This window comes from Dietzia sp. 179-F 9C3 NHS, assembly GCF_045369825.1.
Classification (GTDB): domain Bacteria; phylum Actinomycetota; class Actinomycetes; order Mycobacteriales; family Mycobacteriaceae; genus Dietzia.
On the sequence record NZ_JBIQES010000001.1, the window covers coordinates 1 to 225,066 of the forward strand.

Below are 225,066 nucleotides of genomic sequence, written 5' to 3' on the forward strand. Positions count from 1 at the left end.
ATCCCACCGGTGACGCCCGGGCCCGCCGCTCACACGACCGCCAACCCCAATAGCGCCTTGTTCAGCAGTCTCCTAGGGGCGGTCGTAGAGGATGTTCTCCCGCGGGGTCCCGGCCGCGACCATGCCCTTGACGGTGGCGCGCAGCATCTCCGGCGAGCCGCTGAGCAGCACCTGCCGGTCGGCCCACGAACCCCAGCCGGTCACCACGTCGACGAGCGTCCCGGTCTGACGGCGGTGCAGCGTGCGGGGCAGCTCGCGGCGGGCGCCCGCCCACCACGGGTCCTCGTCGGCCTCGGAGACGGGCTGGATGGTGAGCCACGGCGCGGTGCTGGCCAGGTCCACGAGGGTGGGCAGGTCGTAGAGGTCGCCGGGGTGGCGGGCGCCGTAGAACAGGTGCACCCGGGGGTTGTCGCCGAAGCGCATCATGTCCACGAGCAGGCAGCGCAGCGGGGCGATGCCGGTGCCGCCGGCCACCATGAGCACGTCGCGGAACGGCTCGGATCGGTCCACGTCGAGGTGGCCGAGCGGGCGCGCCAGCACCCAGCGGTCGCCCACGCTCACGCTGCGCACCAGCGGGCCGCTGAGCGTGCCCTCGGGGACCTCGCGGATGTGGAACTCGATCTGCCCCGCGGGGTTGGACGGCACGGCCGGGCTGAGGCGACGCCACACCGCCGGGGTGTACGGGGTGAGCACGCTGAGGTATTGACCGGGGTGGTAGTCGATCGTCACGTCGGTGATCAGTCGCACCACCGCCACGTCGCGGGTGGGCCGGTCCACCTCGACGACGGTCGCGCCCACGCGTGCCGGGCCCGTGGCCGCGGCCTCGCCCTCGCGCAGGGCCGCGGACAACACGGCGTAGGCGGTGCGCAGGGTCGTCTCGAGGCGGTCGTCCCAGCCAGGGCCGGCGAGGTGGCGCAGGGTGCCGACGAGCGCCTCGCCGAAGGCGTCGTGGTGCCGCCTCGTCAGTTCGAGCTTGCGGTGGTCGGCGCCGAGGTGGCGGGCGAAGTCCACCACCTCCTCGACCTTGGCGGTGTCGCCGGCGGCCTGCTCGGTGGCCTCGAGCGCGTAGGCCAGGGCGCGGGCGAACTGGCGCAGCACCGGGGTGGCGTCGCGGGGGAACAGCTCGCGGAAGTCCGGGCCGGCGGCGCGGAGCGCGCGGGCGAACAGCTCCGGGAAGCGGGGGTCGGTGGTGAGGTCGCGGAGGGTGAGCAGCGGGGGAGTGCCGGCGTCGGTCGGGACGGGGTCGGCGAGCGCGGCGCCCGCGAGCGCGTCCGTGCGACCGAGGTAGGGGCCCAGGTCGATGTCCTCGACGAGCCGTTCCACGTCGGGAGCGCCGAACGGGTCGTCCGTCGGGCCGGGTGTGCGGTCTGTGGTCACCGCGCTTCCTCCCTCCGGGCCGTGGTCCTCACGCGAACCCCAAGGATAGACCCCGGTGAGGGGCCCCGTTCATCTGCCGAGGGTGATGTCCACCCCGTCGCGCAGCTCCCGCTCGGTGTAGACGAGCTGGCCCCGGCCCTGGATCTCCACCACGTAGAACGACTCGCCCGCGGGCACCCCCTCGAAGCCGAACGTGTAGGTACACGAGGACGACGTGCCGCCGTCGTAGCTCAGCATCGACTCGGTGATCGGGGCGCGCGTCGCGTCGAGGAGAGTGATGAGGGTGCCCTCACCGATGTCGGAGAGGGTGACGGGCAGCGAACAGGTCTCGGCGTCGCCGCTGACGGGCTCGCCGGGGCTGGAGGTGACGACGAAGGTGCCGCCTGCCGGGAACTCCGACGCCCCGGGGGCGGGGTCCCCCGAGGGCACCGAGGACGGGAACGCCGGCCAGGTGATGGGGTCGGTGGTCTCGCGGTCGGTGCCGCCGAACAGGGCCAACCCCAGGGCGACGACGGCGACGACCGCGAACACCGACCCGGCGGCGATCGCCGCGTGGAGTCCGGGGCTGCGCTCGGGGCGGGCGTCGTCGCCGGTCGGGGTGCCGTCCGCCGGAGGACCGAGCGGTGGCGGACCGGCAGGGTGCAGCTGCCCGTGCTGGTGGTGGCCCGGCGCGGGCGCGGAAACGGGGTCCGGCCCGGGGACAGGGGAGGGCCGGGGCTGCGGCGGGTCGCCGACACGGTAGGTCCCGTCGGACAGGGGCGGGTAGTGCATCGGCACGTGCGTCACCTCCCCCGTCCCCGTGTGCGTCTGACCCCCGCGATGGTAGTCAGCCGCGCTCGCGTCCGCCTCCTCGTCGTCGGTTCATCAGGCCGTCACCTGGCGTCATCCGGGCCGTGACGGGCCCGTCCCCCGCGGTCCCTACCGTGGCCGCGGTGCGGGGGCGGGCACCGCGGTGGGGGCCGGAAGCCCTCTCCCGGAACGTCTCTCGCACCGACCGTGTGCCCGGCTCCTCTGACCGAACGGACCCCATGAACACCACCCCACCCCGCAGCCCCCGCCGCCGCGCGCTCGTCGCGGCGGCCGCGGCGATTCTGTTCACCACCTCCGCCCCGATGCTCGCCCCGGCCGCCACCGCGCAGCCCGCGTCGCCGCTGCTCATCACCGAGTACGTCGAGGGCAGCTCGCACAACAAGGCGATCGAGATCACCAACCTCGGCACCGAGCCGGTGGACCTCGCGGCGTACACCGTGGCCGTGTTCTCCAACGGGAGCACGTCCTCGTCGTCCCGGGACGCCCTCGCCGGGGAGCTCGCCCCGGGCGCGTCGTTCGTCTACGGCTCGAGCCGGGCCGCCTTCCCGGTGGACCAGGGCACGGGCGCGGGCCTGTGGAACGGCGACGACGCGATCGTGCTGTTCCGGGGCGACGAGGTCGTCGACTCCTTCGGTCAGGTGGGAGTCGACCCGGGCACCGCGTGGACCTCCGGCGACGTCACCAGCGTTGACCGCACCCTGCGCCGCATCACCGGCTCCGCGCCGGACACCGACCCCTCCGACGCGTTCGACCCGGCGGCGCAGTGGGTCGCGTTCCCGATCGACACCGTCGACGACCTGGGCCGGTACGAGACCGGGGACCCGACCGAGCCCACCGACCCGACCGAGCCCACCGACCCGACCGAGCCCACCGATCCGACCGACCCGACGGATCCCGGGCCCCCGCCGGCCGGGGCGTGCGGCGAGCCCGCCACCGCCATCGGGGCCGTGCAGGGGTCGGGCGACGCCTCGCCGATGGTGGGGCGGACGGCCACCGTCGAGGGCGTCGTGGTGGCCGACACCCAGGACGGGGGGTTCCGCGGCTACTCGCTCCAGGACGGCGGTGACGGCGACGATGCCACCTCCGACGGGATCTTCGTCTACTCCCAGGACCCGGAGGTGTCGGTGGGCGACCGCGTCCGCGTGACCGGTCAGGTCACCGAGTACTACGGGCTCACGCAGATCACCCCGGCCGAGACGGTCGCGTGCGCAACCGGCCAGCAGCTGCCCGCACCGGCCGAGATCACGCTCCCGATCCCGGAACGCGCCGCGCTCGAGTCCTACGAGAGCATGCGCGTCACCCTGCCCCAGCAGGTATCGATCGTCGAGGCGTTCGACTACGACCGCTACGGGCAGATCGTCGTCTCCTCCGAGCGGCAGTACCAGCCCACGCACCTACACGAGCCCGGCTCGGCGGAGGCGCGGGAGGTCGCCGAGGCCAACGCGGCCAACCGGATCACGATCGACGACGCTCGCGGCGTGCAGAACCCCGACCCGGCGATCCACCCCGACGGCGAGGAGTTCACCATCGACCACCGGTTCCGCATGGGCGACACGCTCGACGGCGTGACCGGCGTGCTCGACTACCGGTTCGACGAGTGGGCGATCCAGCCCACCCAGGGCTCCACCCACACCGCCGCCAACCCGCGGCCGGGGGCGCCGGTCATCGACGCCCCGCTCACCGTGGCCTCGGCCAACGTCCTCAACTACTTCACCACCCTGCGCTCCGAAGACCGCAACGCCCGCGGCGCGGCGACCGCCGAGGAGCTGCAGCGGCAGCAGGACAAGATCGTCGCGATGCTCGCCGGCCTCGACGCCGACGTGGTGGGCCTCATGGAGATCGAGAACCGCCCGGAGGCGCTCGCCACCCTGGTGGACGCTCTCAACGAACGGGTCGGCGCCGGCACCTACGCCGCGGTCGAGACCGGGCCGGTGGGCACCGACGCCATCACCACCGCGCTGATCTACAAGCCGGACGCGGTCACCCCGAAGGGTGAGCACGCGGTGCTCGACGAGTCGGTGGACACGCGGTTCGTCACCTCCAAGAACCGCCCCGCGCTGGCCCAGGTGTTCACCGACGCCGCCTCCGGGCAGGACGTCACCGTGGTGGTCAACCACTTCAAGTCCAAGGGTTCCGCGTGCACCGACCTCGGCGACCCGGAGGACCCGGACGGCCAGGGCAACTGCAACGGCGTGCGCACCAACGCCGCCCGCGCCCTCGTCGACTGGCTGGACGGCCACCCGGAGCTCTCCGCCCCCGGCCGTTCGCTGGTGATCGGCGACCTCAACGCGTACGCGAAGGAGGACCCGATTGAGGCCCTGCGGGAGGGCGGCTACGTGGACCTGCTGGAGCGATTCGGCGGGGCCGACGCCTACTCGTACGTGTTCGACGGCCAGCTCGGCTACCTCGACCACGCGCTGGCCAGCGAGGGCCTGGCCGGGCACGTCGTGGGCGCCACCGAGTGGCACGCCAACGCCGACGAGCCCGACCTGCTCGACTACACGACGGAGTTCAAGAAGGACGCCCAGGACGCGATCTACGCCCCCGACGCCTACCGGGCCTCGGACCACGATCCCGTGCTCGTGGGGATCGACCTCACGCGCTCCGGCGGCGAGCCCGGCGACCCGGAGGACCCAGGCGATCCCGAGGACCCGACGCCCGGTGACGGCGGGGGTTCCCTCGCGGGGCTCCGGCAGTTCCTCGGGGCCCTGTTCGGCGGCTCGTCCGGTTCCTGAGACTCTGCTCCCTCTGCGGTCACGCCCGGGTGTGGCACTTAGCGCCACGCCCGGGTGTGAGGGAAAGTAGAGGCCATGTCCGCCGAGCACGTCAGCCCGCAGTCCGCGCATCACGACCCCGTCGACGACGCCGATCTCGACCCCCGGTCGCCCGTCCCCGAGCGGCCGGGGCCCCTCGGCATGGTGGGCAACGCGGTCCGCGGTGCGCTCATCGGTATGGCCGAGCTCGTGCCCGGCGTGTCCGGCGGCACGGTGGCGCTGGTGACCGGCGTGTACCCGCGCCTGCTCGACTCCGGCGCGCACATCGTGGACGGCATCCGGTCCGCCGCGCTCGGGCCGGACCGCAAGAAGCGGACCGCCGCGGCGTTCCGGCACGTGGACTGGTGGCTGCTCCTGCCGATGGCGGTGGGCATGTTCGCCATGGTGTTCACCGTGGCCGGTGTGATGAAGGGCTTCGTCGAGGGCCAGCCGGAGATCTCGCGCGCCCTGTTCCTCGGCATGGTGGCCGCGAGTATCGCGGTGCCGCTGGGCATGGCCCGGGCCACTCCGGGCGGCCGGACCTGGCTGCTCGCGTTGTTCTTCCTCGGCGGCGTCGCGTTCGCCTTCGGCCTGTCCGGCCTGCCGAGCGGCACCATCGACGACCCGTCTTACCTGCTGGTCTTTGTGGCCGCCGCCGTCGCGATCTGCGCGCTGGTGCTGCCGGGCGTCTCCGGCTCGTACCTGCTGCTGGCCATGGGCCTGTACGCGCCCACGATGGGGGCCGTGGATGAGCGGAACCTGGCGTACCTGGGCGTGTTCGCGTTCGGCGCGCTCGTGGGCATCTCGCTGTTCGTCAAGGTCCTCGATCGTCTACTCGAGGACTTCCGCAAGCCCACGCTGCTCGTCATGGCCGGTCTCATGCTGGGCTCGCTGCGCGCGCTGTGGCCGTGGCAGACCGAGGAGGCCGACATCCTCGCGCCCGGGTCGGACTGGCCGGTCGTGCTCGCCGCCGTTGTGGGCGGCGTCGTCATCGTCGTCGTGGTCCTGGCGCTGGAGCGGGCGTTCCAGAGCAAGGCCGCCACCACCGACGCCTCGGACCCGGCCACCACCTGAGCCCGGCTACCCTTCGAGCGTCATCCGCCGGTAGTCCGCCTCGCTGATACCCCACGCCGCGGCCTGCGCCGCGTCGGCGGAGCGGCGCTCGCCCACCTCCGGCGGCACGAACTCGCCGTACTCGCGGCCCGTCGACGGGTCGGTCATGACCATGTACCAGGTCGGACCGTCGAGATCGGGGTGGTCATGGATCAGGTAGAGGAGCGTCCCCTTGGACCCCACGTCGACCAGATCCGCCCGGAGACCGTCGAGCCGGGCTGCCGGGGGCATGCCCGAGTACGCGGCGATGCGGTGAGCACGCTGCTGCATCCGTCGGACGTAGCGCATAGTGAGCGCGCCGTCCACGACGGCCGAGTAGAACCACTCGGACAGGCCCACGCCGCTCAGGAAGAACGTTCCCGTCCCGTCCGCGAACTCGATCGCCGGACCCGAGTCGTGGTGGTACAGCGGGGCCGACCCGAATTCGTCCGGCTGGTCCAGGAAGCGGATCGCGGGCCGGCGGCAGACCAGGATGTCGCGGCCGGCCGGAGCGAGGTAGCCCAACCCGGCACAGAATGCGTCCGTGAGCAGCTCACCGAGGCGGAGTTCGACCCCGAACTCCTCACCGATCCGAGGCGAGGGCGCCCAGGCCGCCGAGTCGATAGGCGCGCCGAAGTCGCACATCATCCCCACGTAGCCGATCACGAGGGTGCACACGGAGAAGCGGTCCGTCTCCCTCTCGGGTGACTCCGCACCCAGCAGGGCGTCCGCGTCGGAGCGGACCAGCAGCCCCCGTCCGAACCGATGGCGCGGGGACTCGAGGATGCCGAGGGGCGCCGCACGCTCGAGGGCGTCCGCCCACCGATCGACGCTCCGGGCCCGGGTGAGGCGACCGAGGTGGGGGTGCCACGCGGAGATCTCCGGGTCCGGGCCCGCGGAGGAGCGGAGCCTCCCCGGGGAGTCCGCGGCCTCGCCCATGGCGGTGGGGGTGGGCACGACACGGACCTCGGCGCAGGGGATGCGCGCGAGCGCCGCGATCTCGCGGACGAGGGCGATCACCACCGACTCGTCCCAGCGCACATCCGAGAAGTCGAGCGCATCGGTTCGCTCGATCACTCCGAGCGGGGTGTCCGCCCAGCCCAGGAGCATGTGGTCGAGGTAGGGGACGGTGTCGGGGATGGACTCCTCCGCCGGGGCCAGCAGGCCCGAGGCGAGAAGCGTGTCCAACGCCTCGGCCAGGGTGGCCGGCTCGGTGCCGGCCACGTCAGTCGATCACCGCGCGGCGCTGATCGGCGAACGGGTCGTACGTGGTCTTGGTGAGCACCTTGTACAGGCCGGCGGGCACCGGCAGGTCGCGGTGGCGCTCGGTCTCCTTGCGCTGGACCAGTGTGCCCGGCTCCGGCAGCCGCACGTAGGTCCCGTCCGCGTGGATCACCTCGATCACGGCCGGGCACTCGAGGACGTGGTGGTGGCCGGTCTCGGAGTGGCCCACGACGGCCTCCGCCAGCCGCTCGACGGACTCGGTCGATGCGGGATCCGGTGCATTGCACGGCATCAGGAGGATCTCGCCGTGGCGGATGGGGGCGGGGGCGTGGTCGGACACTGTTCCTCCTGATGAGACGGGGCGCCGGGGGCCGGCGGCCGGGCGGAGCCCACACCGTACATCCGCGCTACGACACGCACCAGAGTCCGAACGGGGGACGGGGTCACCACCCCGTCGGCAGCGCCAGCCCCGCCGCGACGGCCGCGCCGAACAGCGCCGTGTCCCGCGACGGCGAGTAGACGACGCGCGGGCTCGCCACGGACACCGGCAGGCCCCGCAGCTGCTCGGCGACGGGACCGTGCAGCGCCTCGCCCAGCCCCACGACGATCCCGCCGGTGAGCAGGACGGTGCGAGGGCGGAAGAGCTGGACGGCGTCCACGAGGAAGGTGCCCAGGCGGTAGGCGTAGATCTCGGCGGCGCCGTCGCCGTGTTCACGCTCGAGGTCGTAGAGCCCGTGCCCGCCGAGGCCCCACCACACCTCGGTGGTGCCGTTGTCCGTGACGAGCCGCCAGTGCCCCAGATCCCAGCCGGCCCGCCCGCACGGGTGGATGAGCGCGCCGTGCCGGTCGAGCGCACCGAAGGCGACGGTGGTGCCGAGCGAGATGGCGATGCCGCCGAACTCCACGCCGGGCAGGCGGGTCAGGGCGAGGGCGTGGGCGTCGCCGTCACCGATGACGGAGACCGGGGCGTCGACCAGCGCCGAGAGGTCGTCGCGCAGCCGGCCCTCCGCCCACGCCGCGGCGCGGGAGGTCTCGACGACGCCGCGGTCGGCGTCCACCCAGCCGGTGATGGAGACCCCGACGCCCCCGGGGGACGGGTCGACGGCGAGGACCGCCGCCGCGAGATCCTCGGCGGTCGCCACGGGGGCTCCGTGGACTCCCACCACGCGGCCGTCGACCACGGCCCCGATCCGGGTGCCGCTGCCGCCCATGTCCACGACGACGCCGTTCCTCATCGCCACCGACCCCTGCACATGGGTCCATTCTGGCCGATGGGCCGGAAAGGTGGCCCCCGGATTCCCCCACGGGGCGGACGCGGCGCGGCCCCGCGCTATCCCAGGTCGGCGTTGCGGATAGGGTCGCTCGCCTGTCCGACGGTGCTGCAGTACAGCTTGGCGGCCTCGAGGCGCGGGGGATGGTCTGCCGATCGTAGGCACGGAGGGTAGGGCGGCGCCGACCAACGGCCGAACTCCGTGACGGCGAGGGCCGGCGTCCTCGCCTAGGCGGGTGCCTGCTCGTTGACCAGCCGGATCGCGCCCTCGGGCGGCACGGCCGTCGTCACCACGGTGCCCGGTGCCGGGGCAGGGGCGGTCGCGGGCGCGCAGTAGAGGTGCACGGGGCAGTCGGGGCGGGCGGCGTAGAGGTCGTCGAGGGTGACGAGCGTGTAGCCGCCCCGCTCGAGCCCCTCGAGGATCGCCGGGACGGCCTCGACCGAGGTCTGGTGGATGTCGTGGAGCAGGATCACGTCGCCGGCGCCCACCTGCCCGAGGACGTTCGCCGCGACGGTCGCGGAGTTCCGGTAGAGCCAGTCCTGGGGGTCGGTCTCCCAGAGCACCGGCCGCATCCCGCCGGTGGGCGTCGATCCGGGCGTCCACGCGCCGTACGGCGGCCGCATGTAGGTGGGGGAGCGGCCGATCACCCGTCGGATCTCGGCGTCGGTCCGGGCGAGCTGGGAGAGCACCCCGTTGCGGGACAGGCCGCTGAGGTCGGGGTGGTCCCAGGTGTGGTTTTCGATCCCCATGCCGAGGCGGTCCATGCGGCGGAGGATGTCCTCGTTGCCCCGGATGGCGTAGCCCAGCACGAAGAAGGTCGCGGTGGCGCCGTGCTCCTCGAGGATGTCGAGCAGGCGCGGCGTCGAGACGCCGTCTGGGCCGTCGTCGAAGGTCAGGACGACGCACTTGAGTTCGGTGCAGTCCGGGCGCGGCGGCTTCTCGACCACGGTGGGCGTCGTGGTGGCCGCGACCGCGCCGAGGGCGTCCGGGGAGTCGGTGCCGGTGGGGCGGGGCGCGATCACGAGCGCGGCGCCGAGGATCAGGGCGACGAGGCACGCGGCGGCCACCATGCGCGGCCGACGCCGGGAGGTCCCGGCAGCGTCGGAGGCCGCGGCGGGGATGGCCACCGGGGTGGCGGCGACGAGCGAGAGGTGCGGGGTGGGTGCGGTGAGCGCGCGGCGCGGGGTGGCGGCGGCGAGGCCGACAGTCGAAATGATATGACGACGACGATGGCCGCGTACCACTCGGATCCCGGCCGCCATGGCGACCAGGGCGAGAAGTGCGATGAGCGCTGCGAGCAGATGACGGACGCGGGGGCGGGCGCGGTCGGGTCGCCGCTGAGGGGCAGTCTGCTCCGCCACGCTTGATCAGGCCTCGATTCGTCCACTCGACGGGGCGGGGGTGCCCCACCAGCGAAAGTGTACGAACTTTTATCAAATTGGCCTAGTCGGCGTGTCGGGGCTTCACAGGGCCGGCGTCACGTCGGTGTGCGAGAAGTCGTCGCCCTTGTAGAGCAGCGGAAGGTCGAGCTCCTTGGCCAAGGCATACGAGAAGCAGTCGCCCAGGTTGAGTTTCGCGGGATGCCCGCTGCCGCGACCGTAGGTGCGGTAGGCCTGCCGGGCGATCCGGGACTGCTGAACGGTGAATGGTTCGGCGACGATGCCGAGCCCATCGAGTAGCAGGTCCGCCGCTGCAGACAGGTCCGGTCGACGGTTCTCGATCACCGCGGTGAGTTCGACGAGGCTACCTGCTGACACGCTTGCCGAGGGCGACGAGGCGAGTCGTTCCAGGAAGTCGTCCCGCTCGGGTTCGCGCCGGAGGATCGCCACGAACACCGAGGTGTCGACGATCATCGGTAGAGCCCGTTCTCGTCGTAGAGGACGTCGGTGCTGAGGAAGTCGGGGTCGGCTCGCTCTTCGTCGGTGATCAGTGCGTCCGCCTTCGCCACCGCCTCGTTGATCACCCGCAGCCGCCGTTCGGTCGCGTCCTCGTACTCGGCCAGTAGTCGCTCCAGCGCCAGCTCTATGGCCCCGGTCTGCGTCCGTCCGGTGCACTTCGCAGCACGCCGCGCGAGTTCGTGGACGCGCTCGTTCTTGATGTTCAGGCTCATGGCCCCCAGTCCCTCTCACGTGTCGCTGTCCGGAATTCTACCTCCGCAGTACGGCACGTCTACCCCGCCGGAGCGGCGAGATGCCGATCTCAAACCTGAGCGGAATAGACTCAACCTCTTGGTGGTTGTACGTACTGTCCGGCGCTTCTGCGCGCCGGGATTGATCCCAGTACGCTCAACCACACGTCAGAGAAAGGACCGGTCGCACATGAGCCAGTTCAACCCCACGACCAAGACCCAGGCGGCGCTCTCGGCCGCCGTGCAGGCGGCCTCCGCGGCCGGTAACCCCGACGTCCGGCCCGGCCACCTGCTGGTCGCCCTCCTCGAGCAACAGGACGGCATCGCCCGGCCGCTGTTCCAGGCGTGCGGGGTGGACCCGCAGCTCGTCCTGGCCCAGGCCAAGGACCTCGTCGCGGGGTACCCCAAGGCGTCCGGCTCGGGGATGGCCACGCCCAACTTCAACCGGGACGCCCTCGCCGTCATCAACCACTCCCAGACCCTCGCGGCGGAGATGGGCGACGCCTACGTCTCCACCGAGCATGTCCTGGCGGGCATCGCCGCCGGTCACACCGGGGGCGACGCCGCCAAGCTCCTCACCGAGCTCGGCGCCACCGAGGACGCGCTCAAGGAGGCGTTCACGGCCGTGCGCGGCAACACCCGCGTCACCACCGAGAACCCCGAGGACCAGTACCAGGCCCTGGAGAAGTACGCCACGGACCTCACCGCCCGTGCGCGCGACGGCAAGATCGACCCGGTGATCGGCCGCGACTCGGAGATCCGCCGCGTCGTCCAGGTCCTGAGCCGCCGCACCAAGAACAACCCGGTGCTCATCGGCGAGCCCGGCGTGGGCAAGACCGCGATCGTCGAGGGGCTGGCCCGCCGCATCGTCGCCGGTGACGTGCCGGAGTCGCTCAAGGGCAAGACCCTGCTCTCGCTGGACCTGGGCTCGATGGTCGCGGGCGCCAAGTACCGCGGCGAGTTCGAGGAGCGGCTCAAGGCCGTGCTCGACGAGATCACCGCGGCCGAGGGGCAGATCATCACCTTTATCGACGAGATCCACACCATCGTCGGCGCCGGCGCGACCGGCGAGGGCTCGATGGACGCGGGCAACATGATCAAGCCCATGCTCGCCCGCGGCGAGCTGCGACTGGTCGGCGCCACCACGCTCGACGAGTACCGCAAGTACATCGAGAAGGACGCGGCCCTCGAGCGTCGCTTCCAGCAGGTGTACGTGGGCGAGCCGAGCGTCGAGGACACGGTCGGCATCCTGCGCGGGCTCAAGGAGCGCTACGAGGTGCACCACGGCGTGCGCATCACCGACTCCGCGCTCGTCTCGGCCGCCGCGCTGTCCGACCGCTACATCACGTCGCGGTTCCTGCCGGACAAGGCGATCGACCTCGTGGACGAGGCGGCCAGCCGCCTCAAGATGGAGATCGACTCCCGTCCGGAGGAGATCGACGCCGCCGAGCGGATCGTCCGCCGCCTCGAGATCGAGGAGGTGGCGCTGCAGAAGGAGACCGACGCCGCCTCGCGCGACAGGCTCGTAGCCCTACAGGCCGAGCTCGCCGATTCCAAGGAGAAGCTCGCCGAGCTCACCGCCCGCTGGCAGAACGAGAAGACCGCCATCGAGGGCGTACAGAAGGTCAAGGAGGAGCTCGACGCGCTGCGCACCGAGTCCGAGAAGGCCGAGCGCGAGGGCGACTACGCGCGCGTGGCCGAGATCCGCTACGGGCGACTGCCCGAGTTGGAGAAGGAACTCGCGGACGCCGAGGCCGCCGAGGCCGCCTCGAACGCCATGCTCAAGGAAGAGGTCGGCCCCGAGGACGTCGCCGAGGTGGTGTCCGCCTGGACCGGCATCCCCGTGGGCAAGATGCTCGAGGGCGAGACCAAGAAGCTCCTGCGCATGGAGGACGAGCTCGGCACGCGTGTCGTCGGCCAGACCGAGGCCGTCCAGGCCGTGTCCGACGCCGTCCGCCGGGCCCGCGCCGGGGTCGCCGATCCGAACCGGCCCACCGGCTCGTTCCTCTTCCTGGGCCCCACGGGCGTCGGCAAGACGGAGCTGGCCAAGACACTGGCCCAGTTCCTCTTCGACGACGAGCGGGCCATGGTCCGCATCGACATGAGCGAGTATTCGGAGAAGCACTCGGTCGCCCGCCTCGTCGGTGCGCCCCCCGGCTACGTCGGCTACGAGGCCGGCGGCCAGCTCACCGAGGCGGTGCGGCGTCGGCCGTACACGATCGTCCTGCTCGACGAGGTGGAGAAGGCGCACCCCGACGTCTTCGACATCCTCCTGCAGGTGCTCGACGACGGCCGCCTCACCGACGGCCAGGGCCGCACGGTCGACTTCCGCAACACGATCCTCGTGCTCACCTCCAACCTGGGCGCCGGCGGATCGCGGGAGCAGATGATGGACGCGGTCAAGCGCGCCTTCAAGCCGGAGTTCGTCAACCGGCTCGACGACGTGGTGATCTTCGATCCCCTGTCGGAGGAGCAGCTCGAGCACATCGTCGACATCCAGATCGCCGAGCTCGGCCGGCGCCTCGAGGCGCGCAGGCTCACGCTCGAGGTGGACGAGGCGGCCAAGGGCTGGCTCGCCCGCCGCGGGTACGACCCCGCCTACGGCGCCCGCCCGCTCCGCAGGCTGGTGCAGCAGGCGATCGGCGACCAGCTCGCCCGCAAGCTGCTCGGCGGCGAGATCCGCGACGGCGACACCGTCCACGTCTCGCTCGCGGAGGACGGCGAGGCGCTCGTGCTCGCCTGAGCGCGCGCGGCACGGCGCTGACGACCAGACGGGCCCGGCCACCCTCGCGGTGGCCGGGCCCGTTCGTCGATTTCGGAGTAGCGAAAGGGCGATGATGCACCTCTTGGGATGTGATCTTCATCACACCTAGCCTCGTATCGGGTGCCGCCAGACGTCTCCTCGGATCCGCGCCGGGTTCGCGTCGAGTGGTTCGCACGGGGCTCTCGGCGGGCCTCGGCGGGTGGGCGCCGGGGCGTCCGGGCTTGTCGTCGTGGCGCGGATCCGACCCCGTCCATGGGCGTGGGGCGGCCGGGTCGGGAGGTCGCCGTCGAGGCGGGGAGCCGTGTGTCGCACACCGTGGCGCGACCGCCGCGTGTGCCCCTGAGAGCTCGGCGGTGGGGCCCGGCGAAGGTGGCCGACGGTCATGCCGTGCAGATCGCTGCAGGTCACGAGGCCGCGGCCGGCCGGCAAAAAAATCATCGGGAAATGTGGCCCATTTCCGGAGAAAATCCGTATCGATTTGCCGAGGGCTTTACGTTGTGGAGCCGGAAACCCCGTGACAATTCCGGGAATCCTACGCTGAACTCTGAGTTATCGGCGTCAAGAAAAGGCGGGTTAAAGGGGTTATTCCGGATCTATTGCACGGCGTATTGTTTGAATCGGCTGCTTCGGGGCGAATTGCCCTTTCAATTGGCGGATAAATGGCGCCAAGATTGGTTAAAGACTCCGCTTGACAGGCGGCTCACCGGGGTTCATAGTCGTTCTCGAGCTGCTCCGGGGCTCACGGTTCGAGCAGGTAGCGAGCTCGGATGCGACACATCCGGAGTTGAGAACTGAACAGAGTGAATGCGTCCAATAATGCAATCCGCCTACTCGGTAAGCAATGCAGGAGAAGATCAGTTCGGCGCTCTTGCCGGTGCCGTACCAACAAAGGAGAATGCCATGAACAATCATCGGAATCGGAACGTCATCCCCCTCACTCGCCCCCGGTCCGAAGCGACCGGCTCGGACGCCGGCACCGCCGAGTCCCTGTCGGTGGTCCTCGACGGCTGGAACGTCCTCCTGGGCGCCGCCGACGGATTCGGCTACTCGTGCCGGCAGCTGTCGACGTTCGAGATCGACCTGCCGCGACTGGTGGACCGGGTCGCTGCGAGGCGGAAGCGGGCGAGCCGCGTCGAGCGCATCGGGATCGTGTTCGGCACGCATCCCCCCGGGGTGAACCCCGTGGCGGCGGCGATGCAGGCCGCGGCGATTCGCAGGTGGAGGCGGGACGGACGGGTCATCGTGCTCGATCCCGGGATGGTGGCCGAAGGGGCCGGTCCGGAGGGCGGCCCGATCCGATACCGCGAGGCGTCGGGCGACGCCACGATCCAGCGCCTACTCGTGGACTGGACGGACGACGGAGTGACCGACGCCGCGGTGCTCGTCAGTGCAGACGCGGATCACCTGGCGACCGTGATGGACATCCGCCGACGGAGGCGCACCCATCTCGAGGTGGCTCGCTGGGAGTGGCAGCGCTCCAGTCTCTGGTACCCGGGGCTGTGGGTGCACTACCTCGGGGTGGATGTGCTCGACGCGACCACCCGCGACCTCGACCCCCGGAAGGCGGCCTGACATGAGCGCTCGGAACGATGGAGCATCCGCCGAGGGCGGCGGACACGGCGGGCAGACGGCGGGCGGGCCGACGGACGGTGCGCCGGAGGGCGCGATCCCGATCGTCATCACCGCGGCCGAGCAACGCGAGATGGAGCGCCGGAGCCTGCGCTACGCGGGCGACGAGGCGGAGGCCGAGGCGGGCGAACTGTGGGAGTGGCTCACCGAAGTGGAAGGGCCGGGCAGGGGTCGCGGGTTCGAGGCGTCGGAGGAGTCGATGCTGTTCGCGCGGATGGTTGACCAGATCACGACGCTGTGTCAGTTGCTGGCGACGGCGGCGGACCGGTATCTGGACAACGACAGCGCTACCGCGTGGATCCTTCTGGAGCAGGCACGGCAGCAGCTCGGCCACGCGGCGGTGACCGTCGGGGAGATGGACGGGACGCTGCCGCGGGACGACGAGTACGAGAGGGCGGCGAACCTGCTGTGGCTCCTCCACCGGGATCGGCTGCCGGAGCCGGGGCATGCGAAGCAGCGGGTCGACTACGGTGACGGCTCTGCCGAACCCGTCGATCCTCGACCGGACACGGTGTTCGTTCTGGCTCCGCTGCAGCTCATTGCCCACGCGGCGATGCGGTTCGGCACCGTCGCCCCAGGGCCGATGCCGGACGGCCGGATCGAGCGGATGGCGTTCGGCGAGTACTTCGCGACGGTGCTCGAGGAGGCCATGCTCCTGCTCAGGGCCCGTGCGCGGCAGCGCGGGGCGACGGGGCTGCTGCGCGGCGCAGATCGGAGGCTCGACGCGGCGGGGGTCGTGTGGCAGTCCATCCCGGAGGCGTGGGAGGTGTTCCCGCCGGTGGACGGCGAACACGGGGCGGCGTGACCTCACCCCTCATACCCGTGCGTCCACCACGAACGGCAGGCCGACCGAGAGGATCGCGCGGTACGCGGTGAGGAACCGGGTCCCGGTGGGGGAGGGCGATCGATCCGAGGGCGGCGGCGTGGGCGGGGTCGATCGCCAGCATGGTCATGCCGGAGCGGGGGATCTGCTGCGATCTCCTGGATGCCGGCGACGGAACACAGGCGGGGGCGGCGCCGGCCAGGCCATGTCGGTCCTGCGCTGCGGCACCAGCTCGGCGACCGGCCGGCCTCGTGGATGTTGACGGTGACCATGCACGGACGATCCCCACCGAGTCGAACCAAGTCCATGACTGTGGGCCTCGTCGTCGTCGCCATCTCACCTATCCTGGCCCCGTGACCCGCGACCTCGATCCCTCCACCGGTTCCCCGGACCCCTCCGTCCTCGTCACGGCCCGCGACCTCATCGCCGAGATCGCGCAGTACCCGATCCCCGTCATCCTCGACGTGCGCTGGCAGCTCGGCGACCCGGACGGGCGGCGCCACTACTTCGGCGGCCACATCCCCGGCGCCCAGTTCGTGGACCTGTCCACGGCGCTCGCGGCGGCGCCCGGCACCAACCTGGGGCGGCACCCGCTGCCCGCGCCCGAGGACTTCGAGGACGCCATGCGCCGCGTGGGCGTCAACGACGCGGACAGCGTCGTGATCTACGACGACGTGGGCGGCACCTCCGCCGCGCGCGCCTGGTGGCTCCTGCGCTGGGCGGGCAAGGAGGACGTGCGGCTGCTCGACGGCGGCCTCAAGGCGTGGATCGCCGCCGGCGGCGACCTGGTCGTGGGCCCCGGCAATCCGGTCGAACGCGGCGACTTCAGCTTTGACCTCGACCACATGCGCACCGTCACCCTCGATGAGGCCGCGGACTGGCCGGACCGGGGCGTGCTGCTCGACGTGCGCGCGGCCGAGCGCTACGCGGGGCGCTCGGAGCCGGTGGACAAGCGGGCCGGCCACATCCCTGGTGCCCGCAACCTGCCCACCACCGACTTCCTCGACGACCGCGGCCGGTTCCTGCCCGCCGACGAGATCCGCGCCCTGTTCGCCGAGGTCGGGGTGACGGACGGCGCCGACACGGTCGTGTACTGCGGCTCGGGCATCCACGCCACGCACGCGCTCGCGGCCATGGAGATCGCCGGACTGCAGGCGGGGCGGCTGTTCCCGGGCTCGTGGTCGCAGTGGTCCTCGGACCGCACCCGGCCGATCGCCGTGGGGGAGGAGCCCGGACGGTAGGGGTCCGCGCCGACCGGATGCCCGACCGCCCGCGCCGCCTCGCGGGCGGGGACCGTTCCGCTGACTACCCTCGGTGACCATGGTCGTGCTCTGGTTTGTCCTAGCCCTGGTACTGCTCGCCGCCGCGCTCGTCCTGCTGAGCTTGGACGCGAAACAGCGCAACCGGCGCTCCGGCGGCGGCGAGGGCGCGGAACCCGCGTCCGCCCCCGCTGTGGGCTCCGCGGAGGGCCCGGGTGGGGAGGGTGACGACGAGGTCGATGCTGCCGACCCCGAGCCCGACACGGGCGCCCCCGTCGCCCCGGGTCTCGCCACCCCGCCCTCCGGCGCCGCGGAGGACGGCCGGCGTGCCGAGCCGGAGCAGCCGCTCGTCGAGCCCGGGCAGCCGCGCCCGGCGCCGTTCCAGCGCGGCGCGGCGGGCCGGCCGCAGTCGGACGCCGGGCAGTCGGATGCGGGCGAGTCTCGGCCGGGCGGGGACGAGCCGGTGTCGGACGGGGACGAGCCGCGGTCGGACGGGGACGAGCCGATCTCGGACGGGGAAGAGCCACCGCGCCTCGATCCGACGGTCGCCGCGATGGCCGGGGCCGCCGGTGCCGCGGGCGCCGGCGCGGCGGCGGCCTCGTCGCCGCGCCTGCTGGACCGCGTGCGCGGCATCCTGCCCCGCCGTCGCGGGAACGCCGCGCCCGCGGAGCCCACGGGCGCGCCGACCGAGCATGCCGAGCAGGACCCGCTGGCCGACTCGCCGGTGGTGCGATGGCTCGAGGAGCGCGAGTTCGAGCCCACCCCCACCCCGGCGCCGGACTTCCGCCACGGCGACTTCGCGGGCGGCCTTCCGAAGTTGGGCACCGTCTCGCACGGGATGTTCCGGGGCCGGCGCGCGATCATGGGTGTGAGCGGCGGCCGGGCGGTCCTCGCGCTGCGCCGTGACACCGCCTCCGACGTCGTGCTGGACCTGAGCCGCCCGGACGTGGACGCCGAGCCGGGCTTCCACGACGCCGGCGAGGTGGCCGCGCTCGAGGCGCGCACCTCCGACGTGGGTCGGCTCGACCTCGTTGACCGCGAGCGCCTGGCCGACGCCCTGCGCGGGTTGCCCGCCGACGTCCGCCGCGTGTGGGCCGAGGGCGAGTGGGTGGCCGCCACGGTCGACGACGCCGAGAATCCCGCGACCTGGGACGACGCCGTGGTCGCCCTCCACGGCGCCGCCGACGTGCTGGCGCCACTGCCGCCGATCGGGGGCCGGGCGCGCCCGCTTCCGGCGGACATCGACCCGGGCGCCCCGGGCGCCGCTGATGGGCCGGACGCCGACCCGGCCGTGGGCATGGACGGCACCGCGGGCACCGGCGTGGCGGCCGGGGGCGGCCCCGGGCGGGACGGCGACACCCCGGCCACGGCCGTCACTGCGACAATGGTCGCGGTCGGCACGGCCGACGCGGCCGACGACGAGGCGGGCGCGGTCGAGACGGCGCCCGTCAGCGCGGACACCGGCTCCCGCCGCGCGGGCCATCTGCGCCTCGTGCCCGGCCGTCGCGAGGGGGTCCGCGACCTCACCGACGCACCCGTGGTGGCCGACCGCGGCGAAGCGGATGCCGACCCCGACGCCGCGGAGCCCGCCGCCGGGGCCGCCGAGGCGCCCGGGTCGTCGGGGGAGCCGGGTCAGCAGCCCGAGGCCGAGCCCGAGGTCGCGGAGCCGGACGCCGAGCCCGAGGTCGAGGAGCCGGACCCGTTCGCCGAGATCATGGAGCCCGGCGGTGCCGTCGAGGACCGCGGCGACGTGGCCTCGGACCACCTGGCGCCGCGCCCGCCGCTCTCGCGCCCGAGTCGTGGCGCCGGCCAGGCCTTCCCCGAGGACGCCTCGGTGCCGCCGCTGGCCGCCGGCGCGGCGTCGGGCGCCGCCGGGATCAAGCCCCTCGGCTCGGAGGACGACGAGGACGAGATCCGCACCGAGGTCGAGCGCTTCGACGCCGCCCGTACCGACGGCGGCACGGACCTCGACGGGGACTCCTCGGGCCGCCACGGCTCGGACGGGATCACCCGCGACGCGCCCGGCGAGGAGACGGCCGCGCTCTCGGTCGCGGAGCTGGCGGCCAAACTGGGCGTGAACCCCGACCAGGGCGGTCGTCGCCGTCGTCGTCGTCGCGCCGAGGACGGACCCGACACCGACGAGCCGGGCGCCACGGAGCCCACCATCGAGCGCGCGGGCGGCGATCCCGACCTCGAGGAGACCCGCTCCCTGCGCCTGCCGCCGCACCTGCGGGAGGACTGAGCTTCCACAACCAGAGAAGGGGCCCTCCCGCACGCCATGTGCAGGCTGGCCCCTTCTCGTGTCGGTCGGTTCAGCTAGCGGAGCTGAGCATCGACGTTAACTCGGGCATGACGCCGGACAGTGGGGCAACGTCGTAGCCGACGGAGTCTGTGAGGCTGCCCTCGGCCGACCCGGAGAGGGATCCGACGTCGAGGGAACCGGTCCCGGGAGCCGGTGCATCCTCGCCACCGGTCCCGGTCACGATCACCGCGGCAGGGTTCGGGGTGGAGCCGGTCCACTGGTCGTACTCGACGCGGATCGTTTCGAGTTCGACCGTGTATCGGTGGGTCGCGGTCCGCTCGGCGCGCGGCACGTCGTCCTCCCAGGTGAGCGTGGTATCCGACTCGGGTACGGGGACGGGATCACCCACGGCGACGCCGTTGCGGTACAGCTGCACCAGGGTTCCCTCGGGGTATTCCAGCCCCGGACGCTGGAACGTCGCGGTCACGGTGACAGGGAGCGAGTCCTCGTCCAGTTGGCCGATCGTTGCGCGCAGGTTGAAGTCGGTGTTCCACTGCACCACCGGCTTCGGAGTGAGGGTGAGGACGATGGAGTCCTCGCTCGGCTCGATGTTGCCCTCGACGCCGGAGTACTCCGCGACGATGTTTACCTGGACCTCCGGTGCGTCATCGGCCACGCGCGGGAATTCGTGCGCGATCTCTGCGTAACCTCCGGCGTCCGGGTTCGCGACGCCGAGGACCTCGTCGGTGTCGGCGTTACGGAAGGTGACGGTGCCCTGGGAGATCTCGCCTGCGCTGGCATACTGCGCGGACACCTGGGCGCGAAGCGGGACGGGGATCGATGAGTCGGCCGCCTGGTCGCCGCCCACAATTCGGGTGGTCGAGTCGAGCTGGACCACGGCGTCCTCGGACACTGTCACCGACGCGAGCTGCGCTGCGTTGGCGCTCGCCGCGCACTCGTTCTGAAAGTTTGAACCGAAGAACCCGCCGGTGTTTCCGGAATACATGAGCTGTGCGCCCGCGGCGGAGCTGTTCGGCCCGGTTCCCGCCAGTCCCACGACGATTTCGTCGCCCGCGGTGGCGTCGAGCGGAGCGCGGAAGGTCATCTCGACGGTGGGGAATCGGAAGTTCTGGTTCGAGCTCACGGTGAGACCGCCGGAGTTTCCAGTGCCTGAGCTCGTGCCCCAGCGCGCAGATGCACCACCCCAAATTCTCAGGGCGTCACCGTCGGCCTGGTTGACCTTGGTCTGGGAGTTGACACGGACCAGCGACGGGGTACCGCCCATGTTGGTCGCGCGGCCGACGAGACGGGAATCGACGAGTGTCGCGTTGTCGGGCAGCGCGATGTCGTACGTGAACCGCGCGTGGTTCCGGGAGTTGTTGCGCATTTCGCCCGGATCGAGGACGACGGTGAAGACTTCGCCCGGAGCGACGGACGCTGGAGCAGTGGTGGTCACGGTGATCGGCGAACCGGGTGCGTTCCCGGGGTTGTTGCCGCGACAAACGTAGGTCACCTCCGTCGGATCGTTGACGGGATCGGTCTGCGCGTGAGCTGCGGGCGCCACGGCGACGGCGGTGGAGAGGGCCATGGAGGCTCCCGCCACTAGCGAGGCGAGTCGTTTCCAGGTCATCCGGTACTCCTTTGAGGGAAGAGGGGAGGGTCCGAAAATGTAGGGGGTGTCCAGTGGCCTGATCAGGACATTTTCCGAACTGAGTGATTAGTATCACGAAATAGGGCAGGATGTTTGCTCAGTTGCACTTTCTTCCCCCTCCATCCCCTCATCAGGAGAACCGAGTCCATGATCGGAAATACTTCTCGTTCGGCTGTGCTCGCCGTCTCTGGGGCCGTCGCGATGGCGGCCGCGCCGGTTGTCGGCGCCCAGATTCCCGGCGACAACCCACGCACCTGGGTTTTCCCGGTGGATGACACCCGGATCCAGCTCGCGGTGGACGCCCCTGACCTCGAGACGGGGCAGGTGAACGTGACGATGCAGAACAACACCGGCCAAAACCTCACCTGCCAGGGGCTCGACGGCACTGCCGCCGCCACCGTGACGACAGCCGAGGTCGTCGCGAGGTCCGTGGACTTCTACACGCACTACCCGCATTCGGAGTTCGCCGACCTCAATGTCAGGGCGAGCGTCTTGTTCACGACCATCGACGAGGACATCCCGCTGGGCAGTGTGGTCGACATGGTTCCGGGTAGCGCCGCCGGCATGATCAACCCGGAATGGGGCGCACTCGGCGAAATCAACCGCGAGTTCGCTGACGCCCGCCTCGCCGGTCGGTACGGACCGATGGCCAACTCGATCACGATCCCGGCCCAGACCGCGCAGCAGGCCAGCGTGCAGTTGCATCGGCCAAGCGCCGGCACGTGGCAGGACTTCCAGACGGGGGTCTTCGCGACCTGCGTGATCGACGGCCAGCGGTACGTCTTCCACGCCTATCAGGATGACCAGCGTCCCGACCTCGCCGCCACAGACGAGACGACCGGCAGTCTCGGCAGCGCCGCGATCGGCAGCGGTAGCTGATCAGTTCCGATCCCCGCCGCTTCCCGCCCTCAGGGAATCGGACAGACAGGAGAACCACCCTCATGACCCTCACCAACCACACAGTGCTCCGCGGCGCCGTCGTCTCGGCCGCCGCCGTCTCGCTCGTCGCGGGCGCCGCTATGGCGGGCGCCCAGGTTCCCGGTGGCGACACCGACGGAGTCGTCGTCGTTGTGGACAGCCGCGATCTTGTCGTCACCGTCGACGACAAGGGCGAGAACCCCACCCAGGTGACCGGCTCAATCCAGAACACCACCAGGGACAACTTCCGATGCGCCACCCCTGGCCCCAACATGGAAGGGGAGTTCCCCGGACAGGTCACAACCGCAGGCGTTGTCCGAGAGGCGGTCGACTACTACCGCACCAATGTCTTCACCGGGGCCACCGGAATAGCGCTGGGGCCACTGAGGCCACTGGGTATGGGAAGCCTTTACGACATCCTGCCCGCGGGTAGCTCCGTCGGCTCTGCGGAGGTCGACTCGCGCACCGCACAGATGGAGGCCCGTGTCGCCGGCCGGACCGGCGATCCTACGGTCGGCAATTCCGCAGTCTTCAACGTCAACGCAGGTCAGGCCGTCAACTGGACCGCGCTCCTCGGCCTGCCTGCCACAGGTGACAGGGGTGACTGGCAGGCCGCGGCGATGTTCTATTGCATCAACCAGTCCTCCGGACAGCACTTCGTGTTCCACGGCTACGAGGACGTGCCCGATCCCGAGGTGGCCGAACCGGAGTCGTCGGGGAGCGCTTCCGGCAGTCTGAACGCTGGCTCCCTCGGCTCGTGACCCCGCCCGAACCCATGTCATCAAGGAGTCTCATGACCACCTCCACCACTCTCAAGGGGTTCGCGGCGGTCGCTGCCGCGGCGGCACTCGCAGTCGCGGGCGCCGGAGCCTCGACCGCTCAGAACGTCATCCCCGGTGACGACAACAAGGGACGTACCGTTGTCGTGGGTGCCGAGGGAATGGAGATCGAGTTCGTCAGCGTCGCCCGGGGCACCGGGCAGGTCGTCGTCTCGCTCACCAACAACACCGGCCAGAGCCTGCGGTGCGAGGCGCCGAACGAGGACACATCGGCCCGACCAGGCGGCACGGTCTCGACCGCTGAGGTCGTCGGTCTGTCCGAGCAGTTCTACTCCTCGTACCAGAACACGCAATACGAGAACGTCGTCCACGGATCGGTCGGTCAGCTCATGCAGCTGTGGCCCCTCGGCCAGCTCATCCCGACCGGCAGCGCTGCCCAGTTCCTCAGTGATCGTGTCCAGCTCGAGGCGGACATCGCGAATGCACACCAACAGGCCAAGCAGCACGGTTACGTGGGAACCACGCCGGCCTTCACGATCAACGACGGGGCGACGGTGGAGCGAACCATCCAGCTCGGCCAGCCTGCGGTGAGCCCGCGCGGTGACGCCAGGCTCGGCTACTTCACCATCTGCGGTCCCGGCGGGACGCAGGGGACCCAGCAGCTCTATGCATGGTCCGCGTACGAGGAACCAACCGAGTCCGAGCCGGGTGAGGATCCCGCACCCAACGGCAGCCTCGACCTCGGCTCGCTCGGAAGCTAGATCGGGTCCAGCAGCCGGGTGAGGGGCCCCGCCGAGGGTGCTCTATCGGAACCCTGATCCGTCTTCACGCTCCGTCACGGAACGGGCCGGTCGCCACCCGCGACCGGCCCGTTCGACGTTACAGTCGGATACGCCCCGCCGCCCACGCACCGAGGAGCCCCATGTCCGCCTCCCCCGACATCGACGCCCCGTCCCGGGCGCGCTTGGCCGAGCTCGTCGCCGAACTCGCCGTGGTCCACGGCCGCGTCATTCTCTCGTCCGGCCGCGAGGCCAACTACTACGTGGACCTGCGCCGTGCCACCCTGCACCACGAGGCCGCGCCGCTCATCGGGCGGCTGCTGCGTGAACTCACCGCGGACTGGGAGTTCGACGCCGTCGGCGGCCTCACCCTGGGCGCCGACCCGGTGGCCACGGCGATCATGCACGCGCCCGGCCGGCCGATCGACGCGTTCGTGGTTCGCAAGGAGGCCAAGAAGCACGGGATGCAGCGGCGCATCGAGGGGCCGGACATCGTGGGGCGGCGCGTACTCGTCGTGGAGGACACCACGACCACCGGGAACTCACCGCTCACCGCCGTCACCGCGCTGCGGGAGGCCGGGGCCGAGGTGGTGGGGGTGGCCACGGTCGTGGACCGTGCGACCGGGGCCGACGACGTGATCCGCGCCGAGGGCGTCGAGTACCGGGCCCTGCTGGGCCTGTCCGATCTGGGACTGGAGTGAGAATGACGACGAGGACCTTCACCAACCGCCTGACCCGCGCGCTCCGCGAGCGCGCGCTCTCGCTCGTGGACACCGGCCGGCCCGAGGGGCTGGTGTTTCTCGGCGCGGCGGCCGGAACCGAGATCGCCAAGGCCACCGGCTTCGGCCCCCTGGAGAAGGTGTGTAAGCCGGTCATCGCGCCGTCGGCGCTGGTGGTGGCGCTACGTGACGGCGAGCTGGGTGCCGTCGACACCGCGCTGCTCTCGGCGACCGGGGCCGCCTACACCGTGGGCGACGTGATCCTCATGCTCGGCGGCGGCCACGCCAGCCGGTCCGTCGCACGCCTGGCCTCGGGGGCCGCGGCGTTCGGCGTGGGGCACGTGGCGCTCGGGGCGCTCATGCTCCGCTCGGGCATCCGCCCCAAGGCTCTACAAATGTCGTTCCACGGGGCAGTGGCCGGCACCGTCGGCGGCATGCTGCTGCGCGAAGACCGCGGCAACTGGCCGCTGGCCACATACGGCGGGATGCTCGCCGCACTCTCGGCGCTGGCCACCTCGGTGGACCATGGTCGCGCCCCGTCCGCGTCCGTCCTCGCCGTGGGCGGCCCGGTGTTCCTCCTCTCCGATGGGCTCATCCTGGCCCGCCGCAAGGTCGCGGGCGGCTCCCTGGCGGCGCGGGCGCTCGACGTGGGCGTGATCGACACCTACGCCACCGCCACGTTGCTACTGCTCACGGGCACCGCGGCGGCCGCGCGCTCGGCGCGTGGGCGATGACCGCGGCCACCGGCGGGCGGCCCGTCGTCCTGGTCACCGGCGCCGGCCGCGGCATCGGCGAGGCCACCGCCCGCCGCTTCGCCGACGCCGGCTACCTCGTGGGCGCCTATGACCTCGAGCCGTGCGCCTGGGCGGCCGGCGACGACCGCGTGGTGACCGGCACGCTCGACGTCACCAGCCCGGCCGCGTGGGAGCGGGCGCTGTCCGAGCTCATCGCTCTGTCCGGGGGCGTGCTCGACGTGCTGGTCAACAACGCCGGCATCCTCTACGGCGCCCCGTTCGTTGACGCGAGCTACGAACAGGACGCGGCGCTGGTCGACGTCAACGTCAAGGGGGTCCTCTACGGTTGTCGCGCGGCGCACCCGTACCTCGCGAAGTCCGACGCCCCCACCGTGGTCAACCTCTGCTCGGCCTCCGCGATCTACGGCCAGGCCGAGATGGCCGTCTACTCGGCTACCAAGTTCGCCGTCCGCGGCATCACCGAGGCGCTCGACCTCGAGTGGGCCGACGAGGGCATCCGCGTGTGCTCGGTGTGGCCGCTGTACGTGCCCACCGGGATGCTCGAGGGCGTTGACACCGCCGGCATGCGCAATCTGGGTGTGCGCCTGGAAGTAGACCAGGTGGCAACCGAGATCCTCGGCCTGGCCGAGGCGACCCGCCGCCCCGCCCCGCGTGGGCCGCTGGGGCTGCTCGCGGCGCCGTTCGGTCTGCTGCGCGGCGCGTTCGGCCTGCCGGTACACAAGCCTGTCGGTCGCCAGGCCACCAGCCTGTACCTCGCCTCCCAGGTGGCGCCGGGACGCATCATCCGCCTGTCCAACAAGCGCCTCACCTCGTGACCGCCGCCGGGTCCGGAGCGGATGCCGGGGCCGGCGCCGACTCCGGCCCCGGGCCCACCGAGTGGCAGGCCGGAGGCGTACCCGGCCCACCCGTCGGCGTGGGTCCGTGGGCCGACGAGTACCCCGGCGAGCCCCGCCCGACCGGCGACCGGTGGGACCCGGAACTGCTCGACGCGGGCGACCGTCGCAACGTGGTGGACCGTTACCGCTACTGGACCCGCGAGGCGATTGTCGCCGACCTCGACGCCCGCCGGCACCCGTTCCACGTGGCGATCGAGAACTTCGGGCACGACGCCAACATCGGCACCGTCGTGCGCACCGCCAACGCCTTCCTCGCCGCCGAGGTGCACATCGTGGGCCGCCGCCGCTGGAACCGCCGGGGCGCCATGGTCACCGACCGCTACCAGCACATCCGCCACCACGGTGACGTCGGCGCACTCATGGACTGGGCCGCCGGCCGGGATCTGCCGGTGATCGCGGTCGACAACCTCCCCGGCGCCGAGCCGCTGGAGACCGCGCGGCTCCCGCGCGCCTGCGTACTGCTTTTCGGCCAGGAGGGCCCCGGCGTGAGCGACGACGCCCGCCGGGCCGCCGGTCGCACGGTGTCGATCGCGCAGTTCGGCTCCACGCGCTCGATCAACGCCGGCGTCGCGGCCGGCATCGCCATGCACGCCTGGATCCGTGACCACGCCGCGTCCGGGCTCGACGGAGGCTGACGCCGCACCTCTTAATGGAAATGCTTACCATTAAGCACATGATCGATTCACACACCGGCTCTCCTGCCGCTGACACCCGCATCCCCGTCACCGTCCTGTCCGGCTTCCTGGGGGCCGGCAAGACCACGATGCTCAACCACCTGCTCGCCAACCGCGAGGGACGGCGGATCGCGGTGATCGTCAATGACATGTCGGAGATCAACGTCGACGCCGCACTCGTCGCGGGGGAGGGACACCTCGAGCGCGGCGAGGAGAAGCTCGTCGAGCTCACCAACGGCTGCATCTGCTGCACGCTGCGCGAGGACCTGGTCGAATCCGTGGCGCGGCTCGCGCGGACGGGGGAGTTCGATGCGATCGTCATCGAGTCCACCGGGATCTCCGAGCCGATGCCCGTCGCGGCGACCTTCGAGTGGGAGTTCGAGGACGGCTTCCGCCTGGACTCGCTCGCGCGGCTCGACACCATGGTCACCGTGGTGGATGCGGCCACCTTCCTCGGCGCCGTGGCGCGCGGCGACCGGCTCGAGGAGCTGGACATGGCCGCGGGAGAGGGCGACGAGCGGACCGTCGCCGACCTGCTCGTGGACCAGGTCGAGTTCGCCGACCTCGTCCTGGTGTCCAAGGCGGACCTCGTCTCCGACCGGCTCGCCGGGGCGACCGAGCAGATGATCCGCGCCCTCAACCCGCGGGCCCGGGTCCGCCGCCTGGACCATGGCCGGATCGGGCTCGACGAGGTGGTGGACACCGGGCTGTTCGATCCCGAGGCGGCCGCCGCGAGCGCTGGCTACGCCGACGAGTTGGAAAACCCGCACACCCCCGAGACCGAGGAGTACGGGATCTCCTCGAGCGTGTTCCGCGCAGGCCGGCCGTTCGACCCCGCCCGACTCGAGGCGGCCGTCCGCTCGACCCGCGGGCTGCTGCGTTCCAAGGGCTACTGCTGGCTCGCCTCGCATCCTCACCGGGCGATGGTGTGGTCCCAGGCCGGCCCGAACTATGATCTCCACCCGGCGCAGCCGTGGGCGCACATCCCGCAGGTCCGGCCGGGCCAGGAGCTGGTGCTCATCGGCGTGGGGCTGGACCACGCGGGGGTGCGGTCCGCGCTCCGCGGGGCGCTGCTCACCGACGACGAGATGGCCACCTTGCCGTCATCGGTTCCGGGTCTCGGCCTCGCCCGCTGACCCCTCGCCCCTGGGTGATGCCGGGGCGTGCCGGGGGTGGTCAGTCGCGGGGCGCGGGCGCGTCGGAGGAGGGCGGGGCGCCCGGGCCGCGGCGGACGCGGGCGACGAGCTTGGGGCCGGCGGAGACGATCATCGGCATCACGGACAGCAGGACGATCCCGATGAGGATCAGGTCGATGTGGTCCTTGATGATCTGGAACTGCCCGAGCCACGCGCCGAGCGCCGTCACGCCCGCCGCCCACAGCACGGCGCCGATCACGTTGAAGGTGACGAACACGCGGTAGCGCATCCCCGCCATCCCGGCGACCAGCGGCGCGTACGTCCGCACGATCGGCACGAAGCGGCACAGGATGATGGTCGCCGGCCCCCACTTGTCGAAGAACTCGTGGGCCTCGTGGATGTAGGCCTGCTTGAAGAACCGGCCGTCGGGGCGCGCCCGCAGGTGGTGGCCCCAGCGGTTGCCGATGAGGTAGCCCACCTGGTCGCCGAGGAATGCCGCGATCGGGGCGGTGACGAGCACGAGCCACAGCGGCGCGAACGGGTTCGGTTGCTGGGTGAGCAGGCCGGCCGTGAAGAGCAGGGAGTCGCCGGGCAGGAACGGGAACAGCAGGCCGGATTCGATGAAGACCACGGTGAGCAAGGCCGGCAGGATGGCCTTACCGAAAGGGCCGTTCCCGGAGAGCCAGAACTCGGGGTCCATGAAGCCGGGCCCGATCGCGAGGACGTGCTGCGCCTGATCGGCGAGGAGGTGCGTGTTCACGAGAAGGAAGAATAACCCTCCTGCGCTGGGATTCCGCTGTGAAGCGGGGGTGGCGCGGGGTCCCGGGGTCACCCCGTCGCCGTGCCCGCCCACGGCCCTGCCGGACCTCGTAGGATGGACTCGACGTTCAGCGCCGACCTCTGGAGGATCAGCAATGCCCATCGCCACCCCTGAGCAGTACCGCGAGATGCTCGACCGGGCCAAGAAGGAGGGCTACGCCTACCCGGCCATCAACTGCACCTCCTCGGAGACCATCAACGCGGCCATCAAGGGCTTCGCCGACGCCGGTTCCGACGGCATCATCCAGTTCTCGACCGGCGGCTCCGAGTTCGGCTCGGGTCTCGGCGTCAAGGACATGGTCACCGGTGCCGTCGCGCTCGCCGAGTTCGCGCACATCGTCGCCGAGAAGTACGACATCCTGGTCGCGCTGCACACCGACCACTGCCCGGAGGACAAGCTCGACGGCTTCGTCCGCCCGCTGCTGGAGATCTCCAAGGAGCGCGTCGCCCGCGGCGAGAACCCGCTGTTCCAGTCCCACATGTGGGACGGCTCGGCCGTGCCGATCGAGCGCAACCTCGAGCTCGCGCAGGAGCTGCTGGACAAGGCCGACGAGGCCAACATCATCCTCGAGATCGAGATCGGCGTGGTCGGCGGCGAGGAGGACGGCGTCGAGAACGAGATCAACGAGAAGCTGTACACCACCGAGGAGGACTTCCAGAAGACCCTGGACGCCCTCGGCGCCGGCAACACCGGGCAGCGCTACCTGCTCGCCGCGACCTTCGGCAACGTCCACGGCGTGTACAAGCCGGGCAACGTCAAGCTCAAGCCCGAGGTCCTCAAGATGGGCCAGGAGGCGGCGGTCAAGCACCTCGGACTCAACGAGGGCGACAAGCCGTTCGACTTCGTCTTCCACGGCGGCTCGGGCTCGGCCAAGAGCGAGATCGAGGAGGCGCTGTCCTACGGCGTCATCAAGATGAACGTCGACACCGATACCCAGTACGCGTTCACCCGCCCGGTGGCCGCGCACATGTTCTTGAACTACGACGGGGTCCTCAAGGTCGACGGCGACGTGGGCAACAAGAAGACCTACGACCCCCGCTCCTACCTCAAGAAGGCCGAGGCTGCGATGTCGGAGCGTGTCGTCGAGTCGTGCCACGACCTCAAGTCGGCGGGCCGGTCGCTGCTCAAGGGCTGATCGAACGCGGACGCGCCGGACTGGCGCCCTGCGAGGAACCCCGGGATGCTGCGGAAGCGGCGCCCCGGGGTTCCGGCGTCCGTAGGCTCCGGGGCATGACGTCGATCGACTACCGGGTGGTCGTGGACGGCCTGGCGTTCGCCGAGGGCTGCCGGTTCGTCCGCGGCGCGCTGTGGTTCTCCGACATGCACCACCGCGTGGTGCACCGCGTGGACCCGGCGACCGGGGAGTCCCTGGGGCGGTGGCAGACCCCGGACAAGCCCTCCGGGTTGGTGATCGGGGACGGCGACGAGGCGACCGTCACCCAGATGGAGTCCCGCACGGTGGCGCGCCTCGACGCCGAGGGCGGGCTGAATACGATCGCGGACCTGTCCGCCGTCGCGGACTGGCACGTCAACGACATGACCGATGCGCCCGGCGGTGGCCTGTACGTCGGCAACTTCGGTGACGACTCGGTGCCCCCGGCGCCGCCGCGGCCCGGGCGGCTCGCGCATGTCTCCGCCGCCGGCGAGGTCGCCGGTGTGGCCGACGACCTGGGGTTCGCCAACGGGTTGGTGCGCGTGGCCGGAGGTGCGGTCCTGCTGGTGGCGGAGACCCGCTCGGACCCGCCGCGGATCACCGCGTTCGACGTGGCGGAGGACGGCGGGCTGTCCGGCCGGCGCGTGTTCGCGGAGTTCTCCGGTGCGCACATGCCGGACGGGCTCGCGGCCACGTCCTCCGGCGAGGTCCTGGTGGCGATGCCGTTCGCCAGGGAGCTCGTGCTGCTGGATGCCGGTGGAGCCGTGGTTCGCACGTTCCCGGTCGACCGGATGCCGTACTCGTGCGCGATCGACGAGGCCACCCGGACGGCGTACGCGTGCCTGTCCTCCTCGTGGGAGGAACTGGAGTGCCTGCGTGAGCGCGACGCGGCCGTCGTCGCCTTCCCGCTCGACGCCGACGCGTAGGCGCGCGCCCGGGCTGGGGCTGGCGGACCCCGCGAATCAGCCGGGCTGCTGGCCTGTCGGCAGCGCACCCATGCCGACGCCGGTCTCGCACACGGTCCACGCGCCGTTCTCGTGCCGCAGGCGCAGCTCCTCGGGCCCGGAACCCTCGCTGCCCTCGCCCGCGGACTCGACGGTGGCCACGGCGTCGTCTCCGTCGACCTCGACACCGGTCACGGACAACTCCTCGGGGAAGGACCCGATGATCCGCTCCCGGAACATGGCGTCCAGGTCGACACCGGTGCTGGTGCCGGACCCGGCGATCGCGTCGAGCATCTCCTGTGGCATCCGCTGCTCCTCACAGAGCCGGGAGTTGAAGTCAGCGAGCGACTCCGACGAGCCCAGGTCGCGCAGGACCTGCTCGATCTCGCGCTCGGTCCGCGCGGAGGACGACAGCGGCCCCGCGAGGAAGGCCCACGCGACGGCGGCCACCACGAGCACCGCCACCACGGCCACCATGGCCACCACGAGCAGGCGGCTCCGGTCCTCTCGGCGACCGGCCGGGCCGCCCGCTTCGGGATGGCCCCCGGTGTCCGGCTGATGGCTCGTCGTCATTCATTACCCCCTGGCTCCGGTCCGACCCGCCACGGTAGCGGACCGGCGGGCCCCCGGGTGCGTCAGGGGAGCGGACCCGCGGGCTCCACGCGGTTGCTGCCGTGCGCGGTCCGCCAGCTGCTCATGAGGTAGGCGCCGGTCGCGGGGTCCTCGCGCGCCACGATCGCCCAGTAGTCGCAGTGCGCGAAGTCCCGGGTGAACTCGACCACCGCGTAGCCGTGGCGGTCGAGATCCACCCAGCGGACGTGGTGGTTGGCCCCGCGCAGCGCCTCCTGTGCGGTCACGGACAGGCCGTTGCCCTCTGGCAGCGGCAGGCCGGGCTGCGAGAGCATGTCGTCGATGTTGTTGCTGGTGATCGACGTACCCACGAACTCGACGGCGGCCGTGCCCGCGCCCGGGTAGTTGGCCGGCTCCACGGGGATGTCGCACGCCCACGAGGTGTGGATGTCGCCGGTGAGAAAGACGAAGTTCCGCTTACCCGTGCCCTCCATGGTCTCGATGAGCCGGCGGCGCTCGGCCGCGTAGCCGTCCCACTGGTCCGGGTTGTACGGCATGCCCTCGCGGGGCAGGCCCAGCAGCTCGGTCATCGCGGCGGTGGTGCGCGGCTCGAGCGGCGGGATGAGGACCGGGGTGAACATGACCGAGTTGCCGATGACGTTCCAGCGGGCCGTCGAGGTCTCCCAGCCGCGGACCAGCCAGTCGAACTGGGCGGCGCCGGTCATGGTGCGGCCCGGGTCGTCGATCGCGCGGCCGTCGGTCATGCCCGACTGCTCCGAGCGGTACGAGCGCAGGTCCAGCATGCTCAGTTCGGCCAGCGAGCCCCAGCGCAGACGCCGGTACAGGTGGCCACCGTCCCGCAGCGCCTCGGGCCGGACCGGCATCCACTCGAAATAGGCCTGCGAGCTCGCCGCCTTGCGGTCGGCCCACGGGCCCTCGTGCGGCTGGTGGTTCTCGGCGCCGCCGGCCCAGGAGTCGTTGGCGGACTCGTGGTCGTCCCACGTGCAGATCCACGGCACGTGAGCGTGGAGGTTCTGCAGGTCCGGGTCCGTGCGGTACTGGGCCAGGCGGATCCGGTAGTCGGCCAGGGTGACGATCTCGTGCGGTGGCTCGTGCGGGCGGACCACGCCGTACTTCCCCGCGTACTCGCCGACCGGGTACTCGTAGATGTAGTCGCCCACCTCGATCACCGCGTCGAGGTCGCCGCGCGCCTGCATGTGGCGGTAGCCGGAGAAGAAGCCCGCCTCCCAGTTGGAGCACGAGACCAGGCCCACTCGCCACCGGCCGCTGCCGGGCATCGCGCCGTCCGCTGGGGCGGTGCGGGTGCGGCCCACCGGCGAGACCTGGCCCTGCGCCCGGAACCGGTAGTGGTACCAGCGGTCGGGGGCGAGGCCGGTGCAGTCGAACTTGACCGTGTGGTCGCGGCCCGCGTCCGTGACCACCGAGCCGGTGCGGACGACCTGGCTGAAGTCCGGGTCCGCGGCGATCTCCCAGCTGACGGCGACGGGGGCACCGCGGCCGGAGCCGGGAAGGGCGTCGGGGGCGGGCGTGACCCGCGTCCACAGGATCACGCGGTCGGGCATGGGGTCGCCGGACGCGACGCCGTGCCGGAACACGCGCTCGTCGGCGGCGGCGGTCGCGGCGGTGCCGGCGACGAGTCCGCCGGAGAGGGCGGACGTGCCGGCTGCGGCGCCGGCGAGTGCGCCAGCCTTGAGCACGGTGCGGCGGCGGACGGCGGAGGGGGCGTTCGAGGGGAGGGGCGCAGACGTCATTGGACCAGTTCACCGCACCGGCGTGCGCTCGGGAACAGATTTGGTCGAAACGTCGCCGAGTGTTCACCGGGCCGAGGTGCCCGGCGGGCCACGGCTCCCGCGCACCCCCTGGCTCCCGCGCGCGCTTCGGGCAGCCGCGCCCCTGGCTCCCGCACCCCCTGGCTCCCGCGCGCGCTTCGGGCAGCCGCGCGCGGAGGGACGCGCGCCAACGCGCGGACTGCGCGCGGGAGCCGTCGCAGCCGGGCCGCAGCCGGGCCGCAGCCGGGCCGCTGCCCGACGGCCGCCCACCAGCCTGGCCGCGCGCGATTTCGTGGACAATGGTGTACATGACCCAGTTCGGAGATCTCCTCGGCCCCCCGCCGACCCGTCTCACCGGCGACCCGGAGGCGGAGGACGCCCTGGCCGCGGGCGAGGACGCCCGCACGGTGGCGGCGGCGCACCCGTCGGCGTCGGTGGCGTGGGCGGAACTCGCGGAGAAGGCGCTGGACGCCGGCGACGCCGTCACCGCCTACGCCTTCGCGCGCACCGGCTACCACCGCGGCCTCGACCAGCTGCGCCGCCACGGCTGGAAGGGCTTCGGCCCCGTGCCGTACGACCACGAGCCGAACCGCGGCTTCCTCCGCAGCGTCGCCGCGCTGGCCCGCGCCGCGCAGGCGATCGGCGAGGAGGACGAGTACACCCGCTGCCTGGACCTGGTCAATGAGTCAGACCCGCACGCCGCCGCGCCTCTCGGCCTGGCGTGATCGACTCGACGCCCGCGCGTTAGGCGTCTACGCGGCGCTGCCCACGCCGCTGCGCACGCGGACGCGGCGGCTGGGCTACGCGTTCCTGCCGATCCTGCAGTGCGGCCTCGCGGCCGGGCTCGCGTGGGTGATCGCCTTTGACGTCGTCGGCCACGAGCGCCCGTTCTTCGCGCCCATCGCCGCGGCCCTCGCGCTGGGCACGGGAATGGGGCGGCGCGTGCGCCGGGGGGTCGAGCTCATCCTCGGGGTGATCGTGGGCGTGGGCCTGGGCGACCTGCTCATCGCGCAGATCGGCTCGGGTGGCTGGCAGATCGCGGCGGTGGTGGTGCTGGCGATGTCGGCGGCCGTGTTCCTCGACCGCGGGGCGCTGGTGGGAACGCAGGCGGCGTCGTCGGCGATCCTCGTGGCCACGCTCCTGCCACCGGGCAGCGCGGGCGGTTACGAACGGATGATCGACACGGCCGTGGGCGGCGCGGTGGCGATCGCGGCGATGGCGCTCATGCCGGTGCACCCGCTGCGCCGCGTGCGACGCGAGGCGGCGTCGCTGCTGGGTGTGGCGTCGTCGGTGCTGCGCGAGGTGTCGGAGGGGTTGGACGACGACGACTCCGACCGCATCCGGACGGCCCTGCAGGACGCCCGGGACACCCAACCGGCGATCGACATGGTGGAGGAGCAGCTCGCGGGGGCGCGGGAGCTGGTGCGGATCTCCCCGTTCTACAGCCGCCGGCGACCGGAGGAGGTGGAGCTGGCGCGGATCCTCAATCCGCTGGACAACGGCATCCGCAACATCCGTGTGCTGGCGCGGCGGGCGATCGTGGCGGTGGACGACCAGGTGGATGCCCCGCCCGCGCTCGCCGGGCTCACGTGGCACCTGGGCGACGCGATCGAACTGCTGGCCCGCCGGGTGGCGGACGACGCCGACGCGCCGACCGACGCGGAGGTGCACCGCGCGCTGCGGGCGGTGTCGGCACAGGCGCGGCGCGAGCTCGTCACGGACGGAGGCCTCACGGAGACGGTGATGCTCGCGCAGATCCGCTCGATCCTCGTGGACATGATGCAGGTGGCGGGACTGAGCAAGATCTCGGCGTTGGCCGCGCTGCCGCCGACGGTGCGGACGCCGGCGGTGGAGCCGGAGGTGCTGGAGGAGTGGCCCGACTCGGCGGACCGGCCGCTGCGCGGGGTGCCGCCGCTCAGGGCGACACGAGCCTCCATGGATCGGCGTGGCGGTAGAAGCTCGCTCTCTTGACGGGGCGCCGGCCGGGGACGCCGTCGCGGGTCACCACCCCGGCGTCGGTGCCCAGCTGGACGGCGCGTGCGTCGAACCACTCGAGGCGCCGCAGCAGGCCGCGCCGCCGGCCCGCGGTGGCGCGCACTCCGGGTAGCTCGGGTGAGGGGTGCACGACGAGGGCCTCGATCTCGCCGGTGAACACGCGGTCGTCGTCCGCGTAGGCCTCACCGGTGAGCGGCCCGCCGTCGGGACCGGTGACGGTGACCTCGCCGACGACGGCGGTACCGGTCTCGTCGCGGACGAGCGGCACCTCCCGGGCGGTACCGCTCATCCCGAGGCGGGCGGCGGCGGAGCCGGTGGGCAGGCCGTAGGCGCGGGTGACGGCGCCGGCCTCTGCGGTGACGTAGGCGATCTCCACGTCCAGCCGTTCGAGGCGCATGAAGCGCGTGAGTAGGGCGGCGAGCGCGGCGTCGGTACCGCACACGAGCAGCCGCCGGTCGGGGTCGAGTTCGCGGAGCACTCGGTCGGCCTCGTCCCGGGTGGGGATCTCGGCGCACTCGACGCGCGCGTGTTCCACGAGCACCGGGGGCACCGGCGCCTCGCCGCAGCGGATGACGATCATGGGTCCATCATGGCCGCCGCCGGGCCGCCCGGTCGACCCCGGGGACGGGCCGACCGGCCGCGGCTGGGGCAGGATGGGGGGATGCGCCGCATCGACCTCAACTGCGACCTCGGCGAGGCCCGCCGGGGGACGCCGCGCTGGTCGGCGTCGCTCGCGGCGGGGGCCGGGCCGCACCCGGAGGACGCGGCCCTGCTCGATGTGGTGACGTCGGCGAATGTCGCCTGCGGTTTCCACGCGGGGAACCGGCCCACGATGGCGGCGACGGCGTCGGCGGCGGCCGAGCGGGGCGTGGCCCTGGGTGCGCACCCCTCGTACCGGGACTCGGCGAACTTCGGCCGCCGCGAACTGGAGCTCTCGCGGGACGCGGTGGCCGACCTCGTGCACTTCCAGCTGGTCGAGCTGGACATGGCGGCCCGGCGCCACGGCACGCGCGTGCGGTACGTCAAGCCGCACGGCGCCCTCTACAACCGCATCGTCCGCGACGAGGGCCAGGCCGCCGGGGTGGTGGACGCCGTGCTGAGGTACGCCGACGACGCCGGCGAGGACCCGCTTCCCGTCCTGGGCCTGCCCGGCTCGGCGGTGCTCGACCTGGCGGCGGCCGCAGGGGTCCGCGCGGTGGGGGAGGCGTTCGCCGATCGCGGCTACCGGGCCGACGGCACGCTCGTGCCGCGTGGTGAGCCGGGCGCGGTGCTCACCGACCCGGACGAGGTGGCCTCACGGGTGGTGGCGATGGCGACCGGCGCCGCGATCCCCACGGCCGAGGGCACGACGGTGGTCGTGGCCGCGGCGTCGGTGTGCGTGCACGGGGACACCCCGGGTGCGCTCGCCCTGGCGCGGAGCGTCCGCTCCGCCCTGGACGCCGCGGGGGTTGAGGTGGCCCCCTTCGTCGACACCGGGGGTGAGGGGCGGTGACGACGACGAGGATCCGTCGCTGCGGCGAGGCCGCCCTCCTGGTGGACTGCCCGGACCTCGCGCACGCGGTGGCGCTCGCCCGCGAGCTGGAGCGGCTGCGGCCGGAGGCCGTCGACGTGGTGCCGGCCGCGCAGACGGTGCTCGTCTCGGCGCGCGACGCGGCCGCGCTGCCGGCGCTGCGGCGGCGCGTGGAGGAGGTGCTCGACTCGGTGCCCGGGCAGGGGATCGGGGCCGACGGCGAGGTGGTGGTGACGCGCACGGTGACGATCGACGTCCGCTACGACGGCCCGGACCTGGCCGACGTGGCCGACCTCGCCGGCGTCTCGGTGGAGGCGCTCGTGCGGCGCCACACGTCGGTGTCGTGGCGGGCCGCGTTCGGCGGGTTCGCGCCGGGCTTCTGCTATCTCGTCGACAGCGTCGAGCTCACGCGCCGTCCCGCCGCGCCCGCCCGCGACCCCGAGGTGCAGGCGCTGCCGTCGGTCCCGCGGCTGAAAACCCCGCGCACGCGCGTGCCGACCGGCTCGGTGGGGATGGCGGACCGCTTCTGCGCGGTGTACCCGGTCGCCTCGCCCGGCGGCTGGCGGCTGCTCGGCACGACCGACGCGGTGCTGTGGGACGCCGACCGGCCGGACCCGGCGCTGCTCGCTCCCGGCGACGCGGTGGTGTTCCGGGACGCGGGACGGTGAGCCTGCTCGTCCTGCGGGCCGGCCCGTCGGCGCTGGTCCAGGACCTCGGCCGGCCCGGTCACGCGGCGGTGGGGGTGACGGGCTCGGGGGCCGCCGACCGGGCCGCGGCTGCCCTCGCCCTGCGCTGCGTGGGCACCGACCCGGGGGCCGCCGTGCTCGAGATCCTGCTCGGCGGGTTCGCGGTGATGACGGACGCCCCCGCGGTGGTCGCGGTGACGGGGGCGCCGGCCCGCCTCGTCGTCACCACCTCCTCCGGTTCCCTGCGCTCGGCGGCGACGGGGGAGGTACTGGCCCTGCCCGCGGGCGCCACGCTCGAGATCGGCCGGCCCACCGCGGGGGTGCGCACCTACCTTGCGGTGCGGGGCGGGATCGACGCGCCGGCCGTGCTCGGTAGTCGGTCGCGGGACACCCTCGCGGGGCTCGGTTCGCCGCCCGTCGCGGTCGGCGACGTGCTGGGGGTCGGCGACCTCGTCGTCGGACCCTGGGCCGAGGGATGGCACGCCGCCGGGCACGAACCCACCCCCACCGGTGGGGTGGCGCCCGTCGTGCTCGACGTGGTCCCGGGGCCGCGCGACGACCTCTTCCCCGCCGAGGCGTGGCGGATCCTCGCGGGGATCGCGCACGTCAGCGGCCATGCGGACCGGGTGGGGGTTCGGCTCGAACCGCAGCAGCCCGTGCCCCGGCTGGCGAGCGGCGAGATCCCCAGCGAGGGCATGGTCCGCGGCGCCGTGCAGGTGCCCGCCGACGGCGCCCCGGTGGTGTTCGGGCCCGACCACCCGGTGACCGGCGGCTATCCCGTGATCGGGGTGGTGACGGCCCGGTCGGCGGACGTGGTGTCCCAGCTCCTGCCCGGCACGCCGGTCACCTTCCGCCGACTGGACGTGTGATCAACTTCGGTCGGGGGGCCGGAACGGACTAGGATGGGGCGTTGGTGTGTGCGGATCCCGCCGAGCACGCCGCCGTCGACATGCCGAGGTGAGTAGACAACCATGCCAGCGATCGTGCTGATCGGCGCCCAGTGGGGCGACGAGGGCAAGGGCAAGGCCACCGACATCCTGGGCGGCCGCGTCGACTACGTGGTCAAGCCCAACGGCGGCAACAACGCCGGCCACACCGTGGTGGTGGGCGGCGAGAAGTACGAGCTCAAACTCCTCCCCGCCGGCATCCTCTCGCCGACGGCCGTGCCGGTGATCGGAAACGGCGTGGTGGTGAACCTCGAGGCGCTGTTCACCGAGATCGACGGCCTCGAGGCCCGCGGCGCCGACACCTCGCGCCTACGGATCTCGGCCGACGCGCACCTCGTGGCGCCGTACCATCAGCAGCTCGACAAGGTCACCGAGCGGTTCCTGGGCAAGAAGGCCATCGGCACCACCGGCCGCGGCATCGGGCCGACGTACGCCGACAAGGTCTCCCGCGTGGGCATCCGCGTCCAGGACGTGTTCGACGAGTCGATCCTGCGGCAGAAGATCGAGGGCGCGCTGCACCTCAAGAACCAGATCCTCGTGAAGATCTACAACCGCCGTGCCGTCGAGGTCGAGGAGATGGTCGAGTACTTCCTCTCCTATGCCGACCGGCTGCGGCCGATGGTCGCCGACACCACGCTCATGCTCAACCGGGCGCTCGAGCGCGGCGAGTCCGTGCTCATGGAGGGCGGCCAGGCCACCATGCTCGACGTGGACCACGGCACCTACCCCTTCGTCACCTCGTCCAACCCCACCGCCGGCGGCGCCTGCGTGGGCTCGGGCATCGGGCCGACGCGGATCACGCACTCGCTCGGGATCGTCAAGGCGTACACGACCCGCGTGGGCGCCGGGCCGTTCCCCACCGAGTTGTTCGACAAGTGGGGCGAGTATCTGCAGGTGACCGGCGGCGAGGTGGGCGTCAACACCGGCCGCGTGCGCCGCTGCGGCTGGTACGACGCCGTGATCGCGCGCTACGCCGCGCGCGTCAACGGCTTCACCGACTACTTCCTCACCAAGCTCGACGTGCTCACCGGCATCGGCGAGATCCCCATCTGCGTGGCCTACGACGTCGACGGCGTGCGGCATGACGAAATGCCCATGTCGCAGTCCGACTTCCACCACGCGCAGCCGATCTACGAGACGATGCCCGGCTGGGAGGACGACATCCGCGGCGCCCGCGCGTTCGGCGACCTGCCGCCCGAGGCCCGCGACTACGTCCTGCGCCTCGAGGACCTGGCCGGCTGCCACATGTCGTACATCGGCGTGGGCCCGGGCCGCGACGAGAACGTGGTGCGGCGGGATATCCTGGGCGACTGACTCCGCCGGCCGGTGAGGCCGCTGTGGCGTGTGCGGCCGCTGGGGCCGAAAGTCGTGTGTTCATACGACACATGTCGTATGAACAGGGGATACCACGGGGGCGCCGGGTGCGGTGAGGTGAAGAACGCGGCCGCGGAAGAGCCGCATCCCACCGTCGATCGGAGACCCCATGAGCACACTCACCCGACTCGCCGTCGGCGCCGCCGCGACCGCCCTCGCCGGAGCCACTGCCCTCGCCGGAGCCGGAATCGCCGGCGCCCAGGACAATGTGAAGCTCGTCTTCGACAGTCCGAGCTCGGTGTCCGTCACCGGCACGGGAACGAACACCAAGATCACCTACACCAACGCCTCGGGCTACCACCTGACTTGTATCGCCGTCGCCGGCGAGCAGGGCCTGATCAACGAGTTCTACACCACCTACCGGGCCAATCCCAAGGAGTCGACGCCTCCCGCCCTGCAGGCCAAGCTGGAAGCGGCCGCCAAGGCGGGCAAGCTCGGCGCCTACGGGGGATACGTCGCGGACGGGAAGTCCGCCGGGCTCACCGAGGACTTCGCAGGGACCGGTGGCGTCGTCGGCCAGGGCGGCCTCAAGGACGGCTCCTTCGCTCCGGCGGCGATGGCCATCTGCTCCGGCTTCGACGAGGAAAAGATGGTGCCGTACGTCGAGGTTGAGGTCACCGCCGGCGTGGGCGTGCCCCCTGTTCTCGGCTCGCTGGACGCGGCCCTGGCCGGCATCGGCAGCTCGGGCTCGGTGGCCAACGCCACCGCGTCACTGGGGAGCTGAGCCCGGCTCTTCGCAACCGCGCCCCGACCCCGTGGCCCCCACCGCGGGGTCGAGGCGTATCCGTGACCCGGCCGGACCGTCGAGAGGGGAAGCCGTGCCGCCCACGCTCGAAGCCCTGCGTCGCGCCATCGTCCTGGATCCCGGCGGCCCGGCCCAGCGGGGCATGGCGCGGCTCGTCGCCGCGTTCGTGGGCAGCGGGCTGCTTTTCTACCTCGCCGTCCTCTGGGGGGCGGCGAAGGACCAGGCCCGGTGGTCGGCGTGGTGGTTCACGCCACTGGCGGTGGGTGTCTCGGTCGTGGGCGCGGCGGTGCTGCTCGCGGGGGCGGTCACGGCGCGGACCGGGATGATCCGGGGCGGCGCGTGGATCGTCGTGGTGGGGATCCCCGCCTACCACCTGCTGTGGACCCCGGCCTGGTCCGGACACGAGTTCCCGGATCTCTCGCAGTACCCCTGGGCGCTGGACTTCGTGGGCCTGGCCCCCATGGCGGGCGTGCTGCTCCTCCGCGGGCGCGTGCTGGTGGTGTACCACCTCGTGCTCTGCGTCGGTGTCCAGCTCGTCCCCGCGCCGTTCCGGCCGACCCTGGGGGCCGAGGATGTGGCGCTGTGGACGGTCAACTCGGTTGTCTTCTCCGGCGTGTTCGTCCTGGGCACCTACAGTCTGTACCGCAGCGGGGCCCGCGCGGACCTCGAGGCCGCGCACGCGGAGGAACTCGCCGCCGAGACCGCGGGGACCGCCGCGATGGCGGTGGAGCGGGAGCGGCTCGACGCGCTGATCCACGACGACGTGTTGGGCACCCTCCTCGCCGTGACCCGCACCGGCACCACCGCCACCGTCGCCGAGTCCGCGCGCCGGGCGACCGCGCGGTTGGAGGCGGCCGGGCGCGGTCGGAACGACGAGGAACTGTCCGTCACCGCGTTCGTCGGTCTGCTGCGCGGGGCGATCGGCACCGTGGACCCGTCCATCGGGCTGGCCGTGGAGGGCGACGTCGACGGCGATTCCGAGGGCGTCACCGCCGTGTCGTCCGTGGCCGGCGACCTGGCCGCCGCCACGATGGAGGCGGTGCGCAACTCCGTACTCCACTCCGGCGACCCCGACGGGCCGCGTGTCCTGCTCACGCTCGTCGAGGGCCGCACGCGCGTCGCGGACCGGCGCCGTGGCGCGGACCGGCGCGTGGGCCTGCACATCCGGGTCGTCGACCACGGCCGCGGGTTCGATCCCTCGGCCATCCCCCAGCTGCGACTGGGGATCCGCGGGTCGATCCTCCGGCGCGTCAACGCCCTCGACGGCGGGAGCGCCACGGTGTCGAGCCGACCCGGCCGCGGCACGACCGTGCGGATCGAGTGGACGCCGTGAGCGCGCCCGAACGACACCACGGGGCCGCCACCCCGACCCGTGGGCCCGGCACGGACGAGGTGGACTCCAGTGAGATGCTGGGGCTGCGCACGCGCGCGGCGACCGCGATCGTCGGTGGCCTCGCGACGGTGATGCTGCTCGGGATCCTTCTCACCCGGCCCGCCCCGGGTCGGCTCGCGGTCGAGGCCGCCGTGGCACTGGTGCTCACCGCCGTGACGTTCCTCGTGTTCCGGAGCCGTGGTGCGCGGCTGCCTTCCCGGGCCGCCGCGGTCGCCACCGGCTTCTTGGGGGCCACGGCCCTGGTCTCGGTGGGGGCCAACGGTGCAGATCCCGACCTGGTGACGGTCGCCTGGCTGAATACCGGCTGGATCGTGCCGCAGACCTACATGGCGGCGCGGGGGCGCCCGTGGTGGGCAGTGGGCTCGTTCGCGGGCAACGCCGCGGTGCTGGCGGGTGGGGTGGCCGTGCTCGGCGGGGACGCCGCTCCGGTGCTGGGCTATGTCATCGGGTCGGTGCCGCTGTTGCTCATGTCGATCGTCTTCGGTCTGGCGATCGAGCGGCGCGCCCGCGACATCACCGCCCTGCGGTCCCGGAGTCGGGAGAAGACGGACGAGCAGGCCGCCGCGGCCGCCGCCCTCGTGGCGCGCGATGAGCGACTCGGATGGGTGCGGGCCACCGCCGGTCCGATGCTGGAGCGGATCGCCGCCGGCGAGCGCTTCACCGAGGCCGAGCTGAGGGACGTGGCGATCCTCGAGGCGCACATCCGCGACACGATCCGGGCGCCCGGGCTCACCGGGGAGCCGCTCGACGCCGCCGTCCGCGCCGCCCGGCGACGGGGTGTCACGGTGATCCTGCTCGACGACGGGGGCGCCCGCGAGGAGGGCCCGGCGATCGTGGCGCGGTGCCGTGAGGTCGCCCGCGCGCGGGTCACGGCGGCGAGCGAGCCGGGCCGGATCGTCGTCCGGCTTCTCCCTCCGGGGCGACCCGACGTGCTCTCCGTTGCCGGCGACGCCTCGCCGGGCCCGCGGTCCTACACGGTGGCGGACCTGGATGCCGCCGGGTCCGCCGGAGCTGGGATCAGAACGGCAGAGTAGGCATCGGCGGTAGCTCGATGCCCCCGCCTGCCACGCCCGCGGCGACCGCGAGCAGCGCGGAGACGCCGAGGCCGGCCACGATGATCAGCCCGGCCTGGACCAGCTCGTTCTCGAGCGAGCCGGTCGCCGATGCCGTGGCCTGCGAGACGTGGTGGACCGTGCCGCCCTCCGCGGGCGCGGCGTGGGCGACCGGGGCGGCGACGGTGGTGGCGGTCGCGAGGGCGATCGCGGCGGTGGCGGTGGCGAGCTTTCCGGGGCGGTGCGTGGTCATGTCCAGATCATCGTCGATCCGGCGGCGGGCATTACGAGCGGGTCTCGACACCTAACGATAGTTTTACGGAGGCGGTTCCGCGGTTACGGTCAGCGTCTCCGGTCGGCGTGCGGCCGACGGTTCTCCCGAGGAGGTTCGCCGACGCTGCCCCCGCGTCTCGCGTGCGTGGGGGTGCGCCCGCGTCAGGCGAGGCGCGCAAAGGCCTCCCGCACGGCGGCGCAGGCCTCGTCTGCCGATGCCCCCGCCGAGGCGGCCAGTTCCGCGAACTCGTCGGCGGCCCGGGCGAGCGCCGCGCCGCGCACGTCGGCGTCGGCGACGAACGTCCCCGCGCGCCCCCGGCCCTCGAGGACCCCGGCGGCCTCGAGTTCGCGGTAGACCTTGGCCGCGGTGCCGGCGGCCACGCCCACCTGTTCGGCGAGCCCGCGCACCGTGGGCATGCGGGTGCCGGGGACCAGCGCCCCGCGTCGGCGGGCCTCGAGGATCTGCTCGCGGAGCTGCCGGAACGGGGCCTCAGGGGAGGAGGGGTCGACGACGAGGACCGCGCCCCCGACCCGCGCGCCGCCGGTGGGGGTCACGTCAGGACCACACGTCGCCGATGGCAGTCACCTCGCGGGGCGGCGCCGTCGGCGTGGCGGACGGGGTCCGGGAGAAGCGCGGCGCGGGCGCCGGGCCCATGTCGCCGGCGACGTCGATGAACGTCTCCCTCGCCGTCATATGGGGGTCCGAGAGCGCCTCGGTGTAGGACAGGACCGGGGTGGTGCAGGCGTCGGTGCCGGCGAAGTCGGCGGCCCATTCGTCGCGGGTACGCGCGGCGAACTTCGCGGCGATCGCGGAGCGCAGCTCCTCCCAGCGATCCATGTCGAACTGGCCGGGGTACTCGTCGCCGTCCACGCCGAGGATCCGCGCGAACTCGGCGTAGAACTGGGGCTCGAGGCAGCCCACGGCCATGAACTTGCCGTCCGAGCACTCGTAGACGTCGTAGAACGGGTAGCCCGTGTCGAGCATGTTGGTGCCCGCGACGTCCGACCACTGGTTGCGCGCGCGCATGGCCCACTGGAACTGGCCGAGCAGGGAGGCGCCGTCGGTCATGGCGGCGTCGATGACCTGGCCCTTACCGGACGTGACGCGCTCGATGATCGCGGCGAGGATGCCTTGCACGAGGAACATCGATCCGCCGCCGAAATCCCCCACGAGGTTGAGCGGCGGCACCGGGCGCTCGCCCTTGCGGGCGGTCGCGTTGAGGTGGCCGGTGAGCGAGATGTAGTTGAGGTCGTGGCCTGCCATCGAGGCGTTGGGGCCGTGCTGGCCCCAGCCCGTCATGCGTGCGTACACGAGGCGCGGGTTGCGCTCGAGGCACTCGTCGGGGCCGAGGCCCATGCGCTCGGTGACGCCGGGGCGGAAGCCCTCGACCAGGACGTCGGCCTTGGCGATGAGACCGCGGACCTGCTCCAGGCCCTCCTCGCTCTTGAGGTCGGCCTCGACCACGGTCCGGCCGCGGCGGGTGACGTGCGCCCAACCGTCGACCGACTTGGCCAGCTCGCCGGGGCGCATCACGGTGACGACGTCGGCGCCCATGTCCGCGAGCATGAGGCAGGCGTGGGGGCCGGGGCCGATGCCATTGAGTTCGACGACGCGGATGCCAGCCAGCGGGCCGGAGGAGGTGGTGGTCACTGTGTGCCCTTTCGTGTGGTCTCACCCACACGGTATCGCCTGGGCGTAATAAGTGAATACTTATCATTGGGTTCACGATCACCTACACCAGTTTCGGCAGCGCCCCGCGGGGGACAGCGAGGAGAACGGCGGGGTCGGCCCCGCGACCCCGTCCACTAGCGTGGAGGGCATGAGCGACCGGACCGATCCCACCGTTCAGCCCGACCCCCTCGCCGCGCCCACCCTCGACCGGCTGGGCAGTCCCGCCTCCGACGGTGCGACGCGCGTGATGCTGCTCGGCTCGGGCGAGCTGGGCAAGGAGGTCGCGATCGCGTTCCAGCGCCTCGGCGTCGAGGTGATCGCCGTGGATCGGTACGACGGCGCGCCCGCGCACCAGGTGGCGCACCGCTCCCACACGATCGACATGACCGACCCCGCGGAGGTCCGCCGGGTCATCGAGCAGGAGCGCCCCCTCGTCGTGGTGCCGGAGATCGAGGCCATCGCCACGGCCGCCCTCGCGGACATCGAGGCCGAGGGTCTGGCCCGCGTCATCCCCACCGCCCGCGCCACGCAGCTCACCATGGACCGCGAGGGGATCCGTCGCCTGGCCGCCGAGGAACTGGGCCTGCCGACGAGCCGCTACGCGTTCGCCTCCTCCGTCGAGGAACTGCGCGAGGCGTGCGAGGTCATCGGATTCCCGTGCCTGGTCAAGCCCACGATGTCGTCGTCGGGCAAGGGGCAGTCCTCGCTCGACGGGCCCGGCGACGTGGACGCCGCGTGGGAGTACGCGCAGGAGGGCGCACGGGTTGCGGGGACGCGGGTCATCGTGGAGTCGTTCGTGGACTTCGAGTACGAGATCACCCTCCTCACCGTCCGCAGCGTGGACCCGGACACCGGCGCGATCCGTACCGATTTCTGCGAGCCCATCGGCCACCGCCAGGAGCGCGGCGACTACGTCGAGTCGTGGCAGCCGCAGGTCATGACGCAGGACGCCTACGACTCCGCACGCTCGGTGGCGGCGCGCATCACGGGCGCCCTCGGCGGGGTCGGGGTGTTCGGGGTCGAGCTGTTCGTCCGCGGAGTGGACGTGTACTTCTCCGAGGTGAGCCCCCGCCCCCACGACACCGGACTCGTCACGCTGCGCAGCCAGGTCCTCAGCGAGTTCGAGATGCACGCCCGCGCCGTCCTCGGCTTGCCCGTGGTCACGACCATGGCCAGCCCGGGCGCGTCGGCGGTGATCTATGGCGGCGACGGCGTGGGCGACGGAGCGGAGGGCGTCGGCTTTGCCGGCGTCGCCCGTGCCCTCGCGGTGGCCGAGTCCGACCTGCGGCTGTTCGGCAAGCCGTCGGCCACCGCGTACCGCCGGATGGGCGTGGCCGTGGCCACCGCCGAGGACGTGGAGACAGCCCGCGAGCGGGCCCGCGAGGCGGCCTCCCGCGTCACCGTGGTCCGGTAGGAGGGCGGGGCCGCGCCGTCCACTCCGCCGAGCAGCCCGACCTCGGCTGACCGCCGCCGTCCGCCGGGGCGGTGCCACGTCATCACGACCCTCAGGCGATTCGCTCACTCGCTCACCCCACCCGCCGACCTCCCCGACCACAGAAGCCCCACGGGACCGGCGCGGCCACTACCGTCCCGGGCTCGTCCTCTGTGCGCGGCGGGACTCACCGCGATGTGAGCGAATCGCGTGCTCGGCCCTGCGCGAGTCGCGGCGCGCCGCCCGACTCGCACAGGGCTGGAGCCCCGTTTCGCGCACTCGGACCGTTTCGCGGCCCGGAAAATGGCCGGAGAGCGGTCGGAGCGAGTGAGCGGAGGGCCGCGCTTCACGGTGCACAGGGGGCGGGGAAGGTTCCCGGGGACGGTGGTGCGCAGGCGCGAGTGAGCGAGTGAGCGACTTCCCCGAGGCTCGCGAACGCGAGTGCCGGGGCCTGTGGATGGTCGTCCACCCTGTCCACGGCACCCTCTCGCAAGGCGCCCCGGCCCAAACACCCGCCTAGCGTGAGCCCCGAGACGGCGCCGGGGTGCGCCGAGGGAGGACGCCGGGGGAGATGGCACAACGCGAACAGACGGTGGAGGCCGCGGTGGAGGCGCCGGCGGACAGGTGGTCGCAGGACGCCGGGGCACTGCCGGGGGCGCCGCTGGTGGTCGGTCCCGACGACGCCCGGGCGCAGGCCCGGCGGATCGCGGACGCGGGGGAGCGGGCGCGGCAGCGGGCGGACGTGCTCGCGGCGGCGCTCGAGGCGGCCGCCACGGCGGCCAGCGGGCTGGCGTGTGGCCCGGCCCTCGCCGAATGCGCAGTGCTGCTCGCGCGCCGGGCCCGCGACCTGGCCGGGGACACCGCGGCGATCGCCGAGGGGATCGACCGGGCACTGGCCACCCTCGGCCGGGCCGACGAGGAGGTGGCCCGCCGTGTGGCCGGCGCCGCGGGCTGAGGCGCTGGTCATCGCCCTCGACCGGGCGGAGGCCGAGGCCGCCGCGACGGGCCGCGCGGTGGCGGACGAGGCGAACGAACTCGACGCGATCGTCCGCGACCTCGCCGCCGGGTGGACGGGCCACTCCGGCCTCGCTGCGCGCCTGCACACCGAGGGTGTGTGCGCGGCCGCGCAGGTCCTCTCCGGGCACTGCCTGTACCTCGCCGACGTCCTCCGCGCGGAGGGCTCCCGCCTCGCCCGCGCCCTGGTCGCCGGTGGTACCGCAACGGAAGTAGAGGACGCGGACGCTGCGCTCGCCGCTCGGCTCGTCGAGGCCGCCGACGCGCTCGCCGGGGAGGTCGACCCCGACACCGTCGCCTGCCTGGACCTGACCGGGACCACCGGCGACGACCCCCGCGCGATCGCCACGCTGTGGCACTCGCTCACGCCGCCGGAGCGTAACCGCCTGGCCCGGGACCACCCGGAGCTGGGCAGCGTGGCGGGCCTGCCGGCGGCGCAGCGCGACGCCCTCAACCGCACCCGCCTGTCGCGGCTGCTCGACGAGGGAGCGGCGGGGCAGCTCGACGCGTCGACGCACGCGGCCCTGCAGGCCCTGGCGGGCCACCTCGCCGTCGACCCCGACCGGCACCTCCTCGCGCTGCACGCGGACGGGCGGGCGGTGGTGGCGAGCGCCGACCCGGACGGCGCCGACCGGGTCGTCACCCTCGTCCCGGGGACCGGGTCCTCACTGACCTCGATCGACACCACCGCGACGCGGGCGCAGGCGCTCTGCGACACGGAAGACTGCGTCTCCGTGGCCTGGCAGGGCTACCACGCCCCAGCGGACCTGAGGTCCGCGGCGTTCGGCACCGACCTGGCCACCGCGCACGCCGCCGACCTGCGCGACTACGCCTCCGGGCTCGACGCGGTGGATGTGCAGGACGGTCACGACGCACCCCACGCGGTGGTCGGCTACAGCTACGGCTCCACCGTCCTGGGCGCAGCCGCCTCCGACCCCCGCGGCCTGGCCGCCGACCGCATGGTCCACGTCGGCAGCCCGGGCGCGTACGCGGACTCGCTCGCCGACCAGCGGGTCGACGACGGCGGCCGCACGCGCCCGGCGACGAGCGACGACGTGGCCTCGGCCGCCTCTCGCTGGGACCCGATCCCCTGGTGGTCGGTCACCGGCCTGCTCGGCGCCCTGCCGGGTGCGGACGGTTTCGGCGCCCCCACGACCGACGTCACCGAACCCGGCGACGGGCCCGGGGCGCTGCGCACCGCGCACTCCGGCTACTTCGACCCCGGCACGGTCTCGCTCACCGAGATCGGCCGGCTCGTGCAGGGCCGCGAATGAGCCCCGCCGTGCTGGTCGGCGGGCCGCACCACTCAGCCCGCGTCGCCACGGGCGGCGGCCAGCATCTCCGCCCTCCCGGCCAGCTTGGTGCGCTCGCGCCCGGCGGCCTCGCCGAGGGCCCGCTCGGCGGCGTCGATGGCGGCCCAGCCGTCTCCGTCCACCACCTCGATCCCGCGCTCGGCGAGCAGATCCCGCACTGCCCGCGGGTCGGGCTCGGCGGGCTCGGGCAGCGACCCGTCGTCGAGGTCGTCGGTGAGCCCGTGGACGGTCTCCACCGCGCACGAGCGGTTGGTGCCGATGACGCCCGTCGGCCCCCGCTTGATCCAGCCGGCGGTGTACAGGCCCGGCACCACCGCGCCGGACTCGGCCGCGTCGAGGACCCGGCCGGCCTCGTTGGGGATGGTGGCGGTGTCGTCGTCGAACGGCACGCCCCCCAGAGGGGTCGAGCGGTAGCCCACGGCCCGGTAGACGGCGTCCACGGCGAGGTCCTCGGTCTCGCCCGTCCTCCGCACCTGCGCGCCGTCCGGCTCGGTGCGCTCCAGGCGCAGGCCGGTGACGGCGCCGGCGTCGCCGAGGATCTCGGCGGGCGCGCGGTGGAAGCGGAAACGGACCACCTTGAGCCCGTCGGCGAGCGCGGCGGCCTCCGCGTCGTCGGCCGAGCCGTGACCGGCCTCCGTGACGGCGGCGGCCCACTTCTCGAGCTGCGTGCAGACCTGCTTCACACGGCGGTCCGACTCGCGGAGGGTGCGCGCCTCGCCGTCATACTCCAGGTCGGCCGGGTCCACGATCACGGTGACGCCCTCCACCTTGTCCATCTCCCGCAGCTCCAGGGGGGTGAACTTGGCGTACGCCGGGCCGCGGCGGCCGATCACCGACACCACGCGGGTGGCGCAGGCGGCGAAGCCCTCGCGGACGTGCTCGGGGATGTCTGTGGCCTCGAGCTGCTCGGCGGTGCGCAACAGCATGCGCGCCACGTCCAGGGCCACATTGCCCACGCCCACCACGGCGGCGCGTTCGGCGTCCAGCGGCCACTCGCGGGCGGCGTCGGGGTGGCCGTCGTACCAGGTGACGAACTGGGCGGCGCCGTACGAGCCCTCCAGGTCCTCGCCGGGAATACCGAGGTCGCGGTCGGTGAGCGCGCCGGTCGAGAAGAGCACCGCGTGGTACAGGCGCCGCGCGTCGTCCAGGCTCAGGTCGCGGCCGAACTCCACGTTGCCGAGGAAGCGGATCCGCGGGTCGGCACCGATCTCCTGCAGGGTCCGGGCGATCCCCTTGATGCGCGGATGATCCGGGGCCACGCCGTGGCGCAGCAGGCCGAACGGCACGGGGAGCGAGTCCAGCAGGTCCACGACGATCTCCCGCCCCACCGAATCGGCCCAGTCGAGGAGGGCCTCGCAGGCGTATACGCCGGCCGGGCCCGAACCCACGACGGCGATGCGGACGAGGGAATCCGAGGATTTCGTCATGAACCGATCATGGCATGCCGCCACCCCTCGGGGACCTCGACCCGACGAGTGCGGGCGAGGGGGAGCATAATCGGGTCCCATGAGCGACTACGCCGGAGATCTCGACCCCCAGCAGGCCTGGGACATGCTCGCCGCGGACCCGTCCGCCGTGCTCGTCGACGTACGCACCAGCGCCGAATGGCAGTGGGTCGGCGGCGCCGACCTGTCGTCACTGGGCAAGCGCACCGTGGGCATCGAGTGGATGCGCTCGAGCGGTGAGCCCAACGGCGCCTTCGTCGATCAGCTCGGCGAGGCGGGCGTCGGCCCCGACACCCCTGTGCTCTTCCTCTGCCGCTCCGGGGGCCGCTCGGCCGCCGCCGCCCGCGCCGCCACCGCCGCCGGGCTCGGCCCGGCCTACAACATCGCCGGCGGCTTCGAGGGCGACCCGGACGCCGAGGGCCACCGCGGCACCGTCAACGGCTGGAAGGTTGACGGGCTGGCCTGGCGCCAGTCCTGACCCGCGCCGTCCACCTGCCCGAGCCGGCACCCGATCACACGAGAAAGCAGCGCATGCAGAACAACGAACTCCCCGACGGTCTCCACCCCGACACACTGGGAGTCCGTGCGGGCCAGATGCGCACCGGCTTCGAGGAGACCGCCGAGCCCGTCTTCCTCAACTCCGGCTACGTGTTCTCCAGCGCAGAGGCCGCCGAGTCGTCGTTCAACGGCGACATCCAGCGGTTCGTCTACTCCCGCTACGGCAACCCCACCGTCGCCATGTTCCAGGAGCGGCTGCGGCAGATCGAGGGCGCCGAGGCGTGCTTCGCCACCAGCTCCGGCATGTCGGCGGTGTTCGTGGCGCTGGCGGCGCTGTGCCCCAGCGGATCGCGACTGGTGGCGTCGCGCGCGCTGTTCGGCTCGTGCTTCGTGATCTGCGCCGAGATCCTGCCGCGCTGGGGAGTGGAGACGGTGTTCGTGGACGCCACGGACCTGGACCAGTGGCGCGAGGCGCTGAGCGAGCCGACCACCGCCGTGTTCTTCGAATCCCCCTCCAATCCCATGCAGGACCTCGTGGACGTCGCGGCGGTGTCCGAGCTCGCCCACGCGGCGGGTGCGAAGGTCGTCGTGGACAACGTGTTCGCCACCCCCCTGGGCCAGAAGCCGCTGGAACTGGGCGCGGACGCGGTCGTGTACTCCACCACCAAGCACATCGACGGCCAGGGTCGCGCGCTCGGCGGCGCCGTCCTCGGCTCGGAGGAGTACATTTCCGGGCCCGTGCAGAAGCTCATGCGGCACGCCGGCCCGGGCATCAGCCCGTTCAACGCGTGGATCGCCCTCAAGGGCCTGGAGACCATGAGCCTGCGGGTCGAGCGCATGTGCGCCACCGCCCTCGAGGTTGCGCGCTTCCTCGAGTCGCACGACGCCGTGGAGTGGGTGCGGTACCCGATGCTCGAGTCGCACCCCCAGCACGAGCTGGCGAAGCGGCAGATGTCCGGCGGCGGGTCCGTGGTGACGTTCGGATTGAAGGTCGATGACGACGAGACCGACGGTGGCAAGAGTAGGTGCTTCGCCCTGTTGAACGCTCTGCGCGTCATCGACATCTCCAACAACCTGGGCGACGCCAAGTCGCTGACCTGCCACCCGGTCACCACGACCCACGCGTCGATGGACGTGGCCGACCGCGAGGCGATGGGCCTGCTGCCCAACGTCGTGCGGCTCTCGGTGGGGCTGGAGCACGTCGACGACCTCATCGCCGACCTGCAGCGCGGCCTGGGCTAGCAGGTCGGGCCGGTCCGCCGGGGCGAGTCCGACTCCTGCCTTCTGCTTTCTGCCGCCTGCCTCGCTGCCTCCCGCCTCCGTTCGTACGCATAACCGCACGGGATTCAGTCGGTTCGGGGTTTTTGCTGCGCTTATGAGGACGAAGCGACGCGGGGCGGGCGGACGAAGCGACGCGGGGCGGGCGGGCGACGCGGGGCGGGCGGGCGACGCGGGGCGGGCGGGGCTTCAGGCGTCGGCGTCGTCGCGGGCGATGTCGAGCGGCCAGGCCAGCGTGAGCACGGAGTCCGCGACCGGCGCGTTCGGGGCGATGCTCACCTCGAGGCAGAGCGTCTCGGGCGCGCCGGGGGTTGTGCGGGTCGCGCCGGGGAGCACCACCGGCTCGTCGGCGGTGGGGGCGTTGACCGGCAGTGGCCGGGTGGCATCGCCGGCGAGGAGGCCGGCCGCGCCGCGGGCGAAGGTGGGGGCGGCGCACGTGCCCTGCTCGGACGAGACAGCGCGGACGCGGACCTCGGCTGCGGTGGCGGGGTCGCCGTCGACCAGGACGCCGGGCCGCAGCATGACGAGCGTCTCGTTGCGCGAGTCCACGCTGGTGCGCAGCGTGAACGGTTGGTAGGCGGGCTGGTTGCGCAGGGCGGCGGTGTCGACCCGGACGGGGAAGTGGCCGCCGTAGGAGGAGATGGGCGCGGCCCACGTGGTGCCGAAATCGGTGGACGCCTCGACGGACCAGCTGGAGCTGCGGAGGGCGGATTCGCGGGCGTCCGCCTCGACGCCGTCCCGGTGGATCAGGGTGGCCCCGATTGCGCAGGCGGAGACGGCACCCAGGGCCACCAGAGCGGTGGCCGCGTGCCGGATCCGCATGGGCACCTCCGAGTTCCCGCACGACGGTGACCGGTCCCGGGGGTGAGGCCCCTGGTGCGGATGTTGTCCGCAGTGGTCTCCGATACATCGATATTATGGGCCTCGGAGGGGATTGTGTTACGCCTTGCCGGTGTGGGGGTGATATAGGTCACCGCTCCGGACGGTGGTCGGGGTGCACTGTCCGGGGCACGCGTGCCGGGGCGGCGGGGCATGGTCGAGAGCCGTGCGGGGTCGCACCCCCGGCCCGCTGGCATACTCGCCGACAGGGCTCCGGCGCGGACGCCGCCGGACGTGCCCGAGATTTCCGCCCAGGAGGAGACCCATGCCCGCCACCCCGCCCCTGAAACTGGGCTACAAGGCCTCGGCCGAGCAGTTCGGTCCGCGCGACCTCGTGGAGTACGCGGTGCTCGCCGAACAGGCGGGCATGGATTCGGCCACGGTCTCGGACCACTTCCAGCCGTGGCGGCACGACGGCGGGCACGCCCCCTTCTCGCTGTCCTGGATGACGGCGGTCGGGGAGCGCACCGAGCGGCTGCAGCTCGGCACGTCCGTCCTCACGCCCACGTTCCGCTACAACCCGGCCGTCCTCGCCCAGGCCTTCGCCACCATGGCGTGCCTCTACCCCGGGCGGGTGTTCCTCGGTGTGGGTACCGGCGAGGCGCTCAACGAGATCGCCACCGGGCACCCCGGGCCGTGGCCGGAGTTCAAGGAGCGCTTCGCCCGGCTGCGCGAGTCGGTCCGGCTCATGCGCGCGCTGTGGACCGGCGAGACCACGACCTTCGAGGGCGACTACTACGCCACCCGTGACGCCTTCCTCTACGACGTCCCCGACGAGGGCGTGCCCGTCTACGTGGCCGCGGGCGGCCCGGTGGTGGCCAAGTACGCGGGCCGCGTGGGTGACGGGTTCATCTGCACCTCCGGCAAGGGTATGGAGCTCTACACCGACACGTTGCTCCCGGCCGTCGAGGAGGGTGCCGGGATCAACAACCGCGACGCCACGACCATCGACCGGATGATCGAGATCAAGATCAGCTACGACCCGAACCCCGAGGCGGCGCTCGAGAACACCCGCTTCTGGGCGCCGCTCTCCCTCACCCCCGAGCAGAAGCACTCGGTGGACTCCCCGCGCGAGATGGAGCGCCTGGCCGACGAGCTGCCGATCGAGCAGGTGGCCAAGCGGTGGATCGTAGCCTCCGACCCGGACCAGGCGGTGGAGCAGGTCAAGCAGTACGTCGACGCCGGCCTCAACCACCTCGTCTTCCACGCCCCCGGGCACGATCAGAAGCGCTTTCTGGACCTGTTCGCCACGGACCTCGCGCCGCGTCTGCGGGAGCTCGCGTGAGCGCCGGCGGCAACGGCACCGGGCCGGTCGGCCCGGCCCCCGACGACCGCGCCGACCTCACGGGCCTGGAGGGGCTCCTCGCGGCCACAAAGTCCGTACGCGTCCTGCGCTACCCCCACGAGACCGAGCCGGACGAGGAGGGACAGACCACGGAGTGGCATTGCGACGTCGTCGTCGTCGACGGGGTCCCCGCCGCGGGGTTCACCACCTACGCCACGGTGGGTGCCCGCGTGCTCCCCACCAACGTCTCCACCCCCGAGGGGCGGGAGATCCGCACCGAGTTCGTCACCGTGGGCCGCACCGGGCACCGGGCGATGGCCGACGTGCTCGACGCGTGCGCCCTGGCCGTGGCCACCGGCTCCATCCACGTGCAGCCGGGCGCGCCGATCCCCAACGCCGTCGGCCTCATCGAGCCGGGCCGCCGATGCGAGCATCTCGTGCTCGCTCCGCCGTTCCTCTGGCCCGACCTGCAGGTGGTGGACGAGACGGGCGGCCCCGACGGCACCGGCCCGCTGCTCACGCGCCTGCAGGCCGTGCCCATCACGACGGCGGAGATGAAGCTGCTGGCCACCGATGGGTCCGACGCGCTCTTCGGGGCGCTCGACGCCGGCGGCGCCGACGTCACCGACCCGGACCGCCCGAGCGTGGCGTAGGCGCCGCGTGCTCACCCGGATCGTGGACACCGCCGCGGGCCCGGTGCTCGTGGAGGCCACGGCGGAGGGGGTCGCGCGGCTGGAGTCCGTGGCGCCCGGCACCGTCGTGTCGGGGACGGGCCGGGGTGGTGACGACGACGAGGGCCGCGACCCCGACCCGCCCGCGGCCGCCGGGCGCGCCGAACCGGCCGCCCGTCACATCGACCGGCTCGCCGCGCAGTTGGACGCCTATTGTGCCGGCCGGCTGCGGGAGTTCGACGTCCCCGTGGACTGGGCCGGCGCCGGGGTCCACGACGCCTTCGCCCGCGAGGTCTACCGCGAGATCCGGGCCGTCCCCTACGGTGAGACCGCCACGTACGGGCAGATCAGCGTGGATGCCGGCCGGCCCCGCAACGCGCGTCGGGTGGGCCGGCTGTGCTCGCTCGTGCCCGTGTCGTTCGTCATCCCCGTGCACCGTGTGATCCGCGCCGACGGCGGCCTCGGGAGGTGTCCGGAGTTCCGTCGGCGGCTGCTCGACCACGAGCGAAGGAACACCTCGTCGTCGTCACCCGTCGCCCTTCCCCCCGCCTGACGCCGTGCCGCCTCCCGTCTGGCGCCGCGTCGTCCGGTGTGGCGAGCGCCGCACCGTGGCTAGGGTGGGCCCACGGCCTCCCGGCCCGCCCACCGCAGTCGATCGTTCCCGAGGGGGACCCATGACCGTCGGAAGCATCCTCACCGGCGTGAGCGCCACCCGCGCCATCGAGCACTACACGCGGGTCCGGGGACTCACGGACCTGCTCACCTCCAGGCTCACCCCGGAGGACCAGGTCCCGCAGTCCATGACCGCGGCCAGCCCGGTGGCGTGGCACCGCGCACACACCACGTGGTTCTTCGAGGAGTTCGTCCTGGGCGCGCTGCCCGGCTACACGCCTGTGGACCCCGCGTACCGCTTCCAGTTCAACTCGTATTACGAGGCGATCGGGCCGCGGCAGGCGCGCGACGAGCGGGGCCTCATCACGCGGCCCTCGGTGGCACAGATCGCCGACTTCCGCGCCCGCGTCGACGAGCGGGTGGTGGACGCGCTCGAGGCCGGGCGGATCGACGATCGTGGCCTCGAACTGCTCGAGCTGGGCTGCCACCACGAGCAGCAGCACCAGGAACTGCTGCTCATGGACGTCAAGCATCTCTTCTCGCGCAACCCCACCGATCCCGTCTACCTCGAGCGCGCGGCCGACCCCACCGGTCCGGGGCCCGGGGACCTCGCATGGGACGACGTGCCCGAGGGCGTCGTCGAGGTGGGGGCCACCGACGACGCCGACGGCGAGGGCTTCTCCTACGACAACGAGCGGCCCCGCCACCGCACCTACCTCCCGGGCTCGCAGGTCGCCACGCGGCAGGTGACGGTGGCCGACTGGAAGTGCTTCATGGACGACGACGCCTACGCGCGCCCCGAGCTGTGGCTCTCCGACGGCTGGGCCACCGTGCAGACCGAGGGCTGGGAGGCACCCGGGTACTGGCGGCGGGGTGACGACGGCGAGTGGACCACGTTCACCCTCTCCGGCCGGCGGCCGGTCGTGGACGCCGAACCCGTCTGCCACGTCTCCTTCTACGAGGCCGACGCCTTCGCCCGCTGGGCCGGGGTGCGCCTGCCCACCGAGTTCGAGTGGGAGGCCGCCGCGGCCGAGTGGTCGGTGGGCGACGAGCTCGACCCCGCGCGCTGCCACCCTCGCCCGGCCGGGGAGCGGTCGGTCGGCGGCGTGTGGGAGTGGACCGCGAGCGCCTACCTGCCCTATCCGGGCTTCGCGCCCGTCGAGGGCGCGGCCGGCGAGTACAACGGCAAGTTCATGTCCGACCAGCACGTGCTTCGCGGCGGCAGCGCCCTGACCCCCGCCGGGCATACGCGCCGCACCTACCGGAACTTCTTCCCCGCCGCCTCGCGGTGGGTGGCCGCCGGGCTGAGGCTCGCGCGGTGAGCTCCGCGGAGCAGGTCGGGGGCGCCGTCGCCGCGCTCGAGGCGGACCTTCGCGGGTTGTGGGCCGACCCGCCGAACCTGCCGCCGCGGTGGTTCTACGACGAGAGGGGAAGCCTGCTCTTCGACGAGATCACCCGGCTGCCCGAGTACTACCCCACGCGGTGCGAGGCCGAGATCTTGTGCACCGAGGCCACCGGGATCGTCGGCGACGCCTCTACGCTCGTCGAGCTGGGGTCGGGGACGTCCGAGAAGACGCGGGTGCTTCTCGATGTGCTCGCGCGGCGGTCGGGCGGGGCTTCGACGAGCCCGGGCGGGGCGCTGTACGTGCCCGTCGACATCAGCGAGGAGATGCTCCTGGCCTCCGCGCGGGCGGTGGACGCGGAGTATCCGGGTGTGCGGGTGGAGCCCGTCGTCGGCGACTTCACCGCCCTCGCCGGGTCCCTGCCCGGCACGCCGGGGGAGCGGCTCGTGCTGTTCCTCGGCGGCACCCTGGGGAACTTCACCGAAGCCGAGCGCGAGGGGTTCTGGCGCATGCTGCGCGGGGTCATGGACGCAGGCGACCGGATGGCGGTGGGCTTCGACCTGGTCAAGGACCCCGCCCGGCTCGAAGCGGCCTACGACGACGCCGCCGGCGTGACCGCCGAGTTCGACCTCAACGTCCTCGACGTGATCGGCCGCACCGTCGCCGTCCGCGGCCTCGACCGCGCGGACTTCCGGCACGAATCGGTGTGGAACGCCGACGAGAGCCGCATCGAGATGTGGCTGCGCGCCGTGCGGGACGTGCGACTGGAGTTCCCCACGCTGGGACGGGAGCTCACACTGGCCGCCGGCGAGGGGATCCGGACGGAGATCGCCCGGAAGTTCACCCCCGACGAGCTGACGGCCGAACTCTCCGGTCACGGGTTCGCCGGCCGCGCGGTGTGGACCGACGCGGCCGGCGACTTCGGACTGCTGCTCGCCGAGGCGGGGTAGCCGGGGCTGCTCCGGCCGGGGCGGAGTCGCGAGGCCGACGGTCAGGCTCTCTGAGTTATCGAATTGTTGCAGACAGAGGGCGGTGAGGATCGAATGAGTGTTCTATTGTAGGGCTCATGGAAAGCGAACGTCAGAACGAGCGCGAGAGGGCGGCCGAGCGCATTGCTCCGCCGGAGCTCGCTGCCGTTCTCGCGCTCGCCGAGGCCGCGGGCGAGGCGCTCGGCTCCGTTGACTGGACCGCCGAGTCCGTGGACGCGGTCGCCGAGGCGCTGGGCCGTGTCGAGACGATCGCGCGGAAGGTCGAGGCCGCTGCCGCGTGCGGCGCCGCCGACCTAGCCGCACGGCACGCCAAGAAGGGGCGGTCGCCCGGCGGGGTTGCGGCGATGCTCGCCGAGCGCCTGGGGCTGGCGCGTGGGGCGATCCACGGCCGGATCGAGGCGGGCGGCCGGCGTGGCACCCCTGCCGGTCGGGCGGCCGCCGCGGGGGAGATCAGCGCCGAGCACGAGCGGATCATCGCCCGCGCGGTCAAGGGGCTCCCGGGCACGCTCGGCGGCGAGGCGACGCTGCGCTTCGCGGCCGACCTCACCGAGTACGCCCGGACCGTCGCGCCCGCCGCACTGCGGGCCGAGGCCGCCCGCCGCGTCGCCGCGCTCTGCCCGGCAAAGGGCGCGGAGCGGGAGGCGCACCAGGAGCGGCAGCGGTCCGCGCGCCTGGGTGCGGTACGGCCCGACGGCACCAGCACGCTCACGATGGTTCTCACCGCCCGCTCCCGCGCCCTCGTCGAACGGGCGCTGTGTGATCACGGCGGTCCCGGCGGTACCGTCGCCTGCGAGCCCGGGTCGGACGATCGCTCGCCGGAGCAGCGGGCCCATGATGCGCTCACCCACGTGTGGGCACTCGCCTCGGGCGTCGACCCGGCGGCGGCCCGAGGTGTCGCGGCCATCGTCGTTCGGGTGACGCCCGAGCAACTCGACGACCCGGCTGCCCTCGTGCGCACCGATGCCGGCACCCAGCTCAGCGTGCGGCAGGCCGTCTCCATGGCCGGCGCGAACCCGTGGTTCGTCTCCCTCCTGCGCGAGGGCCGCGAGGAACTTCACCGCATCGACGTGGACGCCCGGCCCGACCGCCGCATCGCCACCGCACTCCAGCGCCTCGTCCTCTACGCAGCCCACGGCGGCTGCACCTTCCCGGGCTGCGACGTACCCGCCAGACGGAGCCAGTACCACCACGTGGTGCCGTGGAGTCGCGGCGGCCCCACCACCGTCGGTAACGGGGCACTCGGCTGCCCACCACACCACGGCATGGTCGGGGACGGACCCGCGGGATGGACGACCGTGCCGGACCCCGGGGCCCCGGGGCAATGCCGCTGGATCCCGCCCGGCACCAACCGGCTGACCGACGCATGACCCCCGCCGCCAGGGATGGCACCGTCGACGGGGGTGATCGCGGCGTGCCCGCGACGCACAACTGGGAGACTGTCCCCGTGCCTGCCGACGACACGCCCCTCATCTCCGCGCCTGCCGACCCCGCCTCCTCGGGCGCTCCGTCCGCCGACCTCGGCGCGGTGCCCGACAGCCTCCGCGCACCCCGCACCGACGCCGCCGGTGCCGGCGCCGCGAACGGCTCCCCGCCGCACCCCTCCGCCGTCTTCGTGGCCGCGACCGAGGGCGACACCGGTAAGTCCACCGTCGCGCTGGGCCTGCTCCGCATCCTCGCCGGGACGGTCCAGCGGGTGGGCGTGTTCCGCCCGGTCACCATCGCCCGCCGGAACGGCGACGTGGTGGACACGCACGACCGCATCCTCGAGATGCTCCTGCAGCACTCCACCGCCGACCTGGAGTACGACGAGTGTGTCGGCGTCACCAATGCCCGCGTCCACGAGGACCGCGACGCGGCGCTCGCGGAGATCGTCGACCGCTACCACGCGGTCGCGCGCCGGTGCGACGCCGTGGTGATCCTCGGGACCGACTACACCGGGGTGCCCAGCCCCACCGAGTTCGACTTCAACGCCACACTCGCCGTCAACCTCGGCGCGCCGGTCCTCCTCGTGATCCGGGGGACCGGGCGCGAGCCCGAGGAGATCGCCACCAACGCCCGCCTCTCGCTCGAGGAGCTCCGCAACGACCACGCGCACCCGGCGGGCATCGTCGTCAATCGTTGCGTGCCCGACGAACTCGGCGACATCCGCGAGGCGCTCGCCCCGCTCGGCTTGCCGATCTGGACGCTTCCGCAGAACGACCTGCTCACCGCGCCCACGATGGGCGAGCTGCTCGAGGCGGTGGACGGCAGCCTCTACTCCGGCGATCCGGCGCTGCTCGACCGCGAGGTCATGGCCGTCATGGTCGGCGGTATGTCCGGCGAGCGTATCCTCGACCGGCTCTCCGACGGCACCGTGGTGATCGTCCCGGCAGACCGCACCGACGCGGTCCTCGCCGTCCTCACCGCGCACGGCGCCGAGGGGTTCCCCGCCATGGCGGGCATGATCTGGAACGGTGGGCTCATGCCGGGTAGCGCAATGCACAAACTGGTGCACGGCATGCGGTCCACGTTGCCGATCGTGTGCACCGGGCTCGGCACCTACGAGACCGCCCGCGCCGCCGCGCTCACCCGAGGCCGCGTCTACTCCGGCTCCGGTCGCAAGGTCGAGACGGCGCTGAGTCTCATGGAGAAGCACGTCGACACCGAGGAACTCCTCGCCCGGCTGCGGGTCGAGCCGCCCGACGTGGTGACCCCGCAGATGTTCGAGTACCAACTCCTCGAACGGGCCCGGTCCGACCGGCGCCACATCGTGCTCCCGGAGGGTGACGACGACAGGATCCTCCATGCCGCCGGCAGGCTGCTGCGCCGCGACGTCGCGGACCTCACGATCCTCGGCGAGGTCGAGTCGGTGCGGCGCCGCGCCGACGAGCTGGGCATCGACCTGTCCGCCGCCCAGGTCCTCGACCCGCGCCGGAGCGAGCTCACCGAGCGGTTCGCGCAGGAGTACACGGAGCTCCGCAAACACAGGGGTGTGACGCTCGACGTGGCGCGGGACCGCATGCACGACATCTCGTACTTCGCCACGATGATGGTCCACGACGGGCTCGCGGACGGCATGGTCTCCGGCGCCGTTCACACCACCGCGCACACCATCCGGCCGGCGCTCGAGATCATCCGGACCGCCCCCGGCGTGGACACCGTCTCGAGCATCTTCCTCATGTGCCTGTCCGACCACGTGCTGGCGTTCGGCGACTGCGCCGTGGTGCCCACCCCGTCCGCCGAGCAGCTCGCCGACATCGCGCTCTCCTCGGCCGAGACGGCCGCCCGCTTCGGAATCGACCCGCGGATCGCCATGCTGTCCTACTCGACCGGCGACTCCGGCACGGGCGCCGATGTGGAGAAGGTCCGCGAGGCCACCGAGATCGTGCACCGACGGATCGCAGAGGCGGACCCGGGCGACCCGGTCGCCGGGCTGCCCGTTGACGGCCCTATCCAGTTCGACGCCGCCGTCGATCCCACCGTGGCCGGCAAGAAACTCCCCGACTCGGCGGTCGCCGGGCGGGCCACCGTGCTGGTCTTCCCGGACCTCAACACGGGCAACAACACCTACAAGGCCGTGCAGCGCACCGCCGGGGCCGTCGCGATCGGGCCGGTCCTCCAGGGCCTGCGCAAACCGATCAACGACCTGTCCCGCGGCGCGCTCGTCGAGGACATCGTCAACACGGTCGCGATCACCGCCGTTCAGGCCCAGGGCACCGGCGGCGCGAGCCGGGAGGCCACGTCATGACCCGCGTCCTGGTTCTCAACTCGGGCTCGTCCTCGCTCAAGCTGCAGGTCCTCGACACGGCGCTGCCGGAGTCGCGGTCCGAGCTCACCTGGGTACTGGTCGAGCGGATCGGGGAGGAGTCCGGCAACCTGCGCATCCGCCGGACCGACGCCACGGGGCTGCCGGCCGCCGAGCGCACCGCCGAGGCGCCGTTCCCTGACCACACGGTGGCACTCGCGCGTGTCCTGAAGCTGGCCGCCGAGCTGGAGGTACACCCCGACGACCTCGGTGTCGAGGCGGTTGGCCACAGGGTCGTCCACGGCGGCCCCGACTTCCACCAGCCCGTGCTGGTAACGCCCGAGGTGGAGGCCGACGTCGAGGCGCTCGAAATCCTCGCGCCGCTGCACAACCCGGCCAACCTGCGCGGCATCCGGGTGGCCCGCGAGCTGCTGCCGGGCCTGCCCCACGTGGCGGTGTTCGACACCGGCTTCTTCCACGACCTGCCCGCCCACGCCCACACCTACGCGATCGATCGCGACGTCGCGCGGGAGTACGACCTGCGGCGGTACGGTTTCCACGGCACGAGCCACGACTACGTCTCGCACCGTACGGCGGAGATCCTCGGACGGCCCTACGACGAACTCAGCCAGATCGTGCTGCACCTGGGCAACGGCGCCTCGGCCTCGGCGATCACCGGCGGGCGCGCCGTGGACACCTCGATGGGACTCACCCCGCTCGAGGGCCTGGTCATGGGGACGCGTCCCGGCGACCTCGACCCGGGCATGCTCATCCACCTCATCCGCGACCGTGGCATGTCGCCGGCGGACGTGTCCACGCTGCTCAACAAGCGGTCCGGCCTGCTCGGCCTGTCCGGGGTGTCCGACTTCCGGGAGCTGCTCCGCCGGGTCGACGACGGCGACGAGCGTGCCACCCTCGCCTACGACGTGGTGATCCACCGCCTGCGCCGGTACATCGGCGGGTACTGGGCGGTCCTCGGCGACGTCGGCGCCCTCACCTTTACCGCCGGGGTGGGCGAGAACGTGCCCCGCCTCCGCGCCGACGCCCTCGCCACGCTCACCGGCTGGGGCGTGGAGATCGACCCCGACGCCAACGTGCGCGGTTCCGGCGAGCGCCTCATCTCCACGCCGAACAGCCGGGTCGCGGTCCTCGTGGTGCCGACCGACGAGGAACTCGCGATCGCCCGCGCCTGCGACGCGGTCCTGGGCCGGGGCTGAGCCGCCACCAGCTCAGACCCACCGGCCCAGAGCCCCGTGTGCTCAGAGCAGCGTGCGCGGCCGGATCCGGTTGGCCTGGTCCACCAGCCGGAAGCGTTGCTGCCTCGTCTCGGTGGAGCGGGCGAGGGACCGCAGCACCGCCTCGGCGCCGGTGCGCAGGCCGAACTCAGTGAACGGCACCCCGCGCAGTAGTGGCGAGGGGGCGGGGTCGGCGCCGGGTCGGCGGATCCACTGCAGGGCGGTGGTGAGCACGGTGAGGCGGATCTGCAGCGCCCGGTGCTCGCCGGCCGGCAGGGCCGCCACGCGGCGCGCGGCCTCCCGCAGGTGCTTCTCCTCGGTCTCCTCGAGCGGCCGTCCCTGGCAGAGCAGCAGGATCGCGGTGAGTCGGGAGAGGGTCGAGTACCGCGAGTTGATCGGGAGCCGGTCCAGCTCCTCGATGGCGGCGTCCACTTCGCCGCGGCGCTGGAGCTGCCGCGCCAGCCCGAAGGCCGAGCTCACCACCGATCGGTCCACCGACCACACCGTGCGGTAGAAGTGTTCGCTCGAGCGCGCCCACCGTGCCCGGTCGCCCTCGGGGCACACGTCGAGGATGAGTTCGGCGGTCGCGGCCAGGGCGAGCTTGGGGCCGTTCTCGCCGGGCATCGCGGAGAGCACCTGCTGGAACCGGGGGTAGGCGTGCACCGGGTCACCCTTGAGCAGGGCGATCACGCCGTCGTACCAGACCAGCCGCCACTCGGTGCGGCGGCGGTGGGCGTGCTCGTCGAGCAGCGCCTCAGCCGAGGCCAGGTCCCCGCTCTCGAGGTGGGCGCGGGTCAGCGCCATGATGAGGCCCACGCTGTCGTATGCCTCGGAGTCCGTGTCGGCGTACAGCTCGCGCAGGGTGTCGATCCGCTGCTCTACCGATGTATAGGAGGTGGCGCCGAGAATCCGGGAGGCGGGATCGGACGGCTCCATGAGGGGGACGGGGAGGGCGTCGACGAGCTCGGCCCCGGTCAGGGTGGTGTCGCGCGGGTGGCCGTCGACGATGAAGTCGGTCGGTTCCACCGTGTAGAGCGTGCCGAAGGTGGACCGCTGGGGCGAGAAGACCGACGAGAACGCCGGCTGCGGCACGCCGGTCCGCAGGGCGATCACCTCGCGGAGCACGCCCATGAGCTGGCCGGCCATTCCGTCGGCGGTGTGGAACCGCATCGCGGGGTCGGGGTCCGTGGAGCGGAGCAGGAAGCGGTAGAGGGAGTCGTACCGGCTGAACACCGGTTCCTCGACGGGCGTGGGGATGCCGTCGGCGTAGCGCCCTTCGACGACGGGCAGCCGGACGATGAGCGCGGCCAGCGTCCGGCCCACCGTGTACAGGTCGGAGGCGACGGTCGGGCCGGTCTCGGGGATCTCCGGGGCCTGGAAGCCGGGCGTTCCGTAGATGTGGCCGTAGTCGCCCACGCCGGAGACGGCGCCCATGTCGATGAGCTTGACGTGGTCCTCCGTGAGCATGATGTTCTCGGGCTTGAGGTCGTTGTAGACCAGCCCCACGGAGTGCAGGTACGAGAGGGCTGTGAGGGTCTCGAGGATGTAGGCGATCGCCTTCTCGACGGGCAGGACCCGCCCGGGCGCCGAGCGGCGGACGTCGCGCAGGCTCGGCCCGCCCACATACTCCATGACGATGTAGCCGCCGTGCGTCGGCGAGGTGGCCCAGTCGTCGTAGATGAAGTTGTAGATCCTCACGATCGCGGGGTGGGAGAGCTCGGCGAGGATCTCGCGCTCGGCCACCGCGACCTCCTGGGCGGCCGCCTGGTCGGCGTGGAGCAGTCCCTTGAGCACCACCCAGCGGTCGGACACGTTGTGGTCCACCGCCAGGTAGACCCAGCCCATGCCGCCGTGGGCGAGCGCGCCGCGGACCTCGTACTGGTCGGCCACGATGTCGCCGGGCTGCAGTTCGGGGCGGGGCAGCTTCCCGCGGGAGGCCTCACACTCGGCCTCGATGTCCTCCGGCGCCAGCATGGCGGAGGTGGGGTCCACGGGGATGATGTAGGGCAGGTCGACCAGCCCGGCCGAGGCCAGGCTGGGCCGGGCCTTGGGCGCGGTGGGCTGGCGCAGTCGGAAGCGGGAGGAACTGCCGCGGTCCCCGGTGTGGGCGCCGCCGGTCACCCCGGGGGCGTGTTCGACGGGCACGGCGTGGGTGCGCGAGTCGGTGTCGGCGTCCGGGTCGCCGTCGGGCCCGGTGTCGGCACCGGCGGTGTCCGCGCCGTCCGTTCCGGTCAGGTAGCCGGTCATCGACACCGCCCCGGTGACCTCGACCGCGCCCGTGGGCTCCACGGCCTCGGTCCGCATCGTCGCCTGCGTGCCGACGTCAGGCTCGTCGTCGGGCCTGTCGCCCCATCCGTGCACGCTCATCGCGGTTCCTCCGGCCGGTAGACGGGCGCGGGCATGCCGGGGCTCGGTCCCAGGCCGGAGAGCCAGGTCGAGTACATCCGGTTCCACGTGCCGTCGGCGCGGATCCGCTCGAGGGTCGAGTTGACCTGCCGCACCAGCCCGTCGGTGTTGTTGTCCGGCGTCGAGAGGGCGATGCCCACGCCGTACGGCTCCGAGGTGAGCCGGGGGCCGACGAGTTCGAGGTACGGGTCCTGGGCGGTGATGCCGGCGAGGATCGCGTCGTCCGTGGTGATCGCGTCCACCTGGTTCTGCTGGATCGCCACCAGGCAGTCGGCCCACGTGTTGACCGAGAGCACGGTGATCCGGTCGAGCTCGGCCCACATGCGGGATGCCGACGTGGCGCCCGCCGCGACGCAGACTCGCTTGCCCTCGAGGTCGGAGATCTCCTCGATGCCGGACCCGCGGACGGCGGCGACGCGCTGGAAGGCCTGGTAGTAGGGTGAGGAGAACGTCACCAACTCGCGCCGTTCGCACGTGATGGACATCGACCGGATCACCACGTCGACCTGGTGGGTCTGCAGCGCCTCGATCCGGTTGGCGGAGGTGAGGGAGCGGAACTCCACCTGGGCGTCGTTGCCGAAGATGTCGCGGGTGATCTCGCGCGCCAGGTCCACGTCGAAGCCGGTGAGTTGGCCGGTGCGCGGGTCGCGGAAGCTGAACAGGTTGGATCCCTGGTCCAGGCCCACGATGAGCCGGCCCCGGGCCTTGATGCGGGGGATGCGCTCCTCCGGCTCGGCGTCGTCGGGCCGCAGGCTCTCGAGCAGTTCGCACTGCTCGTTGGAGTCGGGCGCGGGCGCAGCCCGTGGGGCCTCGGTGGTGACGGTCGCCCCGGCGGGCAGCGGCATCACCGCGGACACGTCGGGGATCCCGGCGCTACCCACGCCCAGCTCGTCCGACGGGACGACGGCCGCGGGTTCCTGCTCGGGAAAGGCGTCCCCTGCGTCGTCGGTGGCACATGCGGCGGTCGCGACGAGGGCGGCGATCGTCGCCGTCGCCGTCACTGCCCGGGCCCCCGCCCGCCACCCCCGGGCCGTCACAGGTACTCCCGGATCCGGGGCGCGATGCCGGCGAGCACGGCGAACGCAGCCAGCGTGGAGAGGGCAACGATGAGGTCCGGCCCGCTCGAGGACGTGCGGCGGGCGTTGTCGATGCGGGTGCGCAGCGTCTCGCGGGCCTCCTCGATGGCCTCCTGCATCGCCTCGTCGAAGGCGTCGAACGCGGCACCCGAGTCGCCGGGCCGGCGGCCGGAGGAGATGGCGATGGCGCCCTGGTAGTCGCCCTGCTGGTAGAGCGAGTCGGCGCGGTTCTGGGCCGCCATCCAGTCGTCGAGCGCGGCGATCGCGTCGGTGACGGCGCCGTCGTCGTCCAGGCTGATCCGCCCGGTTCCGGGCTCCTCCGAGTCGAGGTAGACGGTCAGCGAGGCGCGGACGCCGCCCAGGGTCTCGGCTCTTTCGGCGGTGGAGCCCTCGGGGTCGGTGCGGCGGACCAGGTTGAGCGTCTCCTGTGCGCGCACCTTCTGGGCGTTGATGCGCTGCCGGGTGAGCTCGTTCATGGGCGCGGCACCCTCGGACAGGCCCTTGGCGTTGTCGTTGGCGGCGAGGAACCCGGCGATCATGGTGAGAAGGAAGGTGCCGATGACGAAGATGGTGGCCAGCGCGAGCGCCGGGTTGATCCGGCGCCCGGTGAGCGTCCACAGCCAGTGCTGCAGCAGGACCAGTACCACCACGGCCGTGCCGAGCAGCGCGAACGAGCCCCACGGCGGGGAGGACCACTCGCGGTCCGGGTCGCCCACCGACGAGGACTGGCGGTCGTAGAGGTCGGCCGCGGCGGGCAGGATCGTGTCCTGCATGAGCGAGGACGCCGACGCCAGGTACGCCGAGCCCACCGGGTTGGCGACGCGGTTGTTGGTCCGTGCCGTCTCGACGAGCCCGGTGTAGGTGGTGAGCTGGGCGTTGATGTGGGCGATCTGGTCGATGGACTCCTCGTCGGTGCGGTCGATGCCCTGCGAGGCGGCGATGAGGGCCGACGACGAGGTGGCGATCGCCTGCAGGTAGCGGTCGCGGAGTTCGGCCGGCTCGATCCCGCCGGTGATGAAGGCGGTGTTGGCGGCGGAGTCCGCGATAGTCAGCGAGCTGTACAGGGTCTGGGAGGCGTTGGCGACGGGCTCGGCCTCGGCCAGCAGGGTCTCGTGGTGCTGCTGGCGGTTGGTGATGGTGGTGGACGCGACGATCCCGGCGAAGAGGACGACGAGGATCGCGGCCAGCGCGAACGCGGTCATGCGCCCCGGGGTGGTGAGAACGTCGTGCCAGAGCCGGCCCGCCCGGCGGCGTACGGGGTGGCGGGGCGGGCCGCCCTCCTCGGGGGACGCGGGTACGGGGGCGGTCGGGGTCGCGGGCGGGCCTGCTGCCGGGCGCGCAGGGGCGTCGGTGTCCATCGCGGCGCTCACCTCCCGGGATCCCCGCCGCCGGCGGACACTCGGCGGGCGTGGCTACCAGGCTAGTGAGTCCGCGACGCGGCGTCGGGCAGACTGGTCGGGGAGTCCGGCGATCCCGCCCGCGCGGCGGGGTCGGGCCGGAGAGGTGAAAGGGGGTCGCATGACCGCGAGCGACATCCACGGCGACGGCAACGGCTGGGTCGTCTCGGCCGACGGCGCCCGCCGGTGGGGCCGCTTCGGCGCCGCCGGCCTGCTCCTGCGCACCGCGGATCCGGCCGACCCTGCCGTCCCGATGGTGCTGCTGCAGCACCGCGCGGTGTGGACCGCCTCCGGAGACACGTGGGCGCTGCCCGGCGGCGCGCGGGACTCCCACGAGGACGCCGCCACTGCCGCACTGCGGGAGACGGAGGAGGAGGCCGAGGTCCGGCCGGCGGACGTCACGGTCCGGGCGGAGCGGGTGACCTCCCGGATGACCGGCACCGTCTGGCACCGGCCCGGCGTGGACGCCCGCCACCTGGCGGAGGTGCTGCGCACGATGCGGGCCGACCAGCGGCTCCCGGACAGCCGCGACGGCCGGCCGGTGGACGTCCCGCCGCTCGAGCAGGTGTCGACCGACGAGGTGGAGTGGACCTACACCACGGTGTTCGCCGACGCGCGGCGGCCGCTGGCGACCGTTCCCAACAACGAGAGCCTGGAGCTGCGGTGGGTGCGCGAGGACGAGGTGGCCACCATGCCTCTCATGCCCGCGTTCGCCCGGGCGTGGGAGGACGGCCTGCGCACCGAGCCGGTCGAGCTCGTGGTGGACGTGGCCAACGTGCTGGGCTCGCGCCCGGACGGCTGGTGGCGCGACCGCGCCGGGGCCACGGCCCGGCTGCTCGACGAGCTCGGCGCCGGGCTCCCCCGCACCCTCGAGTTGCCCGACGCGCGCTTCGGCTGGGTGGCGCGGGCGCACGCGGTGCTCGAGGGCGCGGCCCGCGCGGCCGAGCACGGTGGCCCGTTCGCCGTCCACCACGCCCCGGGCTCGGGGGACGACGTGATCGTCGACCTCGCAGCGGCGTTGGCGGCCGGCGCGGTCGGGGCGCCGGCGGCGGACGACGCGCCGGCGGCGGGGGCCCGCCGTGTCGTCGTGGTGACGGCCGACCGTGGCCTGCGCTCCCGGCTCGCGGACGAGGTCCTCGTCGTCGGGCCCCGGGCACTTCTGAGGTGAGGCTCCGCGCCCTCCCCGGCCGGCGCCACCAGCCCGCAGCGGCTGACGGATCCCGCCGACGGGGGCACACTGGACCGCATGAGACAGCCGCCGGAGATCCTCGTCGGACCGGTGCTGCGGTACGTCGACGAGACCGATGCGACCGTGTGGGTCGAGACGTCCGCGCCGTGCCGGGTCACGATCCGCGCCGGCGGGGCCGAGGTGATCGAGCCGACGTGGGGCGTGCACGGCCACCACTTCGCGCTCCTGCATCTGTCCGACCTCGAGCGAGGCACCGAGACGCCGTACGAGGTGGCTCTGGACGGGGTGACGGTGTGGCCCCAGGATCCGGAGCGGCCGAGCGTCATCCGCACGCCCCGTGACGACGACGTGGTGCGCCTGTCCTTCGGCTCCTGCCGCCGCGGCGAGAGCCAGTCCCCGCAGACCCTGCGGAAGATCGGCGCCGACGCCCTGGTGGCGCTGGCCCACCAGATGGCCGACACCCCGCACGAGGAGTGGCCGGACGCGATGCTGCTGCTCGGCGACCAGGTGTACGCCGACATCCCGAGCGAGGCGATCACCGAGCGGCTCGCCGAGCGCCGGGAGGCCGGCCTCGGCCCGCAGTCGGTGCGCGACTCGGCGGGCGAGGGCGGCGACCGCGACGTCTCGCAGGAGATCTGCGACTTCGAGGAGTACTCATGGCTCTACCACGAGTCGTGGCGCGACCCGGACGTGCGCTGGCTGCTCTCGACCGTGCCGAGCTGCATGATCCTCGACGACCACGACCTGCGCGACGACTGGAACTCCTCCCACGCGTGGCGGCGCGAGATGACCGCCCAGCCGTGGTGGGACGACCGCGTATTCGGCGCCTTCTCCAGTTACTTCGTCTACCAGCACCTCGGCAACCTCTCGCCGCGCGAGCTCGAGGGCAACGAGGTGTACCAGCGGTTGCGCACGGCGGCCGACGACGCCGAGCGCGAGGGGATCCTCGCCGACTTCTCCGTGCGCGCCGACTCCCGGCGGGGCACTGCGCAGTGGAGCTTCCACCGCGACTTCGGCCGCGTGCGGGTGGTGATGCTCGACGTGCGCGCGTCCCGGCACCTCGACCCCGAGGACCGGCGGGTGATGGACCACGACGAGTGGGAGTGGACGCGGCAGGTGTGCCTCGACGCCGACGTGGACCACCTCGTGATCGGCTCGTCGCTGCCGGCGTTCATGATCCCGGCGCTGCACCACATCGAGGGCTGGAACGAGGCCGTGAGCCGCGACCGGCCGGACAAGCCGTGGACCGCGCGGGTCGGGGAGTGGATACGCCTGGCCGTGGACCTCGAGCACTGGGCGGCTTTCCGCAACAGCTTCGACGACCTGGTGGGCCTGCTCACCGACGTGGCCGCCGGTCGCGGCGCCGCGGGGCGGGCCCCGGCGTCGATCCTCGTGCTGGCCGGCGACGTGCACTGTTCCTACATCGAGTCCGTGGAGCTCACCGCGCCCGAGGTGGCCGACTCGCCCACGCGGGTCCACCAACTCACCATGTCGCCCTACCGCAATCCTCTACAGAAGTCGATTCGGGCGGTCAACCGGCTCGCGCTGACCGAGCCCGTGCTGCGCGTCGCGCGCCGGCTGTCCGCCGCCGTCGGTGTACGCGACCCGCAGGTCCGGTGGGACGTGACCGATGGGATCTGGTTCGACAACGGGGTCATGACCCTCGTCCTGCGCGACCGCGAGGCCACCGTCGAGGTCGACCACGCGCGCGTCGAATGGCCGCCGCCGGGCTCGGCCGCGTGCTCACCTATGTACCGGGGCTCGCGCCCGGGACGTGGGGGCACAAGAAGGGCAAGGGCGACGACGGCGAGCGCAAGCCGCGCCAGGTCCTACGGCGGACGCTGACCAAGTCGCTCACGGGCTGAGCCCCGGAGAGGCCGCCCCCACGCCCCACGCCGCCCACGCCGCCCGCCGCCTCTCCGCTTCGTACACATATGTGCCGTTGGTTCAGGGGATCTGGCTCATTTGGTGTGCTTGTGCGTACGAAGCGGCAGGTCGGGTCTCCGCTGGGGGCGTGCATGCCGGTCTCGGACGCGGTTCAGGGCGAGGGGAGCGCCACCCGCAGCGCGGAAGCCGCGTCGACCGGGTCGGCGGCATCGGTGATCGCGCGGACCACCACCACCCGGCTCGCGCCCGCGTCGAGGACGTCGGGCAGGTTCTCGTGGCTGATCCCGCCGATCGCGAACCACGGCTTCGCCGCCCCGTCGGCCCTGTCGGCCCCGCCCTGCCCGGCCGCGTGTCGCACCAGGCTCAGCCCCGGCGCCGGCCGCCCGGGCTTGGTGGGCGTGGGCCACACCGGGCCCGTGCAGTAGTAGTCGATCCGCGGGTCCGCCGCGGCCGCGTCCACCTCGTCCGCCGCGTGGCACGAGCGGCCGATCACCACGTCGTCACCGACGATCCTGCGCGCCCAGTCCAGCGGCAGGTCGTCCTGCCCCAGGTGCAGCACATCGGCGCCGGCGGCCGCCGCGATGTCCGCCCTGTCGTTGACGGCGAGCAGCGCGCCGTACTCCTCGCAGATGTCCCGTATCTCGGCGAGCGCGGCGAGCTCGAACGCCGCCTCGAGCGGGCCGTGCTCGCGCTCGCCGGGCGAGTTCTTGTCGCGCAGCTGCACGATGTCCACCCCGCCGGCCAGGGCTGCCGACACGTCCCGGCGCAGCGCGGGGAACTCGCCTGACCAACCCTGTTCGCGGGCTGCGGCCTCGAGGTGCCGGCGTGCGTCGATGCACAGGTAGAGGCGGGCGTCGGTGAGACGGGCGCGGAGGCGGGCGGCGCGGTCCGAGTGGGCGGCGCGTGCGGAGGCGCGAGCGGTCATGGCAGCAACGGTAGGCGATTCCCGGTTGTGCCCGACATTCGCTCGGCATCGTGCGAGTGGCCCCCGAGCTGGTGTTGTGCATTGTCCGGCGCCTCACGACCCAGGCGCCTCACCATTCGGTCGACTCACGATTCGGCCGACTCGCTAGGCTCGCTCCCATGACCGCCGGACCCGCCGGGCCCGCCCCCGCGCAGCCGCCTCGCCACGGCCGCGTCGCCGTGGTCGGCGGCTCGGTGATCGGCCTGGCGTGCGCGTGGGCGGCGGCGCGGGCGCTGGCGGTCGAGGGCGCGACGGCCGAGATCACCGTCCACGAGCCCGACGACGCCGGTCCCGACGGCGTGCCCACCGGCGGCGCCGCGTGGGTGGCCGGCGGCATGCTCGCGCCGTTCAGCGAAGCGTGGCCGGGGGAGGACGCCGTGTTCGCGCTGGGCGTGGATTCGCTGCGTCGATGGCCGGGCTTCCTCGCCGACCTCGAGCCCCACCGCGCGCCGGGCCCGCCGATCCGCAGTGCCGCGCACACCCATCTGCTCGCCGTGGACGAGGCCGACGCCCGCGACCTCGAGCTGGCCATGACCTGGGCCGCGGGCCGCGCCGTGCCGGGCGGTGTGACCGGGGCCGACGTCCGCCGCGTGACCCGCCGCGACCTCCGTGCGGCCGAGCCGTCGTTGGCCCGCGTCGCGCGCGCCGCCTACCGCATGGACACCGAGGGCGCCGTGGACAACCGCCTGCTGCTGCGCGCGCTGGCCCGCGCATGTCGGGCTGCCGGCGTCCGGTGGGTGCGGGGAGAGGTGTCGGGGCTCGACGACGTCGACGCCGATCGCGTGATCCTGGCCGCCGGCGCCGGGTCCGCTGCTCTCGCGGGGCTGCCGGTGCGGCCGGTCAAGGGCGAGGTGATCCGCCTGCGGGCCCGGCCCGGCTGCGAGGAGCCGCCGCGCGGGGTGGTGCGCGCCTTCGTGCGCGGCCGGCCGCTGTACCTCGTGCCGCGCGAAGGCGGCATCGTCGTGGGCGCCACCCAATACGAGCACGGCGACGACCGCCAGGTCACCGTGGCCGGCGTCCGCGATCTCCTGGCCGACGCCGAGACGGTCTTCCCCGGGCTCGGCGAGTACGAGTTCGCCGAGGTCATCGCGGGCCTGCGCCCCATGTCGCCGGACAACCTGCCGCTGCTCGGTCCCGACCCCGCCGACCCGCGGATCGTGCACGCCACGGGCCACGGACGCAACGGGATCGCGCTCACGCCGGTGACGGCCGACGCGGCCGTCGCCGTGCTGCTCGGCCGGCCCGTCCCGGAGGCCGCGCGCTCCGCCCGGCCGGACCGCTTCGCCGGCTCGGACCGCTTCGTTCGCGGGTGAGCCCCACGCCGCGGCCGACTACGGTGGGTGCCACGACGCGAGAGACGGAGGGGATCCCATGATCGTCACGGTGAACGGCGAGGAACGGACGCTGGCTGACGGCGCGACCGTCCGGGCGCTGATCGAGGACCTGGGCCTGCCCGACGAGGGCGTGGCCGTAGCCGTCGACGGCGCCGTGGTGCCGTCGTCCACGTGGAACACCGCGTCGCTCGGCGCGGGCGCGGAGGTCGACGTCCTCGCGGCGGTGCAGGGTGGCTGAGCCTGCCCCCGGGCCCGGCCCCGAGCCCACCCCCGGCGCCGCCACCGACCCGGTAGCCGTACTCGACTCTCCGCTGGTCATCGCGGGCGAGGAGGTCGGCTCGCGGCTCATCATGGGCACCGGCGGCGCCGGGAACCAGGAGGTCCTCCGCGAGGCGCTCGTCGCCTCCGGCACGGCGCTCACCACGGTGTCGATCCGCAAGGTGGACCTGCGTCTCGGCTCGGACGGCGTCGGCCTGCTCGGGCTGCTCGGAGAACTCGGCATCCGCCCGTTGCCCAACACCGCCGGGTGCCGCGGCGCCGCGGAGGCCGTCAAGACCGCGCGGCTGGCGCGGGAGGCGCTGGGCACCAACTGGGTCAAGCTCGAGGTGATCGCCGATGAGCGGACACTCCTGCCCGACGCCGTGGAACTCGTCGAGGCCGCCGAGGACCTGGTGGACGACGGCTTCGTCGTGCTGCCCTACACCACCGACGACCCGGTGCTCGCCCGCCGCCTCGAGGACGTGGGATGCGCGGCCGTCATGCCGCTGGGCGCCCCCATCGGGACCGGCCTCGGGATCTGTAACCCACACAACATCGAGATGATCGTCGAACGCGCCGGCGTGCCGGTGATCTGCGACGCCGGCCTGGGCACCGCCTCCGACGCCGCGCTCGCCATGGAGCTGGGCTGCGACGGCGTCCTGCTCGCCACCGCCGTCACCCGCGCCGAGCACCCGCCGCTCATGGCGGCGGCGATGCGCGAGGCGGTCCGCGCCGGGTACGCCGCGCGCCGCGCCGGCCGGATCCCCAAGCGGTTCTGGGCGCAGGCCTCGAGCCCGCCGATCGACTGACCGCCGCTACCGCGGCACCCGCCGCACGCCGACGCCGCCCATCAGCGCCAGTCCGGTGACGCGGACCGTCGGCGCCCCGGGCGGGGCCTGGCGGACGGGCCGCGGGTCGGTCTTCCACGGGCCCCGGTCCTCACCGAACCCGCCCATGAGGCCGACGCCGTCCACCTCGATCTGCACGTCGTCCGGCACGAGGACCTCCACGCCGCCCATGATCGCAATGACGACGATGGTGGTGTGGTCCGCCTGCAGCGACGCCTGGCGCAGGTCGAGCTCGACCCCGCCCATGAGCGCGAAGACCGTGTGGGTCGACGGGACGGTCCACGTGCCGACCCGCTCGCTGCCGCCCATGACGGCGAGGGAGACCGACGGCCCCGACCCGCCGGTCACGCGCCGGCCCGGGGCGGCCCCGTGCGCGCGCCGGTGCGCGGGCGCGACCGGCGGTTCGTGGCCCGCCGGGACGAGGTCGCGCGTGAGCCCGGCGAGGTCGGAGCGGAAGCGGGCCTCGTATGCCCGCGACGTGCGCTCGTCGAATTCGTCGAGGCTGAGCCGCCCCTCCGAGTAGGCCTGCCGCAGGATCTCGGCGGTGGCGTGCCGCTCGGTGTCCGAGGCGCGCAGGGCGGGCAGATCGCGGTCGGGATCGGGCGTGGCGTCATCCATGGCCCCGAGGGTAGGTGGACCGGGCCGGCGTCGTCAGATGGCGGCCATTCGGGGTGGGCGCCCCGGCCTGGGCGGTCCGCCAGGCACACTGGAGCGCATGATCGAGGTGCGCAACCTGACCAAACGCTACGGCGCCGCCACCGCCGTGGACGATCTCACCTTCTCGGTGCGGCCCGGTGTCGTCACCGGCTTCCTCGGCCCCAACGGCGCCGGCAAGTCCACCACGATGCGGATGATCGTGGGCCTGGACCGCCCCACGTCGGGTGAGGCGCTGGTCAACGGCGTGCCCTACGACCGGCTCGACGACCCCATGCGCACGGTCGGCTGTCTGCTCGACGCCTCGTGGACGCACGCGAACCGCTCGGCGCACGCGCACCTCAGGATGCTCGCGGCGGCCGGCGGGATCCCCGCGACCCGCGTAGACGAGATGCTGGGTCTCGTGGGCCTGTCCGACGTCGCGGGCCGGAAGGTCGGCGGCTACTCCCTCGGCATGCGCCAGCGCCTCGGCCTGGCCGCCGCGATGCTCGGCGACCCTGAGGTCCTGCTCTTCGACGAGCCCGTCAACGGCCTGGACCCGGAGGGGATCTTGTGGATCCGCCAGTTCATGCACGCCCGGGCTGCCGAGGGGCGCACGGTGCTCGTCTCGAGCCACCTGCTCTCGGAGATGTCGCAGACGGCGCAGGACCTCGTGGTGATCGGCCGCGGCCGACTCCGCGCCCAGGCCTCCGTGGACGAGTTCCTCTCTCGGGGCGCCGCCACGGTGATCTTCCGCACCCCCCACCAGCGGGAGTTCGCCGTCGCAGCGCAGGAGGAGGGGATCGAGGCAACCTACGACACCGCCGTCGGCGTGTTCCACCTGCCCGGCACCACGGCGACCTGGGTGGGCGACTTCGCCGCGAGTCTCGGCGTGACCGTCCACGAGCTCCACGAGAAGCGCGCGTCGCTCGAGGAGGCGTTCATGTCGCTCGCCGGAGACGACGTCGAGTACCACGGTCAGGAGGCCACCCGATGACGCTGCTTCGGTCCGAGTGGATCAAGCTCACCTCCACCAAGAGTGCCTACTGGCTCTACGGCCTGGCGATCGTGCTCGGCGTGGGCCTCGCCGCGCTCATCGGCCAGTTCGAGCAGGCGGCCACGGGCGCCACCGCCACGAACGGCGAGGTGGCGGCAGACGCCCCCGGCGGCGGGAGCGACCCGATGTTCGCCCTCCTCGGCGTGGGCGCCTTCACCCTCTTCCTCTCATGGATCGCGGCGATCGTCGCCGTGACCGGCGAGTACCGGTACCACACCCTCAAGGCCACGTTTCTCGCCGTGCCCAGGCGGTGGCCGGTGGTCGCGGTCAAGACGGCGCTGCTGGCGGTGCTCTCCGCTGCCGTCACCGCCGTGTCGGTGATCCTCGCGCTCCTCGTGGCCGGGGCGCTGTCCGGCAACGAGTCCTGGACGCCGTTCTCCGGCGACGGGCTGACGTTCCTGTGGCGCCTCTCCGTCCAGGCCGCGCTCGGCACGGTCGCGGTGGTCGGTCTGGCGTACATCATGCGCAACGCCGCCGGCACCATCTCGCTGTTCCTCGTGTGGACCCTCGCCCTCGAGGGGCTCGTGGGCCTCATCCCGCGGATCGGCGACACGCTCGCCGGGTGGATGCCGTTCGCCAACGCCGACTACTGGGTCCAGGGCGACTTCGCCAAGGGCTCCATTACGTGGGGGACGGGAACCGCCCTGATGTGGTTCGCCGTGGTCTGCGTGGCCCTGTGGGCGATCGGCCTGGTGCTCACGCTCCGCCGCGACGCCTGACAGGGGCCGGTCAGGACCTGTGCATCGGGGCTCGAAGAAGGCCCGGCGCATCCACCCCGCGGTGTGATCCCGGCCCCCGGGAGGGTGCTGCGGTTGCCCCGTGGCGCAGCGGGATTTCCAGAGCGGACGGCCGGGCCGATAGTCTGCGTGGGATCATGTCGACGTTCTCCACCCCTGCGTCCAGGGCGCGTGACGAGGCGGCGCGTCGGGCCCGGGTCTCGTCGCGCGCCCGGTCACGTCGTCGACTCGTGGCGGCCGGTTTCGGCGCCGGGCTCGTCGTGGGGCTCGTGGCGGGTGCCGCGATCGCCGCAGGTGTCGTCGTCGGGGCGAAGGAGGGCTGGGCGGACGGCGACAACGTCGACGCGCCGGCGGAGGGTACGCCGGGCGGACACGCCCGCCCGGCCGAGCGGATCACGCTGGCCTTCGCCGGCGACATCCACTTCGAGAACCACCTCGCCCCGCTCGCCCGCGACCCGCATTCCCTCGCCGAGTTGCGCGACGGCCTGGGCAGCGCCGACCTGGCGATGGCCAACCTCGAGACCGCGCTCACCGAGCGGGGTAGCCCGTACCCGGGCAAGCCGTTCACCTGGCGGGCCCCGGCGAGCGCGCTGCGGGCCGTGGCGGGCGCGGGCGTGGACGTGGTGTCCATGGCCAACAACCACGCCGTCGACTTCGGCTCCGTCGGGCTGGAGGACACGCTCGCGGCACGAGCGGCCTCGCCGATCCCGGTGATCGGCATCGGGCGGGATGCCGACGAGGCGTTCGCCCCGTGGATCACCGAGGTCCGCGGCGTGAAGGTCGCCTTCCTCACCGCCTCGCAGATCGTCGAGGAGACGCTCACCTATAACGCGGCGGGGCCCTTGAAGCCGGGCATCGCCTCCGCGATCCCGCGCGACCGGCTCCTGCGCGAGGTCCGGACGGCCCGCGAGGAGGCCGACGTCGTGGTGGTGTACATGCACATGGGCGCCGAGGGGTACACCTGCCCCGGCGACGCCGCGATCGAGACCGCCGCCGCGCTCGAGGCCGCGGGCGCCGACGTGATCCTGGGCGACCACGCGCACCGCGTCAACGGCGCCGGCTGGGTGGGCGACGCCTACGTCCATTACGGGCTCGGCAACTTCGTCTACTACATGTCCAGCGAGCCCGCCGGGCACACCGGCGTGCTCACGGTGACCGTCGACGTCCCGGCCACGGACGGCTCGGAGGGAGCCGACGCGCCACGCCCCCGCCCCGACCGGCCGCTGGTCACCGACGCGGACTGGGACGCGATGCTCATCGAGGGTGACGGCATCCCTCGCCGCCAGGACGCCTACACCACGCAGCGGCTCCAACAGACCTTCGAGGCCGCACGCGAGTGCACGCCGGCGAGGGCTACTCCGTAGCAGGTGCGCACTGCGAGGGGTGATCACACCTCACAGTGCGCACCTGCCGCGCTAGCGGCCCTCGATCGGCAGGTACACCCGCCCGCCGGCCTCGGTGAACTCGGCGGACTTCTCGGCCATGCCCGCCTCGATCGCCTCGACGGTCTCCAGGCCGTGCTCGGCGGCGTAGTCGCGGATGTCCTGCGAGATCCGCATCGAGCAGAACTTCGGCCCGCACATGGAGCAGAAGTGGGCGGTCTTGGCGGGCTCGGCCGGCAGCGTCTCGTCGTGGTATTCGATCGCCGTGTCCGGGTCTAGCGCGAGCGCGAACTGGTCACGCCAGCGGAATTCGAACCGGGCGGTGCTCAGCGCGTCGTCGCGGCGCTGCGCGCCCGGGTGCCCCTTGGCCAGGTCCGCCGAGTGCGCGGCGATCTTGTACGTGATGACGCCGGTCTTGACGTCGTCCCGGTTCGGCAGCCCCAGGTGCTCCTTGGGGGTGACGTAGCAGAGCATCGCGGTGCCGGCCTCGGCGATGCGGGCGGCGCCGATCGCCGAGGTGATGTGGTCGTAGCCCGGCGCGATGTCGGTGGCCAGCGGGCCGAGGGTGTAGAACGGCGCCTCCTCGCACCACTGTTCCTCGAGCCGCACGTTCTCCACGATCTTGTCCATGGGCACGTGGCCGGGGCCCTCGATCATCACCTGCACGCCGTGTGACTTGGCGATCGTCGTCAGCTCGCCCAGGGTGCGCAGCTCGGCGAACTGGGCCTCGTCGTTGGCGTCGGCGATCGAGCCGGGCCGCAGGCCGTCGCCGAGGGAGAAGGTCACGTCGTAGCGAGCGAGGATCTCGCACAGCTCGGCGAAGTGGGTGTAGAGGAACGACTCCTGGTGGTGGGCCAGGCACCACGCGGCCATGATCGACCCGCCGCGCGAGACGATGCCCGTCACGCGCTTGGCGGCGAGCGGCACGTAGCGCAGCAACACGCCGGCGTGGACGGTCATGTAGTCCACGCCCTGCTCGCACTGCTCGATCACGGTGTCCCGGTACAGCTCCCACGTGAGCTTGGTGGGATCGCCGTTCACCTTCTCCAGCGCCTGGTAGATCGGCACGGTGCCGATCGGTACGGGGGAGTTGCGCAGGATCCACTCGCGGGTGGCGTGGATGTCCTTGCCGGTCGACAGGTCCATGACGGTGTCGGCGCCCCAGCGGGTGGCCCACACCATCTTCTCGACCTCCTCGGCGATCGAGCTCGTCACGGCCGAGTTGCCGATGTTGGCGTTGACCTTGGTCATGAAACGCTTGCCGATGATCATCGGCTCGCTCTCCGGGTGGCGGTGGTTGGCCGGGATGACGGCGCGGCCGGCGGCCACCTCCTCGCGCACCACCTCGGGATCGAAGCCCTCGCGGGCGGCGATGAAGCGCATCTCCGGCGTGATGTGCCCCGCCCGCGCCCACGCGAGCTGGGTCCGGACAGCGGTCGCGTCGCTCTCCGAAGCGGGGGCCGGCTCCGGATACGTCCAGTCGGCCCGGGTCCGGGGCAGGCCCGCCGCCAGGTCGTGGCAGGCCTCGTCGTCGTCATATCCGGTGTAGGGCCCCGAGGTGTCGTACACGTCGAAGGTCGTGCCGTCGGTGAGGTCGATGCGGCGCACGGGGACGCGCAGGACGCCGTCGGGCCCCGCGCCGTCGCACGGCACGTCGAGGTACGCCTTGCGGCTGGAGTGGATGGGGCCGCACGTCACGGAGTCCACGGGCGCGGCGTTGCGCTCGCCGGGGCCCCTGCCGCCGCTGAGCGACTCCAGTTCCTCGGGGCTGACGGTGGGCATGAAGGCGCGACCGCCCTCGGGCATGGTGGTGCTCATGGGTTCCTGATCTCCCTACGCCGGTATTACCCGGACAGGTTCGACGGTCGACGGCCCGGCCGGCCGTCCTCTCAGCCCGCGCTCCGAGGCGGGCTCCCGTGTGGATGAATGGCTATGAAGTTGTGACGCAGACACTACCCGGCGGCGCGGCGCTCCACGTGGTTCGTCGAGAACCTCGTGGTGGGGGACCGGCTCGCCCGCGGCACGCGGCCCGGGTCACCACCGAGGTCGTTCCGCAAGATCACCTCGGGCTGTTCAGGCGCGAGTAGGATCGGGCGGAACACAGCCTGACCCGAGGAGACCCGATGTCCGGCGACACGTCAATGATGCTCGTCCACAATCCCGACCGGGACCGGTACGAGCTGTGGGACCGCGAGACGTTCATGGGCCTCGTGGGCTACGAGCGCGACGGCGACGTCTACATCCTCCTGCACACCGTCGTCGAGGAGGAGTACGGGCAGCAGGGCATCGCGCGCCTGCTGGTGAGCCTCGTGCTCACGCGCATGCGCCTCGACGGGCACAAGATCCGTCCCGTCTGCAGTTACGTCCGCCGCTTCCTCACCCGCTTCCCCGAATACCAGTTGCTCGTCGCCGCCGCCTGACCCGCCCCCGCCGATTTCGGGGTGGCCGGGAGGCCCGGGCTCAGTCGCCGACGGCGTCCTTGCCGCGCTTGACGATCTTCGGGTCCGGGTCGAACACGACCTGCGAGTCCTTCTCCGGGTAGTCGAACTTGTTGAGGAAGTAGCGCAGGGCGTTGATGCGGGCGCGCTTCTTGTCGTTGGATTTGATGGTGATCCACGGCGCCCAGTCGGTGTCTGTTCGCCGGAACATCTCCTCCTTGGCGTCGGTGTACTTGTCCCACTTGTCCAGCGACTCGAGATCCATGGGGGAGAGCTTCCAGCGGCGCACGGGGTCGAGTTGGCGGATCGCGAAGCGGGTCTTCTGTTCCTCCTGGGTCACAGAGAACCAGAACTTGGTCAGCCCGATGCCCGAGTCGACGAGCATCTTCTCGAACATGGGGGCCTGCTCCATGAAGACCTCGTACTGGTCGTCGGTGCAGAAGCCCATGACGCGCTCGACGCCGGCGCGGTTGTACCAGGAGCGGTCGAACATCACGAGTTCCCCGCGGGTTGGCAGGTGATTGACGTACCGCTGGAAGTACCACTGGTACATCTCGGTCTCGGTGGGCTTGACCAGCGCCACCACGCGCGCCTGCCGCACGTTGATGAACTCGGTGAACCGCTTGATGGTGCCGCCCTTGCCGGCGGCGTCGCGGCCCTCGAACACGATGACGTGCCGGTGGCCCGACTCGGACTGCCAGTTCTGGAACTTGAGCAGCTCGATCTGCAGAAGGTACTTCTCCACCTCGTACTGGGCGCGGTCGAGGCGCTTGTTGTACGGGTAGTTCTCCCGCCAGGTGTCGACGGCGTTGCCGTTGATGTCGATGAGGTCCGGGTCCTCGCCGTGGTCGTCGCGGACCGTGTAGCCCTCCGCGCGCAGCTTGTCGATGTAGTGGCGGAGTTCGAAGGTGGACATCGGTACCTCTCTGGAGGGCGGATGGGGGGCGGGGGTGGCTGGGTGACGGCGAGGTGGTGCCGCGGCTATTCGAGGTCGACGACGACGGGGGCGTGATCCGAGGCGCCCTTGCCCTTCCGTTCCTCGCGGTCGATGCTCGCGCCGGTGACGCGGGCCGCCAGCGCAGGTGAGTGGAGTTGGAAGTCGATCCGCATTCCCTGCTTCTTGGGGAAGCGCAGCTGCGTGTAGTCCCAGTAGGTGTAGACGCCCGGGCCGGGTGTGAACTCGCGGGTGACCTCGCGGAAGCCGGCGTCGTCGAACGCGGCGAACGCCTCGCGCTCGGGCTGTGACACGTGGGTCTTGCCGTCGAAGAACTCCATGTCCCACACGTCGTCGTCCTGCGGGGCCACGTTCCAGTCGCCGACGAGGGCGATCTGCGCGTCGGCGTCGTCGATCAGGGAGGCCTTGGCGTGGTCGCGCAGCCGGGCCAGCCATTCGAGCTTGTAGGTGTAGTGCGGGTCGTCGAGCTCGCGGCCGTTGGGCACGTAGAGACTGTACACGCGGACGCCGTCGCACACGGCGGAGATCGCGCGGGCCTCCGGGTCCTGAGACCGCTCGGGGTCCTTGTGGAAGCCCGGCATGCCGTCGAAGCCCAGGCGCACGTCGTCGAGCCCCACCCGGGAGGCCACGGCCACACCGTTCCACTGGCTCAGCCCGTGGTGGGCGACGTGGTAGCCGATCTCCTCGAACGCCTCGTGCGGGAACTGCTCGTCCCTGCACTTGGTCTCCTGCATGGCCAGGACGTCCACGTCCGAGCGCTCGAGCCAGGCCACGACGCGGTCCCGTCGAGCCCTGATCGAGTTGACGTTCCAGGTGGCCAGTCGCATGTGCCCAGTCTATTGCGCGGGGGTATGTCTCGTGGGTCGAGGTGGACGATGGAGGTGGGTAATCCCGGACACGGCAGCATGCCCTGGACCGTTCTCGTCCTCTCGGGTGGGCTGGAGGCGGGGTGGGGCGGGCCAGGGGACGGCAGGGTCAGTCGACCTGGACGTGGCGCAGGGTGTGGTGCGGCTCCAGGCCGAGCTTGGCCCAGAGGGCGCGGCCGGCGGCGTTGTCGGCGAACACGTGGAGGTGGCATTCCTGCGCGCCCAGACCCACGCCCCACTCGACGAGCGCGCCGGTGACCACCTCGGCCAGGCCCCGGCGTCGGTGCGCGTCGGCGGTCTCGACGCATGAGACGGCCACCCGCGGCACCCCGTCGGGGCCGGCGGTGACGGCCCCTCGCGCGATCGCGGCGAGCGAGCCCGCCTCCTCGAAGCGTGCGAAGACCGCGTGCCCGCCGGGACCCGGTTCGTCGGCTACGCCGCCGGTGCCGTCACGCTCGGCCGCACCGCCGAGCCCGGCGGTCGCGAGCATCGAGGGCCGCACGCGCGCGGGGTCGAGATCGGCGGTCGCGTGGTACAGGGCCAGCCAGTCGTCGTCGGGAGCCTCGGCCAACATCACGTCGCGGCGCCGGTCGTCGACCGAGGCGAGGAGCGTGGCGCTGTCCGCGGTGCACAGCAGCAGCTCGCGCCCCACGGTGAGGCGCTCTGGGGCGACCGGGGCGCCGTCGAGCTCGAGCCGGTCGCTCGCCACGAGTCGGGCCACGTCCGCGAACCGCAGGGGCAGCCCGCGGGCGGCGTACCAGTCGCGCACGCCGTCCAGGTCCTCACAGCTCGCCCACGGCAGCACGGGCACGGCCGAGCCCCCGCGGTAGGACCAGTCGTCGCCGGCGCGGCAGAACCAGCCGTCGACCAGCGCGTACTCGGTGCCCGGCCAGGCCAGGGCGCCGGCGAACTCGCGGGCCCGGATGTCGCGGTTGCGCACGACCCGCGGGGGCAGGACCTTGAGGACGGCGATGTCGGCGTCCGGGATCCGCAGTTCCTCTCCGGCCGCGTCGCCGGAGTCGCGCCGCACCACCAGCTCGGGCTCGAGCGCCACGACGTGTCCGATGACGTCGGTGTACAGGTGTGAGGTCTCGCCGTCGCGGAGGTGCCGGCGGACCACGACGCGTTCGCCCACGTCGATGCGGCGCCCCGCGTTCCAGCGGGAGCGGTCGGACAGGCCCCGGTCAGAGTGGCCCCGGCCGTCGGGCCCCGGGTCCGCCTCAGGCATCCGCGACCGCGTCCTCGTCGTCATCCTCGTCCCCGCCGAACGGATCGGGGTCCGACGCCGGGTCCCAGCTCAGGCCGGGCACGCCCCAGCCGTTGTCGCGGATGGCGCGCTTGGCGGCCTTGCGGTTCCGGCCGATGAGGCCGTCGGTGTAGAGGAAGCCGTCGAGGTGGCCCACCTCGTGCTGGAGGCAGCGGGCGAACAGGCCGTACCCCTCGATCGAAACCGGCTCCCCGTGCTCGTCGGTGCCGGTGACCCGGGCCCACCAGGCGCGGCCGCGGGGGAAGTTCTCGCCGGGGACGGACAGACAGCCCTCGAGGTCGTCCTCCGGGTCCGGCATCGTCTCGGGGATCTCGGAGGTCTCGAGCACCGGGTTGACCACGCAGCCGCGGCGGGTGATCCAGCCGCCGCGGGCGTCGACCTCCTCGCGGGAGAGCTGGCCGCCGTCCTCGGTGTCCAGGTCGGGGCAGTCGTAGACGAACACGCGCTTGCGGATGCCCACCTGGTTGGCGGCCAGGCCCACGCCGTTGGCGGCGTCCATCGTCTCGTAGAGGTCCTCGACGAGCCCGCGGAGTTCTTCGGGGGACTCGGTGACGGGCTCGGTGGGGGTGTGGAGCGCGGGATCACCGAGGATGACGATGGGCAGGACGGCCATGGGAGACGATTCTAGGTGCACGGGGCTGCGTCCTGTCGGTGCGGCGTGGTTGAATGCGGGGGAATCACAACGGTGTGACCCCCGGTTCCCGAGCCGGTCTGCACCACGCCGGACCCCGAGCACAGGAGGTGCGTATGGGCGCCGCCCACGCGATGTCGTCGCAGGACCAGGACCGGGCCCACGGCGACGCGGCCGCGGACGCCGAGCTCCACGCGGCCGACCCGGTCCTGTCGGACCGCGACCAGGCCATGCTCGAGTTCGAGCGCCAGTGGTGGAAGTTCGCCGGCTCCAAGGAGGAGGCCATCCGGCAGCGCTTCGACATGTCCGGCACCCGGTACTTCCAGATCCTCAACGGGCTCATCGACCGCCCGGAGGCGCTCGCCGCGGACCCCCTTCTGGTCAAGCGGCTCCGCAGGATGCGCAGCAGCCGTCAGAAGGCACGCGCGGCGCGCAACCTGGGAATGCGCCTCGACTGACCTACACTCACCGGCGTGAGCCCCCATCCCGAGACCACGCAGCACGACCCCGCGGACCGGCACGGGAACGCCGACGGGTACGACCCCGGCGAGCCGACCGGTCCCCCGTACCGGGCGATCGCCATGGTGCTCCTCGCCGCCGTCGTGGTGGCGATCGGTGTGGGGCTGGTCCAGTTGTTCGGCGGCGAGGACGACGCGACCACGACCGCCGACCAGGCCACCACCTCGCAGGAGGGCGCCCCCGCCGAGGGCCGGGCCGACGGCGACCAGCCCGCGGGCGACCCGGCGAACGCCGACGGCCAGGCGCCCGAGGGCGGCGACACCGTCCCGGACGAGCAGGACCCCGCGGCTGTCCCGGCCAACGGCCAGGGCGGCCAGGACGGCCAGGCCCCGGGCGCGGCGCCGGGCGCAGGCCAGGCGTCCGCGGTGCCGGTGCAGGTGTTCAACAACAGCAACGTCACGGGCCTGGCGGCGCGCACGGGCGACACGCTCCGCAATGCCGGCTTCGCGGTCGAGGACGTGGCCAACATGCCGTCGAACCGTGGCGTGGTCCCAGTGTCCACCGCCTACTACGGGCCCGGTCCGGGGGAGCAGGAAGCCGCGGAGGCGATCGCCGCGCAGCTCGGCATCACGGCCGAGCCCCGGCCCTCCGATCTGGCGGTGGACACCCCCGGCGTCATCGTGATCGTCACCCAGGACCTCGACCGCTGACGCCTGAGGATATGATGTGCAGGCGCGCCCGCCTCGCGGGATCGTGAACACAGCCTCATGAAGCCTCCCGGATTCGAAGGAGCCCACATGGCCCCGCGTCAGACCGCCCGCCGCCTCCTGGTCGCGGCTCCCGCCCTCGCGCTCGCCGCCTCTGCGGTGACGGCGTGCAGCCCGCCCAACCAGCAGCCGGCGGACCCGGACGCGCCGTACACGCTCCCCACCTACTCCGAGGAGCCCAAGGCCGAGACGTCGACGTCGGAGGAGGCCACCACGGAGACCAGCGCGCCCGAGGGCGCCGAGGGCGAGGCCCCCGCGGAGGGCGAGGCCCCGGCCGACGGCGCCGCGCAGCAGCAGGTCCCGGTCGAGCAGCAGCCCGCCCCCTGATCCCCTGGTCGCGCCCCCGGGCGCACCGCTTGAGCCCCGCCGCCCGTCAGGGTTGGCGGGGCTCGGTGTATCCGGGGCCGCCCGGGGGTCAGCGGTCGCGCGCCTCGTCGTCGCCGGTGGGGGTCTCCAGGGTCGGCGGGGCCTCGTGGGTGATGGTGCCGTCCTCGACGCTCTCGCGGTAGGCGAGGTTGCCGACGCGGTTGGCGATGACAGGCGCGGTGCACACGGCGACGATCGCGGTGATGACGAGCATGCCGAGGTCCACGTGGGGGACGATCCGCAGGCCGGCCCCGAAGAGCACGAGGACCAGACCGAGGACCTGCGGCTTGGCGGCGGGGTGCATGCGGCTGAGGGTGTCGCGGAATCGCACCAGGCCCACGGCGCTGGCCAGGACGAGCAGGGCGCCGGCAAAGACGAAGAGCGCGGCCACCACCTCGAGGATCGCGGTCATCGGTTGGCCTCCTCGGGGAGTCCCTCGTCGTCGTCCACGCGGAACCGCGCCACCGACACGGAGCCGAGGAACGCGACCAGTGCGAGCGCGACGAGCGCGGCGGCCGGGGTGGTGTCCTTGGTCCAGGCGATGTACACGCCGATGCCGCACTGGGCGGTGGCGGCGAGCATGTCCAGGGAGATCAGCCGGTCGAGGGTGGACGGCCCGGCGAGCATCCGCACCATGGTGAGGAACAGCGCGATGCCGAGCGCCACGACGGCGCCGGACCAGAGCAGCATGGTGATGCTCATCGGATGCCCTCCTCGTGTCCGGCCGGGCCGCGGCGGTCCGGGATGGTCTCCTGGGCGGGGGTGTCGCGGAACTCCTCGCCCTCGTACTCCTCGGTGGGCGCGATGTAGGGGGCGGGGCTGTGCCGCCAGTCCTCGGGGCGCTCGAAGGCGCGGACGTAGAGCCGTTCGATGGTCGCGACCTGGGTGTGGAACCGCTCGATGGCGGCGTCGGAGCCGGCGTCGAGGACGTGGACGTACACGTAGCGGGCCAGTGGGTCGACACGCACCACGATGCCGCCGGGCATGAGGTTGAGCGTGTTGACGGCCAGAGCCAGGCAGAAGTCGGACTTGAGGCGCATGGGCGCCGGCAGGACGGCGGCCCGGGGCGGCGGCGCCGGCCGGACGGACAGCCAGGCGACCTGCAGCGAGGACCGGACGAGGAAGTAGGCGATCACGATCAGGAGCCAGATCGTGGAGATCGGCCGCACGAGCCCCTCGACGGGGACCCGGGGCAACGGCAGCAGCAGCATCACGGTGAGCGCCACGAGGAAGCCGGCGGCGATGGTGCCGATCTCGAGGGTGCCCCAGAGCATGACCCAGGCGAAGGTGAGCCACAGGCTCATGAACATGCGCGAGCCCGCGACCCGCGCGTCGAGGCGGGGGCGGCCGGGGGTTCCGGTGGTGTCGTACACGTCAGCGCACCCCCGTCAGTGAATCGACGTGGCGGCCGGGGGTGGCGTCGGCGGGGACGGTCACCAGGTACTCCTGCCGGTCTATGAGGGTCTCGGCGGCGCGGTCGGTGATCCCCAGGAGCGGGCCGGCGAACACGGTCATGAGCAGGGAGACCACCACGAGGCCGATCGTCGGCCCGAGCATGCTCAGCGGCATACGCCCGACCTCCTCGCGCTCGTCGAACTCCACGTACTCGTCGGAGGGGAGCAGGGCGAGCGGCTTGGCCAGCACGAGCGAGCCCTCGGGGGCGTCGGCGCGGGGCCGCCAGAACGCCTTGGACCACACGCGGACCACCACGTACAGGGTGAGCAGGCTGGTCACCACGGAGCCGGCGACGAGCACCCACACCAGCGCGCCCCCGAGATCGGCGCCGGCCTGGATGACGGCGAGCTTGCCGATGAACCCGGTGAACGGTGGGATGCCGCCCAGGTTGAGGGCCGGGACGAGGAAGGTCACGGCCAGGACGGGGCTGGCGACGGCGAGGGAGCCCAGCCGACGGAGTGACGACGAGCCGGCCTGCCGCTCGATGAGGCCCACCACGAGGAAGAGCGTGGTCTGCACGATGATGTGGTGGCCGACGTAGTAGATGGCCGCGCTCAGGCCGGCCTCGGTGGACAGGGCCACGCCGAAGATCATGTAGCCGATGTGGCTGACGAGGGTGAACGACAGGATTCGCTTGATGTCGGACTGCGCGATGGCGCCGAGGATGCCGACGAGCATCGTGAGCAGCGCCGCGACGAGCAGGATGTCGTCCATCATCCCGCCGGGGAACACCAGCGTCTGGAACCGGATGATCGCGTAGACGCCGACCTTGGTGAGCAGGCCGGCGAAGACGGCGGTGACGGGCGCGGGCGCGGTGGGGTAGGAGTCCGGCAGCCAGGTGGAGAGCGGGAAGACGGCGGCCTTGATGCCGAAGCCCACGAGGAACACGGCGAAGATCGTCGCCTTGAGCCCGTCCGGGACCTCCGCCATGCGGATCGCCAGCTGGGCGAGGTTGAGCGTGCCGGTGGCCGAGTAGGCCAGGGCGATGCCCAGGAGGAACACCATCGAGGACATCATCGACACGACGGTGTAGGACACGCCCGCGCGGACGCGTTCCTGGCTGGCGCCCAGCGTGAGCAGGACGTAGGAGGCGGCGAGCAGGATCTCGAAGCCCACGAAGAGGTTGAACAGGTCGCCGGCGATGAACGCCGCCGCCAGGCCGGCGGCCAGGGCGAGGTAGGTGGGCAGGAAGATCGACACGGGCTGGTCGCCCTCGCCGTCCCGGACACCCTGGCCCACGGCGTAGATGATCACCGAGAGCAGGACGATCGACGAGACGAGCAGCATCATGGCGCTGAGCCGGTCCGCGACGAGCGTGATCCCGACGGGCGCGTCCCAGCCGCCCACCTGGACGGTGTGCATGCCGTGCTGGTCGGTGAGGTAGACGAGCAGGCCGGACACCACGAGCAGGCCGGTGAGGGTGACGATCGTGATGATGTTCTGGATCCGCGGACGGCGCGAGACCACCAGGCAGGCGGCGGCCGCGAGCAGCGGTCCGAGGACGACTGACGGGATGAGGTAGCCGAAGAGATCCTGGGTCGTCATGCGTCCCCCTCCCGGCCGGTGGCGGTCTCGGGGCCGGGGGACCCGGTGGTGGTCTCGCCGGCCTCGGGGAGACCGTCGTGAAGCTCGTCGTCGTCGTAGTCCACCTGGTCGCCGAGCTCGGTAGGTGAGCCGGTGAGGTGGTCGTCGGAGCGGTCGCGGTCGGGGGCGGACCAGGCGTCGGTGGGGGAGCGCTTGGCGATCTTGGTGTCCTCGGCGTCGTCGGCCACCTCGTCGAGGGTGGTGAACTGGTACGAGCGGTAGGCCAGGGCGAGGATGAACGCCCCGACGCCCGCGGTGATGACGATCGCGGTGAGGATCATGGCCTGCGCCAACGGGTCGGAGTCCGTGGAGTGCGCGTCCCAGCCGCGGCCGCGGATCGGGGGGTTCCCGGGCGGGCCGCCGGCGGCCAGGATGAGCAGGTTGATGCCGTTGGACAGGATCATGATCCCGAGCAGGATCTTGATGATCGCGCGCTCGAGCAGCAGGTAGACGCCGCAGGCGGCGAGGACGCCGGCGAGCAGCAGCAGGGCGAAGTCGGCGGTCATGACGTGCCTCCCGGGAGCGCGCCCTGGTTCTCGGCGGCCTCGCGGCGGGCGACGAGGTCGGTGCGGGCGGCGTCCTCGTCGACCCCCGGCACCTGCCGCAGGGCGGCGGTGGAGGGGCTGTCGGTGGCGTCCACGTAGACGGCGCGCAGTTCCTCGATGTCCTCCTCGTCGAGGTCGAGGCGTGCGCCGAGGCTGCGGAGGATGTCCAGGACCAGGCCCACCACGATGAGGTAGACACCGAGGTCGAACAGCAGGGCGGTGACGAACTTGACCTGGCCGAAGACCGGGAGCGTGAACTCGAACATCGCGCTGGACAGGGCGGGCGCGCCGAACGCCATCGAGCCGGCGGCGGTGCCGGCGGCCAGCAGTAGGCCCACGCCGAGGATGCGGCCGGCGTCCACGGGGACGGCCTCGCCGAGCTCGTAGCGGCCGCCGGCGAGGTAGCGCAGGACCAGCGCGAGGCCGGCGACGAGGCCACCGGCGAACCCGCCGCCGGGGTTGTTGTGGCCGGTGAAGAAGAAGAACAGGGACAGGACCATCATCGTGGGGAAGATGAGCCGCGTGGTCACCTCGAGCACCAGCGACCGGGCCCGCGGGTCGCGCACCGCGGCGCCCACGAGCCAGCGGGTGGGGGTGGCGCCCGGACCTTCGACGGCCGCACGGGCGGCCTCGGCGTCGCGCCGGCCGGATCGTGTCTTGCTCACGTCGGCGACGCGCGGCGCAGGGCCGTAGCGGCGGTTGCGGAACACGAGACTGGCGATGCCGGTGGCCGAGACGAGCAGCACGGTGACCTCGCCCATGGTGTCCCAGGCGCGGAGGTCGACCAGCGTGACGTTGACGGCGTTGGCGCCGTGGCCGATCCGGTAGGCCAGGTCCGGGAACACCGTGGACACCGCGGTGTTCTGGCGGGCGTTGATGGCGTAGGCGCCCACCACCACGACGAGCAGGCCGACGCCGATGCCGAGCCAGGCCCGAAGGCGGCGGTAGGTGGAGGAGAGCGGGACCTCGGCGGGCATGGTCCGCAGGACCAGCACGAACGTCACCATCATGAGCGTCTCGACGAGCGCCTGCGTGAGAGCGAGATCCGGGGCGCCGTGGAAGGCGAACACCACCGCGACGCCGTAGCCGGTGACGGACATGCAGATCACGGCCGCGAGGCGGTTGCGCAGGACGGTGGCGGCGAGCGCGGCGACCGTCATGGGCAGCAGCACGATGAGCACCACCGGGTTGGCGGACAGTTCCATCCGCAGGCCCTCGCGGGTGCCGGCGAGCAGCGAGAGGAACGGGAACACGACGAGCGTGAACAGGATGATGCCGAGCGTGAGCGGCAGCGAGCCGCGCTGGGTGAGCGCCGTGAGGCGCAGCGAGGCGGTGTCCGCCCACTTGAGCACGAGGTCGTAGATCCGGTCGGCGTTGCCGAGCGCGGGGGAGGTGAACTGCATCTTCTCGACCGTTCGCTGCGCCACGTACAGCAGCGTGCCGAGCACGTAGACCACGGCGGTGAGCGCGAGTGGGATCTCGAATCCGTGCCACAGACCCAGGTGGTAGGGCTCGGTGTCACGCCACGGGCTGCCCTCGGGGAAGGCGGGGTCGACAAAGCGGACGAGCAGCTTCTCGACCGGGGCGGACCACAGGCCCAGCACGAGCCCGCCGGAGGCGAGGACCGCAGGGACGGCGAGGAAGAACGGGCCGGCCCGGCGGGAGTCGGCGACGGCGGGGCTCACTCCGTCGGGGAAGGAGCGCTTGGCGCGGAAAGCGCCCATGAGCAGGCGAGCGGTGTAGGCGAAGGTGAGGATCGAGCCGGCCACGAGGCAGGCCACGACGACCATCGACGGCATCCCGTGCAGCCGCTCCTCCTCGAGCACCGTGGCGAACGCGGCCTCTTTGCCGATGAACCCGAGCAGGGGCGGCAGGCCTGCCATGGAGGCGGCGGCCACGGCGAAGATCACGGCCAGGGGGCGGTGGGTGCGCGCGAGCCCGGAGAGCTCGCGGATGTCGCGCGTGCCGGTGATCGAGTCGATGACGCCGACCGACATGAACAGCGCCGACTTGAACAGCGAGTGTGCCAGCAGCATGGCGAGGCCGGCGAGCATGGTGTCGCGCGAACCGATCCCCACGAGCACCAGCAGGAACCCGAGCTGGCTGACGGTGCCGAAGGCCAGGATGAGCTTGAGGTCGGTCTCGCGCAGGGCGCGCCAGCCGGCCATGAGCAGGGAGACCACGCCCAGCACGACGAGCGGGAGCTGCCACGTGGAGGAGCCGGACAGGGCCGGGGAGAGCCGCGCCACGAGGAAGACGCCGGCCTTGACCATGGCCGCGGAGTGCAGGTACGCGCTCACCGGGGTGGGCGCCGACATGGCGCCCGGGAGCCAGAAGTGCAGCGGGGCGATGGCCGACTTGCTGGCCGCGCCCACGATGACCAGCACCAGCGCCCAGTGCACGGCCGGTCCGCCGGGCGGGTCGGCGAGCACGTCGCTGAGCAGGTACGAGCCGGTGGACCGCCCGAGGATCACCACGCCGACGAGCATCGCCAGCCCGCCGAGGGTGGTGACGAGCAGCGCCTGCGTGGCGGCACGCCGGGCGGTGGCGCGTTCGGCGTAGTGGCCGACGAGCAGGAAGCTCAGGACGGAGGTGATCTCCCAGAAGATGTAGAGCAGCACCATGTTGTCGGCCACGACCAGGCCGAACATGACGCCGGCAAAGGCCACGAGTTCGGCCGCGAAGAGGTGCAGGCGGGGCTCTTCGTCGTCGAAGTACCAGCCGCAGTAGAACAGGACGAGCGCGCCGATGCCCAGGGCGATGAGCGCCATGAGCGCGGAGAGCGCGTCCATGCGCAGGTTCAGCGCGAGGTGGATGCCGGGGGCCCAGGGGAGCGACTCGGTGGGGACGCCGTCGAGGTTCGCCGCCACCCACACGGCACCGGCTGCGGGGACCAGCGCGAGGAGCGGGAAGGCGCGGCGGCCGAGGCGCAACACCAGTGGGATCGCGATCAGGGCGGCCACGGCGTGGGCCGCGAGGATCACGATCACCGGCGGCTCCTCTCGGTCCGTCGCTACAGTGGCCCGGGCACGGGTGGGCCCGCCGTTGAAGGGGACGGCGCCGGGGAATTGTTCGGGCTGAGTACCGGGCCCACTTTACAGAACGCGCGTCAACAACTGTTGTCAGCGCAGGTGGAGCAGGGTCGCGGCGTTGAGGAGCGCGGCGATGGAGGCCGCCGAGGAGTCCTCACCGAAGCCCATCGCCCACGTCTCGTGGCGCCCGCTCGTGGCGCGCAGGATCGTGCACCACGCGGTGCTCCCGGTGAAGGTGTGCCCGGCGAAGGCGCGACCCTCGTACTGGTGGAAGGTCTCGATCTCGACGCGCGCCCCGGCCTGTCCCAGCATCTCGGACATCGCGGTGAGGTCGCCGCACGAGGTGGTGGCGAGGCGGCGGGCCGAGAAGCGGTCGGGGTCGGCGGCGTCGCGGGTGGCGAGGATCGCCTCGTAGGCGGTGATGCCCCGGCCCAGTGGCCGACGGGAGAGGTCGGCCAGGTGGAAGTGGTCCGTGGACGGGGCGTAGGTGTCGAGCAGCTCGCGCCAGCCCATACCCGCGGCCTCGGCGGCGAACCCGCGCGGCGGGCGGCGGTCGAACCGTTCGGTGAAGGGGCAGGCGGTGCCCGTGGTGGTGGTCTGCGTGGTGGTGCTCATGTTCTCGTGCCCTCGGCGTCGATTCGGTTGACCGACGACAGCAATGCAGCGACCGCGCAGCGGGGGTGCCGGTCTGTTCAGACCCCGCCGCGGAGGGCTACTACGAGAATCTTCCGCATGAAAGAGGACTGTAGTCCGCGTCCGGGGTGACCGGCAAGCCGGCGGCACGCACCCCCGTCGCGCAGCTAGGCCTCCCGGCGGTCGGCGTACTGCCGCAGGCTCTCCACCTGGGCCGGGTCGAGCGAGGGGCGGACGGTCTCCCGGGCGCGGGCCACGTCGTCGGCCGTGACCTCGGCGGCGTCGATGTCGCGCCGCATCGCGGTGAGCGCCGACTCGCGGAGCAGGGCCGCGCAGTCGGCGGCGGAGTAGCCGTCGAGGTCGGCCCCCAGGGCGTCGAGGTCCACGTCGTCGGCCAGCGGCACGTTCCGGCCGGAGGCTCGGAGGATGTCGGCGCGCGCCTCGGCGTCGGGCGGGGGGACAAAGACGAGCTTCTCGAGCCGTCCCGGGCGCAGCAGGGCGGGGTCGATGAGTTCGGGCCGGTTGGTGGCGCCGAGGATCACCACGTTCTCGAGCGGCTCGGCGCCGTCGAGCTCGGTGAGCAGGGCCGCCACCACACGGTCGCCGACGCCCGAGTCGCCGGTCTGCCCGCGGCGCGGGGCGAGCGCGTCGATCTCGTCGAGGAACACCAGCGCCGGCGCCGAGTCGCGCGCCTTGCGGAACAGGTCCCGCACCGCCTTCTCCGAGGAGCCCACCCATTTGTCCATGAGCTCGGCGCCCTTGACCATGTGCACGGTCAGCCGGCCACTCGCGGCGAGCGCCCGGACGACGAACGTCTTGCCACAGCCCGGCGGCCCGTACAGCAGGACACCGCGCGGCGGCTCCACGCCGAGGCGGGCGAAGGAGTCGGGGTGCTGCAGCGGCCACAGCACCGCCTCGGTGAGGGACTGGCGCACCTCCTCCATGTCGCCCACGTCGTCGAGGGTGATCGACCCCAGACTCAGTTCCTCGGTTCCCGAGCGGGAGAGCGGCCGGATCACGCCGAGCGCGCCGACGAGGTCCTCCTGCTCGAGCCGCGGACCGGAGTCGCCGCCGCCGGAACGGTCTTCGCCGTCGTCGCCGGAGCCGTCCTCGGCCCGCGCGGCAGCCCGCAGCGCCGCCTCGCGGACCAGGGCCCGCAGGTCGCCGGCCACGTAGCCGGGTGCGCGCTCGGCCACGGCCGGCAGGTCGAGCTCGCCGGTGGGGACGTCGCGCAGGAGTACCTCGAGCAGCGCGATGCGGTCGGCGGCGTCGGGCAGGGGCAGGTCGAGGACGCGGTCGCACACATCGGGGTCGCGCAGGCGGGCGTCGGCGTCCTCGGGCCGCACGCATGTCACGACGAGCACCGAGCCGGGGTGCGCCACCACCGAACGCAGCCGGTCGAGAACGAGCGTGGACACGGGCTCGGGGTCGGCGGGCAGTAGGGCGTCGATGTCGGTGACCAGCAGGATCCCGCCGTTCTCCCGCGCGCGCTCGGCGGCCGCACGGACCACCTCGAGCCGCCCGGCCGGGTCCAGCGCTCCGGCGGAGGGCCCGTCCAGCACCTCGAGCCGTCGGTCGCCGGCCACCGAACGGACGAGCGTCGCCTTGCCCACCCCGGGTGGCCCGGCCACGAGCACCCCGAGGTGCGGCGACGTGCCCAGGGTGCGCAGCAGCTCGGCGCGGTCCAGCGCCAGCGACAGCCACTGCGCCAGCACCTCGGCCTGGTCCTGCATGCCCACCATGTCCTCGCGCGCGACCTCCGCGATCGGCGGGGCCACGGGTGCGGTGGGATCGGAGACGGCGGTGGAGGTTCCGTCGGGGGAGGTGGGTGACGACGAGGACGCCCCCGACGCCCCGCCCGCGGGCGCCCCCGGGGCGGGGGCGGCAGGTCTCGTCGTCGGCGCCCCGGACACCGTGACAGCCGTGGTGGGCTGCACCGAGACGATCCCGTCGGGAGCGGTCGCGGTGACGGTGAGCAGCTCGGTGGACCACGCGGCGCCGAGGGTGTTGCGCAGAGTGCGGGAGGTGTCGCCGGTCGGGAAGTCGGGGCCGAGGTCGCGGGGGAGCAGGGTCACGGAGTCGCCCACGCGTACGACCTTGCCCAGCAGCGCGGAGCGCAGGACACGCTCGGCGACGCCGTGGCCGGCCGCGGGCAGGCCCTGGACCTCGATCGACTGCGCGCCTGTCACGGCCGCGGCCTGAACCGCGACGCGGGCGTCCTCGCCGAGCCCGCAGTTGGCGGCCACCACCTCGTCCACCACGAGCACCCCGCTGGGCGCGTCGGGCCGGGCGGCCGCCACGACGGCGGCCGTGGTGCGGGCGCCCACGATCTCCAGGGCGTCCCACTCCCGCATCCCCAGCGCGAGGATCACCTCGGGGTGGGCGCGCACGATGCCGCGGCGCGCGTCGGCGGCGGACGCCGAGACGCGCAGGGTCAGGTCCAGGCTGGGGCGGGAGCTCACGGGTGCGAGAGTATCGGCGCGCGGCACCCGGGGGTGAGCGGCGTTCGGTGGAGGGCGCTCAATAAAGGGCGCTCTTGACCGAGCGCCAGGCCACCGGGATCTGCTGCGAGTAGTAATGCCAGTTGTGCATGCCGGTGGGGCGCAGGTCGATCTGCGCCGGGATGCCCAGCTCGCGGAGCCGGCGGTCGGCGGCGCGCGTGCAGCGGTCGGTGGCCTGCTCCAGGGCCATGCCGGCAGCGAAGTTCAGCGCGTCGCCGTGGTACCGCTCCCAGTCGCCGGGCTCGGCCACGCCCGTGCCGGAGGAGAGGTAGATCTTCTTGCCGCGCAGGTTCTCGGCGTTGATCAGGCCGTCGTGCGCCCGCCACGTCTCGTTGCCGGGCTCGCCCCACATGTTGGTGACGGTGCCGCCGCGGCTCTCCACGGTGTATCGCGTGAGGATCTGGCCGAGCTGGTCGGTCGAGTAACAGCCGGAGACACCGAAGACCGCCTGGTAGAGCTCCGGGTTCCGGGTGGCGGTGGTGACGGCGGCGGCCGCGCCCATGGAGATGCCGCCGATGCCGCGCCGGGTGTTGGTGGTGATCTCCGGCTCGACGAATCGGGGCAGATCGCGGGTGATGAACGTCTCCCACTTACTGATGCCCAGCACCGGGTCCTCGACGTTCCAGTCGGCCCACATCGTGCCCTGGCCGCCGGTGGGGATGACGAGGTTGACGTTCTGGTCGCCGAACTGCTCCCGCGCGCCCCACTGCATGAAGCCGCTGGGCAGCTCGGAGCCGACGCCGTCGAGCAGGTAGAGGGTGGGTGCATCGGACCGCGTGGCGCGGTAGACCTCGACGGTGATGCCGCGCTTCATGTCGCCGGAGTTGATGAGCCAGCGCTCGTATCGGCCGTCGACCTCCTTGCCGATAACCTTGGTCTCGGTGATCTCCGGGTTGGGCTGCGGCGATGGCGGTGGGCTGCCGGCGAACATGTTGGGTGAGAATCCGAGACGGTGGGCGAGGCCCATCATGGTGGAGCCCGACGACCCGGGCAGGTTGCCGAAATAGAGGAGCTGGCTCAGGCTCTCCGGGCTGAACGCGCCGAGGCCCTGGTTGGCGATCTGCTCCGGGCCGATCGAGCCGGTCTGGGCCTGCGCGGGCGCGGGGGCCAGTCCCACGGCGAGCGCGGCGGCGGCGCCCACGGTGAGGAGTGCGCGGGCGGTCCGGGCGGCGACGCCGGCTTGGCGGGTCGTGGTGGCGGCCATGACGGCTCCGTTCGAGTCGGTGTCCTGAAAGCGGGTGCGCCGCGGGTCGCCGCGGTCACTGTCGTCGCCATCGTAGACATCCGTCACACCGTTACCAAGTGGTCCGGCGGGATCCGCGCGGGCGAGGCGGGGTGCCCCGGTCCCCGGATCGGTCTGGCGGACCGTGCGCAGGATCTCCGGCGATGTCTGGTCTCTCCTCTCCGCCAACCGGGAAGGGCGGTCAGCGGTAGCGGGCGAGGAAGGCGGCCTCGGCCAGGGCGATCCGCTCGATCTCGCGGGGGTCCACGCTCTCGTCGGGCGAGTGGATCGCGGCGGCCGGGTCCTCGACGCCGAACAGGGCGATCGATGCGCCGGGGTGGGCTGCCCGCAGCGCGCCGCACAACGGGATCGATCCGCCGGAGCCGACCTCGGCCACCTGGTCCGCGCCGTACGCCTCGGCCATGCAGCGGCCGAGCAGCTCGTGGACGGGGTCGGAGGCGCCCGGCTCGACGGAGCGGAACGGGTGGCCGACGGTCTGCTTCTCCACGTGCACGCGGGCGTTCCACGGGGCGTGCGCCTCGAGGTGGCGGGCGAGCGTCTCCTGGGCGGCCTCGGGGTCCATGCCCGGCGGGACGCGCAGGTTGACCAGCGCCCGGGCGGTGGGCTGGACGGCGGCGATGGCGCCCTCGACGGGCGGGCAGTCGATCCCCAGCACGGTCGCCGCGGGCCGCGACCACACGAGGTCGGCCAGGGGGGCGGCGGTGGATACGCCCACGCCGTCGAGCACGCCGGCATCGGCGCGGAACGTCTCCTCGTCGTAGGGCCGTCCGGTCCACGTGCTGCCCGCGTCGAGGCCGTCGACGGTCGTGGCGCCGGTCGCCGGGTCGCGCAGGGAGGCCAGCATCGCCACGAGCGCGGCGAGTGCGTCGGGCGCGGCGCCGCCGAACTGCCCGGAGTGGACGCCGGCGGCGAGGGTGTCGACGGTGACGACGACGTTGGCGATCCCCCGGAGACTGGTCGTCAGTGTGGGGACGCCCACCGCCGCGTTCCCGGAGTCCACGATGAGGATCGCGTCCGCCGCCACGAGGTCCGGCCGCTGCGCGACGAGGTCGTCGAGCCCGCCGCCGCCGGTCTCCTCCGATCCCTCGACCACCAGGCGGATACCCAGGCCGTCGAGCGGGTCGGCGGCCTCGCCGGCGTGCAGTGCGCGGAGTGCGGTGAGGTGGACGACGAGGTTGCCCTTGCAGTCGGCGGCGCCGCGGCCGTACCAGCGGCCGTCGCGTTCGGTGAGCTCCCACGGGGAGCTGGTCCAGTCGGCGGGGTCGCCGGCGGGCTGGACGTCGTAGTGGCTGTACAGCAGCACGGTCGGGCGACCGGGGGCGGCGGGGCGGTGGGCGAACACCGCGCGCGAGCCGTCGGAGGTCTCGATCACCTCGACCGCGTCCGGGCCCAGGCCGGGGACCGGCAGCTCGGCGAGCAGGGCGCGGGTGAGCTCGCAGGCGCGCGCGCAGGCGTCCGGCTCCGCCTCGTGGACCGAGGGCAGCGCCACCAGGTCGGCGAGGTCGGTGCGGGCGCGGTCCATCTGTGCCGTGACGGCGACGGCGAGCGCGTCGAGATCGGGATGCGGTGCGGGGAACTCCGTGGCGGGCATGACCCCAGGGTAGGGCTGTGACGGGCGACACACCGAGAAGGTGAACGCCAGATGAACGCAAGGTGTCGTACTCTCTTCCGCATGAGTAACCACCTCGTCGTCTCCGCCTCCGCCCCGGCCTACCGTGACCGGGCCAGGCTCGAGGATCTCCCCGAGTGGATCCGCGACGATCTCCTCGCGCTGCGCGACGAGGTCGCCGAGCGCTTCCCCGACTCCGACGCCGTCGGCGAGACGGCCGCACTGGCCGCGCCGCCCCAGATCGAGGGCGCGTCCGTGGTCATCCGCCCCGGCGTGATCAGTCGGCCGCTCGTCGTCAACGCCGTGATGCGGCTGGCGGCGCCCCGCCAGCTCGCCGTGTACTGCCCCGACCAGGGCCTCGTGGCCGATCCGCGCGTGCGGATCGACATCGACGTCCACCGGCGGCCCACCACTGCGGGCGCCGACATCTCCGACCACGCGGTCCGCGGGCGGCCGCACGGCACCCTGCCGTGGATCACGCGCCCGCTGCTCGGTGGTCTCGTGCAGCAGCTCGAGATCGAGGGCGACCGCCTCGAGCTCGAGGTGGACGCCACCCGCTGGTTCCGCATCGAACGCGTCGGCGGGGCCGTCGTCCTCACGGTGGCCGACGGCCCCGGCGCGCCGGAACGCCGGCTGGAGCTCGAGCCGGGTGGTGCCGACGGAGCCGTGGCCGCCGAACTCGGCTGGCGTTGGGCGCGCTGCGACCCCGGCTGGGCCGAGATGTTCGAGTGGGGCGAGGCCTCGGCCGCCGCCTGATCGGGCGGGCCGGCCGCGTGCGCCGGGGAGCGCTCAGACCGTGTTCTCGTAGCGCAGTGACGCCACCACGGCATCGACTGTCGAGGTGTCCAGGGTGCCGGGCTCGTCCTCGTCGGTCATGAGCACGAACACCACAGACGCGGGATCGCCGGCCGGGGTGCGGGTGGACACGGCGATGGTGTCCACGCGGATGACCGGTGGCGTGCACTCATTGCGGGGCGGCCGGACCTGGCCGCGGACCGACACGTGCCAGGCGGGCACCCCGGAGACGCCGATCTTCGTGGGTTCTGGCACGGCGGTGTCGGCGCCGTGTTCGGTGAAGCGGCGGTCGATGGAGTCGGCCATCGCGCGGGAGGCGGAGACGGCCTGGTCGCGGGCGTCGCCGGGTAGCGTCTCGGTGATGCCGGACAGCAGTCGGAATGACAGCCCAGCGGTGGGGCAGTAGCCGCGCTCGGCGATCGCGTTGGCGGTGGTGACGAACCCGGAGCCCCAGTCGCTACTCGCGTCCGGGCCGGGCTCGCCCCACGGGTCGCCCACGTCCCAGTCGGGCGGGACGGAGTAGACGAGTCCGGTCGCGCTGGGGACGTCCTGCCAGTCGGCCGGGGGTGGGCCCTCGGCGAGAGTGGGCCCGGGCTCCTCGCGGGCGGGGGCGTCGTCGGGCTCGTCGGTGCCGAGGCTGCAGGCAGCGAGGGTGCAGGTCAGCGACACCGCCGCCCCGGCGACGGCCACCCGCGCGAAGCCCTGCGGCACGTCTCAGACGCCTCGTTCGGCGAGGGCCTTGATGCGCTGCAGCGAGGTGGAGACGCCCTGGTCGAGGACGTCGGTGAACCTCTCCTGGCCGCCGAAGAACTTGTCCACGAGGAAGTCGGACAGCGCGCTGGTGCCGTTGGGCGTCTCGCGCCGTTCGGTCAGGCGGGTGCCGCCGGTCCCCGTCGGCTCGAGCTCAAAGGCCCAGACGGTGCCGTTCTCGAGGACCTTGTTGGCGATCCGGCGGCCGGGCTCCACCTCGACGACCTTGCTGGTCGTGGGCCAGACCAGCGTGCCCTGCTTGTTGAGGTTGAGCGCGAGTGTGCCCGGCTTGGTGCGGCCGCCCAGGGCCAGCACCTTGACGGCCTGGCTGCTCCACTGGGGCGCGTTGCGGACCTCGGACACGATCTCCCAGACGCGGGCCGGCGGGGCGTCGATCTCGATCGAGCTCTCGAGCTGAGCGGGCGTGGGATCGGTGGTCATGGGGTGCCTTCCGTCGAGTCGGGCATGGTGGGCCTTCGATGGTAGGGGAACCGCGGCTGGGGGGTGACGACCTCGTCGTCGTCACTCCTTTGCACTCGGCAGGGGCGAGTGCTAGAAAAGCGATTGGCACTCGGTTACCCTGAGTGCCAGCACTACCCGAACTGAAGGTCGCTCGGTGAGGCGGGGATCCGACACGGTCCCTCGTCGTCCGTCGCGGGCACCGGCGCCGACCACACGCGTGTCACCCCATACCCGGAGGATGATTCACCCCATGGCAAAGATGATCGCGTTCGACGAAGAGGCCCGGCGCGGCCTGGAGAGCGGTCTCAACCAGCTCGCCGACGCCGTCAAGGTCACCCTCGGCCCCAAGGGTCGCAACGTCGTGCTGGAGAAGAAGTGGGGCGCCCCCACGATCACCAACGACGGTGTCTCCATCGCCAAGGAGATCGAGCTCGAGGACCCGTACGAGAAGATCGGTGCCGAGCTCGTCAAGGAGGTCGCCAAGAAGACCGACGACGTCGCGGGCGACGGCACCACCACCGCCACCGTGCTGGCCCAGGCGCTCGTGCGCGAGGGTCTGCGCAACGTCGCGGCCGGCGCCAACCCGATGGGCATCAAGCGCGGCATCGAGAAGGCCGTCGAGGCCGTCACCAAGAACCTGCTCGACTCCGCCAAGGAGATCGAGACCAAGGAGCAGATCGCCGCGACCGCCGGCATCTCCGCCGCGGACCCGGCCATCGGCGAGCTCATCGCCCAGGCCATGGACAAGGTCGGCAAGGAGGGCGTGATCACGGTCGAGGAGTCGCAGACCTTCGGCCTGGACCTCGAGCTCACCGAGGGCATGCGCTTCGACAAGGGCTACATCTCGCAGTACTTCATGACCGACCCGGAGCGCCAGGAGGCGGTCATGGAGGATCCGTACATCCTCCTCGTCTCGGGCAAGATCTCCACGGTCAAGGACCTCCTCCCGCTGCTCGAGAAGGTCATCGGCGAGGGCAAGAGCCTGCTCATCGTGGCCGAGGACGTCGAGGGCGAGGCCCTGTCCACCCTGGTCGTCAACAAGATCCGCGGCACCTTCAAGTCCGTCGCCGTCAAGGCCCCGGGCTTCGGCGACCGCCGCAAGGCCATGCTGCAGGACATCGCGATCCTCACCGGCGGCCAGGTCATCTCCGAGGAGGTCGGCCTCTCGCTCGAGACCGCCGAGCTCTCCATGCTCGGTAAGGCCCGCAAGGTTGTCGTGACCAAGGACGAGACCACCATCGTCGAGGGTGCCGGCGACAACGCCCAGATCGAGGGCCGCGTCAACCAGATCCGCGCCGAGATCGAGAACTCGGACTCGGACTACGACCGCGAGAAGCTCCAGGAGCGTCTCGCCAAGCTGGCCGGCGGCGTCGCCGTGATCAAGGCGGGCGCGGCCACCGAGGTCGAGCTCAAGGAGCGCAAGCACCGCATCGAGGACGCCGTCCGCAACGCCAAGGCGGCCGTCGAGGAGGGGATCGTCGCCGGCGGCGGCGTGGCCCTGGTCAAGTCGGAGAAGGCCATCGAGGACCTCTCGCTCGAGGGCGAGGAGTCCACGGGCGCGAAGATCGTCAAGTTCGCGCTGAGCGCCCCGCTCAAGCAGATCGCCCTCAACGCCGGCCTCGAGCCGGGCGTCGTGGCGGAGAAGGTCCGCAGCCTCCCGGGCGCCGAGGGCCTCAACGCCGCCACCGGCGAGTACGAGGACCTGCTCAAGGCCGGCATCAACGACCCGGTCAAGGTCACCCGCTCTGCCCTGCAGAACGCCGCCTCCATCGCGGCGCTCTTCCTCACCACCGAGGCCGTCGTGGCCGACAAGCCCGAGCCGGCCGCCCCGGCCATGCCGGGCGGCGACGAGATGGGTGGCATGGGCTTCTAAGGGAGCTGCCTGGAACAGAGGCAGGCGCAGAAGCCCCACGGAGTGGCTTCTGGAGGTAGCCCTGGCACCACGCCTGTCGTGGCCGTGGCCCGCACCGATCCCCCGGTGCGGGCCACGGCCCATTTGTGGGGGGAGGGGGCGGCGACGACGAGGCGGGCCGCACGTGAAGACGGGGTCACTCCCGGAGCCGGGCCGGAACGCCTCGGGCGGCGGTGGGCGTGCTCCGGCGTGCCGAATCGGTGAATTCCCGGGAAACTCAGAGGGAAATTCCCTTTATCGGAAACCGTCTGTCCGGGGTCGGACGGGGCGCGGATTTCCCCGGGGGTGGGGCGATGTTCGTGTTCGTCAACCGGTCGGGCCGGCGGCGAGGGGGTGTCTCCGAGCGGCCGCGGGGCCAACTAAGGGTACCCTGACCTGCTGCTGGGGCGGTCGACCTGCGGCGACGGTGGCGATCGGGGGGAAGGCGGATTGCTTGGAAGTCATTGTAATGTGGGTCACGGTGGGCTAGGTTCGGTGTGACGGGCCCCTCTGTGGCGGTACTTCACATGGTGCAGATCACAATTGACATAGGGGTGCGCCCCGTTACCCTAATTTCTGCCTCAGCATTCCGGGGTTCACTTCTCAACAAGGGAGACTTTCATGCCTGACTTTGGTGCACTGGCCGACCTCATCGGTGGCATCACCGACATCCTCGGTGCCGCGGAGTTCTTCACCGGCTCGCTCGGCGGCGGCGAGGGTAAGGGTCTCGACGGCTTCCTCGGTGCCATCGACTCCATCAGCGCTGGCGCCGGCGACGCGTGATGCCCCGGGCCGCCGCTGACGGGGCGGCCCACCGGCTCGGGACGCGGCCGGACCCCAATGCCTCCCACCTGACCCCCGGGCCGGTCCGGCCCGCATCTCACCGAGGTCCCGCGCGGAGCGGGGCCCATCCTCAAAGGAGACAATCATGGAGTTCGGTTCCCTTCAGGGCGTGTCCGGCGCCCTCGGCTTCGTCAACGACTTCCTGGGCGCCTTCGGCGACCTCTTCTCGGGCCTCGACTACTTCACCGGCGGTGACTTCGAGGAGGCCCTCGCCGGCGGCTTCATGAAGTGATCTGACCTTCGGTATCGAAGAGGGGCGTCGGGAGTGCTTCCCGGCGCCCCTCTTCGTGTCCGCGGCCGGGTTTCGGCGTAGGGTCTCGGCGGCATGGTCACGGGGTTGAGGTCCCGAGGTAACAGTGCGGCCGGTACCGTCGATAAGGAACATGTGAGCCGCCACCGCGTCTCGTGAGTTTTCCATGGCTTCCGGCCAGGGAATCCACAGGAGTCGCGGGGGTGGACGCGTGACTCGCCCCCGAAGTCCCACGCCTGCACGGTGTGTGACCCGTGGGGCTTGTGTGACCGGTACGGATTGGGTTTACTCTCCCCTGAGGGTCTGCCCAGGCCGTCGGCGATAAGAGGTGTCCGGCCCCGCTTCCGTGGGGCCGGTGAACTACGAGAACGTAAAGGCGTCGGAATTATGCGATCAGTCAAGAGCCGCCGGCTCGGCACGAAGGTGACTGCGGCGGCCCTGGCCGCGGCCATGGTCCCGGTCGTCGCCACGGGCACGGCCAACGCCCAGCAGCAGGGCGGCAGCATCAACTACACCAAGGCCACCAAGTCCAACCAGGTCGTCGAGACCCCGCTGGCCGACGGCCGCCTGATCGTGTCGGTGTGGTCGCCGTCAATGAACGTCGAGGTCCCGAACATCGTCCAGAAGCCGGCGGAGGGCTCCGGCGAGAACGCCCCGGTGCTCTACCTGGTCAACGGCGCCGGCGGCGGCGAGGACTCGGCCACGTGGCAGGCCCAGTCCAACGTCAAGGAGTTCATGGAGGACAAGCGCGCCTGGACGGTCACCCCGATCGGTGGCGCCTTCTCGTACTACACCGACTGGCAGAAGCACGACCCCAACGTCCAGACCCGCTTCGCCCGCGATACCGACCGTCCGATGAAGTTCGAGACGTTCCTCGCCAAGGAGCTCCCGGACGCCTTCGAGGGGCACTACGGCCAGAAGGCGGGTACGGAGCGCAAGCGCGCCCTCGCGGCCATCTCGATGACCGCCACCTCGGTGCTCACCATCGCCCAGAAGTACCCGGGCCGCTTCCAGGGCATCGGCTCGTACTCCGGCTGCGCCGAGACCTCGACCCCGATCGGCCACGAGTTCATCAACATCGTCACCGGCATGCGCGGCGGTGCCGACCTGAACAACATGTGGGGCCCGTTCCCGGGCGAGCCCAAGGTCGGGACCAACAGCTGGTTCGACAACGACCCGGTGTGGGGCGCCTTCCGCTTCCAGGAGCAGATCAAGAACCACCAGCTTCCCCAGATGTTCATCTCGACCGGCAACGGCCTGCCCGGCCCGCATGAGTCGCTCGAGAACTGGCGCCTGCGCAACAACATCCCCGCGCTGGCCAACCAGGCGATCGTCGGCGGCATCATCGAGGCGGCCACGCAGTACTGCACGGCCAACCTCCACCGTCGCTTCGTGGAGCTCGGCATCCCGGCCCACTTCGACTTCGCGCCCAACGGCACGCACTCGTGGGGCTACTGGGAGGACGACCTCCGCCAGTCGTGGCCCATGCTCGCCAGCTCAATGGGCATCTGACGCTCCGCGTCACCGACGCCTGACCGGACCCCGTCCCACCCTCGCGGTGGGGCGGGGTCCGTCGTGTATCCGCCCTGCGGCATCCTGGACGCATGACCGAGCAGACCACCCACCTCGACGACCCGCGCCGCATCCTGCTCGAGCACTCCGACGGCAGCACCAGCCCGCTGCTGGTCCTCGACGCTGCCCGGCCCGACCCGGATCTGCCCGCGGTCCTCGTCCTGCCCGGCATCGCCGTCGGCGCCCGCTACTACCGGCCCCTCGCCCGCGCGCTCGCCGCGCAGGGGGTGCCCGTGGCGATCACCGAGCTGCGTGGCCAGGGGGAGAGCACGCACCGCATCGGCCGCCGCGGGGGCGCCGCCGGCTACCACGAGAGCGCCGCCGAGGACGTGCCGCTCGCCCTGGACGCCCTCGAGCGCGAGCTCGGCGCCCGCTCGGTCGTGCTGCTCGGCCACAGCATGGGCGCGCAGATCGGCGTCTACCACCTCGCTCGACACGACCCGCGCGTCGTCGGCCTCGTCGCCGTGGCCGCACAGTCGCCGTTCCACCGCGGCTTCCCCGGCCGCATGGGGCGGCGCCTGCGGCTGGGTGCGGTGCTGCTGCCGGCGATCGGTTGGCTGGCCGGCCACGTACCGGGCGCGTTCTTCGGCGCCAGGGGCCGCGTGCCGGCCGACCGCATCCTCGACTGGTCCCGCCTCGCCGCCCGCGGCGTCATGCAGCCCGCGCGCGCGGACCTCGACTACCCCGCCGCGCTGGCCGAGGTGACCGTGCCCGTGCTCTCGGTGGTGATCGCCGGCGACGAGCTGGCCCCCGAGAGCGCCGCGCGACGCCTCCTGGGAATGCTCCCGTCCGCGCGCACGACCCTCGAGGTGGAGCCCGAGCCGCTCGGCCACAACACGTGGGCGCGCAACCCCGACGCGATCGCCGCCCGGGTACTCGCCTGGCTGCGCCGCGAGTCCCCGGGCGCGGAGCGGGCTACGACGGCGAGGTGAGCCTGCGCCGGAAGAACTCGTAGAGCAGCACGGCCTTCCGCGCCTCCTGCGCGTTGTCCGCGGCGCCGCCGTGACCGCCCTCGATGTTCTCGTAATACGCCACGTCGTGGCCGGCGGCCTCGAGCGCAGCGGTCATCTTGCGGGCGTGGGCCGGGTGGACGCGGTCGTCGCGCGTGGAGGTGGTCATGAGCACGGGCGGGTAGCGCACCTCGGAGGCGGGCCGGACGTGCTGGTACGGGGAGTAGGCGCCCAGGAAGTCGTCCCAGTCGGCGGAGTCGGGGTCGCCGTACTCGGCCATCCACGAGGCGCCCGCGAGCAGCAGGTGGTAGCGGCGCATGTCGAGCAGGGGCACGGCGATCGCGATCGCCCCGAACAGCTCCGGGTAGCGGGTGAGCATGACGCCCATGAGTAGCCCGCCGTTGGAGCCGCCGTGCGCGCCGAGCAGCGGCACCGTGGTGACCCCGGTGTCGACGAGTGCTCGGGCCACGGCGGCGAAGTCCTCGTAGGCGCGCGGCCGCTTCTCCTGCAGGGCCGCCGCGTGCCAGGAGGGACCGTACTCGCCGCCGCCGCGGATGCCGGCGATCACGAATACGCCGCCCTCCTCGAGCCACAGCGCCCCGCGCAGCGCGGCGTAGGCCGGCCGCATGGGGATCTCGAATCCTCCGTAGCCGTAGAGAATCGTCGGCCGCGGGGCGTCGGGGTCGGTGCCGGCCGGGGCGGGCCCGCGCAGGACGGTGTAGGGGACCGGGGTGCCGTCGTCGCTGATCGCCGTGTGCCGACCGACCTCCACGCCGTCGGGGTCGAAGCGGTGCGGGGTCGAGCCGAGGGTCTCCGTGCTGCCGTCCGCGCGGAGCAGCACGAGCGAGGGCGGCACCACCGGACCGGAGACGGCGAGCAGCGCGTCGTCGGGGTGCGGGGCGCCGGCCCCGGGACCGGGCGAGAGGCGGTCGCAGGAGAGCACGTCCACCGACACGTGCTCCGGCAGGCCCGCCACGGGTAGCCGGTCCCACGCCCGGCCCGGCTCCCGGCCGGCCGGGTCGGGGATCGCGAACGCCTCGAGGCGTGACTCCGCGTGCTCGAGCACCGTGAGCAGGAGCCGCCCCCGCCCCCAGCTCACGTCCTCGACGGTCCGCGTGGGGAAGGCGCCGTCTACGGCGGGCTCGGGCGCGAAGAGCACGGTGGGCTCGGGCAGGCGAGCCGGATCGGCGTCGAGCGCCGCCCACGGCACAGCCAGCACCGACCCTCCCGGGTGCACGCGGCCGGCCACCTCGAGGTCGGTGCGCGGGCGCAGGAGCAGCCAGTCGCCCGAGGACTCCACCCGGCAGTCGTCCGGCACGGGGATCCGGGCCGGGGTGGCCGCCGTGGGGTCGGTGTGCGGCGGCAGGAACCACACGTGTGAGGTGTGGAAGTCCGGGGCGCGGCTCAGGAGGACCCGCCCGGTGGCGGGATCACAGGAGGCGCCGACGGCGACGTCGTCGTCCTCCCCGGCCAGCAGCACCGGGGCCTGCGCCGGGGCGGTCCCCCTGCGCCACAGCCGCACGAGGCGGGCGTACCCGGAGTCGGTGACGTCCCCACCGTCGGCGTCCAGCGGCGCCGCGAGCAGGACGGTGTCGGCGTCCACCCAGGACACCGAGCACTTGACCTCGGGGAGGTGGAAGCCGCCCTCCTCGGCGGGGACGAAGCGGCGGGTGGCCGGGTCGAACTCCCGCACCTCGACCGCGTCCGCCCCGCCCCGGGACAGGGACACCAGCGCGCGGTCGTCCGCCGGGCGGCGCACCGTGGTGCCCGAGTACACCCAGTTGACGCCCTCCCGCTCGGCGAGCTCGTCCACGTCGAGCAGGACCTCCCACGCCGGGTCGTCCGAGGCCGGCGCGCCGCACGCGAGCACCGACCACGGGGCCCGACGCCACAGCCCGCGCGGGTGCGCGGCGTCCCGCCAGAAGTTGTACGCGTGTCCACCGCGCAGGACCGGCCAGGCGATGCGGTCGCTCGCGTCCAGGATCCCCAGCGCGCGGGCGTGCGCGGCCTCCGCGTGGTGGCCGCCGGCCAGGTCGGCCACGGTGCGGTCCCCACGAGCGCGAACCCAGTCCAGGGCCGCCGCGGACTCGACCTCCTCGAGCCACAGGTTAGGGTCCGTCTCCTCCGGTGCTGCCATGCCCCCGATGATGCCGCGAACAGGACCGCTCGGGCCATTCGGGACCCATCCTGAGAAAAGTCTTGTTACCGGGCTGTCACTTCCGTAGCATCTCTTCTGCGACCGGGCCGCGGGGCCCGGCCACCCCGGGCTGTGCCGGGGTGCACACCTCAGCAATGGAGATTCACCATGGGTTCGTCCATCCTCGGTTCGCTCGGCGGCTCGTCCGACGGCTCGCTCGGCAACCTCACCGGCAGCGCCGGCGAGTCGATCACCGACAAGATCGCCGAGGCCATCGGCGCGGCCATCACCAAGGCCCTCAAGAACGTGCTCGGCAACATGTCCTGAGCGCCTCACTCGACCCTCTGCCGCCGCCCTCCGCACACCGCGGGGGGCGGCGGCGGTGTATTTCGGGGTCGCTCGGCCTGCCGGACCCGCCCGAAGGGCCTACCCTGTGTGTCGTGGCTGACACTCATTACGACCTCATCGTCCTCGGCGCGGGCCCCGGTGGCTACGTCGCCGCCATCCGCGCCTCGCAGCTCGGCCTCAAGGTGGCCGTGGTCGAGGAGAAGTACTGGGGTGGTGTGTGCCTCAACGTGGGCTGCATCCCGTCCAAGGCACTGCTCCGCAACGCCGAGCTGGCGAACCTGTTCAACAACGACGCCGAGACGTTCGGCATCTCCGGCGACGTGACGTTCGACTACGGCGCCGCGCACGACCGGAGCCGCAAGGTCTCCGAGGGCATCGTCAAGGGTGTCCACTACCTCATGAAGAAGAACAAGATCACGGAGATCGACGGCTTCGGCACGTTCGTCGACGACAAGACGATCGAGGTGGACGGCACCGAGTACACCTTCGACAACTGCATCATCGCCACCGGCTCCGTGGTCAAGACCCTCCCGGGCATCGAGCTCAGCGAGAACGTTGTGGGCTACGAGGAGCAGATCCTCTCCCGCGACCTGCCGGAGTCGATGGTGATCGTGGGTGCCGGCGCGATCGGCATGGAGTTCGCCTACATCCTGGCCAACTACGGCGTCGAGGTGACGATCGTCGAGTTCATGGACCGCGTCCTGCCCAACGAGGACGTGGAGGTCTCCAAGGAGATCACCAGGCACTACAAGAAGATGGGCGTCACGCTCCTCACCGCCCACAAGACCACCAAGGTCACCGACAACGGCGACTCGGTCGAGGTGGAGGTGGAAAAGAACGGTGAAGAAGGCAATTCTCAGACGCTCACCGTGGACAAGGTCCTCGTGGCGGTCGGCTTCGCCCCGCGCGTCGAGGGCTTCGGGCTGGAGAACACCGGCGTCGAGGTGAGCGAGCGCGGCGCGATCGAGATCGACGAGCGCATGCGCACGAACGTCGACGGCATCTACGCGATCGGTGACGTCACCGCCAAGCTGCAGCTCGCCCACGTGGCGGAGGCCCAGGGCGTCGTGGCCGCCGAGACCATGGCCGGCGCCGACACCCAGACCCTCGGCGACTACCGGATGATGCCGCGCGCCACCTTCTGCCAGCCGCAGGTCGCCTCGTTCGGCCTCACCGAGGCGCAGGCCAAGGACGAGGGCTACGACGTCAAGGTGGGCAAGTTCCCCTTCTCCGCCAACGGCAAGGCGCAAGGCCTGGGCCACGCGGTGGGCTTCGTCAAGGTGGTGGCCGACGCCACGCACGGCGAGCTGCTCGGCGCGCACATGATCGGCCCGGACGTTTCCGAGCTCCTGCCGCAGCTCACCCTGGCCCAGATGTGGGACCTCACGGCCGAGGACATCGGCCGCAACGTCCACACGCACCCGACGCTCTCGGAGGCCATGAAGGAGGCCGTCCACGGCGTCGGCGGCCACATGATCAACCTCTGACGAGGGGGTGTGCGCTGTGCCCGCTCCGGCGGGGCACAGCGCACACCTGCGCGTGCTACTCGGCGTCGAGCAGCTTGGTCATCTGCGCCTTGTAGATCTCGTCGATCGCGTTGTTGGCCTCCGGCAGGACCGGGTCCGCGGCGGGGTCGGTGCCCGCAGCGGTGTACTCCACGGAGGTGGTGGTGCCGCGGGCGTAGCCGTGGACGATCACCGTGCGGTTGACGGCCCGGTTGCCGGCCTCGTCGGTGGTCACGAAGTCGCTCGTCACGCGGAAACCCTCGGTGCCCGGGATCGCGGGCGCGTCGCTGACCGTCATGATCAGTTCCAGGTTCTCGTTGGTCGCGCTCCTCGAGGTGGTGCACGCCTCGAACAGGGAGCGGTCCAGGAAGCCGTCGAGTCGTTTGCTCAGCAGGGCCACGCCGAAGGTGTGGACGGTCTCGTCCTCCTCCGACTGCTTGTAGCTGATCGCCGACATCGGGGCCTCGGTGGCGACGTAGTTGTTGATCGCCTCCTGGCGGGAGACGGTGTCGCACGCCGGGTCCTGCATGAGCTCGCGGCCCTGGTTCTCGACGAGCCTGTCCACCGCGGGCCGGAGGGTCTCTGGGTCCAGCCGCTGGATCACGCCCTCGCCCGGCGCCTCGCCCTCACCCAGGAGGAGATCCCCGACCGGGGTGGCGGGCAGCTCGTCGCTGACGCCCTCCGCCGCCTCCGAGGTCTCCGAGGTCTCGGGCCCGGTGTCGGCGGTGGTCTCGCCCTCCTCGGCGTCCGAGGTGCAGGCCGTGAGGGCGGCCGCGGTGGCGAGGGCGATACCGGCGACGGCGATGCGGCGGGGGGTGCTGGTGCGCAGGCGCATCTCTCTCCTTCTATTCGGATCCACTCACCATAGTGCCACCGCGGGCCGCTGGGACCGTCATTCTCCGCGTGTGGTGCGCCGGGCGCCGACTTCGTCTCCGGGCGTCGGGTGGCTACCCTTGGCACGTCGCCGGAGGTGATCCCTCCCTGCTCCCCTCGAACCCGACAGGACACGACCATGGACTACGACGGCGTTGACGCCGTGCTCTTCGACCTCGACGGGGTCATCACCCCGACGGCCGAGAAGCACATGCAGGCCTGGAACCGGATGTTCACCACCTACTTCGCCGAGCGCGGGATCGAGCCGTACTCGGACGAGGACTACTTCCGCTACATCGACGGCAAGCCCCGCCTCGAGGGCATCGCCTCGATGCTCGCCGCTCGCGGCCTCGAACTGCCCGCCGGGGGTGACGACGACACCGCCGACGCCGACACCGTGACCGGTCTCGGGCTACGCAAGAACGACGTCTTCCTGGAGCTGCTCGCCGAGGGGATCGAGGCCTATCCGGGCTCCGTCCGCTACCTCGACGCGCTGGAGGCCGCCGGCATCGCCTCGTGCGTCGTCTCGAGCTCCAAGAACGCCACCACGGTCCTCGAGGCCGCGGGCCTGCGCGAGCGCTTCGACGTGGTGGTCGACGGCGTGGTGGCCGCCCGCGAGGGCCTGGCGGGGAAGCCGCGCCCCGACACGTACTGGCGGGGCGCCGAGCTGCTCGGCGTGCCCGCGGAGCGGTGCGTGGTGATCGAGGACGCGGTTTCCGGCGTGCAGGCCGGCGCCGCGGGCGGGTTCGCCCACGTCGTGGGTGTGGACCGGGGTGCCGGGCACGACGCCCTCCGGGAGGAGGGGGCCGACGTCGTCGTCGACGACCTGTCCGAGCTCATCGAGGGCCTCCCGGAGGCGCGGACGTGAGCCCCGTTCTCCCCGGTCGGGGCCCGGCCCACGACACCGTCGGCGAGTCCGTCCCCGGCAACATCCGCACGACCTACGGCGTCAATCTCCGCAGCCACCTCGAGGTGCCGGAGATCAACCGCTCCACCCACCCGGTGGACCCGTGGCGCTGGGTCGAGACCAGCCCGCGCGCCACCCCGCTCGGCGTCTCCGAGACCCAGTTCGCGGTGGCCAACGGCTACCTGGGGATGCGCGGCAACCCGGAGGAGGGGCGCGACACCCACCACCACGGCACCTACGTCAACGGCTTCCACGAGACGTGGCACATCCAGCACGCCGAGGACGCGTTCGGCCTGGCCCGCGAGGGGCAGACCATGGTCAACGCGCCGGACACCAAGACGATCCGTGTGTACGTGGACGACGAGCCGCTGCGCGTGGGCGCCGCCGACCTCGAGCACTACGAGCGCAGCATCGACTTCCGCGACGGCATCCTGCGGCGCGAGCTCACCTGGCGCACGCCGTCCGGCAAGAAGGTCGTCATCCGTACCACCCGCATGGTGTCGATGGTCGAGAAGCACCTCGCCGTGATGACCTACGAGATCGAGCTGCCGGAGGAGCCGGCCCCCGTCGTCGTCTCCTCGCAGATCCTCAACCGCCAGGACGGCGAGGACGAGTACCACATCGCCCCGCCCGACGGGCACCGCGACTTCGACCCCCGCCGCGGCGAGGGCATGGACCACCGCGTCCTCGAGCCCCGGCTCAAGCGCGGGGAGGGCGGCTTCCAGACCCTCGGTTACACGTGCGCCAACTCGGGGATGACCGTGGCCGTGGCGGTGGACCACCAGCTCACCACCGACGACGACGTGACCGTCCGCACCGACGTCGACGACGACGCGGCGAGCGTCGTCTACCACGCCCACGTCACGCCCGGCCGAGTCCTGCGACTGACCAAGATGGCGGCGTACCACACGTCCGGGGCGGTCCCGGTCCGCGAGCTCGCGGACCGCTGTACCCGCACCCTCATGCGCGCGCACGACCGCGGCGTCGAGGACCTGCACCGCACCCAGCGCGACTGGTACGACCACTTCTGGCACCGCGCCGACGTCGAGGTGGAGGGCCCGGCGGAGACCCAGCAGGCCATCCGCTTCAACCTCTTCCAGCTGGCCCAGGCGTCGGCGCGCGCGGAGACCGCCGGCATCGCTGCCAAGGGCGTCACCGGAAGCGGCTACTCCGGTCACTACTTCTGGGACACCGAGACCTACGTCCTGCCGTTCCTCATCTACACGCGCCCCCAGTTCGCGCGGAACGCCCTGCGCTTCCGGTACTCGCTGCTGGACAAGGCGCGGGCCCGGGCCAAGGAGCTCGCCGTCAACGGCGCCCTGTACCCGTGGCGCACGATCAACGGCGAGGAGGCCTCCGCCTACTACGAGGCCGGCACCGCGCAGTACCACATCAACGCGGACATCGCGCACGCGCTGGTCAAGTACATGTGGGCTACCGGCGACGAGGAGTTCATGATCCGCGAGGGGGTGGACGTCCTCGTGGAGACCGCCCGCATGTGGGTCTCGCTCGGGTTCTTCGCCGGCGACGGCCGCTTCCACATCCACGGCGTGACCGGGCCGGACGAGTACACCACCGTCGTCGACAACAACCTGTTCACCAACGCCATGGCCCGCTTCAACCTCGTGGCCGCGGCCGTGGCCTGCAAGCGCATCGCGGGCCTGAACGACGGCCGGTGGGAGGCGATCTGTCGGCGCCTCGAGCTGGGTGACGACGAATTGGCCCAGTGGCGCCGAGCCGCCGAGAACATGGTGATCGCCTACGACGCCGAGCTCGGCGTGCACCCGCAGGACCAGGACTTCCTTGCCAAGGAGGTCTGGGACCACGACCTCGAGGAGCCGAAGCGCCCGCTCCTGCTGCACTTCCACCCGCTGGTGATCTACCGGCACCAGGTACTCAAGCAGGCCGACGTGGTGCTGGCCATGTTCCTGCGCGGCGACGAATTCTCCGAGGACGACAAGCGCCGCAACTTCGAGTACTACGACCCGCTGACCACCGGCGACTCCACGCTCTCCGCCGTGGTGCAGTCGATCATCGCGGCCGAGATCGGCTACTGCGAGGAAGCCTTCGAACACTTCTCCAAGGCGCTCGTCGTGGACCTGGCGGACGTGCACGGCAACGCCGCCGACGGCATCCACGTGGCCTCGTGCGGCGGCGTCTGGTCGGCGCTCGTCAGCGGCTTCGGCGGCATGCGCGACTACCGCGGCGAGATCTCCTTCGACCCGCGGGTGCCCGCCGAGTGGGGCGCGCTGACGTTCCGGCTCACCGTCCGAGGCGTGCACGTGCGCGTGCGGGTGACGCACGAGGAGCTCACGGTGGTCAACCTCAACGGTGGCGACTTCTTCTGCACCGTCCAGGGCACCGAGGTCCCTGTGCCCTCCGGCGAGACCGTGACCGTGGAGCTCGACGAGCGGGCCGGCGCCTGCCGCCCGTGCTCGGCCGACACCTGACGCCACCCGGGTTGCGCCGCCCCACCCGGGTTGCGCATCATCTCGGGCGGCCCGGACGCGGGTTGTGCATCCGTGCGGTGACGAAACAGGTGCGCAACCGGGGTGTGGCCCGACGAAAAGGGTGCGCAACCGCGGATGAGGGGGAGGGGTGCCCGTGTCCGCCGGAGGTCAGCGGCGTTCGTCGAGCTGGACGCGCAGGACGTGCAGGGACGTGGCGAGGCCGTCGTACTGCGCGACGAGTTGCACGAATCCCACGAGCTCGGACTCGTCCAGGTGGGCGGCCAGCGCGAGCCACGTGGGGTCGGTGAGGTCCTTGGTCCGCACCAGCTCGTCGACTGCGCACAGCAGGGCGCGGCGCCGGTCGTCCCAGCCCGCGGTGGTCGGGTCCTCCAGCGTCCGGGCCACCTCGTCGTCACCCAGCCCCACACGCCGGCCGATGCGCTCGTGGTGGGCGCGCTCGTACGCGCTCCCGCGCAGGTGCGCCACGCGGAGGATCACCAGTTCGGTGTCCTTCCTGCTCAGGACGCCGAAGGGCATCATCATCCCCGAGTAGGCGAGCCACGCCGGGAACAGTCGGCGCGCGTGGCCGAGCGTGGAGAACAGGTGCACGTCGCGGCTGCCGGTGACGCGGGCGCCGAGGCGGGCGGCGGCCCAGCCGACGGGGCCGAGCTCGCGGAAGCCACCGGGGCGGATGCGGGGGGAGGGCTGGCTCATGGCCGTCAGGGTAGGGCAGGCGACGACGGCGGCAAGGTCGGTTCGCCGAGAAGGTACGGCGAGAGCGAGGAGCGGTGGGCGTCGACGTCGAGGGCGCGGTTGAGCGGCGGGAACGCCCGCTGCGGGCACGCCGGACGCTCACACATCCGGCAGCCCGACCCGATCTGGGTGGCCGCCGCCGTGTCCGCCAGGTCGAGCCCCTGCGCGTAGACGGTCCGGTGCGCGTGGCGGGCCTCGCAGCCCAGGCCGATCGCGAAGGTCTTGCGCGGCTGCCCGAAGCGCATGGGGCGGGTGGTGACGGTCCGTGCCACCCACAAGTGGAGGCGGCCGTCCGGCATCTGCGCGAGCTGGCGCATGATCTTGCCCGGCGTCTGGAAGGTCTCGTAGACGTTCCACAGCGGGCACGTACCGCCGGAGGTGGTGAAGTGGAACCCGGAGGCGGACTGGCGCTTGGACATGTTCCCGGCCCGGTCCACGCGGACGAAGCTGAACGGTACGCCGGCCGCGCCCGGGCGCTGGAGGGTGGACAGGCGGTGGCAGACGGTCTCGAAGCCGGTGGCGTGGAAGGTCATGAGCCGTTCGACGTCGTATCGGAAGTCCTCCGCGGTGTCGAGGAAGCGCTGGTACGGCATGAGCACGGCGGCGGCGAAGTAGTTGGCCAGGCCGCGCAGGGCCAGGTTCGACGCGGCGGTGGAGCTGAACGCGCCGTCGGCGACGAGGTCGTCGAGCAGCTCGCGGTGCTCGAGGAACGCCAGCTCGGAGGCCACGCGGAACGCCTGCTGCCCGGGGGTGAGGTGAGCGGAGAGGTCGAGTCGGCGGTCCTCTGGCGAGTAGCGGTGCCAGAGCCCGTCGGGCAGGTCGATGCGGCGGACGATGCGCACGCCGTGGCGTTCACCGAGGCGGCTCTCGAGTTCGGCGCGCACGTCGCCGCGGTTGAGGCGGATGCGCGCGGTGAGCGCTTCAGCGGTGGTGTCGAGCGAGTCGATGTAGTTCTGCCGTTGGTAGAAGTAGTCGCGGACCTCCTCGTGCGGCATCGCCAGGGCGGTCCGCTCGACCCCGTCGTCGAGCGCGTTGCGGCTCTCGGTGAGCGCCGCCAGGAGGTCGGCGGCGTTCTGGTAGCGCTGGTGGAGGACGACGAAGGCGCGCGCGAGCGACGGGTGGGCGCGGACCAGGTCGACGACCTCCGCCGCCGGCACGCCGGCCGAGACCTGGGGGTCGGACAGGGCCTCGGTGACCTCGGCGATGAGGCGCGTGTCGGCGTCGGAGGCGAAGAACGTCGAGTCGACGCCGTACTTCTCCGAGATCTTGACCAGGACCCGGGAGGTGATCGGTCGCGTGTCCTTCTCGAGCTGGTTGAGGTAGCTGGAGGACAGGCCGAGCGAGGCGGCGAAAGCGGCCTGGGTGAGGCCGTGTTCCTCGCGGAGTCGGCGGAGTCTGGCGCCCATGTGTCCGGTGTCGGTCATGCCGTGCCATCCCTGTGCTCGTGTGATGGGCCCGGTGGTCGCGTGATTTCGGACACCGGGTCCGGAGCGCGCTCCATCTCGTCCCCGTGGATGCGCTGCACCGGACCCGTCAATCTTCGCAAACTTCGCAGCGATGGCCAAGAAACTCGCGACATTCGCACAAATCGCAGGTAGACGGGGTGTTTTTGGTGTGGCATCCTTGATCCGTACCGAGCGAGACCTTGGCAATCCTGCGAAGAGTCCGCCCGCCCCCGAGACAGAAAAGAGTCGCGATGTCGAACGTCGGCAAGGCACGTACCGCTGAAGAGATCCAGAAGGATTGGGACACCAACCCCCGCTGGGAGGGCATCACCCGCAACTACACGGCCGAGCAGGTCGCCGAGCTCCAGGGCACGGTCGTCGAGGAGCACACCCTGGCCCGTCGCGGCGCGGAGATCCTCTGGGACAAGGTCAACAACAAGGACTTCGTCAACGCCCTCGGTGCTCTGACGGGCAACCAGGCCGTCCAGCAGATCCGCGCCGGCCTCGAGGCCGTGTACCTCTCCGGCTGGCAGGTCGCCGGCGACGCCAACCTCTCGGGGCACACCTACCCGGACCAGTCGCTGTACCCGGCCAACTCGGTGCCGAACGTGGTCCGTCGCATCAACAACGCGCTCCTGCGCGCCGACGAGGTCGCCCGCATCGAGGGCGACACCTCGGTCGAGAACTGGCTCGCCCCGATCGTCGCCGACGCCGAGGCCGGCTTCGGTGGCGCCCTGAACGCCTACGAGCTGCAGAAGGCCATGATCGCGGCCGGTGCCGCCGGTGTGCACTGGGAGGACCAGCTCGCCTCGGAGAAGAAGTGCGGCCACCTCGGTGGCAAGGTGCTCATCCCCACCTCGCAGCACATCCGCACCCTCACCTCGGCCCGCCTGGCCGCCGACGTGGCCAACGTGCCGTCGGTGATCATCGCCCGCACCGACGCCGAGGCCGCCACCCTCATCACCTCCGACGTGGACGAGCGCGACAAGCCGTTCATCACCGGCGAGCGCACCCCCGAGGGCTTCTACAACGTCAAGAACGGCATCGAGCCCTGCATCGAGCGTGCCAAGGCCTACGCCCCGTACGCCGACATGATCTGGATGGAGACCGGTACCCCGGATCTCGAGTACGCCAAGAAGTTCGCCGAGGGCGTCAAGGCCGAGTTCCCGGACCAGCTCCTGTCGTACAACTGCTCGCCCTCCTTCAACTGGAAGGCGAACCTGGACGACGACACCATCGCCAAGTTCCAGCGCGAGCTCGGCGCGATGGGCTTCAAGTTCCAGTTCATCACCCTGGCCGGCTTCCACTCGCTGAACTACGGCATGTTCGACTTGGCCTACGGCTACGCCCGCAACCAGATGACCGCGTTCGTCGATCTGCAGGAGCGCGAGTTCGCCGCGGCCAGGGAGCGTGGCTTCACCGCGGTCAAGCACCAGCGCGAGGTCGGCGCCGGCTACTTCGACCTCATCGCCACCACGGTCGACCCCAACACGTCCACCGCGGCGCTCAAGGGCTCGACCGAGGAGGGACAGTTCCACTGATCCCCTGATCGACCCGACCGGCAGGTCGGTGATCACTGTGATGTGAACACACCGGGGGCCGGGCCGTCTCCTCGAGGCGGCCCGGCCCCCGGTGGCGTTCCACCCCGACGGCGCAGCAGGTCCCGGCGCCCGGAACCGAAAGGCCCTTGCTCATGAGCAGCACCCCTGACGCCGCCGGTGGTCCGGGCCGGATCACGCGCGTCGGGATCGTCGGGGCCGGCCAGATGGGCGCCGGGATCGCGGAGGTGTGCGCCCGCGCGCACGTCGACGTCCTGGTGTGGGCGTCCACCCACGGGGCCGCCGACGCCGGCCTCGCGCGCATCCTCGACTCGCTCGACCGCGGGGTGTCCTCCGGCAAGATCACCGGACGCGAGCGCGAGCAGGCCGTCCTGCGGCTGCGGTTCACCACCGAACTCGGTGACCTCGTGGACCGCCAGCTCGTCGTGGAGGCGATCGTCGAGGACGAGACCGCCAAGACGGCCGTCTTCCGGGATCTCGACAGGATCGTCGAGGACCCCGACGCCGTCCTCGCCTCCAACACCTCCTCCATCCCGATCATCAAGCTGGGCACGGCCACCACGCGGCCGCACAGGGTGATCGGCATGCACTTCTTCAACCCGGTCCCCGTGCTGCCGCTCGTCGAGCTGGTGAGCACCCCGGAGACCGGGCACACCGTCCGGAGTCGGGCCGAACGCTTCGCCGAACAGGTGCTGGGCAAGCAGGTCGTCCACTCCACCGACCGTGCCGGGTTCGTCGTCAACGCCCTGCTCGTTCCCTACCTGCTCTCCGCGATCCGCATGGCCGAGTCCGGGGCCGCCAGCCCGGAGGACATCGACAAGGCGATGGTGCTCGGGTGCGCGCACCCGATGGGCCCGCTCGCTCTGGCCGACCTCGTGGGCCTGGACACGGTCAAGGCGATCGCTGACGCCATGTACGCCGAGTTCACAGAGCCGCTGTACTCGCCGCCGCCCCTGTTGCTGCGGATGGTCGAGGCAGGCCGGATCGGAGAAAAGGCAGGTCACGGCTTTTACCGGTACGACACTTCGCGTTCGGCGATGCGCTCGGTGCACTGAGTTGCAGCGCGAGCACACGGGCGCTCTGGAGCGGTACCGGAACGGCGGAGCCGGGACTGCGCGGCCTCGCCACCCCCGCGAGACGGAATCGACGGTCGATTGCCCGGGACGGGTGGCCGTCTAATAGACTAGGAACCATTCAGGCCCGGGCCGGACGGTCCGGGGTCGGCAGTGGACGAAAGAGGACCCGAACATGGCCGGTCAGACCCTCGAGCACACCGGTGCCGCCATCGTCGAGGAGTACTACCCCGAGTACGCCGAGACCAAGGCGCCCGTCTACCCGCTGTACTCCGACCTCGTCTACATCGGCTCGGCCGTCATCCTGCTGAGCATGGCCATGCTCGGCCTGCCCATCACCGCGCTCGGGTACGCCATCGACCCGATCGCCGAGGGCGTCTCCATGGGCCTGGCGATCTTCGCCGTCGTGGCCAACGTCGTCGTCTTCCTCGTGGGTCTCGGCCTCTGCATGGCGGGCTTCAAGCGGCACAAGCGGCCGGACGATCACCACTGACCCGGCCACCTGACGGGCCCGTGGTCCAGGCCGGCCAGGCGCCCGCGCTGCGGGCCGGAGACCCGGACACGGATGCCGAACGGAGGGTCGCCCTCCGGCGGATGAAGATTGTCGCGACGGGATTCCTCGTCGTCGCCGGCGTCGTCTACCTGATCGCCGAATACGCGCTCCACAGCGGCGCCGACCCGTGGGTTGGCTACGTCCGTGCTGCCGCGGAGGCCGGCATGGTCGGCGGTCTCGCCGACTGGTTCGCCGTCACCGCCCTGTTCCGCCACCCGCTGCGGATCCCCATCCCGCACACCGCGCTCATCCGCAGGAAGAAGGACCAGCTCGGGTCCTCCCTCGGGTCCTTCGTGGGCGAGAACTTCCTCGACCCGGAGATGGTGAGCGAGAAGGTCCGCAGCGCCCGGATCCCCGAGCGCGCGGGGGAGTGGCTGCAGGACGACGAGCACCGCCGTCTCGCCTCCGACCAGGCCGCCAAGGCGATCCGCTCCGTCCTCGCGGTGCTGCGGGACGAGGACGCCGTGGCGATCATCGAGCGCACCATCGTTGCACGCATCGCCGAGCCGCAGTGGGGGCCTCCCGCCGGGCGCATCCTCGACGAGCTCCTCGAGGAGGGGCGGCACCTGCCGCTGCTCGACCTCATGGCCGACCGCGCCCACCAGTGGGTCGAGGCCAACCCGGCCACCATCGACCGGTGGGTCACCGAGAAGGCCCCCACCTGGGCGCCGCAGTTCGTCAACGAACTCCTCTCCGACCGCGCCTACCGTGAGCTCAGCGAGTGGACGTGGCAGATCAAGGTCGACAAGCAGCACGCGGTGCGCCTCGCCCTGATCGGCTTCGTCCGCGACTTCGCCCGGGACCTCCAGGAGGACCCGGCCACCATGGCCAAGCTCGAGGTGTTCAAGCACGAGGTGATGAACCGCGAGGAGGTCCGGCGCGCCGCGGGCTCGGCATGGGCCGCGGCCAAGCGGATGATCGTCGAGGCCACGGAGGACTCCACGTCGACGCTGCGCGTGAAGATCGACGACCTGTTGCGCCGGCTGGCCGACATGCTCGTCGACGACGCGCGGTTCCGCGGTCGGCTCGAGGGCTACATGACGCGTACCGCCGCCTACGTCGCCGAGAACTACGCCGACGAGGTCACCTCGATCATCTCGGAGACCGTCGAGCGGTGGGACGCGGACGAGGCATCGGAGAAGATCGAGTTGCTCGCGGGGAAGGATCTGCAGTTCATCCGCATCAACGGCACGGTCGTGGGGGCGCTGGCGGGGCTCGCCATTCACTTCGTCACCACCCTCGTCTTCTGAGCCGCGCCGGTGTGACGGATCGCACGCCGGAGGCCGCCCCGGAGCGCTTGCTGGAGTTAGCACAGCTTGCTAGCGTTGAGGGCGGACGGTAACCGACGAGCACGAATCGGAGGTGGACGACATGGCCGACAGGAGCGACGAGGCCCGGAAACGGGGCGAGGCGCAGGCGGCCGGGGCCACCACCGAGCCGACGGCCGGCACCCTCGCGCGGCGGGGCAAGCCCACGGGCGACGTCCCCCGCCCGGGTGACGACCGGAAGCGCTCGCCCGAACCGCAGGACATCGGCTCGTTCATCCGCGCACAGCGGGAGGCGGCCGAGGTGTCCATCCGGCAGCTCGCCGAGCGTGCCGGTGTCTCGAACCCGTACCTGAGCCAGATCGAACGTGGACTGCGCAAGCCGTCCGCCGAGGTCCTGGGACAGATCGCCAAGGGACTGAGGTTGTCCGCGGAGGTGCTCTACGCTCGCGCGGGAATCCTCGAACTGAGGGAGGGGAGCCCGGTGAGGGACGCGATCCTCACCGCCCCGGACCTCACGGAACGGCAGAGGGAGGTGCTCGTGGAGATCTACGAGTCGTTCGTTCTCAACAACGCGACCGCCGCCGACACGGTCGTCGACGTCCCGCAGGGGCGCCGGCGGCGGCCCGGAAGGGCCACGCACCACTAGCGAGACAGAAGTAGCACAGCCAGACAGGACACGAGGAGTCATCATGGCCGCTCAGCAGAAGCCCACCGCCAAGAAGGCCGCCGCCAAGAAGCCGGCTGCCAAGAAGTCGCCCGCCAGGGCCGCCGCCAAGGCGCCCACCAAGGGCCAGGCCGCCAAGAAGGTCTCGGCGTCGGGTAAGACCACCCCGCGCAAGTCCGTGGCCAAGGACCCGGCGTTCGACGGCCGGTTCGGTCAGGCGTTCGCCGCCGTCCGCACCCCGGTCTACGCCTACATCGGTGTCAACGACCTCGCCGTCGAGGCCGTCTCCGGTCTCGTCGCCGACCTGCGTCGTCGCGCCGAGGAGGCCGTCGCCGAGGCGCAGAACCGCGTCACGGACGCGCAGAACAAGGTGAGCGAGACGGTCGCCGACGTGCAGCGTCAGGCCGCCGAGGTGCCCGAGCGCGTCCAGGCCCTCCCGGCCGAGCTCGAGGAGCTCGTCAACAAGTACCGCCCGGAGGAGCTGCGCAAGGTCGCGGAGGCGTACGTCGCCGTCGCGGCCGGCATCTACAACGGTCTCGCCGCCCGCGGCGAGGACGTGGTGACCCGGCTGCGCGAGGAGAACCCGCAGCTCGAGGCCGGCCTGCAGCGCGTCAACGAGCAGGTCAACCGCGCCGCCGGTGTGGTTGACGAGCAGGTCGAGCTCGGCGAGGAGGCCCTCGGCACCGTGGCCCGCCAGACCCGCTCGATCGGCGTCAAGGCCGCCGGCCGCGTCTCCAAGGCCGCCCGCAGGGCCGCCGAGGTGACCGGCGACGCCGCCAACCAGGCGGCCGACGCGGTCGATGAGGCCGCCTACGCCGTCTCGGACGAGATCCAGAGCGGCGCGGCCAAGGTCGAGGCCCGCACGGGCACCACCAAGGCCCCGGCCAAGAAGGCGCCCGCCAAGAAGGCTCCGGCCAAGAAGGCCGCCGCGAAGAAGGCCCCCGCCAAGAAGGCGGCTCCGGCCAAGCCGGCGTCCACGTCGACCTCGGCCACCAAGGCCGCCGACAAGCCGGCCTCGACCGGCACCACCGGCAGCCAGGCCGCGTCCGACGACAAGAAGTGACCGGCCGCGCCTGACCGCGCGCCACACGACGCCCCCGGCCCGCTTCTCGCGAAGCGGACCGGGGGCGTCGCCCGTCGACACCGAGGGGCTCTGAGGGTGGGGCCCGGCCGCGGGCGCCTACACTGACCCCTGTGATGGACTCGTTGCCCGGGGTGTGGAACCAGGTGCTCTCGGTGGTGCGCCTGGCACTGGTGACGTGGGCCCTGGTGGGCCTCGTCCTGGCCGTGCTGCCGCCGGCCTCCGCGTACACGATGGAGGGCAAGTGGCCCAAGCCGGCGTGGATCGCGATCTGCGCCGTCGCGGCCATCGCCTTCTGGCTGGCACCGCTGAGCATCCTCGGCCTCGTCGCCATGGTGGCAGTGGGCGTGTTCTTCGCGGACGTCCGGCCCGCGGTGGGTGGCCTACGCAGATGAGCCCCGGCGCTCCGGGGTGCGCCCCTTCCAGCGCGTCGAGGAACTGGCGGAGAGCGCCGGTTCCACGGTGCGTACCATCCGCGCCTACCAGGAGAAGGGCCTCCTCCCGCCGCCGATCCGGCGCGGCCGCACCGCGCTGTACGGCCCCGAGAACCGCTCTGCCGAGCGCGTAGGCGGCCGTCTGCAGGATCTTCCTCTCCGCCGTCGCCACGCTCCTCGCCGAGCGTCACGGCATCACGAGGCCCTGACCGGGCCGGCCCCGGCCGTGGTCGGGGGTCAGGTGAAGACGACGGTGCGGTCGTCGTGCACCAGGATGCGGTCCTCGAGGTGCCAGCGCAGCCCACGCGCCAGGACCAGCCGTTCGGCGTCGCGGCCCTGGCGAACCATGTCCCGCACGGTCGCGGTGTGGTCGACGCGGATGACATCCTGCTCGATGATCGGCCCCTGATCGAGGTCCGCGGTGACGTAGTGGCACGTCGCCCCGATGAGCTTGACGCCGCGGGTGTGCGCCTGGTGGTAGGGGCGCGCCCCCACGAAGCTCGGCAGGAAGCTGTGGTGGATGTTGATCGCCCGGCCGGCCCACCGGGTGCACAGGTGGTGGGGCAGGACCTGCATGAACCGCGCCAGGACGATCGCGTCCGGGTCGAGGTCGTCGACGAGCCCCGCGACCTCCTCGAAGGCCGGCCCGCGCTCGGACGGGTCCGCCGGGAAGGGCACGTGGTGGAAAGGCACGCCGTGGGCGTCGGAGATCCCGCGAAGGTCGTCGTGGTTGCCGATCACGGCGCGGATCCGGGCCGGGAAGTCGCCGCCCTGGACGCGACCGAGCAGGTCGTGCAGGCAGTGGCCCTCCCGGGACACGAGGATCACCACGTCCTTGGGCTCGCTCGAGTCGGCGATGTGCCAGTCCGTCTCCGGGCCCAGCTCGCCGGCGACGCGCTCGAACCGGCGGCGCAGTTCGTCGAGGTCCATGCCGATCGAGTCGGCGTCCACGGCCTGGCGGGTGAAGAACCAGCGGGAGTCCTCGTCCGCGTGGTAGGCGGCCTCGACGATGGTGCCGCCCAGCTCGGCGAGGAACGTGGCGAGGCGGGCGACGATGCCGATGCGGTCGGGACAACCCAGCGTGAGGACGAAGCGGCGTGACATGGCTGCCCATTCTGCCAGCAGCGGCCGGCGGGCCGTCCGGTTAGGCTGGCCCCATGGCACCCACCCCGCTCACCAGGTCCCGCGTGGCCGCGATGATCGACCACACCCTGCTCTCCCCGGACGCCTCCCGCGAGGACGTCGCGGCCCTCGTCGAGGAGGCGCGCGAGCTGGGCGTGGGCGCCGTGTGCGTGAGCCCCGCGATGCTGCCGGTGCCCGGCGAGGGGCTCACCGTGGCGACCGTCGCCGGTTTCCCGTCCGGCAAGCACCACGCCCTGGTCAAGGCCATGGAGGCCCGGCTCGCCGTGGACCAGGGGGCCGACGAGGTGGACATGGTGATCGACGTGGGCGCCGCGATCGCCGGGCTCGTCGACGAGGTGATGGCCGACGTCCTGACCGTCCGCGACGCCGTGCCGCCGCCCGTCCGGCTCAAGGTGATCCTCGAGACCGCCGCGATCCACCGCGCGCTCGGCGACGAGGCGGGTGACGAGCGCATCGAGGCCCTCTGCCACGCCGTGGCCCGCGCCGGGGCCGACTACGTCAAGACCTCCACCGGGTTCCACCCGGCCGGCGGGGCGAGCGTCCGCGCCGTCGAGGTCATGCACCGTGCGATCGGCGGCCAGGTGGGCATCAAGGCCTCCGGCGGCATCCGCGACGCCGACACCGCGCGCACCATGATCGACGCCGGCGCCACCCGCCTCGGCCTCTCCGGCAGCCGCGCGGTCCTCGAGGGCTTCGCGGACTGACCCGACCGGGCCGTCAGGCCGAGGGCTCGAGCACCACGTCGGTGCCGGCGACGTCCAGCACCAGCCCGCCCTCGACCACGCGGGCGCCGGTGATCTCCACGCCGTCGGGCAACTCCGCGAGCGTGGAGTCCATCATGGACACCGTGCCGCCGAGCAGCCCGTCCGGCAGCGGGAACCCCAGGACGGAGGCCTGCTCGGGGTCCATCTGGAGGCGCCCGCCGGGGGCGATGCGCGGCGTGACCGTGGCCTCGGCGAGCCCCAGGTCCACCCGGAGTGTGCCCGCCCCGGGGTCGGAGGTCACGGATTGGACCTGCACCAGTCCGCCGAGCAGCGTCTCGGAGGCCTCCTGCTGCGCGGCGGCCGTCATCATCTGGTCGGAGGCGAACACGGTCCCGGCGAGGGACTCCACGAGCGTGCGGTCGCCGGCCTCGCGCACGCCCTGGGCGGTGATGTCGATCGCGGGCGCCGGCGCACCCGACCCGGCCGGCGTCTGTCCGTCGGTGGTGATCCGGACCGAGCCGAGCGTGTCGTCGAAGACCGAGAGCAACATGGGACGCGGCCCGATGTCCACCTGGGCTGTCGAGCCCAGCGCCTCCGAGGCCTCCCGCTGCAGGCGCTCGCCGATGCTGTTCCGAAGCCCCAGCTCGACGCCGACCAGGCCCACCACCAGCAGGAGCACGAGCCCCGTTACGACGAGCGCGGCGGTGCGGCCCCGGCGGCGACCGGGGCCCCGGCCCGGTCGCGCGGGTTCGGGCGACGCTGCGGAGAAGTGCTCCGTGGGATGCTCGCCGTGCGGATCGGCGGGGTCGGTGAACGCGGGGAGTCGCTGGGTGTCGTGCGGCTGCATTGGACCGATTGTCGCCGATCGGCGACGGTTGCGCAGACGCGCAGGTCAGTGCGTCGAAGTCCAGCGGTTGAGGTGCTCGTACTCCTCCACGAAGAGCTTGCGAAGGTGGTCCACGACGAGCTTTTCCAGCTTGCCGCCGAGCAGCGGGACCGACACCTTGACCAGGCCCGAGACCGACTCGAGCGCCGTCTCGCCCTCGGGAACCGTCTCGCCGCCGCCGTCGATCACGCCGAGCCCGCCCACGGCCTCGGCGCGGGCGATGCCGGTGAAACGCTCGCCGTCGAACGCCGAGTAGCTGGTGGTGCGCGTGATGGTGAGCTGCCCGGGCAGCACCTTCTTGGCCAGGTCCGGGATGTCGGAGTCCGGGATGATCTGCGTGACCGACACCGTCACGCCGTCGCCGCTCGTCTCGAACTGGTCGAGCGTGTCCCCGGGGCTGCCGATCGAGGCCAGCCTGTCGGCCCAGTACGCCTCGTCGGAGTAGGACGCGTGGACGGTCTCGGGACGGGCCTGGATCGTGGCCTTGTGGGAGAAGCGGGTCGCCATGACCGAGACACTACTGAGCGGCGCGCGGCGGCGAGGCGACTACCCTTGCAAACGTGACCACGCTCCCTTCGGACCTGCCCGCGGCCCTTGCGGAGGTGCCCGACCTCGTCGTCGTCCCCGACTCCTCCCTCGCCGATCTCACCACGCTGCGAATCGGCGGCCGACCCCGCGCCCTGGTGGAGGGCCGGACCGCCGAGGCCGTGGCCGCGGCCGTGCGGATCCTCGACGATGCCGGTGTGCCCGTGCTCGTGCTGGGCGGCGGCTCCAACCTCGTGGTGGCCGAGGGCGGGCTCGACCTCGTGGTGGTGGCCGTGCGCAATCACGACGTGACCTTCGGCGAGGACATGGTGTGCTCCGGCGCCGGCGTGACCTGGGACGACCTCGTGGCCGAGTCCGTCGAGCGAGGTCTCGGCGGCCTCGAGTGTCTCTCCGGCATCCCCGGCTCCGTGGGCGCCACCCCCGTGCAGAACGTCGGCGCGTACGGCGTGGAGGTGGCGCAGCTGCTCGTCCGGGTACGGCTCTACGACCGCGCGAGCCGCGAGGACCGCTGGGTCGACCCCGTGGAACTGGGGCTGGACTACCGCACCTCCGTGCTCAAGAACACCGACCGCGCCGTGGTGCTCGAGGTGGAGTTCCGGCTCGACCCCGACGGGCTCAGCGAGCCGATCCGCTACGCCGAGCTCGCCGCGCGCCTCGACGTGGAGCCCGGCGAGCGAACCGACGCCGCCCAGGTCCGCGAGACCGTGCTGGCGCTGCGGCGCGGCAAGGGGATGGTGCTCGACGGCGAGGACCACGACACCTGGAGCGCGGGCTCGTTCTTCACCAACCCCGTCGTGCCGTCCGAGGAGATCGACGCCGTCCGCGAGCGGGTGGAGGCGCGCGTCGGCGCCGCCCAGGCCGGCCGGATGCCGCGGTTCGACGCCGACGGCGGCGTCAAGCTCTCCGCCGGTTGGCTCATCGAGCGCGCCGGCTTCGCCAAGGGCCACCCCGCCCCCGACGCGCCCGCGCGGCTGTCCACCAAGCACGCGCTCGCGATCACCAACCGGGGCTCCGCGACCGCCGACGACGTGATCGCGCTGGCCCGCGAGGTCCGCGACGGCGTCCGCGAGGCCTTCGGCGTGGAGCTACGCCCCGAACCCGTCTGGGTGGGCTGCGCGATCTAGCGGCCCACCCCGTCTGGCACGCTGGGAGCACGCCCGCGCTGTTTCCGGCCGCCCCGGCCCCGCCCGCGCCCGTCGACCCCTGGAGACCGATCCGTGGACCTCTTCGCCTATCCCGTGTCGTTCGTCATGAAGTTCTGGCACTGGATGCTGAGCTTCGTCGTGGACCCGGACTCCGGCATCGCCTGGGTCGGCTCGGTGATCCTGCTGGTGGTGACCGTGCGGCTCATCCTCCTGCGCTCCATGTGGCGGCAGCAGTACTCCATGCGCAAGATGGCGCAGCTCGCGCCCAAGATGAAGGAGCTGCAGAACAAGTACTCCGGCCGTAAGACGCCGGAGGACCGGCAGGAGCAGGCCAAGGAGATGCAGGCCCTGTACTCCGACGCCGGCGTCAACCCGGCCGCCGGCTGCCTGCCGCTGCTCGTGCAGATCCCCGTGTTCCTCGGCCTGTACCACGTACTGCTCAATTTCTCGCCGCCCGGCAAGACCCTCGAGGAGGCCTCCGCCGAGGGCAACGGCGCCTTCGGCCCCGAGCAGGTGGCCTCGTTCCTCAACGCCGAGATCTTCGGCGTTCCGCTGGCCTCGTACATCCGCATGCCGCAGGAGGTCATGGACTCGCTGCATCCGGGCCTCGTCCGCGGTGACATCCTCGCGCTGGCCGTGCCGCTGTTCGTGCTGGCCGGCATCGCGACCTTCATCAACATGTGGAACTCTTTCCGGCGCCAGAAGGCCGCCAAGGCCGCAGAGCAGAAGGCGCTCGCCGAGGCCGAGGCGGAGGAGCGCGCCGGTGGCCCGGTGGTCGACGGCGAGGTGGTGGAGATCGACGGCGAGGTCGTCGACGCCGGTTCCGGCCCCGCGGACCCCGGCGACACCGACCGGGCCCCCGCCCGGCCCGGCGAGCCCAAACCGGGCGAGAAGTCGCCGGATCTCGGGTCGATGGCCGAGCAGATGACCGAGTCGATGAACCAGTCGATGAAGATCATGATGTACCTGTTCCCGTTCTTCCCGATCGTGGGCGCGTACTTCTTCAACTTCCCCATCGCGATCGGCCTGTACTGGCTCACCAACAACATCTGGACCGCCGTGCAGTCGCACATCTTCATGGAGAAGCTCGAGAAGGAGCTGCCCATGTCCAGCAGGGAAGGCCTGCCACCGAGCGCGTTCATGTAGACGGCGGGGAAGGCTGCTCGCCGGGCAGCGTGTGTTGCTACTCGAACCGCAGGTCACGGGTGGTTCAGATCGGATCAGAGCACCGACCGGACGTCGGTGAGGGCGAAGTCCTCCCCCTTGAACAGCAGTGGCTTACCGAGCTTGACGGCGAGCGCGTAGGAGAAGCAGTCGCCGTAGTTCAGCTTCGCCGGGTGCCGGCCGCGACCGAAGCGGTCCCACGCGTGGACGGCGAGTCGGGCGATCTCCTCGTCCACCGGGAGGATGCGGATCCCGTTCTGGGCGACGATCATGTCGATCGAGGCGCGGGCCTCCTCGCCGTCGCGGTTGAGCGCGGCGATACCCACCTCGACGAATGTCGCCGCGGACATCACCGGCATGGTGGCTTCCGCGAGGGCATCGCGGAACAGGATCCGATCCTCCTCGTCGAGGACGATGGCCAGCAGTGCCGAAGAGTCGATGACCATCAGGTGGGCAGCCCGCGAGAGTCCCAGCCGAAGATCTCGTCCTCGGACGGCGGAGGGGGAGAGCCGGCGGATTCTCGGGCCTCGCGCCTCCGCCGAGCGTCCTCGGCGACGCGATCCATGAACGCCTTCCGGGCCTCGACATCCGCCTTCCTGAGCAGCTCCGCGAGCCGCGTTTCGAGGGCCGAGTGCACTGTCCGCGTGATGCTCTCACCGGACAGTTCGGCGACCCGCCGCGCGAGGGCGTCGGTGGCGGGATCCTTGATGTTCAGTGCCATGAGTTCAGGATAACGCGACGGAAGAATCGGCAGGAAGAATCTTCCACCGTTAGGAAGATGGACGCACTTCGGCCGAGTGAGGGCGAAGGTCCCACCCGAAGATGCTGCTGGGAATCGTGGCGGTCCTCGTCGTCGCCCTGGGGATTGCCGCGGTGCGCGTCGTCAACCACTACCGCTACCCCGAGCCGGAAGTCGAGTACCCCTGGCCGCGGGATACCGCGAGCTATCCCGCCGAGCTGCCGGGGTGACGGTGACGCCGATCGCCGACGGTCCCGTGCGCGGTTTCCACCTGCGGCCGGACGTGATCCGGCATCGCGGCGTTGTGCTCGTGTGGGGCGGGTCCGAAGGCGGGCCGGACTTCCCGCACGCCGAGTTGCTCGCGCGGGAGGGCCACGAGGTGCTCTCGTTGTTCTACTTCGGGCAGCCCGAACAGCCGGAGCAGCTCAACCGTGTTCCGGTGGAGACGGCGGCCGGTAGTCGCGTTGGTGCGCGCTTCGGTCTTCGGCTATCCGGTGCACCTGCGGCCTGTGTACGAGGCGATGCTGGCGGCGCCGACCGCGGGAGACAAGCGCATCGACCTAAAGCGCGTACCGGGGAGGTGCTGATCTTCGCGGGCGGCGACGACCAGCTGTGGCCCGCCGACGCGGCCGCGCGGAGGTTCGCCGTGGATCGGCCCGACGCCGAGGTGCACGTGTATCCCGGCGCCGGGCACGTGTTCGACGTGCCCGGCGACCACGCCGAGGGCATGCGGATGGGCGGTACGGCCGAGGCGAACGCGGCCGCGCGGGCCGACAGCGACCGGATCCTCACCGAGCGGTTGGCGAGCTGGCACCGCTGAGCCCCCGGGCGCCCGGCTCGACCGGCTCTCGGCCCACCCTCCCGGCCCTCGCCCGAAAATGCACAACCTCAGCTCGGCATCGCCCGAGTGGGGAGCGAGCTGAGGTTGTGCAAACGGCGTCAGGCCTCCGGCGTCGGAGGGGCGCCCCGGTCAGACCGCGCCGCCGGCCACCGCGGGCGGGGTGCCGGTGTTGGACGAGGAGTCGGTCTCGCGGGCGAGGAACTCCTCGATGCGGAACCAGTTGTCGTCGGCGCGCTGGGCGATCGTCACCAGCGTGTCCATATTGGCGACCTCCTCGACCTGCTCGCGGAGGAACCACAGCATGAACTGCTCGCCGAGCGGGTCGGACTCGTCGCGCGCGGCCTGGAAGAGCGCCTCGATCTGCTTGGTGACCGTCTTCTCCTGGTCCAGCGCCGACTCGAGGGCGGCCACGGGGCCGGGGAAGCTCGCCTGCGGGGCGGGCACGGCCGGGATGGTCACCGGGACGCCACGGTCCAGCATGTACTGGACCATCATCATCGCGTGGTTCCGCTCGCCGAGGCTGTGCTTGTAGAACCGTGCGGCGAGCTGCGGCATGTCCTGCGCGTCGGCCCACACGGCGATCGCCACGTACGCCTGGCTGGCGGCGAACTCGTGACCCACCTGCGCGGCGAGGAGCTCGTGGAAGGACTTGTGATGGTTCTTGGCCATGATCGTGCCACCTTCTTCTCGGGTCGCCTCGACGGTTGCCGAGGTCAGGCCCGGGGTCACGTCCGCCCGGGAGACACTCATACTAGGAGCCGAGCCCGCGTCGTACCAGGACAGTGAGCCTAACCTGACTCAGTCCGTGGTCCGGTGGGCGCGCATCGCCGAGTGCTGGTCGCGCGGCTTGACCACGATCTGGTCCAGGTTGACGTGCGAGGGCCGCGAGGCCACGAAGCCCACGATCTCCGCCACGTCCTCGGCCACCATCGGGGTGAGGCCGCGGTAGACTTTCTCGGCCTTGGCGGCGTCGCCGTCGAAGCGCACCAGCGAGAACTCGGTGTCCACCATCCCGGGCGCGATCTCGGTGAACCGCACGGGCTGCCCGAGGAACTCCCCGCGCATGGTCCTGTGCAGCACGGCCTGTGCGTGCTTGGCGGAGGTGTAGCCCGAGCCGTTGTCGTAGGCCTCGATCGCCGCAATGGAGGTGATGGTCACGACCAGCCCGTCGCCGGTCTCGACCAGCGTGGGCATGAGGCCTCGCACCATCCGTAGAGTGCCGAGGACGTTGGTCTCCCACATCCAGCGCCACTGCTCCTCGCTGGCGTCCATGACGCTGGTCGTGCCCTTGGCGCCGCCGGCGTTGTTCACCAGCACGTGCAGCCGCGGGATCGCCGCGCAGAACGCCGCGCACGAGACCTCGTCGGTCACGTCCAGCGGCAACGCGGTGCCGTCGATCTCCGCGGCCAGCGCGTCGAGGCGGTCCCGCCGACGGGCGCCCACCACCACGTGGAAGCCCAGCCGGGCGAGCTCGCGGGCGGTGGCCTCGCCGATCCCGGAGGACGCGCCGGTCACCACCGCGACGCGGGTGTCGGCGGGCAGGGCGGCAAGCCGCTCGCGGGCGGCGGTGTGATCGGCGGGGTGCGCGGTGCTCATGGTTACCAGGGTAGGACGCGGGGGCGCCGGAAACGACGACGACGAGGTCAGCGCCCCACGAACGGGATCATCCGCAGGGCCCCCCGCACGGCGCCGCGCGCCATGTCGGTCGTCGAGAAGTAGTCCTTCCAGCCGCAGACCAGGCCGTCGCGCACCTCGAGCCGCCCGCACACCCAGAAGTCCATCGCAAAGGGACCGAAGGCCAGCGTGTCGGTGCGCTCGGTGAGCACGATCGTCGGCGCGCCCGGGTCGGTGGGATCGGCCGGGGCGCCGACGGCGAGGTGGTGCACCACCACCCCGAAGCGGCAGCTGCGGTGCATCGTCCTGATCCCCCGCGCCACGGCCCGCTTGCCGACGAGCGTGGGCAGGCCCACGTTCTGCCAGTAGGCGTCGTCGGCGAGCAGGTCGGTGGCGGCCCGCGTGGAGCCCGCCACGAGGGCGTCGAAGAACGTGCGGACGACGACGTCCGGCTCGGTCAGGGTGCTGGAGGCCATCCCCGAACGGTAGCCGCTGCCGACCCGCCGCGGTGCCCGGTTCCCGGTGGCAGGATGGCGCGCATGAATTCCGACTCCTCCGCCGCCACCGTCTGCTCCGTCGTCTCCTCGGACGGCACCACCCTCGCCTTCCGCACCCTCGGCGACCCCGCCGCCCGCCCGCTCGTCCTGGTCCACGGCTGGGCACAGTCGAGCGCGTGCTGGGGGCCGGAGCTGCTGGCCGAACTCGGCCGGCGGTTCCGGGTCGTCGCCGTAGACCTCCGGGGCCACGGCCACTCGGACGTCGCGGAGTCCGGCTACGACTCCTCGGAGCAGTGGGCCGACGACCTCGCGGCCGTCCTCGACGCCGCCGGGGTGGGCGACGGCGCCGGCGCGGTCCTGCTGGGCTGGTCGTACGGCGGGATCGTGGTCTCCGACTACCTGGCGAGCCGCGGCGAGGGTCGAGTTGCCGGGATCGTCCTGTGCGGCGCCGTCACCGCCATCTCCCGCTCCGAGGGCGGGAAGGTCGGCCCGGCCATGACGGCGGCCGCGGACGGCGCGTTCGACGAGGACCCCCGCAAGGCCGTCGCCGCGCTCGCGAGCTTCGGCTCGGCCATGATGCGCGGCGGCGACGGCGCGAGCCGGCAGCGCACCTTCGGGCTCTCGCTGGCCACGCCGCCGGCGGTGCGGCTCAAGATGCTCTCCCGGCGCGTGGACCACGACGAGGACCTGCGCGGCCTCGCCGTCCCGGCCCTGGTGGTCCACGGCGAGCATGACGGCGTGGTCCTGCCCTCGGCCGGCCGGGCCAACGCCGAGATGATCCCGAACGCCCGCTACGTGAGCTTCACCGAGTCCGCGCACGCGCCGTTCGTCGAGGAGATGCCGCGCTTCCTCGACGAGCTCGACGCCTTCGTCGCGGATCTCTGACCCCACCGCGCAGCCCGCGGAGAGGGCGGCGCGGCGGCACCGTCAGGCGGCGTCGTTGATCTTGGCGACCTGCCGGGTCATGAGGTCGACGATCTGCTCCTCGGTCTCCGGGGCGAGACCGCTGTCGTCCGACGACAGTGCCCCCATGGCGCCGGCGACGACCTTCACTCCCCGGACCTCCGTGATGTAGGCGTAGGTCGTCATCGGCCCGCCCGCACCGGGTGCCGACTGGACGTCCACCGTGGTCGCGCGCCCGATCGTGTCCGGGGCCCCGTCGACCTCGAAACCGGGGATCGCGCGCGACGTGCCCGACATGCCGAGATTCTCGCTGGAGAAGGAGGCGTTCGTGCACATCTCCCAGTTCTCCTCGTAGGCGTCGAGGGGGACTGATGTCCGGAGCACCTGGACCGTGACCATCGTCTCGCCGTCGGCGCCGGTCCCGGCGAGAGCGGCGAGCCCTCCTTCGCTCATGTCTTCCTTGAGCGTCGCGTTGATGTCGGCGGCGTCGGCGCACTCGGGCGGGTCGGTCTGGATGTCGGAGCCGTCGGGGACCGCGATCCCCTCCGCCGCCTGCCCCGTCGCATCGGGACCGAGGTCCATGACCTCCCACGGCGCGACTTCCTCCGACGTGAGCAGGAGTTCCCCGACGGGCGCGTCCGTGGGCTCTGTGTCGGAGGCGCCGTCGCCGGAGGCCGAGTCTCCTGCCGAGCCGACGGCCGACGTCGCGCCGGAGGCCGCGTCGGCGGCCTGGTCAGTGGCGGTGTCGGAGGAAGAGCAGGCCGACGCGGCTATCGCCGCGCTGAGGACGAGGGCGCTGCCGAGGAGGCGAAATCGCATGTGGTCCTTTCGGGAAACCCCGACGGGGCGTCGGGGCATGGCAGTGAGCGGGACGATGCTATCGCGGGAAGGGGGAACCATGGGGTGCGCTACCCCGACCGCAACGTGCACCTCGTTGGCGTCGGGGGCACAATCGACCAGGTGACCGTGACGACACTCGACACCGGCCCCGGCGGCGAGCGCGACGCCGACAGGGGCGCCGACCTGCCGCTCCCGCGCCGCATCGCCGTTCTGTCGTTCCACACCTCGCCGCTCGACCAGCCCGGGCGGGGCGACGCCGGCGGGCTCAACGTGTACGTCCTGCAGACCGCGCGGCGGCTCGCGCGGCGCGGCGCCGAGGTGGAGATCTTCACCCGCGCCACCCATTCGTCGCAGCCGGCGGTGGAGGAGGCCGGCGACGGCGTCCTGGTGCGCAACATCGTGGCCGGGCCGTTCGAGGGCCTGCACAAGGAGGACCTGCCCACGCAGCTGTGCCCCTTCGTCGCCGGCGTGATGCGCGCCGAGGCCGGCCACGCGCCCGGATACTACGACCTCGTCCACTCCCACTACTGGCTCTCCGGGCAGGCCGGGCTCGTCGCGGCCCAGGCCTGGGGGGTGCCGCTCGTCCACACCGCGCACACGCTCGCGGCGGTCAAGAACTCGCTGCTCGCGGTGGGCGACGCGCCCGAGCCCGAGTCCCGACGGATCGGCGAGCAGCAGATCGTGGACGCGGCCGACCGTCTCGTCGTCAACACCTCCGGGGAACTCGACGAGCTCGTCACCTACTACGACGCCGACCCCGCCGACGTGGACATCGTCCCACCGGGCGCCGACCTCGAGCAGTACACGCCGGGCACGCAGCGCGGCACCGAGCGGGCCCGCCGGTCGCTGGGACTGGGGCAGCGCTCCGAGGTGATCGCGTTCGTGGGCCGCATCCAGCCGCTCAAGGCGCCCGACGTGCTGGTGTGCGCCCTCGCCGAGATGGCGCGCGCCGAGCCGTACCGCGACGTGCGGCTGCTCGTGGTGGGCGGCCCGAGCGGGTCGGGGCTGGACCGGCCGCGGGCGCTCATCGCGCTCGCCGAGGAGCTGGGCGTAGCCGACCGGGTGAGCTTCCTCGCTCCGCGCCCGCCGTCCGAGCTCGTGGACGTGTACCGGGCCGCCGACATCGTGGCCGTGCCGTCGTACAGCGAGTCGTTCGGTCTCGTGGCGCTCGAGGCCCAGGCGTGCGGCACTCCCGTCGTGGCGGCGCGGGTCGGCGGCCTCCCCACCGCGGTGGACCACGGCCGCACCGGGGTGATGGTCGACGGCCACGACCCGGCCCAGTGGGCGCGGGCCCTCACCGGACTGCTCGACGACGACGAGGTACGCCTGTCCATGTCGCGCGCCGCTCCCGTGCACGCCGCCGACTTCTCGTGGGACTCCACCGCCGGCGGGCTCATCGCCTCGTACGCCCGCACGATGGCCGAGTACCGGGAGCGGCGGGCCGCGGCCGCGAGCTGACCGGCGGCGGGCACGGCCGGGCCGTGGCAGGCTGGGCCCATGGACTTTGACCAGCCCGAGAACCCCGGCGCGGGCGCGTTCGACGACGCCCCGGCCGCCGCCGACGACCGCGTGGACGCCCCGACCGTCGCGCTGATCCGCGACTTCCTCGTCGAGCGAGAAATCGAGTCGTCGCTGGTCGACGGCCGCACCTTTGTGGTGCAGCTTCCGGGGGAGAAGCGGCTCAAGACGGCGTGCCACCTCACCGTGGCCCGGGAGAGCGTGCGCGTCGAGGCCTTTGTGTGCCGCAAGCCCGACGAGGACTTCGAGAAGGTCTACAAGTACCTCCTACGCCGCAACCGTCGGCTCTACCAGGTGGCGTACACGCTGGACAACAACGGCGACATATACCTCGTGGGCCGCATGCCGCTCGTCGCGGTGACCGAGGAGGAGCTCGACCGCGTCCTCGGCCAGGTCCTCGAGGCCGCCGACCACGACTTCAACGTCCTCATCGAGACCGGCTTCCACTCCTCGATCCGCCGCGAGTTCCAGTGGCGAGTCTCGCGCGGTGAGCCGCTGCGCAACCTCGAGGCGTTCCGGCACCTCACCGAGGACCTGCCCCAACCGGAGTAGTCGCCGCCCCGGCCTTCGCCGACCACGGGGCGGGTCTGGGATCAGTCGAGCTTCTCGGCGACCTTCTTGCGCAGCACCTTGCCCATGGGGTTGGTGGGCAGCTCGTCCATCTGGACGAACTCGCGGGGCACTTTGTAGCCGGTGAGCGAGGCCTTGCAGTGCGCGCGGAGGGCCTCGGGGTCGAGGGTCGCGCCGGGCTCGGGCACGATCGCGGCCACGACCTGTTCGGAGCCGTCGGGCGTGCGCCGGCCGACGACCGCGCAGTCGGCCACGCCGTCGGCCCGGCGGATCACGGCCTCGACCTCGGACGGGTACACGTTGAACCCGCCGGTGACGATCATCTCCTTGATGCGGTCCACCACGTGGAGGAAGCCGTCCTCGTCCTGGACCACCACGTCACCGGTGCGGAGCCAGCCCTGGTGGAAGGCGTCCTCGGTGGCCTGGTCGTTGCCCCAGTAGCCGGGGAACACCTGCGGGCCCTGGACGAGCAGCTCGCCGGGTTCGCCGGAGGGGACGAGTCGGGACGGGTCGTCCTTGTCCACCACGCGGATGTCGGTGTCCGGGAAGGGGATGCCGATGCTGCCGGCGCGGCGCTTGGTGGACATCGGGTTGCCGACGGTGATGGGCGAGGACTCGGTCATGCCGTAGCCCTCGACCAGCAGGCCGCCGGTGGCGGATTCCCACTTCTCGATGAGGTCGGCGGGCAGGCTCATGGCGCCGGAGAACGAGAACCGCACGCCCTGCAGGGAGATCCTGCGCTTGGCGGACTCCTCGAGGATGCGGGTGTAGATCGGCGGCACGGCGGGGATGAACGTGGGCAGGTTCTTGGCGAAGATCGGCATGACGAGGTCCATGTCGGGCGTCGGCACCAGTTGCAGTCGCGCGCCCTGGGCGATGCCGAACACCACGCACATCGTCACCCCGTAGGCGTGGAACATGGGCAGGGTCGCGAGGAAGCGCTCGCGGCCGGGCTCGAGCCCGGGGACCCAGGCGCGGCCCTGCGTGGCGTTGGCGACGAGATTGGCGTGGGTGAGCATGGCGCCCTTGGGCGTGCCCGTGGTGCCCGATGTGTAGAGGATCAGAGCCAGGTCCGAGGCCACCGGGTGCGGGTGGGAGACGGCGAGCTCGGCGCCGGACTCGAGCTCGGACCAGTCGAGCGTGCCGGGCGCAGGCCGGGACAGCTTGTTCCGCGCGGCCCGCAGCGACGGCAGGGGTAGGTACCTGAGCGCGAGGCGCTTGACGGCCGGCAGCGCGTCGAGGAGGTCCACGGCCACGATGTGCTCGATCGCAGTGCCCTCGCGGCCGGCCAGGTCCTGAACCGTGGGCGCGATGGCGCTCCACGTCACCACCACCCGTGCGCCGTGGTCGATGAAGGGCGACTCGAGCTCGTCGGCGGTGTAGAGCGGGTTGTGCTCCACAACGACGGCACCCAGGCGCAGCGCCGCGTAGAACACGACGATCCCCTGCGGGCAGTTGGGCAGCAGCACCGCCACGCGGTCGCCGCGGCCCACGCCGAGCCGGCGCAGCCCCTCGGCGGCGTGGCGGACCCGGCGGCCCAGTTCGGCGTAGGTGGTGAGGCGGCCGAAGAACTCGGTGGCGGGGCGGTCGGCGTAGGTCGTGACGGCCACGTCGAACTGGTCGACCAGCGTCGTCGTCCCGTAGTCGAGCCGGGACCCGGTACCGGGCGTGTAGTGGACCGTCCACGGCCGGTCGGAGGATTCAGGGGTGGTGCCGGCGTCTGTGGTCATGTCTGCACCGTACGTGGAGGACGTGGGGTCATAATGGGCTTATGGCTTACGGAACCCTTATTCTCCTGCGTCACGGTCAGTCCGAGTGGAACGCGTCCAACCAGTTCACCGGTTGGGTCGACGTCGACCTCACCGACAAGGGTCGCGAGGAGGCGGTCCGCGGCGGCGAGCTCCTGCTCGAGGCCGGTATCCTCCCCGACATCCTCTACACCTCGCTGCTGCGCCGGGCCATCACCACGGCCAACATCTCGCTCAACGCCTGCGACCGCCACTGGGTCCCGGTCGTACGCCACTGGAAGCTCAACGAGCGCCACTACGGCAAGCTCCAGGGCCTCAACAAGGCGGAGATCAAGGAGCAGTTCGGCGAGGACCAGTTCATGCAGTGGCGCCGCAGCTACGACACGCCGCCGCCGGCGATCGACCCGGACAACGAGTACTCGCAGTCCGGCGACGTCCGCTACGCCGACCTGTCGGAGGTCCCGCTGACGGAGTGCCTCAAGGACGTCGTGGACCGGTTCATCCCGTACTACACCGCCGAGATCGCCCCGCGGCTCGCGGCGGGCGAGACGGTCATGGTGGCCGCGCACGGAAACTCGCTGCGCGCGCTGGTCAAGCACCTCGACGAGATCTCCGACGAGGACATCGCCGGCCTCAACATCCCCACCGGGATCCCGCTGGTCTACACCTTCGACGAGACCGGCGCCGTGACAAACCCGGGAGGGACGTACCTCGATCCGGAGGCTGCGGCCGCCGGTGCCGCCGCGGTGGCCGCCCAGGGCACCCAGAGCCACTGAGCGCTGGGAGGGGCCGGGCACACCGGAACCTGCCGGACACGTCGGGGGACGCCGCGCGTGACCTGAGGTGACATCCGGATGAACGGCCCGTGAACCACTGTCCACCTGCGGATATTCCGCGGGGGGACAGGGGTTCTCCGTTGTTCCCTCCCCGATGCCGCACCGTAGTATCAGGCTCGTGCAGGTCAGTCTCGCGCTCGCGCTCGCGGCGGTCACCGCGGTGGTGGGGTTCGTCGTGGGTGGCTTCGTCGTCCCCGCGATGCGAGCCCGGCGGGAGCGCAGGATGGCCGAGCAGGCCGGCCCGAGCCGTCTCGAGGTCCTGCGCGGGGTGTACGAGCAGTCGCCCTTCGCGCTCGCCGTGGTGGACCGTCATCAGGACGTGGTCCTCTACAACCGTCGTGCCTCGGACCTGGGGATCGTCGACGACCGGCTCCTCGTCGAGCCGGTGTGGAACGCCGCCGAGGCGACCTTCACCGACGGCGACCCCTCGGCGTTCAACCTGCCCGCCAAGACCACCGTGGGCCGTCGCCGCATCCCGTCGGTGAGCGGCCGCAGCGAGATCCTCACCGGGCACGAGGGCCAGTTCGTCGTGGTCTTTGCCGACGACGACTCCGAGCACCGCCGCATGGAGGCCGCCCGCCGCGACTTCGTGGCCAACGTCTCCCACGAGCTCAAGACGCCGGTCGGGGCCATGGCCGTGCTCGCCGAGGCGCTCGTGGAATCCAAGGACGACCCCGACTCGGTCGAGTACTTCGGCGGCCGCGTCGTGAGCGAGACGCACCGGCTCGGCAAGATGGTCGCCGAACTCATCGAGCTCTCCCGCCTGCAGGGCGCGGAGCGGATCCGCGACCCGGAGCCCGTGGACGTCGACGAGGTCGTCGACGAGGCCGTCCGGCGGTCGGGCGGCGTGGCCGAGGCGGCCGGGATCGAGATCATCACCGACGCCGACTCCGGGCTCGAGGTGCTGGGGGACCGGATGCTGCTCGTCACCGCCGTCACCAACCTCATCTCCAACGCCGTCAACTACTCGCCCGAGCGGACTCCGGTGTCGGTGTCCCGGGCCGTCGACGGCGAGATGGTCTCGATCCGGGTCACCGACCGCGGCATCGGCATCGCCCCCGAGCACCAGGCCCGCGTCTTCGAGCGGTTCTTCCGCGTCGACAAGGCCCGGTCGCGCGCGACCGGCGGCACCGGGCTCGGCCTCGCGATCGTCAAACACGTCGCGCAGAACCACAACGGCGTCGTCACACTGTGGAGCCGACCCGGCACCGGGTCGACCTTCACCCTCGAACTCCCGGCCCACAGCGAGTCGGGTGACGTGGGGGCGGCGCCCCCCGTCGAATCGGTGGCCGGACACGAACTGGCCGAGAACGTCATACAACGAGAGGACCAGGTGTCGTGACCAGGGTGTTGATCGTGGAGGACGAGGAGTCGCTGGCCGACCCGTTGGCGTTTCTCCTCCGCAAGGAGGGGTTCGAGGTCATCGTGGCCGGTGACGGGCCCACCGCACTCGAGCGTTTCGAGGCCGACGGCGCCGACATCGTGTTGCTCGACCTCATGCTCCCGGGGATGTCGGGAACCGACGTGTGCAAGCGGCTGAGGGTCTCCTCGAGCGTGCCGGTGATCATGGTGACGGCGAGGGACAGCGAGATCGACAAGGTGGTCGGGCTGGAGCTGGGCGCCGACGACTACGTGACCAAGCCGTACTCGGCGCGCGAACTCATCGCCCGCATCCGCGCCGTCCTCCGGCGCGGCGCCGACAAGGAGGCCGAGCAGGTCGACGAGATCGGGGTGCTCGAGTCCGGGCCTGTGCGCATGGACGTCGAGCGGCACACCGTCACCGTCCGCGGCGAGGTGGTGACGCTGCCGCTCAAGGAGTTCGACCTGCTCGAGTACCTCTTGCGCAACTCTGGCCGGGTGCTCACGCGCGGGCAGCTCATCGACCGCGTGTGGGGCTCGGACTACGTGGGCGACACCAAGACGCTCGACGTGCACGTCAAGCGGCTGCGCTCCAAGGTCGAGCAGGATCCGGGCAAGCCGGTGCACCTGGTGACCGTCCGCGGGCTGGGCTACAAGTTCGAGGAGTGACCGGCTCGGTCGGCGCCGGTCAGGCGCGCTCGGTGGCGGGGTGCACGGCCACGATCCCGAGCTGTTCGCGCCGGCGGCACGCGGCCGCGAGCACCTCGTAGGCCTCGGCGCCGAGCAGCGCGATCAGCTCGTCGCGCAGCGAGACGTACACCGGCTCCGCGCCGACGTGCGCCTCGGGCGAGCCCGTGCAGTACCAGTCCAGGTCCAGGCCGCCGGGTCCCCAGCCGCGGCGGTCGTACTCGCCGATCCGCGTGTGCAGCACCTCGACCTCGTCGGCGCGGGTCTCCCACTCCTGGGTGCGGCGGATGGGCAGCTGCCAGCACACGTCGGGCTTGGCCTCGACGAGCGTGCGCCCCGTCCGGCCCGCCATGTGGTGCAGCGCGCAGCCGGAGCCGGCCGGGAAGCCGGGGTCGTTGAAGAAGACGCAACGGCCGTTGTGGCGCCGCGTGCGCAGGGCGGGTTCGGGTTCGCCGTCGTCGCCCGTCAGCTCGTCCTCCTCGAGCCACGGCTCCAGGTCGGGCTCCCGGCCGCCTGCCTCGGCGCGCGCGGCCTCGTCGGCGGCCCCCCGGTGCTGCCAGTCGTCCGGGCCCAACAGGGCGACGTTCTCCTTCAGGCGGTCGCGGTCCTCGTCGTCACACAGGAACGCCCCGTGCGTACAGCACCCCGACTCGGGCTGGGCGGCGTCGATGCCGTGGCAGGCCGGGGTGCCGAAGACGCACGACCACCGCGAGAGCAGCCACGTCATGTCCGCGGAGATGAGGTGCTCGTCGTTTCCGGGGTCGGGGAACGAGTACCACTCGCGCGGGAAGTCGAGCGGAACCTCGGGCAGGGGGGCACTCGGGGTGGTGGTGGGATCGGAGGGGCTCACAACACGCGACGGTAGACCGTCTACGGTGGACGCGTGAGATTAGGTGTCCTCGACGTCGGCAGCAACACGGTGCATTTCGTCGTCGTCGACGCCCATCGGGGCGGTCACCCGACCCCCATGAACGACTCCAAGACCCGCCTGCGGCTCATCGAGTACCTCGACGACGACGACTGCATCAACGACACCGGCGTGGCCCGGCTCGTGGACGCCGTCAACGAGGCCGCCTCCCTGGCCAAAGCCACGAAATGCGGCGAGGTCATGGCGCTGGCCACCTCCGCGGTCCGCGACGCCGCCAACTCCGACGACGTCCTGGCCACCGTCGAGAAGAAGACCGGGATCACGCTGCGCGTCCTCAGCGGCGAGGACGAGGCCCGCATGACGTTCCTCGCGTCCCGACGCTGGTTCGGCTGGAGCGCCGGCCGGATCGTCAACCTCGACATCGGTGGTGGGTCGCTCGAGCTGACCAGCGGAGAGGACGAGCTGCCCGAGCAGGCGTACAGCCTGCAGCTGGGCGCCGGCCGGCTGACCCACGACTGGTTCCAGACCGACCCGCCCGAGCGCAAGCGCATCAACCAGCTGCGTGACTACATCGACGCCGAACTCGAGGGGCCGGCCAAGGCGATCAAGGCCGCCGGCGAGCCCGACCTGGCCTGCGCCACCTCCAAGACGTTTCGCATGCTCGCCCGGCTGACCGGCGCCGCCCCCTCCTCCGCGGGGCCGCGCGTGGAGCGCACGCTCACCGCCGCCGGACTGCGCCAGGTGATCGCGTTTATCTCCCGCATGACCGCCGCCGACCGGGCCGAACTCGAGGGCATCAGCGCCGACCGGTCGCACCAGGTGGTGGCCGGTGCTTTGGTGGCGGAGGCGTCGATGCGCGCACTGGGACTCGAATCTGTGAAAATCTGTCCGTGGGCCCTGCGCGAGGGTCTGATCCTGCAGCGTCTCGACCGGGACGCGGGCGGCGACGGAAAGGGGAGCTGACATGGCCGAGGACCGGGACGGTCAGCAGATCACCGTGGCGGAGCTGCTCAAGCGCATGGGCGCAGAGCAGTCCACCGCCTCGACGGGCCGACGGCATCGCCGGGCCGCGGAGGGTGGCGTGAGCGTTTCCGAGCTCACCGGCGAGATCCCACGGATCACCGACGACACCCAGCTCAGCGGCCGCGCCGCCCGCCGACGTGCGCGGGAGGCCGAGGAGGAGGCCGCCGGCCGGACCGCCCCCGGCAGGCCCGGTGAGGACGCGCAGGCGACTACCTCGCCGGCTGCCGCGCCGACGGCCGAGCCCGCCGCGCCCGGGCCGAAGTCGGCTGCTGCCGCGCCCGCGGTGAAGCCTGCTTCTGGTGGGCCCGAGGCGAAGCCTGCTGCTGGTGGGCCCGCGGTGAAGCCGGCCGCCGGTGCGCCGAAGGCCGAGCCTGCCGCGCCGACCACCGCTACGCCGAAGCCCGCTGAGTCGAAGCCTGTCGCGCCTGAGACGACGACCGGGCAGGCCCCCGCTGCGGCCGGGGCCACGCCGACCGACGAGCAGCCGGCGCGCGCGCCCGCTCGCGGCGAGCCCGATGCGTCTTCGTCCGAGCCCAAGCGCGGACTCCGTGGCCTCTTCGGGCGCAAGCGTAAGGACTCCCCGGCAGAGGACGGCGGCGCTCGGCCCGGCCGCTCCGGCGGTCTCGGCGCGGCGGGAGTGGCCGCGGGTGCGGGTGCCGCGGGTGCGGGCCTGGCCGCCGCGAAGTCCGGCCCGTCCGGTCCCGCCGCGCCCGAGAAGCCCGCCCCGCCCGAGAAGCCGACGGTGCCGAAACCCGATGCCGCCGCGACGACTTCGGAGAAGGCCCCCGAGAAGCCTGCCGCTACGCAGGCGCCGCAGGCCCCGGAGCGTCCGGCCGACCGCGCTGATTCCGACCGCGCCGAGGGCGACACCGCGGCGTGGGGTATGCCGTCCGGCCGCGGCTCCAGCGCCCACCGGACGCCCGAAGCGGGCCCCGACGAGGCCGACGGGGCCGAGAAGACGGGCGGGGCCGGTAAGGCCGCCGTCGCCGGCACCACAGCCGCGGGTGTCGCCGCCGCAGCGAAGTCCGACGAAGCGATTAAGCGCACCGCCCCCGTGACGGACGAGCGCCGCGACGACGTGCGCGACGATCGGGAGCTGGAGCACCGCCGGGACGACGCCCCCGCCGAGCGCTCGTCGGCCACGCAGTGGGCGGTCCTCGTGGCGCAGGTGCTCGCCTCCGCCGTCGCGGGTGCCGCGCTGTTCATCGGCTTCCAGCTGCTGTGGAGGGACCTGCCGTGGGTGGCTATGGCGCTCTCCCTGGTCGTGATCGTGGGCCTGGTCGCCATGGTCCGTGTCCTGCGCCGCTCGAACGACTGGCTGAGCATCGTCCTGGCGGTGATGGTGGGCCTCGGCGTGACCTGCGGCCCGCTGCTGTTGCGACTCGTCACCTAGCCGACACCCGGCGACCGCCCGGCCCCCGCGCAGCCGCGCGCGAGATGGGCCGTGGCCCGTGTGGCACTGTGGTGGCCATGACGAGAATCGCAGTGGTCGGTGGCGGACGCATCGGTGAGGCCCTCATCGCGGGTCTGCGGGACGCGGGCACGGAACCGCAGGACATCGTGGTGATCGAGGCCGTCGAGGACCGCGCCGCCGAGCTCGCCAAGCGGTACAGCATCCTGTCCACGACGCTGGACATCGGGTGCGAGGGGGCGGACGTCATCGTCGTCGCCGTCAAACCCGGCGACGTTCCGGCCGTCGTCGACCGGATCGGCGACGCCATCTCCGACAGCGTCCACGAGTCGATCGTGGTGTCACTGGCCGCGGGCGTGCCGACCGCGGTGCTGGAGAACAAGCTCAGCGCCGGCTCGCCGGTCCTGCGCGTCATGCCCAACACCGCGATGCTCGTAGGCGAGGGCGTCTCGGCGGTGAGCAAGGGGCGGTTCGCGCGGGACGAACACCTCGAGCAGGTCGTGCGGATCATGGAGTCGGTCGGCTCCGTCGTCGTCGTCGACGAGTCCCAGATGGACGCCGTGACCGCCGTCTCGGGCTCCGGGCCGGCCTACTTCTTCCTCCTCGCCGAGGCGCTCGTGGAGGCGGCCGTGGAGCGTGGCCTGTCGCGGCCCGTGGCCATGGAGCTGGCGACGGGGACGGCGCGCGGCGCGGGCGCGATGCTCGCCGCCGGGCAGGACGGGCCCGCCGACCTCCGCGCGGCGGTGACGTCCCCGGGGGGCACCACGGCGGCGGCGGTGCGCCGGCTCGAGGCCGGAGGGTTGCGGTCGGCGGTCGCGGATGCGGTCGAGGCGGCCGCCACGAGGTCACGTCAGCTCGCCTCGGCGTCGGAGCGGGCTGACGGGGACGACGACGAGGACGACATCTGAGAACCCCGGACAGGTGAGATGTCAGCCACCCCTGCGGGGTGATTCCGTTAGCACATCCGCTGGTCAGAACAGGTGAGGCGCTGGAGACGCGGCGTGTCGACAAACTAATTTGCCCACGCCCGTCGCATTGATCACATGCTTCACGCTAGGCTCATCCCCAGCACGTGCGTGTCCGTACCGCAGGAGGGGAAGCCTGCGGCATGACGCGTGCCATGAAGGGTTGTGACAATGGCGTCTACCGACAAGACGGACAGCGGCGCGCAGGCGGCCGGTGGTTCGCAGTTCCTCACCGTCGCCGAGGTGGCCGCGCTCATGCGCGTTTCCAAGATGACGGTCTACCGGCTGGTCCACTCGGGCGAGCTGCCGGCGGTGCGGGTGGGGCGGTCGTTCCGCGTCCACTCCAAGGCGGTGCACGAGTACCTCGACACTTCGTATTACTCGGCGGGCTGACCGGCGCCGGGCCGCGGGGCCGTTTTCGTGACGCCCCCGCCCAGCAGGTAGTCTGGACGGGTTCCGTACCGGCTCCCGCGCCGGTGCGTCGATCGTCCAGACCAGTAGTCGACAGGTAGGTGGCCCCGATATGGGTTCTGTGATCAAGAAGCGCCGCAAGCGTATGTCCAAGAAGAAGCACCGCAAGATGCTGCGTCGGACCCGCGTGCAGCGTCGCAAGCTCGGTAAGTGAGTCCTGCGGCGCCCAGGTAGGCGCCCGGACTCACGCCTCTGGTGGATGCCCGTCACCTCGTGGAGGTGGCGGGCATCGGTGTCTCTGCGGCCAGGCCGCCTCGGTGCCGGAGGCCCACGGCTAGACTCGGTCGGGTGAACTCCGCAGCCCCCGCCCCCCGGCCCGCGCGTGCGGTCGCGGTCGTGGGGGGTAGTCGCTACCTCGGCGCCCATCTCGTCGGCTCCCTGCTCCGTCACGGGCACGTCGAGCGCGTGCTGGCGATCGACTCGGTCAAGCCGTCGCCGCAGCACCGCCGCCGGATGCGCGACGCCGAGTTCGTGCGCCTGGACCCGCAGTCCCCGCGTCTGCAGGGCATCCTCCGCGAGGCCGAGATCGACACGGTGGTCCACGCCGGCCTGCACCACACCGACTTCGCCCCCGGCGGCCGCGCGGCCGTCAAGGAGGCCAACATCATGGGCTCCATGCACGTCATCGCGGCGTGCGGCCGGGCCTCGACCGTCCAGCGATTCGTCCTCATCTCCTCGACCACCGTGTACGGCTCCTCCGGCGTGGACCCGGCCATGTTCACCGAGGACATGGCCGCGCGCCGGCAGCCGAGCGACGGCATCCCGCTCGACCACCTGTCCGTCGAGGGCTACGTGCGCGGCATGTCCCGCAAGCGACCGGACATCGACGTGACGATCCTGCGGATGCCGGCGATCCTCGGCCTGCCCGAGCCCACGGTGTTCGGCGAGCTGCTCGCGCCGTCGATCGCGCCGGTGCTCGCGGGCTACGACCCCCGGATCCAGCTGTTACACCCGCAGGACGCACTCGACGCGCTGGTGCGGGCTACCACCGGGGCGCCCCCCGGGACCTACAACGTCGCCGGCGAAGGCGTGCTCACCCTCTCGCAGGCCATCCGCCGCGCCGGTCACGTGCCGCTGCCGGTCCTGGCGCCCGCCTTCAAGCTCGCCTCGCGGCTGCTGTCGAGCGAGGGACTGCGCGATATCGGGTCGTCCCAGCTGCAGTACCTGCGCTTCGGCCGCGTCGTGGACACCACGCGCATGCGCACCGAGTTCGGGTTCACGCCGCAGTACAACACCGAAGAGGCGCTCCACGCCTACCTCGTGGACTCGGGCACCGAGCCGCTGGTCACCCGCAAGACCCTCGAACGCACCACCGCGAGGGTCGCCAAGCTCCTCCCGGCGCCGCTGGCGGAGATGCTCAAGGAGTCCATGGACCGGACGGTGGCGGAACTCGAGGCGCGGAGCGGAATGGCGGAACGAGCCGAGGAGGCGACGACGTGAGGGGCCCGGAGTTCGACCTGAGCCAGCCGCTCGGAGGGCCCCGCTGGGGCGAGGGGCGCCGCGATTCGCGCAGCGACCGCGTGGTGGGCGAGGGCTTCCTCGGCGCCACCACCCACAGCGACGCCGCCGCCACCGAGATCGGTCGGATCGTCGACCGGTTCCTCACCTCGATGCGGTCGGCGATCCGCCAGGTCATGGAGGTGCTGCCCATCGACCAGGAGATCCTCGCCCCGGTCAAGGAGGCGGCCAAGAACGTCGATGTGGCACTGGCGACCGGCGACGTGAGCCGCCTGTCGGGCCTCGTGGACGCCATCAACGTGGCCGGCGACGTCTTGGCCACGCGTATCACCGGCGGCTACGAGGTGGACGAGTTCGGGTTCGACCCGCACTTCCACAGCCACGTGTGGCTGCCGCTGTGGCGCCCGCTGTTCGAGCACTGGTTCCGCGTCGAGGTGATCGGCGCCGAGAACATTCCCGAGAACGGCGCCGGCCTCATCGTCTCCAACCACGCCGGAGTCCTGCCGCTGGACGGGCTCATGACCACCGTCGCGGTCCACGACCACGGCGGGCGCGCGCTGCGCCTGCTCGCTGCCGACCTGGCCATGACGCTACCCGTCTCCGCGCCGTTCGCCCGCCGCGCCGGGGCCACCCTCGCGTGCGCGGCCGACGCCGAACGGCTCCTCGAAGGCGGCCACGTGGTGGCCGTGTGGCCCGAGGGCTTCAAGGGGCTGGGCAAGCCGTTCGCCGACCGGTACCGGCTCCAGCGCTTCGGCCGCGGCGGCTTCGTCTCCACCGCCATTGCCGCCGGCGCCCCGATCATCCCCTGCTCCGTGGTGGGCTCCGAAGAGATTTACCCCAAGCTCGGCGAGATCCCCGCCCTCGCGCGGCTGCTCGGCGTGCCGTACCTGCCCATCACGCCCACGTTCCCGCTGCTCGGCGGGCTCGGCGGGATCCCGCTGCCCACCAAGTGGACCATGGAGTTCGGCGAGCCCATCGAGACCGCCCACCTCGGCGCCGAGGCGGCCGAGGACCCGATGGTCGTGTTCGAGCTCACCGACCAGGTGCGCGAGACCATCCAGAACACGCTGTTCCGCAACCTCGCCCGGCGCGGGAGCGTCTTCTTCGGCTGACGCAGCCGCGCCTGCGTCGGCCGAGGGGGTAGGCGCTGCCTAGAGCATGCGGCGGATGCTGCGGGTCGTCCGTACCCCCAGCGGCGAGCGCACGGCCGCCGTCGCGCCCGCGAGCCCGGCCACGCCGATCACGCCCGGGGCCGCCTTCTTGGCCGCCTTGCGCACCGTCCGGAAATCCTTGACGTCCCAGCCGTTGTCGCGCGCATACTGACGCAGCCGCGAGTCCGGGTTGATCGCCACGGGATTGCCCACGAGCGTGAGCATGGGCATGTCGTTGAAGCTGTCCGAGTAGGCGTAGCACTTGGACAGGTCGAAGCCCTTGGACTCGGCGAGCGCCGACACGGCGTGCGCCTTGCCGGGGCCGTGGAGGATGTCGCCCACGAGCCGGCCCGTGTAGACGCCGTCGATGCTCTCGGCGACGGTGCCCAGCGCCCCGGACAGGCCGAGTCGGGTGGCGATCACCTTGGCCAGCTCGACAGGAGTCGCGGTGACGAGCCAGACCTGCTGGCCCGCGTCGAGGTGCATCTGCACGAGCGCGCGGGTGCCGGGCCAGACGCGGTCGAGCATCGAGCCGTCCACGACCTCCTCGCTCAGCGCGATGATCTCCGAGACGTCGTGGCCCTTGACGAAGCTCAGGGCCTTCTCGCGGCCGGCGGCCACGTCGTCGGCGTTCTCCTTGCCGGAGACGCGGAACTTGAGCTGCGTCCACGCCATGTCGGCGATGTCGCCCACGGAGAAGAACTTGTGCTTGGCCAGCCCTCGGGCCAGCAGGAGGATCGAGGCGCCCTGGATCAGCGTGTTGTCCACGTCGAAGAACGCGGCCACCTCGGGGTCCGGGACGTACGGCTCCTCCGGGTGCGCGGCCTCCGCCTCGGCCCGGGCCTCCTCCCCGAGGTGGACGGCGTTCCTGGCCGACGCCTCACCGGCGACCCGTTGCGCACGGTGGTTGCGGCGGCGCCACACCAGGCGGCCGAAGGCGCTCATGACGTCGGCGCGGCCGGGGAGGCGGAACCGGTCGGCGCCGCCCTCGGCGTCGGGATCGGAGTCCTCGTCGTCGTCCCCGGACCCCGGCTCGGTCTCCACGGTGGGGTCGGCGTCCAACGCCGCTCCGGGGTCGAGGTCGGGCTCGTCGGCGAGGCGCGACTCCGCGTCCGGGGCGGGCACGGCCCCGGGCTCGTGCTCGGCGTCGTGCTCGCCGTGGTGGTCGCCGTCGTTCACCGGGGCCTCCTCGACTGGGCGGGACCCCAATACTAGGGCGGTTCCGCGCACTCGTGCACCATCAAGGCATGGTTCACAGGGTCACGCTGCTCGTTCGCGAGGGGTGCGGGAGCTGCGTCCGCGTCCACGGCCAGCTGGTTCCCGTGTGCGCCGAGGCGGGCGCGGTGCTGGAGGTGGTGGACGTGGACCACGCCGCGGACCCGGAGCTGCGGCTGGAGTACGGCGACCGGCTCCCGGTGGTGTTGCTCGACGGCGAGGAGCACTCGTGCTGGGAGGTCGACGACGAGGAACTGCGCACCGACCTCGCGCGCCCGGAGCCGTTCACCGGCTGAGGGGAGGGGCCCGATCACCGGGGCCGACACGGTGTCGGCGGGGCCCGCGGGGCATAGCATCCGGCCCGTCGACGGTTTTGTCCCGGGGTGTCGTGCGGGTTACGGTGGAGCGCGTTACCGGCCGCACGGGGGCATCCGCCCGCGTCGGCCCGGCAGGGTGTCTCACCTGGGATTCCCTGTCCTCTCCCCGTGCGCATCGACAGGAGACGACCGACCGTGGCCCAGCGTCCCGCGAGTGAGATCGGCGGCGCGCCGTCGTCACCGTACGCAGGGTCTCCCATTCTGGCACGGGCACATTTCCGGCTCGCGCGCAGGGGTCTGTCGCACAGGGGTCGCCCGTGAGCATCCTGCTCGTGGGGATCTCCCACCACAGCGCGCCCGTGGCGCTCCTGGAGTCGGTGGCGATCGCGGAATCCGACCGCGACCGGCTCACCGAGGAGCTCATCGCCGGCGACCGCGTCGACGAGGCCATGATCGTCACGACCTGTAACCGGGTCGAGGTCTACGCCGCCGTCGACGCCTTCCACCCCGCCCTCGACGACGTGGTGGCGCTGCTGTCCCGCCACTCCGGGCTGTCGGTGGACGAGCTGAGCCGGCACCTCTACATCCGCTACTCCGAGTCGGCGGCCGAGCACCTGTTCTCCGTGGCCTCCGGCCTGGATTCGATGGTGGTGGGCGAGCAGCAGATCATCGGCCAGATCCGCACCGCCTACCAGTCGGCGTCCGATATCGGGGCGGCCGGCACCACCCTGCACCGGCTCGCGCAGCAGGCGCTGCACGTGGGTAAGCGCGTCCACACCGAGACCGACATCGACTCGGCCGGTGCCTCCGTGGTGTCGGTCGCGCTGGACCGCGCCGCCGAGATCCTGGCGGAGGGCCGGGCCGCCGGAGCGGACGCGGACGCCCCGGCCGGGCGGCGCCTCGACGGCCGTCGCGCGGTGGTGCTCGGCGCCGGCGCGATGGGCGGCCTCGCCGTCGCCCACCTGGGACGCGGGGGCATCGCCCACATCGACGTCGCCAACCGGACTCCCGAGCGATCCGAGCGGCTCTCCGAGATCGCCCGCGACTCCGGCACCCCGGCCGCCGCCGTACCGGTGGAGCGGCTCGCCGAAGCCGTCGCCCGCGCCGACATCCTCTTCACCTGCACCGGCGCCGTGGGCACCGTGGTGAGCCTCGGCGATGTCCACACGGCGCTGGCCCGCCGCGAGGCCGGGCGGCCGCTGGTGATCTGCGACCTCGGCATGCCGCGCGACGTGGACCCCGCCGTGTCCGGGCTGCCCGGCGTCACCGTCCTGGGCATCGAGGCGCTCAAGGCCGACCCGGAGACCTCGTCGGCGGCCGCCGCCGACGCCGCCCGCACCATCGTCGACTCCGAGTTGGCCGCCTACACCCAGTCCGAGCGGCTCGCCGAGGTGGGCCCGCTCATCGGCAAGATGCGCGGCCGCGCCGGGCAGGTCGTGGCGGCCGAGATGCGCCGGCTGGAGTCCCGCCTGCCGGACCTGGACGACAAGGCCCGCGACGAGGTGGCCAACGCCGTGCGCCGCGTGGTGGACAAGCTGCTGCACCCGCCGACGGTGCGGTTCAAGCAGCTGGCCGCCCAGCCGGACGGCGAGAACTACGCGGAGGTCGTGCGTACCCTGTTCGACCTCGACGGCGCGACCACAGGGGAGGAGGCCTCGTGAGCGGTGGAGACGATCGGCGCGTGCTGCGGGTGGGAACCCGCGGCAGCACCCTGGCCACGACGCAGGCCGGGCACGTGCGCGACGCGCTCATCGCCGCCGGCTACCCGGCCGAGCTGGTGATCGTGCGGACCAAGGGCGACGTGGTGATGGCGCCCGTCGAGCGGATCGGCGTGGGCGTGTTCACGCTCGAGCTGCGGGCCGCCCTCGAGCGCGGCGACTGCGACGTGGCCGTCCACTCCTACAAGGACCTGCCCACCGCGCCGGACCCGCGGTTCGCGCCCATCGCCGTCCCGCCGCGCGTGGACCCCTCCGACGTCCTCGTGGCCCGCGACGGCCTGACCCTGGACACGCTGCCCGAGGGCGCGCGCGTCGGCACCTCGGCGCCCCGCCGGCGCTCGCAGCTCGCGGCCCTGCGCCCCGACCTCGACCTGTACCCCCTGCGCGGCAACATCGACACGCGCATGGGCTACGTGGACTCCGGCGACCTGGACGCCGTGGTCCTGGCGGCCGCAGGGCTGGACCGCACAGGCATCGGCGAGCGCGCCACCCAGCGCTTCGGCGTGGCGGACATGCTCCCCGCCCCGGCTCAGGGCGCCCTCGCCGTGGAGTGCCGGGCCGACGACGAGGAGGCCGTCACCGCCCTGACGACCGTCGACCACCTGCCCTCCCGCGTCCGCGTGGCCGCCGAACGTCGCCTGCTCGCCGACCTCGAGGCCGGCTGCACCGCGCCCGTCGGCGCGCGCGCCGAGCTCGCCGACGGCGAGCTCACCCTGTACGCCGTGGCCGCCGCCCACGACGGCACCACCGTCCTCCGCGCCGAGGGCAGTACGCGGACCGGCGAGCACTCCGACGGCCCGGTGGCCGCCGCCGACGCCCTGGGCCGTCGCCTGGCCGCCGACCTGCTCGAGCGCGGCGCCCGCGACCTCATGGCCGCCGAGCCCCCCGCCGACGACCGGGCGCCCCTCGTTCCGCGCGAGTCGACGACCGCGCCGCCCACGGTGGCGGAACCGGGCGGGCCGGGCGCGGAACCCGATCCGGCCGCCGAGCCGGGCCCGCCCGACGGCTAGCCGCGCCCCATTCGACCGGCAGCCCCACGAACTCCCTGCTCGCGCGCAGCCAGCGCGCGACACCCACCCCACGGAGAGACGAACTATGACACGAGCACGCACCACCCGACCCGGCACCGTCCGCTTTGTCGGCGGCGGCCCCGGCAACGCGGGGATGCTCACCCTGCGCGCCCGCGAGGTCCTCGCCGGCACCGCGCTGGTCTTCGCCGACGCAGACGTCTCCACCGAGGTACTCGACCTGGTGGCCACCGAGGTGCCGGTGCCGCAGGAGCTGCTCGACGCGCGTCAGGCCGAGATGGACGCCGCCGTCGCCGCCGAGGACAAGGCCAAGGTCAAGCGGCTCAAGGCGCTGCCCGCCCCCACCGCCGCCGACATCCGGCCCGTCCTGGGGGAGCCCGCCGCCGTGGCCAAGCAGCTCACCGCCGAGGCCAAGAAGGGCCGCGACGTCGTGCGCCTCGTGGCCGGCGACCCCATGACGACCGACGCGACCGTCACCGAGATCGCCGCCGTCGGCCGCACCGTGGTGCCGTTCGAGGTCGTACCCGGCGTCGCCGAGGCCACCGCCGTCCCCGCGTTCGCCGGCATCGCGCTCGGCTCCGGCTACGTCTTCGCCGACAGCCGCGGCAAGGTCGACTGGGCGGCGCTCGTCGGCGCCCGTGGCCCGATCGTCCTGCGCACCACCGGTCGGCACCTCGCCGAGGCCGCGTCCGAGCTCGCCGAGCAGGGCCTGGCCGCCGGCACGCCTGTCACCGTGACGTGCTCCGGTTCCCTGTGCGCGCAGAAGTCCGCCGACGGCACGCTCGCCACCATGGCCGAGCTGGGCCGAGACATGGAGGGGGATCTGGTCGTGACCATCGGCAAGTCCGCCGGCGAGCGGCACCGCCACCAGTGGTGGGAGTCCCGCGCGATGTTCGGTTGGAACGTCCTCGTGCCCCGCACCAAGGCGCAGTCCGCCGAGATGAGCGAGCGGATCTCCGAGCACGGCGCCGTGCCCGTCGAGGTCCCGACGATCGCCGTCGAGCCGCCCCGCAGCCCTGCGCAGATGGAGCGGGCCGTCAAGGGCCTCGTCGACGGCCGCTACCAGTGGGTCGTGTTCACCTCCACCAACGCCGTGCGCGCCGTGTGGGAGAAGTTCTGCGAGTTCGGGCTCGACGCCCGCGCGTTCTCCGGCGTCAAGATCGCCTGCGTCGGCGAGAGCACCGCGGCCCGCGTCCGCGAGCTCGGCATCCAGCCCGAGCTGCTGCCCACCGGCGAGCAGTCCAGCCTGGGCCTGCTCGAGGTGTTCCCGCCGTACGACGACGTCCTGGACCCCGTCAACCGGGTCCTGTTGCCGCGTGCCGACATCGCCACCGAGACCCTCGCCGAGGGTCTCACCAACCAGGGCTGGGAGATCGAGGACGTCACCGCCTACCGCACCGTTCGCGCCGCGCCGCCGGCCGCCGAGATCCGCGAGATGATCAAGACCGGCGGCTTCGACGCCGTCTGCTTCACCTCCTCCTCGACGGTCCGCAACCTCGTGGGGATCGCCGGCAAGCCGCACGCCCGCACACTCATCGCGTGCATCGGCCCGCGGACCGCCGAGACCGCCGCCGAGTTCGGTCTGCGCGTGGACGTGCAGCCCGAGAACGCCTCGGTGCTCGAGCTGGTGGACTCCCTCGCCGCGCACGCCGAGGCGCTGCGGGCGGCCGGCGAGCTGCCCCCGCCGCGCCGCCGGGCCCGCCGCCGCTGAGCGGACGCCTCGCCGGGCACGGCGGGGCCGGACGCGTCGCGCCCGAACGCCACCGGCGGGGCCCGGCTACCCTGAGATTCGTGAGTTCCCCGATCGGCCCGACCGTCCGCCCCCGTCGTCTGCGCTCCACCCCGGCGATGCGCCGCCTCGTCGGCGAGACCACGCTCGAGGCGCGACAGTTGGTCCTGCCGGCCTTCGTGGCAGACGGGATCGACGCCCCGAGGGCGATCTCCTCGCTGCCCGGAGTCAGCCAACATACGCTCGACTCCCTGCGCCGCGAGGCCGCCGCCGCCGCGGCCGCCGGTCTCGGCGGGATCATGCTGTTCGGCGTCCCGCGCGAGGAGGACAAGGACGCCGCCGGCAGCTGCGGCGCCGCCGACGACGGCATCCTCAACCGCGCCCTCACCGCCGTGCGGGAGGTAGTGGGCGACGACCTCGTGGTGATGGCCGACACCTGCCTCGACGAGTTCACCGACCACGGGCACTGCGGCGTCCTCGGCACCGATCCGCGCGGCGAGCAGATCGTGGACAACGACGCCACCCTCGTCGCCTACCGCGAGCTCGCCGTGGCGCAGGCCGACGCCGGCGCCCATGTGGTGGGGCCGAGCGGGATGATGGACGGCCAGATCGCCGCCATCCGCGAGGCCCTCGACGCCGCCGGCCACCTCGACGTGGCCGTGCTCGCGTACAGCGCCAAGTACGCCAGCGCCTTCTACGGGCCGTTCCGCGAGGCCGTCGGCTCCTCGCTGCGGGGTGACCGGCGCACCTACCAGCAGGACCCCGCCAACCTGCGGGAGTCGCTGCGCGAGGTGCGGCTCGACCTGGACGAGGGCGCCGACATGGTGATGGTCAAGCCCGCCATGTCCTATCTCGACGTGCTCCGCCAGACCGCCGAGCTGTGCGATGTCCCCGTGGCCGCCTATCAGGTGTCCGGCGAGTACGCGATGATCTCCGCCGCCGCGGAGCGCGGCTGGATCGACCACGACCCGGCCGTCATGGAGTCGCTCCTGTCCATCCGCCGGGCGGGCGCCGACATCGTCCTCACCTACTGGGCCCTGCACGCCGCCGACCTCCTCGCCGCGGGCGGGGGCCGCCGATGACCGGGCCCTGGGGCGGGGGCGAGCGCGAACTGCCGGTCCCCGACGGCGAGCCCGGCGGGCCCCGCGGACTGCAGCCGCCCGGGCCGGATGCCGAGCCCGGCGACCGGCTCCCCGGCCCCTACGGCGGGCCGCCGCACGACGGCGGGATCCCCGAGGGCGAGCCGGGCGCACCCGCCGGGCCGCCGGCCCCCGGCTCCGACGGCCGGCCCGGCGACCGACGCGACCGCGCGACGACCGGCGGCGATGGCGGTGCCGGCGGCGGTGGCGGTACCGGCGACGGGGGCCGCGGGACGGGCCCCTGGCGGCCGCCCGCCCGGACCGACGAGGAGCCCACCCCCGAGCCGCCGGAGCACGTGCGCACCGCGTGGGTGCTGTGGCTCGCCGCCACCGGATTCGCCCTGGTGGGGGCGCTGGTCAATGCCCTGACCTCCCGGCTGGCGGACCTGCCGTCCTCCACGCGCGACATGTTTACCGACGCCGCGGAGCAGGCCGGCGACGCCGCCTCGGTCGAGGCGCTCTTCCGGGGGGCGACCGGCCTTGCCGCCGTCGTGGCGATCCTCGCGGCGGCGGTGACGGTCTGGCTGGCGTTCCGTCTCCGGGCCGGCAAGGGCTGGGCGCGGATGCTACTCAACATCGTGGGGGTCTTCCTCGTGGTGGACGCCGTCGCCGTGCTGGTGGGCGTGTTCTCCGGATCGCTCGAGGCCGGCTCGCGGGGGGAGGCCGCGACCTTCCTCGTCCTCTCGCTGCAGATCCTCGCCGGCCTCTGCGCGGCCACCGCCGTCTGGCGCCAACACAGCGAGGACGAGACCACGTTCCTCGCCGGGAGCGCACGTGGACGGGACTGAGCGGTTCCGTTACCGGGAGGACGGGTGGAGCTGGGCCTGGATCCTCGCCGCGCCGTTGTTCTGCCTGGCCGCTGGCCTGTTCGAGTGGGCGACCGAGGCGCCCGTGCACTGGCTCATGCTCACCGTGTGCGCGATCGCCTCGGCCCTGTGCCACGCCGTGATGATCGGCGCCACCCGCGTCCACGGGCGGGTGCGGCTCACCGACACCACCTACACCCAGGGGACGGAGGACTTGGACGTGGACCGCATCGCCGAGGTGCTGCCCCCGCCGCCCGCGCCCACCGGCCGCTTCGGCGGCCCGGCGCGGCCCGAGGCCTCCTGGGAGTCCGCGCGCACCCTCGGCGAACTCCGGGACGTCCCGCGCCGCCGGGAGGCCGTGGGCTTGCGCCTGGACAACGGCGCCGAGGTCCGCGCCTGGGCGCGCGACGCGGCGGCCCTGCGCGCCGCCCTCGAGTCGGTGGTGGTGGAGTCCGGCGCCGGCCGGGATCTCGGGGACGGCCCCGCCGCGGAGTCCGGGGTGGAGACGCCGTGACCGCACGCCGACCGGCGCTCCGTCCGGCTCTGGTGGCAGTGGTGGCCGGCGTGCTCGCGGCAGTGTTGTGGTGGCTCGCGCAAGACCTCGTCGTCGTGGCCCCTCCGGCCCGCGCCACCGACGTCTCGGGCGGCGACGTCGCGCGCACCGTCGTGGACCCGCGGCTCCTCCTCGCGGCCGCGCTCGCGGCGGCCGTCGCGCTGGTCGCGGCCACTGTCGCCGTGCTCCGTGCCATCGCCCGCCCGTCCCGGTGAAAGTGCAGGTACCACAGCGTGTTCCGGCGGTGTGCCGGCGAGAGCGGTAACGATCGTGTGACGGTTCCCTGAGTGTTCCGGGGTGGATTACCCACAGGGCGTGTCGCGGGTTACATTTGGTGCCGCTCGGTCGCCGACGGCGCCCGGGCTCGGGGGGTGCGGGGAGTCGCGCCCCGCGGAGTTCATCATCAGTACAGGGAATCGGGGATCGGTGCAGCCGTCTAGCAACTTCGTTGGCGTCACCGCGGTCGTGGGAGCGGCCGCACTTCTGGGGTCGGGGATGGCCGTGGCCGCCCCCGTGCAGTGGCAGGACTGCACCGAGATGCTCGGGATCGAGGCGGAGTACGTCCCCGCCGGGCTCGAGTGCGGGACCGTCGAGGTCCCGGTCGACCACTCCCAGCCCGACGCCGACAAGACCACCGTCGCCCTCACCCGCATGAAGGCCACCTCGGGGAACGCGCGGTCCACCGTGTTCGGCAACCCCGGCGGCCCCGGGAACTACGCACTCAACTTCTGGCAGCCGCGGGACAACGCGCCCGCCCCGGCCGGCCTGTACGAGAACCACGACCTCGTGGCCGTGCAGCCCCGCGGGCTCTACGGGTCCAACCCGCTCACCTGCGACATCCGGGCCGCCGGCCCCGTCAGCGTCAACCAGCTGCACGACGCCTGCTACGGCACCGACCCCGCCTACATGGCCTCGTTCACCACCGAGAACGCCGCCCGCGACATGGACGCCGTGCGCGAGGCGCTCGGCCTGGCGACGATCGACTACGTGGGCGTGTCCTACGGCACCGCGATCGGCACCGACTACGCGACCCTGTTCCCGGAGCGCACCGGCCGGTTCGTGCTCGACTCCAACACCCACCCCGACTGGCGCTGGTCCGAGCAGGCCGCCCAGGGCGCGCACGCCCAGGAGGAGCGCGTCAACGACATCTTCCGGTGGATCGCCGACCGCGACGACTACTACGGCCTCGGCGACACCCCGCTGAAGGTCTACTACAACTGGAAGTGGATCACCGACCAGGAGGTCGGTGGCGCGGCGAACCTCACCCCGCCGCCCGCCGAGTCCCGTGACCTGCCCGTCGAGCTGCGCGACACCCAGTTCGAGCAGCCGGCGCTCGACGTGATCAACGGGACCGCCCCCGCCCGCGCCCGCGGCGAGGGCCTGTTCCGCGCACTCACGCTGCAGGACCTCACCAACAACGCCGCCACCGGCCTGTTCGACGCCACCGTCGGCGCCACCTACTCCGAGCAGGCCTGGCCGATGCTCGCGCACATCCTCAAGTACTACAACGACGGCGGCCGCATCGCCCGCGTCGACTACCCGACCGCGGCGAAGATCATCCAGGCCAAGGAGGGGCGCGCCCAGGTCATGCGCTCCGACGTGGTGATGAACGAGATCGTCACCTGCAACGAGACCGCCGCGCCCGCGGACGTCCTCGGCGTGGTGGGCGCCAAGCTCGACCAGTACACGGGCGGCAACAAGCTCGCGGCCCGGGCTGCCGTCGAGCGCGCCGGCGACGACTGCGTGGGCTGGAATCCCGTCGCCCAGACCATCCACCCGAACGGCGACCGCCTCGAGCAGAAGCCGCTCGTCCTGCACTCCGAGAAGGACGCGGTCACCCCGATCGCCGGCGGGCACCGGGTCGCCGAGCTGCTCGGCGGCACGCTCGTCACCGTGGGCGGCGGCGAACACGGCACCTTCCGCACCGGCAACACCGCCGTCGACGACGTGGTGATGCAGTTCCTCGAGCAGGGCACCGTCGAGACGGACCACGTGCCCGGCAAGCCGTCCCCGGATCCGCTGCCCAAGTGGGACCTCGCCGACCGCGAGGCGGCCGCGCAGCAGGGCATGGCGGCGCAGCAGCAGGGCCCGGCCGCGACGCCGCCCGCCGCGCCGCAGCCCGCGGCTCCCGTGGCCGGTGCCGACGACTGGTACGGCGTCCACCGCGACGCCGGCGCCGCGCAGCAGCAGGTGCAGGAGCAGGTCCAGCAGGTCCAGCAGCAGCTCGACGACGCCCGGGACCGGGCCGAGACGGCCGTGCAGGACGTGGTGGGTCAGGTCGAGGCGGCGGCCACGTCGCTCGTCGCCCCGCAGGCGGCCGCGCAGGGGGCTGAGCAGGCCGCCCCGCAGGCCTGAGCGGCCCGCGCCGGGAGTCTTTGACACACTGGACCCGTGACGTCTGCGAGTGATCCCGCCCCGACCCCGTCCGGCACCGCCGGCACCACCCGCTCGGCGGAGTTGTTCGCCGACGCCCGCGACCTGATCCCCGGCGGGGTGAACTCGCCGGTGCGGGCGTTCGCCAGCGTCGGCGGCACGCCCCGCTTCATGCGCGAGGCGAAGGGCTCGCGCATGACGGACGTCGATGGCAACACCTACATCGACCTCGTGTGCTCGTGGGGGCCGATGATCCACGGGCACGCCCACCCGGAGATCGTCGAGGCGGTCCGCGAGACGGCCTCGCGCGGCCTGAGCTTCGGCACCCCCACCGAGGGTGAGGTCGAGCTGGCCCGCGAGATCGTCGCCCGCACCTCCGTCGAGGAGGTGCGCCTGGTCAACTCGGGCACCGAGGCCACCATGAGCGCGGTGCGCCTGGCGCGCGGGTTCACCGGCCGCAGCAAGGTGGTCAAGTTCTCCGGCTGCTACCACGGCCACGTGGACGCCCTGCTCGCGGATGCCGGCTCGGGTGTCGCGACGTTCGCGCTGCCGGACTCGCCCGGCGTCACCGGCGCCACGGCCCACGACACGATCGTGCTGCCGTACAACGACGTCGAGGCCGTGCGCCTGACGTTCGCGAACCACGGCGCCGACATCGCGTGCGTCATCACCGAGGCCGCCGCCGGCAACATGGGCACCGTCCCGCCGCTGCCGGGCTTCAACGAGGAACTGCGCCGCCTGTGCACCGAGAACGGCGCGCTGCTCGTCATGGACGAGGTCATGACCGGCTTCCGCGCCGGCGACCGCGGCTGGTGGGGCATCGACGGCGTGGCGGGCGACCTCACCACGTTCGGCAAGGTGATGTCCGGCGGCCTGCCCGCCGCCGCGTTCGGCGGGCGCGCCGACGTGATGAGCGCCCTCGCCCCTGCCGGCCCCGTCTACCAGGCCGGGACGCTGTCCGGGAACCCCGTCGCCGTGGCCGCGGGCCTGACCTCGCTGCGCCTGGCCGACCACTCCTGCTACTACACGCTGCAGACCAACGCGGACCGCCTCGAGGAGCTGTTCCGCAACGCGCTCACCGCGGCGGGTGTCGCACACACCATCCAGCGGGCGGGCACGATGCTCAGCGTCTTCTTCAGCGAGAACCCCGTCACCGACTACGCCGGCGCCAAGGCCGCGGAGACGTACCGTTTCGCCCCGTTCTTCACCACGCTGCTCGACCGCGGCGTGTACGGCCCGCCGAGCGCATTCGAGACCTGGTTCGTCTCCACCGCGCTGACCGATGACGACTTCCAGCACATCGCCGACGCCCTGCCCGCCGCGGCGGAGGCGGCCGCGGCGGCCACCCCTCCGGAGCAGGATTGATGAACGCACGACGCCGAGGGCTGCGCGGCCGGCTCTCCGTACCGACCGCCGGACCGACCTCCCTGCCGATCCCGTTGCGGGGCGAGCACCCGGCACCCGCCGCGGCGCCGCCCTCACTGGGCGCACCCGACCCGGCGGGCGGGCCCGCGGGCCCGGCGACCGACACCGGCGCGGCTCCGGCCGACGGGTCCGAGGCGTACGGGGCCGAGCCCGGGACGATCGCCGCGCCGGGTGAGCCGCGCGCCTCGTCGTCGACCGGTGCCGGAGCCCCCCGCGGGCACTCGGCCCGGGAGCCGGAGACGCAGACGATCGTGCACCTGGTGCGCCACGGCGAGGTCCACAACCCCGACGGCGTGCTCTACGGGCGCCTGCCGGGCTTCCGCCTCTCCGAACTGGGGCGCAGCCAGGCCGAGACGGTCGCCCGGGTGCTCGGGCAGGGGCACGACATCGTGTCGATCGTGGCCTCGCCGCTGCAGCGCGCGCAGGAGACCGCCGCGCCGCTGGCCGAGGTGCTGGGGCTGCCGGTGGGGATCGACGAGGACATCATCGAGGCCGACAACCGCTTCGAGGGCAACAAGGTCGGTGGCCCAGGGGGCGCCCTGCGCGACCCGAAGTACTGGCCGATCCTGCTCAACCCGCTGCGCCCGTCCTGGGGCGAGCCGTACCTGCAGATCGCGCACCGGATGATCGGCGCCGTGTACTCGACGCTCGACTCCGCTCGCGGCCACGAGGCGGTGCTGGTGAGTCACCAGCTGCCCGTGTACACCACCCGGCGCTTCCTCGAGGGGCGGCGACTGTGGCACGATCCGCGGTCGCGGCAGTGCTCGCTCGCCTCGGTGACCTCGTTGGTGTTCGAGGGCACCACGCTGCGCGACATCGTGTACTCCGAGCCTGCAGGGGCCTCCGACCCGTCGCAGACGGGGGCCTGAACCGTGCGCGTCAAGCCCGCCCTCGCGGCCGTGTTCCTGTCGGGGGCCCTCGCCACCGGTGCCTGCGCGACCGGATCCGACGCGGTGGTGACGGGGCCGGAGACGTTCGAGTTCGTGAGCCCCGATGGCAAGACCGAGATCCGCTACGACCCGCCGTCCGAGCGCAAGCCGGTGGCCCCGATCACAGGCCCAGACCTGCAGGACCCGGACCGGACCCTGAACGTCCAGGAAGACTTCGCGGGAGAGGTCGTGGTCCTCAACCTGTGGGGGCAGTGGTGCGGGCCGTGCCGGGCCGAGTCGGATGACCTGCAGCGCCTGCAGGAGGAGTTCGAGCCGCAGGGCGCCACGGTGTTCGGGATCAACCTGCGTGACCCCAACCGGCAGAAGCCGGTCGACTTCGTGGCCGACAACGGCATCACCTTTCCGTCCATCTGGGATCCCAGCAACGCGGCCGTGGCCGCGCTGCGGGGCTTCCCGACGTCGGTGGTCCCGGCGACGCTGATCCTGGACAAGGAGCATCGTGTGGCCGCCGTGTACTTGGCGGAGATCACCGACGACAAGCTGCGCGACACGGTGGCCGCCCTGATCGCGGAGGAGGACGACACGGCGTGAGCGCCGACGTGATCCTCCTGGCACAGAGTGTGGGCGAGACCTTCCAGCAGACGGTGTCCAGCGGGCCGATCCTGCTCGCACTCGGCGCCTGCATCCTTGCCGGCCTCGTGTCGTTCGCCTCTCCATGCGTGATCCCTCTCGTGCCCGGTTACCTGGCGTACCTGGCGAGCGTGGTGGGGGCTGAGCGCCCCCCGTCGACTGTGGAGGCGGCCGAGGAGCGGCGCGCCGCGACCGCCACCCTGACGGTGGAGGAACGACGGACGCACCGGGCCTCGCGCTGGCGAATCGTGGGCGCTTCGCTGCTGTTTGTGGCCGGCTTCACGGTGGTGTTCGTCCTGCTCAGCGCCATGGTGCTGGGGGTCGTGGAGTACTTGGCGCCGCAGGAGGAGCTCCTGCAGCGCCTCGGCGGCGTGGTGACGATCCTCATGGGGATGGTCTTTATCGGCCTCGTCCCCGCACTGCAGCGGGACACCAGGATCCAGCCCAAGGCCGTGTCCACATGGGTGGGCGCGCCGCTGTTGGGTGCCGTGTTTGCCCTGGGTTGGACCCCGTGCCTGGGGCCGACGCTGGGTGCCGCGCTGTCCGTGGCAGCCGGGACCGGCGTCGACGCGGCGCGCGGCGTGCTGCTCATCGTGGGGTACTGCTTCGGCCTCGGGCTGCCATTCGTGTTGGTGGCCTTCGGCTCGACGTGGGCGATGCGCACGGTGGGGTGGCTACAGCGACACACCCGCACGATCCAGATCGTGGGTGGCGTGATGCTCATCGTGGTGGGCCTCCTGCTGCTCTCGGGGGTGTGGGCGAACTTCGTCTACTGGCTCCGTGACTTCGCGATCTCGGACACGACGCTGCCGATCTGACACACCGGCACTCCCGTTCCATCACGCGGCCGCGTCCCGGCGCGCGGCGAGGGCCCGTTCGAGGTCGGCGAGAAGCGCGAACGGCAGTACGGGCGCCTCGAGCGGCAGGAGCGGTGGCGGCCCGGGCTTGGGCGGTGGTGGGTCGGCGGATCGCGGCGTGCCGCGCGGCGGAATCCACTTCACCCCCTGGGGTGCGGTCGGGTCGGGGACGGTGCTCCATCCGGTGTCGTGGATCATGGCGTGGCAGTCGCGGCTGGCCAGGGCGAGTTCGTCGATGTTGGTGAGCCCTCCCGCCGACCAGGGGCTGTCCGCGTGGTGCACCTCGCTGTGCCGGGCGTCCTGGTCGCAGTCCGGGTGTGTGCAGCCGCCGTAGGTCGCGAACAGAGCGAGTCGCTGGTAGTAGGAGGCGGTGCGCCGAGTGCGGAACAGCCGCAGGTTCTTCTCCTGGTCGGTCAGCGCGAGGAACCAGTGGTTGCCGCGGGCCATGTCCAGCGCCTGCTCGACGGTGACGTGGATGCCACCGTCGGTCTCGCCGCACCCCGCGAGAGTAGCCAGCTGGTCCAGGTCCATGCGGATCACGATCGACGCGGGTGCGCCGGAGCGGCTCTCGTCCGCCGACAGGGCCAGGTGGAGGGCATGGACCAGCGCGTCGTGCATCCGCTGGCCGTCGGTGCGGCTGTCCGGGGTGTCCGGGTCGCCCCACAGCCTGCCGGGCTGTGCCCAGCGCGCGTGCACCTCGCGCATGAGGGCCGCGAGTTGCGGGTCCATGGTCATGCTGGCGCGCGCCATGAGGTCGAGCCCCTGGCCGCCTGCTGTGACCGATCGGCGCCGGGCTCGCTCCTCGGCGCCGCGTTCGACCCGGCCCGGGTCGAGGGCGTCCAGGATCCGCCGGGCGTGCTCCTGCAGCCGGCGGGTGGTGGCGTGTTCGGCGGCCTCGAGGAGCTGCGTCTCCACGGTGGCGCGCACCTCGTCGTCGACCTCGTCCGGCAGGGCGTCCAACGCCGCACCGATGATCCTGAGGTGCCCCGCCGACACCTTCCCCTCGGCACTCGCGCGCATGCGCGGGGTGTCGGAGATGGCGGCGTCGTCGAGCCGCTGCCGTGCCTCGCCGGGGGAGAGGCCGAGTCCGCCGGTGAGCATCTGGCGGTCGCTGACGAACCCCATCTCGCGTCCCGTTCCCGCCTCGCGCGCGGCAGCGAGGACCCGCGCCTGCGTGGCCCGGATCCTGCGCTGCACCTGCTCGAGAGCCGTGAGCTCAGCGTGCAACTGAGCCGCCGACGCCTCTTCCCAGTCGCGCCGGAGGTGGTCCTCCAGCGCCCCGAGGATGCTCGTCAGCTCCGCGCCGCACGCGACTGAACCCCTTGTCTCGCTCATGTGTTCGATTAGATCATGGGGGTACGACATTGTTCGTCGTCGCAGGTGGCGAGGAGTTTCCGCGATAAGGGGCAGAGCTTTGCCGAGCGTCGGATACTGGGGCGGCGAGAAGGGCGCCGGAACCTCGACCGTCGTCCACTCCGGCTCCCGCCCCGGAGACCACCGCCGCCCAGGCCCCTGACCCGGTGACGGAGGGTGCGATGTGCAGTCCGTGGGGCGCCGTGGCCGCTTTCGCCGACGACGCGACCGCCTACTGCGCGCGCCTGCGGAACGCAGACGGTTCGGCGTGGTCCCGCGATCCGTCGCTCGCCCCCAATCCCGCCGTGGAGTCTGCACTGCAGCAGGCCGGCCCGCAGATCGGTGACCGGTGCCACGGCTACCAGATCGGCCTGACCGCGGTGGACTCCCGCGGCGACGCGATCGTGTGCGACAACTACCAGTGGATCCTCGACGTGGGGCAGGAGTCGCGGCGCCCGTGGGTGGAGGACCAGCTCACGTGGACGGAGTGTCTCGAGACGCGCGCCGAGCAGGAGTGTCGGGACGCCGGCGTCTGACACCCGGTACCGAGGGCGTGGGGAAATCGGGGAACCGTGCGGGCAGTCGGGCCGTCAGTAGGGGTGTGAGGATGATTGGTGCGATGGCGACGGCCCTGGTCGCGGCGGTGGTGACGGCCGGGTGTGCGTCGGGTGACGGGCAGGATCCGGTGACGACGACGAGCACGCCCGTCGCCGAGGCCGCCGGCAATCCCTGGGATCTGCCGTTGGAGGAACGCCCGCCGCTGTTCGACCCCTGTGCGGAGATCCCGATCGAGGCGGTGTCCAAGGGGGCAGGTAAGCCGGTGGAGCACGTTGAGAAGTTGACCCAGAGGAAGCCGGGCGAGCTTGACACCTGCGGTTGGAAGAATGACGAGATTTCGGTCAGTGCATTGGCAACGTGGAAATCACATGAGCAGTACGAGGCTGATCCCGAGAGCATCCTGCATCCGCAGCCGGTCCGAGTCGGCGGACGAGAAGCGATACAGATGACCGAGAGGGCGGATAGATCGGAGAACGGTTGCCATCATGTGTTTTTCACTGAAGTGGGGACCGTGATTCTATCCGTTGATCTGATCCACGGTTTGAATCAGTTCCGCGGCGAGAGCTTTGCGAAAAGCTGCGAGGTGCTTGGCGTGATTAGCGATGCGCTAGTGGGGTTTGTTCCCGAGGGGGATTTTCGATGACTATCCATCTTGAGTTCGGGTCCGCGGAAGCATGTGTGGCGACATGCAACTCCTACATTGATGCACTAAATGAGCACAGGCGGTTCGATTGGCAAGGTTCACAGAGCACTGAAGCCGCCTTCGACACCGCCCGCCAGATCGGTACCGTCTACGACCTCTTCACGGGCACCGATCTGCGGACGCTGCTCAACGATCACATCGATCAGGCCAAAGCGATGGCGACCCTGTTCGCGGTGGCCGGCGGGCTGCTTGACGCCCAGGACGAACAGGCGGCCGCGGTGTTGGCGAAGGCCGCCGAGGAGCCGATCGGGCTGCAGTCGCTGGGGTTGATGGAGTCGCTCGGGGGCGCCGCGGCGGGGTCACTGGCGGGGGCCGCCTTCGGCACGGGCAACGTGCCCGTGGGGAACTACGACTACGTCGGGCCCGAGGAGGTTTCGGCCGCGCCGCTGTCGCGTCTGGTCTCGGGGGCGCAGGCGCTGGACCCTGCGCAATACGTGGCGGTCGGAACGGGCATGCGAGAGGTCGCGGGGACGCTGCGTGAGGCCGCGGCCGGGCTCCGGGACGGACTGACCACCGTGCTCGGTGGCCCGTGGCAGGGCGAGTTCGCCAGTAGCGCGACCACGCCGATGAAGGGCCTGGTCACCACCACCAACGCGCTGGCCGACTCTCTCGACACGGTGGCCGCGAAGGCCGACCTCCTGCAGCACGGCTTCGCGACCACGCGGGAGCGGATCGCCACCCAGGCCGCGGAGGTAGAGCTCTCCGACGGCGGCGGCTTCTCCGGGTCGATGGGCGGCGGCGCGATCGCCGGCGGCACCACCCGGATGCTGGCTCGCCAGGCCGCAACCGAACAGGCCAGAGCGATCATCAACACCGCGTATAGCCCGGCGGTGATGGACGCCAACCTCACCGACGTCGACTTCCCGCGCGCCTACCGGGTCGCGTCCGGTACGGCGATCGGGCCGGACGGCATCGACCTCACGCGGGCCTGGAACGGCGACGGCGTGATCCGGCCTGCCCGGCCCGCGGACCCGAGCGCCGCCGCGATCGCCGCCGCCGGTGGCGTCGGAGCCGGGGCTGGCATCGCGGGGGTTGGCGCCCCGGGTGTGACGACGACGAGCTCAGCCACCGCGCCGGTGGATGCGACCACCGAGCAGGCCCTTCTGGCGTCCCGTTCGGAGGCGGGGGCCGGGGCGGTGGCGGGGCCCGCCGGGACGGGCACGACAGTGGGCGGCGCGGGAGCCGGCGCGGGCGGCCCCGCGGCGGGCGTCAACGCGGCCACGACCGCGGCCGCAGCTCCGATGTTCGCGGGCCCGGCGGCGGCAGGCCAGGGCGCCTCGGGCAGGCTGCGCGGGGGTGCGCCCGGCGGGATCATCGGTCGTGGCGCCAGGCCGGGGGACCGTGGTGCCGGTAGGGACGGCGAGCGCGGTTTCGGCAGTGCCGGCGGGCTGCTCGGCGGAGGCGGTGCGGGCGCCGCGGGTGCAGGCGCGGCGGCGGCACGGATGGGCGGCGCGGGCACCCTGGCCGGGCTGGGCTCCGGCGCGGGTGGCGTGTCGGCGGGGCCCGTGACGGGATCGGCTCCGGCGGGGGCGTTCTCGTCGTCGTCACCAGGCGGGGCGACCGGAGCGGCGGGCTCCCGGCCGGGCATGGTGCCGATGGGCATGATGGGCGCCGCCGGGGCGGGTCAGGGGGACCGGCGGACGGGGCACACGCCGGCCGGCTACCTGGTCAACGCCACCAACACCAGCGAAATCGTGGGGGAGCCGCCCAAGGCCGCCCCGGCGGTCCTGGGCCGAACCGAGGCTCCGCGGGCCGATCCCGGCCCGGGAACGGGGCAGGTCAGCGCACGCGACGGCTCGGCGCAGGCGGAGCCCGGGCCCGGGGCGACCGCGGCGCCGGTGCCGGCGACGACGGTGATCGGCTCCGCCCGCGCGGGAGCGGCCCGAGGAGGGTGAGGACGCCCGACGGACCGGGACCGAGCCCTGCCAGGAACCGCTCAGGAAGGCCCGTCTAGCCTGGGGGAAACCGGCGCCGCGACCGTCCGGAGCGCCGCGAACCCCGATGGACCCGATGCCAGAGCACACTCCCGCCACCGCGCAGAAGCCCGCCACCGCAGCACGGCCGGCGCGGCAGCCCCGCCGCACGAGCGCCGTCACCTCCTTTCTCCGGAACGCGTGGCGGACCCTCACCGCGATGCGTACGGCGCTCATCCTGCTGTTCCTGCTGGCGATCGCGGCGGTCCCGGGGGCGCTCCTGCCGCAGCGCAGCCTCAACGAGGGCCGGACCCTCGAGTACATCGAGGACCACGGCACACTCGGCGAGATCTACGACCGGCTGCAGCTGTTCGACGTGTTCTCCAGCTGGTGGTTCACCGCCATCTACGTGCTGCTGTTCATCTCGCTCGTCGGATGCCTCACGCCGCGCACGATCGAATTGGTCAAGCAGCTGCGCACGCCGCCGCCGCTCGCGCCCCGCAACCTGTCGCGCCTGCCGCACCACGCCGCGTACCGCACCACCGCCACCCCCGAGGCGGCGGCGGACGAGGTGCAGCGCAGGCTCAAGGGCTGGAAGGTCCGGCGCAGCGACGGCGACGGCCGGGTCGCCGGCGCCGTGGAGCTCTCCTCCGAGCGCGGCTACCTGCGCGAGGTCGGTAACATCGTCTTCCACTTCGGGCTGCTCGCACTGCTCGTCATGTTCGCCGCCGGCAAGTTCGTGTACGCCGAGGGCATGCGGGTGATCATCGCCAACGACGAATCGCCGGCCTTCTGCAACACCACGCCGAGCGCCTACGACGCGTTCCGGGCCGGGCTCCTCGTGGACGGGACGGACCTGAGCCCGTTCTGCATCAAGGTCGAGGACTTCACTGCCGACTACCTACCCAACGGCCAGGCCGAGATGTTCACCTCGACCGTGCGCTACAGCGAGGAGGTCACCACCACCGACCCGGGCACATGGGAGCCCTACCGCCTGCAGGTCAACCACCCGCTGCGGATCAACGGCACCCGTGTCTACCTGCAGGGCCACGGCTACGCGCCGCGGTTCACGGTGACCTTCCCCAACGGGGAGACGCGCACGGACACGCAGCAGTGGCAGCCCAACGAGCTCCAGACGTTCCTGTCCTCCGGCATCATGCGCTTCGACCCGCCGGCCGGCATGTACCCCGACCTCGCGGAGCGCCGCGAGCAGCAGATCGCCGTCCAGGGCCTGTTCGCGCCCACCGCCCACTTCGACGGCACCATCCTCAGCTCCAGCTACCCGGCGATGCAGGACCCGGCGGTCGCGATCGACGTCTACCAGGGTGACGCCGGGCTCGACACCGGCCGCCCGCAGTCGATCTTCTCCCTCGACCCGGACCTCATCGAGTCCGGGGCGCTGGAGAAGCGGGCGCGCGTCAACCTCAAGCCGGGCGAGTCCACCACGCTGCCGGACGGCACCGAGGTTCGCTTCGACGGCGCCGACGAGTTCGTCAACCTCCAGATCTCCGACGACCCCACGCAGCTCTGGGTGGGTGTGGCGTCGGTGGCCATGATGGCGGGGCTGGTGCTCTCGCTCATGATCCCGCGGCGTCGGATCTGGGCCCGGGTGACAAGTGACGACGACGGGGTCACCCGCGTCGACCTGGGCGGGCTCGCCCGGACGGACCGGTCCGGCTGGGGCCGGGAGTTCGACGAGCTCCGTGACGCCCTGGTGGCGTCGGCCGTCACCGCTCAGGACGGGGGTTCCGACGCCCGCATGTTGCCCGGAGACGCGGCGAAGGACGACAATTCAGCCAAGGGCGATCCGGCACGCCGTGCCGGCGTCGATGCACCTCGGAAGGACGACACCCGGTGATCAACCAGATCGTGGCGCAGGGGATGGGCCTGCCCGTCGACGAGACCCTCGCGGACTTCAGCGACATGGCCTACAAGACCGGGTTCGGTCTGTACGTGCTGGCACTGATCGCCGCGGTGATCTACTACGCCGGGTACCAGGTGGCCAAGACCTCGCAGCGTGAGCTGGTCGCGGCCGGCGGCTCCGGCCTGACGGAGTCGACGTCGATCACCGACACCGGCGACGAGGACACCTCCTCGGCCCGCGGTACCCGCTGGGCCCGACTGACCCTGTTGTTCGTGGGCCTCGGCCTGGTGTTCCACGCGGCGTCGCTGGTGCTCCGCGCGCTGGCGATCGGTCGCTTCCCGTGGGGCAACATGTACGAGTTCATCTCGGTGACGTGCGCCCTCGCGGTGGCGGCGGCGCTGGCGTTACTCCGCAAGCCGGCCCTGCAGGTGGCGTGGCCGTACGTGCTGGTCCCGGTCCTGGCCCTGCTGTTCTTCGGCGGCACCAAGCTGTACGCGGAGGCCGCGCCGGTCGTGCCGGCTCTACAGTCGTTCTGGTTCCCGATCCACGTGTCGATCATCTCGCTGGGGTCGGGTATCTTCCTGGTCTCCGGCGTGGCCTCGGTGCTCTACCTGCTGCGGGTGTGGCAGCCCCAGGGCACCGAGCGCGGCAGGGCCGCCGCCATCGTCCGGCCGCTCCCGCACGCGGACACCCTGGACCGGCTCTCGTACCGGTCGGCCGTCATCGCGTTCCCGATCTTCAGCATGGGCATCATCCTCGGCGCCGTCTGGGCCGAGTCCGCGTGGGGCCGCTTCTGGGGGTGGGACCCCAAGGAGACCGTCTCCTTTATCTCCTGGGTCCTCTACGCGGTGTTCCTCCACGCCCGCGCGACCAGCGGCTGGGGCCCTAAGAAGGCGGCGTGGTTCAACATCGCCGGCTTCCTGGTGCTCATCTTCAACCTGTTCTTCATCAACATCGTCATCTCCGGCCTGCACTCCTACGCCGGCGTGTAGGAGCCCCGCCGGCGGCAGCTGCTGCCGCCTCCGCGGTGGCATCTGCTCCGGCTGCTGCCGCAGCGCGGGAGGCCCGCCCCTGTTCGCGCTCATCTGCTCCGGCGCGAGCCGGTGCGGCTGTACGCCAAGGGGTGCGGCCATCGCCCTCACGCGTGGGTGCGGGCCCGATCCTCGTCGGTGCGCTGCTCGTGACCGGCGCCGTGCTCACCATCGGTGCCCTGCTCGTGACCAGGCGCTGCCTCCTCGGCGGGCGGCGTCGCCTGCGCGTCGTCGCGAGCGGCCCTGGTGCGGCGCCAGGCGCGGGTGCCCAGGACGAGCGTGAGCACCCCGATGGCGATCTGCAGGAGGGTGATCACCGTCCGGTCGATCTCCATGGACTGCGACATGCGCAGGAGGTTGAGAACGACGAGCAGGCCGCCGACGAACGTCCCCAGGACGACGGCGTTGACGCGGGAGACCAGCCAGGCGGCGAACGGGGCCGCGATCACGCCGCCGGCCAGGAGGCCGAGGACGATGACGCCCATCTCCCGCAGTTGGTCGCCCATGCCGAAGAGGAAGCCGATCGAGGCGGCGAGCGAGACGAGGAACTCCGATGCGGACACCGAGCCGATGACGCGACGCGGGGTGGTCTTGCCGGCGGTCATCAAGGTGGTGACGGTCAGCGGCCCCCAGCCGCCGCCACCGGTGGCGGAGAGAAAGCCGCCGAAGGTCCCGACGGGTGCGAGGAATCCGGCCGAGTGCTGCCGCTCCTCGTTCACGTTGAGCACCGGTGGGGTGCCCAGGCCCAGCCCGAATCGCAGGAGCAGGTAGAAGCCGAGGACGACCAGGATCGTGGTCATGAGCGGCTGCGCGGCCTCCGTCGAGATGTTGGACAGCAGGGTGGCGCCGACGAACGCCCCCAGCATGCCCGGGAGGCCGAGCTTGGCGACGGTCTTGACGTCGACGTTGCCGAACTTCCAATGGCTGGCCCCGGAAGCGAGGGTCGTGCCGACCTGCGCCAGGTTGACCGCGAAGCTCGCCTGCGCCGCCGTGGCGCCGGCGAGCAACGCCATCGTCGTCGCCGTGATCCCGTAGGCCATGCCCAGGGACCCGTCGACGAGCTGGGCGCCGAAGCCGACCAGGAGGAAAACGATCAACGTGCGCATGGGGTGGGTCTCCGTCCTCGCGTAGACAGGTCTGTCTGTCTACCGTACGAGGTTGGACCACCGACGTGACAACCGCCCTGGTGGGGCGCCCGCGATCGCTTACCGAGGCGCGGAGCGCCGCGAGCAGGTCGCCGACCTCGTCGTCGTCATCCTCGTCGTCGTCCCGAGTGGAGGGCAGGTCGTGGACGTCGCCACCCTCGGCTTTGGCCGCGACCAGCTCGGCGAGTTGCTCCTGGTGGGTGTCGGAGCAGGCGTCAGGGGCGACGTCACCGGTCATCGTGTCCACCAGCGAGGACGCCATCGTGCGCTCCTGCGGCCGGACCTTGGCGTCCTTGTCGAGTGAGGGGAGCTGGGCGCCGCCGACGGACCGCGAGGTCGGCCGCCTGACGGCTTCCGTGTGGGCGTTCGAGCTGAAGTGGGACGGCTACCGGGCACTGGTCGGCGTGGTGGGCGGCGAGGTGCGGATCATCAGCCGGGGCGTGCACGATCTCACCGACCGCGTCCCGGGTCTGGAGGCGCTACCCGGGGGGCTGGGTGTGGACGCGGTCCTGGACGCCGAGCTCGTGGCGCTGGGCGAGGACGGGCGCGCGCCACGGCTGCGGCGGCTGGACCCGGTGGTCGTTCCGGATCCTCTCGAGGCGGACTCGGGCGCGGAGGCGCTTGGCCTGGCGTGAGAGCAGGGTGCCGAGGAAGTGGTGGCCAAGAAGCGCGACTCGAGCTACCGGCCCGGCCGGTCCGGCTCGCGTGGGCCGGGACGTCACCCGCGATGCCCGCTGGGTGCTGCCGCGGATCGTGGTGGAGGTGCGGCACCACGGACTCACCGACCACGGCCACCTGAGGCACCCGAGCCTGCGCGGGATCCGGCGGGACACGCTTCCTGGTGACCTCACACCCGGGTCGTGACTCCGCTCGGGGCACAGGGGGGGTGAAACACAAAGGTGTCTCGTGTAACACTTCGGCCCCGGCGCGCAATGAATGGGGTGCGCCCCCGCTCCTGCGGGGTGGGGGTCGCCAGTGCCGCCGCCGGGGGTGGACCCCCATCCGGCCCGGCCTCGTAGTGCGGCGCCGACGGTGATGGGCATGTCCAGCACCACCGTCAGGGCCCCGGTCGAGGCGCGAGCCCTGGCCGGGGCCCGGCCGTCGACGCCGCCGGCACACCCTGTGTCATGTCACGATTCGGCGACACCGTGTCGCTGACACTTGTCGAACTGGTGTGGCGATCCTATATTGGAGCGCAGTCGGTCGGAACATGACTTCCCCCTCATGTTGTTGCCGGCTCCGCCGAGGGGCGGTGCGCGGAAGGAGAGACCGCGCAGCCGCACCCCGCGATACGGATCGCCGGCGGCCGCACCCCCCCAGCGGCCGCCGGCGTCCTCGTCCCTGCGGGGCCCGGGCCAGGGTGGTATCGGTATCCGACGGCGAGGAACGCGACAATCTCGAGGTGCCCTTGCCGGCCGTCGGGATGCGTCCGCGAGCCCGTCCATCACCGGGCGCGCGGCCTCGATCAGGCGGTGGGAGCGGGCGGGCCGCGGGTCGGGCGACCCCGGGCGGGCGCTGTGCGGGGTCAGGCCGCTCAGCTCGGACCGGCGCCACGCCAGGTCCAGCGGGTTCGCATCGAGCGCGGGGGATGGGTGGGCGGTCCGGGGCACGGTCACCTCCGATAGGTCAAGCAGTGTGATCCACACCATACGGACGTGGCGGCGATCGCGCCGGTGAGCTGTGCCGCACAGGAAGCTCCCAGCGAATCCGCCGGGGACTCGCGGGAACAGCCGCCATACTGAGAGCCGTGAACACCGCCCCGATGCCCCGCCCTACTGCCGGTCCAGATGCCGCCGGAGCCGCCGCCCCGGAGGCCCGGGTGCTGGTGGTCGACGACGAGGAGAACATCGTCGAGCTGCTCTCGGTCTCCCTGAAGTTCCAGGGATTCGAGGTGGCGACGGCCCGCACGGGTGCGGAAGCGATCGACAGGGCCCGCACCTTCCGTCCGGATGCGGTGATCCTCGACGTGATGATGCCGGTCATGGACGGGTTCGACGCGGTGAAGCGACTGCGGGCGGACGGCTGCGACGCCCCGGTGCTGTTCCTGACGGCCCGGGACGCGGTCGAGGACCGGGTCGCGGGTCTGACGCTGGGTGCCGACGACTACGTGACCAAGCCGTTCAGCCTCGAGGAGGTGGTGGCCAGGCTGCGCACGATTCTGCGGCGTGCCGGCACCCTGTCCGCGGCTGAGCGTAGTGCGCGTCTGACCTTCGCTGATCTGGAGCTGGACGAGGACACCCACGAGGTCTACAAGGCCGGCCAGCTGGTGGCGCTCTCGCCTACCGAGTTCGCTCTGCTGCGCTACCTCATGCTCAACGCGGGGACCGTGCTGTCCAAGGCGCGGATCCTCGACCACGTGTGGGACTACGATTTCGGCGGTGACGGCGGGGTGGTTGAGTCCTACGTCTCCTACCTGCGCAAGAAGATCGACTCCGGAGAGCCGCGACTGATCCACACGATCCGGGGCGTGGGGTACGTCCTGCGCCAACCGCGCTGATGCCGGCCGATCAGCTCGCGGCGCGGACGCTCGGCGTGCGCCGCTTGCCTCTGCGGGTGAGCCTGGTCCTGCTCGCGGTGGCGCTCACCGCGCTGGCGTTGGTGGGGTCGGGAGTGGCGGTGACCCGGGCACTCGACGCATCGATGCTCGACCGCACCGACGCCGCGCTGCAGGAGGCCGAGCGCGGCTGGGCCCGGCCCTCGGGAAAGCTGCCCGCGAACCCGCCGCCGCCGGCGCGGGCGCCCGGCCTGCAAAGCCCGCCGAGCCGCTTCTACGTGCAGGTCCGCGATGCCGACGGCGCGGAGGTGGTGGAGATCAACGACGAGGACTCCGCCCCCGTGGTCGACGGTCTCGAAGTCGGCGAGCCGGCCACCGTGCCGTCCGAGGAGGACGGCTCGGCGCCGTGGCGGGCTCTTCGGTTCGACGGGCCCGAGGGCGAGACGGTGACGGTGGCGACCCCGCTGACGGAGAACCACGCGGTGGTGCAGCGGCTCGTGCGCTTGCAGGTGGGTATCGGGGCGGCGATCCTGGTGGCGCTCGCGCTGGCCGCCTATCTCACGGTCCGCAGGAGTCTGCGGCCGCTGCGTCAGGTGGAACACACGGCGGCGGCGATCGCGGGCGGCGACCTCTCCCGCCGGGTACCCGAGGGCGATCCGCGCACCGAGGTCGGCACGCTCGCGGTGGCGGTCAACGAAATGCTGGCGCGCATCCAGACCTCGATGGCCGACGCCGCCCGAGCCGAGGACGCGGCACGCGACTCCGCGGCCGCCGCGCGGCAGTCGGAGGCGGCCATGCGGCGCTTCGTCGCCGACGCCGGCCACGACCTGAGGACTCCGCTCACCACGATCCGCGGGTTCGCCGAGCTGCACCGGCAGGGCGCGGCCGACGACACCGACCGTCTCATGCGGCGGATCGAGTCCGAGGCCCGCCGGATGGGCGTGCTGGTCGAGGACCTGCTCACCCTCGCTCGGATGGATGAGCAGCGCCCGATCGCTCGGGACCGGGTGGACCTGCTGTCGCTGGCGGCGGACGCCGTCCATGACGCCCGCGTGCTGTCCCCCGACAGGACGATCGGACTGGAGGTCATCGACGGCCCCGGCACGCCGGAGGTCCTGGGCGACGAGGTGCGGCTGCGTCAGGTGCTGGGAAACCTCGTGGACAACGCTCTGCGCCATACCCCGGCGGGCGTCCCGGTGACCGTGCGGGTGGGCACCGAGGCGGGCGACGCGCTGCTCGAGGTGGCCGACTCGGGGCCGGGGATGGCTGCGGAGGAGGCGGCGCGGGCGTTCGAGCGGTTCTACCGAGCGGACGCCTCACGGACCAGCGCGACCGGCGGCAGCGGGCTCGGGCTGGCGATCGTGCAAGCTCTCGTCGAGGCGCACCACGGGACGGTGGGGGTCGACACCAGCCCGGGGCGGGGTGCGACATTCCGGGTGCGGCTGCCGCGCGCCCGGGACTGACGCGGCGGCGACCACCGACACAAGCTGCCAGGAAACTGCCAGCTTCACCGGAGAGTCCCCGACAGTTCACCCGCTGTACTGACTTCACAGTCAGACAGAGTCCGTCTGCGCCGGCGGGATCCACCGCCGGCGCGGGGGACGGGAGAGGAGTCGCCGCCCATGGCCCATGCCTTCAACCGGTACGAGATCAAGTACCTCATCGATGAGAAGGACGTGCCAGCCCTCCGCGAGGAGCTGGCCGCCCGAATGGACACCGACCCGTACTCGCCGCACGGCGGGTACCCGGTCACCTCGCTCTACTACGACACCGCCGACCTGCGGTTCTACTGGGAGAAGATCGAGGGCCTGCGGTTCCGGCGCAAGCTGCGGATGCGACTCTACGGCGAGCCCGCGGCGTGTACCGATGACTCGACCGTGCACGTGGAGATCAAGCAGCGCGTCAACCGCGTCACCCAGAAGCGGCGGGCCAGCCTGCCCTACGGTGAGGCCCGGAGGTGGCTGGACGAGCTGCACCGGCCGGATCTGCCGGACGAGCACCGCGGGTTCGTGGCCGAGGTGACCGGTCTCGTCGCCGCTCTGGACCTGCGGCCGGTGGCGACCACCGGGTACCTGCGGGAGGCCTTCGTCGGCCGCGGGGCGGACGCCGGGTTGCGGGTCACCATCGACCATCGTGTCCACGGCCGCGACCGAGACCTTCATTTCGCGTCCGGGGCCGAGAACCGGTTCATCATTCCGCCCAAGCTGGCGATCGTCGAGCTCAAGGCCGACGAGCGGGTCCCGTACTGGGCCACCGACCTGGCCGCCCGGCTGGACCTCGCCGTGGTGCGCATCTCCAAGTACTGCCGCTCCGTGGAAACCGTGGGGCTGGCTCCGCGGTCCGTCCTGGGCGGCTCCCACCTCATCGAACAGGAAGCATCATGAACTTCGACCTCCAAGACCTCAGCGGGACCTTCACCGCCTTTGACGTGGCCGTGGCCCTGGCCCTGTCCTTCGTGTTGTCCTCGCTCATCGGCTGGGTCTACCGCTATACCCACCGCAACGTCTCCTACAGCCAGTCGTATGTTCAGACACTGGTGATCGTGGGCATGGTGATCGCCCTGATCATGCTGGTGGTGGGCTCCAATATCGCCCGCGCGTTCGCCCTCGTGGGAGCGTTGTCGGTGGTGCGGTTCCGCAACGCCATCAAGGAGACCCGTGACGTCGGGTTCATCTTCCTGGTGATGGCCGTCGGCATGGCCGCAGGCACCCGCTTCTACCTGCTCGCCGCCGCCGCGGCCGTGGCGATCTGCGTGGTGATCGTTCTCATGTCCCGCTTCAACTGGTTCAGGCTCGACGTCCAGCGTCAGGTGGTCAAGGTGCAGGTCCCGCCCGGGCCGGAGTACCACGCGCTCGTCGAGGACGCCCTGGTCGCCCACTGCTCCGAGTTCGAGCTGGTCTCCACAGACTCCGCCCGCGGCGGGGCGCTCGTGGAGATGAGCTTCACCGCGCAGCTCACAGGAAGGGCAGCAGTTCGGCCGACCTCATCGCCGCGCTCAACCAGGTCAACTCCGGACAGCGGGTCACCGTCCTGACCGGGTACGACCAGACCGACCTGTGATGGCCGCCGACCCCGCCGACTCCGGCGTCCCCGCCGGCGCGCCCCGTCGTCGGCTGCGGCACCGCGTGCCCCTGTCCGTCCGGCAACACTGGAAGCTGCTGGTGGGTGCCGTGGCTGCGATCCTCGTCGTCGTCGTGATCTTCGGTGACACCCGAGTGCGGCCGTACATCACCGGGGACACCAGCGTGATCGCCTCGGCGGTCACGCAGAACATCACGGGCACGGTGGACCTGTTCGACGACACGGTGGCGCACGAACTGCACCTGGAGATCGACGACGCCGAGTACGCGCGGATGATCGATGCGTTCGAGCGCAACGGCGACAAGGACTGGGTGACCGCGGACCTGACGATCGACGGCGAGTTCGTCAACGACGTGGCCGTGCGGCTCAAGGGCAACTCGACGCTGCAGGGGCTGCGCGGCGAGGGCGCCGGGCCCGGCGGCGGCGAGGGTCGCGGCCCGGGCGGTGGGGACGGCGCGCCTCAGGACGGTGAGCGGCCCGTGCCTCCGGAGGGAGTCGAGCAGCAGGAGGGAGTCGAACCGCAGCAGGGGGTCGAGCAGCCGGCGGGATTCGCGCGACACGGGATGGGCTCGGGCATCTCGGCCGACGATCCGGCGTCGCTGCCCCTGCTCATCAGCTTCGACAAGAACTACGAGGGCCGCGCCTACCAGGGGATGACCGAACTGTCGGTGCGCCCGGGTACGCCGGTGCTCAACGAGGCGGTGGCGCTGGAACTCACCGAGGCCACCGGGCAGGCTACGCAGAGGTACGCGTACGGCGAGTACTCGGTCAACGACGGCGACACCACCACGCGCCCCGTGCTGGAGCACCCCGACGACGGGTACACGTCCTCGGCGTTCGACGGCCCCGGCTACCTGTACAAGGCGGACGCGAACTCGCGGTTCGAGTACGTGGGAGAGGACCAGTCGGACTACTCCGACCAGTTCACTCAGGTCAACGCCGAGGGCGACGGCACCATGCAGCCGATCATCGACCTCCTGCGGTGGGTGGATTCGGCGAGCGACGAGGAGTTCGCCGCCGAACTCGACCAGTGGATCGACGTGGAGTCGTTCGCCGAGTACGTGGCCACACAGAATCTGCTGTCGAACTCCGACGACATGTCCGGCCCCGGCCAGAACTATTACCTCTGGTACGACCTCACCGCCGAGAAGTTCACCGTCGTGTCCTGGGATCTCAACCTGGCGATGAGCGGGGATGCGACCGCCGGCCCGCACGACACCGTGTCCATGGGCGGGCGCGGTGGTACGGGTGGCCTCTCCGGCGCCGAGCCTCCTGCCGGGATGGAGCTGCCGGATGGCGTGGAACCGCCGGACGGAATGGAGCCTCCCGCCGGGATGGAGCCCCCGGCCGGCATGCCGATGGGTGGGCCGCCCGGTGGCGGCGGGAACGCAGGCGGCCAGGCCGGTGAGAACCAGTCAGGCGAGAACCCGGACGGGGAGCGCGGCGGCCGCGGTGGCCCGTCGATGGATCACCCGCTCAAGACGCGGTTCCTCGAGTCCGACGCGTTCACCGAACTCTACGAGCAGACCTACTGGCGGTTGTACGACCAGATCTACGGCAGCGGCCTGGCGGCACAGACGCTCGATCGGGTCCGGCAGCAGTTCCCGCTGAGCGACGAGGTCGACAGCGCCACGCTCGAGGCAGACGCGGCGACGCTCCGCACCTGGATCGACCAGCGGACGGCGGCGCTGGCGGAGAAGCAGACCGTGTAGATGTCGCACGCGGGGCGGGCGCTCGCTACGCGCCCGCCCCGGAGCCGCTCGGCCGCTACAGATCGCCGGGTAGCTTGTCGCGGCGGATGTCGCGCCAGGAGGGTTGGCGCATGTGGCCGTCGTCGGTGAAGCCCTGGTGGCGGACCTCCACGACGATTTTGGGCAGGACCCAGTTGGCGTCGCGGCGGGCGTCGGCGGGCAATTGCTCGACAAAGGGGCTGGTCTTGCGCGCCAGTGGTTCGAGTTCGTCCAGGAGCGCGCGGGCCTGCTTGTCGGTGAACCCGGTGCCGACGCGGCCGATGTAGGCGAGCCCCGTCTCGTCGGGCAGGCCTAGCAGGAGGGAGCCCAGCGAGCCGGAGCGGCCGCCCTTGCCGGGCCGCCAGCCGCCGACGACCGCCTCGGTGGTGGTGAGTAGCTTCTGTTTGAGCCACGCCTTTGACCGCCGGCCCGACTCGTACGTCGAGTCGCGGCGCTTGGCGACGATGCCCTCCCAGCCGTATTCCTCGGCTTCGGCCAGGGCGCGGTCGCCGGGGCCGTCGAGCACCTCGGGCACATGCACGCGGTCGATCGAGCGCAAGGCCGGCGCGAGCAGGTCCAGCACCTCCCGGCGACGCTCCCACGGCTGCGACTGCAGGTCCACGCCGTCGACCTCCAGCACGTCAAAGATGAACAGCTCTACCGGCGGGAGAGATGAGTCCTTGCCCTCAGCGGCGGCCTGCCTGGCCAGCGAGGCGAAGTCGGGGACGCCCGCGGGGTCCAGCGCCACCAACTCGGCGTCGACCACCGCGGGCTTGTCGAGCGCATCGGCCAGCCCGGGGAACCCGTCGGTCAGCCAGTCCATGGATTTACCGTTGCGGCTGACCAGACGCGCCTGCCCGCCAGAGCCGCTGGTCGCCACGGTCACGCGGTAGCCGTCCCACTTTCCCTCGAACGCCCACGTGTCGTCGGGGAGTCCGGTGACCTCCGCGGCCGTGGGGATCGTCGGCAGTGGGGGAGCGTCGGGGCGCGGAGCGCTGGCGGAGTCGCGGGATTCCCGCGCCCGCGTGTCGCCCTCGGGGTACCGCGACTTCGGGTTGTCGCGACCGCCGTAGAAGGAGTCCGGGGACTGGTCCTTCATGTACTGCACGATCCACTGGTTCTTCTCGGCACTGGTGCGCACCAGGACGTACCGGCCGGAGATCTTCTCACCGTCGAACCACACGATGATCTCGTCCTCGCGCCACTTCTCGCACTCGTAGGTGCCGCGGTCCCAGACGGTCACGTGCCCGGCGCCGTACTCGCCCTTGGGAATCGTGCCCTCGAACGTCTCGTAGCCGAGCGGGTGGTCCTCGGTGTTCACCGCGAGGCGCCGGTCCTTGGGCTCTGTGGGCAGGTTCTTGGGCACGGCCCACGACACCAGCACCCCGTGATGTTCGAGCCGCAGGTCGTAGTGCAGGCGGCGGGCGTGGTGTTCCTGGATCACGAAGATGGGCCCGTCGCCCCCTGAGCGATCGGTCTCGACCTCACCTTCGAACGGCTCGGGCGTCTTGCGGCGGTCCCGCTTGCGGCGGTACTCCTCGAGGCTGGTGACCACGGCGTCGGCGCTGGCGGGCTCGGGGTCCTCGGCATCCGACGACGACGAGCTCTTCTTGCCGCCGCCCGATTTCTTGGCCCGGGATGCCGAACCGGCAGAGGTGGGCTTTTTCTTGGCCTTCTTGGCCGAGTCGCCGCTCTTGGCCGTGCCTTCGAGCCCGTCGAGGAGGTCGCCGTCGGAGTCCAGTCGCTTCAGCACCTCGTCCCAGTGCAGGTGCGCCAGGCCGCCGTCGCCGAGCTCCTCCCACGATCGGGGAGCGGCGACCCACGGTTCGGCCCGTCCGCGCAGGGAGTAGGGCGCAACGGTGGTCTTGGCGCCACTGTTCTGGCTCCAGTCGACGAACACCTTGCCGTCGCGGATGGAGCGCTTCATGGTGGCCGTGACCAGGTCGGGGGTCTGCTTGGCCAGCGACTGCGCGACCTGCTTGGCCACCTTGGAGGCGCTGGCGGCGGTGACCGCCTTGTCCAGACGGGCGTAGAGATGGATGCCCTTGGAGCCGGAGGTCACGGGGAAGGAGTCGAGCCCCGCCTCGGAAAGGAGATCCCGGACGCGCAGGGCCACCTTCGCGGTCGTATCCAGATCCACGTCCTCGCCCGGATCGAGGTCGATCACGATCCGGCGGGTCCGGCCCGGCTCGCCGTTCTCCAGGGTCCACTGCGGCACGTGCAGCTCGAGCGCGGCCTGCTGCGCGAACCAGGCGAGCGTGGCGGGGGAGTCGAGCACCGGGTAGCGGACGGTGCGCGAGGAGTGCTCGATCGCTACGCTCGGCACCCAGTCAGGGGCGTGGGAGGGCAGGTTCTTCTCGAAGAACGAGTCCTCGCCGGTGCCTTCGGGCCAGCGCTTGCGCGTCACCGGCCGCCGACCCGCGTACGTCAGGAGCAGCGGCGCGACGGCCGTGTAGTACTCCAGCACGTCGGCCTTGGTGGTGCCGGTGACCTCGTAGAGCACCTTGTCGGGGTGGGTGAACCGGATGGTGCGCCCGTCGACCTCGACCGACTCCTTCTTCCCCCTGGTCGCCATGGGTCCACTCTGGCACCTGGGTCGGACATCGGCGACCGGCTCGGTTCTACGGGCCCGCGTCCGGCTGCCACCGCCCCACATCTATCGCATACTTCCTCTATGCGATCCATCTGGAAGGGCGAAGTCTCGTTCGGTCTGGTCAACGTGCCGGTCAAGGTGTACGCGGCGACGGAGGACCACGACCTGCACGCGCGGCAGGTGGACAAGAAGGACGGCGTCCGCATCCGCTACAAGAAGGTGCGGGACGACAACGGCGAGGAGGTCGAGTTCGCCGACATAGCCAAGGCGTACGAGTCCGACGAGGGCGAGATGGTCATACTGACCAAGGAGGACCTGGCCAGCCTGCCGGTGGAGCAGAACCACGAGATCGAGGTGACGGAGTTCGTCCCGGCGGATCAGGTGGATCCGGTGGCGTTCGACAACGCGTATTTCCTGGAGCCGGCGTCGCGTTCCAACCGGGCGTACGTGCTCATGCGGGAGGCTCTGCAGCAGACGGACCGCCTCGCGATCTGCACGTTCACGCTGCGCAATCGCACTCGCCTCTGCGCGCTCAGGGTGTACAAGGACGTGCTCATGCTGCAGACGTTGCTCTGGCCCGATGAGATCCGCCCGGCGATCCTGGATGGGCTGGACAAGGAGGCGAAGGTCCGGCCGCAGGAGATCAAGATGGCGGCGTCGCTCATCGAGACGATGGCGGCGGACTTCGAGCCGGAGAAGTACGAGGACGACTACCAAAATCAGCTCAAGGAGTTGATCGAGGCCAAGGCGGCCGGCGGTGAGGCGTTCACGGTGGAGGAGAAGGACACCTCGAGCGACGATGACGGCGACGACGAGGTGGCCGATCTCCTCGCGGCTCTACGAGCGAGTGTGAAGGACCGGGGCGGTAAGGCGGACGACGCCGACGACCAGGACGACGGCGAAGACTCCGGCTCCGCCAAGAAGACCGCCGGCAAGAAGAGCGGGAATACCTCGGCGAGGAAGGCCCCGGCGAAGAAGACTGCGGCGAAGAAGGCGCCCGCCAAAAAGGCTGCGGCTAAGAAGTCGACGGCCAAGAAGTCGGCCTGACCCGACGGCCGTGACGGGGCAGGCGCCGGTCGGCGTACGGTCGGGAGCGTCCCGGGCCGAGCGAGCTGCGGCCCTCGTCATCGAACCCTGTCGAACTCTGGAGGCCCGCCGTGACCAACTCGCCCGACCCCGCGCAGCCGACCGACGAACCCACCGCCGAGGCGACGCTCGTGGATCCCACGACCAAGTACGAGGTCGAGATCCCGGTGCAGTCGCAGCCCGTGCCGGGGCTCGCGTCCGAGATGGTGCCGCCCGCGGACCACGGCGAGACGACGTACGTCGGGCACGGGCGGCTGCGGGGGCGGCGGGCGCTGATCACCGGCGGCGACTCCGGGATCGGGCGCGCCGTGGCGATCGCGTACGCGCGCGAGGGCGCCGACGTGGCGATCGGTTACCTGCCCGAGGAGCAGTCTGACGCCGACGAGGTGGCGCAGCTCGTCCGGGACGCGGGCCGCCTGTGCATCCAGCTGCCCGGCGATGTGGGTGACGAAGAGGTGGCGCGGTCGCTGGTCCGCGACGCCGTGGCGGGGCTGGGCGGCCTGGACGTCCTCGTGCTCAACGCCGCGCGGCAGCGCAAGGTCGAGAAGCTGGAGGACCTCACGTCCGAGCAGTGGGCGGAGACGATGAACGTCAACGTCAACGCGCCGTTCTGGATGATGCAGGAGGCGCTCGGGCACCTGCAGCCGGGATCCAGCGTGATCTTCACATCGTCGGTCCAGGCGTACACGCCCTCGCCGGGCCTGGTGGATTACGCGGCGTCGCGGGCGGCGGTCAACACGATGTCGAAGTGCCTGGCGCAGCAGCTGGCGCCGCGGGGTATCCGCGTCAACGCCGTCGCTCCCGGGCCCTTCTGGACCGCTCTACAGGTGTCGGGCGGGCAGCTGCCGGACGCTCTGCCGACGTTCGGGCACAAGAACCCGCTCGGCCGGCCCGGCCAGCCCGTCGAGATGGCCGGCGCCTACGTGTACCTGGCCTCGGAGGAGGCCTCCTACACCACCGGCAACACCCTCTCGGTGACGGGCGGCGCGCCGACGCCGTAGGGCGGGGTGGCCTCGGCGGTGAGGGGCTACCTTCGCGTGCCGATCTCCCTCCCCTCGCGGGGAGGGCGGTTGCGCGGCCGCCGTGAGGCGACCGGTGTGTGCCCCGCCGCGAGGCGCGTACGGTCGGGGACCCGACCCCTTGAGAAGTCAGGATGTGATCACCACATGAGCACGTACCGGACCCACAACCCCTCCACCGGCGAGACCGTCGCCGAGTACGACGGCCTGGCGGACGGCGACATCGACGCCGTCCTCACCCGCGTCACCGAGGGCTACCGCAGCTGGAGTGAGGTCGATCCGCGGGAGCGCGCCCGGATCCTCGACGCGATCGCTGACGCGTTCCGGGAGCACAGTGACGAGCTCGCGGCGGCCATCTCCGAGGAGATGGGCAAGCCGACCGAGGAGGCGGCCGGAGAGGTCGAGCTGGCCGCCTCCATCTACGCCTGGTACGCCGAGCACGGACCGGATCTGCTGCAGCCGGAGTCGCTGGACGTCGCCGGTGCGCGCGAGAACACGGTGACCGTGGAGCCCGTCGGCCCGCTGGTGGGCGTGATGCCGTGGAACTACCCCTACTACCAGGTCGCCCGGTTCGCCGCCCCCAACCTCATGGCGGGCAACACCGTGGTGCTCAAGCACGCCTCGATCTGCGCCAAGAGTTCCGCGCTCATCGAGCAAGTCCAGCGGGAGGCGGGCCTGCCGGAGGACGCCTACGTCAACGTGTTCGCCTCCTCCGACCAGGTCGCGCAGATGATCGCCGACCCACGCGTCCAGGGGGTCTCCCTCACGGGCAGCGAGGTCGCCGGCGCCGCCGTGGCCGAGGTCGCGGGAAAGAACCTCACCAAGAGCGTGTTGGAGCTCGGCGGCTCGGATCCGCTCGTCGTCCTCGACAGCGACGACGTCGACGCGCTCGTCGACACCGTCGGGCGGGCGCGGCTCTCGAACTCCGGTCAGGCGTGTAACTCGCCCAAACGGATGTTCGTGCCGGACGGGATCTACGACGACTTCGTCTCTGCGCTCACAGACCTCTACGGCCGTATCGCCGTCGGGCCGTCCGACGAGGACGGCACGGAGATGGGGCCGCTCTCGAGCGAGGACGCGCGGGACACCGTGGTCGAGCAGGTCCGCACCGCCGTCGAGCAGGGCGCCACGCTGCACGTCGGCGGTGAGGCCCTCGACCGGCCCGGCGCCTACATGGCGCCCGCGGTGCTCACGGACATCACCGAGGAGATGGACGTCTACCATGACGAGGTGTTCGGGCCCGTCGCGATGATCTACCGGTACACCGATCTCGACGACGCCCTGCGGATCGCCAACGACACGCGGTTCGGCCTGTCCGGATCCGTGTGGGGCACCGACCCGGAGGAGGCGGCCCGCGTTGCGGACCGGCTCGACGCCGGCATGGTCTACGTCAACGAGCACGGCACCACGCGTGCTGGCCTCCCCTTCGGCGGCGTCCGCGCCTCCGGCTACGGCCGGGAGCTGGGCCGATGGGGGATGGGCGAGTTCGTCAACACCAAGCTGCGGCGCGTGCACTGAGGCCGACGGCGGGTGGCCGCGGCACCCCGCGACACGCCTCGGTGGCGGCCGCACCCTCTGCGGCCCTCGCCGGTCAGCGCCGGACCGGCGGCGGTGATCGCGACGACGGAGCCGGCGCAGTAGGGGCTACGACGCCTTCGAGCGGGACGACTCCTTCGCGGCGGCCTTCTTGGCGGGCTACTTTTTCGCCGCGGATTTCATTGACGCGCGCCGCCCAGGGGTGGGGCGGCGCGCGTCGTGGGAGGGGACGCTGACCAAGCTCTCCGCGCGCTATCCGGCCTGACCGTTGTCGTCGTCGTTCCCGGTAGCGGTGACGTCCCCACCCGCGGCGGGGTAACAGGCGGTCTGGCCGCCGTAGGTGAAGCCCGCCCCCTCGACGTTGGCGATGCTGACCGTGTCTCCGCGCTCGTTGGCGATCCGCAGCACGTGGTGGGCGCTACCGGACATCGGGACCTCGGAGCCGTCGGTGTAGCCGTGGGCCTCGACGATCTCGCGGATCCGCGGCCAGGCCCGCCCCCACTGGTCGGCGTCCACCACCGTGGTGACGCTCAGCTGGGGCGCGTTGTAGACGTACAGGTCCACGTCGCACGCGGTGACCGCGCCGCTGGACGGGTTCTGCTGCCACCCGTCCGGGCCGAGGGTCTGCTCGACCACCACGCGGACCTCCTCGAGTGTCGCGTCCAGGTCGCGCCGTGGCTCGTCGATGGTCAGGGCGTCGTTCACGGGCTGCTCCTCGGTGGTCGTAGGGTCATCGACGGTCTGGCTGTCGGTGCATCCGGCCGCGACGGCCAGGACGCCCGCGCCCAGCGCCGCGGCCAGGGCGCGGCGGAGGACGGCGTGGCGGAGGGTGGAGGGATGGGTTGTGACTGTTCGCATGCCGGTCACCTCGCCAGAAGGTCGAGTCGGTCCGCAGCGATGGCGGCGAGATTGTGCAGGGAGACGGTTTCGTTCGTCGTGTAGATGCTGTGCACGCCGACGTCCTCGCCGGTGGTCCGATTGTAGTCGTGGTGGCCGTAGCGGGTGTCGTGGGCGACCGGCTCGCCGGTCTCGGGGTGGGTCCGCACCACCACGTCGGTGGTCTCCATAGACAGTTCCTCGAGTCCCACTGCCGCGGCGGGCCGCCCAGGCAGATGGCGGGGGCGTACGTGTACCCGGCCTCGGAGGAGTCCTCGTACACCACCGGCAACATGCTCTCGGTGACCGACGGGGCGCCGACGCCGTAGGGGTGAACCGCTTACCCGCCCGCATGCACACGCGCCAGCATCATCCACATGGGACTTTTCGTGTGTAAATGACTCTGAAGCGTGTGGATAGGCCCAGGAGGTCGCCTCGACGTCCGGGGGCTTTCGCAATCTAAGCGTCGCTGGCCTGTAGCAGCTTTCGCGAGAGCGTACGGTGGGTGATGAATCACACAATTGCGGCCGTCGCGGAAGCGCCGACGTGCTCGTACCGCGTGAGGCCGCCTCTGTCGAAGGAGGACACATGTCGGGTCGGCTCGAAGGCAAGGTCGCGTTCATCACGGGCGCAGCACGAGGACAGGGACGGAGCCACGCGCTCCGGTTGGCGCGCGACGGCGCGGACATCATCGCCGTCGACCTCTGCGGGCAGGTCGGTTCGCTGGAGGGGTTCTACGACCTACCCGGGAAGGACGAACTCGACGAGACTGTCCGCCAGGTCGAGGCGCTCGATCGCCGGATCGTGGCCCGTCAGGCGGATGTTCGGGATCTCGCCGCGCTCAAGACCGCGGTCGCCGAGGGGGTCGCCGAACTCGGGGGCGTCGACATCATCGTGGCCAACGCAGGCATCTTCACCTTTGGTCAGGACACGCACAAGATCGAGGAGCAGTCCTGGAACGACATCCAGGACATCAACCTCACCGGTGTCTGGCACACCTACGCGGCGGCGGCGGAGCACCTCATCGCGCGCGGTGCCGGAGGGTCCGTGATCATCATCTCCTCGCTCGCCGGCTTCAAGGGACTGGCCAACGTTGCCGCCTACACCACGGCCAAGCACGGCATCGTGGGGCTGATGAAGGTCCTGGCCAATGAACTCGGCCCGCACGGGATCCGCGTCAACTCGATCCACCCCAACTCGATCGACACCCCGATGGTCAAGAACGTCAAGACCTACGGGCTCTTCCGGTCAGACCTCGACGACCCACAGGCCGAGGACGCCGAGCCCGCGTTCGCCGGCCTCAATCCGTTCGGCAAGGCGTGGATCGAGCCCGAGCACGTGTCCAACGCCGTCGCGTGGCTGGCGTGCGACGAGTCGTACTACGTGTCGGGTGCCCAGATCCCGGTCGACGGCGCGGCCTCCGTCCACTGAGCGACGCATCGGGGCCAGCGGAGGTGGACTCCGCCATGGTCCCCCGGGGACCCGGTCATACCCCGCCCGCGCGGCGGCTGCCGGCGCGGGCGGGTCGCCGGTCAGCTGCCCGCGCTGCCGGTCAGCGAGCCGAGACTGCCGGCGCCGCCCGTACCGCCGCCGCCCCCGTTGCCGAGCAGCGAGCCCAGGTCGAGGCTGCCGCCGCCCCCGGTCGCGGGCGGTGTCGGCGGATGCGGGTCGTCGATGACGACCTCGGTCGGCGTCACGGTGACCACGGTGGCCTCGTCGGTCTCGGACGGGGCGAGCACCTCGTCGGCCGTCCGGGTGCCCGAGTACTCGGCGGTGATCCGGTGCTCGCCGGTCTCGGCGAAGCGGTGGACGAACACCGCGCGGGCCTCGCCGGTCGCCGGATCGATCGTCACCGGGGCCGAGCCGATGGCGTCGGCGCCGTCGAAGAACCACACCGATCCCATCTCCGCGGCCTCGTCCGCGGTGAGCGGGGTGCCGTCGGCGCGGGAGACATGGGCGGTCATGGTCACCTCGTCACCCGCCGTGACCTCGGTGGTCACGTCGATGACCGTGCGCGTGTCCACCCCGGGTAGTGGCTGCACCGTCACCGTGGTGGGCGCGGACGTCACGGGCAGGTAGGTCACGCCCCTGACGGTCGCCCCGTCGAAGTGGGCGACGATCGTCTTCTCGCCGGCGGTGCGGAACTCGTGGCCGGTGAGGACCGCCGTGCCCGCGGCGTCGGTCGTGGCGGTGCCGACGTCGCGGCCGTTGACGCGGAACGTCACCTCGGTCCCGGCGGGCAGCGCCTCGCCGTCGTGGGTGAGCGTCGCCGAGAAGTCGGCGGTGCGGCCCACGAGCAGGGTTGTCGGCTCCGCGGCGACGGTGAGGTCGGGCGTGTACTCGGGGGCGACGGTGATCTCGACCGCGTTGCTCGGTTCCGAGGCGCGGTAGATCGTGTCGTACGTCTCGTTCTCGAGAAGGGTGGCCGTGTAGGTGTAGGTGACGGCCTCGTCCACGTCCGTCGGGACCAAGTCGGTGTAGGACGCCGTGATGCCGTGCACCGGCACCGTGGTGATCACCTCGCCGTCACGCCGGATCTCCACCTTCGAGCCGACGGGCAGGTCGAGGCCGTCGCTGGTCTCGATCTCCATCGTGAGCTCGACGGGCAGCCGCCCGTCCTCCACCCGGCCGCGCTCGGCGGTGAGCGCCACCGTGCTGGTCACCACCGCCTTGGGGCCGGGGTTGACGGTCGCGGTGGTCGCGGAGTCTTCGGACTGCTCGAACTTGTTCGCCACGCCGAGGTACCGGGCGGTGACGTTGTACGTGACCGGCTCGCGGTCGTCGAGTGGCGGGAACGTGTGCGTGGTGGTGGCGACGCCGTCCTGTACCGGCTGGCGGCCGATGGAGACGCCGTTGACGAAGAACTCCACCTCGCCCTCGTCGATCGGCGACGGCTGCGCGGCGTTGGACGTAACTCGGGCGGTGAGCTCGGTGTCCACGGTGCCGGTCTCGATCTCCAGGTTCGTGGTGGTGAGCTGTGTGACCGGCGTGCCGATCACACGCGTCGAGGTGAGGGACGACGTGTTGGCCGGTGTGGTGCACCAGTAGTCGTCGTTGTTGAAGTTGTCGAGACCTCCAATACCGTCGCGCTTGTCGAGGGCGAACGAGAGCGCGTTGTTCACGCCGTTCCGCTCGGGTCCGGCACCGGCGCCGCGCAGCCCGACCGCGATCTGCTCCCCGGCGGTGGTCGGGGCCGTGAGGTCGATCCGCACGCGGGGGAAGCGGAAGGTGCCGTTGCGGACCGAGTACACGCCACCCTTGGGGGTGTTGGTGTCCTCGTTACCGCCGTTGTTGACGCTCGCCCCGCCCCAGATGCGCACGAACTGGCCGCTCGCGTTGGGGTTGCCGTCGCTGCCCACCCGCTCCACCTTGGGCTGCGGGTTACCGCTGGTCCAGCCGCTGCCGCCGCCGACGTTGGCGACGCCGCGGACAGTGGCGTTGGCCGGCAGTGCGATGTCGAACTTCGCGCGGCCCATCTCCTCGCCGCTGGCGGTCCACGTGCCGGGCTGCACGTACACGGAGAACTGCCCGCCCGGGGCGATCTCGCGTGGATAGGTGACGGTCGTCTGCCGTCCGGCGGTGGTGTTGATCATGCCCGCGACCGGCTGGCCGTCGTTGTACGTCGGTGTGGTCGGAAAGGTGGCGATCGACTCCCACTCGATCCCCTGGCACGTGTAGCCGTGGTTGATGTTCTGCGTGACCGGCGTCGTGTTCGGCGCGGCCGCCGTGGTCGGGGAGACCGCGACCAGCGCGGCGGCCACGACGCCGCCGACGACAGAGGTGGTGGTGAGTCTGCGAACGGTGCGCATCATGATGAGTTCAGTCCTTCGGGGGGGATCAGCCGACGCTGCCGGACAGGGAACCGGAGAGTGAGGCGAGGGAACCGCCATCGCCCGGGAGGGAGCCGAGATCGAGGGAGCCGGTTCCGCCGCCGACCGGGGGATCGACGATCACGTCGTCGTCACCACCCGGGCCGTTCACGGTGACCGTGACGGTCTCGGAGACGCGCTCCGTGCCGTCGGGGGAGTGGTAGGTAAAGGTGAGGACCTTCTCCCGCGGGTAGCCGGTGGTCCACAGCATGGTGAGGTTGGCGACGCCGTCCACGACCGGGATGCGGACGGGCTCGCCGTTGCGCTCGACCGGCTCGCCGTTGCTGGTGACGGTGAGGTAGCCGTCGAGGCCGGCCGGCGAGAGGCCGGGGTCGGCCGGGGCGAGTCGGATGCGCAGCGGCACCCGCTGGCCGGCGTCGACCTCGCCGTCGGGGCCCGTGACGTCCATGACGAGCGTGTCCTCGTTGATCCCGCCGGCCGTCACCCGCACGGTGGTGGTGGAGACGGACGGCTGGTGGAGCCGGGGGTCGGCGGGCGTGAACTCGATGGTCACCTCGCGGTCCGCGGCCGCCGCGGGCGGGAACGTGAGCTGGACATCCGCCTCGCCGTCGATCACCGGGACGTCCGTCGCGACCACGCGGCCGTCGATCCGGATCGTGGCGGTCCCGTTCGCCCCGGACGGAGTCATGACGACGAGGTAGTCGGTCGGGGTCGAGGGCCGGGCCACGGCCGGGCCGACGAGCTCCGCCGACGTGGCGCCCGCGTCGAGGATCCGCAGCGTACCGGAGTCCGAGGCGCGGGTCTGGCCCGTGCCGGCGGCGGGGTGGTAGGCGGCGGTCACCTCGACGGCGCCCTCGCGGCTGAAGGTGAACTCGGCGACGGCGAGGCCGTCCACGACCTCCGCGGTGACCCGCTGGCTCCCGGCGACGAACTCGACCGTGCCGCCGGTGTCCGTGGTGCCCTCGGCGGGGTTGACGCGCGCCTCGAGGCGGACGGGCTCGGCGACGTGACCGACCTCGTCGAGCCCGGAGAGGACGAGCGTGGTGTCGCGGGACTCCTCGACCGTGACGGTGCGCTCCGCCGTGGTCGGGGCGTATGGCGAGGTCGCCGACGGGGTGTACGCCGCGGTGATCGTGGCCTCGCCGATCTCGTTAAAGGTGAAGCTCGTGGCGGCCCTGCCGTCGGTGCCCACGGTGGCCACCCGCTCGACGTCGCCGGAGGTGAAGGCGACGGTGCCGCGCGCGTCCGCCGGGAGTACGGCGGTGACCGTGGTGCGGGTCCGGGCGGGCGTGGTGTCCGGGGCCTCGAGCGTCATGGTGGTGGGGATCGGCTCGACCGCGATCGTGAGGCTCGCCGACGAGCTCTGGTACTGCGGGCTGGCCGGGTAGAAGGTCGCCGTCACGGGGTCGGTCGGCGGCGAGTTGAAGGTGAGCGATGCGGTCGCGGTGCCGGTGGTCGTGTCGACCGGAACCGTGACGCGCTGGCTGCCGGAGACGAAGGTGACCTCGCCGGCGACCCGCGGATCGACGGTGGCTGTGAACTCGGCGGGCTGGCGCAGGAACACCGTGTCCGGGCCGGAGAGGGTTGTGGCGGTGGTGACGCCGACGATCTCGGTCGAGTTCATGGCCACCGCCCGCTGGTCGATCGGGGCGGTGGCGGAGCTGCGCGGGCTGCACTTGGCCGGGACCCACTGGGTGCCGAGCGCGCTCGCGGAGGCGAGGAGGGTGAGGAAGTTCGCCGTGTTGTTGTAGCTGCCGGCGGCCCCGGCGGTGCGGGCCCCGATCGTGGCGTCGCCGGGGCGGTCGGCCCGGAAGGTCAGCGTGACGACGGGGAACCGGAGATCGAGAGCGGTGGCCCCCGACAGGTTCATGCCCAGTCCGGCGTGGCTACCCGTCGAGGCGGTGCCGCCGTTGCCGATCGTGTGGTGACCCGTGTCCGTCAGGCGAAGCACGGTGCCGTTCGGGTCGGGGCTGCCCTGTTCGTTGACCGTGATGATCTGGGCGCGGGAGACGTCGATGTTGCCGCCGCTGAAGTCGTAGCCGGTGAGCGTCGTTCCGGACGGGCGGGCGAGGTCAAGCTTGAGACGCGAGGCGCGCTGGAGTTTCACCACACCCGGCAGGTTGTCGAGTGAGACGTTGATCGGGTCGATCTCGAAGCGGACCTGATAGGTGTCGCCGACCTCGACCGAGTCCGGGGCCGTGACGCGGACCCCTACCGGGTTCTGGGGCGTGATGTCCATGGGGCCCACGACGCTCGGCGCGTCGATTCGGCAGGTGGTCTGGAACGTCGTGGTGGTGGTGGTCTGCTGTGCGGTCGCGGAGGGGACGGTGGCGACACCGACGGCGACGGCTACGGCGGAGACCCAGGTGAGGATGCGGCGCATGAGGGGACCTCGGGATGAGTGGGATTCGGTTATGAGGAGGCGACGAGGAGCCTGAAGCCATACTGAGCCACCGGCCGGGAATCCGGTAGGGCTCTCGGGTTAAAGATGAGTGAAACTTCCTCTGTCGGCCGGGGTGTCCCCGTCCGGATTTCAGGGCGACATGGGCCGCAGTCGTGCCGGCGGGGGAGGGGCCGCCGGGGTGATGGCACCGAGCCGGGCCGTGACGTCCGCGGCGGCACCGGTCACCGCCTCGATCGTGCGGATCACCGCTCGGCCGGTCATCCGGCGGCCGGGCGTCGCCGCGATCGAGCCCACGGCCACCCCGCCGGGCCCGAGCACGGGGGCGGAGACGGAGAACACGGCGAGGTCCGACCTCTCCGTGAGTTCGGCGTCCAGGACGTCGATCGCACTGAGCTCGGCGAACAGCTCGGACACGCGGTCTCGGACGAGCGGCCCCACCCCGGAGCTCTCGAGCGCGTCGGCCATGCGCAGCAGTTCGCGGCGCGCGGGCGTGAGCCGGTCGACCGACCACCCGCGCCGAGTGACCTGCGGCAACACCACCTCGAGGCGGGCGCGCGCGGCCTCGGGTAGCGCGCCGTCCCCGAGCCACTGCTCGCGGCGCGCGGCGGGGAGCCGCGCCGCGACGTCGCGCACGAAGGGGGCCCGGAGGGGGATTGTGTGCCCGGTCGGCATGGCGGAGGAGGACGACGAGGTGCGCACGCCGCCGCGGACCACGTCCACCACCTCGACGACGTCCCCGCGGAGCTGGAGGGCGGCGGCTGCGACCCCGGTGCGGTCGACCACCGTGTCGAGCGCCGGGCGGGCGTTCCGCGCGAGGTCGGGCTCCGCGCCGAGCGCGCGCGCGAGCGTGCGAAGGGCCGTCCCGGCGATCCAGCCGTCGGCCGCCTTCTCCGCCCACCCGCGGGCGTGGAGTTCGGAGACCACGGCGTGCAGGGTGGTCCGGCTTGCGCCGAGGGTGCGGGCCAGCGCCGTCGTGGACACCGGTTCCCGCGCGACGGCGAGGATTTCCACGACTTCGGTCACCCGGCGGGTGGGCTCGTGTCGCATATCCGACAGGGTACGTCGGGTATCCGACATATGGGCATCCGGGCGGCCGGCCGATGTGGCACAGGGGTGCCCGCGGGCGCACGATGGACCACCGAAGTCGCAAATAGACTGATCGGTCTGTTCGCGGTGGCCTGTCACACGAGCGATGGAGGTCGCATGACGCCCAGGACGGCGGTGACGCTCTCGCACCTCGACGCACTCGAGGCCGAGTCCGTCCACATCTTCCGCGAGGTCGCGGCGCAGTTCGAGAGGCCGGGGATGCTCTTCTCCGGCGGCAAGGACTCCGTGGTGATGTTCCACATCGCCCGCAAGGCGTTCTGGCCCGCGCCCATGCCGTTCCCGCTCATGCACGTGGACACCGGGCACAACTTCGACGAGGTCATCGAGTACCGGGACCGGGTGGTCGCCGAGACGGGCGTCCGGCTCGTCGTCTCCCACGTCCAGGACGACATCGACGCCGGGCGTGTGGTCGAGGACACCGGCCCCGGCGCCTCGCGCAACCGCCTCCAGACCACGGCCCTGCTGCGCGGCATCCAGGAGAACCGCTTCGACGCCGTCTTCGGCGGCGCCCGCCGCGACGAGGAGAAGGCCCGCGCCAAGGAGCGCGTCTTCTCCTTCCGCGACTCCTTCGGCGCCTGGGACCCCCGCGCCCAGCGCCCCGAGCTGTGGAAGCTCTACAACGGACGGCACCGCAAGGGCGAGCACATCCGCGTGTTCCCGCTGAGCAACTGGACCGAGCTCGACATCTGGCAGTACATCGAGCGCGAGGACATCGCCCTGCCGCCCATCTACTACGCGCACCGGCGCGAGGTGATCGAGCGCGACGGGATGCTGCTGGCCAAGACCCGCTACCTCGAGACCCTGCCCCACGAGGAGGCGCGCACCGAGCTCGTGCGTTTCCGCACCGTCGGCGACGCCACCTGCACCGGGTGCGTGGAGTCCGACGCCGCCGACAACGCCGCCGTCGTCGCGGAGGTGGCCGCCACCCGCGTCACCGAGCGCGGCGCCACCCGCGCCGACGACCGCATCTCCGAGGCCGGCATGGAAGACCGCAAGAAGGAGGGGTACTTCTGATGGAGACCGCCACCCGCACCGACCTCGACGCCACCACCCACACCGGGCCGACCGTCGACACCGGTCTCGCCATGAGCGAGCACGCCCAGCTGCTGCGCATCGCCACCGCCGGCTCGGTCGACGACGGCAAGTCCACGCTCATCGGCCGCCTGCTCTTCGACTCCAAGGGGATCTTCGAGGACCAGCTCGCCTCCATCGAGGCCACGTCCAAGGGGCGCGGCGACGAGTACACCGACCTCGCACTGCTCACCGACGGCCTGCGCTCCGAGCGTGAGCAGGGCATCACGATCGACGTCGCCTACCGCTACTTCTCCACGCCCCGGCGCAAGTTCATCATCGCCGACACCCCCGGCCACGTGCAGTACACGCGCAACATGGTCACGGGCGCCTCGACGGCCGACGTCGCGATCATTCTCGTGGACGCCCGCAAGGGCGTGCTCGAGCAGACCCGCAGGCACGCCTTCCTCTCGGCGCTGCTCGGCATCCCACGCCTGGTCGTGGCCGTCAACAAGATGGACCTCGTGGACTACGACGAGGCCACCTTCGACGCCATCCGCACCGAGTTCACCGACTTCGCCGCCAAGCTCGAGGTGCACGACGTGACCTTTGTGCCGCTCTCCGCGCTCAAGGGCGACAACGTGGTGGACCGCTCGGACGCCATGCCTTGGTACACCGGCCCGGCGCTGCTCGACCACCTCGAGAACGTGCACATCGCCTCCGATCGCAACCTCACCGACGTGCGGTTCCCGGTCCAGTACGTGATCCGCCCCCAGCGCGCCGACGGGCTCGACCACCGGTCGTTCGCCGGGACCGTCGCCGGCGGCATCATCAAGGTCGGTGACGACGTCGTCGTCATGCCCTCCGGCCGGGCCTCCACCGTCAAGGCCATCTGGGGCCCCGGCGGCGCCGAGCTCGAGGAGGCGGCCTCGCCCGCAGCGGTGACCATCGCCCTGAACGACGAGATCGACATCATCCGAGGCGAGATGCTCGCCCGCCCGGGCAACCGGCCCCACCAGGGCACCGAGCTCGAGGCGATGGTCTGCTGGTTCGCCGACGACAGCACGCTCACCCCCGGCACGCGGTACCTCGTCAAGCACACCACCCGCGACTCCAAGGCCGTGGTCACCGGCCTCGAGTACCGGCTCGACGTCAACACGCTGCACCGCGACCAGGCGGCCACCTCCCTCGAGCTCAACGAGATCGGGCGGATCGGGCTGCGGACCCAGACGCCGCTCATGTACGACCCGTACCGCCGCAACCGCGACACCGGCGCGTTCATCCTCGTGGACGAGGCGACCGGCAACACGGTGGGTGCGGGAATGATCATCGGTCCGGCGGCCAAGGGGTCCAACGTGGTCTGGCACGCCGGCGCCGTCCAGCGCGCCGACCGCGGCCAGGGCCGCACCCTGTGGCTGACCGGCCTGTCGGGCTCCGGCAAGTCCTCCATCGCGACAGAAGTAGAGCGGCTGCTCATCGAGGCCGGGCGGCCCGCCTACATCCTCGACGGCGACAACCTGCGCCACGGGCTCAACGCCGACCTCGGCTTCTCCGCCGAGGACCGCGCCGAGAACATCCGGCGCACCGCCGAGGTGGCCGCGCTGTTCGCCGACGCCGGCGTCGTGGTGATCTGCTCGCTCATCTCGCCGATGCGCGCGGACCGCGACAAGGCGCGCTCCGTGCACGCGGCCGCCGAACTGCCCTTCACCGAGGTGTTCGTGGACACCCCGCTCGCCGAGTGCGAGGCCCGCGACCCCAAGGGCCTCTACGCCAGGGCGCGGGCCGGCGAGATCCCGGAGTTCACCGGCGTCTCGGCCCCCTATGAGCCGCCGCTCACTCCCGACCTGCACATCCGGCCGGAGGACGGGACCGCGGCCGAGGTCGCGCAGCGGATCGTCTCCGCCATCCTGGGCGTCTGAGCGCGTGCCCGAGGCACTGCTCACGACCGACGCGCTCGGTCTGCTGGTCGTCAGCGCCGTCATCGGCGTGGTGATCGGCCTGACGGGGATGGGCGGCGGTGCGCTCATGACGCCCGCGCTCATCCTCGTGGGGATCCCGCCCACCGCAGCCGTGGCCAACGACCTCGTGGTCAACGCGGTCAACAAGGTCGTCGGCGCCGGCGTGCACTGGCGGCACGGCAAACCCAACCTCAAGATCGCGTTCTGGCTGATCGTCGGCTCGGTGCCGACGGCGTATCTCGGCGCGTGGCTCGTGCACGCGATCGGTGCCGAGGACGTGCAGGGGATGCTCAAAGGCCATCGGCGCGACTCTCATCGTGGCGTCGACGGCGTACTTCCTGCGGGCGTTCTTCGAGATGTCCGGGCGCATCCGCACCGGTGACGATCCCGACCCGCCGGTCAAGCCGGTGCTCACGCTGCTCGTCGGTGTGATCGGCGGACTGATGGTGGGCATCACCTCGGTGGGCTCGGGCACTGTCATCATGATGTGCATCATGCTGCTGTACCCCACGCTGGCCGCGCTGCGGTTGGTGGGCACCGACCTGGTCCAGGCGGTCCCGCTCGTGATCGCGGCGGCCATCGGCCACGTGATGGTCACCGGGGTCGACTGGGGCCTGCTGGTCCCGCTGCTGATCGGGGGTGCGGTGGGCACGTTCTTCGGTTCGAAGTTCGCCAGCCGCGTCCCCCAGGGGCTGATCCGTCGAGGGATCACGATCGTGCTGGCCGTGACGGCCTCGGCCATGCTCGGCGCCTCGCCGTTGCTGACCGGAACCATCGCACTGGTGCTGGTCACGGTGGGTCCGCTGGTGTGGAGGATCCTCGTGCGCCGGTTCTCGGTGCACCGGGACGAGCCCGCGGAGCAGGCGGCCGCCCGAGCCTGACGCGGTCCGGTGGCGCGTCGACCCCGCGCGGGGCCACACTCCTGCGGTGGCTAATACCGACCTCATGTACGCGGTTATCGGGGCGGCGTTACTGGTCGGCTCACTCCTTTCGCGACTACTCCGCGAGCGTGCCTTGTCCGCGCCGATCGTCGTGGTGTGCGTGGGCATGCTCATCGGCTGGCTCATGCCCAACGAGTCGCAGCTCGTCGACGTCATCGAGCACGCGGAGCTCGCCGAGCGGATGGCGGAGATCACCGTCATCGTCGCGCTCTTCGGCGTCGGCCTGGCGCTCGACCGTCCGCTCACCTTCCGGGGGTGGAGCACCACCTGGCGTCTGCTCGCCATCGGGATGCCGCTGTCGATCGCAGGCGTCGCGGTGCTCGGGTGGTGGACACTCGGCATGACCCCGGCGGTCGCGGTCCTGCTCGGGGCCGTACTCGCCCCGACCGACCCGGTGCTGGCCTCCGACGTGCAGGTGGAGGGCCCCGGCCACGGCGAGGGGGAGAAGGTCGACGACGAGCACGACGAGGCGCGCTTCGCCCTCACCTCGGAGGCAGGCCTCAACGACGCGCTGGCGTTCCCGTTCGTCTACCTCGCGATTTTTCTGGCCACCAAGGGGCCGCCCTTGGAGTGGGCCTGGACCTGGCTGGCCTGGGACCTGGTGGGCAAGACGGTCATCGGGGCCGTGGCCGGGTGGGTCATCGGCCGGCTGGTGGGGGCGGCCCTGTACCGGGTCCGCATCGGCGAGCACCGCCTCGTCGGTTATGCCGAACCCGCGGCCGCGGTGGCGACGCTGCTCCTGGCCTACGGTGTCGGCGAACTGGTGGGCGGGTGGGGATTCCTGGCGGTGTTCTGCGCGGCGCTGGGTGTCCGCGCGGCGGAGCGTCACGACGAGAAGCACGCCCGGGCCCACGAGTTCATCGAGTTCACCGAGCACCTGTTCACGCTTCTGGTCCTGCTTGTGATCGGGGCGTCGTTCATCTCGGACGCGGTCTTCCGGCTGGAGTGGTCGCACGCCGTGGTGGCGGCCGGGGTCCTGTTCGTGATCAGGCCGCTCACCGCCTGGATCGCACTACTGGGCGATCGCACACTGCGGCGCCCCGAGCGGCTCTTCGTCGCTGCTTTCGGTGTCCGCGGCGTCGGGTCACTGTTCTATCTCTGCTACGCGATGGGCTACTTCTCCAAGGACGACGGCTGGTCACTCTGGCCCGCGGTGTCGCTGGTGATCGTCGCGTCGATCGCCATTCACGGTGCGGCGGCGTCCCCGGCGATGAGAGCGCTCGAGCGCTACCGTCAGCGTTAGCGGGCCTCCCAGGCGTCCGTGTCGAGGGTCAGTGCGTGGACCTCGCCCGGGAGGTTCCCGGCCGCGAGATCGGCGAGCGTGACCGAGTCCATCACCCTGCGCAGCGCAGCCCTCGACGCGATCCACACGTGCTGCAGGACCTCGGCCCGCTCGTTGTACGCCACGGCCTCCGGGCGCACGTCGTACACGCTGACCAGCGGGCCGTCGACAGCGCGGAGCACGTCCGCCACCGAGACCGAGGCCGGATCCCGGGCGAGCACCCACCCGCCGGACTTGCCGCGCCGGCTTGCGACGATTCCGGCGCGGCGCAGGTCCGAGAGGATCGCCTGGAGGAATCCGTGCGGGATGTCCTGCAGGCGTCCGAGCTCCTCGGCGCTCATCGGCGCGCTCGCGGGCTCATGGTTCGAAGAGTCTGCGGCCGTCGCGAGTTCGAGCAGCGAACGCAGCGCGTAGTCCGACTTCGCGGTGACCCTCATGAGGACAGTCTCTCAGAGTGGGCACACCCGGATACCAGACCTCCGGGACGTAGCCGCCCCCGGCGGGGGACTCCGGCGCGACTTGCGGTACGCACGAGAGTTCCTCGCCAGGGGCGGCATGTGTCGTTGTTGCTGTGGCGGCGCCAGCGGGAGGGGATGCTCAGGCTGTGGTGGTGGGCAGAGGCGCGTCCGCGGAGGATCGGCGGGTCTCGTCGTCGTCGTCACCCGGGCCGGAGTCACCCTGACCGGAGCCGTCCGCGTCGGAGCCGTGCAGAGCGCGGGAGGAGCGCTCGGCCCGCACCGCCCAGACGATCAGCGAGATCCACACCGCGACCAGACCGAGCAGGATCGGCGTGACGAACGCGGAGGGCACGTCGGCCCACAACAGCAGGGTGCGGGAGTTGGTCACCACGATGAGGCCGCCGGCGGCGGTGCCGAGCACACGCGCGGGCAGGTGCTTGACCAGCCACGCGGCGAACGGCGCCACGATCACTCCGCCGATGAGCAGGGCGGCGGCGTAGCCCCAGTTGATGCCGGCCGCGCCGAGGCCCACGAGGAAGCCCAGCGAGCCACCGGCGGCCACCACGAACTCGGAGGTGTCGATCGAACCGACCACCTTGCGGGGCTCGACGCGGCCCGAGGAGAGCAGCGACGTGGTGCCGACGGGCCCCCAGCCGCCACCGCCGAGCGAATCGAGCGTGCCGCCGACCAGCCCGAGCGGCACCAGGAACGCGGTACGGACGTGACCGGTGAACTGCGGGCGCCGGCCACCGAGGCGCAGGAACCGGTAGAGCACGTAGAAGCCGAGCGCGAGCAGGATGCCCGCCACGACCGGCTTCGCGACGTCGGCCGGCAGATTCGTGAGGATCGTCGCACCGGCGAACGCCCCGATCGCACCCGGGATGGCGAGGGTCCGGACGATCCGCCAGTCGACGTTGCCGAGTTTGTGGTGCGAGATGCCTGAGGCGAGCGTGGTGCCGAGCTCGGCGAAGTGTACGGACGCCGACGCGGCGGACGGCGCGATGCCGGCGGCCACGAGCAGCGTCGTGGACGTGACGCCATAGGCCATGCCCAGTGAACCGTCGATCAGCTGCGCGATTGCGCCGACGAGGCCGAGCACGATGAGAGTCCTCATGGTCACCCCTTTGAGGTAGTGGTTTGATTAAGTCAAGTGAAACAGTAGACATAAGAGTGCGGTCTTGTCTAGACCGATCTGTCTATGCGCGGCCCGCCCTCCGCGTGCGCGAGTCCGGACGCGGTGGGCGCAGGGGTCCCGGGCTCGCCGGCGGTGATCCTCCTAGGCTGGAGCCCATGACCTCCACCACGCGCATCCCGGACCAGCAGCTCGCCGTCGACCTCGCCGCGGACGCGGGGCGTCTCCTCGTGGAGTTGCGGACCTCGGGGCCGACGGGTCGCGAACTGGGCGCCCTCGGCGACCGCCGGGCCAACGCTCTGCTGCTGGAGAGGCTGGGGGCCGAGCGGCCCGAGGATTCTGTGCTCTCCGAGGAGTCCCGCGACGACCTCGCGCGCGTCGACGCGGACCGCGTGTGGATCATCGACCCCGTCGACGGCACCCGCGAATACGGCCTCGGCGACCGTCCCGACTGGGCCGTCCACGTTGCGCTGTGGGAACGCGACGGCGACCCGGCCCGGGCGCGGCTCACCGCGTCCGCGGTGGCGCTACCCGCGCTGGGGGTGGTGCTGGGGACCGACGACGACGAGGTCTACGCCGCTCCGACCGGCAATCACGGAGTGAGCGGCGGGGGCCTCCTCGAGCCGCGGAGCGGCTCACGGCCGAGGATCGTGCTCTCGGCCTCGCGGCCGCCCGCGTTCGCTGACGCGGTGGCGGAGGCGGTGGGGGGCGACCTCACGCCGCTGGGCTCCGCGGGCGCCAAGACCGCGGCCGTGGTGCGCGGCGAGGCGGACGCCTACATCCACGCCGGGGGGCAGTACCAGTGGGACTCGGCGGCACCGGCCGGGGTCGCTCTGGCCCGGGGGTTCGTGGCGCTGCGCGTGGACGGCTCGCCGCTGGAGTACAACGTGGCCGACACGTACCTGCCCGACGTGGTGGTGTGCCGGCCCGACCTCGCCGACGACATTCTGGGCGCTATCGCACCAGAGCTGTGAGGTGGGGCTGATCACTCCTCGGTGCCGCGGTTGGGCCGCTCGGCCATCTCGGCGTCCAAGCGCAGCAGCCCCGGACCGTCGTCGCCGGTGTGATCGAGGCGGCCCAGGATCTCGTCGATCGTCGACTCCTCCTCGATCTGCTCGGAGAGGAACCAGTTGAGCAGCGGGTTCGAGTCGATGTCGCCGGCTTGGTCGCACGCACGGTAGAGGTCGCGGATGGACTCCGAGACCTTCTGCTCGTGCTCGAGGGCGATCTCGAAGGCCTTCTTGGGGTCGTCGGCCCCGTCGAGCCCGCCCACGGCGATGTCGCCGATCCGCGGGTGGTTTCCGCGGGCATCGAGGTGATCGATGAACTTGTTGGCGTGGACGATCTCCTCGTCCGCCTGCCGCCGCAGCCACGTGGCCATCCCGGGCAGGTCGATGAGATCCATCTCGATCGCCAACTGGCGGTACACCAGGCTGGCTTCGAACTCGAGGGTGATCTGCGCGTTGAACTTCGCTTCCAGTTCCTCGGTGAGCTTCATGGACCCGAGAGTAGGCGCGTCATGGGCGGAGTCAACCGTTGCCGGGCGCGGGCGGCGGCCGTCGCCGGATGCGGAGTGCACCGGGTGGTGGGAGTATCGCGGGATATGACGACGAGTACATCGAACACCCACGACGACGATCGCGACATCACCGACAAGCCCAGCCCGGCTGCCGACCCGGACGCGGGTAAGCCGTCTTCGCCGACGGACCTGCGGGGCAAGGCGTGGAAAATCGGTCTCAAGCGGGCCGTCGGAGAGTTCAGCCGCGACCAGTGCACCGACCTGGCCGCGTCCCTGACCTACTTCGCCGTCCTCTCGCTGTTCCCCGCGCTGCTCGCCGTGGTGTCGCTGCTCGGCGTGTTCGGCCAGGGGCAGGCCACCGTGGACGCGGTGATGGAACTGCTCGAGGGCGCCGCCCCCGAGGAGACGCTCGCCGCGGTGCGCGGCCCCATCGACGGGCTGGTCAACACCCCCGCCGCGGGCCTCGCCCTGGTCACCGGTCTGCTCGGCGCACTCTGGTCGGCCTCCGGTTACGTCGGCGCGTTCGGCCGCGCCATGAACCGCATCTACGAGGTCGAGGAGGGGCGGCCGGTGTGGAAGCTCAAGCCCGCGATGCTCACCCTGACCGCCGTGCTTCTGCTCCTGGTCTGCCTCGCGGGCCTCATGCTGGTCATCAGCGGACCGATCGCCCAGTTGGCCGGGGACCTCATCGGGCTGGGCTCGGCCGCGGTCACCGTCTGGGGCATCGCCAAGTGGCCCGCGCTGGTCCTCGTCGTCGTCGTCATCCTCGCCGTCCTCTACGGTTTCGCCCCCAACGTCAAGCAACCCAACTTCCGGTGGATCTCGCTCGGCGCCGTGGTCGCCCTGCTCGTGTGGGCGCTCGCCACCGCTGCCTTCGGGTTCTACGTGGCCAACTTCTCCAGTTACAACGCGACCTACGGCTCGCTCGCCGGGATCATCGTGTTCCTGCTGTGGCTGTGGATCACCAATAACGCGTTCCTCTTCGGCGCCGAGGTCGACGCCGAGGTCGAGCGCGCCCGCGAACTACAGGCCGGCATGGAGGCCGAGGAGACCATCCAGTTGCCGCCCCGCGACACCGCCGCCAGCGACAAGGCCGAGGAGAAGCGGCGCCGGACCATCGACGACGCCGCCGACATCCGTCGGGACGCCCAGGCGGAACAGGCCCGGGACCGAGGTTGATCCTGGGCCCGCGGGCCTCGCCGTCACAACCCGCTCCGGGGGTCACAATCCGGTTATGAGCACAGAGGGCGAGCCGCCGAACCGAGAAGCCGGCGTGCCCCGTGAGTCCAGTACGCAGCGGGCGCCCACTGCGCGGCGGCGGCTGCACACGGTGCGGTTGGTACTCGTGCGTTCGGTGGTCGAGTTCCTCCGCGACCGCGGGCCCGACCTCGCCGGCTCGCTCGCGTTCTACGGCGTGCTCTCGCTCTTCCCGGCGATCCTCGTGGTGGTCTCGCTGCTCGGCGTGCTCGGGCAGGGGCAGGTGACCGTCGACGCCGTAATGGGCATGCTCGCGGACGTCGCCCCTCCCGCGATCCTCGACCCGGTCCGGGACCCCGTCGAGGCCCTGGTCACCACGCAGGCGGCCGGTTTCGCGCTCGTGGTGGGCGTGGCCGTGGCGCTGTGGACCTCCTCGCGCTACGTGCGGGCGCTCGGCCGCGCGATCAATGCGATCTTCGGGGTGGAGGAGGGGCGCCCGCTGTGGCGACTGCTTCCGTCGGGACTGCTGCTCACTGCCCTGCTCGTGGTCCTGGTGACCCTCGGCGGGCTGGCGCTGGTGTTCACCGGACCGGTCGCCGTGCGGGTCGGGGACTGGATCGGACTCGGCGAGACCGCTCTCGCCGTGTGGGGCGTGGTCAAGTGGCCGGGCGCGCTGCTGTCGGCGATCCTCGCGCTGGCGATCCTCTACCGGTTCACGCCCAACGTCTCCGGCCGTGGCTTCCACTGGCTCTCGCTCGGCGCGGCGGCGGCGCTCGCGGTGATCGCCGTGGCCACTGCCGGGTTCGGCTTCTTCGTCACCAACTTCGGCAGCTTCAACCGCACGTACGGCTCGCTCGCCGGCATCATCGTCTTCCTGTTCTGGCTGTGGCTGGTCAACATCGGGGTCCTCTACGGGGCGAGGCTCGACGCCGAGGTCCTGCGCGTGCGCCAGCTCCGCGCCGGTATCCCGGCCGAGGAACAGATCTTCGTCATCCCCCGCGACACCTCCGCCACCGACGCGCAGTCCCGCCGCCGAGCCGCCATGCTCGACAAGTACCGAGGGCTGTGGGGGGAGCGGTCGGACGACCTCGAGGACTGAGCTCTCTCGCCCCCGGCGTCTGCTCGCCCCCGGCATCTGCCCGCCCCCGGCATCTGCTCTAGCAACCGCCGTACCGGTGGGGCATGTGCTGGTGCGGATGCCGTGCCATCGGATCCTCGCCCCTGTACGCGTTCGTCTGCACTGGCGCGAGCCGTGGCGGATTTGCGTGTAAGGGGGCGGATGCTCGCACAGGGCATGGCGGGACAGCCGAGGGCGGCCCGCATCGACGTCCGGTGGCGATCAGACGCGGGAGCTCGAATCCGAGGAGCCCCCGCCCGCCAGAAGTGGAGGCCGACGCTCTCCACAAGGCCGGGCGTCTCCACAGGTTCGGCCGCGCACGCGCTCTCGCTGGCGGTTCGGCAACTCGGGCGCGCGATGATCCGGGACATGAGCAGCAACGGCACCGCACCCCGCCTCGTCTCCTCCGCCGAACTCGTCGAACGCGGCGTGACCCGCCGCCGGCTCGAGTCCCTTATCCGCACAGGTGAACTGGTCCGCGTCCGTCGCGGCCTCTACGTCGCGGGGGCGGATGTCCCGACCGGCGTGTTCGCCACGGAGGACCGGATCGCCCTGCGCGCCAGGGCCGCGGCGTCCGGGCATCGCGACGGCACGGTCATCTCCCATGTCTCGGCGCTGGCGGTACACGGTCTGCCGGTGCACGACCTGGATGCGAGGAGGGTGACGACGACGCGACAACGGCCGGGTAGTGGAACCCGCGCGAGCGACTTCGCGATCTGCCACAGCGCCGACCTCGACGGTGCGGTCACCGAGGTGGACGGCATGCCGGTGACCTCGGTGGCCCGCACGGTGGTGGACGTAGCTCGGCAGCGGCGCTTCGCCGGTGCACTGTGCGCGGCGGACGCCGCCATGAAGACCGGGAAGTGCACTCTCGCCGACCTGCGGGCGGAACTCGACGCCGCGGCCGGCCGCTCCGGGATCGCACATGCTCGCTCGGTGATCGGGTTCGCGGACGGCAGGGCCGAATCGGTCTTGGAATCGATCAGCAGGCTGGCGATCCACCGACTCCGACTCCCCGCGCCAGAGTTGCAGGTGGAGCTCCGGCTGTCGTCTGGTCGGGTCGTGCGGGTGGACATGTTCTGGGAGGAGTACAACCTCGTCGGCGAGTGTGACGGCGTGACCAAGTACGGGGCGGAGCGTGGGGTGGAGCATGTTCGGGCTGTCCTCGACGAGGAGAAGGTGAGGCAGATCGAGATCGAGGCCGACGGTTTCCGGGTGTCCCGCTGGTTGATGAAGCACGCGACCGATTCTGCGCGGCTCGGCCGCATCCTCACGACCGTCATGGAGCAGCAGCAGGCGCAGGAATTCCGCAGGCCCCTGCGGTCGTGATCGGAGCGTGCTCTGCGGTTGCCCGCGGGGGCCCGATTGCGTCACCGCCACCCTTCGCGCTCGTCTGCCACGGCTGGCGCCATCGCAGACGAGCGCGAACAGGGGCGAGGATGCGCGGCCCCGGTAGCTGCCGGAGCAGATGCCATCGGAACCGGACAGCTGCCGGAGCAGATGCCATCGGAACCGGACAGCTGCCGGAGCAGATGCCGCCGGGCCGGGAGCGACGCGGCCGGTAGTGTTGCAGCCATGCGCCTCGTCGTCACCGGGGGAGCCGGGTTCATCGGCGCCAACTTCGTTCACACCGTGATCCGCGATCGTCCGGACGCGCAGGTCACGGTGCTGGATTCGATGACGTACGCCGCCAACCGCGCGAGCCTGGACGGGCTGCCGGGCGACCGGGTGGAGCTGGTAGAGGCGGACTGCGCGGACGCCGCCGTCACCGATCGCCTGGTCGCCGAACTCACGGGACCCGACGACGCGGTAGTGCACTTCGCGGCCGAGAGTCACAACGACAACTCGCTGGCCACGCCGTGGCCGTTCGTGCACTCCAACATCGTGGGCACGTACACCGTGCTCGAGGCCTGCCGCCGCCACGGTGCCCGCCTGCACCACGTCTCGACCGACGAGGTGTACGGCGACCTGGAACTCGACGACCCCGCCAAGTTCACCCCGGAGACGGCGTACAACCCGTCGAGCCCGTACTCGGCGACCAAGGCGGGCGCGGACATGCTGGTCCGGGCGTGGGTGCGCAGCTTCGGGGTGCGCGCCACGCTGAGCAACTGCTCCAACAACTACGGCCCGCGGCAGCACGTGGAGAAGTTCATCCCGCGGCAGATCACCAACATCCTCGACGGCCGCCGCCCGCGCCTCTACGGCAGTGGTGCCAACGTCCGGGACTGGATCCACGTCGACGACCACAACGCTGCGGTCCTGCGCGTCCTCGACGCGGGCCGGGACGGCCGGACGTACCTCATCGGGGCCGACGGCGAGCGGTCGAACCTCGAGGTGATGCGGATGATCTGCGACCTCATGGGGGTCGTCGGCACCGGCGACGACCCGGGCTTCGACCATGTCACCGACCGCCCCGGCCATGACCTGCGCTATGCCATCGACGCGCGCGGAACCCGCGACGAGCTGGGGTGGGACCCGCGGTACACGGACTTCCGGGCGGGCCTCGAGCAGACGATCACCTGGTATCGCGAGAACCGCGCCTGGTGGGAGCCGGTCAAGGAGCGTGTCGAGCAGAAGTACGCGCAGACCGAGAAGGTGCTCGAGGAGGGCGCGCGATGAAGGGCATCGTCCTGGCCGGAGGCAGCGGCACCCGCCTGAGCCCGCTCACCCTGGCCACGAGCAAGCAGCTCATGCCGGTGTACGACAAGCCGATGATCTACTACCCGCTCACCACGCTCATGCTCGCGGGCATCCGCGACATACTGGTGATCACCACGCCGCAGGACGCGCCCCAGTTCCGTAGGCTGCTCGGCGACGGCAGCCAGTTCGGCATCACCCTGAGCTACGTGGAGCAGGCGGCGCCGGAGGGGCTGGCGCAGGCGTTCGTGCTGGGCGCGGACCACATCGGTGGCGAGCCGGTGGCGCTCATCCTGGGCGACAACATCTTCTACGGCCCCGGCATGGGCACGCAGCTGCGCCGCTTCGCGCACCTCGACGGCGGCGCGGTGTTCGCCTACCGCGTCTCCGACCCGAGCGAGTACGGGGTGATCGACTTCGACGCCGACGGCCGCGCGATCAGCCTCGAGGAGAAGCCGGAGAACCCCCGGTCCGACTTCGCCGTCCCCGGTCTCTACTTCTATAGTGCGGATGTCGTGGACGTGGCTCGGGGCCTGCACAAGTCCGATCGCGGTGAGTACGAGATCACCGACATCAACCGCCACTACCTGCGCGAGGGCCGTTTGCAGGTCGAGGTTCTGCCGCGCGGCACGGCGTGGCTGGACACGGGCACGCACGACTCGCTTCTCGACGCCGGCAACTACGTCCGCACCATCGAGGACCGCCAGGGGCTCAAGATCGGCGCGCCGGAGGAGGTGGCGTGGCGGATGGGGTATCTCGACGACGACGAGCTCACCGCCCGCGGCCGGGAACTCAGCAAGTCGGGCTACGGGACGTACCTCCTCGAGATCCTGCGCCGCGAGAAGGGGCGCAGGCTGTGAGCGACGGCCGGTGGCCGCGGATCCTCGCGACCGGCGGCCGGGGACAGCTCGGGCACCACCTGGACGCGCGCTCGAGGTCCCGGCTCGCCGGCGGCGCAGTTGCGGTGGGCCGCGACGAGCTCGATCTCACCGATCCGGCGTCGATCGCCTCGGCCCTGGACCGCCACGCACCGGAGGTCGTGATCAACGCGGCCGCGTACACCGATGTCGACGGCGCGGAGTCCGACGAGGCCGCCGCCCACGCGGTCAACGCCGAGGGGGTGGCATCGCTGGCCGTGGCGTGCCGCGACCGGGGGATCCGGCTGATCCACCTCAGCACCGACTACGTCTTCTCAGGCGAGGTCCCCGGCGGGGGCGACCCGGCCACCGCTCCGGCACTCGAGCCGCACGACCCGACCGAGCCGGCGACCGCGTACGGGCGCACCAAGCTCGCGGGGGAGCAGGCAGCGCTGTTGGTGTACCCCGAGACGACGATCGTGCGCACCGCCTGGGTGTACACCGGTCCCGTGCGCCACGGGCAGGGGCTGCGCGGCTCGGACTTCGTCGACACGATGGCCCGCCTCGAGCGGGAGCGCGAGACGCTCACCGTGGTTGACGACCAGTGGGGCTCGCCCACGTACGCGGCATCGCTGGCAGATCGGCTCCTCGGCCTCGTGGGTGGGGAGGCCCGCGGCGAGTTCGACGCGCGGGGCCTGACCCTGCACCTGGCCGGAGGCGGCCGGGCGACGTGGTGCGACCTCGCCCGGGCGGTGTTCACGTGGTCCGGCGCGGACCCGGAGCGGGTGCGCCCCTGCACCACCGAGGAGTTCTCGCGCCCCGCCCCGAGGCCGGCGTTCTCGGTGCTCTCCGACGCCTCGTGGCGTGCCGTCGGGCTGGCGCCGATGGCGGACTGGACGCAGGACCTCGCCCGCGCGATCGCCCACGAGGGCTGGGGCGAACAACGGGAGCGAGGAGACCTCCGGGGACCCGGATCGTGACCACGAGAACCCGGCTCCTGAGCCCGGCCCGCCGACTCCGCCGAGCGGCGCCCGTGGCCGGCATCGCCGTGGCGGCCGTCGCCGCCGCGCTCGCGGCCTGGACCGCCCACCTCCTGCGCTACCGCGGCGACGGGCCGGCCCGGGCGGACGCGGTGGTGCTGCTCGCGGGAGCCGACGACGGCCGCGACCGGCTCGCCCGCGACCTCGTCGCGGCCGGTTATGCGGGCACCCTCGTCGTGAGCGACCCCGGCGGGCGGTTCGACCGCGTCGTCCAGCGGCTCAGCGTGGGGCCGCTCCGGCCGGGCGGGGCCGAGATCCTGCGTTTCCGGCCGGAACCGCGCACCACGTGGGGGGAGGCCACGGCACTCGGCGCGATCGCCCGCGACCGGGGATGGCGCCGCGTCGTCGTCGTCACCAACCGGCCCCACGCCCGGCGCACCGCCATGTGGATGCGGAGGGCGACCGGACTGGACGTGCGGATCACGCCGATCGGACGGATCGCCTGGCGCGACCTGCCGCGGCACGCGGTGTGGGAGGCGGCGGGGTTCGTCAAGGGTCGGCTGCGCGGGCACTGGTAGCAGCGGCCGGCGAGGCGGCCGGACGGCTCGCGGACCCGCCGGTCAGGAGGACTCGGCGAGCAGTGCCGATGGCGCCGCGATGGGGGCGCGCGTGGTGAGGCGGGGGGCGGAGACGCCCTTGTGTGCCTCGGAGAGCTCGCCGAAGACGGCGGTGCGGTTGACCGGGCGGGCGGGCAGCCCCAGCGCGCGCCGAACATCCGAGGGGACGAGGCTGGCCGCGGCGGCCACCACGGTCTCGCACCGCTTGTGGCCGGTCACCGAGTCGACGGACGTGTCGCGGACGCCGGAGCACGGGCGGGCGGTCTCCCGCAGCCGGGCGGCGAGCCGGCGGCCGGCGGTCGTGGCGCGGACGCGGTCGGTGGCGCCTCGGAGCAGCCGTTCGAGCTCACGGACCGTGGTCGGGGCGGACCGCACGCCCTGGAGGTGGGCGAGGCGGGCGGACTGCTCGACGAACTCGTCGGACTCGGCCGGGCTCAGCGGTCGGCCGGAGAAGCGCTGGTAGGCCACGAGGAGGGCCCAGGCGGTGGCGGCCTGGGCCCAGCGGGTGAGCTCGGGATCGGCGCCGTAGTAGAAGTCGCCGTGCTCGGTGTGGCCGGAGTGGGACGAGCGGTCGGTGCGGGCGTGTTCGATGGTCACCACGGCGTCGTCGACGGTGCCGAACGTGGAGAGCTCCACGAGGTCGTGGAGGTAGTCGTCCGCCAGCCACGGGCCCTCGACGGAGCCGGTGGTGCGGAAGATCGACGCGAAGGCCGGGTTGGCCGCCAGCATGAGCAGTCCGGTGGTGATGCCGATCGGGGTGGAGACGTCGCCGTGCACCCGCCAGATGGCGTCGTCCGGGCCGAACCACCGCGGACCGGGGATGTCGAGCACCGGTCGCGTGGGGGTGTCCGTGGCACCGCGCGGGGCGAGGGGGGACATCGGCACATCCTGGGAGCATCAGGGCCGCCTCAGAGGCGACCGGAGGTGAACCTGCCCGATACTCTATCGCCCGACCGGCCCGGCTCCGTCACGCCGACACGGGCGCCGACGGCATTTCCCGTGCTCATCCGCGAACCGCTCTCCCCTAGCATGAGGGGACATCACCGACGTGAGGAGAAGCCCGTGACCCCTACCCCGCTCCCCGCCCCCCGGACCGGCCCGGTCGTGCCGGGGCGTTTCGCCGGCCGCACCGCGCTCGTCACCGGCGCGAGCCGCGGCATCGGGCTCGGGATCGCACGCCGCCTCGTGGCGGAGGGCGCCTCCGTGGTCATCACCGCGCGCGGGCAGGAGGGGCTCGACGCGGCGCTCGGCGAGATCGGCTCGCCCGAGCGGGTGCTCGCGGTGGCGGGGAAGAGTGACGACGAGGACCATCAGCGCGAGGTGCTGGCCCGCGCGGAGGAGGCGTTCGGACCGGTCGACCTGCTGGTCAACAACACCGGGATCAACCCCGCGTACGGACGGACCGTGGACCTGGACCTGGCGGCGGCGCGCAAGATCTCCGAGGTCAACGCGATCGGCACCCTGGCGTGGACGCAGAAGGTCTACCACTCGGGGCTCGCCGAGCGGGGCGGGGCGATCGTCAACGTGGCCTCCATCGCCGGGCTCGCGCCGTCGCCCGGGATCGGCTGGTACGGCGCCACCAAGGCGCTCATCGGGCGGCTCACGCAGGAGCTCGCCGTGGAGCTCGGCCCCGCGGTCCGTGTCAACGCGGTGGCCCCGGGCGTGGTCAAGACCCGGTTCGCCGAGGCCCTCTACACCGGTGATGGACGTGAGGAGCGGATGAGTTCCGCGCTGCCCGCGGGCCGCCTGGGCGTGCCCGACGACATCGCGGGCCCGGTCGCCTTCCTGCTCTCCGACGACGCGCACTGGATCACCGGCCACACCCTCGTGGTGGACGGCGGGGCACACATCTCCGGCGCCGGACTGGCGGGCTGAGGTCGTGACGTCGATCCAGGAGTACTGCGCCGCCACCGGCCGCACCCTCGAGGCGACCCCGCCGATGGCGGTGGCCGCCCAGCCACTGACGTGGGTGGACAACCCGCCGTGGCAGCAGATCGCCTCGCCCGAGCCGTCGGCGGTGATCTACGTCGACCCCGGCGCCCACCGGGACGGCTTCTCGCCCAACGCCGTGGCCACGTGCGCTCGCGTGGCCCCGGCGATGTCGACCGAGGACGCCGTCGCGGCGATCGCGGCGACCGCCGAGGCCCTCGAGGCATGGACCCCGACCGAGGACGTGGCCGGGGAGGGCGACGAGGACGCGGGCGCGGTGCGCAGCGTGTACCGGTTCCTCCGCGGTACCTATACCGCCGAGCCCGGCGAGATGTCCACGTCCAGCCTCATCGTGGGCTGGAGCGATGCCGAGGCCACCTACGTGTTCCAGTTCGTGGTGACGGGCTGGAGCGACGACGCCGACCTGCACGACGCGGCGCTGGACTGCCTACGGATCGGCGAGTGGTCCACGGCCCAGATCGTGGAGGCGATGCGCGGCTAGGGTGGGTGGCCGACGACGAGGGAGGCGGTCCGCACGTGCAGCTGCGTGAACTGAGTGTGACGGGGGCGTGGGAGATCACGCCGCGACAGATCCCCGACGACCGCGGGGTCTTCCACGAGGCCTTCACCGACGTGGCCCTGCGCCGGATGGCCGGCCACCGCTTCGACCTCGCCCAGGTCAACGTGTCCGTGTCCGGGGAGGGCGTGCTGCGCGGCCTGCACTACGCCGAGGTGCCGCCCGGGCAGGCCAAGTACGTCCTGTGCCCGGCCGGGACCGTGTTCGACGTGGTGGTGGACGTACGTGTGGGCTCGCCGACCTTCGGCGAATGGGCCGGCGTGATCCTCGACTCCGTGGAGCAACGGGCGCTGTACCTGCCCGAGGGCGTCGCGCACGGGTTCCTCGCGCTCGAGCCGCAGTCCACCGTGATGTACCTGTGCTCCGAGGGGTGGCGGCCCGGGGCGGAGCACGCCGTGGACGCCTTCGATCCGAACCTGGCGATCGACTGGCCGGACATGGCGCTCGATGGCACCCCGATCACGCACGTCATGAGCGACAAGGACCGGGACGCCCCGGGGCTCCTCGACGTGGCGGCCTCCGGCCGGCTGCCGCGGTGGGAGGACTGCGTGGCGCACACCGAGCGGCTGCGCGAGGCCACCGACGAGGTCGACCGGATCTGGCGGCCCGGGGAGCGGCAGGAGTAACGACCGGGCGGGCCGGTGTAGCGACCCCCGGGTGTGAGCCTCGTGCCGACGACTGGCGTGCATGCATGTATTCGCATACCCTATGGGGTATCAAAGCGGGCTATCGTCGCCCCGGAATCACGATCCCGAGGAGTTCACCATGTGTCGTCCCGCCACCTGCACGGTCTGCGGCAAGACCACCTGGGCCGGCTGCGGCCAGCACATCGACGCCGTCAAGGCCACCGTCCCCGCCCCGCAGTGGTGCGGCGGCCAGCACTCCCGGGCCGAGACGGACGCCGCCACGGCCTCGGGGGCTCAGGGCGGGGGCTTCTTCTCCTCGCTCTTCGGGCGCTGACCCGCTCGTCGGGGTAGAACCGGGGGCAACCCCCGCTGTCCGCGACCCCGCCCCCGGAGGCCCTGATGAGCACTCCCTTCGTCACCGTCGACCGCACCGGCCCGATCGGGCGCGTCACCCTCGACCGCCCGAACCGGCGCAACCCGCTCTCGCTGCAGATGATGCGCGAGGCCACGGCCGCCGTCCGCGAACTCGGCGACGACCCGTCGTGTGGCGTCGTCGTGCTCACCGGGTCGGGGCCCGTCCTCTCGGCGGGCCACGAGCTGTCCGAGATGGTCGGACGGACCCTCGAGCAGGAGCGCGAGGTCTTCGACACCTGCGTGGAGCTCATGGAGTCCCTGCAGGCGATCCGCCAGCCCGTGATCGCCGAGGTCCAGGGCCACGCGATCGCCGCCGGCTGCCAGCTCGTGGCGAGCTGCGACCTCGCCGTCGCCGTCGACACCGCGCGCTTCGGCACGCCGGGCGTCAAGATCGGGCTCTTCTGCTCCACGCCGATGGTCGCGGTCTCCCGCGCTATCGGCCGCAAGCGGGCGCTGCACATGCTCCTCACCGGCGAGACGATCGACGCCGCCACCGCGGTGGACTGGGGCCTGATCAACGAGGCCGTCCCGGCCGAGCGGTTGCGCGAGCGCGTCGACGAGCTCGCCGCGCAGATCGCGCAGGCCAGCCCGCTCACGCTGGAGATCGGCAAGCAGGCCTTCTACCGCCAGATCGACGTGCCGCAGGCCGACGCCTACCGCGACATGGCCGAGACCATGGCGACCAACGCGGTGACCTGTGATGCCCAGGAGGGCATCACGGCGTTCCTCGAGAAGCGCACCCCCCAGTGGCGCGGGGAGTGACCCCGGTGGGACTCAGGGGTCGAGGGGCTTGCGCCGGTCCAGGTCGCGGAGGAAGTCCGGGTCGTCGTCGGGCGCGATCATCCGCGGGGGCTCGGGCCGTGAGCCCGGCCCGAAGGCGCGCCACAGCAGAACCGCCACGGTAATCACTCCGATGAGTGCGAACAGCCAGATCACTCGAACCTCCTGGAAACCAGGGTACGTATCCTGGAGGCCATGAGCGACCGTGACGAGACCACCGAGATCACCCAGGACACCCACCGGCCCCGGCCGGGCGCGCGCCTGGCGCGGAACATGGTGTTCTACACGATCCTGCGGCTGCTGCTCGTCCTGCTCATCACGCTGGCGATCATCGGCATCGGTCTGCTCTTCGACGTGCAGGTTCCGGTCCTGGTGGCCGCGATCCTCGCGGTGGTGATCGCCCTGCCGCTCTCGATGGTGCTGTTCACCCGGTTGCGCGCCGAGATCAACTCGGACATCACGACGGTGGACGCCGGCCGCCGCGAAAAGCGCGAGGACCTGCGCCGCCGCATGGACGAGGCCTGACTGGCCCCGCCGTCCGGCGCCCTCGGCCCCGGCCGCGACTGTTCGTGGGAACTGCGGTCAGCTCGTGGGGACCGAGGACAGCAGGGGGGCCTGCAAGGCCGAGTTCAGCGGCCCGGACGGCGCCGTCGACGTCACGGACGTCTCCAGCGACGAGGGCGGCTTCGCCGGCGACTCGGTGACGGTCGGCACCGTGGTCGTGGGCGTGTCCGAACCAGTCGGCTCCGCGGGCTCGGAGGAGCCTGTGCCGTCGCCGGGATCCCCGGGCACGCCGGGGGGCGTCGTGGTTCCGTCGCCGGGCGTCGTCGGCTCGGTGCCCGGTTCCTCAGTACCGGGCTCGCCGGTGGTCGGGCCATCCGGGGACGGCGAGGTCGGATCGGTCGGGTCTGTCGGCGCGTCCGGCGCCGTGGCGAGGTCGTCGTCGGCCTCCTCGTCGCGCGTGACGGGGGAGTCCTGGCCGTCCGGTGTCCGGTCGGCGTCGGGCAGGGGATCCCGCGGGCCGGCGTCCGTGCGCGGCTGGGCGGGGGTCCAGCCGCCGTCGGCGATCGCCGATTCACGGGTGGGTGCGTGGGTGCCGGCATCCTCGTCGGGCACATAGACCGCACCCGGGACCGGCTGGACGCCGATGTAGTAGCGGCTGAGGCAGTGGTCGGTGACACCCTGGGAGCCGTCGGTGAAGATGGTCATGCCCGGCGTCCCGCCGTCGGCCTCGGTGGCGCAGCGGGCGACGAAGCGGCCGGGCCGGTCCTGGCCCTCCGTGGTGCTGCTCGCGGTGGTCAGTTCGGACGCCGACGTCTGACCCGGCGCCTCGGAGAGCACGTGGGGCTCCGGCTGAGCGCACGACGCGGCGACCAGCGCGATAGCGCAGCTGGCGAAGAGCACCCGTGATCTCATAACAATAGTGTCTCAGTTCTGTCAAGGCCCGCCCACCGGCGGGTGGGCGGGTTCGGCGTTCAGGCCGCACGGCCGGGACTGTCGTCCCGGCCCCGCAGCCCCTTATTCGCACGGCGTGACGAGAGTGTTACCCCCGTTCTCCATTCGGGGCTCGGCTGTGACGGGTGTGGCCTATGTGAAAGTTGTGACGTAATGTGCACCCGTGGCCGTCGTATCGGCGGCCGGGTCCCGCTTCCCCGGACGACAGGTGATCTCATGTTCCAGCGCCGTTCTCCCCGTACCGCTCCCCGTGCCCGCTCGATGGTCGCCGGCGCCGCCGTGGCGGCGGCCGCCGTGATGGGCGGAGGGGTCGTCGTCGCCGTCACCGCCCCGGGCGCCGTCGTGGCCGACGACCTCCGCCTCGCGCAGAACGCCCAGGGGGACGCCGCCCCGGAGATGCGCGTCGGCACGCCGGTCGTGCTGGACCTCGAGCCGGTCGTCGCCGGCGCTGCAGGTGGGGCCGTGCCCGACGGGACCACCGTCACCGTGACGGGCCTGCCCGACGGGCTCACCCAGGACGGCTGGATCATCTCCGGGACACCCACGCGCGCCGGCACCTATGACCTCCTCGTCACGGTGACCAGCGGCCAGGAGACCCGGTCCGAGGCGGTGTCCGTGACCGTCGCCGAGGCCGCCGGTGGCGGCAGTCCTGCCGCCGACCGGGTCGGAGCGGCCGCGGACGGCGAGGGCGTCGGCGACGGTGCGTCCGGCGCCGGCGACGGTGCGTCCGGCGCCGACGGCGGCGCAACCGGCGACGGCGAGACCCTGCCCGGCGAGGACGGGACCGCGCCTGGCGTCACCACCCCTGACCTCTGTGCCGCTTTCGGCGGCGAGGGTGCGGCCGACGGCTCGTCGCTGGCCGCCGGGCTCCTGCCGCTGCTCGGCGAGGAGGGGGAGTCGGTCCCCGTGGGTCTGCTCACCGTGGTCGCCGACGCGCTCGTCCGGATGCTGCCCGCCGTACTCGGCGACACGGGGTCGCTCTCGCGGGCCGTGTGCACGCTGCAGCCGGTCCTGTCCGGAAGTGGCGAGGCCGCCCAGGGTGATGCCACTGCCGACGGGGCCGGGGGTGCTGGGGCCGAGGGCGCCGCGGGCGCGGCCACGACCGGCGGTGCGACCACCGGTGCGGGCGCCGAGTCGGCGCCCACCGCGCTGCTCGGTCTCCTCGGCACGGCCGGCGGCAGCCTGGGCGAATAGGACCCGGCCGGCCCCGGCGCCCCTACGCGCTCAGGCCCGACCCCGACGGGGGGTCGGGCCTGACGTCTGTTGTGGGTTCAGCGCACAAGATATGCCCCAGGGGGTGTGTTACTGATGTGAATCAAGTGACAAGAGTGGACACATGAGACTCTTGGGATTAGTGTGGCGAGTGCTCAGTCGTGCCCTCGGCCCTCGGGGGTGCACGTCCCGTTCTCCGGAAGGATCCAGTCGATGCGTGTTCGACTCGCCCGCCCTCGTCGTGCCGCTCGCGGTCGACTCGTCGCCCCCGTGGCCGTCGCGGCCGCCGCCGCCCTCGTCGGCGGCGTCGTCGTGGCCGCCCCCGACGCACCCACCTCGCGAGACGACGTCCAGGCCGTCTCCCTCTCCGCCAACGCCAGTTTCAACGCCGGTGTCGAGCAGAGCCTCGACATCGAGGCCCTCGCCGCGACGGGGTCCCACGCCGGCCTCGAGGTCACCGGCGTCACGGGCCTGCCCGACGGCATGACGTACGACGAGGAGTCCGGCATCATCACCGGCACTGCCAACACGGCCGGCGTCTACACCGTCCAGGTGAGCGGCACCCTCTACGGCATGCCGGTGACGGTGCCCGTGACCGTCACCGTCAACGAGCAGGACGGCACCCCGCCCGCCGGCGCGCAGGCCGGTTCGGCCGTGGACCTCCAGGGCGGCCTCGGCGGCGAAGCCCAGGCGGACGGCCAGATCACCACCGGCTCCGCCGGCGCGGACGCGGTGCTCGGCGTGGTGGCCGGGCTCGTCGGGTCGCTCACCGGGGACAGCGGCTCCACCGGCCAGACCACGCCGGACAACAGCGGCGGAGGTCAGCCCGGCACCGCCGAGCCGGACACCCGCGACGACCAGACCACATCCGGCTCGCTCCAGGGCTCGACGGGCACCGGCCAGGCGACCGGCGGTGCCGACGGCACGATCGACACCCAGAGCCTCGGGCCCGTGCTCGGCGCACCGCTCGCCTCGCTCGGCCAGACCGACTCGACCGGCGAGACCACGACCGAAGCTCCCGGCGACACGACCGGGGGCGAGACGACCTCCGGCTCGCTCATCGACGTCCCCGGTTCCACGACCACCGGCGACACCACGGTCACGGGAGAGACCGAGACGACCGGCGGCTCGCTCATCGATGTCCCGGGTTCGACCACCACGAGTGGGACGAACGGCGAGGGCAACGGCAAGGTCGAGGTGACGGCACCGGGGTCCACGATCGACAGCGGCTCGCTCGGCAACCTGGCCCCGGTCCTCGCAGTCACCGGCGTCGGACTGCTCGGCCTGGCCGGTCTCAGCCTGCTGCTGAACGGCGGGTCCTCGACGCCGGGCTCGACGTCGGTCCTGCCCGTGCTGCCGGGGTCCACCACCACCGGCGGTAATGGCTCCAGCGGCTCGACCACCGGCGAGAACGGCTCCAGCGGCTCGACCACCGGCGAGAACGGCTCCAGCGGTTCGGCCACCGGCGCCCCGGCCCGCGAGGTCACCCCGACGGTCGCCGCCGGCGCCCCCGCCCAGGCCCCCGGCCCGGAGGTCGCCAACGGTCGCGGCTGATCAGGCTCCCGGCGGTCGCGCAGGCCGCCGGTGAACACCTACGACCCCGGTGGTCGCCCTCGACGAGAGGGCCGGCCACCGGGGTCGCGTCGTGCGTGGGGCGATCAGAGCGAGGCCGCGACGAGTCCCCCCGCGAAGAGCACGCTCCACGCGAGCATCGCCATCCCCGCCATGGTGAGCGCGGGGACGAGTCCCACGCCGGTGGCGCGGGCGCGGACCGGGGCGTTGGCCTTCCACGCGACGGGGATCGCCAGCAGAGCGAGCAGCGCCCACGGGGTGGCAAAGGCCAGCGCGACCGTTGCGAGCAGGGGGACGAAGATCTCGAGCAGCGCGTGCAGGCCGCGGGTCCGCGAGTCGCCGAGGCGCACGGCGAGGGTGACCTTGCCGGCGGCGGTGTCCGAGGGGATGTCGCGCAGGTTGTTGGTGAGGTTGACGGCGCAGGAGAAGCTGCCCACCGCCACCGCGGCCACCACGGCGTACCAGGTCACCGAGCCGAGCTGGGTGAACTGCGTGCCCGTCACCGCGACGAGGCCGAAGAACACGAACACCGCCACCTCGCCGAGCCCGCGGTAGCCGTACGGCCGCGAGCCCCCCGTGTAGAACCAGGCCGCGAGGATGCACACCAGCCCCACGACGATGAGCCACGGCGCCGAGAACCAGCTCAGCACCAGCCCCGCGACGCCGCCCAGACCGAGGAAGCCGAACGCGGCCTTCTTGACCGTCGCGGGCGCGGCCAGCCCCGAGCCGACGAGCCGGAGCGGGCCCACGCGGTCGTCGTCGGTGCCGCGGACCCCGTCGGAGTAGTCATTGGCGTAGTTGACGCCCACGATGAACGACCACGCCACCACCAGCGCGAGCAGGGCCTTCCACCACACGAACCCGCCGGCGAGCGCGGCGCACGCCGAGCCCACGATGACGGGCGCGGCCGCGTTGGGCCACGTGCGGGGGCGGGCGCCCTCGAGCCAGTCGGCTAGCGAGGCGCCTCCGGAGCGGGCGGGCGTGTCGGGGTGCGGGTCGGTCTCGGCGGTCATGTGCCGATTATCGACCCCGCCGCGAACGCCCCGGCCACGCCCCGCCGGTCCACCTTGCCTCCGGGCAGGAGCGGCAGCGCGTCCACCACCGCCACCGAGGTCGGCGCGGAGTGCTCGCCGAGCAGCCCGGTGACGTGTGCGCGCAGCTCGGCGGCGGTGGCCGGGGCCCGGAGGGTGACCGCGGCGACGGGCCGGGTGCCCAGCCGCGCATCGGGGAGTCCGACGACGACGACGTCGATCACCGCCGCGTGCCGCCGCAGCGCGTCCTCGACGGACTGGGGAAGGAGGGTCAGGCCACCCACGCTGAGCGCCTCGTCGAGCCGCCCGAGAATCCGCAGGCGGCCGTCGTCGCCGATCCGGCCGGCGTCGTCGGTACGGAACCAGCCCTCGCGGGCGAACGCCTCGTGGTGGGGCGCGTTGCGGTATCCCAGCGCGAGCTGCGGGCCGGCGAGCCAGACGCGGCCCTCGTCGTCGTCGTCGACCTCCACGGTGACCCCGTCGAGCGGCAGGCCGTCGTACACGCAGCCCCCGGCGGTCTCGCTCATGCCGTACGTGCGGACCACGCGGATGCCGGCCCCGGCGGCGCGCTCGAGCAGGGCGGGCGCGGCGGCGGCCCCGCCGAGCAGGACCGCGTCGAGGTCGGCGAGGGCGGCCGCCGGGTCGGGGGAGGGGTGGTCGAGGACCTTGGCGAGCTGGCCGGGCACGAGCGAGGAGTAGGCGCGCGGGGCCGCATCGGCGGCGGCGACGGCTGCCGGGAGCGCGGCGGGGTCGAAGCCGTCCGCGACGTCCACGATCACCGGCTCGTGGCCCGCGCGCAGCGAGCGCAACATCACCTGCAGGCCCGCGATGTGGTGGCCCGGGAGCGCGAGAACCCAGCGGCCCGGCCCGCCGAGCACCGCGTCCGTGGCGGCGGCCGACGCGGCGAGCGCGTCCGCGGAGAGCATCGCGCCCTTCGGTGTGCCCGTCGAGCCGGAGGTGCTCACCACGAGCGTGGCGCGGGGGTCGATCGGCTCGCCCGGGCGCAGGGCGTCGGTGAGGATCCGGGTGCGCGCGGGGTCGTCTGCCGGGACGGGCAGCAGGGCCGGCCCGCGGTCGGCGAGCAGGTCGCGCAGGGCCGGGAACACGTCGCGGACCGCGGGGCCCGCGGGCACGGGCAGGGCGCGCAGCTCGCGGGTCGCGGCGGGGGGCTCGTGCGCGTCGCGGGGTTCGGCCATGGTCTGCAGACCCTACGCGGGGGCGGCCGCCGGGTCGGTCCGCGAGCTGCTCCATGCCCGCGGGGACCAGGTTCTGCACAGGACGTCGGAATGCCGGCGTCGAATCCCCGGCCTCAGTAGTAGTACGGGAAGTCGTCCCAGTTCGGCTCACGCTTTTGCAAGAACGCGTCGCGGCCCTCGACGGCCTCGTCGGTCATGTAGGCCAGGCGGGTGGCCTCGCCGGCGAACACCTGCTGGCCCATGAGGCCGTCGTCGGTGAGGTTGAACGCGAACTTGAGCATCCGCTGGGCGGTCGGCGACTTGGTGTTGATGAGCCGCGCCCACTCGACGGCGGTGTTCTCGAGCTCGGCGTGGTCCACGACCCGGTTGACCGCGCCCATGTGGAACATCTCCTCGGCGGTGTACGGCTGGCCCAGAAAGAAGATCTCGCGCGCGAACTTCTGTCCCACCTGCTTGGCCAGGTAGGCGCTGCCGTAGCCGGCGTCGAAGGAGCCCACGTCGGCGTCGGTCTGCTTGAACCGCGCGTGCTCGCGGCTCGCCAGCGTCAGGTCGCTCACCACGTGCAGCGAGTGTCCTCCGCCGGCCGCCCAGCCGCTCACCAGGCAGATCACGACCTTCGGCATGGTCCGGATGAGCCGCTGCACCTCGAGGATGTGCAGGCGTCCGCCCTCGGCCTTGACCCGCGCCTCGTCCACCTTGTCCGCGGTCGCGCCCGCCACGTCCGAGTCGTGCTCGATGGAGTACTGGTAGCCGGAGCGCCCGCGGATCCGCTGGTCGCCGCCGGAGCAGAACGCCCAGCCGCCGTCCCTGGGGCTCGGTCCGTTTCCGGTGAACAGCACCGTGCCCACGTCGGGGGTGCGGCGGGCGTGGTCGAACACCCGGTACAGCTCGTCCACGGTGTGCGGGCGGAACGCGTTGCGCACCTCGGGCCGGTCGAACGCGATCCGGACGATGCCGTTGGCGCGGCCCTCGCCCACGTGCCGGTGGTAGGTGAGGTCGGTGAGGTCCTCGAATCCGGGCACCGCACGCCACTGCGTGGGGTCGAAGGGGTTCCCGGCGGTGTCCTGCGCGCTGCTCTGCTCCGTCATGGACTCGACGTTAGCGTGTAGGGCGTGACCCCCGTGACGCCGACGACCGACGAGCTCCTCGAGCGGCTCCACGTGGTCTCCCTGCCGATGCGGGTGCGCTTCCGCGGGATCACCGAGCGCGAGGTCGCGCTCGTCGAGGGCCCCGCCGGTTGGGGCGAGTTCGGGCCTTTCCCGGAGTACGCGGACGACGAGGCGGCGCACTGGCTCCGCTCGGCGGTCGAGATGGCCTGGCAGGGGCCGCCCCCGGCGCGTCGCGACCGCGTCGCCGTCAACGCCACCGTCCCCGCCGTCCCCGCCGCCGACGTGGCCGGGATACTCGAACGTTTCCCGGGCTGCACCACCGTCAAGGTCAAGGTCGCGGAGGCCGGGCAGGAGCTGGCCGACGACGTGGCCCGCGTCGCCGCCGTCCTCCAGGCCCGCCCCGGAGCGCGGGTGCGGGTGGACGCCAATGGCGGCTGGACCGTGGAGGAGGCCGCGGCCGCCGTGCGCGTGCTCGACCAGGCCGTCCGAGCCGCCGACGGCACGCGCGCCCCCGGCTCGGGCCCCGTGTCGCTCGACGGCCCGGGGCTGGAGTACGTCGAGCAGCCGTGCGCCACCGTCGAGGAACTGGTCGAGCTCCGCGCCCGGCTGGCCGCCGACGGCGTGCGCGTGGACGTGGCCGCCGACGAGTCGATCCGCCGCGCCGAGGACCCCCTGCGGGTCGTGCGGGCCGGCGGCGCCGACCGGGCGGTGGTCAAGGTCGCGCCGCTCGGCGGTCCGCGGCGCCTGCTCGCCGTGGCCGCGGAGCTCGGCGTGCCCGTCACCGTCTCCAGCGCGTTGGACTCGGCGGTCGGCGTCGCGGCCGGGGTCGCCGCGGCGGCCGCGCTCCCCGGTGACGACGACGAGGTGCCCGCCGCAGGACTGGGCACCGGCGGGTTCTTCCGCCACGACGTCGTGCCGCCGGAGGCGCTCGCCCTGGTCGACGGGCACCTGCCCGTAACGCCTGTCCGGCCGGACGCCGACCGGCTCGCCGACCTGAGGGCCGACGGGACGCGCCGCGACTGGTGGGTCGAGCGGCTCCGCCGCTGTCACCGCCTGCTCTGACCGCCTGCTCTCACTGCCTCCTCTGACGACCTGCTGGGACGGCCCCCTCAGCGGCCGGGGCGGTCCAGCCGCCGGACCGCGGGCGCGAGGCCCCACTCGTTGCGGCCCAGGCGCGAGGGCGGGGCGAGCGCCGCGAAGTCGGGCAGTCCGTCGGCGGCCAGGACGTCGTCGCGCACGGACACGCTCACCACGCGGCCGAGGAGCATCGCGCTGGTGCCGAGGTCGACGACGTCGTGGCGGACGCACTCGAAGGCGATCGGCGCCTCGGCGACCCGGGGCGCCGCGACCGCGTCGGAGGGCTCGGCGGTGAGCCCGTTGGCGGCGAACTCGTCCACGTCGGGCCGGACCGGGGCGGACGTGGCGTTGATCGTGTCCATGAGCGACTCGGTGCCGATGCTCGCCACGAACTCTCCGGTCTCCACGACGTTGCGGTAGGTGTCCTTGCGGCCGACCGAGGTGATCGACAGGATCGCCGGGTCGGTGCAGGCGATGGTGAAGAACGAGTAGGGCGCCAGGTTGGGGACACCGTCGGGGGAGAGCGTCGACACCCAGGCGATGGGGCGCGGGGCGATCGACGCGGTGAGCAGCGGGTAGATCCCCTTCGCGGGCGGGCTGTCCGGCGTGTAGACGGTGCGCATTCCCCCAGTCTGCCCCGACAGGAGTCATGACCCTGTGATCGGAGTCACCGTCGATTAGCCTGGACAGGCATTTCGTGACGAAAACTGGAGGACCGGGACCGATGGTGCGGACGGACAGGGTCAAGATCCCGCTGCGCGACCAGCTGTGGCTGCACATGGACCGCCCGGACAACCTCATGTACATCAACTCGCTGGTGTGGTTCGACGAGGTGCCGGACTGGGACCGGGTGATCGAGACGATCGCCCGCCGGATGATCGAGCAGTACCCGGTGTTCACGCGCGTGCCGGTGCGGGAGGGGCGCACCTGGTACTGGCAGGACCACCCCGACTTCGACCTGGCCGACCACATCACCTACCACCGGCTGCCCGGCACCGGGAACCGCGCCGAGGCCGAGGCCCACATCTCGGAGCGGATCAGCGTCCCCATGCCGCGGGATCGGCCGCTGTGGGAGGCCGAGTTCATCGAGGGCTACCGGGGGCACGACGGCGACGACGGCACCGAGGGCGCGTTGCTGCTCTTCCGCGTGCAGCACGGCGTGGTCGACGGGGTGCGGCTCACGCAGCTCATCCTCAGCCTGTGCGACCACGACGACGACTCGGTCCCCGAGCCCGTCGGCCGCGCGGGGCTCGCCCCGGAGGAGGGCGGGCTCATCAGCACGCTCGGCCACGCGGGGCTCGAGGTGGCGCGCGACTCGTTCGGCATCGCCAAGGACGCGGCCAGGGCGGCCATCACCTGGCCGTGGACTCTCGCGAAGGTGGCCGGGGACGTCGTGGCGCCGGGGCGGCAGTTCCGGCGTGTGCCGACCCGGGCCGTCGAGTCGCTCACCGGGGTGGTGTCCCCGACCAACCATTCGGCCAACACGTTCCGCTCGGTGTTCCGGCTCATCATGGAGCCCAGGGCGCCCGAGTTGTCGTGGAGCGGCCGGGCGCACGCGCAGAAGAAGGTCTCGTGGGTGTCGGGGCTGGACCTCGAGGGCGTTAAACGGATCGCCCGCGCCCACGAGTCCACGGTCACGGCGGTCATCCTGGCGGCGGTGTCCATGGGACTGACCGAGTACCTGCGCCGGCACGGCGACGAGCCGGTGGCCGACATCAGCCTCATGGTGCCCATCTCGCTGGCGCCGATCGAGGTGGAGCCGAGCTCGGAGCTGGGCAATCACGTCACGCTCATCCTCTTGCGCCTGCCGCTGGGGGTCGCGGACCCGGACCGCCTGCTCGGTCAGGTGACGGAGACGATGACGCGGGTGCGGTACTCGTATGAGCCGCACGTCACGTTCACCACGATGATGGGCGTCGCGGCCGCGCCGCGGCCGGTGGCCACAGCGATCATCGATTTCTTCGCCAACAAGACCGTCGGCCAGCTCACCTCGGTGCCGGGCCCGCGGACCACCGTGTCGCTCGCCGGCACGCCGGTCGCCGGGATGCTCGGCTGGGTGCCGATGAGCGGCAACCAGGCGTTGGGCATCTGCATCTTCAGCTACGACGGCCGGGTCTCGTTGGGCTTCGCGACCGACGCGCAGCTCGTCCCCGATCCCGCCCAGATGGCCGTGATCGTGGGCGAGCAGTTCGCGAACTTCGCCGGCTGGTCCGAGGACGTGGCCCCCGGCGGCGCCTGACTCTCCGGGGCCGCCCGGCTCGGTCCGGCGCACTGTCCACAGCCCGTGCGCTCTCCACAGGGCGGCGCCGTCGGGCGCCGATCCGCCGGGGCCGGTTCGCCGAGCGATGGTCCACTGGTCGGCGTGGACGACATCGGGGGATGGGCCGCGGATCCGTGGCGGGAGCATCGTGAACGGGCCGCCGAGGTGCTGGGGCGCGCCCGGTCCGGGGTGGTGGCGGGGTTCGGGACAGCGGCGGCGGTGCACGTGCTCCCGCTCCCGGGGCCGCCCCCGGGGCGGGTGGAGTTGATCTGCCGCGCTCCGGCGGCGGGCGCCGGACGGGGGATCGGCGGGTGCGGCCGCTGCCGCTCGACGACGACGAGGTCACCGTCGTCGACGGGCTCGCCGTCACGACGGTGGCCCGGACGGTCTTCGACCTGGCTGCAACCGGGGACCGCGTGGCGGCGCTCGTGGTGGCGGATCACGCACTCCGGCACGGGTGGTGTTCGCTCGACCACGTCGAGGCCTGTCTCGAGCGACACCCGGGCAGGCACGGTCGGAGTGGGGTGCGCTTCGTTCTGTCGCACGCGGACGGGCGGTCCCGGTCCCCGGCCACCACGGTGAGCCGGTACGTGATGTGGCGCCACGGACGTCTCCCCCGTCCGGACCTGTCGCCGACGGTGCGCGGGTTCTTCGACGACGAGGTGGGCACGGCCGATTTCGGCTGGGACGGCGGCAGGGTCCTCGGGGTGGTCGACGACGGGCCGTGCGCGGCAGATCTTCTCTCTGATGAGGCCGCCGTGGAACTCGACCAACTCGGCGTCCGCGTCATCCGGTGGAGCGACCGCGAACTCGACGCGCCGCAGCGGCTGCTCGGCCGGCTCCACGAGGCGCTCGACCGTCGGGTCCCGCGCTCCTGGTAGGTCGGGCGAGCACGTGCGGCCGGTGGGGAACGTTCGGCCGGTGGGGAACGTTCGGCCGGTGAGGAACTTTCGGCCGGCGGCCTTATCAGGTCGGCGGCCTGCGTGCGCCTTCTGTTCGCGGCGTCCTCGGTGCATTCGGTGCCTGTCCCGCGTGCCGCCGGCGCCTGCCCCGGGTGCTCTCGTGCAGGAGACTCCGGTGATTCGCTCACTCGCGCACTTCCGCTCGTAGAGGTCCCGGGGTCCTTCGCCCGACGCGGCCGGCAGCCCTCGTCGGGCCCCGCTCTCACCTGGTGCTATCTCGACTCCGCCAGGTGGTCGTCGGTGTGATTCGGCGGGTGGCGGCCGGGATCCGCAGCGGTCGGCGACCGAGGTGCGCGAAACCGAACCCCAGCCCTGCGCGAAACGCGGCGCTGCATCGGACTCGCGCAGGCCTGGCGCCCGGATTCGCTCACTCGGCTGGTGATTCCGGGTTTCCCCGACGCCGCATTCGGACGCACGTGGTCGGCCGCCGGTGTGTCGGTGCAGGTCAACGCGTTCTCCGGGGAATCGGGCGAGTGAGCGAGTGAGCGAAAAGCCAGAGGGTCGTGATCGCCACTACCGGCCCCGGGTCGCCGGCGCGGCCCCCGCGAGACCGGCGCGGCCCCCGCGAGGCCGTCACCACTCGGGGCGGGGGACCTCCGGGTGGGCCGCGAACCACTCCCCGATGTAGGACATGTCCACGCCCTGGTCCTCGGCGATCAGGTCGTAC

214 protein-coding genes, 2 pseudogenes and 1 riboswitch (1 of these 217 only partly in view) are annotated in these 225,066 nt (G+C 72.2%); of the genes and pseudogenes, 141 read left to right on the forward strand and 75 right to left on the reverse strand.

Translation table 11 applies throughout. The annotated features are described in order from the left end of the window. Window positions 1–72 precede the first annotated feature (72 nt). Both ACH0BZ_RS00005 and ACH0BZ_RS00010 read right to left on the reverse strand, forming a co-directional pair. Window positions 73–1,377 (reverse strand): FAD-binding oxidoreductase, encoded by a 1,305-nt coding sequence (locus ACH0BZ_RS00005; protein WP_406895790.1) that lies wholly within the window; start codon window positions 1,375–1,377, stop codon window positions 73–75. 69 nt (window positions 1,378–1,446) lie between these two features. Further along, window positions 1,447–2,163, reverse strand: a complete 717-nt coding sequence (locus ACH0BZ_RS00010; protein WP_406895792.1) for a hypothetical protein — start codon at window positions 2,161–2,163, stop codon at window positions 1,447–1,449. Window positions 2,164–2,405: 242 nt separating this feature from the next. On the opposite strand from ACH0BZ_RS00010, the gene ACH0BZ_RS00015 reads away from it, so the two are divergent. Further along, the gene (locus ACH0BZ_RS00015; RefSeq protein ID WP_406895794.1) at window positions 2,406–4,922 is read left to right on the forward strand and encodes an ExeM/NucH family extracellular endonuclease; all 2,517 of its coding nucleotides are present in this window, start codon (window positions 2,406–2,408) and stop codon (window positions 4,920–4,922) included. A 75-nt stretch (window positions 4,923–4,997) separates the two neighbouring features. Continuing rightward, window positions 4,998–6,014, forward strand: coding sequence for a DUF368 domain-containing protein (locus tag ACH0BZ_RS00020; protein WP_406895795.1), 1,017 nt, complete (start codon window positions 4,998–5,000; stop codon window positions 6,012–6,014). 6 nt (window positions 6,015–6,020) lie between these two features. On the opposite strand, the gene ACH0BZ_RS00025 is transcribed toward ACH0BZ_RS00020, so the two are convergent. The 6 genes from ACH0BZ_RS00025 to ACH0BZ_RS00050 form a co-directional block, all read right to left on the reverse strand. Beyond that, window positions 6,021–7,256 carry a hypothetical protein gene (locus ACH0BZ_RS00025; RefSeq protein WP_406895796.1) on the reverse strand — a complete coding sequence of 412 codons (1,236 nt, stop codon included), beginning with the start codon at window positions 7,254–7,256 and terminating at the stop codon, window positions 6,021–6,023. A gap of 1 nt (window position 7,257) precedes the next feature. Then, window positions 7,258–7,596 (reverse strand): hypothetical protein, encoded by a 339-nt coding sequence (locus ACH0BZ_RS00030; RefSeq protein WP_406895797.1) that lies wholly within the window; start codon window positions 7,594–7,596, stop codon window positions 7,258–7,260. A 103-nt stretch (window positions 7,597–7,699) separates the two neighbouring features. Beyond that, on the reverse strand, window positions 7,700–8,491 hold the full coding sequence (locus tag ACH0BZ_RS00035; protein WP_406895798.1) for an ROK family protein: 792 nt from the start codon (window positions 8,489–8,491) through the stop codon (window positions 7,700–7,702). Window positions 8,492–8,754: 263 nt separating this feature from the next. Further along, window positions 8,755–9,888, reverse strand: a complete 1,134-nt coding sequence (locus tag ACH0BZ_RS00040; protein WP_406895799.1) for a polysaccharide deacetylase family protein — start codon at window positions 9,886–9,888, stop codon at window positions 8,755–8,757. A 102-nt stretch (window positions 9,889–9,990) separates the two neighbouring features. Next, complete coding sequence (locus ACH0BZ_RS00045) at window positions 9,991–10,380, reverse strand: type II toxin-antitoxin system VapC family toxin (RefSeq protein ID WP_406895800.1); 390 nt, start codon at window positions 10,378–10,380, stop codon at window positions 9,991–9,993. Beyond that, window positions 10,377–10,637 (reverse strand): type II toxin-antitoxin system VapB family antitoxin, encoded by a 261-nt coding sequence (locus tag ACH0BZ_RS00050; protein WP_406895801.1) that lies wholly within the window; start codon window positions 10,635–10,637, stop codon window positions 10,377–10,379. Before ACH0BZ_RS00050 ends, ACH0BZ_RS00045 begins: the two co-directional genes overlap by 4 nt. A 208-nt stretch (window positions 10,638–10,845) precedes the next feature. Here ACH0BZ_RS00050 and clpB point away from each other — a divergent pair, with 208 nt between their 5' ends. The 5 genes from clpB (at window position 10,846) to ACH0BZ_RS00075 (ending at window position 19,372) form a co-directional block, all read left to right on the forward strand. Beyond that, complete coding sequence (gene clpB / locus ACH0BZ_RS00055) at window positions 10,846–13,398, forward strand: ATP-dependent chaperone ClpB (RefSeq protein ID WP_406895802.1); 2,553 nt, start codon at window positions 10,846–10,848, stop codon at window positions 13,396–13,398. Between the two features lie 921 nt (window positions 13,399–14,319). Beyond that, window positions 14,320–14,991 (forward strand): hypothetical protein, encoded by a 672-nt coding sequence (locus ACH0BZ_RS00060; RefSeq protein WP_406895803.1) that lies wholly within the window; start codon window positions 14,320–14,322, stop codon window positions 14,989–14,991. Between the two features lies 1 nt (window position 14,992). Next, window positions 14,993–15,853: a hypothetical protein gene (locus ACH0BZ_RS00065; RefSeq protein ID WP_406895804.1), complete on the forward strand. Its 861-nt coding sequence runs from the start codon at window positions 14,993–14,995 to the stop codon at window positions 15,851–15,853. A 371-nt stretch (window positions 15,854–16,224) separates the two neighbouring features. Next, window positions 16,225–17,112, forward strand: a complete 888-nt coding sequence (locus ACH0BZ_RS00070; RefSeq protein WP_406895805.1) for a sulfurtransferase — start codon at window positions 16,225–16,227, stop codon at window positions 17,110–17,112. A gap of 79 nt (window positions 17,113–17,191) precedes the next feature. Beyond that, window positions 17,192–19,372 carry a hypothetical protein gene (locus tag ACH0BZ_RS00075; RefSeq protein WP_406895806.1) on the forward strand — a complete coding sequence of 727 codons (2,181 nt, stop codon included), beginning with the start codon at window positions 17,192–17,194 and terminating at the stop codon, window positions 19,370–19,372. Window positions 19,373–19,442: 70 nt separating this feature from the next. On the opposite strand, the gene ACH0BZ_RS00080 is transcribed toward ACH0BZ_RS00075, so the two are convergent. After that, window positions 19,443–21,002, reverse strand: a complete 1,560-nt coding sequence (locus ACH0BZ_RS00080) for a hypothetical protein (RefSeq protein WP_406895807.1) — start codon at window positions 21,000–21,002, stop codon at window positions 19,443–19,445. Window positions 21,003–21,197: 195 nt separating this feature from the next. On the opposite strand from ACH0BZ_RS00080, the gene ACH0BZ_RS00085 reads away from it, so the two are divergent. The 8 genes from ACH0BZ_RS00085 to ACH0BZ_RS00120 all read left to right on the forward strand — a co-directional run bounded on the left by ACH0BZ_RS00085 (window position 21,198) and on the right by ACH0BZ_RS00120 (window position 27,679). After that, window positions 21,198–21,902 (forward strand): hypothetical protein, encoded by a 705-nt coding sequence (locus tag ACH0BZ_RS00085; protein ID WP_406895808.1) that lies wholly within the window; start codon window positions 21,198–21,200, stop codon window positions 21,900–21,902. A 62-nt stretch (window positions 21,903–21,964) separates the two neighbouring features. Continuing rightward, a complete protein-coding gene (locus ACH0BZ_RS00090) occupies window positions 21,965–22,702 on the forward strand; it encodes a hypothetical protein (protein ID WP_406895809.1) in 738 nt (245 codons plus the stop codon). A 32-nt stretch (window positions 22,703–22,734) separates the two neighbouring features. Further along, entirely contained in the window at window positions 22,735–23,481 is a 747-nt protein-coding gene (locus ACH0BZ_RS00095; RefSeq protein ID WP_406895810.1) for a hypothetical protein, read from the forward strand. A 161-nt stretch (window positions 23,482–23,642) separates the two neighbouring features. After that, the gene (gene pyrE / locus ACH0BZ_RS00100) at window positions 23,643–24,200 is read left to right on the forward strand and encodes an orotate phosphoribosyltransferase (RefSeq protein WP_406895811.1); all 558 of its coding nucleotides are present in this window, start codon (window positions 23,643–23,645) and stop codon (window positions 24,198–24,200) included. A 2-nt stretch (window positions 24,201–24,202) separates the two neighbouring features. Next, the gene (locus ACH0BZ_RS00105) at window positions 24,203–24,952 is read left to right on the forward strand and encodes a lysoplasmalogenase family protein (RefSeq protein ID WP_406895812.1); all 750 of its coding nucleotides are present in this window, start codon (window positions 24,203–24,205) and stop codon (window positions 24,950–24,952) included. Next, a complete protein-coding gene (locus ACH0BZ_RS00110) occupies window positions 24,949–25,788 on the forward strand; it encodes an SDR family oxidoreductase (RefSeq protein ID WP_406895813.1) in 840 nt (279 codons plus the stop codon). The genes ACH0BZ_RS00105 and ACH0BZ_RS00110 overlap by 4 nt, the downstream gene beginning before the upstream one ends. Continuing rightward, complete coding sequence (locus ACH0BZ_RS00115; protein WP_406895814.1) at window positions 25,785–26,504, forward strand: TrmH family RNA methyltransferase; 720 nt, start codon at window positions 25,785–25,787, stop codon at window positions 26,502–26,504. Before ACH0BZ_RS00110 ends, ACH0BZ_RS00115 begins: the two co-directional genes overlap by 4 nt. A 38-nt stretch (window positions 26,505–26,542) precedes the next feature. After that, window positions 26,543–27,679 (forward strand): GTP-binding protein, encoded by a 1,137-nt coding sequence (locus ACH0BZ_RS00120; protein WP_406895815.1) that lies wholly within the window; start codon window positions 26,543–26,545, stop codon window positions 27,677–27,679. Between the two features lie 40 nt (window positions 27,680–27,719). Here the strand turns inward: ACH0BZ_RS00120 and ACH0BZ_RS00125 are convergent, their stop codons facing one another. Further along, on the reverse strand, window positions 27,720–28,379 hold the full coding sequence (locus tag ACH0BZ_RS00125) for a DedA family protein (RefSeq protein WP_406896314.1): 660 nt from the start codon (window positions 28,377–28,379) through the stop codon (window positions 27,720–27,722). Window positions 28,380–28,593: 214 nt separating this feature from the next. Here ACH0BZ_RS00125 and fbaA point away from each other — a divergent pair, with 214 nt between their 5' ends. Next, window positions 28,594–29,634 (forward strand): class II fructose-bisphosphate aldolase, encoded by a 1,041-nt coding sequence (gene fbaA / locus ACH0BZ_RS00130; protein WP_406895816.1) that lies wholly within the window; start codon window positions 28,594–28,596, stop codon window positions 29,632–29,634. Between the two features lie 95 nt (window positions 29,635–29,729). Continuing rightward, complete coding sequence (locus tag ACH0BZ_RS00135) at window positions 29,730–30,578, forward strand: SMP-30/gluconolactonase/LRE family protein (protein ID WP_406895817.1); 849 nt, start codon at window positions 29,730–29,732, stop codon at window positions 30,576–30,578. A gap of 36 nt (window positions 30,579–30,614) precedes the next feature. Here the strand turns inward: ACH0BZ_RS00135 and ACH0BZ_RS00140 are convergent, their stop codons facing one another. Together ACH0BZ_RS00140 and ACH0BZ_RS00145 are read right to left on the reverse strand one after the other, a co-directional pair. Next, window positions 30,615–31,169 carry a hypothetical protein gene (locus ACH0BZ_RS00140; protein WP_406895818.1) on the reverse strand — a complete coding sequence of 185 codons (555 nt, stop codon included), beginning with the start codon at window positions 31,167–31,169 and terminating at the stop codon, window positions 30,615–30,617. A 62-nt stretch (window positions 31,170–31,231) separates the two neighbouring features. Then, the gene (locus ACH0BZ_RS00145) at window positions 31,232–32,938 is read right to left on the reverse strand and encodes an alkaline phosphatase D family protein (RefSeq protein ID WP_406895819.1); all 1,707 of its coding nucleotides are present in this window, start codon (window positions 32,936–32,938) and stop codon (window positions 31,232–31,234) included. A gap of 326 nt (window positions 32,939–33,264) precedes the next feature. Here ACH0BZ_RS00145 and ACH0BZ_RS00150 point away from each other — a divergent pair, with 326 nt between their 5' ends. Both ACH0BZ_RS00150 and ACH0BZ_RS00155 read left to right on the forward strand, forming a co-directional pair. Then, complete coding sequence (locus tag ACH0BZ_RS00150) at window positions 33,265–33,681, forward strand: DUF3151 domain-containing protein (protein WP_406895820.1); 417 nt, start codon at window positions 33,265–33,267, stop codon at window positions 33,679–33,681. Then, window positions 33,638–34,927, forward strand: a complete 1,290-nt coding sequence (locus tag ACH0BZ_RS00155; RefSeq protein ID WP_406895821.1) for an FUSC family protein — start codon at window positions 33,638–33,640, stop codon at window positions 34,925–34,927. The genes ACH0BZ_RS00150 and ACH0BZ_RS00155 overlap by 44 nt, the downstream gene beginning before the upstream one ends. Here ACH0BZ_RS00155 and ACH0BZ_RS00160 read toward each other — a convergent pair. Then, complete coding sequence (locus ACH0BZ_RS00160; RefSeq protein WP_406895822.1) at window positions 34,872–35,531, reverse strand: hypothetical protein; 660 nt, start codon at window positions 35,529–35,531, stop codon at window positions 34,872–34,874. The genes ACH0BZ_RS00155 and ACH0BZ_RS00160 overlap by 56 nt on opposite strands. A gap of 81 nt (window positions 35,532–35,612) precedes the next feature. On the opposite strand from ACH0BZ_RS00160, the gene ACH0BZ_RS00165 reads away from it, so the two are divergent. The 7 genes from ACH0BZ_RS00165 (at window position 35,613) to ACH0BZ_RS00195 (ending at window position 42,640) form a co-directional block, all read left to right on the forward strand. Next, window positions 35,613–36,443 (forward strand): LamB/YcsF family protein, encoded by an 831-nt coding sequence (locus ACH0BZ_RS00165; RefSeq protein WP_406895823.1) that lies wholly within the window; start codon window positions 35,613–35,615, stop codon window positions 36,441–36,443. Next, on the forward strand, window positions 36,440–37,129 hold the full coding sequence (locus tag ACH0BZ_RS00170) for an allophanate hydrolase subunit 1 (RefSeq protein ID WP_406895824.1): 690 nt from the start codon (window positions 36,440–36,442) through the stop codon (window positions 37,127–37,129). Before ACH0BZ_RS00165 ends, ACH0BZ_RS00170 begins: the two co-directional genes overlap by 4 nt. Continuing rightward, complete coding sequence (locus ACH0BZ_RS00175; RefSeq protein ID WP_406895825.1) at window positions 37,126–38,016, forward strand: biotin-dependent carboxyltransferase family protein; 891 nt, start codon at window positions 37,126–37,128, stop codon at window positions 38,014–38,016. Before ACH0BZ_RS00170 ends, ACH0BZ_RS00175 begins: the two co-directional genes overlap by 4 nt. A gap of 102 nt (window positions 38,017–38,118) precedes the next feature. Then, window positions 38,119–39,408 (forward strand): adenylosuccinate synthase, encoded by a 1,290-nt coding sequence (locus ACH0BZ_RS00180; protein ID WP_406895826.1) that lies wholly within the window; start codon window positions 38,119–38,121, stop codon window positions 39,406–39,408. A gap of 169 nt (window positions 39,409–39,577) precedes the next feature. After that, on the forward strand, window positions 39,578–40,192 hold the full coding sequence (locus tag ACH0BZ_RS00185) for a hypothetical protein (RefSeq protein ID WP_406895827.1): 615 nt from the start codon (window positions 39,578–39,580) through the stop codon (window positions 40,190–40,192). Between the two features lie 94 nt (window positions 40,193–40,286). Continuing rightward, complete coding sequence (locus tag ACH0BZ_RS00190) at window positions 40,287–41,546, forward strand: sensor histidine kinase (protein ID WP_406895828.1); 1,260 nt, start codon at window positions 40,287–40,289, stop codon at window positions 41,544–41,546. Continuing rightward, a complete protein-coding gene (locus tag ACH0BZ_RS00195) occupies window positions 41,543–42,640 on the forward strand; it encodes a hypothetical protein (protein ID WP_406895829.1) in 1,098 nt (365 codons plus the stop codon). Before ACH0BZ_RS00190 ends, ACH0BZ_RS00195 begins: the two co-directional genes overlap by 4 nt. On the opposite strand, the gene ACH0BZ_RS00200 is transcribed toward ACH0BZ_RS00195, so the two are convergent. From ACH0BZ_RS00200 to ACH0BZ_RS00210, 3 genes are all read right to left on the reverse strand, one after another. Further along, complete coding sequence (locus ACH0BZ_RS00200) at window positions 42,624–42,911, reverse strand: hypothetical protein (protein WP_406895830.1); 288 nt, start codon at window positions 42,909–42,911, stop codon at window positions 42,624–42,626. The two genes, ACH0BZ_RS00195 and ACH0BZ_RS00200, sit on opposite strands and share 17 nt — an antisense overlap. Before the next feature lie 182 nt (window positions 42,912–43,093). After that, window positions 43,094–43,486, reverse strand: a complete 393-nt coding sequence (locus ACH0BZ_RS00205; protein ID WP_406895831.1) for a GntR family transcriptional regulator — start codon at window positions 43,484–43,486, stop codon at window positions 43,094–43,096. A gap of 1 nt (window position 43,487) precedes the next feature. Next, entirely contained in the window at window positions 43,488–44,582 is a 1,095-nt protein-coding gene (locus tag ACH0BZ_RS00210; RefSeq protein WP_406895832.1) for a CaiB/BaiF CoA transferase family protein, read from the reverse strand. Between the two features lie 169 nt (window positions 44,583–44,751). Between ACH0BZ_RS00210 and purT the strand changes: the two genes are divergently transcribed. The 3 genes from purT to ACH0BZ_RS00225 all read left to right on the forward strand — a co-directional run bounded on the left by purT (window position 44,752) and on the right by ACH0BZ_RS00225 (window position 48,323). Then, window positions 44,752–46,017: a formate-dependent phosphoribosylglycinamide formyltransferase gene (gene purT / locus ACH0BZ_RS00215; RefSeq protein WP_406895833.1), complete on the forward strand. Its 1,266-nt coding sequence runs from the start codon at window positions 44,752–44,754 to the stop codon at window positions 46,015–46,017. A 589-nt stretch (window positions 46,018–46,606) separates the two neighbouring features. Then, a complete protein-coding gene (locus ACH0BZ_RS00220) occupies window positions 46,607–46,990 on the forward strand; it encodes a hypothetical protein (RefSeq protein WP_406895834.1) in 384 nt (127 codons plus the stop codon). Beyond that, window positions 46,968–48,323, forward strand: coding sequence for an alpha/beta hydrolase (locus tag ACH0BZ_RS00225; protein WP_406895835.1), 1,356 nt, complete (start codon window positions 46,968–46,970; stop codon window positions 48,321–48,323). The genes ACH0BZ_RS00220 and ACH0BZ_RS00225 overlap by 23 nt, the downstream gene beginning before the upstream one ends. 32 nt (window positions 48,324–48,355) lie before the next feature. On the opposite strand, the gene ACH0BZ_RS00230 is transcribed toward ACH0BZ_RS00225, so the two are convergent. After that, the gene (locus ACH0BZ_RS00230; protein ID WP_406895837.1) at window positions 48,356–49,789 is read right to left on the reverse strand and encodes an FAD-dependent oxidoreductase; all 1,434 of its coding nucleotides are present in this window, start codon (window positions 49,787–49,789) and stop codon (window positions 48,356–48,358) included. A 79-nt stretch (window positions 49,790–49,868) separates the two neighbouring features. Between ACH0BZ_RS00230 and ACH0BZ_RS00235 the strand changes: the two genes are divergently transcribed. Further along, window positions 49,869–50,285, forward strand: a complete 417-nt coding sequence (locus ACH0BZ_RS00235) for a rhodanese-like domain-containing protein (RefSeq protein WP_406895838.1) — start codon at window positions 49,869–49,871, stop codon at window positions 50,283–50,285. 53 nt (window positions 50,286–50,338) lie between these two features. Next, complete coding sequence (locus ACH0BZ_RS00240; protein WP_406895839.1) at window positions 50,339–51,547, forward strand: O-succinylhomoserine sulfhydrylase; 1,209 nt, start codon at window positions 50,339–50,341, stop codon at window positions 51,545–51,547. Window positions 51,548–51,772: 225 nt separating this feature from the next. Here the strand turns inward: ACH0BZ_RS00240 and ACH0BZ_RS00245 are convergent, their stop codons facing one another. Beyond that, a complete protein-coding gene (locus ACH0BZ_RS00245; RefSeq protein WP_406895840.1) occupies window positions 51,773–52,405 on the reverse strand; it encodes a hypothetical protein in 633 nt (210 codons plus the stop codon). Window positions 52,406–52,727: 322 nt separating this feature from the next. On the opposite strand from ACH0BZ_RS00245, the gene fgd reads away from it, so the two are divergent. From fgd to ACH0BZ_RS00285, 8 genes are all read left to right on the forward strand, one after another. Beyond that, window positions 52,728–53,747: a glucose-6-phosphate dehydrogenase (coenzyme-F420) gene (gene fgd / locus ACH0BZ_RS00250; RefSeq protein WP_406895841.1), complete on the forward strand. Its 1,020-nt coding sequence runs from the start codon at window positions 52,728–52,730 to the stop codon at window positions 53,745–53,747. Then, a complete protein-coding gene (locus ACH0BZ_RS00255; RefSeq protein ID WP_406895842.1) occupies window positions 53,744–54,400 on the forward strand; it encodes a suppressor of fused domain protein in 657 nt (218 codons plus the stop codon). Before fgd ends, ACH0BZ_RS00255 begins: the two co-directional genes overlap by 4 nt. Window positions 54,401–54,407: 7 nt before the next feature. Beyond that, entirely contained in the window at window positions 54,408–54,971 is a 564-nt protein-coding gene (locus ACH0BZ_RS00260) for a methylated-DNA--[protein]-cysteine S-methyltransferase (protein WP_406895843.1), read from the forward strand. Window positions 54,972–55,092: 121 nt separating this feature from the next. After that, window positions 55,093–56,352: an ergothioneine biosynthesis protein EgtB gene (gene egtB / locus ACH0BZ_RS00265; RefSeq protein WP_406895845.1), complete on the forward strand. Its 1,260-nt coding sequence runs from the start codon at window positions 55,093–55,095 to the stop codon at window positions 56,350–56,352. Further along, the gene (egtD, locus tag ACH0BZ_RS00270; RefSeq protein ID WP_406895846.1) at window positions 56,349–57,323 is read left to right on the forward strand and encodes an L-histidine N(alpha)-methyltransferase; all 975 of its coding nucleotides are present in this window, start codon (window positions 56,349–56,351) and stop codon (window positions 57,321–57,323) included. The genes egtB and egtD overlap by 4 nt, the downstream gene beginning before the upstream one ends. A 116-nt stretch (window positions 57,324–57,439) precedes the next feature. Then, window positions 57,440–58,729 (forward strand): DUF222 domain-containing protein, encoded by a 1,290-nt coding sequence (locus ACH0BZ_RS00275; protein WP_406895847.1) that lies wholly within the window; start codon window positions 57,440–57,442, stop codon window positions 58,727–58,729. 245 nt (window positions 58,730–58,974) lie between these two features. Further along, window positions 58,975–61,089: a phosphate acetyltransferase gene (gene pta, locus ACH0BZ_RS00280; RefSeq protein WP_406896315.1), complete on the forward strand. Its 2,115-nt coding sequence runs from the start codon at window positions 58,975–58,977 to the stop codon at window positions 61,087–61,089. Continuing rightward, window positions 61,086–62,303: an acetate/propionate family kinase gene (locus ACH0BZ_RS00285; protein ID WP_406895849.1), complete on the forward strand. Its 1,218-nt coding sequence runs from the start codon at window positions 61,086–61,088 to the stop codon at window positions 62,301–62,303. The genes pta and ACH0BZ_RS00285 overlap by 4 nt, the downstream gene beginning before the upstream one ends. A 42-nt stretch (window positions 62,304–62,345) precedes the next feature. Here the strand turns inward: ACH0BZ_RS00285 and ACH0BZ_RS00290 are convergent, their stop codons facing one another. From ACH0BZ_RS00290 to ACH0BZ_RS00300, 3 genes are read right to left on the reverse strand one after another with little or no spacing between them, the layout of a single operon-like run. After that, on the reverse strand, window positions 62,346–64,688 hold the full coding sequence (locus ACH0BZ_RS00290; protein ID WP_406895850.1) for a tetratricopeptide repeat protein: 2,343 nt from the start codon (window positions 64,686–64,688) through the stop codon (window positions 62,346–62,348). After that, complete coding sequence (locus ACH0BZ_RS00295; protein ID WP_406895851.1) at window positions 64,685–65,728, reverse strand: glutamate ABC transporter substrate-binding protein; 1,044 nt, start codon at window positions 65,726–65,728, stop codon at window positions 64,685–64,687. The genes ACH0BZ_RS00290 and ACH0BZ_RS00295 overlap by 4 nt, the downstream gene beginning before the upstream one ends. A 32-nt stretch (window positions 65,729–65,760) precedes the next feature. Next, window positions 65,761–67,173, reverse strand: coding sequence for a hypothetical protein (locus tag ACH0BZ_RS00300; RefSeq protein ID WP_406895853.1), 1,413 nt, complete (start codon window positions 67,171–67,173; stop codon window positions 65,761–65,763). Window positions 67,174–67,336: 163 nt separating this feature from the next. Here ACH0BZ_RS00300 and ACH0BZ_RS00305 point away from each other — a divergent pair, with 163 nt between their 5' ends. Continuing rightward, on the forward strand, window positions 67,337–68,368 hold the full coding sequence (locus ACH0BZ_RS00305) for an NUDIX domain-containing protein (RefSeq protein ID WP_406896316.1): 1,032 nt from the start codon (window positions 67,337–67,339) through the stop codon (window positions 68,366–68,368). Window positions 68,369–68,446: 78 nt separating this feature from the next. After that, window positions 68,447–70,234 (forward strand): alkaline phosphatase D family protein, encoded by a 1,788-nt coding sequence (locus ACH0BZ_RS00310; protein ID WP_406895855.1) that lies wholly within the window; start codon window positions 68,447–68,449, stop codon window positions 70,232–70,234. A gap of 193 nt (window positions 70,235–70,427) precedes the next feature. Here the strand turns inward: ACH0BZ_RS00310 and thiE are convergent, their stop codons facing one another. Next, window positions 70,428–71,201, reverse strand: a complete 774-nt coding sequence (gene thiE / locus ACH0BZ_RS00315; protein WP_406895856.1) for a thiamine phosphate synthase — start codon at window positions 71,199–71,201, stop codon at window positions 70,428–70,430. A 158-nt stretch (window positions 71,202–71,359) separates the two neighbouring features. On the opposite strand from thiE, the gene thiO reads away from it, so the two are divergent. The 3 genes from thiO (at window position 71,360) to ACH0BZ_RS00330 (ending at window position 73,641) form a co-directional block, all read left to right on the forward strand. Then, the gene (gene thiO / locus ACH0BZ_RS00320; protein WP_406895858.1) at window positions 71,360–72,553 is read left to right on the forward strand and encodes a glycine oxidase ThiO; all 1,194 of its coding nucleotides are present in this window, start codon (window positions 71,360–71,362) and stop codon (window positions 72,551–72,553) included. Between the two features lie 58 nt (window positions 72,554–72,611). Further along, window positions 72,612–72,812, forward strand: a complete 201-nt coding sequence (gene thiS, locus ACH0BZ_RS00325; protein ID WP_406895859.1) for a sulfur carrier protein ThiS — start codon at window positions 72,612–72,614, stop codon at window positions 72,810–72,812. Between the two features lie 73 nt (window positions 72,813–72,885). Further along, window positions 72,886–73,641: a thiazole synthase gene (locus ACH0BZ_RS00330; protein ID WP_406896318.1), complete on the forward strand. Its 756-nt coding sequence runs from the start codon at window positions 72,886–72,888 to the stop codon at window positions 73,639–73,641. A gap of 6 nt (window positions 73,642–73,647) precedes the next feature. On the opposite strand, the gene ACH0BZ_RS00335 is transcribed toward ACH0BZ_RS00330, so the two are convergent. After that, the gene (locus ACH0BZ_RS00335; RefSeq protein WP_406895860.1) at window positions 73,648–74,298 is read right to left on the reverse strand and encodes a DUF1707 domain-containing protein; all 651 of its coding nucleotides are present in this window, start codon (window positions 74,296–74,298) and stop codon (window positions 73,648–73,650) included. 97 nt (window positions 74,299–74,395) lie between these two features. On the opposite strand from ACH0BZ_RS00335, the gene ACH0BZ_RS00340 reads away from it, so the two are divergent. The 3 genes from ACH0BZ_RS00340 (at window position 74,396) to ACH0BZ_RS00350 (ending at window position 77,471) form a co-directional block, all read left to right on the forward strand. After that, window positions 74,396–75,310, forward strand: coding sequence for an ABC transporter ATP-binding protein (locus ACH0BZ_RS00340; protein WP_406895861.1), 915 nt, complete (start codon window positions 74,396–74,398; stop codon window positions 75,308–75,310). Continuing rightward, entirely contained in the window at window positions 75,307–76,089 is a 783-nt protein-coding gene (locus tag ACH0BZ_RS00345) for an ABC transporter permease (RefSeq protein ID WP_406895862.1), read from the forward strand. Before ACH0BZ_RS00340 ends, ACH0BZ_RS00345 begins: the two co-directional genes overlap by 4 nt. 155 nt (window positions 76,090–76,244) lie before the next feature. Next, window positions 76,245–77,471: a CapA family protein gene (locus ACH0BZ_RS00350; protein WP_406895863.1), complete on the forward strand. Its 1,227-nt coding sequence runs from the start codon at window positions 76,245–76,247 to the stop codon at window positions 77,469–77,471. Window positions 77,472–77,522: 51 nt separating this feature from the next. Here the strand turns inward: ACH0BZ_RS00350 and thiC are convergent, their stop codons facing one another. Further along, window positions 77,523–79,271, reverse strand: a complete 1,749-nt coding sequence (thiC, locus tag ACH0BZ_RS00355) for a phosphomethylpyrimidine synthase ThiC (protein ID WP_406896319.1) — start codon at window positions 79,269–79,271, stop codon at window positions 77,523–77,525. A gap of 31 nt (window positions 79,272–79,302) precedes the next feature. Then, window positions 79,303–79,417, reverse strand: a riboswitch (TPP riboswitch). A gap of 195 nt (window positions 79,418–79,612) precedes the next feature. Between thiC and ACH0BZ_RS00360 the strand changes: the two genes are divergently transcribed. After that, on the forward strand, window positions 79,613–79,909 hold the full coding sequence (locus ACH0BZ_RS00360) for a GNAT family N-acetyltransferase (protein WP_406895864.1): 297 nt from the start codon (window positions 79,613–79,615) through the stop codon (window positions 79,907–79,909). A 40-nt stretch (window positions 79,910–79,949) separates the two neighbouring features. On the opposite strand, the gene ppk2 is transcribed toward ACH0BZ_RS00360, so the two are convergent. From ppk2 to ACH0BZ_RS00380, 4 genes are all read right to left on the reverse strand, one after another. After that, a complete protein-coding gene (gene ppk2 / locus ACH0BZ_RS00365; RefSeq protein WP_406895865.1) occupies window positions 79,950–80,843 on the reverse strand; it encodes a polyphosphate kinase 2 in 894 nt (297 codons plus the stop codon). Between the two features lie 65 nt (window positions 80,844–80,908). Continuing rightward, complete coding sequence (locus ACH0BZ_RS00370; RefSeq protein ID WP_406895866.1) at window positions 80,909–81,709, reverse strand: exodeoxyribonuclease III; 801 nt, start codon at window positions 81,707–81,709, stop codon at window positions 80,909–80,911. 148 nt (window positions 81,710–81,857) lie between these two features. Further along, complete coding sequence (locus tag ACH0BZ_RS00375) at window positions 81,858–82,976, reverse strand: GNAT family N-acetyltransferase (RefSeq protein WP_406895868.1); 1,119 nt, start codon at window positions 82,974–82,976, stop codon at window positions 81,858–81,860. Then, on the reverse strand, window positions 82,969–83,628 hold the full coding sequence (locus ACH0BZ_RS00380) for a peptide deformylase (RefSeq protein WP_406895870.1): 660 nt from the start codon (window positions 83,626–83,628) through the stop codon (window positions 82,969–82,971). Before ACH0BZ_RS00380 ends, ACH0BZ_RS00375 begins: the two co-directional genes overlap by 8 nt. A gap of 134 nt (window positions 83,629–83,762) precedes the next feature. Here ACH0BZ_RS00380 and ACH0BZ_RS00385 point away from each other — a divergent pair, with 134 nt between their 5' ends. The 3 genes from ACH0BZ_RS00385 (at window position 83,763) to ACH0BZ_RS00395 (ending at window position 85,199) form a co-directional block, all read left to right on the forward strand. Beyond that, window positions 83,763–84,104 (forward strand): DUF3263 domain-containing protein, encoded by a 342-nt coding sequence (locus ACH0BZ_RS00385; RefSeq protein ID WP_406895871.1) that lies wholly within the window; start codon window positions 83,763–83,765, stop codon window positions 84,102–84,104. A gap of 15 nt (window positions 84,105–84,119) precedes the next feature. Next, window positions 84,120–84,815 carry a LytR C-terminal domain-containing protein gene (locus ACH0BZ_RS00390; RefSeq protein ID WP_406895872.1) on the forward strand — a complete coding sequence of 232 codons (696 nt, stop codon included), beginning with the start codon at window positions 84,120–84,122 and terminating at the stop codon, window positions 84,813–84,815. An 87-nt stretch (window positions 84,816–84,902) separates the two neighbouring features. Next, a complete protein-coding gene (locus ACH0BZ_RS00395) occupies window positions 84,903–85,199 on the forward strand; it encodes a hypothetical protein (protein WP_406895873.1) in 297 nt (98 codons plus the stop codon). A gap of 88 nt (window positions 85,200–85,287) precedes the next feature. On the opposite strand, the gene ACH0BZ_RS00400 is transcribed toward ACH0BZ_RS00395, so the two are convergent. The 10 genes from ACH0BZ_RS00400 to ACH0BZ_RS00445 form a co-directional block, all read right to left on the reverse strand. After that, the gene (locus ACH0BZ_RS00400; RefSeq protein ID WP_406895874.1) at window positions 85,288–85,650 is read right to left on the reverse strand and encodes a monovalent cation/H(+) antiporter subunit G; all 363 of its coding nucleotides are present in this window, start codon (window positions 85,648–85,650) and stop codon (window positions 85,288–85,290) included. Next, window positions 85,647–85,940 (reverse strand): monovalent cation/H+ antiporter complex subunit F, encoded by a 294-nt coding sequence (locus tag ACH0BZ_RS00405; RefSeq protein ID WP_406895875.1) that lies wholly within the window; start codon window positions 85,938–85,940, stop codon window positions 85,647–85,649. Before ACH0BZ_RS00405 ends, ACH0BZ_RS00400 begins: the two co-directional genes overlap by 4 nt. Beyond that, window positions 85,937–86,611, reverse strand: a complete 675-nt coding sequence (locus tag ACH0BZ_RS00410; RefSeq protein ID WP_406895876.1) for a Na+/H+ antiporter subunit E — start codon at window positions 86,609–86,611, stop codon at window positions 85,937–85,939. The genes ACH0BZ_RS00405 and ACH0BZ_RS00410 overlap by 4 nt, the downstream gene beginning before the upstream one ends. 1 nt (window position 86,612) lies before the next feature. Further along, the gene (locus ACH0BZ_RS00415; RefSeq protein WP_406895877.1) at window positions 86,613–88,238 is read right to left on the reverse strand and encodes a Na+/H+ antiporter subunit D; all 1,626 of its coding nucleotides are present in this window, start codon (window positions 88,236–88,238) and stop codon (window positions 86,613–86,615) included. Further along, entirely contained in the window at window positions 88,235–88,783 is a 549-nt protein-coding gene (locus tag ACH0BZ_RS00420) for a Na(+)/H(+) antiporter subunit C (RefSeq protein ID WP_406895878.1), read from the reverse strand. Before ACH0BZ_RS00420 ends, ACH0BZ_RS00415 begins: the two co-directional genes overlap by 4 nt. After that, a complete protein-coding gene (locus ACH0BZ_RS00425; protein WP_406895879.1) occupies window positions 88,780–91,812 on the reverse strand; it encodes a Na+/H+ antiporter subunit A in 3,033 nt (1,010 codons plus the stop codon). The genes ACH0BZ_RS00420 and ACH0BZ_RS00425 overlap by 4 nt, the downstream gene beginning before the upstream one ends. A 132-nt stretch (window positions 91,813–91,944) precedes the next feature. Next, window positions 91,945–92,469 carry a hypothetical protein gene (locus ACH0BZ_RS00430; protein ID WP_406895880.1) on the reverse strand — a complete coding sequence of 175 codons (525 nt, stop codon included), beginning with the start codon at window positions 92,467–92,469 and terminating at the stop codon, window positions 91,945–91,947. 185 nt (window positions 92,470–92,654) lie between these two features. Then, window positions 92,655–94,949, reverse strand: coding sequence for an AAA family ATPase (locus tag ACH0BZ_RS00435; protein WP_406895881.1), 2,295 nt, complete (start codon window positions 94,947–94,949; stop codon window positions 92,655–92,657). Window positions 94,950–95,007: 58 nt separating this feature from the next. Then, on the reverse strand, window positions 95,008–96,192 hold the full coding sequence (locus ACH0BZ_RS00440; RefSeq protein WP_406895882.1) for an alpha/beta hydrolase: 1,185 nt from the start codon (window positions 96,190–96,192) through the stop codon (window positions 95,008–95,010). 220 nt (window positions 96,193–96,412) lie between these two features. Continuing rightward, on the reverse strand, window positions 96,413–97,822 hold the full coding sequence (locus ACH0BZ_RS00445; protein WP_406895883.1) for a M20/M25/M40 family metallo-hydrolase: 1,410 nt from the start codon (window positions 97,820–97,822) through the stop codon (window positions 96,413–96,415). Between the two features lie 81 nt (window positions 97,823–97,903). Here ACH0BZ_RS00445 and ACH0BZ_RS00450 point away from each other — a divergent pair, with 81 nt between their 5' ends. Further along, entirely contained in the window at window positions 97,904–98,596 is a 693-nt protein-coding gene (locus tag ACH0BZ_RS00450) for a hypothetical protein (RefSeq protein ID WP_406895885.1), read from the forward strand. Between the two features lie 33 nt (window positions 98,597–98,629). Here the strand turns inward: ACH0BZ_RS00450 and ACH0BZ_RS00455 are convergent, their stop codons facing one another. Continuing rightward, window positions 98,630–99,346, reverse strand: a complete 717-nt coding sequence (locus ACH0BZ_RS00455; RefSeq protein ID WP_406895886.1) for a hypothetical protein — start codon at window positions 99,344–99,346, stop codon at window positions 98,630–98,632. 3 nt (window positions 99,347–99,349) lie between these two features. Beyond that, window positions 99,350–99,826, reverse strand: coding sequence for an SRPBCC family protein (locus ACH0BZ_RS00460; RefSeq protein WP_406895887.1), 477 nt, complete (start codon window positions 99,824–99,826; stop codon window positions 99,350–99,352). A 271-nt stretch (window positions 99,827–100,097) separates the two neighbouring features. Here ACH0BZ_RS00460 and groL point away from each other — a divergent pair, with 271 nt between their 5' ends. The 5 genes from groL to ACH0BZ_RS00485 all read left to right on the forward strand — a co-directional run bounded on the left by groL (window position 100,098) and on the right by ACH0BZ_RS00485 (window position 105,335). Further along, a complete protein-coding gene (gene groL, locus ACH0BZ_RS00465) occupies window positions 100,098–101,720 on the forward strand; it encodes a chaperonin GroEL (RefSeq protein WP_406895888.1) in 1,623 nt (540 codons plus the stop codon). Between the two features lie 639 nt (window positions 101,721–102,359). Beyond that, on the forward strand, window positions 102,360–102,521 hold the full coding sequence (locus ACH0BZ_RS00470; RefSeq protein WP_406895889.1) for a hypothetical protein: 162 nt from the start codon (window positions 102,360–102,362) through the stop codon (window positions 102,519–102,521). Between the two features lie 145 nt (window positions 102,522–102,666). Then, a complete protein-coding gene (locus tag ACH0BZ_RS00475; protein ID WP_406895890.1) occupies window positions 102,667–102,813 on the forward strand; it encodes a hypothetical protein in 147 nt (48 codons plus the stop codon). Between the two features lie 405 nt (window positions 102,814–103,218). Then, the gene (locus tag ACH0BZ_RS00480; RefSeq protein WP_406895891.1) at window positions 103,219–104,343 is read left to right on the forward strand and encodes an alpha/beta hydrolase; all 1,125 of its coding nucleotides are present in this window, start codon (window positions 103,219–103,221) and stop codon (window positions 104,341–104,343) included. Between the two features lie 92 nt (window positions 104,344–104,435). Next, complete coding sequence (locus ACH0BZ_RS00485; protein ID WP_406895892.1) at window positions 104,436–105,335, forward strand: alpha/beta fold hydrolase; 900 nt, start codon at window positions 104,436–104,438, stop codon at window positions 105,333–105,335. Here ACH0BZ_RS00485 and ACH0BZ_RS00490 read toward each other — a convergent pair. Next, entirely contained in the window at window positions 105,319–107,490 is a 2,172-nt protein-coding gene (locus ACH0BZ_RS00490; RefSeq protein WP_406895893.1) for a prolyl oligopeptidase family protein, read from the reverse strand. The genes ACH0BZ_RS00485 and ACH0BZ_RS00490 overlap by 17 nt on opposite strands. A 168-nt stretch (window positions 107,491–107,658) precedes the next feature. On the opposite strand from ACH0BZ_RS00490, the gene ACH0BZ_RS00495 reads away from it, so the two are divergent. Then, window positions 107,659–107,817 (forward strand): hypothetical protein, encoded by a 159-nt coding sequence (locus ACH0BZ_RS00495; protein ID WP_406895894.1) that lies wholly within the window; start codon window positions 107,659–107,661, stop codon window positions 107,815–107,817. 113 nt (window positions 107,818–107,930) lie between these two features. Continuing rightward, entirely contained in the window at window positions 107,931–109,325 is a 1,395-nt protein-coding gene (gene lpdA / locus ACH0BZ_RS00500; RefSeq protein WP_406895895.1) for a dihydrolipoyl dehydrogenase, read from the forward strand. Window positions 109,326–109,380: 55 nt separating this feature from the next. Here the strand turns inward: lpdA and ACH0BZ_RS00505 are convergent, their stop codons facing one another. Then, window positions 109,381–110,178: a hypothetical protein gene (locus tag ACH0BZ_RS00505; RefSeq protein WP_406895896.1), complete on the reverse strand. Its 798-nt coding sequence runs from the start codon at window positions 110,176–110,178 to the stop codon at window positions 109,381–109,383. On the opposite strand from ACH0BZ_RS00505, the gene ACH0BZ_RS00510 reads away from it, so the two are divergent. The 3 genes from ACH0BZ_RS00510 to ACH0BZ_RS00520 are packed head-to-tail and all read left to right on the forward strand — an operon-like array spanning window position 110,069 to window position 113,573. After that, window positions 110,069–110,317, forward strand: coding sequence for a hypothetical protein (locus tag ACH0BZ_RS00510; RefSeq protein ID WP_406895898.1), 249 nt, complete (start codon window positions 110,069–110,071; stop codon window positions 110,315–110,317). The two genes, ACH0BZ_RS00505 and ACH0BZ_RS00510, sit on opposite strands and share 110 nt — an antisense overlap. Before the next feature lie 38 nt (window positions 110,318–110,355). After that, window positions 110,356–111,084, forward strand: coding sequence for an HAD family hydrolase (locus ACH0BZ_RS00515; RefSeq protein ID WP_406895899.1), 729 nt, complete (start codon window positions 110,356–110,358; stop codon window positions 111,082–111,084). Beyond that, window positions 111,081–113,573 carry a glycoside hydrolase family 65 protein gene (locus tag ACH0BZ_RS00520; protein WP_406895900.1) on the forward strand — a complete coding sequence of 831 codons (2,493 nt, stop codon included), beginning with the start codon at window positions 111,081–111,083 and terminating at the stop codon, window positions 113,571–113,573. Before ACH0BZ_RS00515 ends, ACH0BZ_RS00520 begins: the two co-directional genes overlap by 4 nt. A gap of 168 nt (window positions 113,574–113,741) precedes the next feature. On the opposite strand, the gene ACH0BZ_RS00525 is transcribed toward ACH0BZ_RS00520, so the two are convergent. Both ACH0BZ_RS00525 and ramB read right to left on the reverse strand, forming a co-directional pair. Continuing rightward, complete coding sequence (locus ACH0BZ_RS00525; RefSeq protein ID WP_406895901.1) at window positions 113,742–114,287, reverse strand: carboxymuconolactone decarboxylase family protein; 546 nt, start codon at window positions 114,285–114,287, stop codon at window positions 113,742–113,744. A 5-nt stretch (window positions 114,288–114,292) separates the two neighbouring features. Continuing rightward, entirely contained in the window at window positions 114,293–115,750 is a 1,458-nt protein-coding gene (gene ramB, locus ACH0BZ_RS00530) for an acetate metabolism transcriptional regulator RamB (RefSeq protein WP_406895902.1), read from the reverse strand. 272 nt (window positions 115,751–116,022) lie between these two features. Here ramB and aceA point away from each other — a divergent pair, with 272 nt between their 5' ends. The 7 genes from aceA (at window position 116,023) to ACH0BZ_RS00565 (ending at window position 122,364) form a co-directional block, all read left to right on the forward strand. Further along, window positions 116,023–117,312: an isocitrate lyase gene (aceA, locus tag ACH0BZ_RS00535; protein WP_406895903.1), complete on the forward strand. Its 1,290-nt coding sequence runs from the start codon at window positions 116,023–116,025 to the stop codon at window positions 117,310–117,312. Window positions 117,313–117,464: 152 nt separating this feature from the next. Next, entirely contained in the window at window positions 117,465–118,385 is a 921-nt protein-coding gene (locus tag ACH0BZ_RS00540; protein ID WP_406895904.1) for a 3-hydroxybutyryl-CoA dehydrogenase, read from the forward strand. Window positions 118,386–118,578: 193 nt separating this feature from the next. Then, entirely contained in the window at window positions 118,579–118,896 is a 318-nt protein-coding gene (locus ACH0BZ_RS00545) for a hypothetical protein (RefSeq protein WP_406895905.1), read from the forward strand. A gap of 101 nt (window positions 118,897–118,997) precedes the next feature. Next, window positions 118,998–120,206: a DUF445 domain-containing protein gene (locus ACH0BZ_RS00550; RefSeq protein WP_406895906.1), complete on the forward strand. Its 1,209-nt coding sequence runs from the start codon at window positions 118,998–119,000 to the stop codon at window positions 120,204–120,206. Window positions 120,207–120,327: 121 nt separating this feature from the next. After that, window positions 120,328–120,870 carry a helix-turn-helix domain-containing protein gene (locus ACH0BZ_RS00555; protein ID WP_406895907.1) on the forward strand — a complete coding sequence of 181 codons (543 nt, stop codon included), beginning with the start codon at window positions 120,328–120,330 and terminating at the stop codon, window positions 120,868–120,870. A 43-nt stretch (window positions 120,871–120,913) separates the two neighbouring features. Then, a complete protein-coding gene (locus ACH0BZ_RS00560; RefSeq protein ID WP_406895908.1) occupies window positions 120,914–121,951 on the forward strand; it encodes a hypothetical protein in 1,038 nt (345 codons plus the stop codon). A 134-nt stretch (window positions 121,952–122,085) separates the two neighbouring features. Next, on the forward strand, window positions 122,086–122,364 hold the full coding sequence (locus ACH0BZ_RS00565; protein WP_406895910.1) for a DUF2516 family protein: 279 nt from the start codon (window positions 122,086–122,088) through the stop codon (window positions 122,362–122,364). A gap of 276 nt (window positions 122,365–122,640) precedes the next feature. Here the strand turns inward: ACH0BZ_RS00565 and purU are convergent, their stop codons facing one another. Beyond that, window positions 122,641–123,507, reverse strand: coding sequence for a formyltetrahydrofolate deformylase (purU, locus tag ACH0BZ_RS00570; RefSeq protein ID WP_406895911.1), 867 nt, complete (start codon window positions 123,505–123,507; stop codon window positions 122,641–122,643). A gap of 53 nt (window positions 123,508–123,560) precedes the next feature. Between purU and deoC the strand changes: the two genes are divergently transcribed. Further along, a complete protein-coding gene (gene deoC, locus ACH0BZ_RS00575; protein WP_406895913.1) occupies window positions 123,561–124,250 on the forward strand; it encodes a deoxyribose-phosphate aldolase in 690 nt (229 codons plus the stop codon). Between the two features lie 13 nt (window positions 124,251–124,263). Here the strand turns inward: deoC and ACH0BZ_RS00580 are convergent, their stop codons facing one another. Both ACH0BZ_RS00580 and ACH0BZ_RS00585 read right to left on the reverse strand, forming a co-directional pair. Beyond that, window positions 124,264–125,097: a DUF2993 domain-containing protein gene (locus ACH0BZ_RS00580; RefSeq protein WP_406895914.1), complete on the reverse strand. Its 834-nt coding sequence runs from the start codon at window positions 125,095–125,097 to the stop codon at window positions 124,264–124,266. Window positions 125,098–125,142: 45 nt separating this feature from the next. Beyond that, entirely contained in the window at window positions 125,143–125,643 is a 501-nt protein-coding gene (locus ACH0BZ_RS00585; RefSeq protein ID WP_406895916.1) for a DUF2505 domain-containing protein, read from the reverse strand. Window positions 125,644–125,717: 74 nt separating this feature from the next. On the opposite strand from ACH0BZ_RS00585, the gene ACH0BZ_RS00590 reads away from it, so the two are divergent. Further along, window positions 125,718–126,806, forward strand: a complete 1,089-nt coding sequence (locus tag ACH0BZ_RS00590; RefSeq protein WP_406896320.1) for a UDP-N-acetylmuramate dehydrogenase — start codon at window positions 125,718–125,720, stop codon at window positions 126,804–126,806. A 93-nt stretch (window positions 126,807–126,899) separates the two neighbouring features. Further along, window positions 126,900–127,973, forward strand: coding sequence for a membrane protein insertase YidC (yidC, locus tag ACH0BZ_RS00595; protein WP_406895917.1), 1,074 nt, complete (start codon window positions 126,900–126,902; stop codon window positions 127,971–127,973). Between the two features lie 74 nt (window positions 127,974–128,047). Here the strand turns inward: yidC and ACH0BZ_RS00600 are convergent, their stop codons facing one another. Next, window positions 128,048–128,437 carry a type II toxin-antitoxin system VapC family toxin gene (locus ACH0BZ_RS00600; RefSeq protein WP_406895918.1) on the reverse strand — a complete coding sequence of 130 codons (390 nt, stop codon included), beginning with the start codon at window positions 128,435–128,437 and terminating at the stop codon, window positions 128,048–128,050. After that, window positions 128,437–128,712 carry a type II toxin-antitoxin system VapB family antitoxin gene (locus ACH0BZ_RS00605; RefSeq protein ID WP_406895919.1) on the reverse strand — a complete coding sequence of 92 codons (276 nt, stop codon included), beginning with the start codon at window positions 128,710–128,712 and terminating at the stop codon, window positions 128,437–128,439. The genes ACH0BZ_RS00600 and ACH0BZ_RS00605 overlap by 1 nt, the downstream gene beginning before the upstream one ends. Window positions 128,713–128,813: 101 nt before the next feature. On the opposite strand from ACH0BZ_RS00605, the gene ACH0BZ_RS00610 reads away from it, so the two are divergent. Both ACH0BZ_RS00610 and ACH0BZ_RS00615 read left to right on the forward strand, forming a co-directional pair. Then, window positions 128,814–128,960 (forward strand): hypothetical protein, encoded by a 147-nt coding sequence (locus ACH0BZ_RS00610; protein WP_406895920.1) that lies wholly within the window; start codon window positions 128,814–128,816, stop codon window positions 128,958–128,960. A 2-nt stretch (window positions 128,961–128,962) separates the two neighbouring features. Beyond that, the gene (locus ACH0BZ_RS00615) at window positions 128,963–129,550 is read left to right on the forward strand and encodes a dienelactone hydrolase family protein (RefSeq protein WP_406895921.1); all 588 of its coding nucleotides are present in this window, start codon (window positions 128,963–128,965) and stop codon (window positions 129,548–129,550) included. A gap of 150 nt (window positions 129,551–129,700) precedes the next feature. Here ACH0BZ_RS00615 and ACH0BZ_RS00620 read toward each other — a convergent pair whose 3' ends face one another. From ACH0BZ_RS00620 to ACH0BZ_RS00630, 3 genes are all read right to left on the reverse strand, one after another. After that, window positions 129,701–130,240 (reverse strand): ferritin, encoded by a 540-nt coding sequence (locus tag ACH0BZ_RS00620; protein WP_406896321.1) that lies wholly within the window; start codon window positions 130,238–130,240, stop codon window positions 129,701–129,703. Window positions 130,241–130,369: 129 nt separating this feature from the next. Continuing rightward, window positions 130,370–131,167, reverse strand: a complete 798-nt coding sequence (locus ACH0BZ_RS00625) for an SDR family NAD(P)-dependent oxidoreductase (RefSeq protein WP_406895922.1) — start codon at window positions 131,165–131,167, stop codon at window positions 130,370–130,372. A gap of 47 nt (window positions 131,168–131,214) precedes the next feature. Then, window positions 131,215–131,661 carry a limonene-1,2-epoxide hydrolase family protein gene (locus ACH0BZ_RS00630; protein WP_406895923.1) on the reverse strand — a complete coding sequence of 149 codons (447 nt, stop codon included), beginning with the start codon at window positions 131,659–131,661 and terminating at the stop codon, window positions 131,215–131,217. Between the two features lie 63 nt (window positions 131,662–131,724). Between ACH0BZ_RS00630 and ACH0BZ_RS00635 the strand changes: the two genes are divergently transcribed. Beyond that, the gene (locus ACH0BZ_RS00635) at window positions 131,725–132,567 is read left to right on the forward strand and encodes an alpha/beta fold hydrolase (RefSeq protein WP_406895925.1); all 843 of its coding nucleotides are present in this window, start codon (window positions 131,725–131,727) and stop codon (window positions 132,565–132,567) included. Between the two features lie 42 nt (window positions 132,568–132,609). Here ACH0BZ_RS00635 and ACH0BZ_RS00640 read toward each other — a convergent pair whose 3' ends face one another. Continuing rightward, a complete protein-coding gene (locus tag ACH0BZ_RS00640) occupies window positions 132,610–133,404 on the reverse strand; it encodes a hypothetical protein (protein WP_406895926.1) in 795 nt (264 codons plus the stop codon). Between the two features lie 204 nt (window positions 133,405–133,608). Here ACH0BZ_RS00640 and mshA point away from each other — a divergent pair, with 204 nt between their 5' ends. Together mshA and ACH0BZ_RS00650 are read left to right on the forward strand one after the other, a co-directional pair. Continuing rightward, complete coding sequence (mshA, locus tag ACH0BZ_RS00645) at window positions 133,609–134,883, forward strand: D-inositol-3-phosphate glycosyltransferase (protein ID WP_406896322.1); 1,275 nt, start codon at window positions 133,609–133,611, stop codon at window positions 134,881–134,883. A gap of 39 nt (window positions 134,884–134,922) precedes the next feature. Continuing rightward, window positions 134,923–135,495: a YbjN domain-containing protein gene (locus ACH0BZ_RS00650; protein WP_406895927.1), complete on the forward strand. Its 573-nt coding sequence runs from the start codon at window positions 134,923–134,925 to the stop codon at window positions 135,493–135,495. 41 nt (window positions 135,496–135,536) lie between these two features. On the opposite strand, the gene ACH0BZ_RS00655 is transcribed toward ACH0BZ_RS00650, so the two are convergent. Beyond that, window positions 135,537–137,243: a long-chain-fatty-acid--CoA ligase gene (locus tag ACH0BZ_RS00655; RefSeq protein WP_406895928.1), complete on the reverse strand. Its 1,707-nt coding sequence runs from the start codon at window positions 137,241–137,243 to the stop codon at window positions 135,537–135,539. A gap of 41 nt (window positions 137,244–137,284) precedes the next feature. Here ACH0BZ_RS00655 and ACH0BZ_RS00660 point away from each other — a divergent pair, with 41 nt between their 5' ends. The 3 genes from ACH0BZ_RS00660 to ACH0BZ_RS00670 all read left to right on the forward strand — a co-directional run bounded on the left by ACH0BZ_RS00660 (window position 137,285) and on the right by ACH0BZ_RS00670 (window position 140,125). Then, a complete protein-coding gene (locus ACH0BZ_RS00660) occupies window positions 137,285–138,037 on the forward strand; it encodes a phosphoglyceromutase (protein ID WP_406895929.1) in 753 nt (250 codons plus the stop codon). Between the two features lie 178 nt (window positions 138,038–138,215). After that, window positions 138,216–139,439: a sensor histidine kinase gene (locus tag ACH0BZ_RS00665; protein ID WP_406895930.1), complete on the forward strand. Its 1,224-nt coding sequence runs from the start codon at window positions 138,216–138,218 to the stop codon at window positions 139,437–139,439. Next, window positions 139,436–140,125, forward strand: a complete 690-nt coding sequence (locus ACH0BZ_RS00670) for a response regulator (protein WP_406895931.1) — start codon at window positions 139,436–139,438, stop codon at window positions 140,123–140,125. The genes ACH0BZ_RS00665 and ACH0BZ_RS00670 overlap by 4 nt, the downstream gene beginning before the upstream one ends. Before the next feature lie 19 nt (window positions 140,126–140,144). Here ACH0BZ_RS00670 and ACH0BZ_RS00675 read toward each other — a convergent pair whose 3' ends face one another. Further along, complete coding sequence (locus ACH0BZ_RS00675; protein ID WP_406895932.1) at window positions 140,145–140,993, reverse strand: hypothetical protein; 849 nt, start codon at window positions 140,991–140,993, stop codon at window positions 140,145–140,147. A 33-nt stretch (window positions 140,994–141,026) separates the two neighbouring features. On the opposite strand from ACH0BZ_RS00675, the gene ACH0BZ_RS00680 reads away from it, so the two are divergent. The 7 genes from ACH0BZ_RS00680 (at window position 141,027) to ACH0BZ_RS00710 (ending at window position 147,451) form a co-directional block, all read left to right on the forward strand. Then, entirely contained in the window at window positions 141,027–141,974 is a 948-nt protein-coding gene (locus ACH0BZ_RS00680; RefSeq protein WP_406895933.1) for a hypothetical protein, read from the forward strand. 1 nt (window position 141,975) lies between these two features. Then, a complete protein-coding gene (locus ACH0BZ_RS00685; RefSeq protein WP_406895934.1) occupies window positions 141,976–143,427 on the forward strand; it encodes a hypothetical protein in 1,452 nt (483 codons plus the stop codon). 77 nt (window positions 143,428–143,504) lie between these two features. Further along, window positions 143,505–144,353 (forward strand): pyrroline-5-carboxylate reductase, encoded by an 849-nt coding sequence (gene proC, locus ACH0BZ_RS00690; protein WP_406895935.1) that lies wholly within the window; start codon window positions 143,505–143,507, stop codon window positions 144,351–144,353. 228 nt (window positions 144,354–144,581) lie between these two features. Then, window positions 144,582–144,803 (forward strand): helix-turn-helix domain-containing protein, encoded by a 222-nt coding sequence (locus tag ACH0BZ_RS00695; protein WP_406895936.1) that lies wholly within the window; start codon window positions 144,582–144,584, stop codon window positions 144,801–144,803. Between the two features lie 130 nt (window positions 144,804–144,933). Then, complete coding sequence (locus ACH0BZ_RS00700; protein ID WP_003855542.1) at window positions 144,934–145,035, forward strand: 30S ribosomal protein bS22; 102 nt, start codon at window positions 144,934–144,936, stop codon at window positions 145,033–145,035. A gap of 134 nt (window positions 145,036–145,169) precedes the next feature. Beyond that, entirely contained in the window at window positions 145,170–146,321 is a 1,152-nt protein-coding gene (locus tag ACH0BZ_RS00705; RefSeq protein WP_406895939.1) for an NAD-dependent epimerase/dehydratase family protein, read from the forward strand. After that, on the forward strand, window positions 146,318–147,451 hold the full coding sequence (locus ACH0BZ_RS00710; RefSeq protein ID WP_406895940.1) for a lysophospholipid acyltransferase family protein: 1,134 nt from the start codon (window positions 146,318–146,320) through the stop codon (window positions 147,449–147,451). Before ACH0BZ_RS00705 ends, ACH0BZ_RS00710 begins: the two co-directional genes overlap by 4 nt. A 39-nt stretch (window positions 147,452–147,490) precedes the next feature. Here ACH0BZ_RS00710 and ACH0BZ_RS00715 read toward each other — a convergent pair whose 3' ends face one another. Next, the gene (locus ACH0BZ_RS00715; protein WP_406895941.1) at window positions 147,491–148,669 is read right to left on the reverse strand and encodes an HAD family hydrolase; all 1,179 of its coding nucleotides are present in this window, start codon (window positions 148,667–148,669) and stop codon (window positions 147,491–147,493) included. A 68-nt stretch (window positions 148,670–148,737) separates the two neighbouring features. Between ACH0BZ_RS00715 and ACH0BZ_RS00720 the strand changes: the two genes are divergently transcribed. From ACH0BZ_RS00720 to ACH0BZ_RS00780, 13 genes are all read left to right on the forward strand, one after another. After that, window positions 148,738–149,001, forward strand: coding sequence for a glutaredoxin family protein (locus ACH0BZ_RS00720; protein WP_406895942.1), 264 nt, complete (start codon window positions 148,738–148,740; stop codon window positions 148,999–149,001). A 338-nt stretch (window positions 149,002–149,339) separates the two neighbouring features. Further along, the gene (locus tag ACH0BZ_RS00725; RefSeq protein ID WP_406895943.1) at window positions 149,340–150,683 is read left to right on the forward strand and encodes a glutamyl-tRNA reductase; all 1,344 of its coding nucleotides are present in this window, start codon (window positions 149,340–149,342) and stop codon (window positions 150,681–150,683) included. Further along, window positions 150,680–151,750: a hydroxymethylbilane synthase gene (hemC, locus tag ACH0BZ_RS00730; RefSeq protein ID WP_406895944.1), complete on the forward strand. Its 1,071-nt coding sequence runs from the start codon at window positions 150,680–150,682 to the stop codon at window positions 151,748–151,750. Before ACH0BZ_RS00725 ends, hemC begins: the two co-directional genes overlap by 4 nt. A gap of 85 nt (window positions 151,751–151,835) precedes the next feature. Then, on the forward strand, window positions 151,836–153,479 hold the full coding sequence (locus ACH0BZ_RS00735) for a uroporphyrinogen-III synthase (protein ID WP_406895945.1): 1,644 nt from the start codon (window positions 151,836–151,838) through the stop codon (window positions 153,477–153,479). Window positions 153,480–153,571: 92 nt separating this feature from the next. Continuing rightward, window positions 153,572–154,579: a porphobilinogen synthase gene (hemB, locus tag ACH0BZ_RS00740; protein WP_406896323.1), complete on the forward strand. Its 1,008-nt coding sequence runs from the start codon at window positions 153,572–153,574 to the stop codon at window positions 154,577–154,579. Then, window positions 154,576–155,424, forward strand: coding sequence for a hypothetical protein (locus tag ACH0BZ_RS00745; RefSeq protein WP_406895946.1), 849 nt, complete (start codon window positions 154,576–154,578; stop codon window positions 155,422–155,424). The genes hemB and ACH0BZ_RS00745 overlap by 4 nt, the downstream gene beginning before the upstream one ends. Further along, window positions 155,411–155,956: a hypothetical protein gene (locus tag ACH0BZ_RS00750; protein WP_406895947.1), complete on the forward strand. Its 546-nt coding sequence runs from the start codon at window positions 155,411–155,413 to the stop codon at window positions 155,954–155,956. Before ACH0BZ_RS00745 ends, ACH0BZ_RS00750 begins: the two co-directional genes overlap by 14 nt. After that, window positions 155,953–156,210 (forward strand): hypothetical protein, encoded by a 258-nt coding sequence (locus tag ACH0BZ_RS00755; protein ID WP_406895948.1) that lies wholly within the window; start codon window positions 155,953–155,955, stop codon window positions 156,208–156,210. Before ACH0BZ_RS00750 ends, ACH0BZ_RS00755 begins: the two co-directional genes overlap by 4 nt. A gap of 211 nt (window positions 156,211–156,421) precedes the next feature. Next, the gene (locus tag ACH0BZ_RS00760) at window positions 156,422–158,350 is read left to right on the forward strand and encodes an alpha/beta fold hydrolase (protein WP_406895949.1); all 1,929 of its coding nucleotides are present in this window, start codon (window positions 156,422–156,424) and stop codon (window positions 158,348–158,350) included. Between the two features lie 36 nt (window positions 158,351–158,386). Next, complete coding sequence (gene hemL / locus ACH0BZ_RS00765) at window positions 158,387–159,733, forward strand: glutamate-1-semialdehyde 2,1-aminomutase (protein WP_406895950.1); 1,347 nt, start codon at window positions 158,387–158,389, stop codon at window positions 159,731–159,733. A 308-nt stretch (window positions 159,734–160,041) separates the two neighbouring features. Continuing rightward, a complete protein-coding gene (locus ACH0BZ_RS00770) occupies window positions 160,042–160,662 on the forward strand; it encodes a histidine phosphatase family protein (protein WP_406896324.1) in 621 nt (206 codons plus the stop codon). 3 nt (window positions 160,663–160,665) lie between these two features. Next, window positions 160,666–161,274, forward strand: coding sequence for a TlpA disulfide reductase family protein (locus tag ACH0BZ_RS00775; RefSeq protein WP_406895951.1), 609 nt, complete (start codon window positions 160,666–160,668; stop codon window positions 161,272–161,274). After that, on the forward strand, window positions 161,271–162,131 hold the full coding sequence (locus ACH0BZ_RS00780) for a cytochrome c biogenesis CcdA family protein (RefSeq protein WP_406895952.1): 861 nt from the start codon (window positions 161,271–161,273) through the stop codon (window positions 162,129–162,131). The genes ACH0BZ_RS00775 and ACH0BZ_RS00780 overlap by 4 nt, the downstream gene beginning before the upstream one ends. A gap of 21 nt (window positions 162,132–162,152) precedes the next feature. On the opposite strand, the gene ACH0BZ_RS00785 is transcribed toward ACH0BZ_RS00780, so the two are convergent. Continuing rightward, window positions 162,153–163,505, reverse strand: coding sequence for a DUF222 domain-containing protein (locus ACH0BZ_RS00785; RefSeq protein WP_406895953.1), 1,353 nt, complete (start codon window positions 163,503–163,505; stop codon window positions 162,153–162,155). Window positions 163,506–163,705: 200 nt separating this feature from the next. Here ACH0BZ_RS00785 and ACH0BZ_RS00790 point away from each other — a divergent pair, with 200 nt between their 5' ends. The 5 genes from ACH0BZ_RS00790 (at window position 163,706) to ccsB (ending at window position 169,553) form a co-directional block, all read left to right on the forward strand. Beyond that, on the forward strand, window positions 163,706–164,059 hold the full coding sequence (locus tag ACH0BZ_RS00790; protein WP_406895954.1) for a hypothetical protein: 354 nt from the start codon (window positions 163,706–163,708) through the stop codon (window positions 164,057–164,059). Window positions 164,060–164,142: 83 nt separating this feature from the next. After that, window positions 164,143–164,724, forward strand: coding sequence for a DUF3558 family protein (locus ACH0BZ_RS00795; protein WP_406895955.1), 582 nt, complete (start codon window positions 164,143–164,145; stop codon window positions 164,722–164,724). Continuing rightward, on the forward strand, window positions 164,721–166,679 hold the full coding sequence (locus tag ACH0BZ_RS00800) for a hypothetical protein (protein WP_406895956.1): 1,959 nt from the start codon (window positions 164,721–164,723) through the stop codon (window positions 166,677–166,679). The genes ACH0BZ_RS00795 and ACH0BZ_RS00800 overlap by 4 nt, the downstream gene beginning before the upstream one ends. A 115-nt stretch (window positions 166,680–166,794) precedes the next feature. Continuing rightward, window positions 166,795–168,555 carry a cytochrome c biogenesis protein ResB gene (locus ACH0BZ_RS00805; RefSeq protein WP_406895957.1) on the forward strand — a complete coding sequence of 587 codons (1,761 nt, stop codon included), beginning with the start codon at window positions 166,795–166,797 and terminating at the stop codon, window positions 168,553–168,555. A gap of 23 nt (window positions 168,556–168,578) precedes the next feature. Next, window positions 168,579–169,553, forward strand: coding sequence for a c-type cytochrome biogenesis protein CcsB (gene ccsB, locus ACH0BZ_RS00810; RefSeq protein WP_406896325.1), 975 nt, complete (start codon window positions 168,579–168,581; stop codon window positions 169,551–169,553). Window positions 169,554–169,699: 146 nt separating this feature from the next. On the opposite strand, the gene ACH0BZ_RS00815 is transcribed toward ccsB, so the two are convergent. Next, entirely contained in the window at window positions 169,700–170,698 is a 999-nt protein-coding gene (locus ACH0BZ_RS00815) for a sulfite exporter TauE/SafE family protein (RefSeq protein WP_406895958.1), read from the reverse strand. 52 nt (window positions 170,699–170,750) lie between these two features. Between ACH0BZ_RS00815 and ACH0BZ_RS00820 the strand changes: the two genes are divergently transcribed. From ACH0BZ_RS00820 to ACH0BZ_RS00855, 8 genes and pseudogenes are all read left to right on the forward strand, one after another. Further along, window positions 170,751–171,041 carry a hypothetical protein gene (locus ACH0BZ_RS00820; protein WP_406895959.1) on the forward strand — a complete coding sequence of 97 codons (291 nt, stop codon included), beginning with the start codon at window positions 170,751–170,753 and terminating at the stop codon, window positions 171,039–171,041. Further along, on the forward strand, window positions 171,031–171,372 hold the full coding sequence (locus ACH0BZ_RS00825) for a hypothetical protein (protein ID WP_406895960.1): 342 nt from the start codon (window positions 171,031–171,033) through the stop codon (window positions 171,370–171,372). Before ACH0BZ_RS00820 ends, ACH0BZ_RS00825 begins: the two co-directional genes overlap by 11 nt. Window positions 171,373–171,454: 82 nt before the next feature. Continuing rightward, window positions 171,455–171,601: pseudogene (locus ACH0BZ_RS00830) on the forward strand (hypothetical protein); the annotation flags it as partial. An 898-nt stretch (window positions 171,602–172,499) separates the two neighbouring features. After that, window positions 172,500–173,234: a response regulator transcription factor gene (locus ACH0BZ_RS00835; protein WP_406896326.1), complete on the forward strand. Its 735-nt coding sequence runs from the start codon at window positions 172,500–172,502 to the stop codon at window positions 173,232–173,234. Beyond that, a complete protein-coding gene (locus ACH0BZ_RS00840) occupies window positions 173,234–174,694 on the forward strand; it encodes an ATP-binding protein (RefSeq protein WP_406895961.1) in 1,461 nt (486 codons plus the stop codon). Before ACH0BZ_RS00835 ends, ACH0BZ_RS00840 begins: the two co-directional genes overlap by 1 nt. A 159-nt stretch (window positions 174,695–174,853) precedes the next feature. Then, complete coding sequence (locus tag ACH0BZ_RS00845) at window positions 174,854–175,615, forward strand: polyphosphate polymerase domain-containing protein (protein WP_406895962.1); 762 nt, start codon at window positions 174,854–174,856, stop codon at window positions 175,613–175,615. Continuing rightward, a pseudogene (locus ACH0BZ_RS00850) lies at window positions 175,612–176,291 on the forward strand (DUF4956 domain-containing protein). Before ACH0BZ_RS00845 ends, ACH0BZ_RS00850 begins: the two are co-directional and overlap by 4 nt. Further along, window positions 176,291–178,024: a CotH kinase family protein gene (locus ACH0BZ_RS00855; RefSeq protein ID WP_406895963.1), complete on the forward strand. Its 1,734-nt coding sequence runs from the start codon at window positions 176,291–176,293 to the stop codon at window positions 178,022–178,024. Before ACH0BZ_RS00850 ends, ACH0BZ_RS00855 begins: the two are co-directional and overlap by 1 nt. 55 nt (window positions 178,025–178,079) lie before the next feature. Here the strand turns inward: ACH0BZ_RS00855 and ACH0BZ_RS00860 are convergent, their stop codons facing one another. Then, window positions 178,080–180,617: an ATP-dependent DNA ligase gene (locus tag ACH0BZ_RS00860; RefSeq protein ID WP_406895964.1), complete on the reverse strand. Its 2,538-nt coding sequence runs from the start codon at window positions 180,615–180,617 to the stop codon at window positions 178,080–178,082. 99 nt (window positions 180,618–180,716) lie between these two features. Here ACH0BZ_RS00860 and ACH0BZ_RS00865 point away from each other — a divergent pair, with 99 nt between their 5' ends. The 3 genes from ACH0BZ_RS00865 to ACH0BZ_RS00875 all read left to right on the forward strand — a co-directional run bounded on the left by ACH0BZ_RS00865 (window position 180,717) and on the right by ACH0BZ_RS00875 (window position 184,258). Beyond that, window positions 180,717–181,682, forward strand: coding sequence for a Ku protein (locus ACH0BZ_RS00865; protein WP_406895965.1), 966 nt, complete (start codon window positions 180,717–180,719; stop codon window positions 181,680–181,682). A 110-nt stretch (window positions 181,683–181,792) separates the two neighbouring features. Beyond that, window positions 181,793–182,722 carry an SDR family oxidoreductase gene (locus ACH0BZ_RS00870; protein WP_406895966.1) on the forward strand — a complete coding sequence of 310 codons (930 nt, stop codon included), beginning with the start codon at window positions 181,793–181,795 and terminating at the stop codon, window positions 182,720–182,722. A gap of 165 nt (window positions 182,723–182,887) precedes the next feature. After that, on the forward strand, window positions 182,888–184,258 hold the full coding sequence (locus ACH0BZ_RS00875; RefSeq protein ID WP_406895967.1) for an NAD-dependent succinate-semialdehyde dehydrogenase: 1,371 nt from the start codon (window positions 182,888–182,890) through the stop codon (window positions 184,256–184,258). 270 nt (window positions 184,259–184,528) lie between these two features. On the opposite strand, the gene ACH0BZ_RS00880 is transcribed toward ACH0BZ_RS00875, so the two are convergent. Then, the gene (locus ACH0BZ_RS00880) at window positions 184,529–185,134 is read right to left on the reverse strand and encodes a hypothetical protein (RefSeq protein ID WP_406895968.1); all 606 of its coding nucleotides are present in this window, start codon (window positions 185,132–185,134) and stop codon (window positions 184,529–184,531) included. Window positions 185,135–185,139: 5 nt separating this feature from the next. Next, window positions 185,140–185,343, reverse strand: a complete 204-nt coding sequence (locus tag ACH0BZ_RS00885; RefSeq protein WP_406895969.1) for a hypothetical protein — start codon at window positions 185,341–185,343, stop codon at window positions 185,140–185,142. A 397-nt stretch (window positions 185,344–185,740) separates the two neighbouring features. Here ACH0BZ_RS00885 and ACH0BZ_RS00890 point away from each other — a divergent pair, with 397 nt between their 5' ends. Beyond that, window positions 185,741–186,583 (forward strand): mycofactocin-coupled SDR family oxidoreductase, encoded by an 843-nt coding sequence (locus ACH0BZ_RS00890; protein WP_406895970.1) that lies wholly within the window; start codon window positions 185,741–185,743, stop codon window positions 186,581–186,583. Window positions 186,584–186,684: 101 nt separating this feature from the next. Here ACH0BZ_RS00890 and ACH0BZ_RS00895 read toward each other — a convergent pair whose 3' ends face one another. The 3 genes from ACH0BZ_RS00895 to ACH0BZ_RS00905 all read right to left on the reverse strand — a co-directional run bounded on the left by ACH0BZ_RS00895 (window position 186,685) and on the right by ACH0BZ_RS00905 (window position 192,433). After that, window positions 186,685–188,964 (reverse strand): Ig-like domain repeat protein, encoded by a 2,280-nt coding sequence (locus ACH0BZ_RS00895; protein WP_406895971.1) that lies wholly within the window; start codon window positions 188,962–188,964, stop codon window positions 186,685–186,687. Window positions 188,965–188,989: 25 nt separating this feature from the next. After that, on the reverse strand, window positions 188,990–191,365 hold the full coding sequence (locus ACH0BZ_RS00900; RefSeq protein WP_406895972.1) for a hypothetical protein: 2,376 nt from the start codon (window positions 191,363–191,365) through the stop codon (window positions 188,990–188,992). A 150-nt stretch (window positions 191,366–191,515) separates the two neighbouring features. Beyond that, window positions 191,516–192,433: a helix-turn-helix domain-containing protein gene (locus ACH0BZ_RS00905; protein WP_406895973.1), complete on the reverse strand. Its 918-nt coding sequence runs from the start codon at window positions 192,431–192,433 to the stop codon at window positions 191,516–191,518. 156 nt (window positions 192,434–192,589) lie between these two features. On the opposite strand from ACH0BZ_RS00905, the gene cysD reads away from it, so the two are divergent. The 5 genes from cysD to ACH0BZ_RS00930 are packed head-to-tail and all read left to right on the forward strand — an operon-like array spanning window position 192,590 to window position 197,646. Continuing rightward, window positions 192,590–193,507, forward strand: a complete 918-nt coding sequence (cysD, locus tag ACH0BZ_RS00910; RefSeq protein WP_406895974.1) for a sulfate adenylyltransferase subunit CysD — start codon at window positions 192,590–192,592, stop codon at window positions 193,505–193,507. After that, window positions 193,507–195,423, forward strand: a complete 1,917-nt coding sequence (gene cysN / locus ACH0BZ_RS00915) for a sulfate adenylyltransferase subunit CysN (RefSeq protein ID WP_406895975.1) — start codon at window positions 193,507–193,509, stop codon at window positions 195,421–195,423. The genes cysD and cysN overlap by 1 nt, the downstream gene beginning before the upstream one ends. A 4-nt stretch (window positions 195,424–195,427) precedes the next feature. Continuing rightward, on the forward strand, window positions 195,428–195,844 hold the full coding sequence (locus ACH0BZ_RS00920; protein WP_406895976.1) for a sulfite exporter TauE/SafE family protein: 417 nt from the start codon (window positions 195,428–195,430) through the stop codon (window positions 195,842–195,844). Next, window positions 195,780–196,343, forward strand: coding sequence for a sulfite exporter TauE/SafE family protein (locus tag ACH0BZ_RS00925; protein ID WP_406895977.1), 564 nt, complete (start codon window positions 195,780–195,782; stop codon window positions 196,341–196,343). The genes ACH0BZ_RS00920 and ACH0BZ_RS00925 overlap by 65 nt, the downstream gene beginning before the upstream one ends. Before the next feature lie 46 nt (window positions 196,344–196,389). After that, window positions 196,390–197,646, forward strand: coding sequence for a cation:proton antiporter (locus tag ACH0BZ_RS00930; RefSeq protein WP_406895978.1), 1,257 nt, complete (start codon window positions 196,390–196,392; stop codon window positions 197,644–197,646). On the opposite strand, the gene ACH0BZ_RS00935 is transcribed toward ACH0BZ_RS00930, so the two are convergent. Both ACH0BZ_RS00935 and ACH0BZ_RS00940 read right to left on the reverse strand, forming a co-directional pair. Next, entirely contained in the window at window positions 197,643–198,122 is a 480-nt protein-coding gene (locus ACH0BZ_RS00935; RefSeq protein ID WP_406895979.1) for an RrF2 family transcriptional regulator, read from the reverse strand. The genes ACH0BZ_RS00930 and ACH0BZ_RS00935 overlap by 4 nt on opposite strands. A gap of 160 nt (window positions 198,123–198,282) precedes the next feature. Beyond that, entirely contained in the window at window positions 198,283–199,257 is a 975-nt protein-coding gene (locus ACH0BZ_RS00940) for a sulfite exporter TauE/SafE family protein (RefSeq protein WP_406895980.1), read from the reverse strand. Window positions 199,258–199,433: 176 nt separating this feature from the next. On the opposite strand from ACH0BZ_RS00940, the gene ACH0BZ_RS00945 reads away from it, so the two are divergent. Beyond that, window positions 199,434–200,249, forward strand: coding sequence for a 3'(2'),5'-bisphosphate nucleotidase CysQ (locus tag ACH0BZ_RS00945; RefSeq protein ID WP_406895981.1), 816 nt, complete (start codon window positions 199,434–199,436; stop codon window positions 200,247–200,249). Window positions 200,250–200,260: 11 nt separating this feature from the next. Here ACH0BZ_RS00945 and ACH0BZ_RS00950 read toward each other — a convergent pair whose 3' ends face one another. Then, window positions 200,261–200,773, reverse strand: coding sequence for a ferritin (locus ACH0BZ_RS00950; protein ID WP_406895983.1), 513 nt, complete (start codon window positions 200,771–200,773; stop codon window positions 200,261–200,263). A 105-nt stretch (window positions 200,774–200,878) separates the two neighbouring features. Here ACH0BZ_RS00950 and ACH0BZ_RS00955 point away from each other — a divergent pair, with 105 nt between their 5' ends. From ACH0BZ_RS00955 to ACH0BZ_RS00985, 7 genes are all read left to right on the forward strand, one after another. After that, window positions 200,879–201,973, forward strand: coding sequence for a YihY/virulence factor BrkB family protein (locus tag ACH0BZ_RS00955; RefSeq protein ID WP_406895984.1), 1,095 nt, complete (start codon window positions 200,879–200,881; stop codon window positions 201,971–201,973). Between the two features lie 55 nt (window positions 201,974–202,028). Continuing rightward, complete coding sequence (locus ACH0BZ_RS00960; protein WP_406895985.1) at window positions 202,029–203,090, forward strand: YihY/virulence factor BrkB family protein; 1,062 nt, start codon at window positions 202,029–202,031, stop codon at window positions 203,088–203,090. Between the two features lie 387 nt (window positions 203,091–203,477). Then, entirely contained in the window at window positions 203,478–204,437 is a 960-nt protein-coding gene (locus ACH0BZ_RS00965; protein ID WP_406895986.1) for a type IV toxin-antitoxin system AbiEi family antitoxin domain-containing protein, read from the forward strand. Window positions 204,438–204,683: 246 nt separating this feature from the next. Next, on the forward strand, window positions 204,684–205,727 hold the full coding sequence (gene rfbB / locus ACH0BZ_RS00970; protein ID WP_406895987.1) for a dTDP-glucose 4,6-dehydratase: 1,044 nt from the start codon (window positions 204,684–204,686) through the stop codon (window positions 205,725–205,727). Then, window positions 205,724–206,605: a glucose-1-phosphate thymidylyltransferase RfbA gene (gene rfbA / locus ACH0BZ_RS00975; RefSeq protein ID WP_406895988.1), complete on the forward strand. Its 882-nt coding sequence runs from the start codon at window positions 205,724–205,726 to the stop codon at window positions 206,603–206,605. Before rfbB ends, rfbA begins: the two co-directional genes overlap by 4 nt. Beyond that, window positions 206,602–207,582, forward strand: a complete 981-nt coding sequence (gene rfbD, locus ACH0BZ_RS00980; protein ID WP_406895989.1) for a dTDP-4-dehydrorhamnose reductase — start codon at window positions 206,602–206,604, stop codon at window positions 207,580–207,582. Before rfbA ends, rfbD begins: the two co-directional genes overlap by 4 nt. Then, entirely contained in the window at window positions 207,579–208,160 is a 582-nt protein-coding gene (locus ACH0BZ_RS00985) for a YdcF family protein (protein WP_406895990.1), read from the forward strand. The genes rfbD and ACH0BZ_RS00985 overlap by 4 nt, the downstream gene beginning before the upstream one ends. Before the next feature lie 42 nt (window positions 208,161–208,202). Here ACH0BZ_RS00985 and ACH0BZ_RS00990 read toward each other — a convergent pair whose 3' ends face one another. Continuing rightward, window positions 208,203–209,078, reverse strand: a complete 876-nt coding sequence (locus ACH0BZ_RS00990) for an oxygenase MpaB family protein (protein WP_406895991.1) — start codon at window positions 209,076–209,078, stop codon at window positions 208,203–208,205. 183 nt (window positions 209,079–209,261) lie between these two features. Here ACH0BZ_RS00990 and ACH0BZ_RS00995 point away from each other — a divergent pair, with 183 nt between their 5' ends. The 5 genes from ACH0BZ_RS00995 to ACH0BZ_RS01015 all read left to right on the forward strand — a co-directional run bounded on the left by ACH0BZ_RS00995 (window position 209,262) and on the right by ACH0BZ_RS01015 (window position 212,507). Further along, window positions 209,262–210,074 carry an SDR family oxidoreductase gene (locus ACH0BZ_RS00995; protein WP_406895992.1) on the forward strand — a complete coding sequence of 271 codons (813 nt, stop codon included), beginning with the start codon at window positions 209,262–209,264 and terminating at the stop codon, window positions 210,072–210,074. 4 nt (window positions 210,075–210,078) lie between these two features. Then, window positions 210,079–210,630, forward strand: a complete 552-nt coding sequence (locus ACH0BZ_RS01000) for an LpqN/LpqT family lipoprotein (protein WP_406895993.1) — start codon at window positions 210,079–210,081, stop codon at window positions 210,628–210,630. Between the two features lie 35 nt (window positions 210,631–210,665). After that, window positions 210,666–211,331 carry a dTDP-4-dehydrorhamnose 3,5-epimerase family protein gene (locus ACH0BZ_RS01005; protein WP_406896327.1) on the forward strand — a complete coding sequence of 222 codons (666 nt, stop codon included), beginning with the start codon at window positions 210,666–210,668 and terminating at the stop codon, window positions 211,329–211,331. A gap of 139 nt (window positions 211,332–211,470) precedes the next feature. Further along, a complete protein-coding gene (locus ACH0BZ_RS01010; RefSeq protein WP_406895994.1) occupies window positions 211,471–211,665 on the forward strand; it encodes a hypothetical protein in 195 nt (64 codons plus the stop codon). A 65-nt stretch (window positions 211,666–211,730) separates the two neighbouring features. Beyond that, entirely contained in the window at window positions 211,731–212,507 is a 777-nt protein-coding gene (locus ACH0BZ_RS01015; protein ID WP_406895995.1) for an enoyl-CoA hydratase, read from the forward strand. Between the two features lie 12 nt (window positions 212,508–212,519). Here the strand turns inward: ACH0BZ_RS01015 and ACH0BZ_RS01020 are convergent, their stop codons facing one another. Beyond that, on the reverse strand, window positions 212,520–212,681 hold the full coding sequence (locus ACH0BZ_RS01020) for a hypothetical protein (RefSeq protein WP_406895996.1): 162 nt from the start codon (window positions 212,679–212,681) through the stop codon (window positions 212,520–212,522). A gap of 39 nt (window positions 212,682–212,720) precedes the next feature. Here ACH0BZ_RS01020 and ACH0BZ_RS01025 point away from each other — a divergent pair, with 39 nt between their 5' ends. Continuing rightward, window positions 212,721–213,050, forward strand: coding sequence for a DUF4229 domain-containing protein (locus ACH0BZ_RS01025; protein WP_406895997.1), 330 nt, complete (start codon window positions 212,721–212,723; stop codon window positions 213,048–213,050). Between the two features lie 57 nt (window positions 213,051–213,107). Here ACH0BZ_RS01025 and ACH0BZ_RS01030 read toward each other — a convergent pair whose 3' ends face one another. Then, the gene (locus tag ACH0BZ_RS01030) at window positions 213,108–213,941 is read right to left on the reverse strand and encodes a hypothetical protein (protein ID WP_406895998.1); all 834 of its coding nucleotides are present in this window, start codon (window positions 213,939–213,941) and stop codon (window positions 213,108–213,110) included. A gap of 255 nt (window positions 213,942–214,196) precedes the next feature. Between ACH0BZ_RS01030 and ACH0BZ_RS01035 the strand changes: the two genes are divergently transcribed. Then, window positions 214,197–215,174 carry a putative Ig domain-containing protein gene (locus tag ACH0BZ_RS01035; RefSeq protein ID WP_406895999.1) on the forward strand — a complete coding sequence of 326 codons (978 nt, stop codon included), beginning with the start codon at window positions 214,197–214,199 and terminating at the stop codon, window positions 215,172–215,174. 231 nt (window positions 215,175–215,405) lie between these two features. Continuing rightward, a complete protein-coding gene (locus ACH0BZ_RS01040; protein WP_406896000.1) occupies window positions 215,406–216,746 on the forward strand; it encodes a hypothetical protein in 1,341 nt (446 codons plus the stop codon). A 104-nt stretch (window positions 216,747–216,850) separates the two neighbouring features. Here ACH0BZ_RS01040 and ACH0BZ_RS01045 read toward each other — a convergent pair whose 3' ends face one another. The 3 genes from ACH0BZ_RS01045 to ACH0BZ_RS01055 form a co-directional block, all read right to left on the reverse strand. Beyond that, on the reverse strand, window positions 216,851–217,777 hold the full coding sequence (locus tag ACH0BZ_RS01045; protein ID WP_406896001.1) for a 1,4-dihydroxy-2-naphthoate polyprenyltransferase: 927 nt from the start codon (window positions 217,775–217,777) through the stop codon (window positions 216,851–216,853). Next, on the reverse strand, window positions 217,774–218,991 hold the full coding sequence (gene menE, locus ACH0BZ_RS01050) for an o-succinylbenzoate--CoA ligase (RefSeq protein WP_406896002.1): 1,218 nt from the start codon (window positions 218,989–218,991) through the stop codon (window positions 217,774–217,776). Before menE ends, ACH0BZ_RS01045 begins: the two co-directional genes overlap by 4 nt. Window positions 218,992–219,104: 113 nt before the next feature. Further along, a complete protein-coding gene (locus ACH0BZ_RS01055; RefSeq protein WP_406896003.1) occupies window positions 219,105–220,079 on the reverse strand; it encodes a 1,4-dihydroxy-2-naphthoyl-CoA synthase in 975 nt (324 codons plus the stop codon). A 33-nt stretch (window positions 220,080–220,112) separates the two neighbouring features. On the opposite strand from ACH0BZ_RS01055, the gene ACH0BZ_RS01060 reads away from it, so the two are divergent. Next, window positions 220,113–221,162 carry an o-succinylbenzoate synthase gene (locus ACH0BZ_RS01060; protein WP_406896328.1) on the forward strand — a complete coding sequence of 350 codons (1,050 nt, stop codon included), beginning with the start codon at window positions 220,113–220,115 and terminating at the stop codon, window positions 221,160–221,162. 47 nt (window positions 221,163–221,209) lie between these two features. Here the strand turns inward: ACH0BZ_RS01060 and ACH0BZ_RS01065 are convergent, their stop codons facing one another. Then, window positions 221,210–221,800: a flavin reductase family protein gene (locus tag ACH0BZ_RS01065; RefSeq protein ID WP_406896004.1), complete on the reverse strand. Its 591-nt coding sequence runs from the start codon at window positions 221,798–221,800 to the stop codon at window positions 221,210–221,212. A gap of 101 nt (window positions 221,801–221,901) precedes the next feature. On the opposite strand from ACH0BZ_RS01065, the gene ACH0BZ_RS01070 reads away from it, so the two are divergent. Together ACH0BZ_RS01070 and ACH0BZ_RS01075 are read left to right on the forward strand one after the other, a co-directional pair. Further along, window positions 221,902–223,416, forward strand: coding sequence for a WS/DGAT domain-containing protein (locus ACH0BZ_RS01070; RefSeq protein ID WP_406896005.1), 1,515 nt, complete (start codon window positions 221,902–221,904; stop codon window positions 223,414–223,416). A gap of 332 nt (window positions 223,417–223,748) precedes the next feature. Continuing rightward, window positions 223,749–224,318 carry a hypothetical protein gene (locus ACH0BZ_RS01075; RefSeq protein ID WP_406896006.1) on the forward strand — a complete coding sequence of 190 codons (570 nt, stop codon included), beginning with the start codon at window positions 223,749–223,751 and terminating at the stop codon, window positions 224,316–224,318. A gap of 654 nt (window positions 224,319–224,972) precedes the next feature. Here ACH0BZ_RS01075 and ACH0BZ_RS01080 read toward each other — a convergent pair. Then, window positions 224,973–225,066, reverse strand: the final stretch of a protein-coding gene (locus ACH0BZ_RS01080; RefSeq protein WP_406896007.1) for a DUF664 domain-containing protein. 524 nt of this gene lie beyond the right edge of the window; 94 of the gene's 618 nt are visible here — the last part of the coding sequence; its start codon lies beyond the right edge, outside the window; the stop codon is at window positions 224,973–224,975.

Coding starts and splice junctions, on each gene's coding strand:
- ACH0BZ_RS00155 (WP_406895821.1), top strand. CDS start 33,638: ATGAGTCAGACCCGCACGCCGCCGCGCCTCTCGGCCTGGCGTGATCGA.
- ACH0BZ_RS00560 (WP_406895908.1), top strand. CDS start 120,914: ATGGCCGCTCAGCAGAAGCCCACCGCCAAGAAGGCCGCCGCCAAGAAG.
- ACH0BZ_RS00290 (WP_406895850.1), bottom strand. CDS start 64,688: ATGAGCGTGCACGGATGGGGCGACAGGCCCGACGACGAGCCTGACGTC.
- ACH0BZ_RS00875 (WP_406895967.1), top strand. CDS start 182,888: ATGAGCACGTACCGGACCCACAACCCCTCCACCGGCGAGACCGTCGCC.
- ACH0BZ_RS00385 (WP_406895871.1), top strand. CDS start 83,763: ATGGGCGCCGCCCACGCGATGTCGTCGCAGGACCAGGACCGGGCCCAC.
- ACH0BZ_RS00275 (WP_406895847.1), top strand. CDS start 57,440: ATGGAAAGCGAACGTCAGAACGAGCGCGAGAGGGCGGCCGAGCGCATT.
- ACH0BZ_RS00015 (WP_406895794.1), top strand. CDS start 2,406: ATGAACACCACCCCACCCCGCAGCCCCCGCCGCCGCGCGCTCGTCGCG.
- ACH0BZ_RS00640 (WP_406895926.1), bottom strand. CDS start 133,404: ATGCGATTTCGCCTCCTCGGCAGCGCCCTCGTCCTCAGCGCGGCGATA.
- ACH0BZ_RS00635 (WP_406895925.1), top strand. CDS start 131,725: ATGAATTCCGACTCCTCCGCCGCCACCGTCTGCTCCGTCGTCTCCTCG.
- ACH0BZ_RS00160 (WP_406895822.1), bottom strand. CDS start 35,531: ATGATCGTCATCCGCTGCGGCGAGGCGCCGGTGCCCCCGGTGCTCGTG.
- ACH0BZ_RS01015 (WP_406895995.1), top strand. CDS start 211,731: ATGAGCACTCCCTTCGTCACCGTCGACCGCACCGGCCCGATCGGGCGC.
- ACH0BZ_RS00620 (WP_406896321.1), bottom strand. CDS start 130,240: ATGGCCAAGAACCATCACAAGTCCTTCCACGAGCTCCTCGCCGCGCAG.
- ACH0BZ_RS00515 (WP_406895899.1), top strand. CDS start 110,356: ATGGACTACGACGGCGTTGACGCCGTGCTCTTCGACCTCGACGGGGTC.
- ACH0BZ_RS00380 (WP_406895870.1), bottom strand. CDS start 83,628: ATGGCCGTCCTGCCCATCGTCATCCTCGGTGATCCCGCGCTCCACACC.
- ACH0BZ_RS00700 (WP_003855542.1), top strand. CDS start 144,934: ATGGGTTCTGTGATCAAGAAGCGCCGCAAGCGTATGTCCAAGAAGAAG.
- ACH0BZ_RS00450 (WP_406895885.1), top strand. CDS start 97,904: ATGAGTAACCACCTCGTCGTCTCCGCCTCCGCCCCGGCCTACCGTGAC.
- ACH0BZ_RS01040 (WP_406896000.1), top strand. CDS start 215,406: ATGCGTGTTCGACTCGCCCGCCCTCGTCGTGCCGCTCGCGGTCGACTC.
- ACH0BZ_RS00345 (WP_406895862.1), top strand. CDS start 75,307: ATGACGCTGCTTCGGTCCGAGTGGATCAAGCTCACCTCCACCAAGAGT.
- ACH0BZ_RS00945 (WP_406895981.1), top strand. CDS start 199,434: ATGACCTCCACCACGCGCATCCCGGACCAGCAGCTCGCCGTCGACCTC.
- ACH0BZ_RS01055 (WP_406896003.1), bottom strand. CDS start 220,079: ATGACGGAGCAGAGCAGCGCGCAGGACACCGCCGGGAACCCCTTCGAC.
- ACH0BZ_RS00360 (WP_406895864.1), top strand. CDS start 79,613: ATGTCCGGCGACACGTCAATGATGCTCGTCCACAATCCCGACCGGGAC.
- groL (WP_406895888.1), top strand. CDS start 100,098: ATGGCAAAGATGATCGCGTTCGACGAAGAGGCCCGGCGCGGCCTGGAG.
- ACH0BZ_RS00835 (WP_406896326.1), top strand. CDS start 172,500: ATGCCCCGCCCTACTGCCGGTCCAGATGCCGCCGGAGCCGCCGCCCCG.
- ACH0BZ_RS00885 (WP_406895969.1), bottom strand. CDS start 185,343: ATGGAGACCACCGACGTGGTGGTGCGGACCCACCCCGAGACCGGCGAG.
- ACH0BZ_RS00600 (WP_406895918.1), bottom strand. CDS start 128,437: ATGGTCATCGACTCTTCGGCACTGCTGGCCATCGTCCTCGACGAGGAG.
- purU (WP_406895911.1), bottom strand. CDS start 123,507: ATGTCACGCCGCTTCGTCCTCACGCTGGGTTGTCCCGACCGCATCGGC.
- ACH0BZ_RS00940 (WP_406895980.1), bottom strand. CDS start 199,257: ATGAGGACTCTCATCGTGCTCGGCCTCGTCGGCGCAATCGCGCAGCTG.
- purT (WP_406895833.1), top strand. CDS start 44,752: ATGAGCGACCGGACCGATCCCACCGTTCAGCCCGACCCCCTCGCCGCG.
- ACH0BZ_RS00430 (WP_406895880.1), bottom strand. CDS start 92,469: ATGAGCACCACCACGCAGACCACCACCACGGGCACCGCCTGCCCCTTC.
- ACH0BZ_RS00340 (WP_406895861.1), top strand. CDS start 74,396: ATGATCGAGGTGCGCAACCTGACCAAACGCTACGGCGCCGCCACCGCC.
- ACH0BZ_RS00285 (WP_406895849.1), top strand. CDS start 61,086: ATGACCCGCGTCCTGGTTCTCAACTCGGGCTCGTCCTCGCTCAAGCTG.
- ACH0BZ_RS00185 (WP_406895827.1), top strand. CDS start 39,578: ATGAGCACACTCACCCGACTCGCCGTCGGCGCCGCCGCGACCGCCCTC.
- ACH0BZ_RS00400 (WP_406895874.1), bottom strand. CDS start 85,650: ATGACCGCGATCCTCGAGGTGGTGGCCGCGCTCTTCGTCTTTGCCGGC.
- ACH0BZ_RS00565 (WP_406895910.1), top strand. CDS start 122,086: ATGGACTCGTTGCCCGGGGTGTGGAACCAGGTGCTCTCGGTGGTGCGC.
- ACH0BZ_RS01010 (WP_406895994.1), top strand. CDS start 211,471: ATGTGTCGTCCCGCCACCTGCACGGTCTGCGGCAAGACCACCTGGGCC.
- thiO (WP_406895858.1), top strand. CDS start 71,360: ATGACCGCCGGACCCGCCGGGCCCGCCCCCGCGCAGCCGCCTCGCCAC.
- ACH0BZ_RS00460 (WP_406895887.1), bottom strand. CDS start 99,826: ATGACCACCGATCCCACGCCCGCTCAGCTCGAGAGCTCGATCGAGATC.
- ACH0BZ_RS00045 (WP_406895800.1), bottom strand. CDS start 10,380: ATGATCGTCGACACCTCGGTGTTCGTGGCGATCCTCCGGCGCGAACCC.
- ACH0BZ_RS00245 (WP_406895840.1), bottom strand. CDS start 52,405: ATGCGGATCCGGCACGCGGCCACCGCTCTGGTGGCCCTGGGTGCCGTC.
- ramB (WP_406895902.1), bottom strand. CDS start 115,750: ATGACCGACACCGGACACATGGGCGCCAGACTCCGCCGACTCCGCGAG.
- thiS (WP_406895859.1), top strand. CDS start 72,612: ATGATCGTCACGGTGAACGGCGAGGAACGGACGCTGGCTGACGGCGCG.
- aceA (WP_406895903.1), top strand. CDS start 116,023: ATGTCGAACGTCGGCAAGGCACGTACCGCTGAAGAGATCCAGAAGGAT.
- ACH0BZ_RS00845 (WP_406895962.1), top strand. CDS start 174,854: ATGGCCCATGCCTTCAACCGGTACGAGATCAAGTACCTCATCGATGAG.
- ACH0BZ_RS00935 (WP_406895979.1), bottom strand. CDS start 198,122: ATGAGGGTCACCGCGAAGTCGGACTACGCGCTGCGTTCGCTGCTCGAA.
- ACH0BZ_RS00895 (WP_406895971.1), bottom strand. CDS start 188,964: ATGATGCGCACCGTTCGCAGACTCACCACCACCTCTGTCGTCGGCGGC.
- ACH0BZ_RS00095 (WP_406895810.1), top strand. CDS start 22,735: ATGACCACCTCCACCACTCTCAAGGGGTTCGCGGCGGTCGCTGCCGCG.
- ACH0BZ_RS00110 (WP_406895813.1), top strand. CDS start 24,949: ATGACCGCGGCCACCGGCGGGCGGCCCGTCGTCCTGGTCACCGGCGCC.
- ACH0BZ_RS00060 (WP_406895803.1), top strand. CDS start 14,320: ATGAACAATCATCGGAATCGGAACGTCATCCCCCTCACTCGCCCCCGG.
- thiC (WP_406896319.1), bottom strand. CDS start 79,271: ATGCCCACCGTCAGCCCCGAGGAACTGGAGTCGCTCAGCGGCGGCAGG.
- ACH0BZ_RS01025 (WP_406895997.1), top strand. CDS start 212,721: ATGAGCGACCGTGACGAGACCACCGAGATCACCCAGGACACCCACCGG.
- ACH0BZ_RS00135 (WP_406895817.1), top strand. CDS start 29,730: ATGACGTCGATCGACTACCGGGTGGTCGTGGACGGCCTGGCGTTCGCC.
- cysN (WP_406895975.1), top strand. CDS start 193,507: ATGGAGACCGCCACCCGCACCGACCTCGACGCCACCACCCACACCGGG.
- ACH0BZ_RS00505 (WP_406895896.1), bottom strand. CDS start 110,178: ATGCGCCTGCGCACCAGCACCCCCCGCCGCATCGCCGTCGCCGGTATC.
- ACH0BZ_RS00540 (WP_406895904.1), top strand. CDS start 117,465: ATGAGCAGCACCCCTGACGCCGCCGGTGGTCCGGGCCGGATCACGCGC.
- ACH0BZ_RS00495 (WP_406895894.1), top strand. CDS start 107,659: ATGGGTTCGTCCATCCTCGGTTCGCTCGGCGGCTCGTCCGACGGCTCG.
- ACH0BZ_RS01045 (WP_406896001.1), bottom strand. CDS start 217,777: ATGACCGCCGAGACCGACCCGCACCCCGACACGCCCGCCCGCTCCGGA.
- ACH0BZ_RS00035 (WP_406895798.1), bottom strand. CDS start 8,491: ATGAGGAACGGCGTCGTCGTGGACATGGGCGGCAGCGGCACCCGGATC.
- ACH0BZ_RS00230 (WP_406895837.1), bottom strand. CDS start 49,789: ATGACGAAATCCTCGGATTCCCTCGTCCGCATCGCCGTCGTGGGTTCG.
- ACH0BZ_RS00125 (WP_406896314.1), bottom strand. CDS start 28,379: ATGGACCCCGAGTTCTGGCTCTCCGGGAACGGCCCTTTCGGTAAGGCC.
- ACH0BZ_RS00720 (WP_406895942.1), top strand. CDS start 148,738: ATGGTTCACAGGGTCACGCTGCTCGTTCGCGAGGGGTGCGGGAGCTGC.
- ACH0BZ_RS00420 (WP_406895878.1), bottom strand. CDS start 88,783: ATGACCGCCGACTTCGCCCTGCTGCTGCTCGCCGGCGTCCTCGCCGCC.
- ACH0BZ_RS00080 (WP_406895807.1), bottom strand. CDS start 21,002: ATGACCTGGAAACGACTCGCCTCGCTAGTGGCGGGAGCCTCCATGGCC.
- ACH0BZ_RS00050 (WP_406895801.1), bottom strand. CDS start 10,637: ATGAGCCTGAACATCAAGAACGAGCGCGTCCACGAACTCGCGCGGCGT.
- ACH0BZ_RS00955 (WP_406895984.1), top strand. CDS start 200,879: ATGACGACGAGTACATCGAACACCCACGACGACGATCGCGACATCACC.
- ACH0BZ_RS00235 (WP_406895838.1), top strand. CDS start 49,869: ATGAGCGACTACGCCGGAGATCTCGACCCCCAGCAGGCCTGGGACATG.
- ACH0BZ_RS00020 (WP_406895795.1), top strand. CDS start 4,998: ATGTCCGCCGAGCACGTCAGCCCGCAGTCCGCGCATCACGACCCCGTC.
- ACH0BZ_RS00165 (WP_406895823.1), top strand. CDS start 35,613: ATGCGCCGCATCGACCTCAACTGCGACCTCGGCGAGGCCCGCCGGGGG.
- thiE (WP_406895856.1), bottom strand. CDS start 71,201: ATGACCGCTCGCGCCTCCGCACGCGCCGCCCACTCGGACCGCGCCGCC.
- fgd (WP_406895841.1), top strand. CDS start 52,728: ATGCCCGCCACCCCGCCCCTGAAACTGGGCTACAAGGCCTCGGCCGAG.
- ACH0BZ_RS00415 (WP_406895877.1), bottom strand. CDS start 88,238: ATGACGACCCAGGATCTCTTCGGCTACCTCATCCCGTCAGTCGTCCTC.
- ACH0BZ_RS00805 (WP_406895957.1), top strand. CDS start 166,795: ATGCCAGAGCACACTCCCGCCACCGCGCAGAAGCCCGCCACCGCAGCA.
- ACH0BZ_RS00220 (WP_406895834.1), top strand. CDS start 46,607: ATGGCACAACGCGAACAGACGGTGGAGGCCGCGGTGGAGGCGCCGGCG.
- ACH0BZ_RS00395 (WP_406895873.1), top strand. CDS start 84,903: ATGGCCCCGCGTCAGACCGCCCGCCGCCTCCTGGTCGCGGCTCCCGCC.
- ACH0BZ_RS00470 (WP_406895889.1), top strand. CDS start 102,360: ATGCCTGACTTTGGTGCACTGGCCGACCTCATCGGTGGCATCACCGAC.
- ACH0BZ_RS00905 (WP_406895973.1), bottom strand. CDS start 192,433: ATGCGACACGAGCCCACCCGCCGGGTGACCGAAGTCGTGGAAATCCTC.
- ACH0BZ_RS00685 (WP_406895934.1), top strand. CDS start 141,976: ATGGCCGAGGACCGGGACGGTCAGCAGATCACCGTGGCGGAGCTGCTC.
- ACH0BZ_RS00745 (WP_406895946.1), top strand. CDS start 154,576: ATGACCGGGCCCTGGGGCGGGGGCGAGCGCGAACTGCCGGTCCCCGAC.
- ACH0BZ_RS01065 (WP_406896004.1), bottom strand. CDS start 221,800: ATGCGCACCGTCTACACGCCGGACAGCCCGCCCGCGAAGGGGATCTAC.
- ACH0BZ_RS00545 (WP_406895905.1), top strand. CDS start 118,579: ATGGCCGGTCAGACCCTCGAGCACACCGGTGCCGCCATCGTCGAGGAG.
- ACH0BZ_RS01030 (WP_406895998.1), bottom strand. CDS start 213,941: ATGAGATCACGGGTGCTCTTCGCCAGCTGCGCTATCGCGCTGGTCGCC.
- ACH0BZ_RS00655 (WP_406895928.1), bottom strand. CDS start 137,243: ATGACCACAGACGCCGGCACCACCCCTGAATCCTCCGACCGGCCGTGG.
- cysD (WP_406895974.1), top strand. CDS start 192,590: ATGACGCCCAGGACGGCGGTGACGCTCTCGCACCTCGACGCACTCGAG.
- ACH0BZ_RS00840 (WP_406895961.1), top strand. CDS start 173,234: ATGCCGGCCGATCAGCTCGCGGCGCGGACGCTCGGCGTGCGCCGCTTG.
- ACH0BZ_RS00785 (WP_406895953.1), bottom strand. CDS start 163,505: ATGAGCGAGACAAGGGGTTCAGTCGCGTGCGGCGCGGAGCTGACGAGC.
- ACH0BZ_RS00580 (WP_406895914.1), bottom strand. CDS start 125,097: ATGCAGCCGCACGACACCCAGCGACTCCCCGCGTTCACCGACCCCGCC.
- ACH0BZ_RS00965 (WP_406895986.1), top strand. CDS start 203,478: ATGAGCAGCAACGGCACCGCACCCCGCCTCGTCTCCTCCGCCGAACTC.
- ACH0BZ_RS00650 (WP_406895927.1), top strand. CDS start 134,923: ATGGACTTTGACCAGCCCGAGAACCCCGGCGCGGGCGCGTTCGACGAC.
- rfbA (WP_406895988.1), top strand. CDS start 205,724: ATGAAGGGCATCGTCCTGGCCGGAGGCAGCGGCACCCGCCTGAGCCCG.
- ACH0BZ_RS00900 (WP_406895972.1), bottom strand. CDS start 191,365: ATGCGCCGCATCCTCACCTGGGTCTCCGCCGTAGCCGTCGCCGTCGGT.
- ACH0BZ_RS00490 (WP_406895893.1), bottom strand. CDS start 107,490: ATGGCAGCACCGGAGGAGACGGACCCTAACCTGTGGCTCGAGGAGGTC.
- ACH0BZ_RS00090 (WP_406895809.1), top strand. CDS start 21,965: ATGACCCTCACCAACCACACAGTGCTCCGCGGCGCCGTCGTCTCGGCC.
- ACH0BZ_RS00240 (WP_406895839.1), top strand. CDS start 50,339: ATGCAGAACAACGAACTCCCCGACGGTCTCCACCCCGACACACTGGGA.
- ACH0BZ_RS00150 (WP_406895820.1), top strand. CDS start 33,265: ATGACCCAGTTCGGAGATCTCCTCGGCCCCCCGCCGACCCGTCTCACC.
- rfbB (WP_406895987.1), top strand. CDS start 204,684: ATGCGCCTCGTCGTCACCGGGGGAGCCGGGTTCATCGGCGCCAACTTC.
- ACH0BZ_RS00950 (WP_406895983.1), bottom strand. CDS start 200,773: ATGAAGCTCACCGAGGAACTGGAAGCGAAGTTCAACGCGCAGATCACC.
- ACH0BZ_RS00555 (WP_406895907.1), top strand. CDS start 120,328: ATGGCCGACAGGAGCGACGAGGCCCGGAAACGGGGCGAGGCGCAGGCG.
- ACH0BZ_RS00625 (WP_406895922.1), bottom strand. CDS start 131,167: ATGAGCACCGCGCACCCCGCCGATCACACCGCCGCCCGCGAGCGGCTT.
- egtB (WP_406895845.1), top strand. CDS start 55,093: ATGACCGTCGGAAGCATCCTCACCGGCGTGAGCGCCACCCGCGCCATC.
- ACH0BZ_RS00075 (WP_406895806.1), top strand. CDS start 17,192: ATGGTCGTGCTCTGGTTTGTCCTAGCCCTGGTACTGCTCGCCGCCGCG.
- ACH0BZ_RS00440 (WP_406895882.1), bottom strand. CDS start 96,192: ATGGCCGCCACCACGACCCGCCAAGCCGGCGTCGCCGCCCGGACCGCC.
- ACH0BZ_RS00585 (WP_406895916.1), bottom strand. CDS start 125,643: ATGGCGACCCGCTTCTCCCACAAGGCCACGATCCAGGCCCGTCCCGAG.
- clpB (WP_406895802.1), top strand. CDS start 10,846: ATGAGCCAGTTCAACCCCACGACCAAGACCCAGGCGGCGCTCTCGGCC.
- fbaA (WP_406895816.1), top strand. CDS start 28,594: ATGCCCATCGCCACCCCTGAGCAGTACCGCGAGATGCTCGACCGGGCC.
- ACH0BZ_RS01035 (WP_406895999.1), top strand. CDS start 214,197: ATGTTCCAGCGCCGTTCTCCCCGTACCGCTCCCCGTGCCCGCTCGATG.
- ACH0BZ_RS00960 (WP_406895985.1), top strand. CDS start 202,029: ATGAGCACAGAGGGCGAGCCGCCGAACCGAGAAGCCGGCGTGCCCCGT.
- ACH0BZ_RS00790 (WP_406895954.1), top strand. CDS start 163,706: ATGTGCAGTCCGTGGGGCGCCGTGGCCGCTTTCGCCGACGACGCGACC.
- ACH0BZ_RS00480 (WP_406895891.1), top strand. CDS start 103,219: ATGCGATCAGTCAAGAGCCGCCGGCTCGGCACGAAGGTGACTGCGGCG.
- ACH0BZ_RS00880 (WP_406895968.1), bottom strand. CDS start 185,134: ATGCGAACAGTCACAACCCATCCCTCCACCCTCCGCCACGCCGTCCTC.
- ACH0BZ_RS00605 (WP_406895919.1), bottom strand. CDS start 128,712: ATGGCACTGAACATCAAGGATCCCGCCACCGACGCCCTCGCGCGGCGG.
- ACH0BZ_RS00375 (WP_406895868.1), bottom strand. CDS start 82,976: ATGCCTGAGGCGGACCCGGGGCCCGACGGCCGGGGCCACTCTGACCGG.
- ACH0BZ_RS00865 (WP_406895965.1), top strand. CDS start 180,717: ATGCGATCCATCTGGAAGGGCGAAGTCTCGTTCGGTCTGGTCAACGTG.
- ACH0BZ_RS01070 (WP_406896005.1), top strand. CDS start 221,902: ATGGTGCGGACGGACAGGGTCAAGATCCCGCTGCGCGACCAGCTGTGG.
- ccsB (WP_406896325.1), top strand. CDS start 168,579: ATGGGCCTGCCCGTCGACGAGACCCTCGCGGACTTCAGCGACATGGCC.
- proC (WP_406895935.1), top strand. CDS start 143,505: ATGACGAGAATCGCAGTGGTCGGTGGCGGACGCATCGGTGAGGCCCTC.
- ACH0BZ_RS00350 (WP_406895863.1), top strand. CDS start 76,245: ATGTCGACGTTCTCCACCCCTGCGTCCAGGGCGCGTGACGAGGCGGCG.
- ACH0BZ_RS00855 (WP_406895963.1), top strand. CDS start 176,291: ATGGCCGCCGACCCCGCCGACTCCGGCGTCCCCGCCGGCGCGCCCCGT.
- ACH0BZ_RS00335 (WP_406895860.1), bottom strand. CDS start 74,298: ATGGATGACGCCACGCCCGATCCCGACCGCGATCTGCCCGCCCTGCGC.
- ACH0BZ_RS00610 (WP_406895920.1), top strand. CDS start 128,814: ATGCTGCTGGGAATCGTGGCGGTCCTCGTCGTCGCCCTGGGGATTGCC.
- ppk2 (WP_406895865.1), bottom strand. CDS start 80,843: ATGTCCACCTTCGAACTCCGCCACTACATCGACAAGCTGCGCGCGGAG.
- ACH0BZ_RS00475 (WP_406895890.1), top strand. CDS start 102,667: ATGGAGTTCGGTTCCCTTCAGGGCGTGTCCGGCGCCCTCGGCTTCGTC.
- ACH0BZ_RS00800 (WP_406895956.1), top strand. CDS start 164,721: ATGACTATCCATCTTGAGTTCGGGTCCGCGGAAGCATGTGTGGCGACA.
- ACH0BZ_RS00200 (WP_406895830.1), bottom strand. CDS start 42,911: ATGACCACGCACCGCCCCGGAAAGCTCGCCACCGCCACCGCCGCGATC.
- ACH0BZ_RS00310 (WP_406895855.1), top strand. CDS start 68,447: ATGAGACAGCCGCCGGAGATCCTCGTCGGACCGGTGCTGCGGTACGTC.
- ACH0BZ_RS00695 (WP_406895936.1), top strand. CDS start 144,582: ATGGCGTCTACCGACAAGACGGACAGCGGCGCGCAGGCGGCCGGTGGT.
- ACH0BZ_RS00180 (WP_406895826.1), top strand. CDS start 38,119: ATGCCAGCGATCGTGCTGATCGGCGCCCAGTGGGGCGACGAGGGCAAG.
- ACH0BZ_RS00815 (WP_406895958.1), bottom strand. CDS start 170,698: ATGCGCACGTTGATCGTTTTCCTCCTGGTCGGCTTCGGCGCCCAGCTC.
- ACH0BZ_RS00890 (WP_406895970.1), top strand. CDS start 185,741: ATGTCGGGTCGGCTCGAAGGCAAGGTCGCGTTCATCACGGGCGCAGCA.
- ACH0BZ_RS00860 (WP_406895964.1), bottom strand. CDS start 180,617: ATGGCGACCAGGGGGAAGAAGGAGTCGGTCGAGGTCGACGGGCGCACC.
- ACH0BZ_RS00120 (WP_406895815.1), top strand. CDS start 26,543: ATGATCGATTCACACACCGGCTCTCCTGCCGCTGACACCCGCATCCCC.
- menE (WP_406896002.1), bottom strand. CDS start 218,991: ATGGCCGAACCCCGCGACGCGCACGAGCCCCCCGCCGCGACCCGCGAG.
- ACH0BZ_RS00485 (WP_406895892.1), top strand. CDS start 104,436: ATGACCGAGCAGACCACCCACCTCGACGACCCGCGCCGCATCCTGCTC.
- pyrE (WP_406895811.1), top strand. CDS start 23,643: ATGTCCGCCTCCCCCGACATCGACGCCCCGTCCCGGGCGCGCTTGGCC.
- ACH0BZ_RS00145 (WP_406895819.1), bottom strand. CDS start 32,938: ATGACGTCTGCGCCCCTCCCCTCGAACGCCCCCTCCGCCGTCCGCCGC.
- ACH0BZ_RS00795 (WP_406895955.1), top strand. CDS start 164,143: ATGGCGACGGCCCTGGTCGCGGCGGTGGTGACGGCCGGGTGTGCGTCG.
- ACH0BZ_RS00445 (WP_406895883.1), bottom strand. CDS start 97,822: ATGCCCGCCACGGAGTTCCCCGCACCGCATCCCGATCTCGACGCGCTC.
- ACH0BZ_RS00105 (WP_406895812.1), top strand. CDS start 24,203: ATGACGACGAGGACCTTCACCAACCGCCTGACCCGCGCGCTCCGCGAG.
- ACH0BZ_RS00630 (WP_406895923.1), bottom strand. CDS start 131,661: ATGGCCTCCAGCACCCTGACCGAGCCGGACGTCGTCGTCCGCACGTTC.
- ACH0BZ_RS00370 (WP_406895866.1), bottom strand. CDS start 81,709: ATGCGACTGGCCACCTGGAACGTCAACTCGATCAGGGCTCGACGGGAC.
- ACH0BZ_RS00550 (WP_406895906.1), top strand. CDS start 118,998: ATGAAGATTGTCGCGACGGGATTCCTCGTCGTCGCCGGCGTCGTCTAC.
- deoC (WP_406895913.1), top strand. CDS start 123,561: ATGGCACCCACCCCGCTCACCAGGTCCCGCGTGGCCGCGATGATCGAC.
- ACH0BZ_RS00525 (WP_406895901.1), bottom strand. CDS start 114,287: ATGAGCCAGCCCTCCCCCCGCATCCGCCCCGGTGGCTTCCGCGAGCTC.
- ACH0BZ_RS00405 (WP_406895875.1), bottom strand. CDS start 85,940: ATGAGCATCACCATGCTGCTCTGGTCCGGCGCCGTCGTGGCGCTCGGC.
- ACH0BZ_RS00990 (WP_406895991.1), bottom strand. CDS start 209,078: ATGTCCCCCCTCGCCCCGCGCGGTGCCACGGACACCCCCACGCGACCG.
- ACH0BZ_RS00735 (WP_406895945.1), top strand. CDS start 151,836: ATGACACGAGCACGCACCACCCGACCCGGCACCGTCCGCTTTGTCGGC.
- ACH0BZ_RS00660 (WP_406895929.1), top strand. CDS start 137,285: ATGGCTTACGGAACCCTTATTCTCCTGCGTCACGGTCAGTCCGAGTGG.
- ACH0BZ_RS00065 (WP_406895804.1), top strand. CDS start 14,993: ATGAGCGCTCGGAACGATGGAGCATCCGCCGAGGGCGGCGGACACGGC.
- ACH0BZ_RS00140 (WP_406895818.1), bottom strand. CDS start 31,169: ATGACGACGAGCCATCAGCCGGACACCGGGGGCCATCCCGAAGCGGGC.